At 36.4% G+C, this 230,686-nt stretch carries 221 protein-coding genes, 16 tRNA genes, 2 rRNA genes, 6 pseudogenes and 2 riboswitches (1 of these 247 cut by a window edge); of the genes and pseudogenes, 75 read left to right on the top strand and 170 right to left on the bottom strand.

The annotated features are described in order from the left end of the window. A protein-coding gene (locus AC4G3L_RS08195; protein ID WP_491076470.1) for a TVP38/TMEM64 family protein crosses the window boundary here: on the bottom strand, nucleotides 1–21 show its 5' end (the start). Its footprint begins 591 nt before the window's first position; 21 of the gene's 612 nt are visible here — the first part of the coding sequence; it begins with the start codon at nucleotides 19–21; the stop codon falls past the left edge of the window. Between the two features lie 211 nt (nucleotides 22–232). On the opposite strand from AC4G3L_RS08195, the gene AC4G3L_RS08190 reads away from it, so the two are divergent. After that, nucleotides 233–607 carry a YhjD family protein gene (locus AC4G3L_RS08190; RefSeq protein WP_491076469.1) on the top strand — a complete coding sequence of 125 codons (375 nt, stop codon included), beginning with the start codon at nucleotides 233–235 and terminating at the stop codon, nucleotides 605–607. Nucleotides 608–638: 31 nt separating this feature from the next. Here the strand turns inward: AC4G3L_RS08190 and AC4G3L_RS08185 are convergent, their stop codons facing one another. Further along, the gene (locus tag AC4G3L_RS08185; protein WP_491076468.1) at nucleotides 639–1,220 is read right to left on the bottom strand and encodes a competence protein ComK; all 582 of its coding nucleotides are present in this window, start codon (nucleotides 1,218–1,220) and stop codon (nucleotides 639–641) included. A gap of 260 nt (nucleotides 1,221–1,480) precedes the next feature. On the opposite strand from AC4G3L_RS08185, the gene AC4G3L_RS08180 reads away from it, so the two are divergent. Then, complete coding sequence (locus AC4G3L_RS08180) at nucleotides 1,481–1,711, top strand: IDEAL domain-containing protein (protein ID WP_491076467.1); 231 nt, start codon at nucleotides 1,481–1,483, stop codon at nucleotides 1,709–1,711. A gap of 279 nt (nucleotides 1,712–1,990) precedes the next feature. On the opposite strand, the gene AC4G3L_RS08175 is transcribed toward AC4G3L_RS08180, so the two are convergent. From AC4G3L_RS08175 to AC4G3L_RS08155, 5 genes are all read right to left on the bottom strand, one after another. Beyond that, nucleotides 1,991–2,455, bottom strand: a complete 465-nt coding sequence (locus AC4G3L_RS08175; RefSeq protein WP_491076466.1) for an NUDIX domain-containing protein — start codon at nucleotides 2,453–2,455, stop codon at nucleotides 1,991–1,993. A 66-nt stretch (nucleotides 2,456–2,521) separates the two neighbouring features. Then, on the bottom strand, nucleotides 2,522–3,058 hold the full coding sequence (locus AC4G3L_RS08170; RefSeq protein ID WP_491076465.1) for a DinB family protein: 537 nt from the start codon (nucleotides 3,056–3,058) through the stop codon (nucleotides 2,522–2,524). 151 nt (nucleotides 3,059–3,209) lie between these two features. Then, complete coding sequence (locus AC4G3L_RS08165; RefSeq protein WP_491076464.1) at nucleotides 3,210–4,466, bottom strand: M48 family metallopeptidase; 1,257 nt, start codon at nucleotides 4,464–4,466, stop codon at nucleotides 3,210–3,212. A gap of 604 nt (nucleotides 4,467–5,070) precedes the next feature. Then, nucleotides 5,071–5,973: a patatin-like phospholipase family protein gene (locus tag AC4G3L_RS08160; RefSeq protein ID WP_491076463.1), complete on the bottom strand. Its 903-nt coding sequence runs from the start codon at nucleotides 5,971–5,973 to the stop codon at nucleotides 5,071–5,073. Between the two features lie 609 nt (nucleotides 5,974–6,582). After that, on the bottom strand, nucleotides 6,583–7,341 hold the full coding sequence (locus AC4G3L_RS08155) for an SDR family NAD(P)-dependent oxidoreductase (RefSeq protein WP_491076462.1): 759 nt from the start codon (nucleotides 7,339–7,341) through the stop codon (nucleotides 6,583–6,585). A 136-nt stretch (nucleotides 7,342–7,477) separates the two neighbouring features. Between AC4G3L_RS08155 and AC4G3L_RS08150 the strand changes: the two genes are divergently transcribed. Then, nucleotides 7,478–7,906 (top strand): RrF2 family transcriptional regulator, encoded by a 429-nt coding sequence (locus tag AC4G3L_RS08150; protein WP_491076461.1) that lies wholly within the window; start codon nucleotides 7,478–7,480, stop codon nucleotides 7,904–7,906. 268 nt (nucleotides 7,907–8,174) lie between these two features. Here the strand turns inward: AC4G3L_RS08150 and AC4G3L_RS08145 are convergent, their stop codons facing one another. From AC4G3L_RS08145 to AC4G3L_RS08090, 12 genes are all read right to left on the bottom strand, one after another. Continuing rightward, nucleotides 8,175–8,753, bottom strand: a complete 579-nt coding sequence (locus AC4G3L_RS08145) for a DUF2238 domain-containing protein (RefSeq protein ID WP_491076460.1) — start codon at nucleotides 8,751–8,753, stop codon at nucleotides 8,175–8,177. A gap of 243 nt (nucleotides 8,754–8,996) precedes the next feature. After that, a complete protein-coding gene (locus tag AC4G3L_RS08140; RefSeq protein ID WP_491076459.1) occupies nucleotides 8,997–9,983 on the bottom strand; it encodes an ABC transporter substrate-binding protein in 987 nt (328 codons plus the stop codon). 18 nt (nucleotides 9,984–10,001) lie between these two features. Then, nucleotides 10,002–10,667, bottom strand: coding sequence for an ABC transporter ATP-binding protein (locus AC4G3L_RS08135; protein WP_491076458.1), 666 nt, complete (start codon nucleotides 10,665–10,667; stop codon nucleotides 10,002–10,004). A gap of 28 nt (nucleotides 10,668–10,695) precedes the next feature. Continuing rightward, the gene (locus AC4G3L_RS08130; protein ID WP_491076457.1) at nucleotides 10,696–11,457 is read right to left on the bottom strand and encodes an ABC transporter permease; all 762 of its coding nucleotides are present in this window, start codon (nucleotides 11,455–11,457) and stop codon (nucleotides 10,696–10,698) included. Beyond that, nucleotides 11,450–12,073 carry a hypothetical protein gene (locus tag AC4G3L_RS08125; protein ID WP_491076456.1) on the bottom strand — a complete coding sequence of 208 codons (624 nt, stop codon included), beginning with the start codon at nucleotides 12,071–12,073 and terminating at the stop codon, nucleotides 11,450–11,452. Before AC4G3L_RS08125 ends, AC4G3L_RS08130 begins: the two co-directional genes overlap by 8 nt. A gap of 292 nt (nucleotides 12,074–12,365) precedes the next feature. After that, the gene (locus AC4G3L_RS08120; RefSeq protein WP_491076455.1) at nucleotides 12,366–12,647 is read right to left on the bottom strand and encodes a hypothetical protein; all 282 of its coding nucleotides are present in this window, start codon (nucleotides 12,645–12,647) and stop codon (nucleotides 12,366–12,368) included. 129 nt (nucleotides 12,648–12,776) lie between these two features. Next, complete coding sequence (locus AC4G3L_RS08115) at nucleotides 12,777–13,538, bottom strand: SDR family NAD(P)-dependent oxidoreductase (protein WP_491076454.1); 762 nt, start codon at nucleotides 13,536–13,538, stop codon at nucleotides 12,777–12,779. Between the two features lie 363 nt (nucleotides 13,539–13,901). Beyond that, on the bottom strand, nucleotides 13,902–15,983 hold the full coding sequence (locus AC4G3L_RS08110; protein WP_491076453.1) for a class I SAM-dependent methyltransferase: 2,082 nt from the start codon (nucleotides 15,981–15,983) through the stop codon (nucleotides 13,902–13,904). A 240-nt stretch (nucleotides 15,984–16,223) separates the two neighbouring features. Continuing rightward, nucleotides 16,224–16,724, bottom strand: coding sequence for a GNAT family N-acetyltransferase (locus AC4G3L_RS08105; RefSeq protein WP_491076452.1), 501 nt, complete (start codon nucleotides 16,722–16,724; stop codon nucleotides 16,224–16,226). A 251-nt stretch (nucleotides 16,725–16,975) separates the two neighbouring features. Then, the gene (locus AC4G3L_RS08100; RefSeq protein WP_491076451.1) at nucleotides 16,976–17,791 is read right to left on the bottom strand and encodes a ZIP family metal transporter; all 816 of its coding nucleotides are present in this window, start codon (nucleotides 17,789–17,791) and stop codon (nucleotides 16,976–16,978) included. A 710-nt stretch (nucleotides 17,792–18,501) separates the two neighbouring features. Further along, entirely contained in the window at nucleotides 18,502–19,212 is a 711-nt protein-coding gene (locus AC4G3L_RS08095) for a B3/B4 domain-containing protein (protein WP_491076450.1), read from the bottom strand. A gap of 254 nt (nucleotides 19,213–19,466) precedes the next feature. Beyond that, the gene (locus AC4G3L_RS08090; RefSeq protein WP_491076449.1) at nucleotides 19,467–19,850 is read right to left on the bottom strand and encodes a nuclear transport factor 2 family protein; all 384 of its coding nucleotides are present in this window, start codon (nucleotides 19,848–19,850) and stop codon (nucleotides 19,467–19,469) included. Nucleotides 19,851–20,141: 291 nt separating this feature from the next. Between AC4G3L_RS08090 and AC4G3L_RS08085 the strand changes: the two genes are divergently transcribed. Beyond that, on the top strand, nucleotides 20,142–20,435 hold the full coding sequence (locus AC4G3L_RS08085; protein ID WP_491076448.1) for a hypothetical protein: 294 nt from the start codon (nucleotides 20,142–20,144) through the stop codon (nucleotides 20,433–20,435). 70 nt (nucleotides 20,436–20,505) lie between these two features. On the opposite strand, the gene AC4G3L_RS08080 is transcribed toward AC4G3L_RS08085, so the two are convergent. From AC4G3L_RS08080 to AC4G3L_RS08050, 7 genes are all read right to left on the bottom strand, one after another. Beyond that, a complete protein-coding gene (locus AC4G3L_RS08080) occupies nucleotides 20,506–21,372 on the bottom strand; it encodes an aminoglycoside phosphotransferase family protein (RefSeq protein WP_491076447.1) in 867 nt (288 codons plus the stop codon). An 80-nt stretch (nucleotides 21,373–21,452) separates the two neighbouring features. Beyond that, nucleotides 21,453–21,656, bottom strand: coding sequence for a hypothetical protein (locus AC4G3L_RS08075; RefSeq protein WP_491076446.1), 204 nt, complete (start codon nucleotides 21,654–21,656; stop codon nucleotides 21,453–21,455). Between the two features lie 595 nt (nucleotides 21,657–22,251). Then, on the bottom strand, nucleotides 22,252–22,689 hold the full coding sequence (locus AC4G3L_RS08070) for a GNAT family N-acetyltransferase (RefSeq protein ID WP_491076445.1): 438 nt from the start codon (nucleotides 22,687–22,689) through the stop codon (nucleotides 22,252–22,254). 105 nt (nucleotides 22,690–22,794) lie between these two features. Further along, a complete protein-coding gene (locus AC4G3L_RS08065; RefSeq protein WP_491076444.1) occupies nucleotides 22,795–23,514 on the bottom strand; it encodes a nucleotidyltransferase domain-containing protein in 720 nt (239 codons plus the stop codon). A gap of 120 nt (nucleotides 23,515–23,634) precedes the next feature. Next, the gene (locus AC4G3L_RS08060) at nucleotides 23,635–24,171 is read right to left on the bottom strand and encodes a GNAT family N-acetyltransferase (protein ID WP_491076443.1); all 537 of its coding nucleotides are present in this window, start codon (nucleotides 24,169–24,171) and stop codon (nucleotides 23,635–23,637) included. Between the two features lie 290 nt (nucleotides 24,172–24,461). Then, nucleotides 24,462–25,217, bottom strand: a complete 756-nt coding sequence (locus AC4G3L_RS08055) for an SDR family oxidoreductase (protein WP_491076442.1) — start codon at nucleotides 25,215–25,217, stop codon at nucleotides 24,462–24,464. Nucleotides 25,218–25,734: 517 nt separating this feature from the next. After that, nucleotides 25,735–26,049 carry a hypothetical protein gene (locus AC4G3L_RS08050; RefSeq protein ID WP_491076441.1) on the bottom strand — a complete coding sequence of 105 codons (315 nt, stop codon included), beginning with the start codon at nucleotides 26,047–26,049 and terminating at the stop codon, nucleotides 25,735–25,737. A 419-nt stretch (nucleotides 26,050–26,468) separates the two neighbouring features. Between AC4G3L_RS08050 and AC4G3L_RS08045 the strand changes: the two genes are divergently transcribed. Further along, a complete protein-coding gene (locus AC4G3L_RS08045) occupies nucleotides 26,469–26,876 on the top strand; it encodes a hypothetical protein (protein ID WP_491076440.1) in 408 nt (135 codons plus the stop codon). A gap of 62 nt (nucleotides 26,877–26,938) precedes the next feature. Here AC4G3L_RS08045 and AC4G3L_RS08040 read toward each other — a convergent pair whose 3' ends face one another. From AC4G3L_RS08040 to AC4G3L_RS08015, 6 genes are all read right to left on the bottom strand, one after another. Further along, a complete protein-coding gene (locus tag AC4G3L_RS08040) occupies nucleotides 26,939–27,733 on the bottom strand; it encodes an ABC transporter ATP-binding protein (RefSeq protein WP_491076439.1) in 795 nt (264 codons plus the stop codon). Beyond that, nucleotides 27,708–28,745 carry an ABC transporter permease gene (locus AC4G3L_RS08035; RefSeq protein WP_491076438.1) on the bottom strand — a complete coding sequence of 346 codons (1,038 nt, stop codon included), beginning with the start codon at nucleotides 28,743–28,745 and terminating at the stop codon, nucleotides 27,708–27,710. The genes AC4G3L_RS08040 and AC4G3L_RS08035 overlap by 26 nt, the downstream gene beginning before the upstream one ends. Nucleotides 28,746–28,794: 49 nt before the next feature. Continuing rightward, a complete protein-coding gene (locus AC4G3L_RS08030) occupies nucleotides 28,795–29,796 on the bottom strand; it encodes an ABC transporter substrate-binding protein (protein WP_491076437.1) in 1,002 nt (333 codons plus the stop codon). A 291-nt stretch (nucleotides 29,797–30,087) separates the two neighbouring features. After that, nucleotides 30,088–31,641 carry a fatty acid--CoA ligase family protein gene (locus tag AC4G3L_RS08025; RefSeq protein ID WP_491076436.1) on the bottom strand — a complete coding sequence of 518 codons (1,554 nt, stop codon included), beginning with the start codon at nucleotides 31,639–31,641 and terminating at the stop codon, nucleotides 30,088–30,090. 299 nt (nucleotides 31,642–31,940) lie between these two features. Beyond that, nucleotides 31,941–32,930, bottom strand: a complete 990-nt coding sequence (gene lplA / locus AC4G3L_RS08020) for a lipoate--protein ligase (RefSeq protein ID WP_491076435.1) — start codon at nucleotides 32,928–32,930, stop codon at nucleotides 31,941–31,943. A 17-nt stretch (nucleotides 32,931–32,947) separates the two neighbouring features. Further along, nucleotides 32,948–33,682: an MBL fold metallo-hydrolase gene (locus AC4G3L_RS08015; protein WP_491076434.1), complete on the bottom strand. Its 735-nt coding sequence runs from the start codon at nucleotides 33,680–33,682 to the stop codon at nucleotides 32,948–32,950. 351 nt (nucleotides 33,683–34,033) lie between these two features. Here AC4G3L_RS08015 and yhfH point away from each other — a divergent pair, with 351 nt between their 5' ends. Together yhfH and AC4G3L_RS08005 are read left to right on the top strand one after the other, a co-directional pair. Beyond that, entirely contained in the window at nucleotides 34,034–34,168 is a 135-nt protein-coding gene (yhfH, locus tag AC4G3L_RS08010; protein ID WP_491076433.1) for a protein YhfH, read from the top strand. Between the two features lie 1,017 nt (nucleotides 34,169–35,185). Further along, complete coding sequence (locus AC4G3L_RS08005; RefSeq protein WP_491076432.1) at nucleotides 35,186–35,320, top strand: hypothetical protein; 135 nt, start codon at nucleotides 35,186–35,188, stop codon at nucleotides 35,318–35,320. A gap of 102 nt (nucleotides 35,321–35,422) precedes the next feature. Here the strand turns inward: AC4G3L_RS08005 and hemY are convergent, their stop codons facing one another. The 3 genes from hemY to hemE are packed head-to-tail and all read right to left on the bottom strand — an operon-like array spanning nucleotide 35,423 to nucleotide 38,878. Continuing rightward, nucleotides 35,423–36,856 (bottom strand): protoporphyrinogen oxidase, encoded by a 1,434-nt coding sequence (gene hemY / locus AC4G3L_RS08000; RefSeq protein ID WP_491076431.1) that lies wholly within the window; start codon nucleotides 36,854–36,856, stop codon nucleotides 35,423–35,425. 16 nt (nucleotides 36,857–36,872) lie between these two features. Then, the gene (hemH, locus tag AC4G3L_RS07995; RefSeq protein WP_491076430.1) at nucleotides 36,873–37,817 is read right to left on the bottom strand and encodes a ferrochelatase; all 945 of its coding nucleotides are present in this window, start codon (nucleotides 37,815–37,817) and stop codon (nucleotides 36,873–36,875) included. Further along, a complete protein-coding gene (hemE, locus tag AC4G3L_RS07990; RefSeq protein ID WP_491076429.1) occupies nucleotides 37,817–38,878 on the bottom strand; it encodes a uroporphyrinogen decarboxylase in 1,062 nt (353 codons plus the stop codon). The genes hemH and hemE overlap by 1 nt, the downstream gene beginning before the upstream one ends. A gap of 287 nt (nucleotides 38,879–39,165) precedes the next feature. On the opposite strand from hemE, the gene AC4G3L_RS07985 reads away from it, so the two are divergent. Together AC4G3L_RS07985 and AC4G3L_RS07980 are read left to right on the top strand one after the other, a co-directional pair. Continuing rightward, nucleotides 39,166–39,660: an antibiotic biosynthesis monooxygenase gene (locus AC4G3L_RS07985; RefSeq protein WP_491076428.1), complete on the top strand. Its 495-nt coding sequence runs from the start codon at nucleotides 39,166–39,168 to the stop codon at nucleotides 39,658–39,660. Between the two features lie 210 nt (nucleotides 39,661–39,870). Further along, the gene (locus tag AC4G3L_RS07980; protein ID WP_491076427.1) at nucleotides 39,871–41,055 is read left to right on the top strand and encodes a M20 metallopeptidase family protein; all 1,185 of its coding nucleotides are present in this window, start codon (nucleotides 39,871–39,873) and stop codon (nucleotides 41,053–41,055) included. Nucleotides 41,056–41,177: 122 nt separating this feature from the next. Here AC4G3L_RS07980 and AC4G3L_RS07975 read toward each other — a convergent pair whose 3' ends face one another. From AC4G3L_RS07975 to AC4G3L_RS07965, 3 genes are read right to left on the bottom strand one after another with little or no spacing between them, the layout of a single operon-like run. Continuing rightward, nucleotides 41,178–41,903 (bottom strand): EcsC family protein, encoded by a 726-nt coding sequence (locus tag AC4G3L_RS07975; protein WP_491076426.1) that lies wholly within the window; start codon nucleotides 41,901–41,903, stop codon nucleotides 41,178–41,180. A 19-nt stretch (nucleotides 41,904–41,922) separates the two neighbouring features. Next, the gene (locus tag AC4G3L_RS07970; RefSeq protein ID WP_491076425.1) at nucleotides 41,923–43,119 is read right to left on the bottom strand and encodes an ABC transporter permease; all 1,197 of its coding nucleotides are present in this window, start codon (nucleotides 43,117–43,119) and stop codon (nucleotides 41,923–41,925) included. Beyond that, a complete protein-coding gene (locus AC4G3L_RS07965; protein ID WP_491076424.1) occupies nucleotides 43,112–43,852 on the bottom strand; it encodes an ABC transporter ATP-binding protein in 741 nt (246 codons plus the stop codon). Before AC4G3L_RS07965 ends, AC4G3L_RS07970 begins: the two co-directional genes overlap by 8 nt. Nucleotides 43,853–44,370: 518 nt before the next feature. On the opposite strand from AC4G3L_RS07965, the gene AC4G3L_RS07960 reads away from it, so the two are divergent. After that, entirely contained in the window at nucleotides 44,371–44,793 is a 423-nt protein-coding gene (locus AC4G3L_RS07960) for an HIT family protein (RefSeq protein WP_491076423.1), read from the top strand. A 951-nt stretch (nucleotides 44,794–45,744) separates the two neighbouring features. On the opposite strand, the gene AC4G3L_RS07955 is transcribed toward AC4G3L_RS07960, so the two are convergent. Next, on the bottom strand, nucleotides 45,745–46,488 hold the full coding sequence (locus tag AC4G3L_RS07955; protein ID WP_491076422.1) for an SDR family NAD(P)-dependent oxidoreductase: 744 nt from the start codon (nucleotides 46,486–46,488) through the stop codon (nucleotides 45,745–45,747). A gap of 432 nt (nucleotides 46,489–46,920) precedes the next feature. On the opposite strand from AC4G3L_RS07955, the gene serC reads away from it, so the two are divergent. Together serC and AC4G3L_RS07945 are read left to right on the top strand one after the other, a co-directional pair. Then, nucleotides 46,921–48,027 carry a 3-phosphoserine/phosphohydroxythreonine transaminase gene (serC, locus tag AC4G3L_RS07950; protein WP_491076421.1) on the top strand — a complete coding sequence of 369 codons (1,107 nt, stop codon included), beginning with the start codon at nucleotides 46,921–46,923 and terminating at the stop codon, nucleotides 48,025–48,027. Between the two features lie 87 nt (nucleotides 48,028–48,114). Then, nucleotides 48,115–48,630 carry a tryptophan transporter gene (locus tag AC4G3L_RS07945; RefSeq protein WP_491076420.1) on the top strand — a complete coding sequence of 172 codons (516 nt, stop codon included), beginning with the start codon at nucleotides 48,115–48,117 and terminating at the stop codon, nucleotides 48,628–48,630. A gap of 61 nt (nucleotides 48,631–48,691) precedes the next feature. Here AC4G3L_RS07945 and yhzF read toward each other — a convergent pair whose 3' ends face one another. After that, on the bottom strand, nucleotides 48,692–48,877 hold the full coding sequence (yhzF, locus tag AC4G3L_RS07940; RefSeq protein ID WP_491076419.1) for a membrane protein YhzF: 186 nt from the start codon (nucleotides 48,875–48,877) through the stop codon (nucleotides 48,692–48,694). Nucleotides 48,878–49,136: 259 nt separating this feature from the next. On the opposite strand from yhzF, the gene AC4G3L_RS07935 reads away from it, so the two are divergent. Together AC4G3L_RS07935 and AC4G3L_RS07930 are read left to right on the top strand one after the other, a co-directional pair. Further along, nucleotides 49,137–49,502, top strand: coding sequence for a YtxH domain-containing protein (locus tag AC4G3L_RS07935; protein WP_491076418.1), 366 nt, complete (start codon nucleotides 49,137–49,139; stop codon nucleotides 49,500–49,502). 110 nt (nucleotides 49,503–49,612) lie between these two features. Further along, nucleotides 49,613–50,188: an HTH-type transcriptional regulator Hpr gene (locus tag AC4G3L_RS07930; RefSeq protein WP_491076417.1), complete on the top strand. Its 576-nt coding sequence runs from the start codon at nucleotides 49,613–49,615 to the stop codon at nucleotides 50,186–50,188. A gap of 602 nt (nucleotides 50,189–50,790) precedes the next feature. On the opposite strand, the gene AC4G3L_RS07925 is transcribed toward AC4G3L_RS07930, so the two are convergent. Together AC4G3L_RS07925 and AC4G3L_RS07920 are read right to left on the bottom strand one after the other, a co-directional pair. After that, complete coding sequence (locus tag AC4G3L_RS07925) at nucleotides 50,791–50,877, bottom strand: YjcZ family sporulation protein (protein WP_066101882.1); 87 nt, start codon at nucleotides 50,875–50,877, stop codon at nucleotides 50,791–50,793. 35 nt (nucleotides 50,878–50,912) lie between these two features. Beyond that, nucleotides 50,913–50,999, bottom strand: a complete 87-nt coding sequence (locus AC4G3L_RS07920) for a YjcZ family sporulation protein (RefSeq protein ID WP_491077169.1) — start codon at nucleotides 50,997–50,999, stop codon at nucleotides 50,913–50,915. A 282-nt stretch (nucleotides 51,000–51,281) separates the two neighbouring features. On the opposite strand from AC4G3L_RS07920, the gene AC4G3L_RS07915 reads away from it, so the two are divergent. Then, nucleotides 51,282–52,130, top strand: coding sequence for a peptidylprolyl isomerase (locus AC4G3L_RS07915; protein ID WP_491076416.1), 849 nt, complete (start codon nucleotides 51,282–51,284; stop codon nucleotides 52,128–52,130). A gap of 35 nt (nucleotides 52,131–52,165) precedes the next feature. Here the strand turns inward: AC4G3L_RS07915 and AC4G3L_RS07910 are convergent, their stop codons facing one another. From AC4G3L_RS07910 to AC4G3L_RS07885, 6 genes are all read right to left on the bottom strand, one after another. Further along, complete coding sequence (locus tag AC4G3L_RS07910) at nucleotides 52,166–52,336, bottom strand: sporulation YhaL family protein (protein WP_491076415.1); 171 nt, start codon at nucleotides 52,334–52,336, stop codon at nucleotides 52,166–52,168. Between the two features lie 107 nt (nucleotides 52,337–52,443). Next, on the bottom strand, nucleotides 52,444–53,382 hold the full coding sequence (gene yhaM / locus AC4G3L_RS07905) for a 3'-5' exoribonuclease YhaM (RefSeq protein ID WP_491076414.1): 939 nt from the start codon (nucleotides 53,380–53,382) through the stop codon (nucleotides 52,444–52,446). A gap of 65 nt (nucleotides 53,383–53,447) precedes the next feature. Further along, on the bottom strand, nucleotides 53,448–56,432 hold the full coding sequence (locus tag AC4G3L_RS07900) for an AAA family ATPase (RefSeq protein ID WP_491076413.1): 2,985 nt from the start codon (nucleotides 56,430–56,432) through the stop codon (nucleotides 53,448–53,450). 17 nt (nucleotides 56,433–56,449) lie between these two features. Next, nucleotides 56,450–57,676 (bottom strand): metallophosphoesterase family protein, encoded by a 1,227-nt coding sequence (locus AC4G3L_RS07895; protein WP_491076412.1) that lies wholly within the window; start codon nucleotides 57,674–57,676, stop codon nucleotides 56,450–56,452. Nucleotides 57,677–57,901: 225 nt separating this feature from the next. Next, nucleotides 57,902–59,143, bottom strand: coding sequence for an ABC transporter permease (locus AC4G3L_RS07890; RefSeq protein ID WP_491076411.1), 1,242 nt, complete (start codon nucleotides 59,141–59,143; stop codon nucleotides 57,902–57,904). Beyond that, a complete protein-coding gene (locus tag AC4G3L_RS07885; protein WP_491076410.1) occupies nucleotides 59,136–60,035 on the bottom strand; it encodes an ABC transporter ATP-binding protein in 900 nt (299 codons plus the stop codon). The genes AC4G3L_RS07890 and AC4G3L_RS07885 overlap by 8 nt, the downstream gene beginning before the upstream one ends. Nucleotides 60,036–60,183: 148 nt before the next feature. Here AC4G3L_RS07885 and AC4G3L_RS07880 point away from each other — a divergent pair, with 148 nt between their 5' ends. Beyond that, nucleotides 60,184–60,369, top strand: a complete 186-nt coding sequence (locus AC4G3L_RS07880) for a YhzD family protein (RefSeq protein ID WP_491076409.1) — start codon at nucleotides 60,184–60,186, stop codon at nucleotides 60,367–60,369. Nucleotides 60,370–60,421: 52 nt separating this feature from the next. Here the strand turns inward: AC4G3L_RS07880 and AC4G3L_RS07875 are convergent, their stop codons facing one another. From AC4G3L_RS07875 to AC4G3L_RS07855, 5 genes are all read right to left on the bottom strand, one after another. Then, complete coding sequence (locus tag AC4G3L_RS07875) at nucleotides 60,422–61,213, bottom strand: enoyl-CoA hydratase (protein ID WP_491076408.1); 792 nt, start codon at nucleotides 61,211–61,213, stop codon at nucleotides 60,422–60,424. A gap of 151 nt (nucleotides 61,214–61,364) precedes the next feature. Further along, nucleotides 61,365–62,867: a coproporphyrinogen III oxidase gene (locus AC4G3L_RS07870; RefSeq protein WP_491076407.1), complete on the bottom strand. Its 1,503-nt coding sequence runs from the start codon at nucleotides 62,865–62,867 to the stop codon at nucleotides 61,365–61,367. Nucleotides 62,868–63,067: 200 nt separating this feature from the next. Further along, the gene (locus AC4G3L_RS07865; protein WP_491076406.1) at nucleotides 63,068–63,937 is read right to left on the bottom strand and encodes an HAD hydrolase family protein; all 870 of its coding nucleotides are present in this window, start codon (nucleotides 63,935–63,937) and stop codon (nucleotides 63,068–63,070) included. Nucleotides 63,938–64,101: 164 nt separating this feature from the next. Continuing rightward, the gene (locus tag AC4G3L_RS07860; protein ID WP_491076405.1) at nucleotides 64,102–64,452 is read right to left on the bottom strand and encodes a YlbF/YmcA family competence regulator; all 351 of its coding nucleotides are present in this window, start codon (nucleotides 64,450–64,452) and stop codon (nucleotides 64,102–64,104) included. Between the two features lie 93 nt (nucleotides 64,453–64,545). After that, nucleotides 64,546–65,682 carry a DUF445 domain-containing protein gene (locus tag AC4G3L_RS07855; RefSeq protein WP_491076404.1) on the bottom strand — a complete coding sequence of 379 codons (1,137 nt, stop codon included), beginning with the start codon at nucleotides 65,680–65,682 and terminating at the stop codon, nucleotides 64,546–64,548. 196 nt (nucleotides 65,683–65,878) lie between these two features. Between AC4G3L_RS07855 and AC4G3L_RS07850 the strand changes: the two genes are divergently transcribed. The 3 genes from AC4G3L_RS07850 to AC4G3L_RS07840 all read left to right on the top strand — a co-directional run bounded on the left by AC4G3L_RS07850 (nucleotide 65,879) and on the right by AC4G3L_RS07840 (nucleotide 68,262). Next, complete coding sequence (locus tag AC4G3L_RS07850; RefSeq protein ID WP_491076403.1) at nucleotides 65,879–66,094, top strand: YheE family protein; 216 nt, start codon at nucleotides 65,879–65,881, stop codon at nucleotides 66,092–66,094. 30 nt (nucleotides 66,095–66,124) lie between these two features. Then, nucleotides 66,125–67,030 carry a PucR family transcriptional regulator gene (locus AC4G3L_RS07845; RefSeq protein ID WP_491076402.1) on the top strand — a complete coding sequence of 302 codons (906 nt, stop codon included), beginning with the start codon at nucleotides 66,125–66,127 and terminating at the stop codon, nucleotides 67,028–67,030. Between the two features lie 131 nt (nucleotides 67,031–67,161). Further along, nucleotides 67,162–68,262, top strand: a complete 1,101-nt coding sequence (locus tag AC4G3L_RS07840) for an ABC transporter ATP-binding protein (protein ID WP_491076401.1) — start codon at nucleotides 67,162–67,164, stop codon at nucleotides 68,260–68,262. A gap of 103 nt (nucleotides 68,263–68,365) precedes the next feature. On the opposite strand, the gene AC4G3L_RS07835 is transcribed toward AC4G3L_RS07840, so the two are convergent. Continuing rightward, nucleotides 68,366–68,614 (bottom strand): hypothetical protein, encoded by a 249-nt coding sequence (locus AC4G3L_RS07835; RefSeq protein ID WP_491076400.1) that lies wholly within the window; start codon nucleotides 68,612–68,614, stop codon nucleotides 68,366–68,368. Nucleotides 68,615–68,915: 301 nt separating this feature from the next. On the opposite strand from AC4G3L_RS07835, the gene AC4G3L_RS07830 reads away from it, so the two are divergent. Beyond that, nucleotides 68,916–69,134 (top strand): alpha/beta-type small acid-soluble spore protein, encoded by a 219-nt coding sequence (locus AC4G3L_RS07830; RefSeq protein WP_491076399.1) that lies wholly within the window; start codon nucleotides 68,916–68,918, stop codon nucleotides 69,132–69,134. 69 nt (nucleotides 69,135–69,203) lie between these two features. Here the strand turns inward: AC4G3L_RS07830 and fumC are convergent, their stop codons facing one another. After that, a complete protein-coding gene (gene fumC / locus AC4G3L_RS07825) occupies nucleotides 69,204–70,592 on the bottom strand; it encodes a class II fumarate hydratase (protein WP_491076398.1) in 1,389 nt (462 codons plus the stop codon). A 385-nt stretch (nucleotides 70,593–70,977) separates the two neighbouring features. On the opposite strand from fumC, the gene AC4G3L_RS07820 reads away from it, so the two are divergent. Continuing rightward, complete coding sequence (locus AC4G3L_RS07820; RefSeq protein ID WP_491076397.1) at nucleotides 70,978–71,274, top strand: HPr family phosphocarrier protein; 297 nt, start codon at nucleotides 70,978–70,980, stop codon at nucleotides 71,272–71,274. A gap of 117 nt (nucleotides 71,275–71,391) precedes the next feature. On the opposite strand, the gene AC4G3L_RS07815 is transcribed toward AC4G3L_RS07820, so the two are convergent. Both AC4G3L_RS07815 and AC4G3L_RS07810 read right to left on the bottom strand, forming a co-directional pair. Beyond that, nucleotides 71,392–73,401 carry a transglycosylase domain-containing protein gene (locus AC4G3L_RS07815; protein WP_491076396.1) on the bottom strand — a complete coding sequence of 670 codons (2,010 nt, stop codon included), beginning with the start codon at nucleotides 73,399–73,401 and terminating at the stop codon, nucleotides 71,392–71,394. Nucleotides 73,402–73,509: 108 nt separating this feature from the next. After that, entirely contained in the window at nucleotides 73,510–73,674 is a 165-nt protein-coding gene (locus AC4G3L_RS07810) for a hypothetical protein (protein ID WP_491076395.1), read from the bottom strand. Nucleotides 73,675–73,962: 288 nt separating this feature from the next. On the opposite strand from AC4G3L_RS07810, the gene AC4G3L_RS07805 reads away from it, so the two are divergent. After that, nucleotides 73,963–74,463 (top strand): universal stress protein, encoded by a 501-nt coding sequence (locus AC4G3L_RS07805; protein WP_491076394.1) that lies wholly within the window; start codon nucleotides 73,963–73,965, stop codon nucleotides 74,461–74,463. A gap of 163 nt (nucleotides 74,464–74,626) precedes the next feature. Here the strand turns inward: AC4G3L_RS07805 and AC4G3L_RS07800 are convergent, their stop codons facing one another. The 4 genes from AC4G3L_RS07800 to AC4G3L_RS07785 all read right to left on the bottom strand — a co-directional run bounded on the left by AC4G3L_RS07800 (nucleotide 74,627) and on the right by AC4G3L_RS07785 (nucleotide 78,083). After that, nucleotides 74,627–75,091, bottom strand: a complete 465-nt coding sequence (locus AC4G3L_RS07800; protein WP_491076393.1) for a helix-turn-helix domain-containing protein — start codon at nucleotides 75,089–75,091, stop codon at nucleotides 74,627–74,629. Between the two features lie 303 nt (nucleotides 75,092–75,394). After that, the gene (gene thiT / locus AC4G3L_RS07795) at nucleotides 75,395–75,985 is read right to left on the bottom strand and encodes an energy-coupled thiamine transporter ThiT (protein ID WP_491076392.1); all 591 of its coding nucleotides are present in this window, start codon (nucleotides 75,983–75,985) and stop codon (nucleotides 75,395–75,397) included. A 113-nt stretch (nucleotides 75,986–76,098) separates the two neighbouring features. After that, a riboswitch (TPP riboswitch) is annotated at nucleotides 76,099–76,199 on the bottom strand. Nucleotides 76,200–76,268: 69 nt separating this feature from the next. Continuing rightward, complete coding sequence (locus AC4G3L_RS07790; RefSeq protein WP_491076391.1) at nucleotides 76,269–77,528, bottom strand: dicarboxylate/amino acid:cation symporter; 1,260 nt, start codon at nucleotides 77,526–77,528, stop codon at nucleotides 76,269–76,271. 384 nt (nucleotides 77,529–77,912) lie between these two features. Beyond that, nucleotides 77,913–78,083, bottom strand: coding sequence for a hypothetical protein (locus AC4G3L_RS07785; RefSeq protein WP_491076390.1), 171 nt, complete (start codon nucleotides 78,081–78,083; stop codon nucleotides 77,913–77,915). 474 nt (nucleotides 78,084–78,557) lie between these two features. On the opposite strand from AC4G3L_RS07785, the gene AC4G3L_RS07780 reads away from it, so the two are divergent. Continuing rightward, a complete protein-coding gene (locus AC4G3L_RS07780; RefSeq protein WP_491076389.1) occupies nucleotides 78,558–79,919 on the top strand; it encodes a hemolysin family protein in 1,362 nt (453 codons plus the stop codon). Nucleotides 79,920–80,110: 191 nt separating this feature from the next. Here the strand turns inward: AC4G3L_RS07780 and AC4G3L_RS07775 are convergent, their stop codons facing one another. The 3 genes from AC4G3L_RS07775 to AC4G3L_RS07765 form a co-directional block, all read right to left on the bottom strand. Next, complete coding sequence (locus AC4G3L_RS07775; RefSeq protein WP_491077168.1) at nucleotides 80,111–81,163, bottom strand: AI-2E family transporter; 1,053 nt, start codon at nucleotides 81,161–81,163, stop codon at nucleotides 80,111–80,113. A gap of 207 nt (nucleotides 81,164–81,370) precedes the next feature. Continuing rightward, entirely contained in the window at nucleotides 81,371–82,597 is a 1,227-nt protein-coding gene (locus tag AC4G3L_RS07770) for an aminopeptidase (RefSeq protein WP_491077167.1), read from the bottom strand. 278 nt (nucleotides 82,598–82,875) lie between these two features. Beyond that, complete coding sequence (locus AC4G3L_RS07765) at nucleotides 82,876–83,793, bottom strand: LysR family transcriptional regulator (protein WP_491076388.1); 918 nt, start codon at nucleotides 83,791–83,793, stop codon at nucleotides 82,876–82,878. A gap of 126 nt (nucleotides 83,794–83,919) precedes the next feature. On the opposite strand from AC4G3L_RS07765, the gene AC4G3L_RS07760 reads away from it, so the two are divergent. Next, nucleotides 83,920–85,206, top strand: a complete 1,287-nt coding sequence (locus tag AC4G3L_RS07760) for an NCS2 family permease (protein WP_491076387.1) — start codon at nucleotides 83,920–83,922, stop codon at nucleotides 85,204–85,206. Nucleotides 85,207–85,328: 122 nt separating this feature from the next. Here AC4G3L_RS07760 and AC4G3L_RS07755 read toward each other — a convergent pair whose 3' ends face one another. From AC4G3L_RS07755 to AC4G3L_RS07745, 3 genes are all read right to left on the bottom strand, one after another. Then, on the bottom strand, nucleotides 85,329–86,222 hold the full coding sequence (locus tag AC4G3L_RS07755; protein WP_491077166.1) for a cation diffusion facilitator family transporter: 894 nt from the start codon (nucleotides 86,220–86,222) through the stop codon (nucleotides 85,329–85,331). Between the two features lie 158 nt (nucleotides 86,223–86,380). Further along, entirely contained in the window at nucleotides 86,381–87,319 is a 939-nt protein-coding gene (locus AC4G3L_RS07750; RefSeq protein ID WP_491076386.1) for a magnesium transporter CorA family protein, read from the bottom strand. A 513-nt stretch (nucleotides 87,320–87,832) separates the two neighbouring features. After that, nucleotides 87,833–88,333, bottom strand: a complete 501-nt coding sequence (locus AC4G3L_RS07745) for a YusW family protein (RefSeq protein ID WP_491076385.1) — start codon at nucleotides 88,331–88,333, stop codon at nucleotides 87,833–87,835. A gap of 258 nt (nucleotides 88,334–88,591) precedes the next feature. Here AC4G3L_RS07745 and AC4G3L_RS07740 point away from each other — a divergent pair, with 258 nt between their 5' ends. From AC4G3L_RS07740 to AC4G3L_RS07725, 4 genes are all read left to right on the top strand, one after another. Continuing rightward, nucleotides 88,592–90,739 carry an MMPL family transporter gene (locus AC4G3L_RS07740; protein ID WP_491076384.1) on the top strand — a complete coding sequence of 716 codons (2,148 nt, stop codon included), beginning with the start codon at nucleotides 88,592–88,594 and terminating at the stop codon, nucleotides 90,737–90,739. Between the two features lie 80 nt (nucleotides 90,740–90,819). Further along, on the top strand, nucleotides 90,820–91,608 hold the full coding sequence (locus tag AC4G3L_RS07735) for a TIGR00266 family protein (RefSeq protein WP_491076383.1): 789 nt from the start codon (nucleotides 90,820–90,822) through the stop codon (nucleotides 91,606–91,608). A 389-nt stretch (nucleotides 91,609–91,997) separates the two neighbouring features. Continuing rightward, entirely contained in the window at nucleotides 91,998–92,600 is a 603-nt protein-coding gene (locus AC4G3L_RS07730) for a hypothetical protein (RefSeq protein WP_491076382.1), read from the top strand. Nucleotides 92,601–92,793: 193 nt separating this feature from the next. Next, nucleotides 92,794–93,171, top strand: coding sequence for a GtrA family protein (locus AC4G3L_RS07725; protein WP_491077165.1), 378 nt, complete (start codon nucleotides 92,794–92,796; stop codon nucleotides 93,169–93,171). Nucleotides 93,172–93,302: 131 nt separating this feature from the next. Here the strand turns inward: AC4G3L_RS07725 and glpX are convergent, their stop codons facing one another. The 4 genes from glpX to AC4G3L_RS07705 all read right to left on the bottom strand — a co-directional run bounded on the left by glpX (nucleotide 93,303) and on the right by AC4G3L_RS07705 (nucleotide 97,683). After that, on the bottom strand, nucleotides 93,303–94,277 hold the full coding sequence (gene glpX / locus AC4G3L_RS07720; protein ID WP_491076381.1) for a class II fructose-bisphosphatase: 975 nt from the start codon (nucleotides 94,275–94,277) through the stop codon (nucleotides 93,303–93,305). Nucleotides 94,278–94,461: 184 nt separating this feature from the next. Further along, nucleotides 94,462–95,904, bottom strand: coding sequence for a 4-hydroxyphenylacetate 3-monooxygenase, oxygenase component (gene hpaB, locus AC4G3L_RS07715; protein ID WP_491076380.1), 1,443 nt, complete (start codon nucleotides 95,902–95,904; stop codon nucleotides 94,462–94,464). Between the two features lie 120 nt (nucleotides 95,905–96,024). Next, nucleotides 96,025–96,810 carry a glucose 1-dehydrogenase gene (locus tag AC4G3L_RS07710; RefSeq protein WP_491076379.1) on the bottom strand — a complete coding sequence of 262 codons (786 nt, stop codon included), beginning with the start codon at nucleotides 96,808–96,810 and terminating at the stop codon, nucleotides 96,025–96,027. A 21-nt stretch (nucleotides 96,811–96,831) separates the two neighbouring features. Next, nucleotides 96,832–97,683 carry a GRP family sugar transporter gene (locus AC4G3L_RS07705; protein WP_491076378.1) on the bottom strand — a complete coding sequence of 284 codons (852 nt, stop codon included), beginning with the start codon at nucleotides 97,681–97,683 and terminating at the stop codon, nucleotides 96,832–96,834. 442 nt (nucleotides 97,684–98,125) lie between these two features. On the opposite strand from AC4G3L_RS07705, the gene AC4G3L_RS07700 reads away from it, so the two are divergent. Next, nucleotides 98,126–99,403, top strand: a complete 1,278-nt coding sequence (locus AC4G3L_RS07700) for an MDR family MFS transporter (protein ID WP_491076377.1) — start codon at nucleotides 98,126–98,128, stop codon at nucleotides 99,401–99,403. Nucleotides 99,404–99,541: 138 nt separating this feature from the next. On the opposite strand, the gene AC4G3L_RS07695 is transcribed toward AC4G3L_RS07700, so the two are convergent. Beyond that, entirely contained in the window at nucleotides 99,542–99,754 is a 213-nt protein-coding gene (locus AC4G3L_RS07695) for a DUF3006 domain-containing protein (RefSeq protein ID WP_491076376.1), read from the bottom strand. Nucleotides 99,755–99,851: 97 nt separating this feature from the next. Here AC4G3L_RS07695 and AC4G3L_RS07690 point away from each other — a divergent pair, with 97 nt between their 5' ends. The 3 genes from AC4G3L_RS07690 (at nucleotide 99,852) to AC4G3L_RS07680 (ending at nucleotide 101,865) form a co-directional block, all read left to right on the top strand. Then, nucleotides 99,852–100,202 carry a hypothetical protein gene (locus AC4G3L_RS07690; RefSeq protein WP_491076375.1) on the top strand — a complete coding sequence of 117 codons (351 nt, stop codon included), beginning with the start codon at nucleotides 99,852–99,854 and terminating at the stop codon, nucleotides 100,200–100,202. Nucleotides 100,203–100,204: 2 nt separating this feature from the next. Continuing rightward, nucleotides 100,205–100,534 (top strand): hypothetical protein, encoded by a 330-nt coding sequence (locus tag AC4G3L_RS07685; RefSeq protein ID WP_491076374.1) that lies wholly within the window; start codon nucleotides 100,205–100,207, stop codon nucleotides 100,532–100,534. A gap of 338 nt (nucleotides 100,535–100,872) precedes the next feature. After that, complete coding sequence (locus AC4G3L_RS07680) at nucleotides 100,873–101,865, top strand: nuclease-related domain-containing protein (RefSeq protein ID WP_491076373.1); 993 nt, start codon at nucleotides 100,873–100,875, stop codon at nucleotides 101,863–101,865. A gap of 301 nt (nucleotides 101,866–102,166) precedes the next feature. Here AC4G3L_RS07680 and AC4G3L_RS07675 read toward each other — a convergent pair whose 3' ends face one another. The 4 genes from AC4G3L_RS07675 to AC4G3L_RS07660 form a co-directional block, all read right to left on the bottom strand. Beyond that, the gene (locus AC4G3L_RS07675) at nucleotides 102,167–103,027 is read right to left on the bottom strand and encodes a DUF421 domain-containing protein (protein WP_491076372.1); all 861 of its coding nucleotides are present in this window, start codon (nucleotides 103,025–103,027) and stop codon (nucleotides 102,167–102,169) included. A 41-nt stretch (nucleotides 103,028–103,068) separates the two neighbouring features. Beyond that, nucleotides 103,069–103,239, bottom strand: coding sequence for a DUF1657 domain-containing protein (locus AC4G3L_RS07670; RefSeq protein WP_491076371.1), 171 nt, complete (start codon nucleotides 103,237–103,239; stop codon nucleotides 103,069–103,071). Between the two features lie 188 nt (nucleotides 103,240–103,427). Next, the gene (locus tag AC4G3L_RS07665) at nucleotides 103,428–104,126 is read right to left on the bottom strand and encodes a Crp/Fnr family transcriptional regulator (RefSeq protein WP_491076370.1); all 699 of its coding nucleotides are present in this window, start codon (nucleotides 104,124–104,126) and stop codon (nucleotides 103,428–103,430) included. A 164-nt stretch (nucleotides 104,127–104,290) separates the two neighbouring features. Further along, complete coding sequence (locus AC4G3L_RS07660; RefSeq protein ID WP_491076369.1) at nucleotides 104,291–105,079, bottom strand: HAD family hydrolase; 789 nt, start codon at nucleotides 105,077–105,079, stop codon at nucleotides 104,291–104,293. A gap of 267 nt (nucleotides 105,080–105,346) precedes the next feature. Between AC4G3L_RS07660 and AC4G3L_RS07655 the strand changes: the two genes are divergently transcribed. From AC4G3L_RS07655 to AC4G3L_RS07645, 3 genes are all read left to right on the top strand, one after another. Next, nucleotides 105,347–106,531 (top strand): NupC/NupG family nucleoside CNT transporter, encoded by a 1,185-nt coding sequence (locus tag AC4G3L_RS07655; RefSeq protein WP_491076368.1) that lies wholly within the window; start codon nucleotides 105,347–105,349, stop codon nucleotides 106,529–106,531. 199 nt (nucleotides 106,532–106,730) lie between these two features. Beyond that, nucleotides 106,731–106,859 (top strand): YpzI family protein, encoded by a 129-nt coding sequence (locus tag AC4G3L_RS07650; RefSeq protein WP_491076367.1) that lies wholly within the window; start codon nucleotides 106,731–106,733, stop codon nucleotides 106,857–106,859. A 48-nt stretch (nucleotides 106,860–106,907) separates the two neighbouring features. Next, nucleotides 106,908–107,336, top strand: coding sequence for a putative ABC transporter permease (locus AC4G3L_RS07645; RefSeq protein WP_491077164.1), 429 nt, complete (start codon nucleotides 106,908–106,910; stop codon nucleotides 107,334–107,336). Between the two features lie 37 nt (nucleotides 107,337–107,373). On the opposite strand, the gene AC4G3L_RS07640 is transcribed toward AC4G3L_RS07645, so the two are convergent. The 13 genes and pseudogenes from AC4G3L_RS07640 to AC4G3L_RS07580 form a co-directional block, all read right to left on the bottom strand. After that, entirely contained in the window at nucleotides 107,374–108,591 is a 1,218-nt protein-coding gene (locus tag AC4G3L_RS07640) for a BRCT domain-containing protein (protein ID WP_491076366.1), read from the bottom strand. Between the two features lie 359 nt (nucleotides 108,592–108,950). Then, nucleotides 108,951–109,562, bottom strand: a complete 612-nt coding sequence (locus AC4G3L_RS07635; RefSeq protein WP_491076365.1) for a DedA family protein — start codon at nucleotides 109,560–109,562, stop codon at nucleotides 108,951–108,953. A gap of 637 nt (nucleotides 109,563–110,199) precedes the next feature. After that, nucleotides 110,200–111,381: an MFS transporter gene (locus tag AC4G3L_RS07630; RefSeq protein ID WP_491076364.1), complete on the bottom strand. Its 1,182-nt coding sequence runs from the start codon at nucleotides 111,379–111,381 to the stop codon at nucleotides 110,200–110,202. Nucleotides 111,382–111,453: 72 nt separating this feature from the next. Continuing rightward, a complete protein-coding gene (locus AC4G3L_RS07625; RefSeq protein ID WP_491076363.1) occupies nucleotides 111,454–112,293 on the bottom strand; it encodes a MerR family transcriptional regulator in 840 nt (279 codons plus the stop codon). Between the two features lie 99 nt (nucleotides 112,294–112,392). Then, nucleotides 112,393–112,866: a methylated-DNA--[protein]-cysteine S-methyltransferase gene (locus AC4G3L_RS07620; RefSeq protein WP_491076362.1), complete on the bottom strand. Its 474-nt coding sequence runs from the start codon at nucleotides 112,864–112,866 to the stop codon at nucleotides 112,393–112,395. A 164-nt stretch (nucleotides 112,867–113,030) separates the two neighbouring features. Then, entirely contained in the window at nucleotides 113,031–115,157 is a 2,127-nt protein-coding gene (locus AC4G3L_RS07615; RefSeq protein WP_491076361.1) for a heavy metal translocating P-type ATPase, read from the bottom strand. 1 nt (nucleotide 115,158) lies between these two features. Then, entirely contained in the window at nucleotides 115,159–115,518 is a 360-nt protein-coding gene (locus AC4G3L_RS07610) for an ArsR/SmtB family transcription factor (RefSeq protein ID WP_491076360.1), read from the bottom strand. A gap of 293 nt (nucleotides 115,519–115,811) precedes the next feature. Continuing rightward, nucleotides 115,812–116,711 carry an EamA family transporter gene (locus AC4G3L_RS07605; RefSeq protein WP_491076359.1) on the bottom strand — a complete coding sequence of 300 codons (900 nt, stop codon included), beginning with the start codon at nucleotides 116,709–116,711 and terminating at the stop codon, nucleotides 115,812–115,814. A gap of 628 nt (nucleotides 116,712–117,339) precedes the next feature. Beyond that, nucleotides 117,340–117,561, bottom strand: a complete 222-nt coding sequence (locus tag AC4G3L_RS07600; protein ID WP_491077163.1) for an Ig-like domain-containing protein — start codon at nucleotides 117,559–117,561, stop codon at nucleotides 117,340–117,342. 21 nt (nucleotides 117,562–117,582) lie between these two features. Then, nucleotides 117,583–118,956 (bottom strand): annotated as a pseudogene (locus AC4G3L_RS07595) (alkaline phosphatase); the annotation flags it as partial. A 270-nt stretch (nucleotides 118,957–119,226) separates the two neighbouring features. Continuing rightward, a complete protein-coding gene (locus AC4G3L_RS07590; RefSeq protein ID WP_491076358.1) occupies nucleotides 119,227–119,559 on the bottom strand; it encodes a zinc ribbon domain-containing protein YjdM in 333 nt (110 codons plus the stop codon). Nucleotides 119,560–119,789: 230 nt separating this feature from the next. Then, complete coding sequence (locus AC4G3L_RS07585) at nucleotides 119,790–120,428, bottom strand: protein kinase domain-containing protein (RefSeq protein ID WP_491076357.1); 639 nt, start codon at nucleotides 120,426–120,428, stop codon at nucleotides 119,790–119,792. 247 nt (nucleotides 120,429–120,675) lie between these two features. Next, nucleotides 120,676–120,876 carry a cold-shock protein gene (locus AC4G3L_RS07580; RefSeq protein ID WP_491076356.1) on the bottom strand — a complete coding sequence of 67 codons (201 nt, stop codon included), beginning with the start codon at nucleotides 120,874–120,876 and terminating at the stop codon, nucleotides 120,676–120,678. 544 nt (nucleotides 120,877–121,420) lie between these two features. Here AC4G3L_RS07580 and AC4G3L_RS07575 point away from each other — a divergent pair. Next, nucleotides 121,421–121,669, top strand: a complete 249-nt coding sequence (locus AC4G3L_RS07575; RefSeq protein WP_491076355.1) for a hypothetical protein — start codon at nucleotides 121,421–121,423, stop codon at nucleotides 121,667–121,669. A 73-nt stretch (nucleotides 121,670–121,742) separates the two neighbouring features. Here AC4G3L_RS07575 and AC4G3L_RS07570 read toward each other — a convergent pair whose 3' ends face one another. The 3 genes from AC4G3L_RS07570 to AC4G3L_RS07560 all read right to left on the bottom strand — a co-directional run bounded on the left by AC4G3L_RS07570 (nucleotide 121,743) and on the right by AC4G3L_RS07560 (nucleotide 123,812). Further along, complete coding sequence (locus AC4G3L_RS07570) at nucleotides 121,743–121,925, bottom strand: hypothetical protein (RefSeq protein ID WP_491076354.1); 183 nt, start codon at nucleotides 121,923–121,925, stop codon at nucleotides 121,743–121,745. Nucleotides 121,926–122,197: 272 nt separating this feature from the next. Then, nucleotides 122,198–122,599, bottom strand: coding sequence for a cytidine deaminase (locus tag AC4G3L_RS07565; RefSeq protein ID WP_491076353.1), 402 nt, complete (start codon nucleotides 122,597–122,599; stop codon nucleotides 122,198–122,200). 61 nt (nucleotides 122,600–122,660) lie between these two features. Next, the gene (locus AC4G3L_RS07560; protein ID WP_491076352.1) at nucleotides 122,661–123,812 is read right to left on the bottom strand and encodes an MFS transporter; all 1,152 of its coding nucleotides are present in this window, start codon (nucleotides 123,810–123,812) and stop codon (nucleotides 122,661–122,663) included. A 91-nt stretch (nucleotides 123,813–123,903) separates the two neighbouring features. Here AC4G3L_RS07560 and yeiL point away from each other — a divergent pair, with 91 nt between their 5' ends. Next, nucleotides 123,904–124,566 carry a transcriptional regulator YeiL gene (gene yeiL / locus AC4G3L_RS07555; protein ID WP_491076351.1) on the top strand — a complete coding sequence of 221 codons (663 nt, stop codon included), beginning with the start codon at nucleotides 123,904–123,906 and terminating at the stop codon, nucleotides 124,564–124,566. A gap of 90 nt (nucleotides 124,567–124,656) precedes the next feature. On the opposite strand, the pseudogene AC4G3L_RS07550 reads toward yeiL, so the two are convergent. After that, nucleotides 124,657–124,938, bottom strand: a pseudogene (locus AC4G3L_RS07550) (arsenate reductase/protein-tyrosine-phosphatase family protein); the annotation flags it as partial. Nucleotides 124,939–125,272: 334 nt separating this feature from the next. On the opposite strand from AC4G3L_RS07550, the gene AC4G3L_RS07545 reads away from it, so the two are divergent. Beyond that, a complete protein-coding gene (locus tag AC4G3L_RS07545) occupies nucleotides 125,273–127,453 on the top strand; it encodes a beta-glucosidase family protein (RefSeq protein WP_491076350.1) in 2,181 nt (726 codons plus the stop codon). A gap of 766 nt (nucleotides 127,454–128,219) precedes the next feature. Here the strand turns inward: AC4G3L_RS07545 and AC4G3L_RS07540 are convergent. After that, entirely contained in the window at nucleotides 128,220–128,420 is a 201-nt protein-coding gene (locus tag AC4G3L_RS07540; protein WP_491076348.1) for a cold-shock protein, read from the bottom strand. Between the two features lie 386 nt (nucleotides 128,421–128,806). Next, nucleotides 128,807–130,087: an MFS transporter gene (locus AC4G3L_RS07535; RefSeq protein ID WP_491076349.1), complete on the bottom strand. Its 1,281-nt coding sequence runs from the start codon at nucleotides 130,085–130,087 to the stop codon at nucleotides 128,807–128,809. Between the two features lie 617 nt (nucleotides 130,088–130,704). Here AC4G3L_RS07535 and AC4G3L_RS07530 point away from each other — a divergent pair. After that, nucleotides 130,705–131,277: a cupin domain-containing protein gene (locus AC4G3L_RS07530; RefSeq protein WP_491077162.1), complete on the top strand. Its 573-nt coding sequence runs from the start codon at nucleotides 130,705–130,707 to the stop codon at nucleotides 131,275–131,277. A gap of 421 nt (nucleotides 131,278–131,698) precedes the next feature. Here AC4G3L_RS07530 and AC4G3L_RS07525 read toward each other — a convergent pair whose 3' ends face one another. Beyond that, nucleotides 131,699–131,899 (bottom strand): cold-shock protein, encoded by a 201-nt coding sequence (locus tag AC4G3L_RS07525; RefSeq protein WP_491076348.1) that lies wholly within the window; start codon nucleotides 131,897–131,899, stop codon nucleotides 131,699–131,701. 200 nt (nucleotides 131,900–132,099) lie between these two features. On the opposite strand from AC4G3L_RS07525, the pseudogene AC4G3L_RS07520 reads away from it, so the two are divergent. Further along, nucleotides 132,100–132,392: pseudogene (locus AC4G3L_RS07520) on the top strand (D-glutamate cyclase family protein); the annotation flags it as partial. A 137-nt stretch (nucleotides 132,393–132,529) separates the two neighbouring features. Here the strand turns inward: AC4G3L_RS07520 and AC4G3L_RS07515 are convergent. From AC4G3L_RS07515 to AC4G3L_RS07455, 13 genes and pseudogenes are all read right to left on the bottom strand, one after another. Next, the gene (locus AC4G3L_RS07515; protein WP_491076347.1) at nucleotides 132,530–132,904 is read right to left on the bottom strand and encodes a nucleotide excision repair endonuclease; all 375 of its coding nucleotides are present in this window, start codon (nucleotides 132,902–132,904) and stop codon (nucleotides 132,530–132,532) included. Nucleotides 132,905–133,090: 186 nt separating this feature from the next. Then, nucleotides 133,091–133,261: a hypothetical protein gene (locus AC4G3L_RS07510; RefSeq protein WP_491076346.1), complete on the bottom strand. Its 171-nt coding sequence runs from the start codon at nucleotides 133,259–133,261 to the stop codon at nucleotides 133,091–133,093. A 59-nt stretch (nucleotides 133,262–133,320) separates the two neighbouring features. Continuing rightward, nucleotides 133,321–133,605, bottom strand: a complete 285-nt coding sequence (locus AC4G3L_RS07505) for an iron-sulfur cluster biosynthesis family protein (protein ID WP_491076345.1) — start codon at nucleotides 133,603–133,605, stop codon at nucleotides 133,321–133,323. A 174-nt stretch (nucleotides 133,606–133,779) separates the two neighbouring features. Beyond that, nucleotides 133,780–134,199 carry an arsenate reductase (thioredoxin) gene (gene arsC / locus AC4G3L_RS07500; protein ID WP_491076344.1) on the bottom strand — a complete coding sequence of 140 codons (420 nt, stop codon included), beginning with the start codon at nucleotides 134,197–134,199 and terminating at the stop codon, nucleotides 133,780–133,782. A 38-nt stretch (nucleotides 134,200–134,237) separates the two neighbouring features. Next, nucleotides 134,238–135,296: an ACR3 family arsenite efflux transporter gene (gene arsB / locus AC4G3L_RS07495; RefSeq protein WP_491076343.1), complete on the bottom strand. Its 1,059-nt coding sequence runs from the start codon at nucleotides 135,294–135,296 to the stop codon at nucleotides 134,238–134,240. A 17-nt stretch (nucleotides 135,297–135,313) separates the two neighbouring features. Then, a complete protein-coding gene (locus AC4G3L_RS07490) occupies nucleotides 135,314–135,631 on the bottom strand; it encodes an ArsR/SmtB family transcription factor (protein WP_491076342.1) in 318 nt (105 codons plus the stop codon). Between the two features lie 453 nt (nucleotides 135,632–136,084). Then, on the bottom strand, nucleotides 136,085–137,083 hold the full coding sequence (locus tag AC4G3L_RS07485) for a DNA/RNA non-specific endonuclease (RefSeq protein WP_491076341.1): 999 nt from the start codon (nucleotides 137,081–137,083) through the stop codon (nucleotides 136,085–136,087). 289 nt (nucleotides 137,084–137,372) lie between these two features. Beyond that, nucleotides 137,373–138,001 (bottom strand): annotated as a pseudogene (locus AC4G3L_RS07480) (SpoVR family protein); the annotation flags it as partial. Nucleotides 138,002–138,196: 195 nt separating this feature from the next. Next, nucleotides 138,197–138,850: a TetR/AcrR family transcriptional regulator gene (locus tag AC4G3L_RS07475; protein ID WP_491076340.1), complete on the bottom strand. Its 654-nt coding sequence runs from the start codon at nucleotides 138,848–138,850 to the stop codon at nucleotides 138,197–138,199. Nucleotides 138,851–138,890: 40 nt separating this feature from the next. Further along, on the bottom strand, nucleotides 138,891–139,955 hold the full coding sequence (locus tag AC4G3L_RS07470; RefSeq protein ID WP_491076339.1) for an ABC transporter permease: 1,065 nt from the start codon (nucleotides 139,953–139,955) through the stop codon (nucleotides 138,891–138,893). Further along, nucleotides 139,952–140,683 (bottom strand): ABC transporter ATP-binding protein, encoded by a 732-nt coding sequence (locus AC4G3L_RS07465; RefSeq protein WP_491076338.1) that lies wholly within the window; start codon nucleotides 140,681–140,683, stop codon nucleotides 139,952–139,954. The genes AC4G3L_RS07470 and AC4G3L_RS07465 overlap by 4 nt, the downstream gene beginning before the upstream one ends. Nucleotides 140,684–140,923: 240 nt before the next feature. Further along, nucleotides 140,924–141,566: pseudogene (locus tag AC4G3L_RS07460) on the bottom strand (SpoVR family protein); the annotation flags it as partial. Nucleotides 141,567–141,843: 277 nt separating this feature from the next. Beyond that, nucleotides 141,844–142,395, bottom strand: coding sequence for an NADPH-dependent FMN reductase (locus AC4G3L_RS07455; protein ID WP_491076337.1), 552 nt, complete (start codon nucleotides 142,393–142,395; stop codon nucleotides 141,844–141,846). 181 nt (nucleotides 142,396–142,576) lie between these two features. Between AC4G3L_RS07455 and AC4G3L_RS07450 the strand changes: the two genes are divergently transcribed. Next, nucleotides 142,577–142,945, top strand: a complete 369-nt coding sequence (locus AC4G3L_RS07450) for a winged helix-turn-helix transcriptional regulator (protein WP_491076336.1) — start codon at nucleotides 142,577–142,579, stop codon at nucleotides 142,943–142,945. A 42-nt stretch (nucleotides 142,946–142,987) separates the two neighbouring features. Here AC4G3L_RS07450 and AC4G3L_RS07445 read toward each other — a convergent pair. After that, a pseudogene (locus AC4G3L_RS07445) lies at nucleotides 142,988–143,620 on the bottom strand (SpoVR family protein); the annotation flags it as partial. A gap of 453 nt (nucleotides 143,621–144,073) precedes the next feature. Here AC4G3L_RS07445 and AC4G3L_RS07440 point away from each other — a divergent pair. Next, entirely contained in the window at nucleotides 144,074–144,802 is a 729-nt protein-coding gene (locus AC4G3L_RS07440) for a CBS domain-containing protein (RefSeq protein ID WP_491076335.1), read from the top strand. A gap of 301 nt (nucleotides 144,803–145,103) precedes the next feature. On the opposite strand, the gene AC4G3L_RS07435 is transcribed toward AC4G3L_RS07440, so the two are convergent. Together AC4G3L_RS07435 and AC4G3L_RS07430 are read right to left on the bottom strand one after the other, a co-directional pair. Beyond that, nucleotides 145,104–145,676 carry a hypothetical protein gene (locus tag AC4G3L_RS07435; protein WP_491076334.1) on the bottom strand — a complete coding sequence of 191 codons (573 nt, stop codon included), beginning with the start codon at nucleotides 145,674–145,676 and terminating at the stop codon, nucleotides 145,104–145,106. Between the two features lie 288 nt (nucleotides 145,677–145,964). After that, nucleotides 145,965–146,516 carry a TetR/AcrR family transcriptional regulator gene (locus AC4G3L_RS07430; RefSeq protein WP_491076333.1) on the bottom strand — a complete coding sequence of 184 codons (552 nt, stop codon included), beginning with the start codon at nucleotides 146,514–146,516 and terminating at the stop codon, nucleotides 145,965–145,967. A 182-nt stretch (nucleotides 146,517–146,698) separates the two neighbouring features. Between AC4G3L_RS07430 and AC4G3L_RS07425 the strand changes: the two genes are divergently transcribed. From AC4G3L_RS07425 to AC4G3L_RS07405, 5 genes are all read left to right on the top strand, one after another. Then, the gene (locus AC4G3L_RS07425; RefSeq protein WP_491076332.1) at nucleotides 146,699–147,559 is read left to right on the top strand and encodes an SDR family oxidoreductase; all 861 of its coding nucleotides are present in this window, start codon (nucleotides 146,699–146,701) and stop codon (nucleotides 147,557–147,559) included. Between the two features lie 226 nt (nucleotides 147,560–147,785). Beyond that, nucleotides 147,786–148,430, top strand: a complete 645-nt coding sequence (locus tag AC4G3L_RS07420; RefSeq protein ID WP_491076331.1) for an NAD(P)-dependent oxidoreductase — start codon at nucleotides 147,786–147,788, stop codon at nucleotides 148,428–148,430. 11 nt (nucleotides 148,431–148,441) lie between these two features. Continuing rightward, complete coding sequence (locus AC4G3L_RS07415; RefSeq protein WP_491076330.1) at nucleotides 148,442–148,786, top strand: DoxX family protein; 345 nt, start codon at nucleotides 148,442–148,444, stop codon at nucleotides 148,784–148,786. Between the two features lie 11 nt (nucleotides 148,787–148,797). Next, nucleotides 148,798–149,841, top strand: coding sequence for an LLM class flavin-dependent oxidoreductase (locus AC4G3L_RS07410; RefSeq protein ID WP_491076329.1), 1,044 nt, complete (start codon nucleotides 148,798–148,800; stop codon nucleotides 149,839–149,841). Nucleotides 149,842–150,030: 189 nt separating this feature from the next. Then, nucleotides 150,031–150,654, top strand: coding sequence for an FMN-dependent NADH-azoreductase (locus AC4G3L_RS07405; protein ID WP_491076328.1), 624 nt, complete (start codon nucleotides 150,031–150,033; stop codon nucleotides 150,652–150,654). Between the two features lie 273 nt (nucleotides 150,655–150,927). Here AC4G3L_RS07405 and AC4G3L_RS07400 read toward each other — a convergent pair whose 3' ends face one another. From AC4G3L_RS07400 to AC4G3L_RS07390, 3 genes are all read right to left on the bottom strand, one after another. Beyond that, nucleotides 150,928–151,281, bottom strand: a complete 354-nt coding sequence (locus AC4G3L_RS07400; protein ID WP_491076327.1) for a hypothetical protein — start codon at nucleotides 151,279–151,281, stop codon at nucleotides 150,928–150,930. A gap of 61 nt (nucleotides 151,282–151,342) precedes the next feature. Then, a complete protein-coding gene (locus AC4G3L_RS07395; RefSeq protein WP_491076326.1) occupies nucleotides 151,343–151,594 on the bottom strand; it encodes a hypothetical protein in 252 nt (83 codons plus the stop codon). An 84-nt stretch (nucleotides 151,595–151,678) separates the two neighbouring features. Beyond that, on the bottom strand, nucleotides 151,679–151,825 hold the full coding sequence (locus tag AC4G3L_RS07390; RefSeq protein ID WP_491076325.1) for a hypothetical protein: 147 nt from the start codon (nucleotides 151,823–151,825) through the stop codon (nucleotides 151,679–151,681). Between the two features lie 476 nt (nucleotides 151,826–152,301). Here AC4G3L_RS07390 and AC4G3L_RS07385 point away from each other — a divergent pair, with 476 nt between their 5' ends. Beyond that, entirely contained in the window at nucleotides 152,302–152,808 is a 507-nt protein-coding gene (locus AC4G3L_RS07385) for a hypothetical protein (protein ID WP_491076324.1), read from the top strand. A gap of 282 nt (nucleotides 152,809–153,090) precedes the next feature. After that, nucleotides 153,091–153,273: a hypothetical protein gene (locus tag AC4G3L_RS07380; protein WP_491076323.1), complete on the top strand. Its 183-nt coding sequence runs from the start codon at nucleotides 153,091–153,093 to the stop codon at nucleotides 153,271–153,273. 425 nt (nucleotides 153,274–153,698) lie between these two features. On the opposite strand, the gene AC4G3L_RS07375 is transcribed toward AC4G3L_RS07380, so the two are convergent. Continuing rightward, nucleotides 153,699–155,126 carry a SpoVR family protein gene (locus tag AC4G3L_RS07375; RefSeq protein WP_491076322.1) on the bottom strand — a complete coding sequence of 476 codons (1,428 nt, stop codon included), beginning with the start codon at nucleotides 155,124–155,126 and terminating at the stop codon, nucleotides 153,699–153,701. Nucleotides 155,127–155,484: 358 nt separating this feature from the next. Between AC4G3L_RS07375 and AC4G3L_RS07370 the strand changes: the two genes are divergently transcribed. Next, a complete protein-coding gene (locus AC4G3L_RS07370; protein WP_491076321.1) occupies nucleotides 155,485–156,018 on the top strand; it encodes an LPXTG cell wall anchor domain-containing protein in 534 nt (177 codons plus the stop codon). A 585-nt stretch (nucleotides 156,019–156,603) separates the two neighbouring features. Then, complete coding sequence (locus tag AC4G3L_RS07365) at nucleotides 156,604–156,855, top strand: YhdB family protein (protein ID WP_491076320.1); 252 nt, start codon at nucleotides 156,604–156,606, stop codon at nucleotides 156,853–156,855. Between the two features lie 104 nt (nucleotides 156,856–156,959). Here AC4G3L_RS07365 and AC4G3L_RS07360 read toward each other — a convergent pair whose 3' ends face one another. The 3 genes from AC4G3L_RS07360 to AC4G3L_RS07350 all read right to left on the bottom strand — a co-directional run bounded on the left by AC4G3L_RS07360 (nucleotide 156,960) and on the right by AC4G3L_RS07350 (nucleotide 162,206). Continuing rightward, nucleotides 156,960–158,687 (bottom strand): phospho-sugar mutase, encoded by a 1,728-nt coding sequence (locus AC4G3L_RS07360; protein WP_491076319.1) that lies wholly within the window; start codon nucleotides 158,685–158,687, stop codon nucleotides 156,960–156,962. A gap of 103 nt (nucleotides 158,688–158,790) precedes the next feature. Then, the gene (locus tag AC4G3L_RS07355; protein ID WP_491076318.1) at nucleotides 158,791–160,332 is read right to left on the bottom strand and encodes a GNAT family N-acetyltransferase; all 1,542 of its coding nucleotides are present in this window, start codon (nucleotides 160,330–160,332) and stop codon (nucleotides 158,791–158,793) included. Between the two features lie 188 nt (nucleotides 160,333–160,520). Beyond that, complete coding sequence (locus AC4G3L_RS07350; protein WP_491076317.1) at nucleotides 160,521–162,206, bottom strand: glycoside hydrolase family 13 protein; 1,686 nt, start codon at nucleotides 162,204–162,206, stop codon at nucleotides 160,521–160,523. 212 nt (nucleotides 162,207–162,418) lie between these two features. On the opposite strand from AC4G3L_RS07350, the gene AC4G3L_RS07345 reads away from it, so the two are divergent. Together AC4G3L_RS07345 and AC4G3L_RS07340 are read left to right on the top strand one after the other, a co-directional pair. Then, nucleotides 162,419–162,856 carry a disulfide oxidoreductase gene (locus tag AC4G3L_RS07345; protein ID WP_491076316.1) on the top strand — a complete coding sequence of 146 codons (438 nt, stop codon included), beginning with the start codon at nucleotides 162,419–162,421 and terminating at the stop codon, nucleotides 162,854–162,856. Then, a complete protein-coding gene (locus AC4G3L_RS07340; protein ID WP_491076315.1) occupies nucleotides 162,853–163,314 on the top strand; it encodes a thioredoxin family protein in 462 nt (153 codons plus the stop codon). Before AC4G3L_RS07345 ends, AC4G3L_RS07340 begins: the two co-directional genes overlap by 4 nt. Nucleotides 163,315–163,348: 34 nt before the next feature. Here AC4G3L_RS07340 and AC4G3L_RS07335 read toward each other — a convergent pair whose 3' ends face one another. Then, on the bottom strand, nucleotides 163,349–163,741 hold the full coding sequence (locus AC4G3L_RS07335; protein ID WP_491076314.1) for a DUF5365 family protein: 393 nt from the start codon (nucleotides 163,739–163,741) through the stop codon (nucleotides 163,349–163,351). 105 nt (nucleotides 163,742–163,846) lie between these two features. Between AC4G3L_RS07335 and AC4G3L_RS07330 the strand changes: the two genes are divergently transcribed. After that, entirely contained in the window at nucleotides 163,847–164,731 is an 885-nt protein-coding gene (locus tag AC4G3L_RS07330; RefSeq protein ID WP_491076313.1) for an RluA family pseudouridine synthase, read from the top strand. A 100-nt stretch (nucleotides 164,732–164,831) separates the two neighbouring features. Here the strand turns inward: AC4G3L_RS07330 and AC4G3L_RS07325 are convergent, their stop codons facing one another. Together AC4G3L_RS07325 and AC4G3L_RS07320 are read right to left on the bottom strand one after the other, a co-directional pair. Beyond that, entirely contained in the window at nucleotides 164,832–165,086 is a 255-nt protein-coding gene (locus AC4G3L_RS07325) for a GlsB/YeaQ/YmgE family stress response membrane protein (RefSeq protein WP_491076312.1), read from the bottom strand. A gap of 820 nt (nucleotides 165,087–165,906) precedes the next feature. Beyond that, nucleotides 165,907–166,140: a hypothetical protein gene (locus AC4G3L_RS07320; protein ID WP_491076311.1), complete on the bottom strand. Its 234-nt coding sequence runs from the start codon at nucleotides 166,138–166,140 to the stop codon at nucleotides 165,907–165,909. Between the two features lie 313 nt (nucleotides 166,141–166,453). On the opposite strand from AC4G3L_RS07320, the gene ltaS reads away from it, so the two are divergent. The 5 genes from ltaS to ald all read left to right on the top strand — a co-directional run bounded on the left by ltaS (nucleotide 166,454) and on the right by ald (nucleotide 173,142). Further along, entirely contained in the window at nucleotides 166,454–168,436 is a 1,983-nt protein-coding gene (gene ltaS, locus AC4G3L_RS07315; protein WP_491076310.1) for a lipoteichoic acid synthase, read from the top strand. A gap of 424 nt (nucleotides 168,437–168,860) precedes the next feature. After that, nucleotides 168,861–169,481 (top strand): DUF47 domain-containing protein, encoded by a 621-nt coding sequence (locus AC4G3L_RS07310; RefSeq protein ID WP_491076309.1) that lies wholly within the window; start codon nucleotides 168,861–168,863, stop codon nucleotides 169,479–169,481. 20 nt (nucleotides 169,482–169,501) lie between these two features. Beyond that, entirely contained in the window at nucleotides 169,502–170,500 is a 999-nt protein-coding gene (locus tag AC4G3L_RS07305; RefSeq protein ID WP_491076308.1) for an inorganic phosphate transporter, read from the top strand. Between the two features lie 146 nt (nucleotides 170,501–170,646). Beyond that, nucleotides 170,647–171,885 (top strand): PucR family transcriptional regulator, encoded by a 1,239-nt coding sequence (locus tag AC4G3L_RS07300; protein ID WP_491076307.1) that lies wholly within the window; start codon nucleotides 170,647–170,649, stop codon nucleotides 171,883–171,885. Nucleotides 171,886–172,002: 117 nt separating this feature from the next. Continuing rightward, complete coding sequence (ald, locus tag AC4G3L_RS07295; RefSeq protein ID WP_491076306.1) at nucleotides 172,003–173,142, top strand: alanine dehydrogenase; 1,140 nt, start codon at nucleotides 172,003–172,005, stop codon at nucleotides 173,140–173,142. A gap of 127 nt (nucleotides 173,143–173,269) precedes the next feature. On the opposite strand, the gene arcA is transcribed toward ald, so the two are convergent. Further along, on the bottom strand, nucleotides 173,270–174,502 hold the full coding sequence (gene arcA / locus AC4G3L_RS07290; protein WP_491076305.1) for an arginine deiminase: 1,233 nt from the start codon (nucleotides 174,500–174,502) through the stop codon (nucleotides 173,270–173,272). 423 nt (nucleotides 174,503–174,925) lie between these two features. On the opposite strand from arcA, the gene AC4G3L_RS07285 reads away from it, so the two are divergent. Further along, nucleotides 174,926–176,305, top strand: a complete 1,380-nt coding sequence (locus tag AC4G3L_RS07285; RefSeq protein WP_491076304.1) for a peptide MFS transporter — start codon at nucleotides 174,926–174,928, stop codon at nucleotides 176,303–176,305. 71 nt (nucleotides 176,306–176,376) lie between these two features. On the opposite strand, the gene yhbH is transcribed toward AC4G3L_RS07285, so the two are convergent. The 7 genes from yhbH to queG all read right to left on the bottom strand — a co-directional run bounded on the left by yhbH (nucleotide 176,377) and on the right by queG (nucleotide 184,829). Next, entirely contained in the window at nucleotides 176,377–177,546 is a 1,170-nt protein-coding gene (gene yhbH, locus AC4G3L_RS07280; protein ID WP_491076303.1) for a sporulation protein YhbH, read from the bottom strand. Nucleotides 177,547–178,085: 539 nt separating this feature from the next. Further along, a complete protein-coding gene (locus tag AC4G3L_RS07275; RefSeq protein ID WP_491076302.1) occupies nucleotides 178,086–178,280 on the bottom strand; it encodes a hypothetical protein in 195 nt (64 codons plus the stop codon). Between the two features lie 253 nt (nucleotides 178,281–178,533). Then, nucleotides 178,534–180,429 carry a PrkA family serine protein kinase gene (locus AC4G3L_RS07270; protein WP_491076301.1) on the bottom strand — a complete coding sequence of 632 codons (1,896 nt, stop codon included), beginning with the start codon at nucleotides 180,427–180,429 and terminating at the stop codon, nucleotides 178,534–178,536. Between the two features lie 922 nt (nucleotides 180,430–181,351). After that, nucleotides 181,352–182,089 carry an oxygen-insensitive NADPH nitroreductase gene (gene nfsA / locus AC4G3L_RS07265; RefSeq protein WP_491076300.1) on the bottom strand — a complete coding sequence of 246 codons (738 nt, stop codon included), beginning with the start codon at nucleotides 182,087–182,089 and terminating at the stop codon, nucleotides 181,352–181,354. Between the two features lie 109 nt (nucleotides 182,090–182,198). Continuing rightward, nucleotides 182,199–182,675 (bottom strand): tRNA (uridine(34)/cytosine(34)/5-carboxymethylaminomethyluridine(34)-2'-O)-methyltransferase TrmL, encoded by a 477-nt coding sequence (gene trmL, locus AC4G3L_RS07260; RefSeq protein WP_491076299.1) that lies wholly within the window; start codon nucleotides 182,673–182,675, stop codon nucleotides 182,199–182,201. A gap of 73 nt (nucleotides 182,676–182,748) precedes the next feature. Continuing rightward, nucleotides 182,749–183,615, bottom strand: coding sequence for an amidase domain-containing protein (locus AC4G3L_RS07255; protein WP_491077161.1), 867 nt, complete (start codon nucleotides 183,613–183,615; stop codon nucleotides 182,749–182,751). 74 nt (nucleotides 183,616–183,689) lie between these two features. Beyond that, on the bottom strand, nucleotides 183,690–184,829 hold the full coding sequence (queG, locus tag AC4G3L_RS07250; protein ID WP_491076298.1) for a tRNA epoxyqueuosine(34) reductase QueG: 1,140 nt from the start codon (nucleotides 184,827–184,829) through the stop codon (nucleotides 183,690–183,692). An 83-nt stretch (nucleotides 184,830–184,912) separates the two neighbouring features. On the opposite strand from queG, the gene AC4G3L_RS07245 reads away from it, so the two are divergent. Beyond that, on the top strand, nucleotides 184,913–185,602 hold the full coding sequence (locus tag AC4G3L_RS07245) for a B3/B4 domain-containing protein (protein WP_491076297.1): 690 nt from the start codon (nucleotides 184,913–184,915) through the stop codon (nucleotides 185,600–185,602). A 59-nt stretch (nucleotides 185,603–185,661) separates the two neighbouring features. Here AC4G3L_RS07245 and AC4G3L_RS07240 read toward each other — a convergent pair. Continuing rightward, nucleotides 185,662–185,732 (bottom strand) — tRNA-Gly (locus AC4G3L_RS07240). Nucleotides 185,733–185,855: 123 nt separating this feature from the next. Beyond that, on the bottom strand, nucleotides 185,856–186,641 hold the full coding sequence (locus tag AC4G3L_RS07235; RefSeq protein ID WP_491076296.1) for a glycosyltransferase family 2 protein: 786 nt from the start codon (nucleotides 186,639–186,641) through the stop codon (nucleotides 185,856–185,858). Between the two features lie 211 nt (nucleotides 186,642–186,852). Here AC4G3L_RS07235 and AC4G3L_RS07230 point away from each other — a divergent pair, with 211 nt between their 5' ends. After that, nucleotides 186,853–187,110 carry a hypothetical protein gene (locus AC4G3L_RS07230; protein WP_491076295.1) on the top strand — a complete coding sequence of 86 codons (258 nt, stop codon included), beginning with the start codon at nucleotides 186,853–186,855 and terminating at the stop codon, nucleotides 187,108–187,110. 94 nt (nucleotides 187,111–187,204) lie between these two features. Here the strand turns inward: AC4G3L_RS07230 and AC4G3L_RS07225 are convergent, their stop codons facing one another. The 7 genes from AC4G3L_RS07225 to AC4G3L_RS07195 all read right to left on the bottom strand — a co-directional run bounded on the left by AC4G3L_RS07225 (nucleotide 187,205) and on the right by AC4G3L_RS07195 (nucleotide 194,682). Then, on the bottom strand, nucleotides 187,205–188,788 hold the full coding sequence (locus AC4G3L_RS07225) for a Na+/H+ antiporter NhaC family protein (protein WP_491076294.1): 1,584 nt from the start codon (nucleotides 188,786–188,788) through the stop codon (nucleotides 187,205–187,207). 144 nt (nucleotides 188,789–188,932) lie between these two features. Continuing rightward, a riboswitch (Lysine riboswitch) is annotated at nucleotides 188,933–189,113 on the bottom strand. Between the two features lie 479 nt (nucleotides 189,114–189,592). Continuing rightward, on the bottom strand, nucleotides 189,593–190,300 hold the full coding sequence (locus tag AC4G3L_RS07220) for an ABC transporter ATP-binding protein (RefSeq protein WP_491076293.1): 708 nt from the start codon (nucleotides 190,298–190,300) through the stop codon (nucleotides 189,593–189,595). Continuing rightward, nucleotides 190,300–191,079 (bottom strand): ABC transporter ATP-binding protein, encoded by a 780-nt coding sequence (locus AC4G3L_RS07215; RefSeq protein WP_491076292.1) that lies wholly within the window; start codon nucleotides 191,077–191,079, stop codon nucleotides 190,300–190,302. Before AC4G3L_RS07215 ends, AC4G3L_RS07220 begins: the two co-directional genes overlap by 1 nt. Further along, nucleotides 191,054–192,022 (bottom strand): branched-chain amino acid ABC transporter permease, encoded by a 969-nt coding sequence (locus AC4G3L_RS07210; RefSeq protein WP_491076291.1) that lies wholly within the window; start codon nucleotides 192,020–192,022, stop codon nucleotides 191,054–191,056. Before AC4G3L_RS07210 ends, AC4G3L_RS07215 begins: the two co-directional genes overlap by 26 nt. 13 nt (nucleotides 192,023–192,035) lie before the next feature. Further along, on the bottom strand, nucleotides 192,036–192,914 hold the full coding sequence (locus AC4G3L_RS07205) for a branched-chain amino acid ABC transporter permease (RefSeq protein ID WP_491076290.1): 879 nt from the start codon (nucleotides 192,912–192,914) through the stop codon (nucleotides 192,036–192,038). A gap of 69 nt (nucleotides 192,915–192,983) precedes the next feature. Then, nucleotides 192,984–194,159, bottom strand: coding sequence for an ABC transporter substrate-binding protein (locus tag AC4G3L_RS07200; protein ID WP_491076289.1), 1,176 nt, complete (start codon nucleotides 194,157–194,159; stop codon nucleotides 192,984–192,986). Nucleotides 194,160–194,364: 205 nt separating this feature from the next. Continuing rightward, nucleotides 194,365–194,682: a DUF3949 domain-containing protein gene (locus AC4G3L_RS07195; RefSeq protein ID WP_491076288.1), complete on the bottom strand. Its 318-nt coding sequence runs from the start codon at nucleotides 194,680–194,682 to the stop codon at nucleotides 194,365–194,367. Between the two features lie 241 nt (nucleotides 194,683–194,923). On the opposite strand from AC4G3L_RS07195, the gene AC4G3L_RS07190 reads away from it, so the two are divergent. From AC4G3L_RS07190 to AC4G3L_RS07170, 5 genes are all read left to right on the top strand, one after another. Beyond that, complete coding sequence (locus AC4G3L_RS07190; protein WP_491076287.1) at nucleotides 194,924–195,826, top strand: MerR family transcriptional regulator; 903 nt, start codon at nucleotides 194,924–194,926, stop codon at nucleotides 195,824–195,826. Nucleotides 195,827–196,034: 208 nt separating this feature from the next. Beyond that, nucleotides 196,035–197,102, top strand: a complete 1,068-nt coding sequence (locus AC4G3L_RS07185) for an ABC transporter permease (RefSeq protein ID WP_491076286.1) — start codon at nucleotides 196,035–196,037, stop codon at nucleotides 197,100–197,102. 4 nt (nucleotides 197,103–197,106) lie between these two features. After that, a complete protein-coding gene (locus tag AC4G3L_RS07180; protein WP_491076285.1) occupies nucleotides 197,107–197,784 on the top strand; it encodes an ABC transporter ATP-binding protein in 678 nt (225 codons plus the stop codon). Nucleotides 197,785–198,008: 224 nt separating this feature from the next. Next, the gene (locus AC4G3L_RS07175) at nucleotides 198,009–199,481 is read left to right on the top strand and encodes an amino acid permease (protein ID WP_491076284.1); all 1,473 of its coding nucleotides are present in this window, start codon (nucleotides 198,009–198,011) and stop codon (nucleotides 199,479–199,481) included. 334 nt (nucleotides 199,482–199,815) lie between these two features. Next, on the top strand, nucleotides 199,816–200,502 hold the full coding sequence (locus AC4G3L_RS07170) for a YoaK family protein (RefSeq protein WP_491076283.1): 687 nt from the start codon (nucleotides 199,816–199,818) through the stop codon (nucleotides 200,500–200,502). 101 nt (nucleotides 200,503–200,603) lie between these two features. Here the strand turns inward: AC4G3L_RS07170 and AC4G3L_RS07165 are convergent, their stop codons facing one another. From AC4G3L_RS07165 to AC4G3L_RS07120, 10 genes are all read right to left on the bottom strand, one after another. Further along, complete coding sequence (locus AC4G3L_RS07165; RefSeq protein WP_491076282.1) at nucleotides 200,604–201,119, bottom strand: gamma-glutamylcyclotransferase family protein; 516 nt, start codon at nucleotides 201,117–201,119, stop codon at nucleotides 200,604–200,606. Then, nucleotides 201,119–201,760: a pyroglutamyl-peptidase I gene (gene pcp, locus AC4G3L_RS07160; RefSeq protein WP_491076281.1), complete on the bottom strand. Its 642-nt coding sequence runs from the start codon at nucleotides 201,758–201,760 to the stop codon at nucleotides 201,119–201,121. Before pcp ends, AC4G3L_RS07165 begins: the two co-directional genes overlap by 1 nt. 30 nt (nucleotides 201,761–201,790) lie before the next feature. Then, on the bottom strand, nucleotides 201,791–202,720 hold the full coding sequence (locus AC4G3L_RS07155; protein WP_491076280.1) for a DUF979 domain-containing protein: 930 nt from the start codon (nucleotides 202,718–202,720) through the stop codon (nucleotides 201,791–201,793). Then, nucleotides 202,698–203,414 carry a DUF969 domain-containing protein gene (locus AC4G3L_RS07150; protein ID WP_491076279.1) on the bottom strand — a complete coding sequence of 239 codons (717 nt, stop codon included), beginning with the start codon at nucleotides 203,412–203,414 and terminating at the stop codon, nucleotides 202,698–202,700. The genes AC4G3L_RS07155 and AC4G3L_RS07150 overlap by 23 nt, the downstream gene beginning before the upstream one ends. A 346-nt stretch (nucleotides 203,415–203,760) precedes the next feature. Then, a complete protein-coding gene (locus AC4G3L_RS07145; protein WP_491077160.1) occupies nucleotides 203,761–204,813 on the bottom strand; it encodes a DNA/RNA non-specific endonuclease in 1,053 nt (350 codons plus the stop codon). A gap of 1,012 nt (nucleotides 204,814–205,825) precedes the next feature. Continuing rightward, nucleotides 205,826–207,448, bottom strand: coding sequence for an aspartate 4-decarboxylase (gene aspD / locus AC4G3L_RS07140; protein WP_491076278.1), 1,623 nt, complete (start codon nucleotides 207,446–207,448; stop codon nucleotides 205,826–205,828). A 212-nt stretch (nucleotides 207,449–207,660) separates the two neighbouring features. Continuing rightward, nucleotides 207,661–209,172 carry an arabinosylfuranosidase ArfA gene (arfA, locus tag AC4G3L_RS07135; protein ID WP_491076277.1) on the bottom strand — a complete coding sequence of 504 codons (1,512 nt, stop codon included), beginning with the start codon at nucleotides 209,170–209,172 and terminating at the stop codon, nucleotides 207,661–207,663. A gap of 751 nt (nucleotides 209,173–209,923) precedes the next feature. After that, nucleotides 209,924–211,189, bottom strand: a complete 1,266-nt coding sequence (gene codA / locus AC4G3L_RS07130) for a cytosine deaminase (RefSeq protein ID WP_491076276.1) — start codon at nucleotides 211,187–211,189, stop codon at nucleotides 209,924–209,926. Then, nucleotides 211,173–212,447: a cytosine permease gene (gene codB, locus AC4G3L_RS07125; protein ID WP_491076275.1), complete on the bottom strand. Its 1,275-nt coding sequence runs from the start codon at nucleotides 212,445–212,447 to the stop codon at nucleotides 211,173–211,175. The genes codA and codB overlap by 17 nt, the downstream gene beginning before the upstream one ends. 554 nt (nucleotides 212,448–213,001) lie before the next feature. Further along, nucleotides 213,002–213,610: a hypothetical protein gene (locus AC4G3L_RS07120; protein WP_491076274.1), complete on the bottom strand. Its 609-nt coding sequence runs from the start codon at nucleotides 213,608–213,610 to the stop codon at nucleotides 213,002–213,004. A 315-nt stretch (nucleotides 213,611–213,925) separates the two neighbouring features. Between AC4G3L_RS07120 and kwaA the strand changes: the two genes are divergently transcribed. After that, entirely contained in the window at nucleotides 213,926–214,513 is a 588-nt protein-coding gene (kwaA, locus tag AC4G3L_RS07115) for an anti-phage protein KwaA (RefSeq protein ID WP_491076273.1), read from the top strand. Continuing rightward, nucleotides 214,510–215,466, top strand: a complete 957-nt coding sequence (kwaB, locus tag AC4G3L_RS07110; RefSeq protein WP_491076272.1) for an anti-phage protein KwaB — start codon at nucleotides 214,510–214,512, stop codon at nucleotides 215,464–215,466. The genes kwaA and kwaB overlap by 4 nt, the downstream gene beginning before the upstream one ends. Nucleotides 215,467–215,512: 46 nt before the next feature. On the opposite strand, the gene AC4G3L_RS07105 is transcribed toward kwaB, so the two are convergent. The 3 genes from AC4G3L_RS07105 to AC4G3L_RS07095 are packed head-to-tail and all read right to left on the bottom strand — an operon-like array spanning nucleotide 215,513 to nucleotide 221,764. Continuing rightward, on the bottom strand, nucleotides 215,513–218,503 hold the full coding sequence (locus tag AC4G3L_RS07105; protein ID WP_491076271.1) for a type I restriction endonuclease subunit R: 2,991 nt from the start codon (nucleotides 218,501–218,503) through the stop codon (nucleotides 215,513–215,515). Between the two features lie 28 nt (nucleotides 218,504–218,531). Further along, entirely contained in the window at nucleotides 218,532–219,755 is a 1,224-nt protein-coding gene (locus tag AC4G3L_RS07100; protein ID WP_491076270.1) for a restriction endonuclease subunit S, read from the bottom strand. Further along, nucleotides 219,755–221,764 carry a type I restriction-modification system subunit M gene (locus AC4G3L_RS07095; protein WP_491076269.1) on the bottom strand — a complete coding sequence of 670 codons (2,010 nt, stop codon included), beginning with the start codon at nucleotides 221,762–221,764 and terminating at the stop codon, nucleotides 219,755–219,757. Before AC4G3L_RS07095 ends, AC4G3L_RS07100 begins: the two co-directional genes overlap by 1 nt. Nucleotides 221,765–222,659: 895 nt before the next feature. Here AC4G3L_RS07095 and AC4G3L_RS07090 point away from each other — a divergent pair. From AC4G3L_RS07090 to AC4G3L_RS07075, 4 genes are all read left to right on the top strand, one after another. Beyond that, nucleotides 222,660–223,436: a rolling circle replication-associated protein gene (locus AC4G3L_RS07090; RefSeq protein ID WP_491076268.1), complete on the top strand. Its 777-nt coding sequence runs from the start codon at nucleotides 222,660–222,662 to the stop codon at nucleotides 223,434–223,436. Further along, nucleotides 223,420–223,605, top strand: coding sequence for a helix-turn-helix domain-containing protein (locus AC4G3L_RS07085; protein WP_491076267.1), 186 nt, complete (start codon nucleotides 223,420–223,422; stop codon nucleotides 223,603–223,605). The genes AC4G3L_RS07090 and AC4G3L_RS07085 overlap by 17 nt, the downstream gene beginning before the upstream one ends. Before the next feature lie 2 nt (nucleotides 223,606–223,607). Continuing rightward, nucleotides 223,608–224,327 (top strand): hypothetical protein, encoded by a 720-nt coding sequence (locus AC4G3L_RS07080; RefSeq protein ID WP_491076266.1) that lies wholly within the window; start codon nucleotides 223,608–223,610, stop codon nucleotides 224,325–224,327. 1,413 nt (nucleotides 224,328–225,740) lie between these two features. After that, nucleotides 225,741–226,343 (top strand): hypothetical protein, encoded by a 603-nt coding sequence (locus AC4G3L_RS07075; RefSeq protein ID WP_491076265.1) that lies wholly within the window; start codon nucleotides 225,741–225,743, stop codon nucleotides 226,341–226,343. A 384-nt stretch (nucleotides 226,344–226,727) separates the two neighbouring features. Here AC4G3L_RS07075 and AC4G3L_RS07070 read toward each other — a convergent pair whose 3' ends face one another. Then, the gene (locus AC4G3L_RS07070) at nucleotides 226,728–226,922 is read right to left on the bottom strand and encodes a hypothetical protein (protein ID WP_491076264.1); all 195 of its coding nucleotides are present in this window, start codon (nucleotides 226,920–226,922) and stop codon (nucleotides 226,728–226,730) included. A 314-nt stretch (nucleotides 226,923–227,236) separates the two neighbouring features. Between AC4G3L_RS07070 and AC4G3L_RS07065 the strand changes: the two genes are divergently transcribed. Then, on the top strand, nucleotides 227,237–227,563 hold the full coding sequence (locus AC4G3L_RS07065) for a DUF771 domain-containing protein (protein WP_491076263.1): 327 nt from the start codon (nucleotides 227,237–227,239) through the stop codon (nucleotides 227,561–227,563). Nucleotides 227,564–227,674: 111 nt separating this feature from the next. Continuing rightward, nucleotides 227,675–228,787: a site-specific integrase gene (locus AC4G3L_RS07060; RefSeq protein ID WP_491076262.1), complete on the top strand. Its 1,113-nt coding sequence runs from the start codon at nucleotides 227,675–227,677 to the stop codon at nucleotides 228,785–228,787. Between the two features lie 137 nt (nucleotides 228,788–228,924). Here AC4G3L_RS07060 and AC4G3L_RS07055 read toward each other — a convergent pair. The 17 genes from AC4G3L_RS07055 to AC4G3L_RS06975 all read right to left on the bottom strand — a co-directional run. Continuing rightward, nucleotides 228,925–229,006, bottom strand: a tRNA-Leu gene (locus AC4G3L_RS07055). A gap of 7 nt (nucleotides 229,007–229,013) precedes the next feature. Beyond that, nucleotides 229,014–229,087 (bottom strand) — tRNA-Cys (locus AC4G3L_RS07050). 11 nt (nucleotides 229,088–229,098) lie between these two features. After that, nucleotides 229,099–229,173, bottom strand: a tRNA-Gly gene (locus tag AC4G3L_RS07045). A gap of 8 nt (nucleotides 229,174–229,181) precedes the next feature. Next, nucleotides 229,182–229,256, bottom strand: a tRNA-Gln gene (locus AC4G3L_RS07040). Between the two features lie 53 nt (nucleotides 229,257–229,309). Beyond that, nucleotides 229,310–229,385, bottom strand: a tRNA-His gene (locus tag AC4G3L_RS07035). Nucleotides 229,386–229,390: 5 nt separating this feature from the next. After that, nucleotides 229,391–229,464 (bottom strand) — tRNA-Trp (locus tag AC4G3L_RS07030). Nucleotides 229,465–229,471: 7 nt separating this feature from the next. Continuing rightward, nucleotides 229,472–229,555: transfer RNA gene (locus AC4G3L_RS07025), tRNA-Tyr, on the bottom strand. Between the two features lie 11 nt (nucleotides 229,556–229,566). Continuing rightward, nucleotides 229,567–229,639 (bottom strand) — tRNA-Thr (locus AC4G3L_RS07020). A 44-nt stretch (nucleotides 229,640–229,683) separates the two neighbouring features. Beyond that, nucleotides 229,684–229,759 (bottom strand) — tRNA-Phe (locus AC4G3L_RS07015). 16 nt (nucleotides 229,760–229,775) lie between these two features. After that, a tRNA-Asp gene (locus AC4G3L_RS07010) sits at nucleotides 229,776–229,852 on the bottom strand. 6 nt (nucleotides 229,853–229,858) lie between these two features. Further along, a tRNA-Met gene (locus tag AC4G3L_RS07005) sits at nucleotides 229,859–229,932 on the bottom strand. A 28-nt stretch (nucleotides 229,933–229,960) separates the two neighbouring features. Further along, nucleotides 229,961–230,036 (bottom strand) — tRNA-Val (locus AC4G3L_RS07000). A gap of 9 nt (nucleotides 230,037–230,045) precedes the next feature. After that, a tRNA-Glu gene (locus tag AC4G3L_RS06995) sits at nucleotides 230,046–230,120 on the bottom strand. A 16-nt stretch (nucleotides 230,121–230,136) separates the two neighbouring features. Beyond that, nucleotides 230,137–230,228: transfer RNA gene (locus tag AC4G3L_RS06990), tRNA-Ser, on the bottom strand. A 3-nt stretch (nucleotides 230,229–230,231) separates the two neighbouring features. Beyond that, nucleotides 230,232–230,306 (bottom strand) — tRNA-Asn (locus AC4G3L_RS06985). A gap of 12 nt (nucleotides 230,307–230,318) precedes the next feature. Continuing rightward, a 5S ribosomal RNA gene (gene rrf / locus AC4G3L_RS06980) occupies nucleotides 230,319–230,435 on the bottom strand. Between the two features lie 133 nt (nucleotides 230,436–230,568). After that, nucleotides 230,569–230,686 (bottom strand): 23S ribosomal RNA (locus AC4G3L_RS06975); the annotation flags it as partial.

Below are 230,686 nucleotides of genomic sequence, written 5' to 3'. Positions count from 1 at the left end.
TGTTAACCAATTAAAATCCATAGTCTCTCCTCACAAACAAATGACAAATTCTGTTCATACTCTATAGATATCCCCAATTATTATGGATTAAAACAATCATTATATTTATTATATCAGATTGCTTTAAAGAGAGAATTAGTTAGAAAATAAACTTGTCAAAAATGTGAAAAGCGATTATTCTATACAAGAACATACGTTCGTTTTTTACAGACATTGAAAGGACGCGATATACATGACCCGCATCCCTACAGAAGAACGCAATATAATGGAAAAAGCGATTTATCTACCAATGGTTCTCACTGTACTGTCACGAGACCTCCAAGTAGTAAAAGTATCGCCCTTCAAATTAAAACAACCTTACTTATTACTGATTGATGAAACGATGAAACAGATCCAAGCGGAATTAAAACAAGTAAGCCACTATATGAGGCAGCATCAACTCAAAGTGGAAGAAACAAAAAGAGACGAATCATTCACATCTTTTTTATTTCTATATAAAGGCTATGAGGAATATCATAATTATTTCAATCCCCGTATCCGCAATAAAGTACAGGAATTACTGGAATATTATTTTTTAAAACAGTGGACGGATGAACTGAAAAAATAAGCGGCGTTGTTAAAGGAATTTATTAACGTTCTCAATCTCTATATGGAGACTGGTTTAAACTATTTGTTTGAAAATCAGATTTCCGATCATTCACTTGGATGGCATTATATAAATAATTTGTCTTTCGCTCTGCCTCTGCAAGTTTCTGAAGGAGCTTCGACTTTAGCAATGCTGTTCTGAGCATTTGGTTTTCAATGATACTATAGGATACCGGTATCACAATAGATTGTTGATTGTGGAAATTGATTTGTGTTTTAGTCGCGCTAATCTTAACTCTGGATACGATGTGCTCATAAGAAAGCCAGATGCACGATTCTTTCGCAGGAGATGTAGTAGGAAAAAAGAATAAGCGATTTCCCGGCTCTATTGAAATGGGAACTTTATGTGAAATACCAAGAAGTGTTTTCGTTGACTGGCATCTCCCAGGATAGTTTGCACCAAAATAATCACAACTGGATTTAACTACTTCAGATGGTCTAAAAGGTACTAAAATTTCTTCATCAAATTCAATGATTTTAGAATATGTTTTTGATCCATATTCAACTGGAACGATAGCAAATGTAAATGGACTGATTTCGTAATCCTCTCTCCTGCTTATCACATTTGTTTCCATGGCTTCCTCCTTGTATGAGCCTACATTTAAACTACCATTTCAATATAACATAATATTTCAAAATAATTGGTTTATTCACCAAAATTTCAAATTTAACCCAAAACTCTTGTAATTTCTAAGGTTTTTATTTTTTATATATTGGGTATTTTATATAATAACTATATTAACCTATTATAATAAATTTTCTGAATTATTTAAATATTTGGTTGATTTTTCTTTTTATCTGACTTATAATAAAAAAAAGCAACGGGGGGATATCCATGAATCACGAAAAAGCAAATACAGATATCGTAAAGGCTGTTAATGTGACTGTTGACCAGGCGACCATGGAAGACGTACTTATGGATATGTTAATTTACGAAGCCCAACTAACCCATGCACAAAAGAAACTGAAAAAAGAAATTGATCAGGCCTTGGACAATAGAGACAAAGAAGCGTTTATGAAACTTTCCGCCGAGCTAATTGAATTGGAAAAAAACTTTGGTCACTAAGCCAAACAACCTGTTAAAGTAAATACGTAGTATAAAAAATCACAGAGCAAGGATCCTTTAATCCTGCCCTGTGATTTTCTTGTTTTTACTCTTTTAATCTGCGGTTGGCTCTAACCAGTACTTAGAATGAGAACGTTGATTGAATCAATTACTTCGTAAATGCAATGATTGTATCAAACCTTTCCTTACCTCCTATTCGGACTTGAACCTCTTCTTTAATAATCTGATGATACCCTTTTGACAAATGCATTGCCCTATACTTCCATTACAAAGCACCCTCTAATTTACATCCCCCAAATATACGGGGACAGGTTCTCCTTTAGTATATTTGATAAGATATTCCCTCATTTGTTGCGGATAGACTCTGTAGGTTAATAAATCACTTAATGACAGCCATTCAACTCCTATTTGACCGTCGTCCGGATTGGTTCCATTGTGCAACATTGTATGAGTACCTTTAATTGTACACAAAAACATATATTCAATTTGATGGGTGTCATAATCAAAGGCAGCGTGTTCATGGTTTTTACCAATATATTCACGGATCAGGATTAAATCGTCTATTTCAACGTCCTGCCCTATCTCTTCTATACATTCTCTTTTCAACGTTTGATGAAAGGTTTCTCCGTACTCTTGTCCACCACCGGGCAATATATAATAGAACCCTTCATGATCTTCTTTTTTGATAGCGAGTAACTGATTGTCCTGAATAATAATGGCTTTAACTGAATTTCGAATAGGCATTTATAGATCATCCTTTATGGTGTATTCTCCAATCAAAAAAGAGCTAAGGAAATTAAAGCCCCAGCGTTATTGAATCGGAAAGGAGTCAGAGTTTATATATCGTTCTATAATTATATTGGTGTGATGCCGCTCATGTCCGGCAATGATAACAGCCAGAGCTCGAACCGTTATTTCGAAATTATTGGCTGAACCCCGGCGCAGCAAATCCTCATTGGTTAGACTCTTCACCAAGACAATCGTAGACTGACGAACGATTGAAAAACATTGAAGAAGCTCGTCCATTGATTGTCTCGTAAAGACTGCTTGTTGAACATATTCCTCCTCATTAAACCCCGGGAGGTTCTGGCTCTCCCCCCGTGCAATTGAAAGAAGCCTATATGCCATGATTCTCTCAGTATCAATCATATGGCCAACCACGTCTTTAATACTCCATTTCCCCTCGGCATACCGATATTCTGCCTGGTTATTTGTAATTCTCTTTAGAAAAACAACAGTCTCCTCCATTTGTTCAGTTAAGATTTCGATTATATTGCCTTCAGGAACCAATTCTAAATACGGTTGATAATAAGCGGCATATTCACTGTGTTCTAATTGTTTCCTCATAGTCCTTCTCCTTTTATCTACTCCCTTTATTTATTCCACCTTCGTTGCTAAATTCCTCTATTGTATAAAAGCAAACAGAGCCATCTAATGGCTCTGCTTTCTATCCTATTTTCTTGCTTATCATCCCATTCAATATTAAAGATTACAAAGACTATTCCTTAAACTTCTCTGCCCTCTCAATTCGCTCAAGCATGGTTGGATGGCTATTACGGAGTATTTTAACCAGCAAAGGCGGATTCATTTGACTTAGTCCCTTTTCAGATAGCTTTTGAAAAGAGGAAATGGCCGCTTCAGGATTATTAGTCATTTTTAACGCATAGGTATCTGCTCTTGTTTCCTGTACACGCGATACATAATTCGTAATGGGGTTTGCGGCAAACAACAGGATAGATGTAATCAATAAAAAGAGCGGTAATGAGCGAATATCACTCATCGATTCTAAATGATATAAGTCTCCTCTTTTTCGTATCGCCCTCTTCATCCATTTATCCGTCAGCCATAAGCCAACCAGCATAAGAATCAAATAGCCGCCAATTCCGATGTATATATGCTTTTCCACATAATGTGCCATTTCATGAGCCATGATAAAAAGAATCTCATCTTCCTCAAGACTATTTAATGTAGTGTCCCAGAGAACAATTCTGGAATTTGAACCAACCCCTGTCACATAAGCATTTAAAGAATTGGTTTTCTCCGACATATTGACTTCATACACATGCTCAGCAGGAATATTCGCTTTTGCCGCCAGATCAAGAATTTGCTCCTCCAACGCTTTATCTTTAAGCGGATAAAAATCATTGTAGAGCGGGTCGATGACGACCGGTTGAATAAACATCACGAATATCGTAAATGGAATGCATAGCAGCCAGCTATACAGCCACCAGCGGGCAGGGCTTTTCCGAATGAGCCAGTACAAGACGAGTACCACAATTAAAGTCATTCCTAAGTCCACCCAGAACTCAATCAAGTTATCTTTCATCCAGGAGGAGAAGACTTGAGTGGATATGCCATAGGCAATCGAAATTTTATATCGAATGTATGAGAGCGGCAAAAAGACAATGAATAAAAGGAGTGAAAGCCAAAAAACATAGCCGCCAATTTGAACGGAACGTCTTTTCCAAGTTTGCTTGCCCCATTTTTCAATTCCTTTAGATAGTCCCGAAACAAGGACTATCGCATAAAATAGCCACTCAAGCGGTGAACTTATAAAGAAGAAGAAATTCCGTATCTTAGAATACGATTCACTTTTTTCTATCATTTCTTTATTCATAAATGTGGTGGGATCTGCACTGGTACCCTTTATCGAATCAGGAATAGCTGTATGAGCACCGTGAAAAAGATAAACATATATCGCTAATGCGTAAATCAAAAACAGGCCAATTATGAACAGAGTCCATTTTTTCCGCAAAATTATCCCTCCTAAAAACATTCCATCTATATAGTTTACAAGCATTCGTACAAGTTAGAACACTTATTCATTCTTTCTCCATTCCGCCACATAATAATCATACATTCTCACATGTTTCCACTAACGTCACATTAGCCACTATCTATATCTATAACGGTAAAATAAAGGGGAATGACAAATAGAGTAGATTATTGGACGATATGAAACTCCTTCTTATTATTTTTAGTATCGGTGCTGGAATTTACGATTTCACTGGTTATAGACAGTCGCAAATGGATTTTCCTAACGAAGTCACAATGGAATCTACTACCAACTGCTATCCAAAATAGTGTTATAAATCCCCCTATTTTTCCTGGATTACTTCCTAAGTTCCATCAGCACTATAAATAAAAAGACTCGGCTTTTTATTTATATACTTACTTTTTATAAAAAGGGATGATTCTTTAGAGAATTCGCTAAAGAATTCTATGAAAACTAGTTCTAATCCTTCTTTCACCAACCTGTCCCCTTAGAGCATAAGAAAAAGACTGTCAATTGACAGTCTTTTTCTTATGCTATTGGCCTCGTTCGTGGAACTTGGAATACCTCGCACAATTAGAGTAACCTATATTTTCAAAAGAGAATCTTCAGCCTTGCAGCCTATATAATCAGCACCGAGAAAGTCTAGCAATTCCTGATTTCGGTCATGAAATTGTTCTAACCCTTTTTTATGTGATTTCCACATGATTTCAGTATTTTTTTCAAAACTCTTAAGCTCAAAGGGCGGTCGATAAACGAATGCCTTCCCTTCTTGCTCCAGCTTTTCTATTAAATCCATTGTTTGATTATAATGTTGTGCACGGTTCACCATAGCATGAACCAGTTGCGGATATTTCTTACGCAATAGCTTCACTGCCCATTTTGTCTGACTGTCGAGCTTCTTCCTGTAGCCCTGTGGTCTGGTCAAAATGATGACATGCTTTTCATAGCCATCTGCTATCGCCTTTTGGATTGGTACCGAATCAGCTAATCCTCCATCATAGTAAGGAATATTATTTATTTTGATTTCAGGAAACAGAACTGGAATAGCACATGTGGCCCGCAAAATTGTAGCCCCTTTATCCATTGTTTTACCATCCATATATTCTACCTGTCCGGTATAGGCATTTGTCACGCCAAATAAAACCTTACCTTGATAGTTTTGAAATGTCTCCCAATCAAAGAAATCCAATTGATTAGGAACTGTATCATATGCAAACGTCAGCCCAAATAGGCTTCTCTCCGTGAGAAAATTACGCACTCCGACATAACGCTTATCATTCCGGTAAGTAGATATGAAGCGAATCGTTCTGTTTTTTTGCTCAGAAATATAGGAACATGCACTAATGGCACCCGCAGAGATTCCCAATATGTAAGGAAACATAATCTCTTTTTCTAAAAAACCATCTAAGACACCCGCTGTATATACCATGCGGAATGTTCCGCCTTCTAAGATCAAGCTCGTATTTTTTATATTGATAGGAATCATCAAAAAGTCTCCTTTATTTGTGCTCATATATATGTTTATAGATGTTGTTTAAGCCATAAGGAACTCCATGTTCTCTTCATAACTCCTCATCCATAATTAATTGTAACGTATCAAAACTTCTACAGCGCTGGTTCATCTATACTATTTTTCTCGTAAAAAGGAGCTGTCCCGAAAGCCAATGAAGTATGGCTCATAAGGGGCAGCTCTTTCTATTTAAATAGTATGATAGTAAATACATATCTTTTCAATACATTCTGGTTTTTTAATGTAACTAATTATACCACTGAACAAATTGAACTAGTAATCTTCAGCAAGAGGAACTTCTGCTATTCCCTTTGTATTTTATTATAAGGGAATTAATATAAATTCTTCTAACTATAGTAACAGCCAAAGTGGTGAAATAAGTAACTTCTCTATTAGGTTTAAGAAATCCTTCTTCAGCTAACTGTTTCTCCACCACATAAGAGGTTCAACAGAAAAAAGCGTTAATCCTTTTGAATCAACGCAACATTTGGTTCTTTATAAATTAAAAGTCCAAGACTCAGTAATGTAAATTATCTCTTTTTCATTTAACGTTTTTACTCAGTATATTCAGTAAAAAGCATTAAACTACTTAGAACTCCATCCACCATCAATGATTAATTCCTCACCAGTAACAAATTTGGATTCATCAGAAGCTAAATATAAATAACCGTTAGCAATATCAAGTGCTTCCCCTGCAAATGGCGGTAAAGGAATTGTACCTTCAAATGCTTTACCCAATACTTCCCGGGATGTTACACCATGGCGCGCGGCAGCACCCGTTAAGATGGCTCCAGGATAAATAGAATTTACCCGAATATTATCTTTTGCAAAGTTAATAGCCGCATGTTTTGATAAAGCACGGACTCCACCTTTTGCTGCAGCATACGCAGCAGCACCATTGTCAGCGCTGCCTATAATGGCGGATAAAGATACACAATTGACGATGGATCCACCGCCATTTTCCTGCATAAAAGGAATAACGGATTGCATGCCGAGGAAAACGGAAGTTAAATTCAAGTTAATTGTACGATTCCAACCATCTACTGTTTCTTCCAAAAGTGTCTTATGAAACGATACACCGGCATTATTAATTAAAATATCAATTTTACCGAATGCTTCTTTTGTTTGTACCATAACATTTTTCCAATCTTCTTCAGAAGTTACATCTAATTGAGCACATATGATATCACCTTCTAATACTGCCGTTACTTCTTTTAGCTGATCAAACGCGATATCTGTTGCAATAACCTTTGCGCCTTCTTTTATGAATAATTGAACTGCAGCTAACCCCATCCCTGAAGCAGCACCGGTAATAATCGCTACTTTATTATCTAAACGTCCCATCAAAATCCCTCCATCCGATTAAATGTGATTTTTCATCACAATTAAAACTTAACAACCCATCCATTTAACGTCAACCAATTTATCTTTAATTTCAGACAATTCATTGCTAAAATAGTAACAGATTGGACGTGAATGTATGGAAAACCTCTTACAATTAAGCTACTTAGGTAAAACAAACTACATAGTTGCCATTAAGTCATTAGCAATACTTGCAAATGAAAAAGATCTTGTAACAAGTAGCACTTTAACTGAAAAACTAGGCGTTGAACCAAGCTTCATAAGGAAAGTATTAGCTAAATTAATGCAGGAAAACATGGTCAAGGGTTTCGAAGGGCGCTACGGTGGATATAAACTGATTGTTAACCCCGTTGAGACAACTCTTTATGATGTGTATGTTGCGATTGTGAAAGACGCACATCCAACAAAAATGGATAAAGAAATAGATGACATGGATCAAATTATTTTAGATATCCTACTAGAAGCGCAAAAGAATATAAAGGATGTCTTGAGCAAATATTCAATTAATGATCTTGCAAAAGATTCTTTAAAAGGGAATCTTTTTTGATTCCACCATCCTATTCTACGATAAACAGCCTCTCCACTATTAAAGTGAGGCTATTTATTATTTTTTTCATCAATTTTAAATCAATAGTGATGCTTAGTAACATTCTTCTTGAATACAAATTATAGTTATCCAACTTTGAGGAAGAGAAAGATGCTAAGCATCATTTTAATAATATCGGCCCTTTATTTAAACTAGGATTAGAACAAAATGACCTTTGTAATCAACTGAAATGAATAACCCGGGTGAATTTAAAAAAAGACTGCCATAATCAGTCGGCCGCCTTACGCTCATGATTTCTGATAAAGTAAAAGATGGCGCTTATGACCCCACCAATCAACCCGTCCATCATATCGAACATCGTGTCCTTTGGATCGCGCCCTTGGGCGGTAAAATGGAACCATTGATCACCTGCAAACTCGAGCAGCTCCCATGCACCAGCTGAGCAAAGCGCAAAGATAACCATGAGACCTGCCAGAAATGCTTTCGGCAACTTCCGCATAAGCTCCTCACCAATTATCTGCTTGGTTAGTACCACTGCTGCGTATCCGAGCCAAATGCCGGAGGTAACATGAAGGAAATCATCAAAATGGTTAATCGCATACCCTCCACCGAATGTTCCAATTCCGACTGAAATAAAAACAAATGAATACGTCATGATCATAAGTAGCCCATCAAGCGGCTGCTTTGCCTTCCATTGCCAGCCCCCTATAACAAGTAGGCTCATACAAATCAGAATGCCCATGAACCCCTTCGTACCGTCACCTTTAAAGAACATGATCATTGTTCCAACTAACATCAACAGAGTAACTGCTAAAAATGTAGCCTTCTCCATTTTCAACCTATTCATCACCATTTCTCCTCTCGCTGCCAAATGTATGTCTTCTAATAAAATATGCTGTATCTATAGATGCGCCTTACTTCAGTATAAAAATAGAAAAAAGCCATGCGAACGGCACCATTCAGAGGGAAAATCTACCTTACACAAGGTGGTCGCAATACCATAACTCCCAGATTGATAGCTGATTCTTTTTGGAAAGTACATATAAAAAAGGCATGCTTCTTAAGTTTTAAAGAAACATGCCTCCTTCTACTATTCTACTTCTAATACTAATGACTGAATATCCACATCATTTTCAATCATATTATTCTCTTTCATGAATTCCACTGTTTTTTCCATACTTTCTATATCAGAAGGTGAAATTTCCATATTAAAGTCATACATTTTATACATTTCTTTTACACCATCTAGAGGCAGATCAGTTTCTTTTGCGGCAATCTCCATAACTTCCTCATAATTTCCATCCATGTATTGCAATGTTTCTTTCTGTACTTGTAAAAATTTCTTTACTAAGCCAGGATTCTTCGAATAGAATTCTTCACTAGTTGCAACGACAATGGTTCCATCAACCAGTCCATCACCATTGGTAACAACCTGATATCCATCTTGAATCATATTATAGGCGGCCGGGCCAGCCAGTAACGCAAAATCTACTTCTTCCGCCACTAACGCCGCTTGTGCAGATGGAATATCCATTTGTACAAATTTGATATCCTTATCTGTTAAACCTTCAGTTGCTAAATAATTGATAAGCAATTCATGTAAAACTGTTCCTTTTGGACCTGCTACTTTTTTCCCTACTAAATCGGTAGGTGATTTAATACCTTTAAGGTTTGTAAATAACATAAAAGCCTCAGGAGAACGACTATACATGCTCAAAATTTTGATATCCGCACCATTCGATGCAGATAATATGACAGATGTGGCACCGACTGCATTAAGGAATTGGATATCTCCCGAAGCTAAAGCCTGAGTTTGTTCAAGACCGGTAGTTAAATTGGAATATCCAAATTCGATCCCTTCTTCCGCAAAAGAATCGGCTAACAATCCTTTTTCTTTTTCAACAATGGAAGGAATATTTAAAGGAGATTGCACGTAAGTTGCCTGCACTTTATCCACTGTATACGTGTTCTCATCGTTATTTTTTGTGTTTTTCTTCTCAGAATCGCTATCTTTTCCACAGGCAACAATAACTGAAACGCTCAGTAAAACAAGTAAAGATATTAACCATTTCTTCATTATTTTATGTCCTCACTCTCACGCTAATTTTTCTATGATGTCTTTCTTTATTTCTATTAGAGATGGAGATAATACATCTCTGGGATATTCAAACGACTCCAGGTTAAATTGAGCATGAATTTTCCCTTCATTAATTACAAATATATTTTGGCCGATTGCTATAGCTTCTTCGATACTATGGGTAACAAAGATAATACTTTTCTTTTTTAGTTGGTAAATTCTTATTAATTCTTTCTGCATTGCTTCACGTGTGAAATAATCGAGTGCAGCAAATGGTTCATCCATTAATATGATGGATGGGTCATAGGCTAATGCTCTTGCTAATGCAACTCTTTGTTGCATGCCACCGGATAATTGGTGTGGATAGGCTTTCTCAAATTTCTCTAACCCTATCAAGCTCATTAACTCTTCTATTTCGTCAGAATTTATCTTTTGTTTTTCTAAACCAAATGTAATGTTCTTGGATACAGATAACCATGGCATTAAACGGGGTTCTTGAAAAACAAAGCTAACTTTTTCATCACTATCAATGGATATTTCTCCTTGATCGCATTGCTCAAGATTAGCTAAGATGCGTAGAAGCGTAGTCTTCCCACATCCGCTTTTCCCCAAAATGACACTGATGCTATTTTGAGGGAAATCGACATTAACATTTTGCAATACATCATGCTTTTTCCCATCCACCATAAAGCTTTTATAAAGTTGATTTATTTTAATTCCAGCTATTTTTTATACCTCCCCTACGAGTGAATTTCTTGCTTACGAATGAGAAAACTTTATCGCAGAAGACTCCAAGGAGACCAATCACAAGTATTCCGACAATCACTTTATCAGAGCGGGACATCGTCTGCGCATCTAATATGAAGTACCCTAAACCGCTCGAAGCAGCAATCATTTCTGCACCAATAATGGCTCTCCAGCTATACCCAAGACCAACCTTCATCCCTAAAAGAATATCTGGGACAGCAGACGGGAGAATGATTTTCAGAAAACGTTGCCCCGGAGTTAATCCTAAAACCTCTCCGACCTCCAGAAGCTTATGATCACATGAACCAAACCCCTTTTTTATATTTAAAAACATTGGAAAAAACGAAGCTAAAATGATTATGATCGTTTTGGATTCTTCTCCGATGCCAACCCATAAAATTAGCAAGGGAATCAGGCTCAGAGGAGGAACATTTCTGAAGAACTCCACAATATGATTGTAATAAGGAGAAAGAGAGGGCTTTAACCCAGCAATGATGCCTAGGATAAAGGCGAATATAAAGGCAATTGAAAAACCGACAAGTACTCTATTCAAGCTTGCAAAAATATGAATAAACAGTTCTCCCGTTTGTACCATTGATACAAAGGTATCCCATACTTGCGTTGGACTAGGCAGAATATAGGCACTCCATATCTCGAAATAGCTGCATAAATACCATACGATTAAAATAACAGCAATCGGTATCAATCTTTTTATTATATTATTCATTTGTTATTCGAACTCCATCTCCATTATGGCAACCACCTTGGCAATACAACATTTCTATTAATTGTTTATCTTGCCTAGATGCATCCTGGAAAAAGCAATCAATATCATGCTTAGATGCAAGACTGACCACATTAGGGATATTATCAAAAAAACCTGGCGGAATCGGACTATTTTCAATTGGTTTACTATTTAATCTGATATGATGTTCTCTGCAAAACTGAGTCCATGTTTGAAATATCGTGTTTTTTAATACTAATTTGTTTCCTAGATCTCTTAAATCTGTACAAGGAGTGATGATATAGAGTTCTGCATCATCGTCTTTATATCTATTAGCCAGTTCTTCCGCACAATGAATTAAGATTGGATGGATAGTAGAGTACTCCAAACTAGCATGATCATAACGAGTTTTTACATAGGTTATAGCTTTAGGACATCTATTGTCACAAAGAAGCTGCTTACAGCTTTCATATCTCTCTTTATATTTATCTTTCACTATTTGTAAGTGATTTTCTTCACAAGTAACAATTTGAAACCCTATACTTTCTAAAGTAGAATGTAATTCTTCCTGATCGTACATCTTTAAAACGACAGGATTTAGCCAAATATATTTTTTCACTTCCTTCTCCTTTCTTATTAGAAAGCGATAAACACTAATGCCTAAAAATTATTGAGATATAATATTATCATAATTGATAATGATTATCAATGTAGCTTGTACTATTTTAATATCACTGTTAAAAATGCCGCACTCTACACTAGAGTCTTAAAATTATTCTTCAAATCTATCTAAAATAAAAAATCTCGTTAGTGCTAATTGATCTGAACCTAAACTAATAGATATAAATTGAAAGGACATACCGTATTAACATAATATCGTATGTCCTTTGTTAAATCATTAAAACACGGAATTAAAACTGCATTTCTCCTGTTAAAAATCCCGTAATAATAATTGCGATAAAAATGGTTAATAGCCAAAGTGAAATATCTTTAGATAAAGAAATAGGTTTTAGATGTTTTTTTAACTTATCATATAAAATAAAATCAAGGATTAGTATATGAATTACAATAATTATTGCGATTAGATCCATGTAAGTAAACGGCTTACTAAGATAACTATCTAAGTAAAAATTAGTTAGTAAAATTACAATAATGAGTATACACTTTATCCCCAAATGTTTAATAAGATTCATATTCTGCACTCCATACCCTGAATTAACCTATTTCAATTGTCGTATGACAAATCCCTTTCTCATACATACAACGCCAGCCATCTCTCAGAACTTTATTAGTAGAAAAACAACTCTGGCAGTGATCCCTCCTTATCGTCCGAAAGTATGCCCGCCATTTAGAAAAACAGTCTGACCTGTCATGAATCTTCCTTCTTCACTGGCTAAGAATACAACCCCTGGAGCTATATCACTGTCCGGGTTACCAAGACGGCCCAGAGGAACTGGCTCCATTGTTTTTTTATATCCTTCTGGATCATGTTCCATCCATAATTTCGCAGCAGGTGTCAATGCGCCTGGAGAAACGACATTTACCGTTATGCCGAATTTACCGAATTCACGTGCTGCAACACGTGTTAAGCCACGAATCGCTTCTTTTGCGGAACCATAAGCAGCGAATTTTTCCATCCCATCGATGCCAGTATCCGAACACACATTGATGATACGGCCATAACCCGACTCTTTCATATGAGGGACACATTGTTGCATAAAGAAAAGTGAAGCGACTGTACCTGTTTTCCAGGCCAGTTCCATTGCTTCGTATGTTGTTTCAAGTATAGAAGCAGTAGGTTTTGAGGCCTGTGCATTATTGATGAGAATATTTACAGCACCAAACGTTTCAACTGTTTTATTAACAACATTTTTTACTTGCTCTTCATTCGAAACATCACATTGAACAAATAATGCTTCTGCACCCATATCTTTTAATTCTTCAACAGCTTTCGCCCCTGTTTCAGCATTGAACTCAGCGATTGTAATTTTCGCCCCTTCTTTAGCGAGCGCTTTCGCGAACGATAGTCCCAACCCCTGGCCTGCTCCTGTAACAATAGCTACTTTTCCGGCTAATCTGCCCATAGTATAATCCCCTTTACATAGTTCGTATTGGTTGATGCCAACATATTGATTATAGATGATACTTGATGAAAATTTATAAGAATCTGAATTTCGATCTATACGAATCCTTATATAAATAGTATTTGCATGCATATCATACGTTCAGAAATAATCTCAGCTCATTTTCCTGGTGCCTTCATCAAAAAAACGTTAATCCTGATAAGGGGATCAACGCCTTGTTTGTTTAAAAACATTTAGCTCCTCAAATGCGGAAAAATTAAATAATCAAAGGGAATAGATTATAAAATAACCTTAAGGTCTAAAGCTTCTATATTATCTATCTGAAATTTTCCTCTTCCATTCGAAATGATAGCTTATTTAAGATTATTTTTCTTTTAATTTTTTCTGAATCACAATTAAGCAAGTTGAATCCGGTAATGGAACGGGACGATATGTTTCATCTAAAAACTCTATCTTCGAATCCAAGGCATGTGTGTATCCTTTCTGCAAATAATGCTGGTTGACCAAGATTTGGGCATCCTCTCCTAAAGTCTCCTTGATTAAAACTTCATATTCCGAAGGGGTCAAATAACCAAACTGTTCTTGAACTTCATGCGGGTAGGCTTCTTCTCCCCATGTGTAGGTATAGAGAAATTCCATGCAATCATTGATCCGCATTTTAACTTCATTATGTCCCGCCACTTCATAAGAAATGGCCCGGCCTTCAAAATCCTTACTATACCGCTCAAGAATCTCTAAATCGTCGGAATCTCGGAAACGGATAATTCGTGAGACCTCTTTTGGCTCAGTCATAATACCGTCACGGATGATGATTCTCCCACCTTGACGTAACATTCGAAAAGCACCTTGAAGTGCTTTTCGAATAGTTTTCATATTAAATTTGGTTTCATCTGTCTCAATATAAGAATAGAGCTCATGCAGGATAGAACAAAAAATGATCGTATCCACAGGTTGATCCAAATCCTGTTCAAGATCTAACGCATTTCCGAACTGAACTGTCCACGGTAATTGCTCCTTTTGAATTCGTTTTTCGAGAGACTCTATCACATTTTTGCTAAAATCTATGCCGAATACGTTCGCCTTTGGATATCGTTTTACGATTTCATCCAGCAACGCTCCGCCTCCCGGACCGATATCCGCAATGTCCGTTCCTGTGATATAGTCCAAGATGACCCTTTTGAAATCAATGGTCTGATTCATAGTCTCCAGATACTCCTCTTCGTTGTGAAAGCGGTCAAACTGATCTCTTCGTAACTCAAAGAAGTCATACAAGAGGAGTATAGCTTTTTCAAAGAAAGTTCCATATTTTTCTGATTCCACGCAAAATTCAATTAGTTTCTGGCTGGGTGGGCTAAAAACAAAACGAAAGAACACTGTATCGCTCATCTTTCCTTTTTTCTCCACCAGAACCGATACATGCGGATTATCTTTAATTTCTCCTGCCAACAAATCATCAAATGTACATTCAGACAAATACTTTTCGAAGATTCTTTTTTTAAATAGATTGACTTTTTTCTTCCCTTTATGATCATAATACAGTTCCTTCATGAGTTCGGAAAAATTAATATGACTCACCTGCTCTAAGGAACTTTTTCTGCTGATTATAAGAAAAATCTTTGTGAACTCCTCCAATGTAAAATCCTTTAATGCTGCTTCCACATACCATAAATCACGAGAATCAAGCAGAGTTTCTATCTCCTTTTGAAGACGGATATCACGGAAAATTCGCTGAGATTCGTTATCGAAATTTTCTCCGTTTTGAATAGATTGCTGACGGAGTTTTCGGAGACGTTCTTTCCACGTGTCTCCCTGCGTGAAATTGCCCTTTACAATAGATGTCACGGCTTGTTGAACGTCTTTTTCAATCGTTTCCCATAGAGATGGACTGACCGCTGCAATAATACACTTATTCAAGAGCATGAGCAATTCAATGGATTGATTGTTTTTTCCTCCGCTCCAGCGTTGCAAAACCGGATAGAGGGATTCATTTTTCGTCAGCAAAGATTCTCCACGTATATACTGTCCCACCAAACCATGAGTGGCAATGAGAGCAGCAATCAATTCCGTATGTTCATCTGGCTTTGTCGTTTCCATTTGATAAATCTGGGCGGAACCGATATTGTGAACATACACATTGACCCCTTCCGTTACCCATCTTTTACGTTCTGAAGGGGATCCGCATTTAGCGACTTCAGCCCAAACCAGTGTTTCTTCTATTAGGTTAGTAATCTCTTCAGAGAAGTGAGGTTCATTTGCTAAGATTTCGAGTGTCTTTTTGGTATAATCCCATACCGGATTCTTTGGAATCCTCTCTAGCGCTTCCACGTTTTCCATGTTGACGGGGTGTTCTTTCGTTAATAGTAAGTACTTGGCCCAAGGATTAGTTTTTAGCCATCCTCGCTCCTTGCATTCGATTTTATTCATGATTTCCACGCTTTTTAACATCTTTCTGCCTCAAACCTTCCTAGTATTCTCTACATTTTTCAGTAAACCTAATTATCTGAAATTCTACTGTATATTACTCTAGAACCTTTGCTTGATTACTATCCTCTGTGAGTATAGACGTAACAAAACCTATAAATTCTATCCGGTTCTTTTTAATAAGAGGTGTAACTTTTGATAGAATAATAAAAAGGAAAGAAAAGATTATGCTCGTGTTTGTTTAGAACAATCTCTTAAATATGATTAGCAACAGTATACAAAGACTTCTTTTCCCTTTAGATTTATTTCTTTTTCAAATTGCATACCAATTTTTTTAGCAACTTTTTGAGACGCTATATGATCTTTTTGAATAAGCGCAATCATTTTTTCAATCTTAAGTTTGTTTTTTCCATATTCCATTAACACTCTGGCTGCTTCAGTTGCAAACCCTCTCCCCCAGTATTCTTGCGATATCCAATAACCTATTTCAATTTCTTGTTTACCATTTATAATTTGGGGCACCAACCCTGCATGGCCAACGCGCTTCTTACTTTCTTTGTCTAAAATGAGTTTCAAACCATAATGAGGATCGAAGGAATATGTATCATAAATCCATTCTGTAAATTTTTTGATCCCTTCATTATCTCTTATTTGTCCGTTCCCTATATAGCGCACCATATTCGGGTTGGTCAAAAGTGACTCAAGAAAAGCCAAATCATGATCATTGTATGGTCGCAACCATAATCGTTCCGATAAGATTTCCATCATAAAACCTCACTTATAGAGCCATTTTGATTTGTCATACATGGGTAACTGCCTATATTCTCATACTTAAATTCGCCAAAAAAGGCTCCAATCCTTCTTGTATCCAATCTTCATACACCAAGTACATTGATTTATATTCTTCAATGTAAAAGTACGGGCAAATAAAAAAAGCAGCCCGATAATTTATTTAATCGACTGCTTAGTTAACCCAGTTATACTGTTTAACGTTCTTGTATAAGAAAAAATTAAAGTTATCCCAATGCTACATCAAGTATCATCATTAATGTGAAGCCAATCATTAAACTCATGGATGCTAAATCCTTATTACCCTTTTCTTGTGAACTTGGAATTACTTCTTCAGCTACAACAAATATCATGGCTCCAGCGGCAAAGCTCAGGGCATAGGGTAATAATGGTTCAATAAAGGCGACGGCAAATGCCCCAATGACGGCAGCAATTGGTTCAACCATACCTGAAAATTGTCCGTAGAAAAAGCTTTTCCTGCGAGACATCCCTTCTCCTCTTAAAGGCATTGAAACAGCCACACCTTCAGGAAAGTTTTGAATCCCGATTCCAAGAGCAAGAGTTAAAGCACCAATTAAAGAAGCTTCCGTCCCGCCATTTGCAAGAGCGCCGAAAGTAATCCCAACGGCTAACCCCTCTGGGATATTATGAAGGGTGATAGCAAGAACCAATAGCGTACTCCTTTTCCTATCTTTTCGATGATATCCTTCCGCCCCACTAATAGGGGTATTTGGATGGAGATGGGGTAGGACCTTATCAATTCCCCATAAAAAAAATCCACCTAATAAAAATCCTAATGCTGCCGGAAACCAGGCCCCTATGGCATTATTCTCTGACATTTCGATGGCTGGCCCCAGAAGAGACCAATAACTAGCAGCAATCATTACGCCACCGGCAAACCCTAACATACTGTCTAATAATCGCTGGTTTATGGTCTTTGTCGCAAATACCAGAGCGGCTCCAAGTGCAGTCATTCCCCATGTAAATAAGGTGGCTAGAAATGCTTGTGTTATTGGATTGAAATTTTGAAAAAAATCTACCATTATAAAAAACTCCTATAAAGACTAAAATTAGATTAAGCTTGAAAAAATCGATAAAATCATAAGCGTATAGAATCTTAAGCGTCTTTTATTCTCAATTAATGATTAGCATGAAACCAAATCTGATTGAACGCAATAAAGTACTATATCCCCACTTACAGCTGCGATAAACCTATTATTGTCCTCTGAAACATATTCCTTAAACGCCAATTTGGATTTAATAGTACAAGGCAGTACTGGTATACGACAAGAAGAATCCCGATGTAAATTTTATCCTTCATATGTTTTTTATGGCACTCTCTTTTACTTTTTCATTTCAATCATTAAAATAATCTTCATTTATCTTCATAAGGAATACAATCTTTTTCAAGTGATCGTACCTTTGTTTTTAATCCCTCCTTTTCTATATATTTATACTAATATGACAAAACTATTGTCTGTGCTACTATAAAGAATTTAAGAAACAAATTTGGATGTAAAATTACGGATTTTTGTTATTCGAAATAAGACTACTATTCAAAGATATATTTTTGAAAATATCCCCTTTTTATTATTATTTATTTGAAATCGAGTAATTATTACCATCGTATTAATTGGTACAATTTTTCAATACGCAACAAGAATAGGAAGGAGATATATAGGATACTTCGAAAGTTGGCAATAAAAAAAGAACCACTTACATAAACGTAATGGTTCAAAAATAAATAAAAAAATCAATAATTATAAGATGAATCATTTGCTGTCAAAATCAAGCTGGTGCTTTCAGTATTGTAATATGTATCAATCAGATGCTTCAATTCATTCATGGCTTGATTAGCCCGTTCCGCTTGCTCTTTATTGATCGATTCAATGAAAAGGATAGCGTCGGTCGTTTCACGAGTTAGCATTGTTCTTTGAGCTTCTCTCCAATTCAAACATCTGCAAATAGCACCAACCTGATCATAATAAATGATTTCCTCCGGTAAAGCCGGCGAATCATGATCAGCACCGAGTGGCAGGAATGGTTCTCCACCCTTTGCTTTTCCAAGATGTACATCACCAATGATTGAATTTATATCCTCGCCACCACAGGGAACTGCATATTTTAGAGAAACACTGTTGTACATATCCACCAAAGGATTAATAGGTGAAAATTCTTTATTTTGATTGACTCTTTTTAACAATGCTTCAATGGATGATCGAGTACCCTTCTTCGTTTTGAATTTGCCAAATGCGATACGCCATTCAGCGATAACTTGATTTTGGCTAAATGTATCTTCTGTTAAAAATGCAGTAGCTTCTTTAGTCGCTCTATTAAGAAGTTCAGAGAAATAATCATAATTTTCTTCTAAATACTTATTTTTTATATTTCTTACAATTAACATATTAATTTGAGCATTGGGGAACACCTCCCAAAATTCAGTATCAACTATAAACTTTCCCATTACATAACCCTCCACTTCAAAGCTTTTAATAATGAAAGGACCTACTAAAAATCAAAAACAAATTTTAATTCAATGGTATTTTCTCCTTTTCCCAAATACCCAGCCGTATAACCTTCTTCTTTTTTCCAATGGTTAATTCCAATCTCTTTTAATCAGGCAGTTTCCAAGTCCGTTTCTTTTAAATTTCACTCTTAAAATAGCCGTGCATCGAGAAAAGGCTTTGTTCCTAATACACCATTAGCTAATTTGCATCCTCAAGGAGTGGTGTCCTTAAGAACTTCCCTTAATTGTAGTGGCGAAATGGTTCCTTGATGAAAAAATAATTGCCATCTTCCATTAATTAATTTCCATATAGAGCTTCGAAATGTGTTACGAGCTCTTGTTTTATCTACAATAAAATAGGTAGATAAAACGACATCTGATGCTAACGGATAAATTTCATAATTATAGAGTGACATCTCAGTTAAAGCAACTCCGGTTTCAAGGCATGCTTTTTTATCAAACATATAACCCGAACTACCGATTTCAAAAAAATCTTCAGCTAGTATTTGATCTAATTTTTCTCGACTATTACGGACTTCAAAACTAATATGACTTTCCTCTAGTTCTTTTAAAAGCTCTTTTAAATTTACATCCATTGGAATTGCCCCTTTACTATACGTTTTACTATGATTATCCAATTTCTCCTGAGTTAATTGAATATTTTTCTGTATTTCTTCAAATGTTAATAAAAGAGGTGAGGAAAATGAAAAATAATCAAGGCCAATCCAATGATTAGATTCAGCTACGAAATCAGGGAAAGACGTAAAAAAAACGGTGATTCTCTTTTATAACAACATATCCTCACTGTAAATAGCCGCCAAGGTTCACCTTTCTAATCGAATAATGAATAATCAAAATTACAATTGCAAAATGGAAGGAGAAAACGGATGACAGAGTATAGTAAGGATGCTATTCAAATAAAAATGGAGCAAATTTTATCTCATACATGCGGCTCTTTTGAAAATTGTACGGAAGCCAATATACAGACTTTTTTAACACAATGCTATGAAGAAAACATTGATCCGCAATATTGCTTAAGCTGGGTTTCGGAACATAATGCAAAAATCCCCAATTGGCCTAATGTATCTAAAATTTCTCAGGAGTGGATTAATGGACACACCTCCACTGGCTCCGCCTTTCTACTCAACCTTGAAGACGAGATGCACTTCGGCAAAAGCTAAGCTGTCCACTGGACAGCTTTTCCGGCGCTAACTAATATGGCTATGATAAACAATGCATATCTTCCACATTTCAAAGCACCAGTTTTTTCAAAATGGCCAGATTTTCTTCAAAAAATACAGCATGTTTTTCGATTCCGCGCTTCTTACACCACCCAATACTATTGAAGGCATCTGTAAAGCGATAAAAAGGTAAGACAATTCCTAAATCAATTAAAGGCCGGATACTTTTATAGCCTTTTTTATAAGCTTGGTATAGGGAATGATCATAGTTTAAAAAATCACGATACAGTTTAGTGAAATCGATTTCAGTTGAACCAAATCGTACAGATTCAAAATCGATGATTCCTGAGACTTGATCACCATCCATTATGATATTTGCCGGGCGAAAATCCATATGTACTAAGCTAGGCCCATCTGGATCAGGGAGTAGTTTTTTCATTACTTCAAACTTTTCTATGGATTGTTTATATAAACTTTCATCTAGAACATCTCTTACATGCTCAGCAAAACTATAAAATTTAGCTTCTATAAAATTAGACCAGTTTGGATATTCATTTTGTATGACAGTTAACTCCTTCTCGGCAGGTGGCTGTGTGGAATGCATCGAAGCATGAATAACCCCGACTTGATAAGCTGCTTTTGGTGAAACCTGGTTGGTTAAGGATTGTCCTTTTAATTCGGATAATAAAAAAGCACCCGGACAATTCTCATCACCAGACCAACAGTCTAACATCTCCGGAATGACAACCCTTCCTTTCAAAATCTCATACGCTTCTAATTCCCGCTGAAACTTCAATTTTGTATATGGGATTTTGATAAAAATATTTTCGCCATTAAGCAAATTACATTTATAGACTGTTGAACTATAAGAATTCTCAACCTCATTTATGGATAATACCTGCAACCCAAATTGCTCAATGACACGTTTTATGATCAAAATCGCCTCCACATTTTCCTTATACATGTTTGAAATCAAAGACATAAGATAATCTCTTGATAAAATAAATTCACATTAAATCAGCTTTTACTATTTTCTTCTAAAGACTTCTCTTCTTTTTGCTTATCTTCATAATCCTTTGCATAGCCCCTTAATAGCGTGGATAAAATTGCCCCAGTTATTGTCAAGAATATATTTAATGAAGGGTTTTCAAACATCCAGATGCAAATAATCGAAGGTACACAGAAAATAATTAAAATGGTATACATTTTTTTGTTAGTCATCTCTATCTCTCCCTCTTTATCTGGTGAGATTTAATGGTTATGTTGAAGAAAGACTTCTCTTTTAAAGAAGATTTTCTTTCATTCAAGTTTGTTTCGCAGCCACATACATTTTCAGCATATCCTCAAACAAAATACGAATTATTTAAGGATATGTACTCAATCTTCAAAAACTCAAATATACTGCCATTTGTTGATAAGGTGATTTCTTTTTATGATCTATGATCTGGAAGCGGATAAAGAGGATTTAGATGAATATTTATTATCATAATGCCAAGTATAAGCAATCTTCAGAAGTCCCTCTTCCTCCCTACAGCACCATTTGAAGTAGAGCTTTCCATCACTTTGTACTGAAATGATTCGACTCGCTCTTCACCAAAGAACATATTTTTACGATGAATCTGACACGCAGGATTCCTTTTAAGATTTTTAGGGACCCCTAAATAAAAGCGGAAAGGTTCGAGAATTTTACAATACGGTATTGATAGTGTAGATATAGGCTCACAATTGGTAAAAGCAGAATTAATAATTATAGTCTGGGTCGTTTTAATTATGCTTGATTATACGCGTATTAACGGCCTAGTAGTGGAGAATATCTTTATTTTAAAGATTTCTTAAATACATAACTTACTTTGTCATAGTTCATACGCTCTTCATAAAAACGATGTGCATCTTTACGCTGTAACCCTGATGATAAGGATATAGTTTCATAGTTGTTTTCCCATGCCCAATGATGGACATATGTAAGTAGTTGTTCACCATAGCCATTTGAACGCTTATTCGTATCCGTTACCAGATCACATACCCAAACAAATCGGCCATTATAAAGGGTGATCATCGGTTTAAAACCAATTACCGCAACAATTTGACCGTCATCAACTAGAGAATACATTTTGTATCTATCGTTTTCTTGTGCATCCAGCACTAAATTTACATATGTATATTCATCAAGATGTGTTCGTAGCTGCTTCATAACCGGAAAAGCTTCCAGTATTTCATTTTTTGATTGAAGTTCTTTAATCATGACTGTAACCATCCCCCTTTTTTCACATCTGAATATTCCGTTAATTTTGTTTAGTATATCTCTTGACTTGCTCCCTATATCTAATAATGACTTTAACTAATCTCCCTCATAAGGTTCTTACTTTTTTCCTAATGAAAATCCGTGAAATAACTGTCCACCAAAGGGTTTTAATACACCTTCAACTAATTGTATGACTTGGTTTTTCTCACCTGTCTGATAAAAACAATCAAAAGCTTCTACAAATTGGTTTGTGAAATGTTCGTCTAATTGTTTTAAAGAGCGAACCATCCACTTAGATGTACCAATCCATTTTCGATTTGTTCGTAATACAAATTCACTTACCAATTCAGCAAGCGCATTGGCTATAAAAAGCTCCTCTGCCCGATTCGTACAGCCTTTAAAATCATCAAGAACATCCGTAATAAAATAACGCTTTATATTAATCATTTCGGCTGACCATTCTTCTGGACCTTTTCCCAGTATTTCTTTGGCTTCTTTTTTAATTGAATCAATTATTCCATCATCCTTTAAAACTACGCCTTCCGAAACCATTCTTGGCAGTGAAGGCCTTGCTCTTTCACAATCACTTTCAAAAAACGGTTTATAAGAGGTTAAATTATGTACAAAGATTTCAATAGGCCAATCAAGTTCTATTAATGATTCTCGATAAGATGAACTGATACTTTTGTCAAAAATAACAATATCTAGGTCAGATGTTGCAGTTGCCTCACCCCGAACAACACTGCCTGCCAATAGAGCTCCCTCACAGTTTGGAAAATAATTTTTAATAAACTGTTGGGCGGCTTCAATTGGGTTTAACTTTTTAATTGGATCCATTGACGCACCTCTGATTCGATAAATATCCTTATTTGATTCTCCACCGAGGAAGAAAACACCTTCTAATTCACGCTTTTTTTGTTAAGAAAAATGAACTGGTTCACAGCTTTCGATTTATAATTATTTCATAGTTTCCCATTCTTCTCTCAGTAACCCCATTCTAATAGAATCATAATACTCATTATTATAGAAACGACACTTTCTTAATCTTGCTTCCATTTGCATCCCTAATTTTTCGCCAACTTTAATCATTCTGTGATTACCAGACCAGGTTGTGTATCCCACGCGTACTAAAGGCATTGTTTCAAATAAATGGTCAATCCATATTTTTAAAGCTCTTGAACCATATACGCCGTTCCAATATTGAGGATTATATATTCCGATGCCCATTTCTAACCACTTTGATGGTTCATGTTCCCAATAATAACTAACTGTACCGATTATTTTTCCTTCCACTTCTATTCCCCAGTAATTTTTTTGATCAATAATCTGTTGGCTTTTCTTCAAGAAATCATCATAGGTCATCGTCTTATGTTCAAAATAAGGAGCATCCCACTTTTTCCATTCTGGAGATTCTTCTTTATACACCATTTCCCACAAAGAATATAAATCTTCTTGTTTAATTGGCCGTATAACTAATTTATTTCCCTCAAACATATGTATAACCTGCCTTCCTTTGAACATTCTTGTATGCATGCCAAACCAATATACTAAACTACCTTCAAACTGGTATATAAATTGAAGCCATTTCTCGATTACTTTACAAGATTCATAAATACCTACTCAATAACAGTCAATCATGGATCCTTCCCATATAATACTGACCATCCGATAGATATATATTTATCCTTTTTCAAAAACTCATCCACTTCAATTATAAGGATTGATTGCTTTTCGATTTGATCTCCAATCGTAAACTTTAAATAAACTTTCTTATTAATAGCCTTTTAACCACGTATGAATCCGCCTTCTGAATGAATGACTTGACCAGTTAACCACTCCCCATCCTCGGACACAAGGAAACCAATCATACGGGCGACATCCTCAGGTACACCGATCCGTCCCAATGGGAACTTTGGTAAGAGCTGCTCCCGAATTCCATCTGTCATCCAAGTTGAGTCGGTTGGACCCGGGTTTATGGCATTTACCGTAATCCCTAATGGAGCTAGTTCAGCAGACAATGATCGAGTAAATGCAGAAATGGCTCCTTTTGTAGCTGCATAGGCTAATTCACTAGGCATTGCGCCAAGTTCCTGTCCTGATGTCATATTAATGATTCGTCCTGTTTGATATCCAGCTTTTTCAAAGCGCCGAGCAAACTCCACACATAGTAGAAAAGTAGTTCTCATATTAACAGCATAGTGATCATCCAGTATTTTAGCATCGAAATTCAAATATCCATCTCTTGTAGAATGAGCAGCATTATTGATTAAAATGGACGGTACTTCTAATTCCACAGAAACGTGGTCCAATATTTCATATGCTGCATTAACATTCGCTAAATCGATCTCCATGCTATTGCAACGAACTCCGCTTGTTTGTAGCTCATTACAAAAGTTTTCTGGCCATTTCTGATCTGCCCTCCAGTGCGTAAAGTAGATATCCGCTCCCTGTGACGCTAATTTCCGGCATATGGCAGTTCCAATATCTCTTGAACTGCTCGCTCCTGTTACTACAGCTGTTTTCCCATGTAAAGAAGTCATCATTTCCCTCCCCTAAATCAGGTATATGATTAATCATAATGAACAATCCAAATTTTTACAACAGACATAAAATGCAGCTTATATACAGTGATAATAAAATTATTTAATAGTGATCAAAAAAGATAAGAGCCCTGCTACATTTAGAACGTAGCAGGGCTCTTTAAACTTGTTTAAAGTTATATTTTTTTACTTTTATAAACCCTAAAGAATGAATATTAAAGTTGTTTATTTACTATAGAACGAACGCACCTGTTTGTTTACGTACTTTCTTTCACATAAATAATTTTCCTTATGAAATCTTACTGTCATGCTCCCCCTTTTTATCCAAGAAGGAAAGCATTACGTAAAAAGATCCAACCCACTCCTTGATTTCCATATAAAATCCAACACAAAAAGGAATTAATCCTTCTAAGATCAACACCCCAGTTAGTTTAAGTATATTCTTTTACAAAATTAATTGGCATTAGCTAAATGTTTCTTTCGCTTCAATATTTTATCTTTTAGGGCAGCTAAGGATTTAGTTCTCCCTCTTTTCCAAAATTTCCAAACTTCCTTTTTTCTGTTCTTTAAAATGCTCTAACTGTCTAGGAACATTAGTTACCCTGTGATATTTTGCATAGAACTCTTCCCACGCTTTTCCATCCAGACGATAATATTTTTCCAGAATATCTATGTAAGTAAACATTGCCTGTTCCACCACAATTTCAGATAACTCATATTCGCTTGGCAATTCCATATCCAATCTATCGCATAACAATTTTTGTAATCTCTTTGCGTACTTTATCTGTCCCTCAGGTATATCTAGGTTCTCATATTCCTCTTCAATGCTCATGATTATTTAGTTCCTTTCCGATTAAAAAAAGCGTAACAATTAATAAACTTATTATTAACTAAAAAAAGATGCTCGACAATACCTTCTATTATATTAAAATAATATAAAATTCACTTCTACTCAAAAGGCAAGTCAACCTATTAACTACTAAATATTATTAAAAATCATGATTTAAACTCAATTTCTTCGCATATAAAAAGCTATTATGAATAAAGATTGTGCAAAACGATATAAGCTTCTCTTAGAGATTTATGTATTCTATAGAATTTGGTATTCTTCCATCTACTAATCAATCGTTCTAGAAGCAAAAAACTCTGACTACAAATCTATACTTTTTCATTGGAATTTTTTGAATATTGTAATATATTATTAGTGACCCCTATAATTGACTTATGATTAAGTTGAAAGTAGGGATATAGATGCAAGGTAATGAAAAAACATTAGGTTATGTACGAGTAGTCATTGATGAAAATGGAAAGGTAGCGCATATTTGCCCCAACACTTTACACCATCCAGACCCAAGTGAACAAGAACGTTTACAAAAAACGATTACGGTTGAAAAATTGGATGAGCTTTTATCTAAAAAAGATCATTCCTACATTGATTGTCAGGTTTTAATCGTATTCTATGAGCACAATGGCCAATTATCTGTAGAGCATTCCTTGACGATTCAACCAAAATTCAAAAGCTTCTGGAGAGAAAGAATCACAAAGAAAATTGAAAAGCATCCTGAGAGCATGCGCGATGAAATCCACATCCAGAGCCGCATCGATTTGTGGGAGGGAACATACAAAGAGACCTTTGTTCCAACGAGGAAAATTGGTTAAAATAGCTAGAAACAGCAAGCATTAATGCTTGCTGTTTCTGTTAGTTTACTCCTATAAATAGACTATCCCAGCAAGCTGCGATCAGAGATTTGCGTATTGCGTTTTAGCTTTTGGAATTCGTTCATCAATAGATCAATCGTTAGCGTTTGTTTAGAGGATTGGTCTGCTTCATAAATAATTTCACCGCTATCCATCATGATTAATCGGTTACCCAAATCAAGAGCCTGCTGCATATTGTGGGTAACCATTAAGGTTGTCAATTTATGCTCTTCCACGATTCTCTTAGTAAGATCTGTTATCAGCTCTGCCCGTGATGGATCAAGCGCTGCTGTATGCTCATCAAGAAGCAAAATATCCGGCTCTGTAAATGTAGCCATTAATAAAGATAATGCTTGCCGTTCTCCACCTGACAATAAGCCGACCTTTGCAGACAAGCGGTTTTCAAGTCCTAAGTGAAGCTCTGCCAGTTTGTCTTTAAAAAACTTCCTGCGCTTATTTGTGACACCGAAACTGAGCCCTGCTTTTTTTGTTCTGGTATAGGCAATGGCCAGGTTTTCTTCAATCGTCATTGTCGGCGCAGTCCCTGCCAGCGGATCTTGAAAGACCCTTCCTATTTTCCGGGCACGACGATGCTCTCCCGCATACGTTAAATCGGTATCATTGATGATGATTTGGCCTGAATCAGGCAGAATTTTTCCTGAAATTAAATTCATAAGCGTAGATTTACCCGCTCCATTACTACCAATTACCGTGACAAAGTCGCCCTGCTTCAGTTCAAGGTTAATTTGATTTAATGCCATTTTTTCATCAGGAGAGCCTTCATTAAACACTTTAAATATCTGATTTAGTTGCAGCAAGTTGCTCTCCTCCATTCCCATCCCTACTGTTTTTTACCGTTTCACCATTTAAACCTTTCATACGATTACGTCTTTTACGGTATTTTTTCGTACTGTCTATCCATTTTGGTATCAGCAAGGCCACTATAACGATTACAGCTGTAATTAATTTCATATCTCCCGCTTCAAGAAACTCCACCTTAAGAGCAAAGGCTACAACTAAACGATATAAAATCGCTCCGCCAATTACCGCCAAGGTGGCTCTGGCCATAGATTTAGTACCAAATACTGCTTCCCCAATAATAACGGATGCAAGCCCGATAACAATGATTCCAATTCCCATTCCGACATCAGCAGAACCGTTATACTGTGCGACAAAAGCTCCTGATAAGGCTACCAGGGCATTGGCGATTCCAAGCCCCAGCATTTTTGTCACATCTGTATGAACTGAAAAGCTGCGAACCATTTGTTCATTATCTCCTGTTCCCCGAATTGCAAGACCAATCTCTGTTTTCATAAATGCATCCAGTAGTACTTTCACAAGGAGAACAAATACAATCATAGGCATGACGATGGACCAAGTATGTGGAATATAGCCTTCCAATCCAATATTTGTGAATAATGAAGCTATCCAGGCGTCAATTCCGAGCCCCGACCACCATGTACCAAGCTGGGTAAAAATTGTATCCTCTGATAATAACGATACATTTGGTTTACCCAGAATTCTAAGATTAATAGAATATAAGGCAATCATCATTAAAATTCCTGATAAGAGTGGATTAATTTTCCCTTTTGTGTGCAATAATCCCGTGATCATTCCTACGAAGAATCCAACAAATATTGCCGAAATCGTAGCCAGGATCGGATTTGTTCCGCCTGTAATTAAAATGGAAGCGACGGCTGCCCCTGTTACAAAGCTGCCGTCCACTGTCATATCGGGAAAGTTAAGAATTCGAAATGATAAATAAATACCTAATGCCATAATACTATAAATAATGCCGGCTTCCACCGAACCAAAAACAGATGCAAACACGTATTTTTACCCTCCCTTTCTGTTTGGATTATTTACGGTTGAAAGAACTTTATTCTACAAATTCTGCATCTTCTTTTATTTGAGTAATATCTATCTTCATTTTTTCAGCAGCCGATTTATTAATAACCAATTTCAAATCATTCGGGGCTTCAACAGGCAAGTCCTTCACTTTTTTTTCGAACTTTAGCAATTGGACAGCTTGTTCACCTGCCTGATGGCCAATATCATAATAATTGAAGCCATATGCAGCAAAACCGCCTCTTTTAACAGAATCTAGTTCACCAACAAATAATGGAATGCTTTCTTTTTCTGCTACCTGAATCACAGACTCAAGTGCAGATACGACTGTATTATCTGTAATGATATAGAGCGCATCTACTCTGCCCACCAAAGAATCTGCAGCTTGTTTTACTTCAGAAGTATTTGCTACCGATACTTTCTCCAGCGACAATTCATTTTTCTTAACTTCTGCTTCAACCGTGCTTACCTGAACCTCCGAATTCTGTTCTCCCGCATTATAAATCGTTCCAATTTTCTTATAACCCATTTCTTTTATTAACTTCACTGTATTAGGGATGGCATCTGGATGAGTATCTGTCGTTCCGGTTACATTTTTATCCGGAGCTTCCATATTGGATACTAATTTTGCCCCAACTGGATCTGTAACAGAAGTAAATACAACTGGTATATCTTTAGTTGCATTAGCTGCAGTTTGCGCACTTGGGGTTGCGTTTGCAAAAATAAGATCCACCTTTTCACTCACTAAATTATTGGCAATCGTTTGGATATTGTTTAGCTCCCCCTGGGCATTCTGTTCATCGTATTTAATGGATAACCCGGAATCCTCCAGTGCTTTTTTAAAGCCCTTCGTTGCTTCATCAAGCGATGGATGTTCTACAAATTGAGAAATCCCTACTTTATATTGTTTTTCTTTTCCATTTGGATCACCGTCCCCGGAGGATTGGTTATCCGCATCACAACCCGTAAGTGCAAAGGCTAAAATTGCGGTGCTCATTAACAAACTCCTTAATTTCATATTCCGCTCCCCCATCTCTTTATCGCTTTTATGCTTTTATTCGTTAAATTATATCTTGAAAATTTTACAAACGCAATCTTTATTATTGAATTTTCAGACAATAATAACAAGCCGTTTCCTTGCTGAAATCATATAAGCATAAACTATCTATATGATTTTATAGAAAGAAAAGGAGGTGACATGTTGCAAAAGATAATACAGTAAAAATCATAATTTCATAAAAAAAGTGAGTAAAGGCTTTTTTCAGAGATAATATTTTAGAATAAAAAAATTCCCGCATCACTGCGGGTACAAGTATACGTTCTTCTATTTTGTTTGTTGCAACATAGCATTTTTTAAGGCTCTGCGGAGAATTTTACCTGTCGTATTTTTAGGAAGCTCTTCCATAAAATCAATTGATTCAGGTACTTTATATTTAGCTAAATGCTCCTGACAATAGTGGATTAACTGTTCTTCCGTTAATTCAGGATTTTTGGACACTACAAAACATTTGATGACTTCTCCAAGATTTGGATCCGGAGCCCCTATTACGGCTACTTCCGAGATTTCCGGATAGGCGAATAAGACTTCTTCCACTTCCCTTGGATAAACATTAAATCCACCGACAATGACCATGTCTTTTTTTCGGTCTACAATATAAAAATAATCTTCATCATCTTTTCGAGCTAAATCACCCGTATATAACCATCCATCTTTTATTGCCGCTGCAGTTTCTTCAGGCATTTTATAATAGCCCTTCATCACGTTTGGACCTTTGACAATTAATTCACCAACTTCACCCGGTTGAACCTCTTCACCCAGTTCATTGACTACCTTATTCTCCACATGAATAATTGATTTACCAATAGAGCCAGGTTTTCTTGGTCGATCGATTGGATTAAAGCAAGTTACAGGGGATGCTTCAGATAAACCATATCCTTCTGAAACAATTACATTAAACTTCTTCTCAAAATTCGTTAGTAAAGCAACTGGCATAGCCGAACCTCCGGAAATACAGAAGCGGAGAGTTTTAAAGCTATTTAGATTGTCTCCCGGATATTGTAAAAGGTAATTGTACATCGTCGGTACACCTGCAAATAGTGTTACTTCATATTTTTCAGCCACTCTGAATACTTCTTGAGGACTGAATTTAGGCAAAATGACTAATGTACCACCATTCAGCAATGGAGCATTCAAGGAAACCGTCAAACAAAATACATGAAACATTGGCAGCACGGTAATAACGCGATCATCTTCATTTATCTGCAGGTAATCCGCCACATCTCTGGCATTACTATAAAGATTTTTATGCGTAAGCATTGCACCTTTTGGTTTTCCCGTAGTACCTGAAGTATACAAAATGAGTGCTATGTCATTTTCCTCGACTTCCGGAGCAGAAAAATCTCCAGTTGCCATTTGAAGCACTTCTGTAAACGTTTTCATTTTATCGGTAATCGACAGGTCCTGAGGCAATTCATCTGACCCCTTACCGGTTGGACAAACTATGACATGATTGATTTCAGGCAGCATCTGTTTCATCTTCTCAAACATAGGTATTAGTAAATCTATTGTGATAACTGCTTTTACATCTCCGTTTTTTAATATGTATGCTATTTCATCAGCTGTATAGGTTGGATTAATCGGAATGGCCGTTGCCCCCAATCTCATTAATCCATACAAACCTATTATGAAATGCGGTGAGTTGCCCAATAATAGAGCGACATTATCTCCTTTGTTCACTCCCAACCGTTGAAGACCCTCTGCGAAATGTGTCACTGCTCCATTTAATTCAGTATAGCTTGTTTTCTGATCCATAAAAATATACGCGGGTTTTGTTTTAAACTTTTCTGCCGTCTCTAGAAGTTGGGTTGATAAATTCATATTATTCCCTCCCCTGATAGAAAGGTGTAAGTTTTGTTAAAATATTCTAAATACACCCAATCTTTATTATAGAAAAAGAACTAGGCATAAGCAACTATTTAAAATTAGATATATGGATTGACCAGCCATCCATATTAGAGAGCAACAAACAGTATAAAAGACCCATTCTTTAATATATTTCTACAAGAATAACACGTTTTTTTAAAATAGTTATTTAAGAAAATATAAAAAGCTTCTTAAGGCTTATTAAACCCTCAGAAGCTATTTAATCGAAAGTATTTTTCAAGTCATAATTTCATTTAATATAAAAGATTAACAAATTCCTCTGTTGTGATATTTCCGAAATAGTGGCTAACATTTACATCTTTCAATGCTTGTCCAATTTCGGATTTAGAGAACCTCACACCAATTAATCGCTTTTCAATGTCTTCCACATCACCGACTCCAAAGAAGTCACCATATATTTTACATTCCTCAATTTTCCCTTTGGCTACATCTAAGCGAATATCAATTTGTCCAACTGCGTAACGATGAGTATGCTGAATATTAAATTTAGGTGATTTTCCATAATTCCAATCCCATTGTTGATAACGTTCTTCGGAGATTTCCATGATTTTTGTCCAATCTTCATCCGTCCATTTATATTCCTGTATGTTTTCTGTACCACCAAAAATATGTTCAAGCAGCTTTTGTCGGAATTCTTCCATGGTCAATGGGTCAGACAGAAACTCAGATATATTGGCAACTCTTGAGCGAATAGATTTAATTCCTTTAGATTTTATTTTATCTTCTTTTACCTTTAAAGCTGACACTACATTTTCAATTTCACTCGATAGCATTAACGTACCATGGCTGAACATTCTTCCCTTAGTAGCAAATTGGGCATTCCCTGAAATTTTACGCTCTCCAACCACTAAATCATTGCGGCCGCTCAGCTCAGCATTTACGCCTAATTCTTTCAATGCTTCAACTACTGGTTCAGTGAACTTCTTGTAGTTATGGAAGCTTTCACCGTCATCTTTCGTGATAAAGCTATAATTTAAATTTCCGAGGTCATGATAAACCGCTCCGCCGCCTGAAAGTCTGCGAACAACAATAATATCGTTCTCTTCCACATATTCCTCGTTGATTTCCTCAATCGTATTTTGATTTTTCCCTATAATAATAGAAGGCTGATTGATGTAAAATAATAAATACGATTCATCAATATTTAAATGTTTTAGAGCATACTCCTCAATGGCCAAATTAATGCGTGGATCTGTTATTCCTCTATTATCTAAAAATAGCATGAGTCATTCCCCCTGAATTAAATGTGAATTTTTAAACCAGTTTTGGCTAAATCAATCTCACCTGTATATACTTTAGCTGCTTGCTTTACTAGATCATTCTGATTACCGAAGTGAGGCAAATGCGTCAATATCAATTTTTGTACATTAGCATCCCTGGCTATTTGTCCAGCTTGGATACTGGTCAAATGTCCAGCCTTTTCAGCATCCATGCCTTCATAAAAATTACATTCGCACAGTAAAACATTCGCTCCCCCGAAAAAAGGAACCAATTCGGGAAAATAAGCCGTATCTGCCGTATAGGCCAATTTTTTGTTCTCAGCTTCTATCATATAAGCATAGCATGGAACAGAATGTTTTGTTTTAAGTGCTTTTATACGGAAGGGACCGATTTGAACAGATTGGCTTTCCAAAAAAGGTTGCCATACTGTTTGGTTTTTATATGTCAGTGTACCAGCTGCCGCTTTATCTTCTGTGTGGGCATAAATAGGCAATGGCTTTTTTTCATTCCCTAACATTTGATCTATTAACAGAGCATGTTGTAGTACTCCAATGTCCGCAATGTGGTCCGTATGAAAATGCGACAAAAGAACGGCATCCAACTCACTTGGTTTTATGTATTCCTGCAGTTGAGCTAATACTCCGCTTCCGCAATCGAGCAGTAATTTAAATCCCTCATGTTCGATAAGATAACCCGAACTCGCTTCTTTTTTTCCGGGAAACCCTCCCCAAAATCCAATAATCGTTAAGCGCATTCTACCCCTCCATTTTAGATCATTCCAGCTTGATTTTGTTGCACAGAATGGAACTTTACCTTTTTACAAAACAAAAGGAATAAGCTCTTGCATTCATCTATCCTTTTTCACTTTGTGCTTGCCCTCGGTGTCCCATTTCCTTTACAGAAGAGTAAACCTTAATGATGGAATCTAATAAGCTTCACACTCAATATATAACAATTAGCCTATTTTTTCATCTTTTTCAAAATTGTATTAAAACAGTGTTGACTTTCCAAATCTGTTATAATACAATGACATTATCAAACAGTTATATAACAGATTAAAATAATAAAATCTGTTATAAATCAATTAAAAACGGAGGTTTTAAACATGGTACGAAACGTTATGGAATTCTTCAGAAACTTGCCCCCTAAGAAGTGTTCAGAATGCGGTGATAACATTGAAGAACAGCACGAATGCTACGGAATCGTCTGTGATAAATGCCTGCGTCATGTATCTGAATAGTCTTTGATTAATGTTAGCAGCAATCCCCTTTAACACCGGGGTGCTCATATCGACTGTAATCTTACAGTCCCTTATTTTTTAAATTCCCTCTATTTTGCGATTTGCAAAAAACCAGCCAAAACCATTTGGCTGGATATTTTTTGTTGTTATTTACTAGCTGTAAGAAAAATTTAATCCTATATACCTTAGATTGGTCACTTAGGACCTAGGGTTCCTTCTTTCACTGACCGTGCCAATCGCTTAATATCAATATTTAAAACAGATTAAAATCTTTATTTAATGTTGTTTGAGTAGGTGTTAGAATAATCAGTAGGAATCCAAACATTCCCAAATCGAATCCTTATGATACCTTGGAGAAATAACGCAAGAGTTATAGGTGAGTTGAATTAACGATAGATGAGGTGTCTAAAAACAAATGGAAGACCATCCCAAAAGAACTGAAAAATTTAAAAGAAAAGAACCCTCAGAGATTTTGTTTTATGTTGGAAGTATGTTTCTATTAACTGAATTTCTTCCTAGCCGATTCAGCTATTATTGGGCAACCATCAGTGTATCCTTGGGTTTATTTCTACTAATTCTTACTCTTAATCTGGTTATTAATAAAATAAAGGGCTTTTATTATACAAAGTGGATTGTGTTTATTCTTATTTTTATTTCAGGTGTAGGGTTGCATCTCTTCAATACCATAAATGATATTTGATCTACTATTATTCGAATGTTTATGCGGAAATAGCCGTTTTAAATGAAAAAATATAGAACAGTTAGATAAAACCATAAAACCAAAAGTATAAGCTATCGTTTTGATCTTTCTTTACTCAAAACAATAGCTTTTTTATGTATATTGGAATCAGGAAATTTGATGAATTTTAATTGGACTTTATTTAAGCCAATATTTCTTGATCCTATCAAGGAGTAAAATAACAATTTTCCTTTTCCATGTGATTTCCTTCCTCACAAAGGGTATAAAACTATCATGACGCTCATATATATCCATCAGATACTAAGGAGTGATTGAATATGATAACCTGGATGTTGACCTTTGTATTCTTTATTTTGCTTTTGGTATCCGGTGAAACAGCTGTAAATATCTATTTAACAAACTTACTGAAACTATCACATGATCATGAGGATGCAACTGTGAAAGAAAATTAAAGGATTATTCAGCTGATTCTTTCTTTAAGTATAATAATATACACAAAAATAAAAATCCGAGAAATTCCTCTCTGACAAAGGAATCTCAAGGATTTTTTAGTTTTACAGATTTTTATTTTCAATATATTTGAGGACTTGGTTCATCGCAGCAATCCCCTGATCAATACAATCAGGCATTCCGATACCATTATAGGATGCTCCGGCTAAATAAATACCCGGCAGCTCTTTAGCCATTTTTTCCTTGATCGCTTTCAACTGATCTAAATGGCCAACCTCATATTGAGGCATTCCTTCATTCCAGCGAGTGACGATTGTGAAATCTGGTTTTTCAGTAATTTGCATGATTCTGTTCAAATCATCTAAAACAATTTGTTCAATTTCACCGTCCGATAAGTCTACGACTACCTCATCACCGGCTCTTCCTACGTAGCATCGTAATAAAACCTTGCCGTCAGGTGTAGTATGCGGCCATTTTTTATGAGTCCATGTACAGGCTGTAATGGTATAATCGCTGTTTCTCGATACAAGGAAACCTGTACCATCAATATCCTCTTTAATCGCACTGGCATCAAATGCCATCGATACTGTAGCAACTGATGTGGAAGGTACTTTCTTGAACGGTTCAAACATCTCATAATCGGGCAGAATTTGCGGTACAGTCTGATGGGGAGTAGCTAAAACAACAGAAATAACAGGCAACCGCTCCCCGTTATTTAATTCCAGCATATACCCATCACTTGTTTTAAAGATTCGATCTACTCTCGTACTTTTAAGAATCTGCTCCGCAGGAAGCTTTGCTTCAATAGCATCCGTCAACGATTGCAGCCCTTTCTTAAAAGTGCGGAACATCCCCAACTTGCTGTCACCTACTGGTTTATTATCTTTGGACACTGTTTTTTTAGGACGATTTCTTTTTGTACCCAACACGATACTTCTGTATTTTTTCTCGAGTTCAAGCATATCAGGAAACGTAGACATCGTGCTTAATTTATCGAGATCTCCTGCATAAATTCCTGAAAGAAGCGGTTCTACCAGATTCTCCACCACTTCATCCCCAAGGCGGCGCCTTAAAAATTTCCCTAACGGCTGATCACCTGTTTCTTTGGAACGTGGCAATACAAAATCCATAGCTGCTCTCATTTTACCCGATAGAGAAAATAACCCTGTCGTAATAAACGGTCCTATCTCCGTAGGGATACCCATAACCGATCCGCCCGGAATGGCATGCAGTTTATCCTTTACAAGAATATAAGATTTACCTGTTGAGTTTGGAACTATCGTACTTTCGAGTCCTACCTCTCTTGCTAAGTCTGTCATACTCTTTTTTCGTGCCAAGAATGAATCAGGACCTCTTTCAATGACAAACCCGTCACGTTTCACCGTTTGCATTTTACCGCCTAGCCTGGTTGTAGACTCTATTAAAATAATATTATAAGGCAAATTGTCTTCATTTACTTTTTTATTAAGGTAATAGGCTGCCGCCAGTCCTGCAATGCCACCGCCAATGATTGCAATATTTTGTTTAGTCGAATCCACTTTTATCGCCTTCTTTTCATTGTTGGTTAAGGTTTATTTTTTTCATTACGGCATCAACCATAGCATTGATGAAATCAGGATGTGTATTCGGCATAGCTGGACGATAGTATGTTGCTCCTATCTCATCCGTAACTACCTTACACTCATAGTCATTGTCATAAAGAACTTCCAAATGCTCTGCTACAAAACCTACCGGTGTATAAACAAAAGCTTTATATCCATGTTCATTATAAAGATCTCTTGTAAGATCCTGAACATCTGGTCCAAGCCATGGATCAGGGGTGTTGCCGGCACTTTGCCATCCAACAGCATAGTTCTCAACGCCGGCCCCTTCAGCAATCAGTTTCGCTGTTTCTTCCAATTGTTGTTCATATGGATCGCCCAGTTGTTTGATTTTTTCCGGTAAACTATGTGCAGATACGATCAATATTGCTGCTGATCTTTCTTCCGGCGTCATTTGATTAAATGCTTCTTTTACATGGTCAACCCAATATTTAATAAAGTTTGGTTCTTTGTACCAACTTTCTACAGAAGTTATACTCATGCCATATTTATCCGCAATTTCTTTCGCACGGCCATTGTATGATTTAATGCTGAAAGTGGAATAATGTGGTGCCAGAACAATACTGACTGCCTCAGTGATGCCATCAGCGTGCATTTGTTCAACAGCATCTTCAATGAACGGCTCAATATGCTTCAGACCAACATAAGAAACAAATTCATATTGATCCTGAGCTTTATTAAGCGCTGCTTCCAAGTGAGCCGCCTGATCATTTGTCGTTTTTCCAAGCGGTGAGATTCCACCAATCGCACGATATCTTGATATTAAATCTTCGAGCATTTCATCAGATGGTCTTCTTCCATGACGAATATGCGTGTAATAACGTTCAATATCTTCTTCTTTATATGGTGTACCATAAGCCATTACCAATAAACCGATTTTTTTCTTTGAATATGCCATTATTTCGCCTCTCCTTTAGATGCAATGATAGATGCAGAATATTCATGTATAAAAGCTGTCAATCGTTTTAAAACTTCTGGGTTTACTTCCGGGAAGACTCCGTGGCCGAGGTTAAATACATGTCCTGGTTCCTGTAATCCCTGTTCGATAATCTCTTTTGCTTTCTTCTCAATAACATCCCAGGAAGACGATAGCAATGCCGGATCGAGATTTCCTTGTACTGTTTTGTTTATTCCATTATTTCTTGCTTCTGTAATGGATAGTCTCCAATCAAGACCGACCACATCGAGAGGAAGGCTATTCCATTCCTTAGCCAAATGGCTTGCACCCACACCAAACATAATCAATGGAACTTGCTCTTTCCTGAGTTCTGTGAATATTCGATTCATGATTGGTTTAATATAATATTGATAGTCTTGAACATTTAAGGCACCAACCCATGAATCAAATATTTGGATGGCTTTTGCTCCCGCTTTTACTTGAGCTTTTACGTAGACAATAATGGTCTCTGCCAGTTTATCCATTAAAGCAAACCATGCCTTTGGTTCGGTATACATAAAAGCTTTTGTTTTCGTATAATTTTTAGAAGGACCGCCTTCAATCATATAACTTGCGATTGTGAAAGGGGCTCCTGAGAAACCAATAAGTGGTACGGATAATTGCTCTTCGGTCAATAATTTAATCGTATTAAGAATATAGGGAACATCTTCTTCCGGATGCAATTCACCCAGCTTTTCTACATCAGCTAATGATTGAATTGGATTGGAGATGACTGGTCCAATTCCTGATTTAATATCAACCTGTACGCCAATTCCAGGTAGAGGAGACATAATATCTTTATATAGGATTGCTGCATCTACGTTGTATTGTTCGACCGGAAGTCGAGTAACATAGGCAGCTAATTCCGGTTGATGAGTAATTTCAAATAAGGAATATTTTTCTTTAATTTTTCGATATTCAGGCTGAGATCTTCCTGCCTGTCTCATATACCATACTGGAGTGTAATCCACCTTCTCTTTATTGATTGCTTTTAGGAAGGTATCATTGAAATTTTGTCTCAAAGCCGCTCCGCCCCTCTTTTTTACCATATATTTTATATTTTTTTCCTAATTTACATCGTTTAGGCATCAATAACAACTATATCCTTTCAGCCTAACCTTGTATATAATCGTGAAAAAATTGTCAAAAAATAGACTTAATTTTAAGCATTATAGTTAACTTCCCTTTACCTAATCGCAATTTAGTTTATGAATTGCCTATTATAGGGTAAATAAAATATTACAAATTAGAATAATTACTATTAACTAACAACTCCATTATACTAAAATATCTAATCAGGGGGCAAACAATGAACTTCTATATGACGACCGGAACCTTCAGTTTTTTAAAAAGAATACAGGATAAGCGGACAAATTTATCTCTTATTTTGTTGAACAATCCTAAAACAGCCGCTCTGATTCATGAAACGGAGGAGAAAACAATCTTTTCTTCAGCAAGGAAGTTCGAAGTTTTGGATGGATTTGGTCCACTTAAACAAGAAGGATTTTTTGCCCTTTACAATATACCTGTTTCTATTGAAGATCGACCTGCATTTGAGTTTGAACTTAATAATAAATTGGTGGCTGTAAAAAACCAAGATGGAGTCAATACCATGCGTTTATTGCGGCCTATTAAATCTGATACCTATGTCGTTATGACGAGCTGGAAAAACGAGCAAGCCTATGCAAAATGGGATTCAAGTACGCTATTGACGAACAAATTCAAACTATTTAATACACAGGTTATGTTTACAGGCAATCCTTACACAGCTACCTTCCATGCCCATAAAGAAGAAAACAATTAACAGAAACAGGAACTAAGTAACTTATTAAATTCATCCGTACCTTTAATGATAATTAAACTGACCTATTTTCTATATTGGCGGCTTAATTATTTTTTAACCCTTTTTTTAGATCTCAATCTATTAAACTTATAGAAGTTTTACCAATATTAGTTTGAAAATGGGTGATTATGTAAATAAGGATACTAGATGTCATTTTATTAGGGGGATTATATGGAGAAGGAGCTATTCCAACGATTAGAGGATAATTTTAAAGAAATGGTAGCCATTCGCCGTTTTTTGCATAAGCACCCTGAACTCTCCTTCCAAGAAAAGAAAACGGTACAATTTATTAAGAACTTTTATAAAGAATTAAATGTCCCCATACGGAGTAATGTAGGAGGCGGCGGTATTGTCGCAACCATACACGGTAAATCCCCCGGAAGGACTGTTGCTTTACGTGCAGATTTTGATGCTTTACCCATTCAGGATGGTAAAAATGTCCCTTACCGCTCCACAGTGCCAGGAGTTATGCACGCCTGCGGTCATGATGGGCACACAGCTTTATTGCTGGTCTTGGCAAAGGCAATTAAAGAAATGCAGCATATGTTAGAGGGAACCTATGTCTTTATTCATCAGCATGCAGAGGAGCTTGCCCCCGGTGGTGCTAAGTTTATGATTGAGGATGGCTGTCTTGAAGGGGTAGACGCCATTTTTGGAACTCATCTATGGTCTCCATTCCCTACTGGATCCATATATATAAGCCCTGGACCGATTACGGCTACCGCAGATCGGTTTAAAATAACCATTTACGGTCAGGGTGGTCATGGCGCAGAGCCACATAACTCCAAAGATTCTTTGGTCATTGGGGCAGAAATCGTTTCCCTTTTACAAACGATAACGAGCCGAAAGATTGATCCGATGGATGCAGCCGTTGTATCGATTGGGAAATTTAAAGCAGGAGAAGCATTTAATATCATTCCTGACAAAGCCTTTTTGGAGGGGACTGTCCGCACCTTTACATCAGAAATACAAGAGCAGATCATTGAGGAAATTGAACGGATTGTTAAAGGCGTCTGCCTGGCAAATAATTGCCATTATGAATTAAGGTACTTCAGAGGATATCCTCCAACCATTAATCATCAAGCTGAGGCAGACTATATAGAATATAAAGCCAGCGATATCGTTGGCAGCGAAAATATACAAAAAATGATGCCACTGATGGTTGGTGAGGATTTTTCATATTATCTCCAGCATGTCAGAGGAGCCATGTTTTTTACAGGCGCTTCTCCGAAAGGATCAAATCATCCTTATCCACACCACCATCCTTTGTTTGACTTTAATGAAGATGCCATGTTAATCGCTGCAAAGACCTTGGGCAGTGCTGCCATCGGTTTTCAGGAATGGCGCTATTTTTGACTTTCCCAGCGGCGGATTCGATACTCATAATCCAGAAGTTTTCTAGGGTTATGGACAAATAGGAAACAAAAAAACTGGCATTCTTTTTTCACGCCAGTTTTTCCCTCTTTATCTTTCTTTTTTCATCTATTTTCTGCTTGCTTAAACCATCTCATTCGGTAGGCATATTTTGCTGTTTCTCCCAATTGTTCAAGCAGCTGATGATTAGCCCAGGCTCCTACTATTGCGCCAATACCCGGTACCAATTGGATCATTTTTATAAAGTCAATGGAATCACGATACTCCTGCTGAAAGCTTTGCCAATCCATTTTCATGTATGGCTCTTTTTGATTTTTCCAGTCTTCTATTACTGGGAGAAGCTCTTTTCTTTTCTCCACAGAAGAAAAAGCGAGTTGGAAAACAAGTAGGATAAATACTCTTTCTTCCCATTTTTTCGGGTCATATCCATATAGCTCAGAAATACTGAATAAATACTTTATTTTTATCGAAAGAAGCAGAGGGAAATCCGAAAGACCAAGTAATAATCCACCAGCCCCTGTCCCTGCTCCTTCAATAACTGCCGTTCTTCTGTATACATTCAGCATAGATTGAGCGAATTCTTCTTTTTCTTCAAGCGTTTCCCCTATATGATCCACTTTCTTAAAATAGGTGGAACTATATAATACACCATCTACCATTGTTTTAATGGAAGTGCTAATTATATCATGTACTTTTTGAGGTATTTTTTGATTGATGGCCGTTTGAGCTTGTTTGGACAGCCGCATGGCCATACTTGGCTTTACGCTAATTTTTTTCTTCCATAAATCCAATTCCTGTCTGGCTCTTTGCTCGTACCTTTCAGATAACATACATAACCCCCAATGCCGCTTACATTTTTTTCATTGCAAATGGCCTGAAAATAAAAACGAACGCAAAACCAATAACCAGTGTTAAAATAGCCAGTTTAACCCCTTCACCAATCAGAATTGTGACAAAGAAAATCAAATTTTGAATAACCAAAACAGTAATCAATAGCTGTAGAACGGCCTTTCTTCTATAATCTGTATGCAACGGATAGAGATCCATCACCATTTTTGGATCATGATGATGCCAAATTGGCAAGAGTTGCAAACCAGTCATATACAAAAATAATACTGCAACAAATAGCGTCCCCCAACCGAAATCTACGAATAAGAATAAAACAACCCCAATGACTGTTAACCTTACAAACAGCCCTAGGTAATCATTTGCTCTGACAAATGTTCTGGCATATAAGTAGCTGAACGGATTATTAGACTTACCGGACAGCATCTTAATCACACTGCCAAGCCAGCGCCTCTCCGAAATTTTTTCACGCAATTTTGGGACATCCGTAAACAAATTGGCTATTCGATAAAAGGCAGCCATCCTGCTGTTTTCCAGCTCAATCAGCTTTTCCCAGTGTATACTTTCTTTTCTTGTGCTTTTCCAGTAATACAAGCAAAGCCCTCCTAAAAGAAACAGCACGCTCGCAATAAAAAAGAATGATTCATTCTTAACAAGAAAATACACAAAAGCTGTATTTAAAACGAAACGGATTAAACCATCAATAAGAGTAGTACTTTTTTCTCTGTAGTATAAGGCAAACCAGCGTGAACATAGATTAATCCCCTTAACGATCAGTAAAGCTAGGAGCAGCCACAAAAAGGATACAGTTTGTTGCATCGTTTGAATATACATCGGCATTAAAATAGCCAGTGCCATAATAAGGATATAGCCCTGCATGACTAAACTGAATATAATCGATTTTTTTATATAGGATGATAATTTTGACTCGATCGGCAACAAAAATACAATATCCGGATCTCGAAAAAATGTTGTAACTGGGCTAATCGTAATAATCAATCCTAAGATAATCGCCATAATCCACCCTGTTGGAAAATCTGGGGTCAATGTCTTAAGCCATTCACTGTAATAATACCCCACTCCTCCAAGCAAAATAATCATCACAAAGACTAGGTGTCCATTAAATATGTACCGTAAGTATTTGGTTGTTTCCTTCAAATAATTATTAAATCGGTCCTTCCATAATGTTTCCTTATTCATGGCTATCTTCCTTTGTCAATTGCAGATAAATATCATCCAGAGAAGCCCCAGGCATGTTAAATTGATTGCGTAAATCTTCAATATTCCCTTTAGCCCGTACCTCACCTTCATGAAGAATAATAAAAGAGTCGCAATATTTTTCTGCCGTAGCCAGGATATGGGTAGACATTAAGATCCCTGCTCCCTGATCTTTCATATCCTTCATCATATCGAGTAAGGATTGGATGGCAAGCGGGTCAAGCCCAACAAATGGTTCGTCAACAATATATAAAGAAGGCTCAGCAAGAAAAGCACACATAATCATTACTTTTTGTTTCATCCCTTTGGAAAAGTGAGCCGGAAACCATTTCAGCCTTTTCTCCATTCGATATTCCTTTAATAGCTTCTCCACTCTTTCTTTATAAACAGACTCTTCTATTCCATAAGCCATGGCAGTCAATTTTAAATGCTCTTCTAATGTCAGTTCTTCATATAAAATAGGGGTTTCAGGCACAAATGAAAATTGTTTACGGTAGCTGTCTTTATCATCCTTAAACTGGCTTCCATTTATCCTGATTTCTCCTTTTTTCGGTGTCATTAAACCAATAATATGTTTGATGATCGTTGATTTCCCTGCCCCATTTAATCCAATCAATGCGACAAGTTCATTCGGTTTCACTTCAAAACTCACGTCTTTTAATACAGGGGTCTTCGTATAACCGCCTGTTATATGATTAATTTCAAGCAATGACATAGAGACAGTCTCCTTTTCTTTTTCTTCCTTTCATTGTAACAAACGTGTCCTCAAACGGAAAATGCTAAAAGTAATCACAGATTTTTTTATGACATTTCTATGTATATTAAAAAAAATCATGGGCAATCTATAATCAGAGGGGAACAACATTCACTTTACTTCATTGATAAATGGGGTGTTGGTTCGCGATAACGTATGGCTTTAACCTAGGGTTTGATCAGTGTACTTCTTTTTGAAAATGGGGTGTTCGCTAAAGGCCTATAACCTGAAATTGGGATTAATAATTCCAACTATTAAGGGGTTGGTTGCATTGGACATAACATGGGAAAACGACAAAATTGCTCCATCTAACGGATTGGAGTAATAGTCAGAGAAGATTCTGTACGAATATCCAGGAATTAAGCTTCCCCTCAGAGGATGGGGCGTAACATTTTATGTTGCGTCCCTTTCCTTTTTTCCCGTTTCTGTCTGTGCTACACTAATACATAAAGAATGAAGAAATAGAAAGGGTGTTGACCATGGAAGGTTGTATTTTTTGTAAAATTAGCAAAGGCGAAATTCCCTCCGCAAAAGTTTATGAAGATGAGCATGTGATGGCCTTTTTAGACATAAGCCAGGTCACAAAAGGACATACCCTCGTCATCCCGAAAGTACATAAAGAAAATGTGTATGAATTGACACCTGATATCGCAAGTCATGTGTTCCAGGCCGTACCTAAAATAGCTCGTGCTCTAAAGCAAGAATATCAGCCGATCGGACTGAATGTGTTAAATAATAATGGTGAACATGCGGGCCAATCCGTCTTCCACTTCCATATCCACTTGCTTCCTCGCTATGGCCAAAATGATGGATTTGGCGCTGTTTGGAAAACACACACAAGCGAGTATACCGGTGAAGACCTAGCTAATATTGCTGCGTCAATCAGTCAGCATATTCAATAATCGGAAATTAAAACAAGTTGGCTGCCTTTTAATAAGGCGGCCGTTTTTTGTTCGTATAGTTCACAATCGTTAAGACTGACTGCCTTCTTTTATAATTTAGATCTGTTTCTACATCCAAACCATCTATTTACTATATATTACTATTACAAACTCACACATACTTAAAATCCTTCTCAGATCATTCATATCATAATTGACTAATACATACTTTATTGTTTAAATTACAATAAAACGGAATATTCAGGAGATATAAAGAATTGAGCATTAATAAAAGAATGTACTATACTATACCTATATTATTTAATTTCTAAATAATATAATAGAATTTTACATAATCGCCAGCAAAACTGGAGTTTTTGGTATAAGCCCATATACGTTTTGGAAGGATGATTTATATGATTAATATACTTGTTACGCTAGATATAAATTAATATCCAATGATAAGCTGGATATGGATTATGTTATAAACCACACCCTTTTCCTCCACTTTTGCGGAAAGAAAAAACCGTGGAAACATAACTACAACGGCAGATTTCATGCTCTATATAAACACTATGATAAGTTGGCATTTAGTGAGGCGTATGCTGTTGGACAAGAATTACTCCAGTCTGCCTTAAGTGGTAAATCCAGTCTTCTCTAAAATTATGTTTCAAAATAAAATTAGACTGTCCAAAGCATCTTGAATGAGGTGCTTTGGATTTTTTAGAATGTGGTTAGAATCTCAATTAAAATTGAATAGTATTTCACTGATAGTTTATAAACTAGTCGACGGCGCTTAACTTAAAAAGGACAGAATACAGCGGAAAAGTTAATTAAATCAACATCAAGCAAAATATCTATTAAGGGAACCCGAAAGATAAAAGAAGCTAGAGAACATGACCCGCATAGGAGTTCTTTAATTTCATTTGTCATCAAGTCTGACAGGCTCTTAATAGAGCCTGTCACCTATCTTTATTGAGCTGTATATCCACCGTCTACAAGGATAGTTGTGCCAGTAATGAATTCATTTTCTGCAAGGAAGACAATAGCGTGGGCAATTTCATTCGGTTGACCTAAGCGGCCAATTGGATGTTTCTCCACAAGATTGTCATAGTAATCTCCCAATGCCTCTTTGTTTACCATTCCAGATTCAACATAACCCGGAGCCACTGCGTTTATACGAATACCGCGGTTTGCATATTGGATAGCCGCTGATTTTGTCATCAGGTTAACTGCACCTTTTGAGGCGTTATACGCAAATGCGCCAGGCTCACCTACACTTCCTAAAATTGAGGAAGTATTGATAATCGCTCCGCCACCGGAATTTAGCATCTGATTGATAGCGTGCTTAATCCCAAAGAAAACACCGTCCTGATTAACACGAATCACTTTTTGATAATCCTCATAGGACAATGTGTGAGTTTCACTCAAAGCCCCAATACCGGCATTGTTCACCATGATATCCAGTTGACCATATAAAGTTACAGTGGCCTTCACAAGATTTTCTACAGACGACTCACTGCCAGCATCTACTTGAATAAATGTCACCTCAGATCCGTCTGCTTTTAATTCCTCTACTCTTGCCTCTCCTGCTTCTTCATTATAATCAGCCATAACAACCTTTGCCCCTTTATCAGCAAAAGCTTTTACAGTGGCTAACCCAATACCGCTGGCTCCTCCAGTCACGATGGCTATTTTGTCTTTTAAATTCATCATAGATTCTATTCCTCCTTATTTTACAAGCGCTTTCATACCATTCTATCATTATAGAGAATAAAATATAGTTTATTTGGTTATATATGTAAATTTAACTATATATAACTTAAAAAGGCTGGTAAGCTTCATTCTGGTTGTAGCTTAAAGCCACCTGAAAAAGGTAAAGTAATGAAATGTATTTAGTATATAAACATAAGCGAGGGTGAAAAATTTCAAAATCTACTAATTTAGATCGTTCACTCTTCTGAGCTACATAGGAAGAATATGTTCATTTCTAAATAATCTGACACCCTATAACTAACAAAATAGTCTGATTTTTTATTTATCTTTACCATTATTTGAGGTAGAATATGAGATGATTTACACCCTTTAGTTCATAAAAGCACTACAGAATTCTAATATAATAATTACGATATCGGAAGGGGAATGAAGATGACACGTGCTTATAATTTCAATGCCGGGCCTGCTGCTTTACCGGAAGAAGTTCTATTAAAAGCTAAACAGGAATGGATGGATTTCGATGGTAGCCATATGTCTGTTATGGAATTGAGCCACCGTAGTGAAGAATATGGAAAAGTACATGCTAAAGCAACGATTTTGCTGAAAGAGCTTATGAATATTCCTGAAAATTACGAGGTATTATTTCTGCAAGGTGGAGCGAGTCTTCAATTTTCCATGGTACCTATGAATCTCCTGTCTCCAGAAAAAACTGCAAGCTATATTTTGACTGGATCCTGGTCCGAAAAAGCATTAAAAGAGGCACGTAAGATTGGCCGAACAGAGATTGCTGCTTCTACTAAGGAGACAAATTATAAGCGAATCCCTGAAAATGATGAAATTACTTTGGATCCTAATACTGCCTATTTGCATATCACCAGCAATAATACCATTTATGGCACACAGTGGAAGGAATTCCCTCATACACATTCAGCCCCACTCATTGCGGATATGTCCAGTGACATACTAAGCAGACCAATCAATATCGCTGATTTTGGGCTTATTTATGCAGGTGCCCAAAAAAACCTTGGCCCCTCAGGTGTCACAGTCGTGATAATCCGGAAAGACTTAATTAAAGAACAGCCACAATTACCAACCATGCTCTCTTACGATACATATGCGATTTCCCAGTCTTTATATAATACTCCTCCGACTTTGGCTATCTATTTGTTGGCTTTAGTTCTTGAGTGGACAAAAGATAAAGGAGGTGTTGAAGCAATAGAAAAAATCAACATCCAAAAAGCTAAAACCATTTATCAGACTATAGACGAGAGTGCAGGATTTTATAAAGGCCATGCAGAGAAAGTAAGCCGCTCAAACATGAATATCACCTTTACCCTGCCTAGTGAAGAATTAACAAAATTATTTATTCAGGAATCCAAAAATGCTGGCTTTGTCGGTTTAGCCGGTCACCGTTCAATTGGTGGATGCAGAGCATCAATCTATAATGCTGTTCCATTAGAGCATTGTCAAAAGCTATCCGAATTCATGAATAATTTTAAAAACAAGCACATTCACGTGTTAAATATTACTAATAGATGATATACTCTAAATAACCTTTTCGCGATTGGCAATGAGCGCACAATCGGAAAAGCAAATGAGATGAGATGAGAATAGGAGAGATGAGAAGTGAATACAAAAATTATGGTGACTTTATCCCTATTGGTTGGAATTGGGGCTGTATTGCACACCGTCATGCCAGGAATTGTGTTTGGCATGAAACCAGATTTAATGCTGATTATGATGTTTCTTGGGATATTCTTATTTCCAGATCTTAAAAACACGATTCTGTTGGGAAGCATAACCGGAGTTATTTCCGGATTAACTACTACTTTTCCAGGAGGATTAATTCCAAATCTGATTGATAAATTTTTCACCGCATTACTTATGTATGCTATTTTTAGCTTTGTACAAAGATTAGGAAAGACATTTACCATTTCAGTCACGCTTACTTTTATAGGCACACTGATATCCGGAATGCTATTTCTTGGATCTGCCTATCTAATCATTGGATTACCTGGCCCATTTCTTGCATTGGCAGCTGGAGTAGTCTTACCTGCAACAGTTATTAATACTGTCGTAATGGCCATTATTCATCCCATTGCCAGCGGCATTTTAAAACGATCAAATATAGCCATTAATTAATAGTTAAAGAGGATGGAAACCATAATAGGCTTCCACCCTCTTTTTTATTGTTCTTTGATGATTAGAATCTCCACATTAAGATTAATACTAAAAGAAGAACAGTAACCCATATTCCACTCATATGAATTCTTTTCTTTAAGACCCGTTTGGCTGGATACACTCCTCCTCTTCCAAGTGAAATAATGGAGTAAAACAATATACTTATAAATGCACTGAAAAGGATTAATATGAGTAAAAAAATCGCCACTTTTCCTCCTCCTTTTCATCTTCCTATCTAAGTGTATGCACATCCATTATTTATATGAAATAACATAATAAGGGATAAATAAATAAGAAATAACTCAAAATATAAATGAATATTTTCCCAAAAATAGTTTCCGAAAATAGTTTTTTACGTTTAAAATAATATAAAAAAAGGAATTGTTAAATATAAGGAATAATTTTAAAGGGAATTTTAACTTTATGTAGAAATCTGTTATGGAAAGATAAAATTGAGGTGAATAGTAATGAAAGCAAAATCTTTATTGATCGGTTTTATTTCTGGGCTTACAGTAGCCGGAGTCTCTGTATTATTTAGTACACCCAAGTCCGGAAAAGAGTTACGATTACAACTTAAGCAATCGAAAGATGAGACTATGGACCTTCTTCTAAATGTAAAAAGAAGTGTTGTCCAATTGAAAGAAGAATGTGTATCCGCAACAACTGTTAGTAAAACACAAATTCAGGACTACGTAAAAGGTGTAAAAGAGGCATTGGATGAATGGAAACAAGACAGCCAAGCACATACGAATGCTATTAAAGTTCAAATTAATGATGTTGAAGTAGCCATCCAGGAGCTCGAAACAGCTATTTCTCCGCTCACTACAAAATAAAACGCCACCGAGAAAATAAAGGTAAAAAAACTAAAAATTTGGCAAATTACCATTTTTGTTATTTAATATTTTATAAGGATAATAAATAAAGAAAAGTAGGTGAGCGTATTATGACTGAAAGTTTGAATTCCATCAAAGAAGCTATGCTATTTACCCAACGCGTTGCTCAACTTAGCAAAGCTCTCTGGAAAGCAATTGAAAAAGATTGGCAGCAGTGGATCAAACCCTATAATTTGAATATCAATGAACACCATATTTTATGGATTGCTTACCATCTTAAAGGTGCTTCTATCTCGGATGTTGCTAAGTTCGGTGTCATGCATGTATCTACAGCTTTTAACTTTTCTAAGAAATTAGAAGAACGTGGTCTTCTTAAATTTTCAAAAAAGGAGAATGACAAACGTAATACCTATATTGAGCTTACGGAAGAAGGAAACCAACTTTTGCTTGAACTTGTAAAAGTATTCGATTCATCTAAGAACTCTGTCTATTTAGGTGCACAACCGCTGAAAGACCTATACGGGAAATTTCCGGATATGATGGAAATGATGGCGATTGTGAAAAATATATATGGAGATGACTTTATGAATATTTTTGAAAAATCATTTGCTAATCTCGAAAATGAATTCACGGATGAAAATGGAGTTCTGGAAAAAATTGAACACCAAAAAGAGCCCATTCAATAATAATAGTTAAAAGCGGAATGACCAAGTAATTTACTCCGCTTTTATCTTGAATGGGCTTGTGTATTTAGTCACAATATGTTTTATATATCTCCGATTCTCTCCCTCCACATTTCCCCTTAGATAATTAAATATTAAAACGATTCTTACTCTTTACATAATTGGTACTTTTTTGATAATGTAAGAGAGATACTAGCGTCAAGGAGGATAACAGAGTGATATCTCTCATTTTGTTTTCAATATTTGCCCTTTCTATTTTGTACTATATAAATAAATTATCCGAAAGCTTCTGTATAAAAAAAGAAATACCAGAAGCTAAACAGGCGAAATTTTTTCGTACGATTAATATTCTTATTACCACCCTGTTAATCTCTACTTATATTGAAATAACCTACACTATATAAAAGACGAATGCCTTTCGGCACTCGTCTTTCATTCCTTTTACAAATTACAAATGCCCCGGTGTTTAGATGAGATTCAGAAGATACCTGAAGCCTTCTTTATAACCTCAAAAGCCACCGGTTAAACAATATGGTATAGCTTATATAATGTTTAATTGGCACAGATGGCCATTTATCATGTGCCATTCTTTTGTAATTCATTAATTAGTTAATCCATGATGCCCCAATAATAACCAACAAGATAAATAAAACTACCAATAAAGCGAAACCTCCGCCGTATCCACCAGACATGTTGTATCCTCCCTTCAGTTACATACTTGCTTTAGTTAGTACACGTATGATGCACCAACAATCACGAGTAAAATGAACAGAACTACGATGAAAGCAAACCCTCCACCAAATTCTTGACTCATGACCACACCTCCTTTTGAGCTGCTACCGTATCATATTCAAATCCAGTAAAAAGGAATGGGCCTTTTGCTTAGTTACTTGCTTTTTTTCGGTGATTATTATCCATTTACCTAAGGAATAAATTGCATGTTTCTATGCCTAATCACCCTATAAATCCACGGTAATTGTTATAATTGTCAAATAATATTAAGGCTTATCCTTTTTTTAACATAGGTTTTATGTTATAGTTAGGCATGTTATAAAATACTTTTTATTTTGGCAACATGCTAAAAGGAGTGTAGTGGATGAAGAAATGGTTAATTACGTTGGCATCAGCGACTTTACTTATGAGTCTTGCAGCCTGCAACAACGAATCGGATGAAGCAGTGGTAGAAACTAAAGCGGGAAATGTTACTAAAGAGGAACTCTATGAACAATTAAAAGATCAATACGGGGATCAGGCAGTAAAAGAACTCGTATATAAAAAAGTTCTCTCTGATAAATATAAAGTAACAGATAAAGAAGTGAATGCACAGGTTGATGAAACCAAAGAAAGTCTCGGTGAAAATTTCGAAGCAGCTTTAGCACAGTCTGGCTTCAAAGATGAAAAAGCCTTTAAAGAATCCGTAAAATTCAACCTTTTACAAGAAAAAGCAGCTCTTGATTCAATTGATGTAACGGATAAGGAACTTAAAGATTATTATAATAATAAATATAAAATCGACTTAAAAGCTCGCCATATTCTTGTTGCGGATGAGAAAACAGCGAAAGAAGTGAAGGCTAAACTTGATAAAGGCGAGAAATTCGAGGATTTAGCAAAGAAATATTCAACAGATACAGCCAACAAGGATAAAGGCGGAGACCTTGGCTGGTTCGGCGTTGGACAAATGGTAGCAGCATTTGAGAATGCAGCATATGGCCTTGAAGTCAATAAAATCTCTGAGCCTGTCCAAACGGAGCATGGATTCCATATCATTCAGGTAACAGAGAAAAAGGAAAATGATAAGCCTTCCTTTGAAAAATCAAAAGATGAAGTAACAAGGAATGTTAAACTTGCTAAAATGGATTCCGCAAAAGCTCAGGAAGCCATTCAAAAAGTGATTGATGCTGCAGATATTGAAGTAAAAGATAAAGATTTAAAAGATGCCTTTTAATCTTAAAAAACTCGACCGAATGTGGTCGAGTTTTTTTATTGTGCCATTGCTTTTTTTCTTTTTTCTTCTTCTATTCTTTCTATATAAACATTTCCCTCCTGTTCAATCCAGGTTTCATCCACTTTTTGTTCTTCCCTGATTGATTTGATGGTCATAAAAGCACTTAAGAAGATGCCAGATATAATCAGTCCAATAAAAATTGACAAGCTTGTCTTCTCCCTCCTTAAGGATTTAGTATCCTTTTTAAAAATATATGCTTTAAAAAAAGAAATATGCTTTCCGTTAAGCGGAAAGCATATTTTATGACGTGATTCTATTTTATATTGGGTTTATAAAGACTCCGATTATCAAGAGGGAATATTCGCTCTGTAAATTCTCCCGGTTTTACCCGATCAAGTGCACGATCCATCATATTCATCTTTGCATCTAGGTTATCAATATAGTGTAAGATTTCTGCCTCTTTAACTAATGGCGGTTTTGGACTGCCCCACTCCGCTTTACCATGATGGCTCAAAACGATATGCTGAAGGATAAGGACTTCCTCACCATGAATATTTAATTCATCAGCTACCTTCCCAATTTCATTCACCATGATGGAAATATGACCAAGCAGATTCCCTTCAACCGTATAGGTAGTTGCAATCGGTCCTGAAAGTTCCTTAACTTTCCCTAAATCATGAAGAATAACGCCTGCATATAATAAATCTTTATTCAATGTTGGATATAGCTCAGCAATTGATTTTGCTAAATTCAGCATGGATACAACATGGTATGCCAGCCCTGAAAAGAATTCATGATGGTTCTTCGTGGCAGCAGGATATTCCAAAAACTCATTTAAATATTTTTTAACCAAATGTCTCGTTATACGTTGGATATTAGGATTCGTCATTTCAAATATATATTTTGTAATCGTATCAGACATCTCATCTTTACCTAAAGGAGCAGTTGGCAATAAATCGGCAATATTGACCAACTCATTATCGTTCTTCATACGAATAGAACGAATCCGAAGTTGCAGCTTCCCTTTGTAATTTTGCACATCACCTGTTACACGTACAATCGATTCAGGTACATACAGTTGTTCATCTTCAGATTTCACATCCCAAAGCTTTGCTTCTATTTCCCCGCTTTTATCCTGAAATATTAACGATAAAAAAGGCTTACCGTTACTTGCTGTCCCTTTTATAGCATTCTTTATGAATAGATGAAGATCAATCGTATCTCCAACTTCATGATGGGCAATTCCCTTCATGTATATCCCTCCCCGGTCAATTCCATATTCATTATATCACGCAAAATAAAAATATTAGCTTAAAATCAACTTGTTAATTGAATAACAGCCTGCTTATCAAACATAGTTGCTATATGTTCATGGCAAGTGAAAAAGAGGACTTGATTCCCCTCTCTACTAATATGCTTTAATAGAGATATCATTCTCTCCGATCGCTTATCGTCAAAATTCACAAAAGTATCATCCATGATAAGCGGCCATTCTTTCCGTCCATCAATTGTTCCCGCTAAAGCAAGCCTTATCGAAACATACGTAAGTTCCGCCGTCCCTCTGCTCAAAGTTTTAGAGTTGACCTGCATTCCATCATGGTCCAATAATGAGAGCCCCTCTCCATCATCTGAAAATAGGATTTTTACATATCTTCCATTCGTCAGATTACGTAAATACTCATTAGCCTTTTCAATAATTGCCGGGAGTTTTTCTTGCTTATACAATTTAATAGATTCCGCTAAAGCTCCCTTTGTAATACTGTAGGTCATCCACTTTTTGGCCATTAATTGAAATTCTTGTTTTACTATCTGATGATTGTGAAGCAATTCCTCCACTGTTCCATCTTCTTCAAGCCTTGTAATCTCATACTTTACCTCAGCCAACCTTTTTCTTAACCGATTTAATGTAGTTTCACAGCTATCAAGCTCACTCTCTTTTTCTGCTATTCTTTCCCTTAAAACGAAGTCTGTAACAGTATGGTAACGATTGAGATCCGAATAGTTCCCGAGCTGCCCAATCAATTGTCTCTTGGAAGAGTTCAGCTGATTTCGTTCTGCAGCATCTCTCCCACGTTGATAAAACTCTTCTACATGATGACACTCCGCTTCCTGGAGCAGCTCCTGTTTTTCTTGATTAAGCTGTATGCAAACATCTTGAAGCGGCTCTATTTCCTCCTCAAGCTCCTCTAACTTCTCGTTAATCATATTTTTTTGCCTATAGGCCAATTCATTTTCCTTATACTTTTGAACAATGGAGTGATTTATTTGCTCAATGCTTTGGTTAACCTCCACACCAAACTCCTCTGCAAGCTTATGAATATATCGGATATACTCATCCTTTTTTTCTTTATTATAAGAGAGCAATGATCGCAACTTGTTCTTTTCCAACATAAGATTTTTAATCTTTTCAATACGCTCAAAAGCATCAAATAGCATAGTACGGGAAACATCATCTGGAAGTGACCATTCATTTCCAAGTGATATCAATTTATTCTCACAAGCTGCCAGCTCTTTTTCCCATTCTTCAAATGCATCAATTAAACTGTCAAATCTCGCTTCCTGCTGCTCTTTACGCAGTGATTCCAGCTTGTACTTTTCTCGATTTACCGTATCCTCTTCAAGTACGTTTAGTTGCATCTGGTAGCTTTGTTCATCTACGGAAATCACTGGTGATTGCTTTACAATTTCCTCATAGTAAGCAATTTCTTTATTTATTTCCTCCGATTGCAGCTGATTACCCATCATGGAATTCATAAGTATAATGAGAACAATGCTGACAACTGCCACTATCATTCCACTGCCCATTGGCAGGTGTCCCCCTATAATGAATAAAAGGACTGCCAGGATTGCAGCAAATAGGACAAACCCAGAGATAACCGTCTGTTTTTTCTTACCCTTTTGCTCAAATCTTAATGCTTGATCCCGTCGTTGCTTTAATCGTCTAATGACTTCCTTTGCTGACTTTTCTTCCAGAGCTGCCTGATCTACATAATGATACTGTTCCACTGTTTTCTTCAGTCTTTCTCTTTCATAGTCGGGCAATAATTTTTTCTCATAAATATCTATGATTTGTTCAATTTGTTCCAATTTTACCCGTTCTTTTTCAAGCTGTGTATCAAGCTCCAATTTCTTCTTTGTGAGTGTATGCTTCTCTAATTCAAGCTGTTTAATTTCTTCCTTGCGAAAGATACTTGTATCAAAGCCTTCCATTATTTCAGGGTCAAATTGTGTATGCAACTCTCCCTGCAGCTTTTTAATTTTCTCCTCCAAATGCTTCCATTCAATTGATAGGGTCTGGATTTCTTCGTTTAAGTTGCTCAATTTATCATAATAAAATTCAGCTTGACGTACCTTCTCAGCACTTCCAAGCCACTGTTTATTGACACTTAAAGCATCTTTTTCATCCTGGAGGTCTTTCAGTTTATTTAACTGAGTCTTTAATAATGTTTCCTTTGCCGTCCTTTCAGCCTCTACCTTTTCCATACGCCCCATCCCATTTACCGGAAAAGGAGATTCTTTCAATTCATTGAGACGGGCTTGAATTGCGGCTAGTTCATGAATGCTTGGCAGCAGTCTCTGCCAATCTTTTAAATGTATTAAATTGGTTTTGATTCGATCGATTTTTTCTTGATTAATAGATATTTCGTCAATCAATTGCCTATCTTCAGCCAAAAATGTATTATAGCTTTTTTCTCTCTCCCTTGCTTTCTGAATGGCCTGGGAACTCTGTTTTAATTCTGCCAGTTTTTGATTTATAAGTGGTTTTTTACCGCCAGGCTTAAACAGGCTATCCATTTGCTTCTGCAGCCCCGCTTCCATATCCCAAAGCCTTTCGCTTCCGCTCATACCTGCAAAAAAAAGATATTTCCCTAATTGATCTTCCTCCAGACGATAAATGTCTTGCAGGCCGTCTAAATTAAAGGAATAAATGGATTCATAAAATCCTCGGTCCACTCCCTTTAACCATTCTTTTATTTTCTCCTCTCCCCCGACTTTACCGGACCTGTCATAAACCGCACAATCAGCACCCTGATGTCCTTTCACTCTTTCAATCATTATTTCCCCTATTTCAGGCAGCACAATGACCAGCTTCCCCCCATATCGGCTGCCTCCTATCGGCTCATAAGAGGGAGTTGTTTGGTTTTTTGCAGGAAAACCAAATAGCATCGCATGGATAAAAGAGAAAATAGTGGATTTACCAGCTTCATTTTCTCCATAGAAAACATTTATATCTGAAGTTAATTCCAGTTGGTAGTCAACAAATTTACCAAATCCATATATATGTATTTTTTTTATAATCAAAATATGTTCTCCTCATTTCAACGATTTAAACGCTTCACTAATTCTAACGTTGCCTCGTCCAAAATTTGCTGCCACTCGCTTTCTTCCCAAGATTCCAGGTACTTTCTAGCCGTAGAATGCGTAAAGAGAGCTTCTCCGTATTTCATATATTGTTCAGAATTCATATTGGCAGTATTCCTCAAAAGTTCATCCATAAACGTTTCAGATACCTCATCATTTCCACTTGTATAATGGGGTGGAATCAATGTACAGGAGTGAATCCATACAGACGGCTCATTCATATCCTCTTCACCCTGAATTCCTTCAAGTAGGCTGTCCATATCGAAGTAAAGCCATTCCTGGCTAGGATCGGCCGAGGATGCATCAATCATTATATTCAACAGAATATACTTATCTGGCTTAAAAGCATCAGCTTTTGCCCTTTCCAGACCAGCTATGAGTTCATTTATAGACGAAATATGATTGGCAAGAATAATTTCCGTCTTCCATTCCAATGTAGAAACTGGTACAAATTCTAAAATAGTGGCTGATCCAGACATGGTAACCATATAGAATCCTTTTTCACCTGTCTCTTTTTTGTTCCTGCCCTGAAGACATCCTGGATAAATGGCCGGAGGGTCATGAAGAATTTCCATTCGTTTATGGATATGGCCAAGGGCCCAATAATCAAAGTGTTTACTGAGCAGCTCACTTCTCGAAAAAGGAGCATAGTTACCGTGGACACTCTCTCCATCTAAATTCCCATGTAGAATCCCAATATGGTAATCACTATTTCCGGTTGGTTTATATTCCTGAATGATCCGATCATGGATATGACGTTTATCGTAGCTGAATCCATACAGGTTCACGCTGGTTCCATCATCCTCTTTGATAAATTGTTTAACTTCTACTTCACGTCCATAAACATAAACATTTGGGGGTAAACTAATATCAAAATAATTTCCATTTATATAATCATGATTTCCATGAATTAAGTATACAGGGATAGAATGGTGATTCAATCGTTCCATTTCCGACTTGAATTTTAATTGTGCCTTCAAGTTTCGCTCTTCATGATCATAAATATCTCCGGCAAAAATAACAAAATCGATTCTTTCCTGAATGGCCTTGTCTACAAGTTTTGTTAGGGCAACATATCCACTGTTTTTTATTTGATCATAAATGGCACTATGCATATGTTGAAATCCCGAAAAGACACTGCCTAAATGAAGATCTGCTGCGTGTATAAATTTTACGCCTCGCATTGTACCACACTCCTTCCATGCCATTTTACTACAAACAATTGCTCAATTTACCGTCCTAATCAAAAAAACACAAATCTAATTATCTCATATGTTGACTAAAATTATTTAGGTCATGCCTTTTTATAATCAGCGTGGGATTACAGAGTCTCTGTAAACCAGGTAAGGTGAGTTAATCACGAAAAAGCATAAAAAACTCACTCCCTATACAAGGAAGTGAGCAAATTTTTATTTATTGCTGTTTGTCAAATCGAGTGCCTTTTTAATATTTTTATACGAACTGGAATTTCCATACAACAGTACTCCACCTTTATATACTTTGGCTCCGATATAGGCTAATAACCCAATCGTCACAATCAGAATGGCAATACTTATTGCAATTTCAACATTAGATATTTCAAGCATTCCTACACGCATAAACATAAGCATAGGCGAAAAGAACGGTATATAAGAAGTAACCGTTATAAATTTTGCTTCCGGATTAGTAAGCCCTATCATGGCAAGCATGAATCCGAGGACAACAAGCATAGTCATTGGCATAATCATTTGTTGCAAATCCTCAATCTTACTTACTAAAGATCCAAGACACGCTGCCATCGTTGCATATAATAAATACCCTAAGAAGGTAAATAAAACCGCATAAATAATCGTTTTTGACCTCATATTATCAAAGCCAAACGCTTCGAAAATTTCGCCCATCCCACTGCTGGTATTTTTAAACGACATATAGCCGACCAACACAAATATCGCGAGCTGAGTTAATGTCAAAAGAGCAATCCCCGTAATTTTCGCAAACATTTGCTGAATGGGTGACACACTCGATATTAGGATTTCCATCACTCGGGAGGATTTTTCAATGGCCACTTCATTGGCAATCATACTGGCATAAACGACTACAGAGAAATAAATCACAAATATCATCACATAGACAAGACCACGAGCCTGATCAAGCTCTTCTTCTGATTTCGCCTGATCATTTAATGGGACGATTTCAAACGAAACAGGCTTGTATATCGCTGCGAGCTGTTCATCCGTAATATTAACCTTCTTCGTTAACACACTTGTTTGGATCTGCTGCAAAGCAGTTTGGATTTCTGAACTTTCATTCGAATTGGCGATCGATTGGGCCTTAAAGATACCTGTCGGAACATCATCCTGTTCCCTCAGCACCAAATACCCTTCCAGATTCCCTTCTTCTTCATCTTTCTTTGCGTCAGCTTCGGTTTTATAGGCTTTAAGTCTTAATTCACTTCCACTGCTGCTCAGTTGTTTTTCCAATGCAGAATAAAAACCGCCTGATTCTTCCACAACCCCAATTGTCGTATCATCTTTGTCAAACAAACCTACAATCCGATCCAGATTCATAAAGGCTAGAACCATTAATAAAATAATACCTGTTGATACGATAAATGACTTACTTTTTACCTTCGATATATACGTTTGAAATGTCATAATCCAAAATTTATTCATATTGAGCACCAACCTTTTCAATGAAAATATCCTTCAAGGATGGTTCTTCCAATTCGAACTTCCGTATAAAGCCGCGTTTCACTGTGTCCTGTAAAATCAACTCAGCATCCTTCTCATTGGTAATTTGCAAATGGATCCCTTCTGTTACTTTTGTTGCTTTTGTGACCCCAGGATAATCATTCAGGAAATCCAGAGCAAAATCAGCATGAATGACAACATTCTTTTTACCAAAGGAACGCTTTATATCCTTTAGTGATCCTTTAACAATTGCCTGCCCATTTTGAAGTATGCAGAGCTGTTCACATAATTCTTCTACATGTTCCATCCGGTGGCTGGAAAAAACGATTGTTGTTCCATTTTTTCTTAGATCATGCACAGCTGTCTTTAATACTTCTACATTTAAAGGATCCAAACCGCTAAATGGTTCATCTAAAATTAATAACTCAGGTTTATGTATAACTGAAGCAATAAATTGTATTTTTTGTTGATTCCCTTTAGAAAGATCGCCAACCTTTTTATCGTAATACTGCGGAACATTAAAGCGATCCAGCCAATCTTTCGCTTCCTTTATAGCATCGGATCTGTTCATCCCTCGTAAACGAGCCAAATAAATTAATTGATCACCTGTTTTAATTTTCGGGTACAATCCTCGTTCTTCAGGAAGATACCCGACCCTTGAGCTTGTAGAATAATCAATTTTCTTTCCCTTCCAACTGACGCTCCCTTCTGTTGGATCCAACAAACCGAGAATCATCCGAAAAGTTGTTGTTTTACCGGCTCCATTTGCTCCAAGCATCCCAAATATCGTACCCTCTGGCACATCAAGTGACAGATTATTCACTGCTGTAAATTCACCGAATCGCTTTATCACATTATTTACTAGTAAAGTCAAATAAAATTCCCCCCATTATCAATTCCTATATTTATTTTATTATACTTCGTCTAATAATTGAAAGGTAATTCTAAACTTTACAAATTTTAACTTTCTATGCGAAAATAATATCATCTGATAGATCAGTGTAAATTTAGGAGGAATAGAGATGAAAACCTATAAATTAACCGTATTTGAGACAGATGGTGAAAAAGTATTGGATGAATCGTTTCAGGCAGAGAATGATGATATGGCCAAAGAAATGGGACAAAAGCTGCTGGCTGAAAAAGGATACGAAGAAAAGACACATCGATGCACCTCACCGTTAGGCAAGCTTATATTATTTCACAGATAAAAATAAGGTCTGTATAATTCCATTCTACTCGGAATTCCACAGACCTTATTGCTTATTTTCCTTTAAACCTCGGTTTTCTTTTCTCTACAAACGCCTGAATACCTTCAGCATGATCTTCCGTTTGTCTCATCACAAATTGTGAATGTTTTTCTAATTCGAGTATCTTTAACAATTTTGGACGGTTTGTTTCAGCAAGAATTTTTTTTGTACGAATCATAGACTGAATTGGTTTTGCCTTCCATTCTTCTACTTTTCTTCGAACCTCTTCTTCAAGGCTATCCCTCGCTACCAGATCAACCAAACCAATTTCTGATGCCTGATCAGCATTCATTACATTACCTTCCCAGATTACTTCCTGGGCTCTTAAATCCCCAAGCCTACGTTCCAGGAAAAAATGTCCTCCGCCATCAGGAATTAAGCCAATCCCAATGAAATTCATGGCTAATTTACTCTCCCGCTCCGCAATAACGCAGTCAGTAGCCAGGGCAAGGCTGAATCCGAGTCCCGCCGCTGCCCCATGAACGGCTGCAATTGTTAATTTAGGCATCGTGTACATAGCCATGGCTAGTTCATTAATACAATCCATTATTCCGTAAAAATCTTTTTCATTGCCCAGGTTAAACATGGATTTAATATCACCGCCTGAGCAAAATCCGTTTCCATTCCCTTTAAGAATAATGATTGTAATTTCTTCATCAAGACTCAAAGCTTTCAATTCTTTGTTTAATTCCACGAGCATCTCTTTATTAAGAGCATTTAATACTTCAGGACGGTTTAATGACACTGTAGCGACAGTCCCTTCCTTTTGCACAACTACGCTCTTGATAACAGAGGCAGGTTTCACTGGCAAAATCCCCTTTCAAATTTGATATATTTTTATTATAAATGTTTTTGTAAGCGTTTTAATACTAAAAAATGTAATAAATTAGAGTTTTTTGTATATTAAACAAATAAACAACCGAGTTCTCGCCAAATCGGAAAACTCGGTTGTTTATTTATCGCGTTAATAAAGCTTTTAAATACTCTATTTTTTTATTTGTATAATGTTCATATCCTTCATTATAGGATTTAGGATCTTTTGGATTGGCAAAATGAGTAATTTTCCCGGAGTCAGGGTCTATAAATTTGCTGGCCGCTCCACATCCAAGTCCTAAAATTGTCTGCTGTTCCTCCATAATCAGTATATTATATAGACTCTCCATGCCAGGTAAAGCATACCCGACATTCTCAAGGTTACCTAAAATATTCTTTTGTCTATATAAATAGTATGGATGATAACCATGGGCTTGGGTCCATTTTTCAGCTTCATTCATCATTTGTTCCACTTCTGTACGATCTGCAACCTTATAGCGCATTTTATTTCTCGTCATCTCAGAAGCCCGCTTAAAGGATAAGGTATGCACAGTTAATGATTCCGGCATCAGTTTCTCCGTTTCATCCAGACTGTTCTTCAGTTCATGGACACCTTCACCCGGAAGTCCGATAATTAAATCCATATTCACATTATTCATACCGGCATCTTTTGCCATCTTATATTTTTGGATTGTTTCCTCTACTGTATGATGTCGCCCAATTGCCTTCAATGTTTCTTGTGTATAGGTCTGTGGATTAATGCTGATCCGGTCAATATTCCATTTCTTAAGAACCTGTAACTTTTCCGGTGTAATGGTATCCGGCCGGCCTGCTTCCACCGTGATTTCCCGCACTTTTGATACATCAGGGAATGATTCATATAACTCTTCATATAGCATGTCCATCTCTTCAGCTGAAATACTTGTCGGTGTCCCACCGCCAAAGTAGATGGTTGTAATTTTTACTTTATTGTCCTTCAGCCATTTACCGATTTCTCTCATTTCATAATGAAGTCCTCCGAGGAATGAGGTCACATTTCCCTGACGTCCATTAATGGCATAGGCAGGGAACGTACAATATGCACATTTAGTAGGGCAGAAGGGAATCCCAATATAAATGCTCACTTCCCTCTTCAAATCATATAAATCAGGAATGACTTCTAATTGGCGGGCAGCTATTTCTTCCAATAAATCCAATTTTTCACCTGAGATAGAATAAGAATCACTCAACTGCCTTTTTGCAACCGATGCATCAATATTTTCCTTTACATATTGATGCCATAATTTAGTCGGACGAATACCGGTTAATAATCCCCATTTCTGAATCACTCCTGTATATTGCTCAAGAACCTTTAAAAAAACATATGAAAACGAATGCTTTCTTTGTTTAAAAATTGCCTTTTCATCTGCTGAGTCCGTGACATTCCTATTAAATGTGGATTCGTATACATTATTGTGAAGAGAATCCTTTAATATTGCATCCGTATATAATGTATGATCGATTATTTCTTGGTTTAAAGTAATCGTTAAATCTGAAGGTGTTTCATCATTCGTAAGCAGTGTTGCTTCTTCAAAAAATAAGTCTGCAATCAAAGACAGAGGTCGATACAGCCTTTCATCTTCAATGCCATTTATTAAAATACGCATGCCTATCCCCTTTTCAAAAATTCAATCCATCTCAGTTTACTGAACATGTTGTAAGTGGTCAATCCTGAATAAATCTTCTTCCTTATCATAACTATTTAGGTTAACTGATATTCAGTTTTGGATGGTTCTTCAAAAGCAAAAAGGATAGCCGGTGCAGCTATCCCTATCCGTTTGGTATATTATCCATTATAAACCATACATTAATCAATCTTGATATTCATCTTTTTTAAGAAACCAATGGGATGCTGTCTTCTAAATACCTCTTTAATCAGGTAGGCCACGCCCAGTTCATCATTGCTACGGGTGATCCATTTCGCTGAACGCTTAACATCGACATCAGCATTTGCTACAGCTACTCCTAGTCCAGCTCTTCGTACCAGTTCAGATTCATCCAAATCACAGCCAATTAAAACTACTTCACTTGCTGATATGCCTCTGCTTTTTAACAAGTAGTTGAATGCTTTCTCTTTCGTAGCCTGTACCGGCAAAATTACTAGCTTATTCGACTGATCCTCCTGTATCGTTACGTTATCAAACATTGCTTCAATACCGGCTTTCGCATCTGCTCTATCCTGTTTTGTATCCAAATAGATATCAACTTGCAGCGGAGACAATGGATGACTGTGTAAATACTCTTCCAGAGAGTCTACAAATTGTTGTGCATATATAGCGGTTTCTCCCGGAGTCCATTTGATTCTTGTAAAGAGTGGTGTGGGCATATCTACTCGATTTCCAATTGTTAAATCCTCATGTATCAAACGAATATGTCCGCCTAATTTTTCCAAAAAGCGCACAATATCAAGGGTTGTATTTTCCGATATTCGTTTAACAAAAATAGGATTTTTGAGATTTTCCAGAATGAATCCACCCTGATGTGAAATGATATGCGGATTACACTTGAGAGCTTTTCCTGTTCGTTGTGCATAGTCATAATTACTCGAGCTTAATAAGGCCACTTCTACTCCCTTTTTAGCTACATATTCTATCGATTCTCTTGTAAGAGTATGGAGTTTTCCATTTGAAGATAATAGTGCACCATCCATGTTAATCATTAACATTTTGTATACCATGATGTTCAATCCACCTTTCATGATGCCCATATACATTCTGTATGCGGTTTTTGGCAGATTTATAACTTTTTTATAAAGAAAAAAGAACCGCTTTAGCTTATGAACTTAGTCCCTCACTAGTTTGCAGTGGAGAATGTTCATGCGCTAAACGGTTCTTTATATGTTTAGGATTGTGTTCCGTACAAATCTTCCAATGGTTTTGTGATAATACGATTTAAATCTGTAAGAATCACACTCATTTTTTGTTCTGCTTCCATTAATTTAGAGATAGCTTCATGCTGTTGCACAAGCGCTACTGTTTTTTGAGCCTGCATTACCTCTTCTTCTGTAATTTCCTGACCCATCATTTGTTTTTGCTGAAGATTCATTTGTATGTCTCTGAAATTATTAAACATCGTTCTTGCTTCTTCATCAGACATTATAGCATTGTACATATTCTTTAATTCTGTATACTCCGCACTTTCACGTATGCCTTTTTCTACTGAATAAGCTAAATCATATAAGTTAACTGCCATGATATACCTCCTGTTTTCTTTTACACTGAAGTCTTCCTTACTATACCATTATCAAAAACATTATACATCCATTGTATGTTCTGCAGAACGATTTTAATTCATGATAATCATAAAGATTCCTTGGAAAACCCCAATCAATCCGCCCAATAAAGCTCCTAAATACGTAATCATTTTCAATTCGCTTTTTGTGATAGACAGCACCATTTCTTCCAGACGTTCCACTGGAAACGAAGCAACCTGATCACGGACAATTTCCTGTAATTTCAATTTTTCCATGATAATTGGTACTTTCTTAACCAGAAGAGTCGCAAGTGCATCAATTAAATTTGGCAGCAATCTCCCTTTAACAGTCTCATTCCATTCACCAGTTAATTGAAGGAGTGTCAGATTAGATAAATCAATCTTTTTATAACCAGTTGAGATTCCTTTATGAAGCAAGCTTTTCATTTCATCCAATGTATAAAATTGTTCTACTTCTGAGATTTGCTTTTGTTTTATTTTATGCCACTCATTAAGCAGGATTTGCGTTAGCGTATCCTTAGTGCCTGGATTTGAGAGGAATTTAATAATCTCTGGCTGAAGTTTTTCTCCCATATTCACATTACCTAACAGCATCTGTATAATTCCGCCGAGTTTTCCACGTTCTTTCATGAAGTCATCAGCCATTTTTTGAAGCCTTTCCTTACCTTGATTACTTGCAAAAAAAGCAATCGCTTTATCCAATATATATTTGGAGGTATCCGGTATTTTATGTTCTATTTTTCCCTCTACACTTACTGGAATAAAGGTAGCTAAAGATTTATGCTGATTTTGGCTGTACCAATCTTCTAACCAATCAAATGACTGAACTTCCAGTCTTTTTATGATTGTATCCGGAATATCAGCCATCCCTACTTTTTCAAGCGCCTCCTCTATAGAGATATCAGAAAAAATGGTCTTATCCAGCATATTTTCACCAATTCTCTTAGCCTCTACTTTGACGGCTCCAGTAAGCAATTTATTTTTAATACTCTCAGGAGTGATTAAGTGTTCAACAACCATTTTCCCCATTTGATCTGCCAATTCATCCCGTCTTTTCGGTATTAATCCGGGGGTAAATGGCAAACGTTTTCCAAAAATATAAATAGCCTCATATGGGTGGAATAGCATTTTAATAGCCAAGGCATTAGTAATCCCGCCAATAAGGGCACCCACCACTACCACAGTGACGATTGTTATAACGATATTCATACAGTAGCTCCTTTTTAACTTCCTTTGTGTAATGATTAGTTTAGACTTCTTACTTGTTAAAATGCAACCTTCAAAACCTGGTTTCAACTTATATTATATCGTTCTTTTATTCATAAGGTATTAATAAATATGAATCGTGTATTTAAAACGGTATAATAATTATTATTTCTATCAATTTAGAATTTGAGGTGTATCTATGATTAGTCATTTTGATTGGAAATCATTATATGAAACAGAAAAAATACCTGGTTGGAAGTTTTCCTTTTACTATGAAAAAAAAAGGTGTAAAGGAATTTACCATAAAGACGGTTCCATTACCTGGGTTAACACCATCATCGAGGACGAAACGAAGAGAGAATTAGAATCCCGAGTACACGAATTAATGCTTTATCATATATATGATAATCAATAGACTATGATATAGGATATATGGAGGATTATTATGAACACTGACTTACTTAAACTCTTTCCCGACGCAATCCGTGTTCCAAATCCACTGGAGGATCCGTCTTATTATTGGTATATAGAAAATCCGAATGAATATATTGGTATTCCCAAATGGTCTGTAACGTCTGATCAAATAGCCATATTAAATGCTTTTATGAAGCCTTTTTTTCTTCATACTGAAAAGTTGAATAAATCAGCCCAGCAAGTTCAGTGGCATAGCCTTTTATATCAGCAAGACTCTGAACCATTACATAAAATAGATGATAGCTCTTACCGATTTATCCATTATCAGCTGCCAAACAGTGATATCAATATTGCAGACTTTTCCGACGCTATAAATGGTTTCTTTCATGCCCCCGTTATATGTTGGAAAGACCCCTATAGCGGCGTCATCATCGAGAATACCAAATCAGTCATGCTTACAAATCAAGATTTCAACGCTATCATTCATACTCTTGAGAGTGATTTATATGCATATATCCGCTTATTTATCGGAAATAATTATCCTCTTACCGAGGACATAATGACAAATTTCGATTCCGAAGATACATGTTTTAAAACAATATGTCTCTATAATACAAAAGACAAAGTCATCACGTTTTCTTCCGCATTTCTAAACCTTTTATTAATAGGTAAAAATCAAGCTTTATGTATTACGCTTGCTAAAAATCTGCTCGGCACGTTAGAAAATGAAAAAGATTTGCTCCGTACTATTAAAATTTACATTGAGGCCAACGCTAATGCGACCGTTGCCGCCAAACAGCTATTTCTCCATCGAAACAGTCTGAATTATCGGCTTGCTAAATTTTATGAAATCACTAATCTGGATGTCCGCAAATTTGAAGATAGCTTATGTGCCTATCTGGCCATCCGCTTACTGGAGCAAACAAATTATCATTAAGTGCAACCCGCCCATGTCCTAATCGATTTATTTGTGCAACATGAACATATATTTTTAACTATTAGACTAGTAAAATAAATTGTGAAAAGGGTTTCATTATTAAATGGTTTTTTAAGGAGGACATTATAAAGATGGCTGAGCTAAAATTAGAACATATTTATAAAGTTTATGACAATAAAGTAACTGCAGTTACCGATTTCAATTTACACATACAGGACAAAGAGTTTATCGTGTTCGTAGGCCCTTCTGGATGTGGTAAATCCACGACCTTACGTATGATCGCCGGATTAGAGGAAATATCTAAAGGTGATTTTTATATTGATGATAAACGAGTAAATGATGTACCGCCAAAAGACCGTGATATTGCAATGGTTTTCCAGAACTATGCTCTGTATCCACATATGAGTGTGTATGATAATATGGCTTTTGGATTAAAGCTACGTAAATTTGATAAAGCTGAAATCGATCGCCGTGTGAAGGATGCTGCGCGTATTCTTGGACTTGAAGAATATTTAAATCGTAAACCAAAAGCCCTATCCGGTGGTCAACGTCAACGTGTTGCATTGGGCCGTGCCATTGTTCGTGATGCTAAAGTATTCCTTATGGATGAACCTTTGTCAAATCTTGATGCTAAATTGCGTGTACAAATGCGCGCCGAGATTGCTAAGCTCCACCAAAGATTGAATACTACTACCATTTATGTGACGCATGACCAAACTGAAGCAATGACGATGGCTACTCGCCTTGTTGTTATGAAAGATGGCTTAATTCATCAAGTTGGTGCACCTAAAGATGTTTACGAAAAACCCGAGAACATCTTTGTAGGTGGATTTATCGGATCTCCTGCTATGAACTTTCTTTCTGGTTCTTTAGAAGATGGCTATTTTGTAACTGGCAGTACACGCATTGCTGTTCCTGAAGGTAAATTAAGCTATCTTCGTCAAAAAGGCTATATAGGCAAAGAAGTAGTACTTGGTATTCGTCCAGAGGATATTAATGATGAACCTATATTCATAGATGCTTCTCCAGGTTCAACAGTTACCTGCCAAATTGAAGTAGCAGAACTCATGGGTGCTGAAACAATGCTCTATACACAAATTGAAGGCCAATCCATCGTAGCACGCATTGATTCCCGTACTGATATCAAACCAATGGATACCTTGAAATTAGGACTTGATATGAACAAAGCTCACTTCTTTGATAAAGACACTGAGGTTAGAATTCGCCCTTAATATTTGAGTTAAATGAAGCCAATTTCCTTTATGGATTTGGCTTTTTTGTTTCTTTTCAGATACGGTACTGCCCTTTCCTTTTTACCAGACCTCTAAAAAGACCCTAAATATCCATTTCATGAATCGATATTACTTTATCTTTTCCACATTGGCTGCAAGACAAAAGATGTCTGCATATAGACTGGTTCACCGATTGAGGGTCACCATCTATTTCCTTCTGTATATCCGTTTCCAGATATGCACTGTAATCATCGTAGTAATCCATAACCTTTCCAAAATCATCCATATTATTATGACATGCTATACATGGATATACGATGGAGGTTAGACCATTGCATAAAGGACATTCCATACAACCCGCCCCTAACTTCGTCTTTCCATTAGCGTTTCACTTAATCAGATTTTTTATGTTTATCTAGGTCAATTAATATTTACCTGTTTACACAATGTCAGTCCCCCAATTTTTTCTAATTATATCTGTGTATAAATTAAAATGAACCTTTCCATACTAGCTACTAGAAAGACGAAAACTTATAACCTTGGGTCAAGCCGTTAAAGGGCTTTGGGGATTCCACACGATAATCTCCTACTAGTCGGTTCAAATCCGACTGACCCAACCAAACTAAAATTAATTTTTATGGAGGAGCTTATACATGAATCAAAATAGATCAAACAGCAATTCATCTAATGAATTGGTTGCTCCAGGAGCAGCAGAAGCAATCAATCAAATGAAATACGAAATTTCTAACGAATTCGGGGTACAACTGGGTGCTGATACAACAGCGCGTGCGAACGGATCTGTTGGAGGAGAAATTACCAAAAGACTGGTTCGTATGGGCGAACAACAAATCAGCGGTAAATCTCAATCTTAATTAAAACTTCATAATTTAATGGACAAAACCCCCTTCCGTATATTCCGGAAGGGGGTTACTTTTCGTTATTTAAGATTTCTGTTTGACCATATCTTTCGGATTCACCCATTGATCAAATTCATCCGATGTTAAATAACCTGATTTTAAGGCTGCTTCTTTTAATGTACTATTATCTTTAAAAGCAAGCTTGGCAATTTCAGCTGCTTTCTCATATCCAATATGCGGATTCAATGCTGTTACGAGCATAAGTGAGGATTCTACATTCTTTTGAATACTTTTTATATTCGCCTCAAGTCCTACCAAGCAATTAACCCTGAAAGATTTAAGAGCATCTGACAATAATCTGGCTGATTGCAGGAAGTTATACGCAATGACAGGTTTGAACACATTCAATTCAAAATTACCCTGGCTGGCTGCAAATCCAATAGCTGCATCATTTCCAAATACTTGTACTGCAACCATTGTTAAAGCTTCACTTTGTGTCGGGTTTACCTTACCAGGCATAATAGAGCTTCCAGGTTCATTGGCCGGGATCGTAAGCTCTCCAATTCCACTGCGAGGGCCGCTTGCCAACCAGCGAATATCATTGGCAACCTTCATGGCATCCATAGCCAGTGCTTTTAATGCCCCGTGTGCATAAACGATTTCATCATGGCTGGTTAGTGCATGAAATTTATTTGGTGAAGAACTGAAGCTATAGCCAGTCTGTTCAGAAAGATAACCCGCTGTTTTATCGCCAAATTCCATATGTGCATTAATACCCGTTCCAACAGCTGTACCACCGATCGCCAGGCTCAGTAATTTCTCTGAGCTTTCTCTAATCATCTGTTCAGAACGTTCAAAGCTATATCTCCAACCGCTTATTTCCTGGCCAAGTGTTAATGGAGTAGCATCCTGCAAATGGGTACGTCCAATCTTAACAATGTCCATGAATTCCTGTTCTTTTTCTTGAAGCACTTTTATAAAAGCAGTTATTTCAGGTAGTACATTTTTATGAATTGCCTCATAGGCAGCAATATGCAGGGCAGTAGGATATGTATCATTAGAACTTTGCGACATATTTACATCATCATTTGGATGCAAGGTTGCTTCAGACCCATTTTCTTTCAACCATTCATTCCCTTTACGTGCCACCACTTCATTAATATTCATATTACTTTGAGTACCGGACCCAGTTTGCCATACTTTAAGAGGAAAATGATTATCTAAATTTCCTTCAATAATCTCATCACAAACATATGATATGGCATTCTTTTTTTCTTCAGCTAAATTACCTAATTCATAATTGGAATATGCCGCCGCTTTTTTCAGTTCTGCAAAGGCATATACAATCTCAATCGGCATTAATTCTTGTCCAATCTTAAAGTTATTACGGCTGCGTTCTGTTTGAGCTCCCCAATAACGATCAGCTGGAACACGTACTTCTCCCATTGTATCTTTTTCAATCCGATATTCCACCTTCATCATCCCCTATTTAAAATTATCTCACTATTAAGAACATACTCTCTATTATGGCAAACGGTCAAATGATAGCGCTTAAATTTTATTCTTAAAAGACTCCTGTATTCCAAAGCGCATGTCTAATAAAAAAACCAAAGTCATGACAATAGCTATACCAAGCGTGACAAACCCATCTATTATGTATACAATTATCAAGTTAAAACAGATAATTAACCTCTTATCTACATAAATAGAAAATAAAAATATCTCATGTTGAAAACTATACCGAGATTATTCCAGTTCACCATAATATCCCCACACTATCTATTTTTTGTTTAACTGATATAGCATCGGGTAAATAGTATATATATCCTTCATAAACACAGATGAAAAGGTGAGATAAATGGAAAAATATGAAATGGGTTCTACTGAACTTTCTATTGACAAACAAATTACACTACCACAATTAATGTGTATTGCACAATATGCCAAAAACTATGATGGATCAATAAATCTGGAGAAAAATGGCCAGGAAATTGATGTTAGAAATATTTCTTCATTAACAGCATTTTTCTTAACATTAGGTCAAGATGCTCATATCAAGGTTCTTGTTAAAGGGGAAAATGCACAAGCTGCAATCGATCATATCGAAAATATCTGTCTGGAAGAGAGTACTGAGTTAACTCCATCAATGTCTTAATCCAAAATACAGAAAAGCACATTTGAAACCGTAACATTTACGATTTCAAATGTGCTTTTTTCATTTTCACTTAACTGATAATCCGGATCCATATTTTATCTGAGGAACATCCCACGCTTAATTCTTCCAGCGATTGAGCCAATCCTCAAAACTCTTATTGATTTTTTCCTTTTGCTCAATCCAATAGTTTTTAAAACGATTCTTTTCTGCTTCCTTCTCCATATCATTAATGGTTGGGACATCAAAAGTTTCACGTTCCATATTTTGCAATGCACCTGTCATAATTTCTTTAAAAACAATATTTGCACCTCTTGTTTTATCTTTTAAAAGATACTGATTAACTGTCGTTCTGTCATATCCCATCCACACTGCACCAACGAGGTTAGGAGAATAGCCGACAAACCATTCATCTTTTACCGCATTTTGCGCTGACACTCCATTTACCTGAGTTGAACCTGTTTTACCGGCTATATCTCTATTCTGTACTTTTGCATTTGTTCCGGTTCCATCTTCATGCTCTACGACACCCTTAAGCATCGCTGTCATATTTTCTGCTACTTCTTTTGTCGTAACCTTTGTTTCTTTTCCTTTAAATTCATCTACTTCTTGTCCATTGGCATCTTCAATCTTTTGGATAAGATGCGATTCCTGACGTATTCCTTCATTTGCAAAAACAGAATAAGCAGAGGCGATTTCTAAAGGAGATACACCTTCATGTAAACCTCCTAAAGCCAGACCAAGATTTCGATCCTCCTTTTTTAACTTAATGCCAAACTTCTCTGCATAATCTATTCCAGTTTGAATACCTATTTCATTTAAAAGCCAAACAGCAGGGATATTTTTAGATTTATAGACAGCCTCAAACATAGGGATCTCCCCCTCATACTGGTCATTATAATTCTTTGGGTTATAATCTCCGGCAAATTTCATTTCCTCATCTATAATTAAATCTGCGGGTTTATATCCCTTTTCAAGAGCAGGCGCATATACCGCAAGCGGCTTCATAACTGAACCTGGCTGGGCCTTTAATTGGGTTGCCCTGTTGTATCCAAGAAAAACATGCTCCCCTCTTCCCCCCACCAGTGCCCTCACGCCCCCTGTCTTGGGATCAAGTAAAACTGCACCGCTCTGCACAAGCTCATTTGTATTTGAACCTTTGGCGAATAAATCATCTTGTTGATAGACCTTTTCGATCGCTCCCTGCATACTTGTATCTAATTCAGTATAGATTTTGTACCCGCCCGTTAATAACTCATCCTGGACAATTCCATATTCTTTACTGGCTTCCGCAATCACTTGGTCTACATAGTATGGATACATGCCTTTTAACGGGTCGCTTAATTCTGTCAATTTAATTTCAGTTTTAACTGCTGATTCTCTTTCTTCATCCGTAATAAAACCGCTATTTTTCATTTGCTTGAGCACGACCTTCTGTCTGTTTTTAGCGGCATCATAATTTTTATATGGATCTAAAGAAGAGGGTGCGTGTATTAAACCGGCCAGCAAAGCAGCCTCTGATAAATTAATTTTTTCAACTTCTTTACCAAAATATACTTTGCTGGCATTCTGAATTCCCCAGGCTCCATGACCAAAATAAATTTGATTTAAATACATTTCCATGATTTCATCTTTTGTGTATTCACGTTCAATCTGGCTGGCAATTGCAACTTCTTTTAGCTTTCTTTTTAACGTTTGTTCAGGAGTTAGCAACGTTATTTTTGCCAGTTGCTGCGTAATGGTACTTCCACCCTGTACGACTGAGCCTGCTGTGAAATTTTTGTATGCAGCCCGAATAATTCCTTTATAATCAATCCCAGTGTGTTCATAAAAACGTCGGTCTTCTATCGAAATCACTGCATCAATAACATGTTGCGGAATTTTATCGATTGAAACACCTTCCGTTTTATTTGCTGAAATTTTACTTGCCTCTTCTCCATTCATGTCATAAATAATAGTTGGCTGCATAAGTTCAGTTTTTAAATGAGACAAATCTACTTCCTGATTAAAAAGTATATAAAAAAATACACTTATGATAAGACCTACAAAAGATATTCCAAGCAGAAGAATCTGTAATAGACGAGAATGGTCGAATATACCCAGTGCTTTTTTAAAATACTTTTGACGCATCCTTATTTCCCTCCACTTATAATCAATTAAATTTATATGTATTTTTACATATTATACACAAAAAATAAAAAAACAACTGATAGACAGTTGTTTACCTTCACTCTATTTTCATTTAATAAACTCATTATTCGAGGCTTCAATTTCCTTATGCAATATCTCCATATACATATAAACAATTTGCTTTACTTTAACATCTGCTCCCAAAACATCCAAATGAGTTAAGCATTTTTTTATAATAGGGTGAATACCTTGGGGTTGTTTATCTTTGAACATCCACATCACCTCTTTTTTCTATAACACAAGAATACAGGAAATTTACCGGTATGACCACTGGTCTTTTGTCATATTTATCTAATTATCGATTAGTTTAGAGATATCGTACAATATAATCGTTTTCTCCAGCAAATTAAGTAAAATCAGGTCATTTGATACTTTACACTTATTGCTACAGAACAGCATCTTATAGGCAGATTGATACAGAGATACATGTAATATGTTTCCATCCATCTGATTTAGGATAAATAATAAAGGAGAGAAAAAAATGGAAGGGACTGAATCTATATGTTCAAACATATATTAGTGGCGTTTGATGGCTCAGATTCGGCAAAATTAGGTTTATCAATGGGACTAGATCTTTGTAAGAGTAATGAAAACTCATTGTTGTCAGTTGTATATGTTTATGAGGAAACTAATGAGGCCTCTATTCCAGATGAAACATTTGTCACTTCCAGCAATGCACCATTCTATGCAGACTCCAGCCAGGGTCAAACCATCTTATCAGAAAAGAGTCATCTAATAAACAACAGCACATCTACGAGTACTCAGCTTGAGGAAATTGAAAGATATGTAAACAGTCTTGAAGATAATAATTTGATTCATTCACATTTTGTTGTACTCGAAGGGGACACGGATGATATGATTCTCCAATACGCAGAGAAAGAAGGTGCCGATTTAATTATTGTCGGCAACAGCAGCAGTTCCGGCCTTCGTAAATTATTCCTTGGAAGTATTTCCGAAAAAATTATAAGTAATTCCAATTGCCCTGTTTTAGTCGCTAAATAAAGACTAAATGTACCTGATCCTACTAATATGACCTCCTGCTTTTCTGCAAAGAAACAGGAGGTCATCCATTTGCCTTCTCAAATCGAAAACTCCTTAAATTAAAAGAGACATTCCAGGAAAACTTCATTCATATGTACCGCAGGAATCTCTCTTATTCCAAACATTATGATTGCAGAACTTTATTGACTAATTCTTTAAATTTACTATGGACATCGTTTTCATTTAATGAGCTATAAATCCGGTATTGATCCTCGTCCAGAATCCGGTAGTGTTCACTTATCATATTTTGCTGCAGAACATACCCTCCTTCAAGCAGAATATCTTTCCACCATACCTTGCCGCCAAGCATTTTTTCTTTTCTGTAATCAATTCTTTCTCTTGAAACCGTTTCAATAACTTCGAGTGGATCCCCGCCAAATAATGTCTGCACAGTTAAGGTTTCACGAAACAATGAAACGACAGCCACAACAGTTGTCCAGCTTGCTTCATTGCGTTCCTTTTCGATCTGCACCAATGTTTTTTTGGAAATTCCTATTATTTCAGCCATCTTGTCTTGTGTATAATCAACCTCCACACGGATTAATCTCATACGTTCAGATATTAGACGAATAATCTCATCCTTACTCATAAACATCCCTCTTCCCATCTATAAATTAATATTTTATACTCTCCACAATCAATGTTCACTACTACTATTATAATAGAAATAAATGGAAAAGAGGTACTATAATGTATATATTTACTAATTTTTTTATATTCCCTTGTTCTTCTTCCTAAAAACCTACTTAGAATAAAAGTAAAGGTCAAAAGAACCAGTCTATACTAAAAATAATAATTCATTAAGAATAGAGAAATAGTACACAGTAGGTATAAGCGAAACACAAAAAGGCTCTCAATGATGTTGAGAGTCCAGATATAGTGATTTATTCATTTAAGAATGATGTGCGGGCTTTCTGAGGATGACTCGCGGTGCGGCAGCAAATAAAAGCATCATAATAAATCCGCTAACAATCACACTTGGCAACATGTAGGATAAATTATACAGTAACGAAAATACAGCGACCGATTGGCCATCGGCCGAACCAGAACCAAAGAACACGATTCCGGCAATAAAATGAGCGATAAAACGCAGAGTACTACCGAGTAAGATTCCCATTAGGACCATACCAGAAGTTTTCAAGTCCTTCTTTCTAATTCCTTCTCTTTCAACATACTTAAACACAAGTCCTGCTAAGCCAACTACCGTATAGGCAACAATATAATCAAGGAGCCCTTGAATAGGGTGCATGATATAAGCAGTTCCTGATAATATTTGCAATAGACCAAGCAGTAATCCTGTTGTTACGCCCCCTTTGACACCCCAGCGATACGCCATTAAAAAAACAGGTACCATAGCAATTGACACGCTTCCTCCCTGCGGCCATAAACTGAAAGACAGAACACCGGCCAATAAATCAAAGATAAATGCCAAAGCAGAAAAAACAGAAATCTCCACCATAAATAATAATCGGTTGTTTCTCATTGTACTTCCCCTTTCTATCAAGAGTTTTGAATAGTCATCTCAAGTCTTGATCGGGCATAAACAAAATACAAAAAAGCAATGCGCGCACAAAATGGCTCGCATTGCTTACATTTACATTCATTCAGCCACATTCCTACGCTAGTGTTAACTAACAGGTTCAAAGGGTCAGAACTCATTCGTTCACTCTCAGCCACTGGCTCCCCTTGTGGAATACTATTCATTTCTTACATCGTACTAATTTTGCCATCTATAAGCAAGCATTTACTTTTCAAAACTAAACTAATTAGGCAGTCATTTCTTCTACTTCTATTTCTGATGCTTCATTTTCCCTTTCTTCGCGTTTCTTTTCAGATTCAGCAATGATAAGAGCACAAGATGCATCTCCTGTGATATTAACTGCTGTTCTAGTCATATCAAGTAAACGATCAATACCCAAGATCAATCCTACACCTTCAACTGGAAGGCCAACCTGTCCAAGAACCATGGTCAGCATGATTAATCCCACACCTGGTACTCCCGCTGTTCCAATACTTGCAAGAACAGCTGTTAATATTACGGTAATTAATTGCGTCATCGTAAGTTCCACGCCATAGGCTTGGGCAATAAATACAGTGGCAACCCCTTGCATGATAGCTGTTCCATCCATATTAATGGTAGCACCAAGTGGCTGTACAAAACTGCTGATGCTTTTTGGTACTTTCAACTCTTTTTGTGTAAGCTCCATAGCTACCGGCAAAGTTGCACTGCTCGATGAAGTACTAAAACCTACTGTCATAGCTGGGAAAAACTTCTTGAAAAATTCAATTGGATTACGTCTCGCAAATATTGTAATGGCTCCCCCATATGTGAAAATGGTATGAATCAGCAATGCCAATAGAACGACGATCATATAAAGACCCATATTTTTAATAGCTGGGAGACCCTGATTGCCAATAGCAGTTGCTATCAAGGCAAAAGTCGCATACGGTGCTGCTTTCATAATAAGGTTAACTAAATACATCAGTACCTCATTACCTTGCTCCAAGAGGTTAATAATACCCTTTGTTTTCTCACCAAGAGCCGTAATGGCAATCCCAAAGAAAATAGACATTACAATTACTTGGAGCATATTTCCTTCAGCCATCGCCTGAATTGGATTCTTTGGAATGATATTAATGAGAGTTTCAGAAAAAGAGGGGGCTGTAGTGGCTGTATATTCAGCCGAGGCAATATCAAAATTACCTCCATTCCCTGGTTTAATGACTAAGGCAAGGAATATACCAATTGTGATGGCAAATGCAGTTGTAGACAGGAAATAAAGAATTGTTTTACCACCAATCCTGCCGAGTTTTTTAGGATCACCCAAACCTGCTGTACCCAAAGTGATTGAAATGAGTACAATCGGGACTACTAACATTGTGATGGCATTAATAAACAGATTGCCAATTGGTGAAAATGCTACAGTATTTAAGATTTCAAATAATTGAGGTGAAAAAATATTAAGAGCTAATCCTACAATCGCACCAATAAATAATCCTAATATAATTCTAATTGTAAGGTTCATAGATGCCCTCCTTCAATTTTTTATATTATCAATTTAATAATCCTCCCTAATAAGGAGGATTTATCAAAAGTACATCTAACTAATCAGATGCATTTTTTATTATTATAATATAATAATAGTAGATTATTCCTAAGATGACAATGGAAAGAATTACAGGAGGGATTTATGGTGTTACTGAGTCTTAATTTGAGCTAAATTGGAATCTAAAAACGATGTAGGAAATAATAATAAGTATCGTATTTCATGGGATATTTTTTCTTAGTTCTCTTTATATATATATAACGAACATTTTCCATTTTCAATAACTCATCCAATAAAAAAAGACGCAATATATACGTCTTTTCGGAAAACAGCTTGCCGTTTATCAAGTTATATATATTATAATTAATGATTTTTTAAATCTACTTGCTTCTTGTACTCTGATGTATTTTCAGCCATTATTTCATTACCCAGAACAAAGGGACCTGAAATAAACACATTCGTAAATATTTCATTACGCGATTTTGTCTTTTCAATGATTACTCCCTGCACTTTGAATTTAGATACGATATCCACCCACACAGTCTCCACCTCTATTTTATACTAATCGATACACATATACCCATGCCGTCAACCCTCAAACCTGAATATGAGCATTTTATTTGACATATACAAATAAATATATTTCATATCGAAAGTATATGTATATAGCACTATATTTATGTTATTTATGAAAATAATTCCACTCTTTAAATTTTACTAAATTACTGAAAAAAAGATAGTCCCATTTTTCATTTTGGAGAAAATACAAGTAACGAATAAATTGGGATTAAAAACAAATGCTATTCATTTGAATATTTAATATAATGGTTAGTAATAACTCTTTTTCCAATACTTCTCTTATTAATCAAGGGGTGATTTACATGGGAAGTTGATGGCCAAATACATTCATATTATCGATATTATAAATTTAACCGATTGAGCTAAAACACCAGCTAATTACTACAGGAGGTGACTCCTTGACCGCCATAAACGGTTAAAGGAAATTTATTGGACATATGGAATTTGGTTTTTATAGCCATTTTGATTGCATTAACCGCTTTTTTTGTTGCATCGGAGTTCGCAATTGTTAAAATTCGATCTTCACGGATAGATCAATTACTGGAAGAAGGAAATCAAAGGGCAATTAGTACAAAAAAGATCATTACTAATCTGGATGAATACTTGTCTGCCTGTCAGCTCGGAATAACAGTTACAGCACTTGCACTTGGCTGGATAGGTGAAGATACATTTGCCTCTATCATATCTCCGTTCATGTCAATATTGTCATTACCGGATACCGTTTCGAAAACCCTGACCATCACCCTGTCTTTCATGTTAATAACATTTATTCATGTAGTTATTGGTGAATTAGCACCAAAGACTATTGCCATTCAAAAAGCGGAAGCAATTGCTCTTCTTATCTCTAAGCCACTTATGACGTTCTACAAAATAATGTATCCATTTATTTGGGCGCTTAATGGTTCCGCCAGACTTACTGCAAAATTAGTCGGGGTCGAACCTGCATCGGAACATGAGATAGCACATACTGAAGAAGAACTGCAAATTATTCTTTCTGATAGCTTGAAGAGCGGCGAAATCAACCAATCTGAATTTAAATATGTAAATAATATATTTGAATTTGATAACCGAATCGCTAAAGAAATTATGGTACCACGAACAGAAATGATTTCCTTATCAAAAGATAACCTGGTAAAAGATTTTATTGATGTATTTCATGCAGAGAAATTCACCCGCTATCCGGTTATTGATGGGGATAAGGATCACATCATCGGATTAGTGAATGTAAAAGAAATACTGACAGATGTTGTCCAGCATAAACAGGTTACAACGGTTACTTTGGAACCCTATATCAGGCCTATCATCCGTGTTATCGATACATTTCCAATTCATGATTTATTAGTCAAGATGCAATCCGATCGCATCCACATGGCCGTATTAATGGATGAATACGGCGGAACTTCAGGATTGGTTACTATTGAAGATATTGTAGAAGAAATTGTCGGAGAAATCCGCGATGAATTCGATGCTGACGAAGTACCTGAGATTCGTAAAAATTCAGATGGTTCCTATATCATTGATTCAAAAGTATTACTGAGTGAAATCAATGACTTACTTGGCACTGATTTAGACGATACCGATATCGATACAATAGGCGGATGGGTGCTAACTGAAAATTATGATGCTAAGCTGGGGGATACTGTCGATCTTGGGAGCTTCGAAGTTACCATCATTGATATGGAAGACCATCATATACGCTATGTTGAAATCAAAAAAAAGGTTAGCGAGTTTCAGCTTTTAGAAGCCTCGCATAAAAGTATCGTCAAGAACGATAACGTACTGTTCTCCTAAACACAAATGAACCATTTTTTAAATACTGGACTGTACCTTCAATTAGGATAAAATTACTTAATTGGAGATGCAGTCTTTTTAATTTATGTCATCTATCTCAAGACCGCTACAATAACCTGCAATCATTTAAACAATAATGTACTTTTTTAGGTAATAAAAAAGCAGAACCCCTATCAGGTTCTGCTCTATAGTCATTCGGTTAGTACGGTTGTTTTTGTCTTATACAATTTATAAAGCCTTATAATATTTTGGGAAATCGTTTTTACAACAGCATAGGTTGGGACGGCCAATATCATCCCCATTATGCCTGCTAAACTTCCGGCAACCAATAAGATCATGATTATGGTCAGCGGATGAATATTAAGTGATTTCCCAATAATTAGTGGAGATATTAAATTTCCATCTAATTGTTGAACAACTAAAATCACCACAATAACAAAAATAGCTGTTAAAGGAGACTGAAATAAACCGACAACCACTGCAGGTGCAGCACCAATAAATGGACCTACATATGGAATGATATTAGTAACAGCAAGTACCAACCCCAGTGTCAGGGCATATGGTAAATCCAAAATTAAGAAACCGATAAAACAACTGGCACCAACAAAAATACAGACAACAATTTGTCCCTGTATATAACTTGCTAATGTCTCAGAAGTTTCGTGAATGATAACCATACCTTCTTTTCTAAAAGAAGCTGGCAAAAATCTCATGATCGCATTTGGAAGCTTATTTCCATCCTTCAGCATATAAAAGAGGATGAACGGTACTGTTATGATAATTAATGTCAAATTCGTGATAAAGGAGAAAACGGCCGAGACTCCAGTCGTGATATTCTTTGTCACATTTGTTGTAAATTCAAGCAATCGGTCTTTTAGTTGGTCGATTTGCACAAAATCCTGTTGGATTACATACTTAACCAACGGGGAATCAGATGCGTCCTCAATAATTTTTATAATATCATCGATAAATTTTGGAGTATTGACGACTAAATCCGTTATTTGCTCTGAAACAACCGGTCCAACTGTTGCTCCTCCAAATATGAATAAACCAATCAGAGCTATGTATAGTATCAGTATTCCTATGATTTTTGGTATTTTACGCTTCACCATAAATTTTAAAAACGGATTTAACAAATAAAACAAAAACCCTGATATTAAGATTGGAAAAAAGAGCGTAGAAATGAAGATTCCAATTGGGTTAAATAAAAAAGAAATTTTTGTGCTAACAAAAATGACCAGCATGATCAATAGAATTTCCAATGTCCAAAAATGTAATTTTGATTTCAATTATATCCTCCTCTCCTTATATTCGTTTATTGACCATTATATCTCATTTATCAACCGAAAAAAACATTTCATAATCCAAGCAGACAAAATGGCAATCAGCAAGCTCTTGCTTGCGATACAAATAAGCCGGAACAGTTAAGCTCCGGCCTACTCTACAGCTAATTAGAATGCCCAGTTTCCGTTTCGAAAAATAGGTTCCATAGTTCCATCTGCCAATTCTCCATCAATATCCATTTCAGCTGATCCAATCATAAAGTCTACATGAGTAATACTGATGTTTACACCATTTTTAGCTAATTCTTCTTCATTCATCTCTTTGCCTCCTTCGAGACAAAAAGCATAGCCTGAGCCAATAGCTAAGTGATTGGAAGCATTCTCATCAAAGAGCGTATTATAAAATAATATATCCGTATCGGATATAGGAGATTGATGAGGTACTAATGCAACTTCCCCAAGGTAACGTGCTCCAACATCAGAATCAATAAGATTCCTAAGGACTTCTTCTCCTGTTTCAGCCTTTACATCCACTATTCTTCCTTTTTCAAACGTTAACGAAAAGTTATTAATGACATTGCCGCCATAGCTTAAAGGCTTCGTACTTGTAACCGTTCCATTTACACCTTCTTTATAAGGAACTGTGAAAACTTCCTCCGTTGGCATATTGGCCATAAATGGTACACCTTGGCTATTCACACTTCCTGCTCCGCACCACTCATGCTTATCGGATAGTTCAATCGTTAAATCCGTTCCAGGAGCTTTATAATGAAGAGCTTTATATTTTTTTGAATTTAAATAATCTGCTTTTGTTCGCAAGGTCTCATCATGCTCTTTCCACGCCGCGACTGGATCTTCACTATCAACGCGGACAGCTTTAAAGATAGCATCCCAAAGCAAATCGACACTGTTTTCTGACTCAGGGAAAATTTTATCTGCCCAATCCTTTCCGGCGGCAGCTGTTACACACCAGCTCACTTTATCAGATTGTGTGGCTTGTCTAAATTTATTTAATGCTGTCCCTGCTGCTTTTTGGAAGTTAGCAATTCGTTTTGGATCAATACCTTTTAGTAAATCAGGACTTTGAGAAGTAATAGATAAGAAGGCCCCTCCCTTTTCTACCAAAGTCTCACGTTGAGCTACAATCCATTCAGGAAATTCATTAAAGGCTTCATCGGGAGCCAATTCATATTTAATACGGCTAACTTCCTCATCCCCCCAATCCACATATACATGTTTGGCACCAGCTTCGTATGCATGTTTGACAACTTTTCGTGTTAAGGGTGCTGATTCTATTGAGGATGAAATAATTAATATTTGTTCATTTTGAATATTGACGCCAACTTTCACAATCAATTCTGCATATTTGTCTAATTTTTGCTCAAAATTCATTATTTCCAGCTCCTTTAAAACATCATTCCCATTCGTTACTATTTTACCACGGCCTTTTAAAAAGAACAGATGAAGAGATTTTCTCTTCCAAAAATTATAAAAACAGTAGACATTTCCTTATGTTCTTTTGCCAGTTCATCGAAAAAAATAGTGTCGTCGTACTTTTTCTGTATAATATCCTTCATCTTAATCATTACACTAAATCACCCGGCTATGGAGTGATTTAGTGTAATGATTATATTTTGTCTCGATTACCATTACTCTTCTAGAGATGTCTAACATCACTTTGTACTGCTGCCTTCTTCATCAGTAACAGGACTTTTCTTTGTCTCTTGCTTGATCATATGCAAGAAATTCTCCACTGTTTTTGCCAAGTATCTTTCTTTTGACCATATAACACCCACCGTGGATGTTAAATCTTGTTCTTCAAGCTGATAGCTATATAACTGGTGCATGTCATATGTCTTTACAACCGATTCCGGCACGACGGTGACCCCGAATCCTTGCTTTACTAATTCGAGTAATAGCTTGATGTCTGAGCATTCACTCTTTACAACAGGCTTTATGTGCAGTCGCGAAAATTCACTGACGATCATTTTATAGATTCCCAGTCCTTCATTGCTTGGCAGAATCAATGGTTTCTTACTAATACTCTTTAATGAAACAATCGGGTTGGGACCCTCTATTTTTTTATCCGTCAAATAAACAAATGGCTCCGTTTTAATGGGCAATATATTCACTTCATGAGATTCAATTGGAAAAATTACATATCCAATGTCAAGTAGCCCGTCCTTAATCATTTTTGTCAGTTCCACAGAATTACCTTGATAAATGGTGTAATAAACATTGGGATATTTTTGATGAAAGTCATTCAGATAACCAGCCAATTGATGATCAGAAAAGGTGTTTACTCCTATGCGGAGATTACCGCTTAATCCCTCCACCATTTCTTTCGTTTCCGTTATCATTTCTTCAAACACTCGGATGATATCTACAGCTTTTTGATAGAGTGAGACTCCAGTCTGAGTTAATTCAAGCGTGTTTCCTTTCCTATTAAAAAGGATTACTTCCAATTCTTCTTCCATCTTCTTCAGTTGTTGACTGAGGGGCGGTTGGGCCATATGCAATCGTTTTGCCGCTCTAGTAATTTGTTTTTCTTCCGCAATCGCCACAAAATAACGTAACTGCTTAATATCCATTTCCTTGCCCTCATTTCTACAGTTATATCAAAAAGATATACTCATAATACAAAATAAATATTTTTCATATACTTAGCACAATGATAGCATAGGAAGGTAGCTTTTTAAAAAGGAGAACGACACACGATGGAAAAATTATTTAAATTGGATGCTCACGGTACAACAATAAAACGTGAAATCCTCGCTGGCTTTATATCTTTTATCACCATTGTTTACATCATAATTGTCAATTCTAAAATCTTATCAGAAGCCGGTATTCCATATGACGCAGCTATGATTGGCACTATACTTACCTGCGTATTCGGCTGCATTATAATGGGACTGTGGAGCAATTCTCCCATCATTCTCGTCCCGGGAATGGGGATTAATGCGATGTTTACGTATACAATCGTAATCAATGGCGGCTATAGCTGGCAGGAAGCTCTTGGAATTGTTTTTCTTTCAGGCGTGTTTTTTATGCTCATTGCTTTTACGCCATTGGCTAAAAAAATTATTGATGCAATCCCGCATTCCTTAAAAGTAGGAATTACTGTTGGGATCGGAATTCTATTAATGTTTATCGGTTTCGAGCAAAGCGGAATTATCGTTTCCTCCCCTGAAACGATGGTTGCTCTTGGAGACTTAACAAATGCAGAAACCTTGTTAACCATTCTTGGTCTTATAATTACCTTTATTTTATTTACTCGTAATGTCCCAGGGAATCTTCTAATCAGTGTTGCTATCATTACCATTCTGGCCATTATCCTTGGAGTCGTAAACCTTGATGGATTTGAATGGACACAACCATCATTCAGTGCGTATAAAGAAGTTTTTGGAGCTATGTCATTTAACAATTTCTTCTCAGTTGGTTTTCTGTTAACTGCTTTTTCACTAGCAATGGTTGTAACCTTTGAAAATATTGGTTTGATTCATGCGCATAATGCATCTATCAAACAGCCTGAAAAAAATAATAAAGCTCTTAAGGCTAATGCTGTATCCGTCCTTACATGCGGAATATTCGGTTCAAGCCCTACTGTTGCCACTGTCGAAACAGCAGCTGGAATCACAGCAGGCGGACGAACAGGATTAACAGCTGTCACAACAGGTTTATTCTTTTTAGTTTCACTGTTTTTAATACCGGTTATAAAAATCATTCCGAATGCGGCTATATCCCCCATCTTAATTTTAATAGGGGCATTGATGATCCAAAATATTGCGGAAATTGATAATGACTTAACCGAGAGTTTTCCTGCTTTATTGGTCATTGTTTTAATACCATTGACATTCAGCATTGCAAATGGAATGGCTATTGGTTTCATCGCTTATCCATTGATCAAGTTATTTTTAGGTAAAAAACGCGAAGTTTCTGCTCCGCTTTATATTATCGCTCTATTATTCACACTCAATTTTGTCTTTCAATATACTTCAATTTAATGAATAAGCCGGACAGGCTATCCAAGCACCTGTCCGGCTTATTATTTCCTATTAAATATTGAATGAATGAATAATATAGGAAAGAAGGCCAGTTTACAAATAAGATGTAAACTGGCCTTCTTCTATTCAGGGAAGTATGGATTTAAATGTATGAGAACTTCTTCTACATGATCGAATTTTTTCATCAGAGCGTACTTTATCTCCCTGGAAAGATCATGACCTTCCTTAATCGTTTTATCCTGGTCGATTGAGATACGAATATCCATCATGATGTAATGGCCATGCTCCCGTGCCCTAATGCGATCAATCCGTCTGACTTCCTTAAAACTAAGGATGACGGATTCGAATTCCTTCATCATTTCCGGTTGTACATTGCGTTCAATCAAGATGTGAAAAGCTTCTGTTAACATTTCTTTTGCAATCTTGAATATTAGAAAGGCAACAAATATACTTGCCACTTTATCTCCATACATGAGAAAGAGAATTCCTAGTTTATCGCCAAGATATGATACTAATATCCCGATTGCAGCAGCCAGAGAAGCAACAATGTCTGCCTGGTGATCGTAAGCCACTGCTTCGATGGCTTTACTGTTTACCCGTTTGCCAACATTCATTGAATATCGGAATAAACATTCTTTCGCAACATATGAAAATAAAGCAACCCAGAAGGCAATCATACTTGGCGTTTCAACAGGATGGAAAAACCCTGCTATACCTTCGTACACAATATATACTGATACTAATAATAACAAGATTCCAATAACTCCGGAAACGATTACCTCAGCTTTACCATGTCCATATGGATGCTCCGTATCAGCCGGTTTATTTGAAACTTTTAGTACCAATAATACGATAACCGCCGCAAAAACATCAGCTGCCGAGTGAATCCCATCTGCAAATAACGCATCACTGCTTGCAACTATCCCAATTGCGATCTTCCCAAAAGTCAGAATTATATTGCTCCAAATACTAATCCAGGCAACCCTTTTTGCCATCGACTCTCTAAGTTCCAAAATAATTCACCCCATACTTATTACACTTATATAGAAAACCTTCTATGAAAAGTGTAAAAAAAGTTAGCAATACCATACGCAAAATAATATTTTATCTTTTTCATGAAAGACACTCAACATATTTAGCTTGCCCCAAAAAAAAGAGATAGCTTTTGCTATCTTTAAAAGTATCTCTTTTTCCAAAAAATAATGGTTGTGATTGACGATAATAGTAAGGCAACACAAATCACACCTATAAACGCATAAGGGTTATTTTGAAAAGGTAAATTAACATTCATTCCATATATACTGGCTACTATAGTAGGGAATGACAGAATAATTGTTATGGAAGTTAAAAACTTCATCACTATGTTCAGGTTATTTGAAATAACGGAAGCAAATGTATTCATCATACTTGTTAAAATAGAGTGATATGTTTCTGCCATCTCAATCGCCTGGGTGTTTTCAATAATAACATCTTCTAAAAGATCCTTGTCTTCTTCATACATTTTTAAATGATTTAATCGCAAAAGCTTTTGCAAAACAATTTTATTTGATTTTAAGGACGTGGTGAAATACACCAAACTTTTTTCTAACGAAAGGAATGCATATAACTCTTCATTTTTCATGGACTGATGCAATTCTTTTTCAATATCGTCCGTTTTACGGTTAATTTGTTTCAAGTATCTTAAATAATAGCTGGAAATATGAAATAAAATTTGTAGAGCAAACCGTGTTTTTTTATACGTATAGAATCCCTTCATTTTTTTATTAATGAAGTCAGTAATAATTGGATTCTCAATAAGCGAGATAGTGATAAAACACTCATCGGTTACAATCAGACCAATTGGAAGAGTTTCATAAAGTGGAAATCCTCCATCATCATACGTAATATAGGGAAAGTCCACAATAATTAATATATGATTGTCTTCTCTTTCAAGCCGCGAACGTTCTTCATCATCCAGCGGGTCTTTAATAAAATCTTCAGGTATATCCAAACGATCCGAAATTAACTTAATTTCACTTTCGCTGGGGGCAACCATGTTTACCCAGCATCCTTTTTTTAATTCATCTATCTTTTGTAATTTACTAGTTGTATCTGAAATATAATATTCTAACATAATTTAACCTCCTCTCATTATGAGGAAGCAACAACTCTTTTTAAAGGAATGACGATTATCTTTCCCCACCTATTATAAAAAGTACTGTTGGTTTCCTCAGGCAAGCTCGTGTCTGGGTCACCCGAATCGTAGTTACTCAATAATCTCAACTCCTTTGCGGATAGTTATGCCTCTTACATCTTATACCTAACATTCAAAGCTGTGCAATGGGAATTTAATGATTCATGAAAAAAGAAGAACACAGGAGTCTTGCTATACTTCTTTATCAATCGTGAGCATTTATATTAGATGATCCTTCACTGTTCATCTTTCAACATTTTTTAGTGAAACTCTTCCTCCAATCTTTTTATAAAAAGGTAGATTTCCATTCTTCATTCCTTTTTCCCTACCCTTCCTTATTATTTTCATAACATTATTTAAAGATATAATAGGATGGGAGCACCTATTTGTTGATCTAGTTGTGAAAAAAAACAAAGCATCCCCTTTATCATACCTGAGGGATGCTCTGTTCAACTATTTGTTATTTCTATACTCTTTTTCCGTCCCGTCATTAAATGTAATATCCACATCAATCACCTGATAATTATTATCTAATTCAAACGCTGAAATAACTTTGGACAGAACATCATCTTGTGATGTATTAGCATCAATATCTAACTTTTTAAATATTGGGTCTAAGCGATCAACGGCATCATTGCCTTTTACTCTCTCGTTATTGAGATCATCTTCAATCGAAGCTTCTACCCCTTCGTTATCATTTTCGTAGCTAGCTTCATATTCTTTATTATTGTCATATTTCACTTCGATATCGAATTCTCTAAAAGAGTAATCTGATTCTTTCGTGCCAGAATTATTAGTACCTGTGTTATTATCTGTTGCTGTATCATTCTTATTGTTTTCTGTTGATTGATTGTCATTTGTTTGTTTATTTGTTTGCCCGCCATCATCATTATTGCAACCAGCTGCAAAGATCATGAGTACACACATACAAAGGATAAGTGATAATTTCTTCATCTTGATTTCCTCCTAAGTTGTATTTATGTAGCATTTATTTTAGTAATCCCCCATTTCAACAAAAAATACACCTCTTCTTTTCTTTTTCATGAAAGATAGTACTTCCATCCTTGATACAAGTTAATCCACCCTACCCATTAGGTAAAATAGAATGAGATTAATTTCTGTATATTGGAAACTAAAGTGAGGGTAAGACCTTTGTCCTTGGGGTATATAGGATTATGGCAGATATCAGAACTAAACAAGGAGGTTTATAGAATGTTGTATACATATCGTAAAATAATCTTGTCGATTTGGATTATTTTCACTCTGGCACTGGGGTTCTTTGCTCTTAAAATGCCCGGAATTCTTCAAGGCAGCGGTTTTGAGATGGAACAGTCCTCCTATGCTAAAACGAACGAATTATTAGAAGAAAAATTTGACCAATCAGCTTCTCCCTATATTATCTTATTTGAGAATAAGGAGAATCTGAAAGAAAAAGATTTTAAACAAAAAATTAATACTGTATTAAATGATGTAAATGAAATTGACGGGATAAGCTCAATTGAGTCACCTTTAGAGAATAAATCACAATATAAAAAGGAGATAGCCTATGCCTCTATCTCTTTTGATGAAGACAAACATGAACCGAAAGATTATATTAAAGCTCTAAAACAGAAAATAAGTGATCAGGATGTTTTGATTTCTTTGACAGGCACTCATGTTATTGAAGAGGATATGAACAAGGCTTCTCAGAATGATTTAAAAAATGCTGAGATGATTGGAATTCCGGTTGCCATGGTTGTATTGTTACTGGCTTTTGGAGGGCTCGTCGCTGCCTCCATCCCGCTTATGACTGGAATTGTTGCAGTTGTCTCTTCTATGGGAATCATCTATTTTATAGGGACTAGTGTGAATCTCTCTGTATTTGTTCTGAATGTCGTTCCCATGATTGGGCTAGCTGTCAGCATCGATTTTGCGCTTCTTTATATCCATCGATTCAGAGAAGAAATTGAACATCATGAAGTTAGGAAAGCGGTAAGCATTACAAATAGAACCGCTGGCAAAGCAATTGCTTTTTCGGGAACATGCGTAGTTCTCGGGCTTTCCGGAATGTTTTTCATTGATATTGATATATTCCGCAGTATCGCAGTCGGCGGTATCGCAGCTGTTTTCATTTCCGTGATTTCAGCCCTCACCTTCCTTCCAGCTCTATTAGGAATTATCGGCAAAAACATCAACAAAGCTATGATTCTAAAAACAAAAGCGAACTCTGACAGTAAATGGAGGAAATTCGCAAACTTTGTAATGAAGCGCCCAGTAATTACAGCCTTGACTGCCTTACTCATTTTAATTGTTGTCGCAACGCCTATTCGTAATATCGATTTAGAAATACCAGATGCTGAATCATTACCATCTGACAGTCAAACAAGAATTGCCTATGAGAAATTCGAAGACTCTTTCCTTCCAAGTGATCAGTCGAATGTACCGATTGTTATGGAAGCAAAAAATCAAGAGGACATATTATCAAAGGAATCCCTTGAGAATATAGAAACCTTTATAAATAAACTAAAGGAAGATGAACTTGTCGATGAGGTTGATTCAATTTTTACTTATACAAATACAAAATCAGCAGATGAGTTATATCAAACCTTACAATCTGAAGAGGCTAGTGAAAAATTGGCTCCAGTTCTCGAAAAATTAGTGAACGAAGATACTACCCATATAACCGTCAAACTTGATGCTGCATACAAAACTGCCGAAGCTAAGGATTGGGTTCGAGAGGCAGAGAATCGTGACATTCATCCAGAGCTGACTCATACGATTGGCGGTCAGGCTAAATTTACACAGGAAATTTTCGATGAAATACTGGAGCAGGTTCCTAAGGGTTTATTACTGACTATTGTGGCTACCTACTTCATTTTATTAATCGCATTCAGGTCCGTACTCATACCGTTTAAAGCCATTCTGATGAATATCTTATCCCTTGGGGCTGCATTTGGGATCATTGTATGGATGTTCCAATATGGGAATTTAGGAGTTGATCCTAATCCAATTGCCCTGATGATTCCGATTTTAACGTTTGCGATTGTTTTTGGATTAAGTATGGATTATGAAGTCTTTTTAATCTCGCGTATCCAGGAAATATATTTAAAAACTGGAGATAACGATAAAGCAACCCTTGAAGGTTTAACATCAACAAGCAAAATTATTACCTCGGCTGCTGCCATTATGATTGCCGTTACTGGCGCCTTTGCCTTCACAGATATTGTACCGGTCAAACAAATTGGGGTCGGCGTAGCGTTGGCTATCTTTATTGATGCCACTCTCGTTCGTATGGTCCTTGTTCCTTCGCTCATGAAACTGCTGGGTAAATGGAATTGGTGGTTCCCTGGACAGAAAAAAACAAAAAAAAGCATTGATTAAATAAACATCAGACTCGCACCCTTGCCCACTATACATTAAAATTTAACTGAAAGGATTTACCAATTTGGAGGTGTCCCACAATGAACAACCATGAAATTGATTACAAAATTTATGGCGACGATATGCAATTTGTAGAAGTGGAACTGGATCCGAAAGAAACTGTAGTAGCTGAAGCTGGCAGCTTAATGATGATGGATGACCAAATTCAAATGGAAACCATTTTTGGAGACGGTTCTTCTTCTCAATCAGGAATGATGGGCAAATTATTCAGTGCTGGAAAAAGAGTTCTGACTGGTGAAAATTTATTCATGACAACTTTTACGAATGAAGGAACTGAGAAAAAACATGTATCATTTGCAGCTCCCTATCCTGGAAAGATTGTGCCTTTGGATTTAAGTGAATTGGATGGAAAAGTAATTTGCCAAAAGGATTCCTTTTTGGCAGCTGCCAAAGGTGTATCAGTAGGTATCGAGTTTCAGAAAAAAATAGGGGCTGGCTTTTTTGGCGGGGAAGGCTTTATCATGCAAAAACTTGAGGGTGATGGCCTGGCTTTCGTGCATGCAGGAGGTACTCTTCATCAAAAAGTATTGGCTCCAGGAGAAAAAATACGGGTGGATACTGGCTGTATCGTTGCCATGACTAGAGATGTCGATTACGATATTGAATTTGCCAAAGGAATTAAAACTGCCTTATTTGGCGGGGAAGGCTTATTCTTTGCCACACTGCAAGGTCCAGGAACAGTTTGGGTGCAATCACTTCCCTTCAGTCGCCTTGCAAGCAGAGTATTTTCTGCTATGCCTTCAAGAGGCGGATCAAGCGATGAAGGAAGTATGGCAAAAGGACTTTTTGATATGTTTAATGGGAAATAAAGAAATAGCAGTATAGGAGCCCAATAGAATTTTTCTATTGGGCTTTTTGTAATTATTTTTTATTTATTTTGAATAATATGGTAATTTAAATTAGAGGAATAATTAATGGATTACTTACTTCGAGAATTACAATTGCCCTTTAAACAATCTCCCTTTCTTCTGTCCTTAGTCTTTAAAGTACACATTTAGGAAGTAAAATTACAACCGTGCTCCAGCCTTTCCTTGTTCCAAAATAAACTAGTTTACCTATAGTAAGGGGTGAAGTGGTGATGTCCATTTATTCCTTATTCTTTATGATTACCCTTCCTGTCCCTGTCACTGATACATTTAGAAGTTTAATGTGTTATAATTATATTAATATAATAAATTTTCTGAAAAGGTGATGAGTTATGAGTATCTTGAATAAGTTTCGTCCTACCAATCCCACTGAAGAACTTCTTTTCAAAGCACTTGATGCTGATGAAAATACTGATACGGAAACAATCATCCAACTTTTAGAAGCCGCCTTACAATCAGTCACAGATAAAATGCCGAAGAGGGTAAGTAAGATGCTATTCCCTGCAACAATTCTTTTGGCTGACCAATATATAGAAGTAAATAATCTGCAAAAAGCCAGAGAAACATTTAAATCTGCCTTATCACTGGCTAAAACAGATATGGATAAAATGCATGTGCATGAAGCTCTTGGAAAGATGGAGTACTTACTAAGTGATTATGAAAAATCAGCAAGCCATTATCTTAAATCATTGCATTACGCCTCTAAACACACACCTGAAGATGCGATGAAAACCGTTCATTCCCATTTATTGCATCAACTCGGCCATGTATTACTTGATAACCATCGCACCATTACAGAGGAACAAAAGAAGCAAGCAGATGAATATCAAAAATATTTGCTGAATCAGCCAAATGCCTATAACTTAACGAAATTAAATTTTTATCGGGACATTGGGATGGATTGGTGGAAGGAATTCCATCTATTTAACAATTAAATAAGCCAGACTAAATATCGTCATTACAGTCTACTTGGATTTTTATCGAGATGATTAAATTGTCTCGTCGCCTTGAATTCAGTTTTGAATGGTCAGTTGTTTCCAGTACTCTTAAAATGGAATTTTTAACCTACCCCTCGAATCGAGTATAATAATAGGGCAGGAAAAAAGTAGAGAAGGCTGGTTAATATTGATGATTTTACTTGAGAAGGAATTTTGGAAATTCAATATAGTTGGAATCGTTAATACGATTAACTATTATATCTTGTATTTAATATTTAAAGAGGCTGTTCAGATGGACTATCTATATGCCCATTTATTTGGTTTCTTTATTAGTATGATTGGCTCCTTTTACCTGAATTCCTTTTTTACATATCAGACAAAACCAACTTTAAAAAAATTTCTAAAATTCCCGTTAACCTATGCCGTGAATATTACAGTGTCAACCCTTGCCATTTATATTCTGGTTCAGTTACTTTCTATACATGAGAATATTGCTCCGGTAATTGCTACAATCACTGCAATTCCATTTACCTTTGTCATATCAAAAATGATTCTTGCCAAGGATTAAATCGATTTGTATTATCCTGAATAATGACTTGGATTTTAAAGCATCATTACAATTCTTTTTTGGCATTTTAAATAAAATAATCCTATAAAAGCAAATACACCGCTTTTATAGGATTCTATTCTCAGAAGCTTTTACTGATGTTGCGTATGGATGAATTTTATATTTCTTGTATCAGCGCCTACCAGTAATAAGGAGTGGGTACTCATTTTTCCACTCGCTAATTTCTTTACTCCATTCAAAAACATCCCATCGGTAATGGCCGTTGCAGAGAAAAGGCAATCATCTGTGCGGACAATTTCATCCAACTCAAAAATTTGGGTTGGATTTTCAATTCCCATCTTTATGCAGCGATCATATTCTACTTGATTCATCGGTACTAGCTGTCCTTGGAAATCCCCACCGAGACATTTTAGTGCTGTCGCCGTGATGACACCCTCTGGAGCTCCACCTGTACCTACAAGCATATCAATCTCCATTCCATCGATTCCGGTTGCTATAGCACCTGTAATATCTACATCAGAGAATAACTTCAACTTCGCACCAATTTCGAGAACTTCTGCCATTAATGTATTATGCCGGTCACGGTCCTGAATCATAATGGTTAGTTCTTTTACGTCTTTCCCCAGTGCTTTCGCAACTGACCTCATATTATCTTTTAAGGAGGCATTCAGATCAATACACCCTTTTGCACCTGGCCCAACAGCCATCTTTTTCATATACATATCAGGAGCATGAAGCAGACTTCCACTTTTCGCAGCAGCCAGCACAGCCATTGAATGATTTTTCCCTTTAGACATTAAAGTGGTCCCTTCCACTGGGTCAACCGCAATATCAATTGCCGGGCCAATGCCGCTTCCAAGCATTTCATTTATATAAAGCATCGGTGCTTCATCCATTTCACCTTCACCAATTACGACTCTTCCACACATATCAATTGTGTTCAAATGGTGCCTCATCGCCTTTGTCCCTGCACCATCCGCTTCGATTTTATTTCCTTTTCCTATCCAGGGATATGAAGCAATGGCTGCCTGTTGTGTAACATGCAGTAACTCTTCCGCAATTTGCTGTACGGTGTGTTTCTTACTCGTATACTTGGTGAATACCATAATCAACTTCCCTCGTTTAATAGTATATTTACACCTATCCATTTTAGAATCCATCTATGCCAATAAACAAGTTCATAATTTTGGTAATACTATTGCGAACAGGAATGGATCTGATTGTGAAGGAACACCATTTTCTGCATACAATAATAAAGACAGCTATCTTTACAGATAACTGTCCTATCACTTAATATTCACTTAAGAATTGATCAACTAATTTAATATAATTTTCTTTTGGGTAACCCATATAAAGTCCTGAAGCCAATCTTACTGCATCTCCAAAGAAAAATCTCTCATAAAGAGATTGCCTCGTTCCAAAGGCACTCATGGACATATCCCATGCCAACCGAAAAATCTTCACTTTTTCTTCAGCTCCAACAATTGCTCCCTGTAAATATAGATCAAGATCCGCTCCAACTTCTGACGAAAAATCCGCTTCTGTTGGAATGGCCATAAGCCCACTTGCTCCGATTAATTGCAGGATTTCTATACATCTTGGATACAAACGAGCAAATAATAAAATGGCTGCCTGCAACGGATTCGCATCGGGTACCACTGTTCCCCACTTATCTACTTTAGCATTCAACTCTGATGCCAAGAGCAAAGCCTTTAAAGATTCCAAGCCTACATATATTTCACTGATTTTTTCATGTATATGCTGATACTCCCCCACCTGTATGGAGTCGATCATCTTTTGGGCAACCCCCATAATCATTTCCAACTTGATGATTCTTCTACTTGTAACCTGATGGACTGCCAGTAGATGCCAGCTACTTTCCAGATAAATTTTTTCAGCTATGTTAGGATTCTCATAAAACAGTACTCTCTCCCAAGGAACCAGCACCTCATCAAACACAACAATTGAGTCTACTTCATCAAATCGGGAACCAAGCGGATGATCATAAGCCGAATCCCGATAGCTAAACGGTTCTCTGCCTATAAATTTCAATCCTGGCGTGTTGCTTGGTATAGAAAACCCATAGGCCAAGTCTTTATTATGTCCGGCGCCATTTGCAGGAAAGACAAGTATTTCATCCGTAATTCCACCCTGTGTAGCTAAAAGCCTGGCACCATTTATAACAATCCCATCATCTTTTATTCCTGTAGTCTGTGCTGATATCGTCTGTGTGAAATTTTCAATGTAATAAGATGAGCGATTTACTTGTGGATTGATAAATGTATGAGTGAATGTTAAATCCTGCTCGCGTGCATTCTCAAATATCGTAAGCATGTTTTTGGTGAAACGTTCATCCTGCTCTGAAAAAATAGTCGCTGCAGATGTAAAGGCCATCATCACCGTATTCATATAATCAGGTGATCTTCCCAAAAATCCACCATTCGATTTAGCCCATATTTGTGTCATTAATCTTCTTTTTTCTAAATCCTCTTTGGTTTTTGGTTCCAAGAAAGAAGTTCCAACCAGATTACCAGTAACAGGTGAGCGAAATGTCATGATATCCTTATTGGATTCCTTTAACTGTAAATCATATAACCCAGCCTGACTCTTCATGACTCCTTTAAAAGCTTGATGTTCAGAAATTTTTCCATTCACTTTTTTTCCATCTATCCATATCACAGCATGAAGATCATCTATTTTTTTAATGTATTCTGATCCAGATCGTACCGGCATATCACAACCACCCTTATTTAATCAGATACACTAGACTATGAACATACCTATCCAATATATGTTCAATTGTCTATAAAATATCCAAAGGGCTTGCTTTTCATTTCAAATGTATAAGGTGCGTTACCCTTTACCTGCCTGGAAACCTGGATATTGTGTCATTCCACCATCCACAAATAAACTTAATCCTGTTACATAGCTTGCCTCCTTCGATGCAAGCCATACTGCACAAGCCGCAACTTCTTCAGGCTTACCGATATATCCCATAGGAATGAGTTCAAGGACTTGCTGCTTTGCTTTTGGATCATTGAATTTTTCTTCATTAATTGGTGTATTGATGGCTCCCGGACAAATATTATTTACGCGAATTCCTTTTGGTGCATATTCTAAAGCAAGAGTTTCACTCATCAATTTCACTCCGCCCTTACTAGCTGCATAGTGAACAAAATGAGGCCACGGAATCTGCTCATGAACAGATGACATATTAATGACAGAACCTTTTATTTGATGGTCAATCATATACTTGATAGCTTCTCTGCTTCCTAAAAAACACCCAGTAAGATTAGTAGAAATAACTTTATTCCAGTCTTCCAAGCTTAATTCATGTGAAGGTACTTCATTTTCCATCCCGGCATTATTAATCATGACATCAAGCGTGCCAAACGCCTCCACGGTTTCTTTTATTAATCTCTTAACATCCTCTTCTTTCGAAATATCCGCTTGAACAGTAATTGCATCCCCACCACATTCTTTAATCTTTCGAACGATTTCATCTAAATCCTTTTTAGTCGATCGATAATTAACAACTACTTTCGCTTTTTCTTCCCCAAAACGGATAGCCATAGCTTTTCCAAGCCCTTTACTTGCTCCCGTTATAACGACAACCTTACCTTCTAAATCTTTATACATTGTTGTTTCTCCTCTCAACTATTATTTTTTCGTATATCCTAATAAAACTCCTCCGGCAATAACAAGGAAACATCCCGCAATTACCATGATTATTCTTTTCTTACTTTTTTTCTCTCCTAATAAGAATATCCCGCCAAGAGTAGAGATTACGATACCTGTTTGAGATAATGAATAACTCGTAGCTACACCGATTTTTGGCACTGAAAGGAGAAGCGCAATATTACCTGTAGCCCAAACAAGGCCAGATAGCATATTACGAATCGAATACTTATTAAATGCACGCTTCCAAAATGATATTAAAAGACCGACAGATAGCATCCCTGTTGCCTGTGGAAGTATAGCTGACCACCCATCAATTTCATACCATCTTATTATGACAACATAGCCTATATATCCTAAAGACGATAATATCAACGTAATCATGCCTTTTTTAAACTGGCTTCCTTCTTCATCGCTATCATTACCAACTGAATTAAGAACCACGCCAGCAATTAAACAGCAAAGAGCGACTATTCCAATGGTAATTTGAGTCTTTGTACTCCATTCATTAAAAACTATAAACCCAAATAGAGAAGTACCGATTAATTGCATACCCGTTGATATTGGGACTGTTTTAGAAACACCTATATACTTGACGCTTATAAACTGACCTGTTTGTCCGATTGCCCACAATCCACCTGAGATTATACCGACAATCCAAACCGTTCTATTAAACTCTGGATCAGAGAAAAACAGCATAATAATAGCAAAGAAAAATGCTCCCATTGTAATCCCCAATGTTTGACTATATGGGTTACCACCAAGTTTCACACTAATTAATACTAAACTGCCCCAACATACTGCAGCTATTAACGCTAACAAAATTCCTGACATATTTATCCCACTTTCTACCCTTAAAGTATCTTTTTACTTATGTATTGATATAAAATACCCCTATTTATCTATCAGAAAACGTTAAGCTGATTTTGCAAATTACTCGCTTACTGCTAAACGCTGCTATATAGTAAAAAACTTTAGAAAATCTAAATAATCTTTTGTTAAATCTCGAAATCAATTGCTTTGTCATGAGTTATTTTTATTTCAAGAAGAAATTTAGTTTTAAATAGAAAGTAGTAAATTTAGTTTTAGTAACGGGAATGATTATTATTAGCTTTAATCCGTGGAATTCGTTCAGCCATCAAAAAAAGCCGAGGTAATCTTCTTTTTTAAAATATAAATCATTACAGAATTTGAATATTCATTATTTTCAAAATTAATATTGCAATATTATTGGAATGGTATAAAATTACATAATGGGAAATAGGAGGGTTTATGCATGGGGTTTAAACAGTTTCACCGTACGATTAAAATACGGATTATAGAGTCTTTTTTAAGTACAGCCATTGGAGGTATGGTTTTTCCATTTATGGCGATCTATTTATCTTCACATTTTGGGGTAAAAAAAGCAGGGCTCTTATTACTGATTAATGTGTTTGTCGGAATAGCCATTAATTTCTTCGGCGGATATTTTTCGGATAGTTTTGGCAGAAAAAAATTAATAGTCTTTGCTGAGTCCCTGCGGTTTTTGGCATTCCTGACTATGATGATTTGTAATTCACCTTGGTTTACAGAACCACTAATCACTTTCTTAATGATGACCGTCAATAGTATTTGCTGGGGCTTAGCCGGACCGGCAAATCAAGCAATGTTGATTGATGTCAGCCGCCCGGAGGAACGTAAATCGATGTATACGATCATGTATTGGGCGAACAATCTTTCCATTGCCTTTGGCGGAGCCATTGGCGGCTTTATGTTTAGAGAATACTTCTTTGAATTACTCCTCGCTCTATCTTTTGCTTCATTAATGGCATGGACCTTGATTACATTCTTTATTGATGAAAGCTACATACCTGACAGAACTGACAAGAAAACATCAACCCAGCATGTTAAACAATTATTCTTAAATTATTATTCTGTTTTCCAAGATAAGATTTTTGTCCTTTACGTATTAGCAGGTGTCTTTGTTCTATCTATGGAATTTCAATTAACAAACTATATGAGCATTAGACTGTCTGAAAATCTGCCTATTCAAAACTTATTCGGACTTGAATTTGGCGGAATCGAAATGGTTGGATTCCTGCGTACAGAGAATACGATTCTCGTCGTCATATTGGCCCTATATGCCACAAGAATTATATCAAATTTAAACGATAAAAATGTATTAATCACTAGCTGTATCATCTTTGTGGCTGGTTATGCCGTGATTTCTTACTCCAATAATATCTGGCTTCTATTCGGAGCAATGCTTATCGCAACTATTGCTGAAGTATTACGTGTGCCTGTCCAGCAAAATTATATGGCTAATTTACCGCCTGAACATGCAAGGGGCTCCTATTTAGCAGTAAATGGTATGACCTATAATGTCTCTAATTTAATTTGTTCTCTAACCATTACACTAAGTGCCTATCTTTCTGATCTAGCTACTTCCATTTTTATTACGGGCATTGGTGTAGCCGGCATTCTAATCTTCATTAGAATCATTCCAGCTTTGGATCACAGAATTCATCCTGAAACTGAGTCGGCTAACAAGGCATCGATGAGCATAACAGAATAATTGCAGAACTAACCCGTCTACAACAATAACTGGATTTTTCCTTCTTGAGACACAGACTTTTCATTTTCATTATGTTAAAAAAGCTCAGAGCCTATGTCACTGAGCTTTTTATCTGTCCAAGATAGTAAAATGAACTATTTATTCAATTAAGTCATCCATGAGAGATTGTACACGTTTTTTTCTTTTTTCGGTTTCATTTAAATCATGCTCATAGTTTCCACCCTTTTCAATTAGTACATCTCCAGCCTTAACATCACTGGGTAATTTGCCTATTTCAATATCTACCATGCTTTTATCAGATTTCTCGCAGACTGCCAAATGGCCTTTGAATCGATTAATAATTAACCTCATCTCATGTTCCTCCCTTATTTAGCTATTTTGAGTGGTATATGTACATCGGTCTTACTGAATAGAAAAAACAACGACTAGCTAGTACTTGATGGTGGGCATGGCTGGATTATGCTTGAGTTTGGCTGGATTCGTGGTGACTTCGGCTGGATTTTTCCTGTTATCCGCTCTATTCCCTTCCACTTCAGCTCTATTCCGCTCTCCTATGCTACACTTCTTATTTGTCTTTTTAATAAAAGACTCACATTTATCCCTGAAAGATGCGTTTGGTTGGATTATGCTTGAGTTTGGCTGGATTCGTGGTGACTTCGGCTGGATTTTTCCTGTTATCCGCTCTATTCCCTTCCACTTCAGCTCTATTCCGCTCTCCTATGCTACACTTCTTATTTGTCTTTTTAATAAAAGACTCACATTTATCCCTGAAAGATGCGTTTGGTTGGATTATGCTTGAGTTTGGCTGGATTTGTGGCGATTTCGGCTGGATTTTTCCTGTTATCTGCTCTATTCCCTTCCACCTCGGCTCTATTCCACTCTCCTATGCTACACTTCTTATTTGTCTTTATAATATTAGACTCACATTTATCCCTGAAAGATGCAATTGGTTGGATTATGCTTGAGTTTGGCTGGATTCGTGGCGATTTCGGCTGGATTTTTCCTGTTATCCGCTCTATTCCCTTCCACCTCGGCTCTATTCCACTCTCCTATGCTACACTTCTTATTTGTCTTTTTAATAAAGTACTCACATTTATCCCTGAAAGATGCGATTGGTTGGATAATGCTTGAGTTTGGCTGGATTTGTGGCGACTTCGGCTGGATTTTTCCTGTTATCCGCTCTATTCCCTTCCACCTCGGCTCTATTCCACTCTCCTATGCTACACTTCTTATTTGTCTTTATAATAATAGACTCACATTTATCCCTGAAAGATGCGATTGGTTGGATTATGCTTGAGTTTGGCTGGATTCGTGGCGACTTCGGCTGGATTTTTCCTGTTATCCGCTCTATTCCCTTCCACTTCAGCTCTATTCCGCCTATTCATATTAGATTTCACAAGAAATACAAAAATTATAGTTTAATTAAATGATATGATTATTCCAACCTCATCTGGAAAGGAACGATTCCAATGATTCTAAAAAGCAGAGAAATACCGGAGAAAATGAAGAAACTTGAAGCATTACTTAAACGATTACCCACTGCTCATTCGCAGCGAACGAAAGTAGAAAGGGATCTTGCCAGAATAACCTCTGGATACAAAGGAGAAGGTGCTTTAGATTACTATTTAAGTTTCCTCGATGAAAAAACGTACTCTATTCTTCACAATGTTCGACTCTCAACCAAAACATATTTCTTCCAAATAGATACTCTACTTCTTACTCCATCTTTTATTCTAATCATTGAAGTAAAAAATATATCTGGAACTATTCTAATTGACCCTGTATTTAGACAGCTTATCCGTACAATGAATGGCACAGAAGAATACTTCCCGCACCCAGAAGATCAAGCTTATCATCAAAGATTTCAATTACTGAATTGGTTTCAACACCATAAAATAGCATTCCCACCGATTGAACTACTAGTCGTATTTACTAATCAAAACTGTATTTTAAAAAACAGTTCATTTCCTCAGAATAATCAATCCTCCTCTATTATTCGTACAACAAGTCTTTTGAGCAGAATTGAACAATTTAAAAGTAAATACTCAAAAGAACAACTTACCAAAAAGGAAATCCGTAAAATAGCATCTCTTATTAATAAACATCATGTATCTCCTACTCTTGATATTCTGCCTAGCTATCAAATTGAACGAAAGGAACTCATATTTGGTGTTCAATGCCCTGAATGTACCTATTTTTATATGGTACGAAAGCAAAGAAAATGGTATTGCACTCATTGTGGGACAATTTCAATACATGCACATCAGCAAGCCCTACAAGATTACGCACTTATCATAGGACCATTGATATCTAATAAAGATATAAGAGAATTTTTATGCATCTCCTCCACCTCAATTGCAAGAAAAATTATGCAATCTTCTAATATCCCTTCTATTGGTACAACGAAAGACAGACAATACCAGTTAGAACCATTGCCTGAAGAATTTTATCCTCATGATTAGAAATAAGTACATATAAGCGAAAAAAAGAAAGACAGACTATCCTCATCCGTCTCATCAATTTCTATTCCTTAATAATATTAAAATAATTTCATCCTTTAAATTTCCCGGGCAATAAAAAAGGTTTCTAAGTTCCATACAGACTTTTTATAGGTTATTTTCAATCCTGCTCTTTCCATATTATTTTTGACTGGTACTGTCGAATTTTGCTTGTTAATCATCTCAAGTTCTTGAAATTCAGAAATAGATTGAATCAGTTTCACAAATAAAACAAGGGACTTCCATTTGTGGGTGTCCCTTCACGTTAATTCCTTAATATATATGCTACCTTATCAATAGCTTCTTGCATTTTTCGACTATTTTTCAAGTACATCTGTTTGGCTTCCTGATCATCGGTTGAATGGGCAAATAATTCTAAATCTGCCTGACATTTTTTCATTGTGGCATATAAAAGTGGTTTCTCCTGAAGAGAGGGTACCTTAATTTTGTCATCGAATAAATCTATGGTTAAATCGCCATAAGCATTTATTTGCCCTAAAAACACATTATCCAATGACATATCCATTTTTGCTAGTTCATTATGTACCCAAGAACGGCTTTTTCCAATGCTTACAAGTGGTTCGTCTAGGATAACACCGTCCATAATAACCGTTCTTGTCTCTTTTTCCTTTGGCACCTTTATGTTCATATCCTTTGGTGTTAGTGGTCTGTTTTCTCTTTTTAAAAGGACATTCAATGTTCCATTTGCCTCTAACACTGCGTATTCTACTTCTGCAATGTCGAAAACACCATTTTTACGTAACATTTCTAAAAATTCATCAGCAGTTACTTTCTCTTTTTTTAAATTATTCTCCAGAACCTTACCATCCTCCATAATAACTGTACCTTTCCCATCAACAATATCACGGAATTTTTTGCTTCTAAGAGTGATATGATTTGAGGCATAAGGAATGGCTGCTGTGGCAACTATGGCAAGGATGCCTAGATGGATTTTTTGGTCAAGACCCGTTACAACTTCGGCACCGATATTCCCTATCGTTATTCCGGTAACATACTCAAACATAGATAATTGAGCTATTTGCTTTTTCCCAAGTATTTTGGTGATCACGAATAAAATTAGCAAAAAAAGTACAGATCTTACTATGACATCTAACCAATCAGGCATTTTCAATTCACATCCTAAATGAGCTAAAGTACTTCAGCTCGTTAATCCATCGTATGGACCTTTTTTTTAATATCTGTAACAATTTCTCCGACAAGTAGCATCGCTTCGTGTAAATCTTTGGCAGACTCTTTATGGAGCGTCTGTAATGCTAAAATTGATAGACTTGCTTCAATCCCTTCAAGACTGGCCAAGCATGTTTTTAAGGTTGTCATATTTTCTACCTCCTTGAATAAGGTGTCCATCCATTTATCTTTATTCTGTGATGTGAGATTACTTTTATACATTCCTGTGTAAAGTCTGATTTCATCTACCAACAATGGTTAATTAGCAGTACAACTATATGTATTAATACCTCGAAAATAAAAAGAGCATATTTCATACGAAATATACTTCAAAAATTTTATTCATATATATTATTATTTGCTATTTCCTTCAGCCTATCTATATCTTTAACAAAAAGTTTACCATTCGATCTGCTAATTATTTCATCATTGCAAAAGTTTTTAATCACTCGATTCAAATGTCGATAGCTTGTTCCAACCATATCCGCAATATCCTTTAAACTTGAGCCTACAGCTTCTTCATGATAAACCGGTCGCTCACCATCTGTAGTTGTTGATAATAAAAAGCTGGCTAATCTTACTTCTACAGGATATAAAAGATTTAATGTGGCTGCATCAGTTTTGGCACGGAATCTACGTGTAACCACATCCAGTAAGAATGACAGGAATCTTGGATCGTTCCCTACAGTATTTCTAATTGTTTGGTACGGTATTTTGAATACGAGACAATCAGAGCTAGCTTCAATCGTGTGAAGCACAAGCGTACCTTGTATATACTCAACGTCCCCAATAATTCCCAATGATTTTTGAAACCGTAATATTAAACGTTTATCATCAGGTGTAATGGTGTATATTTTAACTTTGCCTTCAACAAGGAAATACATATCGTTGATTTCATCACCTTTGGAACAAATCAACTGTCCTTTTCTTATTTGCAATACATCAATATCATTAAATTGAATGCCAGAGAAAATCTCGCACATATTATACTTTTTTAGATATTTTAAAATAATTTTCTCTTTTTCAGCTTTTTGCATCAGATGCTTCACCTTCAATTATTTTACCTTCATTAGTCATTCATTATTATGAAATACGAATAGAAGTATAGCTATTATACTGTAGTTGGTAAATATATAATCATTTCCAAACAAAACAGAGTGACTTTAATACTAAAGCCACTCTGTTTTATATCTATTGGTTGTTAAGCAATCAGAATATGTTCTTTAATCGTTTCAATGACACCTGCTTGATTATTAGTTTTTGCTTCAAATCTAGCAATCTCTTTTATTTTTTCATGGGCATTTCCCATTGCAAAGCTATAATACGCACTTTGCATCATTTCAATATCATTTAAATAATCACCGAATACCATTGTTTCGTCGGGCTGTATATTCAAAAGCTCTTGGACTCGCTTTATGGCAATGCCTTTATTGGCACCCGGATTCATAATATCCATCCAATAATAGCCACCGATTGTCACTTGATAATCATTTTTAAACTGAGTAAAGTAGGTTGCACTGTTTCGCTCAGCCCCTTTGAAATCAAGAAGGCTTACCTTTAAAATCTCATCCTCCACATGCATTAAATCATCGACCAACTCACATCGAGCATAATATTTATTAACTTCTACAAGGGCCTCTGGTGCTGAATTTTCGATATAGGCCGCTTTTTTTCCACATAGGACGATATGTACTCCCTCTATATCTCTCGCCAATTCTACAAATTTCTTTGCTTCTTCTAATTTTAGTGTTTGGGAATATAGCTCTTTCCCTTTATACACGACATACGTTCCATTCTCCGCAATAAATAGCATTTGTTCCTGTATATCGTGGAATCTCTCCACAAGATTATAATACTGACGTCCACTAGCCGCTCCAAAAATGATATCTTTCTCTTTTAATTTATGAAAAACATCATAAAAATCCTTAGGAAATTGATTATGATCATCTAAAAATGTACCGTCCATATCTGTTGCTATCAATTTTATCATCCGACTACCCTCTCTCTTCTCGTTGCTCGTTATAAACTGATTATAAATGACTTCCATCTTTTTCACATGATTCAAAACATTTTCCATTCTATAAGAATACAATTTTATTTTCAGAAAAATTATATATTTCTTTTAATATTCATTTAGGACATATGTCCTTGTAAGTCCATATATTATGTCAGTATAATTCTTCAAGGTTAATGGTTATAAATTTCACCATTGAGCAAAATGAAAGTAAATAAATAAAAAGATTGAGGGGTTTTTTTAATGAGCATTATTCTCGGTATTCTCGGAATTGCATTGTTAATAGGAATTTCCTATTTATTTTCCAATGATAAAAAGAATATCAATTTTAAAGCTGTTGCCATCATGATTGGGATCCAGTTAGTCCTAACTTTCTTATTACTAGGTACAACTGTAGGTCTAAAAGTAGTTGATGCGATCGCTGGAGCATTCAATAAATTATTGAGTTACTCCCAGGAAGGTATAGACTTTGTGATCGGCGGATGGATTCCTGAGGGAGGTTCTCCATTCTTCGTAAATGTCTTAATGCCAGTTATCTTTACTTCTGCATTATTATCTGTACTTACACATTACAAAATTCTTCCTTATATTATCAAATATATTGGCGGACTTATTTCAAAAATCACTGGTTTACCACAAGTAGAAAGCTTCAATGCTGTTAACTCTATATTTTTCGGTCAATCAGAAGCCATTCTTGCAATTAAAAGTCAAATTGGCAAACTAAATTCCAACAGACTATTTATTGTTTCAACATCAGCAATGGCAAGCGTATCTGCAGCGTTAATTGCATCCTATATGACTATGCTGCCTGCAAAATTTGTCTTAATCGCTATTTTCTTGAATATGTTCAGTGCACTAATCATTACTTCCATCATGACACCTGTTAAAGCAGCGAAGGAAGATACTGAAATCGATATTGAAGACATGGTTCAAACTAAAAATGTATTTGAAGCCATTGGTGCCGGAGCATTAGACGGTGGGAAAGTAGTCGTAATCGTAGCAGTTATGCTAGTAGCATACTTAGCGATTTTAGGACTATTAAATGGAATTGTCGGCGGAATTGTTGGTATTGATTTAACTACCATTGTTGGATATATCTTATCTCCAATTGCTTTCATTATGGGTATTCCAGCAAGTGAAATGATCACAGCTGGTTCTGTAATGGGTACAAAATTATTAGCAAACGAATTTGCTGCCATTTTACAATTCCAACCTTTAATGGCTGACATGTCTGAGAAAGCAGTTGCTGTTATTTCTACATTCTTAATTTCATTCGCTAACTTCTCTTCTATTGGGATTATTAGCGGATCCATTCAAGCGATTAATGGCGCAAAAGCAAAAGAAGTAAGCTCATTTGGTTTTAAATTATTCCTCGTAGCTACAATGGCTTCCATTCTTTCTGCTACAATAGTAGGTCTATTTATCTAAAATCATTTGGATAGGATTATCAGGAATTACCCGGTATCCTATCCTTTTTTATTTAATCACCTTCGATTTTGCCGTCACAAATATCCCCTTCTCCCTCTCTATGATTCCCTCTATCTTCCTTAAATTTCCTTTGGAAAATTGTAATGAAAAGTCAGTGAACGGTTACCCTAATTCTATTCAAGTAAAAGGAGTGGATAATATGGGTAAAGACAGACAGGAAAAGAAACTAAGAAACAGCAAACGCGTTGAATCTGACCGTAATCAAGCTCTACATAATAATGGTTCTACGCGTCTGGATACACCTGATGAAGCACGAAAAAATCAATAACCGAGTTATTACTTTGGTTAAAGACACTATTTTATCCTATTGACCTTAATGCCTGGAGGATTCCCAATGTTTTATAATCTGATAAAAACCTTACATCTCGGGATTATTGGTGGTGCTCTTTATCTATTTATAGAGTTACTATGGCGAGGACACACACATTGGACAATGGGAGTGCTCGGGGGCATTTGTTTCACTTTGTTCGGATTGCTTACTCTAATGAAAATCCCCCTATATATGAAAGCCTTGGCTGGGACTCTATTAGTGACCTTCTTAGAGCTATGCGCCGGTCTTATTTTAAATCTATGGCTAAAGCTATCTATATGGGATTACAGTGCCCTTCCTTATAATCTCTATGGACAAATTTGTGTGCCATATGCTCTATTATGGTTGCCTTTATCAATAGCTGGTATCATCTTGTACCCCTGCTTATACTCTTGGTTGTTCCAGAAACGTCACTCAAACCTTCGAATAAATTAAAAGGACCAATGATGGGCTTCATTGGTCCCTCACCTATTCAATCAATCATCAATCTAAATTGTTCTTCTGTTATAATAGGGATTTTGAGAGATTCCGCCTTTCTATATTTGACGGTCCCTACTCCTTTTGCCCCTATCAATAAAAAATCCGTCTGGTTTGTAACTACCCCTGCCAGTGTTCCACCCGCCTGTTCAATTAATTTCCTGAATTCGTATCTTCTTATTGAAAGGGTACCAGTAATAACGACGGTTTTCCCCTTTATTCCATGCTTTCGTACCTCTTGATTGGATAAAGGTTTATTTCTACATTCCCTGTTTATACAATATGAATGCTCATCATTGCTTTCTAATTTATCCCCACAATCAGGGCAAATATCAGGTTGGACCACGCATATTTCAGAACCTGTCCGTTTTCCTTTCTCCACACCTATGATAGTGTGTACATCTTCCATTAAGACATGGTCACCAATACGAATATCCATTGATTTTATCATGGAAAAGTTGGGCAACCTGAGGGTAAAATAACGTTCGCCAGCCATATCATTCGCTTTTATTTTTATAACAGTCTCGATTTTTCCAGTTGAATTAACTTCAGGATAAATATCATAAACTGTGAGAATCACTTCATCCGGTGAAAACGGTAATAAGAACTCTTCTTTGCCCCTAGGTGTATTAGCAGCTAGTATTTGTAGACCTGATATGGAATAACCAATCTCTTTACGATGGTACTGATGAAAGGTTTTATAGTACCTCAGCATATCTTTATAGGTATTTTCTAGCTGTTCATGATAAACGACATTAAGTCCCTGTTTCATTAGAAACTCCAAACTTTCCAACTCGGTATGAAAGCTGCCACTATCCAATCCATCGATATCAACAATACTTGAGACAATTACCCTTAGTTTATTCTGTGCACCATCCATCTGCTGTACGATTATTTTCTTCGTTAAATCCTTATGATCTAAATACTCACCTTTTATATTCTTCTTTTCGAAATCTGAAAATGTGTGAATGACGTTCGCCCTAACTTTTACTAATCCACTAAACGGAATCTTGTCAGGTACATCCACACTTGACCGAACCGCTTGAGTCACATCAACTTCGCAATGGTCCTGATCCATAGTTATCTTCTGAAGCTCCCGCTTTTGATAGGTTATATCGACTTGCAACCCATTAATAAGTAGTTTAATCAATAGCGGAGAGGAAGTTTTTTCTATATATTGTTTTAACTTTTGAAAGAGTTTTTCTGTATACATTGGTCTGCGTCCTTTAAGATAATTCAATCTGACTTGCGGATTACTAGTCTATCTATATTTTAGCAGGTTATTTGCCTATTTTATTTACGGAAATTTTCTCCTATCCTGATACATATAATGGAGATCTTCTCCTATACAAAGGGTCAAACCAAGAATTGCAAACTGGTTTTAACTTTGAACTGGATAAGTACATTTTCTTTATCTTGCTTTACAGGTAAATTAATGTAATCACTTTACCTAATACCATAAAATTACTTTTAACTTAAGAAAAGGTAAGTTCGATTTTAATGGACTATATACCATCTGAATAACAAAAGCCCTTGAACTCCATCCATCAGGAGACCAAGGGCCTTTTTAGGTTATTTTCGTTCTTTTCTTTTTCGAATATACCAGATGATACATAGGACAAACAGCAAGGCAAGTAATACATAAATAACATTTGAAAAAATGTCCATATATTTTACAATTTCATGCCAATTTTCTCCTACACTTGCTCCAAGTGAGACCAAAATGGTATTCCATACAACTGTTCCAATCGTTGTGAACAGAAGGAACAATGGGAAATTCATATTGGACATCCCTGCAGGAATAGAAATCAAGCTTCTAACTAATGGGATAAGACGACAAAATAAAACGGTCCAAATGCCATACTTATCAAACCATGCATCAGCCTTATAAATGTCTTCTTTAGTAAGGCGAAGAATTTTCCCATACCGATCAATGATTTTCTCCAATCGACTGACATCAAGCAATCGGCCAATATAGTATAGTATGACCGCACCAGAAACCGATCCAATTGTCGATACCGTTATGACACCAACTACAGTTAAACTAGTTTCATTGGTCATAACTCCTCCAAATGTTAAAATCACTTCAGATGGAATCGGAGGAAATACATTTTCTAAGGCAATCAGGAAAAATACTCCCCAATATCCATATTGATTCATTAAATCCGTAATCCAAGACTCCAATTGGACCATCCTTTCTATCTATCGGTTAAATATTAATGACCAATCAGAAATATTCCTATAACAAAAATACATTTTACTATTATAATAATTCCTTCATTGGACAATCATAGCAATCCTCATTATACTATAACATCATAAAATAATGAGAATGTAAAATAATTACCTCTAACAAACACTCTTTGCTGGTTCTTGATAAACCTTCCTATTACCGCTTTTCCTATTTATTAAATCCGTTGATGGAGCCAATACAATTGGAACCACACTCCTGATAAAACAGGTTAAACCTGGGGTTATTAGATACACAATCCAGCCCTAAATACATGTATTGGCTACAAAACTCCTCTTCAATCCACCTAATCATTACATACCCCATCCTTACTAGCATATAATTCTTACGCAAGAATAAAGGATTAGTTTGAAAATAGATAGGAATGCCCATATTATCTCCTTACAACCCATAACAGATAGTCAAGACGCTCGTCCTATAAATAAGCTGAACTCTCTCCACTACACTAATATATGCAATCTGATATAGAAAAATGAGTTTTGTGAAAATCATTACAGCAGTATTGTCCATTAGGTAAGATAATCTAAAAAATAAAACAGCTGTGGTTAAAACAGCTGTTTTTCTATCAATCTATGACTGTACTTCCGTTTTCTGTTCATGCCACACAAGCGAAATCAATAGGCTGACTCCCAATAATACAGCGGCAAACATATACGGATAAATGAGATTAACATCAAATAGGATTCCTCCGATTGCCGGTCCGATAATATTTCCAACACTCGTAAATGCTGAGTTCATACCGCTGACAAATCCCTGGTCACTTCCGGCGATGCGGGATAAGTACGTCGTTATAGCCGGTCGGATTAAATCAAAAGCGAGGAACACAATAAACGTTACCGCCAGTACACTCCAATAAGCAGACGCTCTTGTTAAAAGGAAGGCAAAAACTGCTCCTACCAGTAAACATAGCTTAACAAGCCAGATTTCCCCTATCACTCTTGTAATTTTCTCGAATAAAAACACTTGTGCGATGACACCTAAAATGGCGCTAACCGTGATAAGCATCGCAATATCCTTAGCTGTAAAGCCAAATTTATGATCGACAAATAAGCTGTACATAGATTCAAAGGTAGATAGGCCAAGGGAAGAGGATAAAATAATTAAGAATGGGATAAGGTAAATAATCGTTAATAGCTTATGATATCCATTCTTTCCAGATCCTTCTTTTGACGAATTCGTTTCGACTGTCCGCTCGGGTTCACTTAACATGATGATGGAAAAGATACCTGCGAAAATCCCTAATCCAGCAGCAAAATAAAAAGGCACACGCGTACCAATATCCGCTAAAAACCCGCCAATTCCCGGCCCAATGATAAAGCCAGTATTAATAGCTGCTGATAAATATCCCAACGCTCTTGGGCGTTCCTTAATCGTGGTAATATCCGCAATAAATGCCGTTACTGCTGGCATAATAAATGCCGCACTAATTCCGCCTAAAACCCTGGAAAAGAATAATACCCATACCTGTTGGCCTAATCCGAAAATCAACTCTGATATGCCGAACAGAAACATACCGATTATGATCATACGCTTTCTTCCGTATAAATCTACCCATTTACCCGCAAACGGTGATACGATAAGTTGAGCTACCGCAAAGGCTGAAACAAGATATCCCATAATCGTACCATCCAATCCAAGCTCTCGCATAAGGGTTGGCATAACTGGGATTACAAGGCCAATCCCTAAAAATGCAATAAATAAATTACTCAATAATAGTATTAGTACTTTATTCTGATTCTTGTTGCCAGACATGTCTTTACTCCTTTACTTGTATGCTAGTTCGAAACCCTACTAATTAAAATAAACCCTATAGTAACTATAAGGTCAAGAAATTTTTATTTGAACTTTCAATTCTACGATAAAATCATCTTCATTGATTGCCGTATCGGTGAAAGGCATGTACAGTTCATAGACTATCTTTTCGGTTTGTATTTGATGATTTAAAATATAAGAATAGAGGGTCTCATAGCAGGATTCATATACATCATCCGCTGAATGAAATGCAATACATATGTATTCACCGGCAGGCAATTCGTCCTTTTCCATAAGTTCATTCGATAGCGATATTTCTTGGTCGGATAAAATCGGTGTAAATATAGAAGTATATTTCCAATCATGTATAGAATCATATTTTTCTAATGGATACGTGGCACAGTATACACTGTCGAATACTGTTCCATGGTCTTCTAACACTTTCATTAAATGGCCGTATTCTTTTACAGGAATACTGGTTGCGGATGAAGGTGCTTGATTATAAATGAGGATGCGCTGTTTATCATATTTTTTTATATACACTTTTTCTAATTGATCAGAAGAAGGTTGATTCAGGATTTGCTTCTTCTTATACCCCAATATGACCTTCACATCCTCGAGCCGACGCAACTGCTGCTCAATTTTACTTTCCTGCTCATCTAAAAATTCAGCCATTTCCCCTGCTGATAGCTGTAAAACAGATTTTATCTCATTCAATGGAACCCCGACATGCTTAAGTGATTTAATGATATCCAGATAAAACAACTGCGTATTGCTGTAATATCGATATTGGTTATCAGGATCGGTATAGGAAGGTTTAAATAAGCCGATTTTATCGTAAAAACGTAATGTCTGAACGGATATATTCGTAAGTTTTGACACTTCACCAATCAAAAAATATTGTTTCTCCATTTCTGGCTCCTTATGGTCTGTTTCATGTATTTAAACATACTTCATTATAGACCATTGAAGAACATTTATGAGTCAGAGTAAATCGGCTTACATCAGACTTTAATTAGTTATCCTTTCAAATTCCAGCTCCAAAAGCCTCTGTTTTATATCAAGTCCTCCGCCATACCCGACCAGTTTTCCAGTAGAACCGATAACCCGGTGACAGGGTATAATAATAAAAATCGGATTTTTATTATTTGCCATCCCGACTGCACGAGAGGCACCAGAATTCCCTAATTTAACTGCTACCTGCTTATAGCTACTTGTCTCACCATAAGGAATCTCCAACAACTCTTTCCACACACTCTTTTGAAAAATTGTACCATGAGGGTTCAGTTTTACAGAAAATCGCTGCCGTTCTCCTTTAAAATATTCTTCTAGTTGTATAGCTGCTTCTTTTATTAACCTTGTTTCCTTGATCTCCGCCTGTATCCGTTTTTCACCTAAGAACACATCTGTAATTCCTGTTCCATCTTCTGCTATCCCTACTTTACCAATTATGGTGGTATAGTAATAGACATATTTATTATCCATAAAGAAATCCCCCTTCACCTTCTGCCTAAAGAAAAAATTCATATATTAACCGCTTCAATTTTAGTTTCTGATCCATGTAGATCTTCTACCTGTATTTCTTGATAGAACGTGCGAACTTCTTTTTAAAATTTAAAACAGGAAGCCAATTTGCTTCCTGCTCAATATTAATTTTTTACTCTCAATAATCTTAAGCTATTCAATGTCACCAGTAACGTGGCACCCATATCTGCAAAGATAGCAATCCATAAAGTTAACCAGCCGGGGATGACCAATAGTAAGGCTACAACTTTAATAACCAATGAAAATGTAATATTTTGTTTAATGATGGTCAGTGCCTTTCGGCTTAACTTAATTGTATAGGGCAGTTTACTTAAATCATCTGACATTAAGGCAATATCAGCTGTTTCCAAGGCTGTATCTGTTCCAGCACCACCCATGGCAACTCCTAAATTAGCAGCAGCCAAAGCAGGAGCATCATTAATACCATCACCAACCATCGCCACATGCAGATTGTTTTCACGGAGTTTTCTTATATAATTCAATTTATCCTCCGGCAGCAAATCAGCCTGTATATCTGAAACTCCTACTTCATTACCAATTGCGGAAGCCGTTCCTTCATTATCTCCTGTAAGCATAATTGTTTTCTTAATTCCGATTTGATGAAGCTTCTGAATGACTTCTTTTGAGGATTCCCTTACTTCGTCAGCCACTGCCATGATCGCCAATATTTCTCGTTCCGTACCGAGTATCATAATGGTTTTACCTTGAGTTTGAAGGTTAAGAATATGTTCTTTGTATTCTTCTTTCACATTAGTAGACCATATTTCCTCAAATAAGTGCAGGCTTCCTACATAATAAGTTTCTTGATTAACATTCGCTTTAATTCCTTTACCTGTAATGGACTGAAAATCTTCTACCACTTTATCTTTGTAATTCAGTCCCATTTCATCTGCCTTTCTGGTTATTGCTGAAGACAATGGATGCTGTGACCCTTTTTCAAGAGCCGCTGTGATCATTAATATGTCATTTTTATTTTCACCAAATGTGATAAAATCTGTTACAGTTGGAACCCCTTTTGTAAGGGTACCCGTTTTATCGAAGGCAATCGCATCTAAATGGCCGGCTTCTTCCAGATGAATACCGCCTTTTATTAAAACTCCATTTTTGGCTGCATTACCAATTGCCGTTACAATAGCAACCGGTGTTGATACAACCAGGGCACATGGACAACCAACCACTAGAGCAGCGAGTCCCTGATACACCCAAATACTCCACTCTGCATCAAAAAATAATGGAGGTACAATAGCTATAAAGAATGCGATCAAGATGATTACAGGAGTGTAATACTTTGCAAATTTATCAACAAAAGCTTGAGATGGCGCTTTTTCTGCCTGAGCTTCTTCGACTAAATGAATGATTTTCGATAAGGTTGTATCTTCTACTCTTTTTGTGACTTCTACTTCCAGTAGTCCTTCTTCATTCAATGTTCCTGCATAAACATCATCATGGATTGTTTTAACGACCGGAACACTTTCACCTGTAATGGCAGCCTGATTTAAAGTCGAAGTTCCTTTTATCACCTTACCATCCATCGCTATTTTTTGACCTGGCTTAACAATCATAATGTCGCCAATCCTTATGTTTTCTACATCAATCATAATTTCGTGATGCCCACGCCGAATCAGGGCTTCTTTAGGGGCAATATCCATTAAAGATTCTATTGATTGTCGCGCCTTATCCATTGAATAACGTTCCAATGCTTCACTGATGGCAAACAGGACAACAACCGTTGCTCCTTCGCTCCACTCACCAATAAGGGCTGCACCAATGATTGCAATCGTCATTAACGTGTTCATATCAAAGGTAAAACGGATTAAATTTTTCAGTCCAGTTATAAAAAGTGTATAACCACCAATCAGAATTGCAGCTCCATACCCAATTGTAGGAATAAGATGCTCTTCACCGTATATGCGACTTAAAACCAAGCTAATCACTATTAGTACGGCGGATATATAAACTTTATAGGTTTCTTTTTGCTTCCAAAATGGCGTCTTTTCAATTTTCTTCTCTTTTTCATCACGTATTTTCAAGTGTTCAAAGGCACCCGCTTTTTCTATTTCTTCCATAGTTGCTGAGCCCTGCACATAAATTTTAGATGCTCCAAAATTGACTTTAGCATCTGTAACTCCTTCTAGATTCTTTACATTATTCTCAAATATACCTGCACAATTAGCACAAGTCAGTCCCTCAATTCGATACGTTTTTTGATCAGCATTGACTTTTTCGCTCATTTTATTTCACCTCTTTTTTATGCATCAAGGCTATCATCATGATTTGTTTAATATGTTCATCATCCAATGAATATAGTGCTAATTTACCTTCTTTTCGATACTTAACAATATCCTGTTTGTAAAGAGATCTTAGATGGTGAGAAGCAGTCGCTACTGATGAACCAATAATATTCGCTATGTCACATACACATAATTCTTCATCTTGGCAAAGAGCATACGTAATTTTCGCTCTATTTTCATCAGCAAGCGCTTTAAATAATTGAGCAACACTGCTCAAATTCTCATATTGTATATCTGCCTGAATACGATCTACCTTTGTTTGATCAAATGTGTATACATCACATGTATCCTTTTTTCTCACTATTTCACCCTCTTCATTCAAACCTTCGTTTGATTATATTATATACCCTCCATACTTATCATTCAAATATATGTTTGAATAAGAAAAAAGATTGGACTATTCTAGTTTTGAGCTTAGATAAATATCTATTTTTACAATATATTTCTTTTTAAGATAGATGATTTATATTGGGGTTCCTAATAACAAAGACGTCCACTTGTTAATGTGGTTTATCAAGAAAGAAAAAGACTGTCGACAATGTCGACAGCCTTCGTATGAGCTATGCTAATCTTTATCATACAAGAATATTAGAATCACAATTCAATTGGTTCATTCTGAATTTTACGTTTCCATCTTACCCTCATATTTGGATAAGCAATTCCGCATAAAATAATAATAACACCCATCCATTGTATAGCAGTTACTGTTTCATTGAGCACCAAAGCAGACATGAATACAGCCATAGGCAATTCTGAAGCACTTAAGATGGTCCCAAGCCCGCTTCCTATCTTAGGCATACCTATATTAAAGAATAATGGTGGGATTAAGGAAGCGCATAAACCTGCAACTATACTATATTTAAATAAACCATCCATCAATGAACCATTTAGAAGGAACATTGGCGGGAATACTATTAAAATAAGCAATGCTGCCCCCGTTGTCATCATCGCACTCTTATAAATGGGATGAATTTCAATATTGCTGCGCCCACTCACCACAATGAAGGAGGCAAATGATGCTGCAGATAAAAGTCCCCAAATTATACCCGCGAGAGAAAGTTCACCATTACTTGCCATGACACCTGATGCAAGAATGGATCCTAATAAAATGACTACTGTGGCAATAGTATTTTTCTTACCAGGAGCCTTTTTGTCAAGTATATATTGTAAAACAAAACTAATCCATGTAAATTGTAACAGCAAAATGATGGCAAACGAAGCATCTACATAAGTCAACGATTTATTATAAAAGATTCCCGTCAGACCCATTGGGAACCCACTTATTAATAAAGTTACCATTTGCTTACCTGAGAGCTTAACCTTAGGTACAAATATTGCAACAATCCATAGCATAACAGCACCCAAGAAATACTGACTCCCCGTAATTTCACCCTGTGTAAATCCTTCCCCATAGGCAAGTTTCACAAAAGTAGAAACCACTCCATACGAACATCCACCTAAAAAAACAAGCAAAGCATACTTCCAAATCCCCAAAATAAAATCCCCCTTAAATATAAAGCTGAAGCGACTGTCCAGGCCTGACAAGCATAAGAGGAGGTGCGTAGAGAGAGTTCTTTTCTCTCGCAGCAGCTACACTTATGACTCGAAGGCCTAGGAGCTGAAGCTAGATTAAATATAAAGCTGAAACGGCTTGTTCAGGAGCGAGGAGCATAAGACAGGGGCATGGAGGGAGGTGTTTTCCCTCCCGTAGTGACCATGCTTATGTCCTGAGCTCCTAGCCGTTGAAGCTAGATTGCATATAAAGCTGAAGCGACTGTCCAGGCCTGACAAGCATAAGAGGAGGTGCGTAGAGAGAGTTCTTTTTCTCTCGCAGCAGCTACACTTATGACTCGAAGGCCTAGGAGCTGAAGCTAGCCAAAAATAAAAAACACCCATCCCTGATAAAGGGATGGGTGGCGAAAACATCACATTCAAAAATCCACCTGCCGCACAATAGCTTTGCAGCTTTTAAAGATATAATATACCATACAGATTATAATCACTATTTATATGGATGTAAAATATAAACTATATACTTCTTTTGAACTTTTAGCTACCCTTTAATAGAATAAGTCATAAACTTATAAAAGACATTGCGAGTTACTCAATGCCTTTTATGTAATCATTTTACAATTAATTTAACAATTTTACTTCTTTTATCTTTATTCTTCGCTGATACTGTTAATTCTTTACCAACTTTTTGCTTCTTGATATTAATTGTAAATTCTCCGTTTTTATTGGCTTTGCCAGAACCAATTGTCGCTTTTCCTGCTTTAATAGAAATGAAAGCACCCGGTGCAGTCATTCCTTTTATTTTGGTAGATTTACTAGATACATCTTCGATTGTCAGCGGTAGGTAAGGACTGTTTTCTTCTAGAATATTAAAAATAAACTTTGCCTGGTCTGTGTTATCTATTAGACCACTGAATCTTTCTTTTTTAGGTCCGTAAGCAAAGACTGCCACATCGTCACCAGTATGTCCACTCGTTGTCCACCCTGAATTTGTCCGTGCGTTATAAATGTTCTCAATCGCATTATCAATTTTTGTAACGTCTTTTTCACCGTCTATTGGTTCAGCAGCTTCAGTTACCGTATTCAATTCTTCAATCGTTAGTTCTAAGCCACTATGCTCATTTAATGTTTCTTCAACAGACTTACCAGCAACTATTTCGGCTGCCATAAAGTCTGGAGTTCGTTTTGCATTTTGAACCGGTTCAGGAAACCAATTATATTCTCCGTTTGCTCCCATTGTATATCCACCAGTTGAATGGTCTGAAGTAAGAACGACTAAAGTTTCTTTATCTTTTTTAGCAAATTCTATTACAGCTTCAAATGCCTGGTCAAAATCCTCCATTTCACTCATTGTACCCACAATATCATTATCATGCGCAGCCCAGTCAATTTGCGACCCTTCTACCAATAAGAAAAATCCATCTTTATTCTTATTTAATTTATTCATTGCAACATTTGTCATTTCTTTTAAGGACGGGATTTCTTTTGTACGATCAATCATTTTTGGAAGGCCACCATCCGCAAACAAACCTAGAATCTGTTTATTTTTATCCGATCTCAATTCGTTTTTATTTGTAACATAACTATATCCTGCATTTTGGAATTCTTCTGTTAAATCACGATCAGAGCGTACAAAGTTCTTTAGTCCTCCGCCTAGCATAACATCCACTTTATGTTTTCCATTAATCATTTCATCAAAATAATCATCGGCAATCTGATCCATATTATGCCTGGAAATATCATGTGCTCCAAAAGATGCTGGTGTTGCATGTGTTAATTCAGAAGTAGCTACAAGACCGGTTGATTTCCCAAGCGCTTTAGCTTCTTCCAGGACTGTTTTAACTTCATTTTGATGAACATCTACAGCGATTGCTGCATTGTATGTTTTAACCCCTGATGACATAGCTGTTGCCGCTGAAGCAGAGTCAGTAATGTTTTGTTCCTCATCATCAGCATATGTAGTTTGCATACCAACCAAATAAGGATCGAATGTTGTGTTTTCAATTATTTTTGTGTTTGGATTATCTTTCATATATCTGTGAGCAGCTAAAAATGGGACTCCCATTCCATCCCCCACCATAAAAATGATATTTTTAACCTCAGTTTTTTTCTTTCCTGCTGCTTCGACATGTTCTTTTTTTTCAAGAGATAAAAAAACAGTACTTAAACCAATAAGCAAACATAGTGAAATAAATACAGACATAACTTTTTTGTTAACTGATTTCATTTCATCCACTCCCTAAAATAGTTTAACCATTATAAAGTATACATGTAAAATATTGGAATAAAGTTACAGAATATATAAGATTGTGTTAAAAATTATTATTGATATATTTTTAATTACATTATTTGCTACTATTTTCATACGTAGCCTGATGAATATTACATTTGCATGACATAATGCGTTGAAAGACCTGCTACTTCTCGACTATTCTACTTCTATCGCATAAAAAAGCGTTCAACAATTATTTTGTTGAACGCATTTTTAAAACATTATTTATATCTTTTTAACAAATTCAGATTTCAATTTCATTGGTCCAAAGCCGTCTATTTTGCAATCAATATCGTGATCAGCATCTACTAGACGAATATTTTTCACTTTTGTACCCTGTTTTAAAACTGATGAGCTGCCTTTAACCTTTAAATCCTTAATAACTGTAACAGTATCCCCATCATTTAAAACATTTCCGTTAGCATCCTTGTACACTTTTACCTCTTCACTTTCAGTTTCTAACGTCCACTCATGTCCACACTCTGGACAAACTAAAAGCGGACCATCTTCATATGTGTATTCAGAATTACATTTAGGGCAATTTGGCAATGTTGTCATATTTATTAACCTCCGCAGAATTAACTATTATCATTCAATAGTATTCTCATTTTACAAACATAAATTAAATTTCATGTTTATATCCATAAAAAAGATTATAACCATGACAACCGGCCATTAGAAGTAGTGTTTTATTGGTAAATAACCACCATACTTGTCTTTTGAAATAAGTTTTCGATATAATCCCCACTGCATAACTTCTTTTTTTAACGGTTCAGAGCAAAAAAATTCTATTCGGCAGAACCAAATAAAACTCTTAATGCTTTTGGTAGATACCTTTTTTTATAAATAAATGAAATGAAGTTGAGAATGAAGGCAGGAATTTTTTTAGGGAAATATTGTTTAGAGTACATCTGGAAGTACGCTCTCTCTATATCATTCCATTGATTATCTTTTTCCTGTTGCATGAATCGAGCAACATCAATCACTTTGACTTCATCACTCGAAGTAAGAATGATATTTTTAAGGTGTATATCAGAGGGATTCAATCCTACTTCCTCCGCCAATTTTAAAGCCTTGCTTATCTCTTTAAACTTCTTCTCTGGAACAAAAATACCTCTTTGTAAACACTGAAATAATGTATAGCCCTCTATAAAATCAATGACGATATAATTATTACCATCATCATATAACGTTGGATAATATTCAATATGCTTCAATTTACGGTAAATAGTCGCTTCCTCAAAAGCTATTCTCTTTATGTGCGGAAAGTATACTTTTAAAGCTAAATCTTTATCTTTAATTTTAAATACATAGGCACTCCTGCCTGTACCAATTAGTATTAGATTTAGACTATATTTCACTAATCTTGGTTTGAGCCCATTCATTTCAATCTCTACACTATCCGCTAGAGCTTTATACGTTATCATAAACACCTCATTTTAAAATAAAATCCCCAAATCACATAAGTCCAAAACGATCTAGGCTTATTTGAAATGGGGACTTTCCTTATTAATATTAAGATATTAGACTCATTATACTATATACCTTTGGAGATTATTAAGATATCTGCTTTAGTGCAAGAAATATAAATAAAGAATACTTCGAATCAACAGTTTATTTGTTTTAAATAAAAAAGACTCTCCAGAGAGAGTCTTTCAGTTATAGGTTAGATTATTATGCTTTTTGAACGTTAGTAGCTTGAGGGCCACGTTGACCTTGTTCTACTTCAAACGTTACACTTTGACCTTCGTCTAAAGATTTGAAACCTTCGCCTTGAATTGCTGAGAAATGTACGAATACATCTTCCCCATCTTCACGTTCGATAAATCCAAAACCTTTTTCTGCATTAAACCATTTAACTTTACCTTGTTCCATGTTTGTTGCCTCCCAGTGTGTACATCACACAATGTATTACTATCCTTGCTCAAATCACCTTAGACGAAAAACAAAATCACTTCTAAATCTGTCTAGAACAAAAATAATTCTTCTTTATAGTAACATGTTTTTCAGGATTTGGCAATTTTTAGAATTGCAATGATGTACTTAATAATTTCACTCTTTATCTTCCCAGTTTTTCATAGTCTTAAACTTACAACGTGTTTTTGTTTACGCAACTCCACCCATCTTTGTTATAGAGCTCTCAAATACAAACAGATTAACTTATTATCCCAGCTTTAGATTTTCTTAATTTTTTATAAACAGGATAATAGTCTATTTTATTTATCTGCTCGTTCTTCTGATTGTTTACAAGCGATGTCAGAAATAGACAAGTACCTGTCTATTTTCATTATTTTTAGAAAATAATGAAAATACCGCAAGTTAACAAGCAGACCATAAGTATCTAACAGGTATGTTAGTTATTAAGAATCAAAAAATTATTATGCTAGTATATAATCATGAATTAAATGAGGTGACTATTATGAAAGAGACTATTGTAAATACAAACTTAAAAAGCATGATTAATATTGAAATCTTAAAGGCTGCAAAAGCTGTTGACACAACAACAGATTCTTCCGAATATTATTATAAAATTATGGAATATAAAAGAGCGAAGAAATTAAAAGAACTAAGATCCGAATTAAACAAAGGAAATGACTATGTCTTAGAAAAATTAAATCAATTATCCAGCAGAAACGCTTCTTTATATAAAAGTCAGCAAACAAGCTGACTTTTACTTTATCAATCACCATTTCTGTCAGCTTATAATACCCTGGGTCTTATCTTGTATTAAACCAGTAAAATTAATTCTTCATTGATATAAAATTTTTTATAAATTCACTCTCATTTGCAGATATCACATTTTTTAAATCCTTCGTTCGTAATACAAACTCTTTAACCCCTATAAATTCTGATTCTGCAATCAAGTAAAACTCTGTTCCTTTTTTAAAACCTTTAAACTGTTTATTTAATCTAAATACCTTCATAAAATGACCCCTAGCGATGAATTAGAATAAACATTTATTTAATCATATCCTAAAACTTCAAATCCAACTTTTTTATTATACATTATTCAATACTTTACAAACTTTTTCTACAACGAGTAATCTTTTCAAGGATTAATCTAAGAGAAAGTAACTGGATCCTATACATCTTAAGCAGGATGGGACATTACCCTGCCTTTAGTAATTGCTGATTTCATTGAATAAAATGCAAGAGAGAGCCAGTCTAAACCGGCTCTCTCTTTTCTTACCTATTTTTACATATCTAAATCTGTAAAGGCATATGGCACTAATTCTTTTAGAGTCAATTCTTTACATTCATTTTTAGCATTCGTTAAATAAACAGGCATGTCAGGTGGGCAAAATTCCACTAATACTTGTCTACAGATACTGCAAGGAGGAAGATAATCCTCTGTAGCCCCGGCAATCGCTATCGCTTGAAAATCTCCTTTTTTATACCCTTTCGTAATAGCCGTAAAAATAGCGGTTCTTTCTGCACAATTGGTTGCCCCAAATGAAACGTTTTCAACATTTACTCCATTGATAACGCTTCCGTCTTTTAGCAAAAGGGCAGCTCCCACAGGAAATTTAGAATACGGCATATACGCATTTGATTTTACTGCACGGGCACTTTCCATTAATGTTTCTTTATTTACCATCCTGATCATCTCCAACCATATTAAATTGAATAAAGACACTCGTTTCCTATATTATACCAAATTAGTAACTATATTTTCTTCTTGTCACTAAAATGATCCAAATTGCAGGCAATGTAAAAATGGCCATTCCAGCGAAAGAGAGTCCTGGAGAAATATCATATAAAAATCCGCCTGCCAATGTCAATATCGCTGTGCTAAAACTCATCGCAAAAGCTGAATATACTCCTTGCGCATTGGAATTTTGCTCTTTGGGCAACGAATTTGTTATATAGAGAATAAATGCATAGTGGGCTAACGCAAATGACAGTGCATGCAAACTCTGCGATAACATAAAGACCCATACATTAGGAAATATAAATATGAGCAGCCAACGTAAAGTCGAACCAATTGCGGCTATCAATAGTAACGAAGATGGTTGCCATTTTCTAAACAGATGATCAGCCTTTGCAAAGCAGATGATTTCAAAAAGCACAGCAATATTTATTATCATTCCAATATAATAGGTGTTCACACCTAGATCCTGTAAATAGATATACCCATAATTATAATAGGAAGCATGGGCACCCTGAAGTAAAAATACAATCAGCAAAACAATTGGAAAGCTTTTAATCTTCCATAAGCTGCTCATCTTCATGGAATTCTTACTATCTTGTTGAATCGGCTTCTCTAACAATATTGATGGTGTTGGTAACATATACTTGATAAGCATTATTGCAAGCATAAACATCATCGCCCATAAAATTGCTTTGTCTCCAAAATATCCGGTAACCATACTAATGATGAGCACAGAGACTATAAAACCAAGAGATCCATATGAACGAGCTTTTCCGTATGCTCCATCTCCTTGTTTCATTAGAATAACTGCCGTACTTTCCACCGCGGGTAACAAGGTTGGATAAAAGACACTAAAAATGAGAGTAACAACAAATAGTGAACTAAATGATGTCGAAGGAATATAAAGGAGTGTCCCCACTAATGAGCTAATTATTAACATAACAACAACTTTATGGGCGCTCCAATATTTAGAGGCAAGTGGATAAGCAAATAAAGCGGATATCCCCCGTATGACCAATCCAAATCCCATAATCAAACTTGCTTCTGAAACTGTTAATCCTTTCCCTTGGACAAGAAAGCCCGTCCAATAAGGGAGAAATATACCCCATGTCATAAAAAACATAAAAAAGTTCTGCGAAAACCAACGTGAATTGTTCATTCTTTTTCCCTCCATATTGATTGCATCATAGCATGTTCACCTATACAATAATGTGAGATATCTCATATTTTTAGTAATCTGGAGGAAAAAAGTGCAGTTTTTATCTGAACCCTTGCGTAGTCAATACATTGATTTATACAATATTCAATCTTATTTCAGCTTTTCGATTAAACCGTATATTCAAGTCCATCAATTTGAGCGTGGAGAATTCATATATAAAGAAGGTTCTATACCGGAATACTTATATCTTCTTGTCGAAGGAAAAGCGAAATTATATATTACTCATGAAAACGGGAAAGTATCTCTCCTAAATTTTATTGAAGCACCTTCCTTTGTAGGCGAACTCGAATTGTTAAATGCCGAGAAATATTCCATAGGAGTTCAAACATCAACAAAAGTCATTTGTTTTGCTATCCCTATGCATTCTTGTAAAGAAAAACTTTTGGAGGATCCTGTTTTCCTCAGGCACCTGTCTATATTTTTAAGCAAAAAGACGCATCTTCTCTCATTTAAATCTGTACAAACGCAAATTTATCCACTCGAAAATCGGTTGGCCTCATTTATTCTAATGTCAGCTGAAAATGATTTTTACAAAGAAAAACATACTGAAGTCAGTGAGTATTTAGGTGTCTCCTATCGCCACTTATTACATGTTCTATCACATTTCTGTAAAGCAAATCTTATAAATAAATATGAACGTGGCTATATTATTATAGATAAGGAACGGCTTCAGCAATTAGCTAAAATTGATTAATGATACGTATGTCCTATTCACTATCTAAATGAAAAAAGCTAATCTGATGATTAGCTTTTTTTATTAGATTAGCTTTAATAATTGACAGGCTTATTCCCCAGTTTTAGCGAACCGGTCGATGCGATCTCTTATCTCATCACGTACCCTTTGGAAGAATGCCCATTTTTCTTCCTCACTTTCTTCCGCTTTCGCCGGATCATCAAATCCTCAATGAACTCGTCTTACGCTTGGCGGCGTTACTGGGCAATGTGCATCTGCATGTCCACATAAAGTTAGGACCAAATCTGAATGATTTAAAATGTTCGGATCAATCATATCTGATGTGTGATTCGTTATGTCTATATTTACTTCCTGCATCGCTTTCACTGCATTTCTAATTTAAACCATTATATACTCGAGATAATCATGTAAAAAGAAACTCATTTATTCGATTTTTCACTTATTAAATATCATAATACTAAAATATCTACTAATAAAACAAAAATAGTACGAGTAAAAGGATGATAAAAAAAATATAATTTACACATTGAAACCAAATTATAAAAGAGAATTCCACAGATTTAACAAGGGAAGTCTCTTTTTCTTTACTTAGGATTTTATAGAATTATCTGGTTATCTTAAATATGTAAGCGATTTAGCTATAAGGTAAAAGTATTAGAAATAATACGTTTATTTTTATAAAAATATTGTGTTAGGAGTGTTCATCATGAATAATCAACATACTACTGATACAGAAAAGAATGGACAGTTTCCATGGATGGACAAGTCATTGTCACCACGTGAACGTGCTGAAAAGCTTGTAGCTGCTATGACATTGGAGCAAAAAATTGCCCAGCTTCACGGCGCGATGAATACGATTAATATTTATGACATGCCATCTATGGATGAGATGAATGCCATGAGCCCTGAGGAACAAGATCAACTTATGGCCCAAATCCAGGTACAGCGCCATGTAAAAGGTATTGATGAGTTAGGAATCCCACGTTTTCGTATTACTAACGGCCCTGTAGGCGTTGGAATGGGCGACGGACACCCAAGCCCGCCTGCTACAGCTTTGCCAATGACGATTGGACTTGCGGCAGGCTTTGATCCAGAGCTAGCGCGTGAGTATGGAGATATCATTGGTTCAGAAACAGCTACGCTTGGTCAGCATGTTCTAGAAGGACCAGGTGTTTGCTTACACAGAACGCCAATTGCTGGACGTAACTTTGAATATTTCTCTGAAGATCCATACCTTTCTGGCGTAATGGGCGTTGAGGTTACGAAAGCGATTCAAGACCATGATGTTATCGCCATGGGTAAGCATTATGCTGTTAACGACCAGGAGTATGAGCGCTTCCGCACAAGTGTTGAATTGGATGAACACGTATTGCGCGAGCTTTACCTACTTCCTTTTGAAATGTTAGTTAAAGACGGGGATATCGCGGCAATGATGAGTGCCTACAACCGCGTCCGTGGTGTATATGCAACTGAAAGCCGCTATCTCCTCAATGATATCCTTCGTGACGAGTGGGGCTTCCAAGGATATGTTCAATCTGATTTCTGGTCTTGCCGTTCTGCAGCCGCTTCTTTGAACGCTGGTATGGACCATGAGATGCCAGATGCTAAATGGTTGAACGAGACGAATGTCAAGAATGCCCTTCAAGACACTAGTCTTGAGATTGAAACGGTTGACCGTGCATTGGTTCGCCGCTATACGCAAATGTTCCGTTTCGGTCAATTCGAGCGCCCTTACAACCCAGGTGAGATTGATGCAAAAGGTCATGGTGCTAGATCTCGCAAAATCGGTTCCCAGACCGCTGTTCTTCTGAAAAATGAAGGCGAAATGCTGCCACTTGATCCAAAAGCTTATGACTCCATCGTAATCATTGGTCAATCTGAGTACGTTGATGATGCCTGCAATGGTGGGGGTGGTTCTTCAAAGGTTACTCCGCTCTACACGGTACCACCGGTAGAAGGCATGCAAAGTGTCCTTAAAGGTCTTGGTTCACACACGTCAGTCAGCAAGGTTACTGTCGCAAAAGATCTTTCAAACCTTGACGAAGCCAAAGAAGCTGCTGCTAAAGCTGATATGGTTATTCTAATGGCCGGCTTAGTTGCCTCTGAAGGTTTTGATTTACCAAGTCCAAACATGCTAAATGATCAGAATCGTATGATCGACGAACTATTGGATATCAACCCGCAAACGGTTGTAGTCATGAAAGACAGCAGCCCTGTCATGATGCCATGGATCCACAAGGCTAAAGCAGTTCTTGAGGCATGGAACCAAGGTACTGAAGATGGTCACGTCGTAGCCGATTTACTCTTTGGCGTTGTAAATCCATCCGGTAAAGTTCCTACCACATACGCAGCTTCTGAGGATGATCTTTTATACGCAGGCAGACCTGAGCGCTATCCTGGTACAGATGAAGGCAATGGATTCCCGGTTATCCGATATTCTGAGGGCCTTAACATGGGCTATCGTTGGTTCCAGTCCCAAGGAATTAAGCCATTATTCCCGTTTGGATACGGTCTATCCTACACAACCTTTGAGCTTTCCAGATTCTCAGTAACACCATCACAAACAGATGGAAAATCCCCTATCACGGTAAAAGTGAACGTAACCAACACAGGAAAAGTTGCTGGAGCTGAGGTTGTTCAAGTATATCTAGGTATTCCTGTCCAAGGACAGCCACCTAAGCGTCTTGTTGGTTTCCAAAAAGTTTATTTAGAGCCTAATGAGTCACGTGAAGTTAGCATCACGATTGACCCAACTGCCACGAACCATCCAATGGGTGTATGGGACTACTACGAACACGATTTCATGGTGAAACCTGGCGAGTACACTGTATATCTTGGTACATCCAGCGAAGATACTCCTTACAAAGAAACAGTAATTGTTGAATAAGTAATATTAATTAATAGCTAGAAGGATTGAATCAATAATAAGATTCAATCCTTTTTACGTGCATTAAAATATGTTTTCCAATTGGAAGTACTCTATTAAAGGCTTTGTTCTTCCTTCGTTATGCCAATTATGATAGTCTTTGAAAACTTTCTTTGGGTCATTATTAGCCCTTTCTTCAACCAAATATTGCAAGAAAGCTGCACCAGTAATCGTACATAATACTTGTTAAACTCCCTCGATGACTGTCACTTCCAAACTACTCTAAGGAATAGTTACCATATCTGTGCTTAAACAGATCCATCAATTTTATCTCTATATTTGTTTAAAAGATTTTTCAAATAGAAATAAAAAATCTTCTTATTAATTTATTTATTTGAGAGAAAAGCAAGCGTTAAAATTATAATGTGGAAGAAAGTAGTGATTGGCGGTCTCCTTGCCCAATTCAGAGCGTAATAATCTGTTTGGAAGTCCCCCCTATTACTGGATGAGGAAATATTAGAAGATGTCCACGTGACGAATAAATAGAGCTAAAAACGGGGTAGAATATGGTAGAATATTTGATAAAAAATCCCTTACAAGTAGGCAAGGTTAAATTAGGGATTATTCAAGCGCTATGCTATACTTAGCCTACCATTTGCTATTACTGTTTCATTCGTTTGTTGCACAAGCTTTATTCATTTATTGAATAAGGCTTTTTTTATTGACCATTAAATTGATTTAAAACAAAAATAGACCCTACAAATGTAGGGTCTATCATTAGCTTTTATTAAGCTTTTTGAACGTTTGTAGCTTGTGGGCCACGTTGTCCTTGTTCTACTTCAAACGTTACACTTTGACCTTCGTCTAAAGATTTGAAACCATCGCTTTGGATTGCTGAGAAATGTACGAATACGTCTTCTCCGCCTTCACGTTCGATAAATCCAAAACCTTTTTCTGCATTAAACCATTTCACTTTACCTTGTTCCATAATTGTTGCCTCCTAGTGTGGATGTCCACACAATGTATTACTATCCTTGCTCAAATACCTTAGACGAAAATCAAAACTGCTTCTCAATCTGAAACCGAACAAAAATAATTCTTCTTTAGAATAACAGATATATTTAGAAATAGCAAAGAATAAGATTAAACCGTCCATTAATACCTGTGAACTTCTACTATTGCCACCACAACTAATAGTAGATTTTTAATAAACAAGAATGATTTAACTTATGAAATTTTTGATTATCTACCCTGAAATAGCAAAGGGAAGGATAATAATACTATATAGTAAAAAGGATGCTAGGTTAAAGTCGTAAAATCCCTCGTTCTGTACCCAGGCCAGTAAAAAAGACCTGCTAAAGCAGGTCAATGGTTTCAGATATTCAAGTGTTTGGAATCCCAAACTCCTGATTCTACTAATTTATCCTTCCCTTTATACGCAAAGAGAACGGCAAGAATATTGATGACTAACATGATCAGGATGGCGTACAGTCCTGCCGTATAGCTTCCTGTGAATTGAAATATATATCCATAAGCAGGAAGGGCCACAATAGAAGCGACTGCTAATCCTAAAGAAGCTGTGGAGTAAATTTGGCTGTACTCTTTGTTTCCAAATAAACTTTGCGTCAACGCAGGTGCTAATGTGCCGATTCCGCAGGTCACAAAGGCAAAAAGGACGAGCGAAACGAAAATCATAGCCGAGCTGGATGAAGCCAACAATAAAAGGGAAACGGAAACCATCCCCAACACCATCGTGAATATGGTGGTATTTTTCGAACCTATTTTGTCATTTAAAATCCCGACCACAAGTGACCCCAGCACCACACCAAGCATATAGATACCCATAGCGCTTCCTGCGAACGATTGCGTATACCCCTTGCCAACTAGATAAGTCGGAAAGTGCATGGAAAAGCTGGCTATCGATGTGATCAAGAAGAAGAAAATGGCCAACCCATAAAAAGCAGATGATTTTTTCGCCACCGCCATGGTAACTCCTTCTTCTTGCGTTTGTTCTGTTTGGTCTGTTGAGTCTTTCCCTATCTCAGCTGTTCCGTATGGATATAACCCTTTTGCTGGAGACAAGGTTTTAATCAGGAGAAGAACGATTGGGACCACGATGACAATAGCCGCGACTCCGACTGCCACATACGAGTATCTCCACCCATGACTCACAATTAAATTTCCGATCATCGGCTGAGCGACGGCCCCAATCAGACCGCCAGTTGCTGTCAGGATACCAAGCGCCAACCCGTTCCTTTTTTTAAACCATTGGTTGATCAGGACAGGTCCAGCAATCACGGTGATAAAGACACCTCCAACAGCCAACGGAACCGCAAATACATACCATCCCCATACTGAATTCATCATGCTGAACACCACATAAGAACCTGCTTGCAAAAAGATTGCCAAAATCAAGAGCAACCGAATATCGTACTTGGCCATCAATTTTCCCCCAAAAGGAAGAAATAACATGGTGACCACAGCCGATACACTTAAATATAAAGTCAAGTTCCCAAGCCCAATATCCAAGTCTTTTGAAATAGGCGTTAAGAAAAGGCTTGCGGAGTTATTTACCGCCCCTTTCCCGATACCGACAATTATACAAAGCCCCGCCAGTATCCACCAGGCATAATGAATTTTTTTCTTACTAGTCATACAAATCCCCCTTAGTTGTCTGTAACGAGGAAGCCTAATGCTTCCTCCAATCCCGCCTCACGCAATATAGTGGTTCCCCCGTAAACCACCATGGTTTGCCCCAAGATATGATCGAAATCACTGCTCGCTGATAAACCGATTGAAGCATAAAGAATTAAAATGCTCACATCAATGAATATGTATAATAAATGCGCTTTTCTTTTTCCTAGGATCCAATCCCTTAAAGCTCTCGGTCACCTCCAAACGACCGACAGATACAAATTTTAACACTATTCCCAAAAATAAGACACAAAATTACTAAATATTTCAATTGATACCTTTTTGAATTACTACATATTACAGCACTCTCAAACTCAAGTAAGAGCATCTTCGATATGCGGAACGCTCCTTCTCATCTCTTCATCCAGACTGTTTTATCGCCCTTCGATATCCTCAAACATTTTTTCGCAAATTCAATCGCTTCCCCGCTCATCAACTCAGGGTTTGTAAGGGATGCATTGGTACCTAGCTTCATTCATTTAAGAATTTCAAAAAGCCTAATAATTACCCCAGCTCTAAGTACATTCTCTTAAACAATGAATAAGATAATTTTATAAGATGTGAAGGGATTGAGAAAAATGTATTATGTTCCTTATATATATCCATATCCGTATCCTTATTATATGAATATACCAAGGTATAACTATTCTCGACATTCCGTTTACAGGACGTTTCCTAATGAGATAGATTATGGTAACAGATTTGATTCTTTTCATTCTTCCCATGCTAACGAAAGGGTTATGTTGAAAGATAATGGACCGGGACCATATGTTGTTGATATCAATAAAGCAACAAAGCAAAACAATACGTATCGCACTGCATTATGGACAGGAACACATTTACAAGTAACTTTAATGAGTCTCAATGTTGGGGAAGATATCGGTTTGGAGATTCACCCTGAAGTTGATCAATTCTTACGTATTGAAAAAGGGAAGGGAATTGTTCAAATGGGCAAAACTAAAGGAGATTTAAACTTTAAAAGAAATATCTATGATGACTCAGCAATCATGATACCTGCTGGAACATGGCACAATGTGACCAATACTGGTACTATTCCGTTAAAACTATATTCCATATATGCTCCACCCAACCATCCAAATGGCACTGTTCATATGACCAAAGCAGATGCTTTATCTATTGAAGAAGGCTAGGTTTCAACAACTTTATCCCTCTATGCCATAGCTAAATAAGGTGACCGTGTAACCACCACCTATTTCTCCTAATCCATAATAAGAACAGTAATATAGTAATAATCACTCCATATTCTAAATATTTAAGAAAGGACCAAAGAATGGGAAGCATAAACGGATATGAATCAGAAACCACCTTCTTTTAATTACACTGGATCTTGCATATTATAAAAACAGAAAACAGTCCTTTTGCAGACAAACTGATTTAAATTAGGGATTATGCAAGCACTGTGCTATACTTAGCCTACCATTTGCTATTACAGTTTCATTCGTTTGTTGCAAGCTTTATTCATTTATTGAATAAGGCTTTTTTTATTGACCACCAAAATTGATTAAAAACAAAAATAGACCCTACAAATGTAGGGTCTATTTTTAGCTGTTATTAAGCTTTTTGAACGTTTGTAGCTTGTGGGCCACGTTGTCCTTGTTCTACTTCAAACGTTACACTTTGACCTTCGTCTAAAGATTTGAAACCGTCGCTTTGGATTGCTGAGAAATGTACGAATACGTCTTCTCCGCCTTCACGTTCGATAAATCCAAAACCTTTTTCTGCATTAAACCATTTCACTTTACCTTGTTCCATAATTGTTGCCTCCTAGTGTGGATGTCCACACAATGTGTTACTATCCCTGCTCAAATACCTTAGACGAAAATCAAAAACGCTTCTCAATCTGAAACCGAACAAAAATAATTCTTCTTTAGAATAACAGGTAATTCCAATAATAGCAAACCATACGACCTCACCTTCATAATTGGATGTTTATCTTTGATTGTTAGAATAGCCCGATGAGAGAAAAGGATGCTATTCGAGCAGTCCAGGTCACTAGCCGGTTCCCTTCTGTACATGGCGCTCCTATCCATATCGGCAATCCGGCTGCAATTGGCATAGAGGATCTCCATCATCCAGATTTCAGTGACAGCGTAATTATAAAAGACAGTGAATCCCTGTCTTTTGGGCATGCGGCGTGACTTCCCAAGCTGTTGCCATGCATATAAAACCAGAAATCATGATCACCCATGCTCCAAGCCATATGTTTATAACAGATTTAAAAAATGAACAGTTTAGAATACTTTAGTCCTAACCTTCTACAATCTATTTGAATAATTAAGGTTTTCTCCATACTAATGTCAGTGACCGCTTCCCCGAAAAATAAAAAACCACAACAAAGTTGTGGTTTGGGATTCGGTTGATATGCTGCTTTGTGTTTCTCACTTAACTAAAAAACACTTTGTCGACATTATATTTTGCGCGAAGTGTATTGATGATGTAGGTTTCATAAATTTCACGTTCCATTGGGTCTTCTACGATCATCAATTCAATTTTATGAACTTCAGCTCTGTGATCTTTGATTGGGCTTACGTTGTCCTCGAAATGCTTTTTTACTCTTTGGCGCAGTTTTCGCGCTTTCCCGGCAAAGAGAAGCTCGTCGCTGCGATTATAAAATAAGATCAGGCCGCCTTTGTCGCGGGGAATCTGGTGAAAATCGATGAAGCCATAGATTGGCTTTATGACTGGTTCGCCTTCTTTTGGCTGTTGCTGTCTTTGGGTAATGGTTAAATCTGGTTTAGGGATTACAATGTTTATCAATTTATCACGTCCTCTTTCGTTAACCTTTATCATATCATACGATTGGCGTGAAAGATAGGATTATTTCGAATGTTCCACTATACTGAAATTTACATGAAGTTAAATTTCAGCAACTATTCGCTGGTAAGATAGCGCATACTACCTTCATTCAGCGACTCCTTATAACATTTTTTACTATTTACTGCCTCAAAAACTACGATGAGTCGGTTCACCATACAAAATTGGTTTACCTTTAAAAAAATCTTTTTCCATCCAACATTTTGCATCTTCAGGGCTTAACTCTCTTGTACTCATTATTAAATTTAGAAAGCTCTCAAAATACTCAACCGATAAATTACCTCCATGATTTACAGTCATAATTCCCGCATCCCTCATCATATTTTTTTGATAACATTATAGTTTTCAATCACGTTCAATCAATCGCACGTTCCTTCATTATATCCATTCAACACAAGACCTAATTCACCATCTTCTTCTTGCGCATCAATAGTTACATTAGTTAATTGACCTTTGATTTCAGGTTGGATCGCGATTTTAACACCCATGATATCTTCTGCAATATCTTTTTCTTTTGCTTCCTGAAGAGCCACTCCCAAGTTTATTCCACTGCAACCCGCAATCCCATAAAAGCGCAAAGTAGATACTCCTTTCGTTTCCATAGCTTGTTGTAGATAGGTTTTTGCCTGTTCCGTCATTTTCATTTTGCCATTCCTCCATATACTTAGTAGTGTGTTGTTTTCATCCCTCGTAGTTACTAGCTAATTTCTAATGTAGCTCTGTATCCTTCCATTCTTTATGCTGGCTCTATGGGAGGATATGGACGATAAAGATAAGCCAAAAGCCAAGAGATCTTCCCTTGGCTTTTGGTTGGTAGATTATTCACCTGTTTTGGCAAAACGTTCAATGCGTTCGCCAATCTCATCGCGCACTCTTTGGAAGAAGGCCCATTTTTCTTCATCGGTTCCTTCTGCTTTTGCTGGGTCATCAAACCCCCAGTGTACACGTTTCACATGTGGCGGTGTCATCGGGCAGTGTTCATCCGCATGACCGCATAATGTCACGACTAGGTCTGCATGATTCAGGATTTCTGGATCAATCACATCGGATGTTTGATTTGTAATATCAATATTGATTTCTTTCATGGCTTTGACCGCATTTGGATTTAATCCATGTGCTTCAAGTCCTGCGCTTTTGACATTCCATTCAGGAAGAAGCTGTTTCGCCAATCCTTCTGCCATTTGACTGCGGCAAGAGTTCCCCGTGCATAAGAAATAGATGGTTTTTTTATTCGTCATAAGTATCATCTCCTGGTTGGATAATTAGTGTGTTGTTTCTATAACTTAATTGTACGGAAATATTTCTTTTCCCATCTAAGCGCTACAGTCACCAGTGCGATAAGGACTGGGACTTCGACGAGCGGCCCAATGACCGCGGCAAATGCTTCCCCGCTGTTGATTCCAAAAACCGCAACAGCTACCGCAATCGCCAACTCAAAATTATTACTAGCGGCTGTAAACGATAGGGACGCCGTAACAGGATAGGAAGCACCTGCTTTACGGGATGCGAAAAACGATACCGCGAACATAACCAAGAAATAGATTAATAATGGGATGGCTATCCGAATCGCATCCAATGGCAATTCAATGATTTTTTCCCCTTTTAAGGAGAACATCATCACAATCGTAAACAATAAGGCAATCAAGGTAAATGGAGATATCTTAGGTAAGAAGGTTTCCTGGTACCATTTTTCTCCCTTAACTTTCAGTCCAATATAACGAGTCAACATGCCTGCCACAAACGGAATTCCCAAATAAATCAATACGCTTTTCGTAATTTCCCACATGGAAATTACAACTGTTAGGTTTTCCATGCCAAACACGCCTGGTAGAACGTTCAAGAAAAAGTAGGCGAATACAGAATAAAATAAGATTTGGAACACTGAATTAAAGGCCACAAGCCCAGCTACATACTCTCGGTCCCCGCGTGCCAAGTCGTTCCAAACAATAACCATGGCGATACAACGGGCGAGGCCAATCATAATCAATCCAGCCATGTATTCAGGATAATCATGTAAGAAAATAATGGCTAAGAAGAACATTAAAACAGGACCAAGCAGCCAGTTTTGAAATAAGGAGAGCAATAATACTTTCCAGTCTTTAAAGACACGCCACATTTCTTCATATTTAACTTTTGCCAATGGTGGATACATCATGATGATTAATCCGATTGCAATTGGAATCGAAGTAGTCCCCACAGACATGGTATCTACTACATTTTTAAAATTGGGCGCAAATACGGCAATCAATACACCAACCGCCATGGCGACAAAAATCCATAACGTTAAATAGCGATCTAGGAATGATAGCTTTTTGGTCACACTCTTTTTTTCCATTTGGTTTCTCCTCCTCATTACTCTTTGATGTGTTCACAATCAGTGGAACAACAATTCGCATGGATGGGTTCCAACTGATCGATAATCGCTTGGATATAAGGCTTCTGTACTTCATTTAAACGGCAATATTTCCAAGTCCCTTTTTTTCTCTCCAGAATGATTCCAGCATCTTTTAACTTTTTCACCTGCTGGCTAACCGCTGGTTGAGAGATTTGTAAGACATCGACAAAATCACATACACAGACCTCTCCATGTTTTAAACAAGCTAGTAGCTTCAGTCGATTTGAATCACTTACGGCTTTTAATAATTGAGACATTTCCTCCATATGATTCATTTTTATACCACCTTATATAACCATTCTCTTATATAATCACAAACTTATATTATCCTTTATGCTATTTCTTTTCAAGCAGGAAGATGTCTTATATAACAACTTTACACATTAAATTGAAAAGACCATCAATTTATTCACTATCCACACCATTGATGGCGCTTCTTCTCTCCAAAAAGGCGATATCTCTCCATACGCAATCAGTTTTCCAATTCTTTCTTTGCAGCCGATTTCCTTAAATCTATAAATGAAATGCAAGGAAAGGCTAGTAGTGTTTTCTGGAATGATGCTTGATTGAAAACTCAATAACTTTTGATTTCACTGGTTTCATTTAGTGATAAAACCTCGTCTATAAAAAAATAATAAAAATAAGCTTGGGATATCCCAAGCTTATAAATCGCTCAACGAGTAAAATATTCTTTCATTCATCTAGTTTGACTAAAAAGTTATAAGTGCTTATTCCCCTACCATTCCATCATTATCGTTATCGCGCATATATGGATATAACCAATGGTCACTCGTTATGGGCATACTGAAACCTGCATCTTTTGCTTCTTTAATCGTTACTTGTCCATTACCGTTCGTATCAACACTAGAAATATCACCACTCGTGTTTGAACTAGTTGAATTGCTTGAATTGGTTGAATGAGAAGGTTTGTTGCCTGTTAAACCGAGTGATTCATTTACTTCATCAGGATTCACATTGTCAAATGAATCTACAATCTTGTTTCCCCTTATAGTATAGGTATACTTATAATGCGAAGGAATCTGTGTTTCCGTATTCGGATATGTGATAATTGCTTCAAAATTAGTAGCTCCACCTGCACGACGAATCGCGTCTTCCATATAAGCTTGATCACCATGTCGGTTGAGTGTACTTTCTTGCGGGGTAATATTATACGCATTCGATACCCCTCCGAGAGAATCAGCGATTATATGCCCTTCATCTAAAACAGCATTTTCGACACCAGGAACCTTCGCCTCATCAGAGTAATATCTACCAGACGATGTTACAGGTTCGCTGCGGTCATCTTGCAGAATGATTTCGTCAGCAATGACACGTACTAATTGACCGTATTCATTCGTAAATGCCCAATATTCACGGTCCCCAAATCCAATGTCAACGACAACTTTAGATTGACGATATCCGGACAAATCACCACCATCCACTTCAATCCGTTTGTATCCTGAAAACTGTTCATCATTTGAATGGGTTGGTGTTTCCTCTAATACTGGTTCATCAACTACTTGTTCCTCTACTACTGGTTTATCAACAACTGCAGTGGTAGTTTCTTCTTTCTCTTCATCTTTTTTGCTATTTTCTTTTGTATTAACTGTGGTTACTTCTTGTGAATCCGTTTTTCCATCTGTAACGGATCCTTCCTCTACGTTCGTACAACCAACCATAAACATAATCATTAAAAGTGAGATTATATAGTTTATTTTCTTTTTCATTTTAGGATTCTCCTATAATTAACTTTAATAACTTATAAATGGTATTTTATCACATAATGTTATTCTATTTTTATTCCCGCATTCATTTTCCTTTTATTTCTACAAGCATTTAATTTAGAATGCGTTTCATATGCGAAAAAATAAATAAAGCGATATAAACCCTGACTTAACAACAAAAAAACACGGTGATTTTATATGCGAAATACTGTGCGTTTTGACTAGATGTTTACTAGTTGGCCGCTCACAAGTAAAAAAAGAAGCCAATCGGGGATTGGCTTCTTCTCATCACTTACACATATTTACGACTTACGCTCTTCCCATCATAACTAAACAAAATCCCCTTGCCTTCCAACATGGTCTCTATATAAACTGTCCATCCCCAAATGCAAATGCGGCAGAACCTTCTCTAGGTATTTTACATCCAGTTCAATATCTTCAAACCCATGCTTCAGGTATATCTCTCCATTTTTCAGATAATCTCCGTCATTGACCGTGATATACGGGAATCCACCATTCACGCACATGCTGACGAGCTGATCACGTACCGCTTTTCATTGCTTATCGACAATCTTATAGTCGCGCCATTTTTCTGGAACAGATACATATCCTCACGCATAACCAGATCCTTTGTCAGGTAGTTACGCGAGAAGCTGATATACAATTCAATCTCCCGCACTTCAGACATTTTCTCACGACCTGAATTCAATTTAACGCCGCACCTTCTCATCTCTTCATCTAGGTTGTTATAGTGTTCTTCTATATCCTCAAACATCTCGATGCCCAGATAATATGGGTTAATGCCTATTCTTGATGGCTGCACCACTCCTGCATTGAGTTTCGCAAATTTAATCGATTCCCCACATATTAGATCAAGCTCACGCAGGATGCGTTGATGCCAGTAGCTCGCCAGCCTTCGTTCTCCTAAGTATCTCAAAAAAACCTGATTTCTTCACTAATCAGGTTTTTTACATAAGAGCATTACCACAACAACATTTTGCTATGTACTCCATACAATACTCTGTATAAAAAAAGCAGCTAAAAAATAGCTGCTTTTTACTGAAAAGAGTATCCTTATTTAAGCCTTTTGTTACACAGTGGCTTCAGTAAAATCTTCTATTGAGAAGATTGTCCAAGCCCGTTTAGTATAAAAAATATAGCTTCCTCAATTTCATTTTCGCTAATGGAATGTTTATTTAACAATATAAAATTAGAAATAAACATTCCACCTATTACTGTGATGAGCATTTTAAGGATTACATCGTTTGATATGTCTTTAATTTCGCCTCGTTGTTTATATACCTCAATCACTTTTATTAAATGATTAAATCCAATCTCCAGAACATTAGGAAGTAATTCGTTTCTAAGTTCCTCTTTATAAAACATTTCCTTAATGAACACCTGAAATATTTCTCTGTTTTCAGAGAGAAAAGCACTACGGTTTGTTACAAGAGCTCTTAAAAACTCTTCAAATGTATACTTATCATTCATAAGTTCACCGACGAGTTCATCTACCATCGTAGGGAAGAAATCTTTTAGAAAAGGAACCATTATAGATAACAATAAATTTTCCTTCGTTCCATAATGTTTAAATATTGTTCCTTCTGCTACACCTGCTTTTTTAGCTATTTCAGATGTTGATGTATTTGAATATCCTTTTTCCGCAAAAGACGTAATAGCAACCTCAATAATTTTCTTTTGTTTAACCGTTTGTTTATTGGATTTTTCAAGTATTTTAGCCATTTCATCTAGTAGGTTATTATTTACCATTTTAATCACCATCTTTGTTTAAAGCTATATCGCTTCCGTATTATAGCTTACGATACTTTTTCAAAGCAAACAAATTTAAAACGATAAACACTGCTGCAAAAGCCAAAAGAATATATAGGTTACTACTAATATCAGATAAACTTAAACCCTCGTACATTACTCCTTTTAACGCATCTGCTGCATAATACAACGGCATAAAGTTTGCGAATACTTGTAGCCAATCCGCCATTCCCTCAATGGAGAAAATACCCGAGAAGAATATTTGTGGCACAATAATGATCGGTATGAACTGAATCATCTGAAACTCTGAACTTGCGAAAGAAGATAATAATATTCCAAGTGACAAGGCCACAAGAGCAATGATGACATTGATTAACATAACCGTCCAAATGGAACCAACTAAAACCATATCCAATACATTTATCGCAAACAAAACGATAATAACAGTCTGTATCAATGCCAGTAAACCATAGCCAACAAGGTATCCTGCGACAATCTCTCCTCTTTTAATAGGTGTTGCTAATAGTCGCTCCAACGTGCCAGTTGTTCTTTCGTTTAATAAGCCTATGCCAGAGATTAAGAAGACGAAGAAGAAGACGAAGAACCCGACTAGAATAGGACTAAAGGTATCAAAAAGCTCTGTTTCACTGCTGCCATAAACATAATTTGTGTTCAAGGAATCTTGTGAGAGCAATTCACTCTGTATTGCGTTAGTCCCCATCAATTTTAATTGCTTTGCTTGAGTATCAATTTGCTTTACTTTCATTTCTAAGCTTTTCGCTATTGTCGGATCATTATTCAGTAAAGTTAAGGTTGTTTGGTCGCCTTCCACTTGTAAAAAACCATCTAAATCTTTATCAAGTATCATATCCTTAACATTAGAAACTTTGTTATATTCTTTTACTACAATATCTGCGTCTTCTAATTTTTCGATGATTTGCTGATTCGCATTAGCAACTCCTAAAACAGGATCAACGGTATTGCCATTAAAGACTAGGTTCATTAGTGTTAATACTAATAATGGAGCAACAAAGAGAAGAGCCAAGGTACGCTTATCTCTAAGTATTTGCAATAAAATCCTCTTAATAAGTGCTACTGTTCTCATTGTACTTTCCTCCCAGCATCCAAAAATACCTCATCTAAACTATTGACATTATATTGTTCTTTCAATTGGCGAGGTGTGCCAGATGCTATGAATGAACCATCTCTAACCATTGCGATATAATCACATTTTTCGGCTTCATCCATTACGTGAGTCGTTACAATAATCGTTTTGCCTTCCTCGTTTTTCAATCTTAACAGCTCATTCCAAATACTTAATCTTAATTCAGGGTCTATTCCCACAGTAGGTTCGTCTAATATCAAAACTTGGGGATTTTGAATTAAAGCGATTGCAAGAGATAATCGACGTTTCATACCTCCTGAGTACGCTGAAACTCTTTTATTAAGGTCTGCGGTCAAGTTAACTAATTGTGCTGCATAGGCAATCCGTTTCTGTTTTTCAGTTTTGTCTAACTTAAAGAGCGATGCGAAAAACATAAGATTTTCCTTACCAGTAAGAGCCTCATATAATGCATCTGATTGTGCCATATATCCAATTTTTTGCAGGATATTTAAATTAGGCATTTTTTCACCTAATAAATAGACAGAACCTTTATCAGGAACATCCATTCCAACAATCATTTTTATCAAGGTGGTTTTTCCTGCTCCTGAAGGCCCTATAAAACCATAGATACTACCTTGTTTAATATCTAAGTTGATATCTTTTAATACCACTTTTTTGCTGAAACTTTTTGTGACTCCTTGAACTTGAATAGCATTAGCTTCACTCATTATGTAGTCCTCCTTTCAAAGGTAAGTGTTTACTCACTCACATTGATTATAATCCCTGGTTGAGTTCCTTTCAATAAAAAGTGAGTAATTACTCACTTTTTTTAGTATTTCGCACTAAACCCAGCTTAATGAAAAGCAACAAAAAACTAGATAACATCTATATATATCTATTTGTTGATTCTTGAAAAACGGTATCACACCAAAGAAAAGAGAACCGTCTTTTCGGTTCTCCTTTCCCTCCTATACATACTTCCTACTCACACTCTTCCCATCATAACTAAACAAAATCCCCTTGCCTTCCAATATCGTTTCCATATGAACCGTTCGCCCCCATAGATTGTGAAGATGAGGCAGAACCTTCTCCAGGTATTTTACATCGAGCTCAATATCTTCAAACCAATGCTTTAGATACAGCTCTCCATTTTTCAGGTAATCTCCGTCATTCACCGTGATATACGGGAACCCGCCATTTACGCGCATGCTGACGAGCTGATCACGCACCGCTTTCCATTGCTTATCGACAATTTTATAGTCGCGACCTTTTTTCTGGAACAGATACATATCTTCACGCATGACCAAATCCTTTGTGAGGTAATTGCGGAGGAAGGAGATATCCAATCTCCCTCACTTCAAACATTTTCTCTCGGTCTGAATTTGGTTTAACCCCGCGTTTTCTCATCTCTTCATCAGGATTATTATATCTTTCTTCAATATTCTCAAACATCTTGATGCCCAGATAATATGGATTGATGCTTGTTCTTGATGTTCTTGATGGCTGCACCACACCTGCATTGAGCTTCGCAAATTCAATCGATTCCCCGCTCGTTAAATCAAGCTCGCGAAGGATACGTTGATGCCAATAGCTCGCCCAACCTTCGTTCATCTAAGGGTCTTCCTTGCTTAATTGATACACCAACAATCTCACCGAGAAGAAAAAAAATATTAAATGATATAAAGAATATAATCAGACAAGCTGTAAAGGAGAAAAGTCATTCTTTTCAGTCATAAATTGTGGAGGCATTACTGGTCCTTCTGCTTTACCTAGTACAAGTTCAACTGAGTGACATGAATGCGAAAATGCGAATTGCCTCGCTATGGAGTTTCTTCTGCACGTAATATTGGAAGTGGATAATTTACCATTAAAACCTACCTCAAAACAGTTAGTCACGAACTGTTTTTAATGCTGCACTCCAAGATATGACTTCATTTAACATTGTTTCAACAACTGGAACGTGTATGTCAGTTGGCTTGAAAGTAAAATGATCTGAAAAGTCTGTGAATACTGAAAGTGCTGGATGTGTACGTACATCAGCTATGGCTAATTCACCTAAAATACCTCGTAAATGTTCTGCTGCGCGCGCTCCACCAACTGCTCCATAAGAAACGATACCCGCTGCTTTGTTGTTCCAAGGTTCCCGTGCTAGATCCAGTGCATTTTTCAAGGCACCGGTAATGCTGTGGTTATATTCCTGGACAATAAAAATAAAACCATCATATGCTCCTATCGTTTGATTCCATTTGATGATACGTTCATCGTCCATCGCTGTTGTACCGAAGAATGGTAAATCAAATTCTGCGATATCGATAATTTCAAATGTAGCATCATCACGTTCATCTGCTAATGATTTCACCCAATCACCTACTTGTGGACTGTTTCGCCCTTCACGAGTACTTCCTAAGATAATACCGATTTTTAAAGTTTCACCAGACATTTATAATTCCTCCTTAGTTTTATTGAATATTCTTAATTTTAAGTAAATTTTATATATTTAATTTACTTATGATGTTATTATAAACCCTACGGTAATAAAAAATAGGAGGCACCTCAAATATACATAGTCACTTTAAATAGACTATTGGATTTGATGGGCTTTCTAAAAGGAGTGATTGAAATTGGAAACAAAAACAGTCACACATAGTAGAGATAATTGCGCAAACATTGCAATTGCTATGGAAATAATTGTTGGAAAATGGAAGCCTGTTATCCTTTTCCATTTATCAAATAACGAAAAGTTACGTTTCAGCGAATTACAACGAGCCATTCCAGACATTTCTAAAAAAATGTTACCAAATCAACTTCGTGAGTTAGAGCATCACGACATTGTGCATCGTGAAGTGTACGCCGAAGTACCACCACGTGTTGAGTATTCAATGACGGAGTATGGCATGAATTTGAAATCTGTCCTAATTGCGATGCAAGTATGGGGACTAGAACATTTACAACATTTAAAGGAACTAGATCGCTTGCCAAAAAAACCTTAAAATGAAGAAAGGAGAACCAACCATTCGGCTCTCCTTTCCTTCTTATACATACTTCCGACTCACACTCTTCCCATCATAACTGAAGAGAATTCCTTTCCCCTCTAATATCGTTTCCATATGAACTGTCCGCCCCCATAAATTATGAAGATGAGGCAGAACCTTCTCCAAGTATTTCACATCAAGCTCAATATCTTCAAACCAATGCTTTAGGTATAACTCTCCATTTTTTAGATGATCTCCGTCATTGACCGTGATATACGGGAATCCACCATTTACTCGCATGCTGACGAGCTGATCGCGTACCGCTTTCCATTGCTTATCGACAATCTTATAGTCGCGCCCTTTTTTCTGGAACAGATACATATCTTCACGCATGACTAAATCCTTGGTGAGGTAATTGCGGAGGAAAGAGATATCTGATTCAATCTCCCGCACCTCAAATATTTTCTCACGGCCTGAATTTGGTTTAACCCCGCGCCTTCTCATCTCTTCATCTGGATTGTTATACCGTTCTTCGATATCCTCGAACATCTTGATACCTAGATAATACGGGTTAATACCTGTTCGAGACGGCTGCACAACTCCTGCATTCAATTTCGCAAATTCAATTGACTCACCGCTCGTTAAATCAAGCTCGCGGAGGATACGTTGATGCCAATAGTTCGCCCAGCCTTCCTTCTTCTAAGGATCTTTATTAATTGCTCTGTTCGTAAGCATTGTTACTAATGGCTTAATAAAAAAAGCAGCTTTTTTACTGTCTTCGTTATTCAACTAATGCACTATTTTTTATGTGCTTTTTTTCACAAATATATGATATTATATAGGTAAATAGACATATAAATTTGAATTTTTAAACTAATACTACATTATAAAAAGTTAATGAAGAAGGTGAAAAAAATGCAAATGTGTCCTTTCTGTGACAATGTTTATGATGAATCCGAATACTCAAAATGTCCATTTTGCCACCCTGAAGATGAATGAAGTTATTGCTTAGGATAAGAAGGTAAAGGGAAGACAATAAACCCATCAATCATGATGGGTTTTACTATTATATAAGTTAGCAATTAGGTCATGGCCTTGCAAACGGCAGGAGCAACAGACATATTAAAATACATTGGGGGTACAAACATGAATAATGCAGAAAGGTTTGAAATGGCTTACAACAGAATACATACTTATATGAAAGATACAGACCCTAAATATCAAAATGACAAAGGATTCGCAGATTTTAAAACTTTACTAAGAAGAAGCACCAATCCCATCATTAAAAATAAGCGTAATAACTCGCGCTTATCGAAATTCCATGACTTGCGCAATGTCATGGTCCATGAAAAAGGAAATGATGGATTGGATGATTATATTGCGATTCCTCATCACAGCATAGTGGAAGAAATCGAAAAGTTCGTTGAAGAATTGAAAAGTCCTCGTTCGGCAGAATCAATTTGCTCGAAAGAAATGGCGATCATTCATTCTGCCGACAACATTAAAACCGCTTTGGACTTGATGAAGAACGAAGGCAAAGGCGAATATTCGCAAATTCCTGTTTATGATGACAACCACTTCGTTGCACTTTTGACAGACGGTGGCATCTCTCGCTGGATAGCACACGCTTTCAATGATGACGGCCTGTTAATGGAAAATATGAGCGTCCAAGAAGTTATTCAATACGAAAATGCAGAAAATGTTTCTTTTGTTGGTAGGTACGACAGTGTATTTAAGGTTAAAGAGATTTTCGAAAACCGTATATCCAACAATCAATTAAATCTTCAAGCTATTATTGTCACTCAACACGGTAAACCACATGAAAAAGCTTTGGGTATCATCACAGCTTGGGATATTGTCGACATCGAGATGTAAAACCTATAAAAAGAAGAACTCAGAAATATTAATCCTTGAGTTCTTCTTTTTAGGATGGATTGATACAGCGTCAGAAAAAGCGAAGGCTATAATTTTTTTAATTTTGAAGAAGCTGCAAAACAAATTACATTTTCTGAGAAAGTTTTAACCATATTCTCTAATTGAATTAACAGAAATAATTTATCACCTATTCAAATCATTTTACAATTTCAAATAACATCAAAAATGGATATGTATACATAATTGTATATGTGTAAGCACACAAAAACATCACTATTATCTAGCGATGTTTTTGCCCAACTCATTTGATGGTTTCTTTTAAAGCCGTTTCATAGGCGGCCGCCTGGTCAGGGGTTAAACTTTTGGATAATCGGAGAAGAACGTTTTTCTCCACATACGAATATTCCGTCAGAAGTCCGCCCATTTCTTTCGTTACAGTTTCAATATATTCTTTGCGTTTCTCAGCATCTTCATTAGTTTCGAACACTTCTACACTTCCACCGTTTTCCACTCCAAATGACTCCCGAATGGATTGTTTTACTTCCACTTCGTTAGATCCTTCTTCCACCGCTGTCTCGATAGCTTTTTTCTCCACATTAGTATCTAGGAAGTCCGCTTTACTGGTATATCCGCCAGGACGACCCAATAATTCATTTGGATCATTGTCAGCAGTATATACTTTGACTTCACCAATCGGCAACTCTTCATTTTTTTTCAATAGGTTCACTACGTCTTCAGCCTTTTCGTACGAATTCTCATCAGTTACACTTTCATTCGTTTGAGAATCTTTTTGATTCGACTCATTGGACGTGTTTGAACAAGCTGTTATCCCAACCAGCAAAAACAAGAAACCTATGACCATCCATCTCTTCATCCATGTTCCTCCTTCGTTGTTTTTGGAATGAATTTGAAATTCCATATTCCTTACCCTTTAACCTGATTGTCCTTTGGTTAAACAGAGAACTAAATCCCTAATAGAGAAAGGCTGTTTTCGCAAGGATTGTTGTTAATACCAGAAAAAAGAGACAGCTTTTTTGCTATCTACTTTATTGAACTAAAGTCCCTGTTAGTTCAACAACATTACTTCGCAAATTACAGATATTTTTAACTCTGATCTATTACTTAAATAGTAATTTTGGATTTTCATCTCGGATATCCAAAATTAAACATTTAATAATGTAACAAAAGTTTCCTTCATCATTCCTTCCGATGGTTGATCACCACTCTTTACATATTTAGTCGACATTCCATATAGGCTCCAACTAATCATAATGCTATGCAACTCTGCTTTTTCATTTGTCCAATTCGGATACTTTTGCTTCAATAAATCTTTAAATACCCTGACGAGTTCTTCCTTTACAATGGTTTCAATTTTGGGTGTGAATGCTTCATAACTACGTGAACATTGATTGGCTAGCCCACTCTGAAAGGATAATAAGCTAAAGAATATGTCATTTAGAACTTCTGGCGTTAATATATTATGTGAAGTTACATCTTTTAATATTCCTTGCAATACATCTTCACTGATTACTGTTTCCAATAAGTCATATTTATCAAAGAAATGATAATAAAACGTTGCGCGATTAACTGTTGCCCGTTGCGTGATATCTTTTATTGTAATATCTTTAAAGTCCTTCTCAATGACTAACTCCATAAATGCTTCCATAATCAGTTTCCGCGTTCTTAGGAAACGTGGATCAAGTTTCTTCTCCATAATGCCCTCCCATTTTTTCATCATTTTCAATGAAATGTCGTATATACGATGTTTTGCTTATATTGTTGATTGTGCTTTTTTTAATTGAGTATAGAATTAATTATACAACAGGTGTTGTTTATCCGAAAAGTGCCAACAAACGAATTGGACTAGGATAAATGATTAAATAGGAGGAAGAAAGTATGAAAATTTTAGTTACGGGTGCATCAGGTCATTTAGGATCAAAAATTATAGAAAATTTAGTGAAGAAAGTATCGACATCAAATATTATCGCAGGTGTACGTGATACCCAATCAGAAAAAGCGAAGACCTTGGTTGCACAGGGTATTGAAGTACGCGAAACTGATTTTGATAAGAAAGAAACTTTAATGGAGGCCTTCCAAGGTGTCGATCGTGTATTTATTGTTTCGACACGTGTTGATGTAGAAAATACAAAGCTTCAGCAGACTTATGCAATAGATGCAGCAAAAGAAGCAGGTATTTCATTAATGGTCTATTCAAGTGCCCCACATGCGGATGTGAGTGAGTTTTTCTTAGCAGAGGTTCATCGTATACGTGAAGAAATAATTAAAGAATCAGATATACCTTATGTGTTCGTCCGTAATAACTGGTACGTTGAAAATGAAGTAGGGACTGTTCAACAATGTTTAAACGGTGCTCCATGGGTTACTTCCGCAGGTAAAGGGAAAGTAGGTTGGGTTTACCGTCCAGATTTAGCAGAAGCAACTGCAAATATACTTGCAGGTGAAGGACACGAGAATAAAACGTATGAATTAGCAGGTGAAAATCTGACACAGCAACAATTTGTCGATGCATTAAATGAAGTAACAGGTAAAGAAATTCCTGTATTGGCTGTTGATGATACTGCTTACGGTGAAATGTTAAAAGATACGAATTTACCAGAAGAGGTAGTAACAATAACTCTGATGATTCAACAAGCAATTCGTAAAGGCGATTTAGAAAACACTCATTCTGATTTAGAAGTGCTACTTGGCCGTAAACCGACTTCTGTTAAAGAAGCATTGCTCCAATTATTAGGTTAATAAAAACGCCTATGTAAACGATTGTTTACATAGGCGTTTTTTCTTTGCCTTTTAAAGCAAAAGATTCTAATCATTGTTTGATAACCTCCTGTTTTTACGACATTTGGACTGAAATGTTGTATATACGATTTTCCCTATCATTTTGTTGGTTGTTCGGCGTTTATATTCGTATTACTATTAATTTACAACAAGTGTTGCATAAACAAATAGTGTCGGAGGTTATTAAATGAATATTACTGTTTTTGGAGCCAACGGACAAATTGGTCAACAATTTATCAATATTTCCCTGCAAAATGGAGATAAGGTAAAAGCATTCGTTCGTCGAGAAGGTACGTTAAACGTATCGCATGACAATTTAACAATGATCGTGGGTAGCTTAACAGATGAAAAGGTCGTAACGGAAGCGATTAAGGGGCAAGATGCGGTTGTGAGTACCCTTGGTCCTAAACTAAATGGTGGACGAAAAGTGAAAGAGTTACCGATTCGTGATGCACACGAAATGATTTTAAACGTGATGGAAAGACAAGGCGTGGAACGTTTTATTACTCTTGCCACACCATCTGCAAGTTCAAATGAAGATAAAAAGCAACTCGCAACAATCATACCTGCACTTATGCCAAAGTTGTTTTTCCCTCCTGGCTATCAGGAAATGAAGGGCATTGAACAGTTGGTGAAGGCAAGTAAAGTGGATTGGACAGTCGTAAGAATTATCAATCCAAATGTAAAAACGGACGGCAATGGCTATACCATTTCTTTTGGAGATACAAAAGCGAAAATGAGCGTCTCGCGAAAAAATGTGGCTCAGTGCATGTACGATGCTATCAAAAAAAATGAGTGGATTGGCAGAATGCCGATTGTATTCAACAAATAGGAGGAGACACTATGACTATCTTAGCCTGGATCTTACAAGGAATTTTAGCTTTGCTATTTTTAATGGCTGGTGTTCAGAAAACATTTGGTTCCAAAATGCACAAAGAAGCGTTTGCCAAATGGGGATATCCTCAGTGGTTTAGAGTCGTAACAGGTTTGGTTGAGTTAGGGGCAGCTATATTATTAATTATAGGTTTCTGGAGCGAAGGAGTAGCAGTTCTTGGAGCTGCAATATTAGTGGCTGTTGGTATCGGCGGAGTTATTACACATATTCGCGTGAAAGATACGTTTAAAGATACAGCCATGATTGCAATTCTTGGAATTTTAGCATTAGTGTTAGTTATTATTCTTTTATAGTAGGTGAAAAAATGAATTTTGAATTTGGAGTTTATTCATTGGGCGAACGCATACCAGATGCAAACGGCCATATGTTATCTGCCAAGGAACGGGTTGAAAACATCATTCAAATGGCAAAGTGGGCAGATGAAGCAGGACTTGATGTGTTTGGTACAGGCGAGCATCACCGCTTAGACTTTGTGACATCAAGCTATGCGATGCTACTTGGAGCCATTGCACGGGAAACTAAAAAGATTAAATTGACCAGTACCTTATCTGTTATTAGTACAGCTGATCCTGTTCGAGTATATGAGGACTTTGCCACACTTGATTTATTAAGCGACGGGCGTACTGAAATCATTCTAGGCCGCGGTGCCTTTTTAGAAAGCTTTGCCTTATTTGGAGCAAGCTTAGATGATTACGATCGTTTATTTGAAGAAAAGCTTGAGCTATTTATGCAATTACAAGAACATGAAGTGGTGAATTGGCATGGTGAATTCCGTTCACCACTTCGCAGTGCGCAAATCGCTCCTCGTCCTGTGCAACCGAAAATTCCAATGTGGATCGGTGTTGGTGGAACGCCTGCCAGTGCAGTGCGTGCAGGAAAGCTTGGGGTAAATATGGCAATGGGGCTACTGGGGGGTGAGCCTGAGCGAGTTCAATATTTAACAAACCTTTATTGGAAAGCCGCAAATGAAGCAGGACATGATTTATCAAAATTAAAGGTTTCTGTAACGGGGCATGGCTATATTGCGGCAGATGGTGAACAAGCGATGCGTGAGTTTTCACCCTATTATAATCAGTACATGCAGCATTTTATGAAAGATCGTGGGCAATTCTTCAACCCTGTTACTGCTGAGCAAATGATGCCACAACGAATAGCCAATCAAATTTTAGCCGTTGGTAGTGCTGAAGAATTAGCAGAGAAAATCCTATACCAACATGAATTATTCGGACATACACGCTTTATGGGGCAATTTGATATGGGAAATCAACCATCTGCTCGTGTAGAAAAAGCTATCGATTTACTAGCGAATAAAGTGGCTCCCATAGTTCGTAATGCATTAAGTAAATAATCGGTTTAATAAACCCTTTAATAATTTACATTATTACTATTTTAAAATATTTTTATTTTGATTTATCTATTTGCATAAACAAGTATTATTTGGATTCGTATGATTGGACTTTATTTTATTTAATATTCTAAAATATTTATATGAACCAATTTCTTGTTGAGAAATACATTCTAAAGTGAGGTTAAAGTCATGACTAACGTATTAGTAATTAAGGCAAACAATCGTCCAGATGGTATTTCAACAAAGATGTATGAAACATTCGTAGAAGAAGCAACAAAAAATAACAAGCTACAAGTTACGACTTTTGATGTGTTTGAAGAGAACATGCCACATTACGGCCAAGATCTGTTCGATGCCTTTGGCAAATTACAAATTGGGGAAGAATTAAACGAAAGGGAAGCTGCTTCAGTAGCGGCCCAGCAAAAAGCGCAAAAAGCTATTACAAATGCAGATGTGCTAGTCTTTGCTTTCCCATTATGGAACTTAACAATTCCATCAGCGTTACAAGCATTTATTGATTACAATTTACAAGCAGGCTTTACATTCAAGTATAATGAACAAGGTCAAAAAGAATTTTTATTAAGCGGCAAAAAAGTCATTTTATTAAATGCTCGTGGCGGCTTCTATAATTCACCTGAGATGAATGCTATGGACATGTCTGTGAATTATATGCGTATCGTTATGACAAACTTCTTCGGCTTTGAAATTATTGATGAAGTAATCATAGAAGGCCATGCTCAAGACCCTGAAAACGCACCAACAATTATTGCGGAAGGTTTGGAAAAAGTAAGAGAAACAGCAGCAAAACTATAAGATGCTTTTTCTATAATTAAAAGTAGTAGTGCAAATATTGAATTTGCACTACTACTTTTTTAATACTGATCAACCTGTTCATATGATTTCAATACAATAATGTATTTATGTTTTTAGTTTAATAAAATATCTAGTAACCATAGATAGTTGGAGCTGTATAAAATTTTCTTATTGCACTAACCTGCCCCTTTTCTTCTATAAGAAAGAACTTCAATATAAAAAGGCATTAATCCTTGAATTAACGCCCCTATTAGTTGAAAGAGAAGATTTTCGTTAAAAAGGTATCGAATCAACTTTTTTGATAAAAAGATACCACTTTGGTATGAACGGAGCTACCAATACGGCAAAAGGAATCCAAATTTTTATACCTTTAAGAGGCGAACCACATAACAAATTTATAGCATCTTCACTTGTTAATTCTATTTTATATTTTTCACTCTTAACCCAATCTATTGTTAGATGTAACTGATGATTACCAGCACTAACAGGTATGGAAATTTCTTCTCCATCTGCTATATCAGTTATATATTGATTATTTAGGTAGACCTTGAATTTCCTTAATCGGTTGACATATTGCGATGTCCTTTTTAAATGGATAATCCCTTTATCTAAAGTTGATATCAACATTTTTCACCCCTTATATATTTTAAGACTATTTTCCATCATCTTGTTAAACTAACCTGCCCCTTTAGCTGCATAACAAAAAAGAGCTGATCACAGCTCTTGATATTGAAGTAATGCCCCCGTTTTTTTTTTGATAACCAAAAGGTAAAAGTGAAGCAACTAACATACCTACTACTATAAAAGAAGTTGCAAAAACTCTATATTTTAAAATTAAAATATCTTTTCTTTTATAGGCTATACTTAATACTTTAATCATAGAAAAAACAGTCATAAAAATTATTATAGCTGAAAAAAAACTCTTTAGAATTACTGGCATTTTTAAACCTCCCTTATCAAAAATTTAAGTATCTTACAATCACTCAAAATGACGACATCTGTTTATAAATATCCCTTTATTTTTCTACTTATACAAAATTAACGCTGAATAAAAGAATATAGGTGAAGCAAATTTCACGTCTATTATCTCTAACGAAGTGTCGGACATAAATTCATTTAACTTTTTATCAAATCCTTTTTCAGTCCACCCAGTTATTGTTTTAGTTTTCAAAACAATACCTCCTCTCTAATCTAATACTTTATACGAATAATCAATCCTTTTGTTTCGACTATACCGATTTTTTTAATTACTTCGAATTTTACTTATGAAAAAGCAACAAAGTTTACGAAAGCTGCCTTAAAAAAGACAGGCTTATAATTAAGCCTGTCTATGAGTGATTATTAAATGAAATATAACTAATAATAGGAATTGCTTATTTCACTAAACTGCCCCTTTTCTTCTATAAGGAGTTCAACAGAAAGGAGCATTAATCCTTCTTAAATGAACGCCCCTGATAGTTTAAAAAATCCATTCTTTCATACAGTTCTTATCTCAAGTCATACTTTAATTGTAATAATATTTTCATAAGGAGCATCATCTAATAAGAAACTAACAGTTAACATAAACTTGCACCGTATTATTGCCTTATAAATTATTTTCCAGTATTCTGTATATAACCCAATTTGTGTAAAAGGAGCAAGTGCACCGTGAATGAATTTTTTATTAAAGGACACACCATTAGTTTATATGACGTGTCTCCAACAGTTATTATGGACTATATTCACAATGATGAACATCTTATAAAGTGGACATCCACACACGTAAAAACTGTTTACGATTCAGATATTAAAAATGAGCCTATGCGAATTGGTTTGAAATATATCAGTCGCCAAAAGGTAGGAAAGAAAATTATAGGCATCCCTTGTGAAATTACTGAATATATAGAAAATAAACTCGTAAACGTCAAATCTATCACAAAAGAGGGGATTAGTTATTCACGCTATACCATTGAAGAAAAAGAGTATGAAACTCTATTAACCTTAGAAGGTTCGTATATACCCCGCAATTGGTTTCAAGCTATAAAGCTAAGAATATTATTACCATTTGCTAACTTTGCTTTAAAAGACGAGCTAGAACGATTAGAAAATTACATATACGAGTATCCTTACCACAATGATGATTCAGATGAAGATAACGAGAATGATAACCAATAACACAAACAAAAGGCACAAAATACTTTGAAGCAGAACATAATTCACTGCATGGAGCAACACAGAATCATCATTTTCCAAGTGACGGGAATGACCCAGGAAGTAAAAAAAAAAAAACGGATGGTCAATCCATTCCATATGAATTGAATGAGATTTAACAAAAAGAGGGCCGAAGCGTCTAAGGTTGAAACGCCTAAATAAATAATGTTTTTAATGAAAAAGTTCATTTGTATGGTATACACAAGGGGAACAGGAGATAGTTCTTTACTCAAAGGAGGTGTTCGTGTGATTTGGTTGATTATTCTTTTGCCACTTGCTGCGGTAATCTCGATGGCTGTCTACTTTGATAAAAAGAAAGGCACTGGAGACCCATCGGCTCATCGTGATCCGCATCATGTCAGTCATCATGATGCCAGTCGCAAACATTTTAACCCAAATGATGGAAATGGACCAGGAGGCAACCTCTAATGCAAGAAAAAAGCAGTGGATTCGAAACCACTGCTTTTTATTTGTTCCATCTCAACTTTTTCTTTCCTTTTCCTGGGAAGGAGATTCGAGTTTTCTTCTAAACTATGAAGAAACGTTAATTTTTGGAGGGAGGAACGACTGCTCCTATTCACAATCACCACATTAATTTAATAAGAACAGGACCCTTATAATCTAATTCTTCTTGTGAATAATTCTTCATTAATAAAACTAAAATCCTTCCTTCGCTAAACTGCCCTGTTTCTACAATAAGGAATTCAGCAAAAAAGAGCATTAATCCTTCTTGGATCAATGCTTATGATAATTTAAGGACAATACTACTTTGGTTGCTCTGTACTTAATTATTTGCTACTTTAGATCACTGACCACAAAAAAGGAAAGCCGACTGTACGGCTCTCCCTTCCATCTCACACATACTTCCGACTCACACTCTTTCCATCATAACTAAACAAAATCCCCTTACCTTCCAACACTGTTTCCATATGAACCGTTCTTCCCCATAAATAATGCATATGCGGCAAGACTTTCTCTAGGTATTTTACATCCAGCTCAATATCCTCAAACCAATGCTTCAGGTAAAGTTCCCCATTTTTCAAATAGTCCCCATCATTCACCGTTATATAAGGGAACCCTCCGTTAACTCGCATGCCGACAAGCTGATCTCGTACCGCTTTCCATTGCTTATCGACAATCTTATAATCGCGTCCTTTTTTCTGGAACAGATACATATCCTCACGCATGACCAGATCCTTTGTCAGGTAGTTACGTATGAAGCTGATATCCGATTCAATCTCCCGCACTTCAAACATTTTCTCTCGGCCTGAATTCGGTTTAACCCCGCGCCTTATCATCTCTTCATCTGGGTTGTTATATCGCTCTTCAATATCCTCAAACATTTTGATGCCTAAATAATACGGATTAATGCCAGTTCTTGATGGCTGCACCACTCCTGCATTCAATTTTGCAAATTCAATTGACTCACCGCTCGTTAAATCAAGCTCGCGGAGGATGCGTTGGTGCCAATAGCTCGCCCAGCCTTCGTTCATGATTTTAGTTTCGAGCTGCGGCCAAAAATAAAGCATTTCTTCACGCATCATGGTTAATATATCTCGTTGCCAATCCTCCAGATTGCGGCTGTATTGCTCAATAAACAGGAGTATATCCTTTTCTGGCTGCGGCGGAAACTTTTTCACCTTTGCCTTTTTCTTTGGACCCGTTTCCTTATTACCTATATTCCATAAATCATCGTACGGAGTAATGATATCAGGTGATTCCTCATCGGTTTCTGCTTCATCCATGGACCAATTTAGTTTTGGACGTACAAGTGATGGATCGATATGCTCCTCAATCGCCAGGACAGAATCAAGAAACTTTTCTACCTCCATTTTGCCATGATCAATCTCATATTGCCTAATTCTTTCCGCTGTGGCAGACATACTTTCAACCATATCCCGCTTTGTATTTTTAAAACGAACGTTATTCTTAAAGAAATCACAATGGGCCAGTACATGCGCTACAATCAGCTTATTTTGAATCAAGGAATTGGAATCTAATAAAAAGGCATAACATGGGTTAGAGTTAATAACCAGCTCGTAAATTTTACTTAAGCCCACATCATACTGAAGCTTCATCTTGTGAAACTGTTTACCAAAACTCCAATGAGAGTATCGAGTTGGCATCCCGTAAGCCCCAAATGTATAAATAATTTCACTTGGGCAGATTTCATATCTCATTGGGTAAAAATCCAGTCCAAATCCGACCGCGACTTCCGTTATTTCATCAATGGCATATTCTAAGTCTTTCTGCTCGTCTTCTCTCACCCAATCCCCCCTCATTACTACTTATTTAATAAATATGATGATATGGGGAATTCATGTTTATAAGATTTACATTATGGAGGAAAACCATCTTGGATGGTAATGTTTTAATTTTTATTACTTTTCTAGACGCAAAAAATCTGTGCACTTTTTTTCACCTATCTATTTTCCATAACAACAAACGCACAGGAATAATATATATAAAAAATTCTAAATAATTATTATTTTATCTGATTAATGCTCGTTAGATGGTAAAATACAAAAAAGGACATTATCCCTGAATTAATCCTTATAAATAAAGATTAAATAAAGCCAAATAGCAAAAAATGACTTGCTTGATCTATGGGTGTGCAGGTCATTAAGAAGGAGGAGCAGTATGAACGGATGGCGTATCGCTAAAGGGTTAGGAGTAGTCTTGTTCCTCATGCTAGGGATACTGTCCTTCCCTACAATGGGATGGGCCTTAAGCTGTGCTGAACCTCAACCAGTGGAACAAGCATTTGACGATGCCGATGCAGTGTTTAAAGGAATCGTGAAGGAACATGATGGAAGAAGGTTCGTTATACAAGTGGTCACGGTCTTTAAAGGGGACCTGGAACCGCGTACCATTGTGAAAGATACGACGCGAGATTGGCTGCAAGAAACCCTTAAAGAAGACGGTACCTACCTTATATATGGATATAACGATTGGTTTCACATCGGAGTCAGCCCTTGCGGACGGACAGATGATTGGGCACAGATGAAAACGGATGTGGAAATGTTTCCAAATGGGGAGCAGGCTACCTATGACGAAGATGACTATCTAGAATACACCCAAAGCCGAGATTTGAAAATAGCCAGTGCCATTGCGGGACTCCTTCTTTTGACAGGCGCGTGGATATTTTGGCGACGCAGACGAAATACCCGATGACCAGCACTAGCTGGTTTTTTGTTTGCTCTGCCCCCGTCGCTTCTTCATATACAATACAGGAATCTAACCGAAATCCTATGACAAATCATTATCCAAGTCTTTTTGCTCGTCTCCTCCCACCAAATCCATCTCAATACTACTTACTTAATAAATAATTATTTTTATAAAAAATGAATGAGAAACATCATCTAACTCTAATGAACCCGCAGTAAATAATAGGCAAATCCGATTGGTTCATTCACTCAAGTGGAGAAGACCTCTAGAGTAATTCAAATTCCCTTTAGTCAGTCATATAAAATGGCGTATGTGTATTTTTTATTATCTTTTCAACATACAATTCTAACTTCCATTATTTTTCTACATATAAAACATCCAGCCCATATTCTACACACAGTTATCACTTCCTACATTTAATATAGGATAATAACCATTGCTAATGGTATTAGGATAACCGCTTTGCCAAGAATTAAGCCATGGAAAGTTTCAAATTTACATTTTACAAACTGCCCAACTTTTACAGGGTGATAAAATCATGACTTTGAACAAACTAATTTTAACTCCTCCACTTAAAGGAGTGTGAAGTAAATGGATAAGGTTGATTATGATCGTGCTTTGTACTACACACATCGGTCAGAATGGGATAACCTCTTACTTCTGATGGTACGGACAAAAGACCACTTTTTGTCCAAAAAAATTGAACATTTTTTGCATGCCTATCATTTTTCAAAGGAGCAAACCTCCGTTGAAAAGACCCTGAATGCCCTCCTTCAATATATTGACCATGCCACATTCCTTCCGGATAATGAGGAAGAGGGTTGGGCAATGCAAACTTTTTAATATCCTTATTTTTTTCTGTGGTGGGAAAAATATACGGCTAAATGCAAACAGCGAAACACGGCGCAAAAAAATAGAGAGCTGACTTTTTAGTCAGCTCTCTATTTTTATATTTCTGATACCTTTTGCATCATTTCATTCATAAAGGATTGGAGCTTTTGCTCACTTGCTTGTTTTTGGCTATCCTTAACTGCAAAGTAGAACTTGATTTTTGGCTCAGTTCCTGATGGTCTTAAACATACCCAAGATTCATCTTCAAAGAAATATTTTAGAACATTGGATTTTGGTAAATGAATTGCTTCTTCTTTATTCGTAAGTAAATCCAATCGTGTGCTTTCTTTATAATCTTCTACAGCCACTACTTTTACTCCCGCAAGAGATGTTAGCGGCTCCTTACGGAATGTAGCTAGAATTTGCTGGATATGTTCAGCTCCTTCCTTTCCTTTTAAAGTCAGGGAACGCATTCCTTCTAAATAATATCCATGTTTTTCATATAAATCTTCAAGTGCCTGGTATAATGTTTTACCATTACGTTTGTAGTGGGCGCAAATTTCTACAGCCATCACGGTAGCCTGGACCGCATCTTTATCACGGGCAAAATCTTTAATTAAAGAACCGTAGCTTTCTTCATATCCAAATAAGAAAGAATATTCTCCAGACTCTTCATATTGCTTGATTTTTTCCCCAATAAATTTAAAACCAGTCAAAACATCTTCTGTTGTTACTCCATAGCTGGAAGCAATAGAACGTCCAAATTCTGATGTTACGATTGTTTTGAACATGATCCCATTAGTAGGTAATGTTCCTTTTTCTTTTTTCTGAGAAAGGATATAGTCTAAGAATAACGCACCTGTTTGGTTACCGGTTAAAACAGTGTATTCCCCTTCATCATTTTTAACAGCCAAACCAACACGATCAGCATCAGGGTCTGTAGCAATTAAAATATCAGCACCCATTTCTTTTCCTTTAGTGATGGCTAATTCAAACGCAGCATGTTCTTCTGGGTTTGGAGATTTTACAGTTGAGAATTCAGGGTCTGGTAACTCCTGCTCTTTTACCACTTCTACATGTTCATAACCCAAATCTTTTAGAGCACGACGAACCGGAAGATTTGCTGTACCATGTAATGGTGTAAAAACAACTTTCACATCTACTTCTTTTGCTAAATTTGGCTGTTCAGTAATCGTGAGGACTTTTTCGTTATAGGCATCGTCCACTTCTTTGCCGATTATTTTAATTAATCCTTTATCACGTAATACGGACTCTTCTTCTACTTTAATTTCGAGTTCATTTTCAATTGCATTCACCATCTCGATCAGAACATCGGCATCAGCTGGCGGTAATTGTCCGCCATCTTCGTTATACACTTTGTAGCCATTATATTCTGGTGGATTGTGACTTGCTGTGATGACGATCCCACCGATTGCATGTAAATATCGAACTGCAAAAGATAGCTCTGGAGTTGGGCGAAGGCTATCAAATACATAAGCTTGAATCCCGTTGGTTGCAAGTGTTTTGGCTGCTTCCATTGCAAATTCAGGTGATTTATGTCTTGAATCATAAGCGATTACCACTCCGCGCTGTTTTGCTTCTTCTCCTGATTTTTCAATATATGATGCAAAGCCTTGTGTTGCTTTACGGATTGTATAAACATTCATGCGGTTTGTTCCAACACCGATTTCACCGCGCATACCGCCTGTACCAAATTCCAAATTTTTGTAGAAGCAATCTTCTAACGCGACTTCATCATCCACAAGTGCAGTTAGTTTTTCATGCAACTCTGGTTCAAGCGTCAAATGATCATTCCATCTATTATAAGTTGTTTTCCAATCCATATATTTTATTCCTCCTAATTAAACGATCCTCTTTATTTTACTAAATATTTAATATTTCTTGAATATTATTAAGGAATATCTCTAAAGAAATATTTTCCAAGTATTATCGTTTGTAATGAAGCTCATACAAGTCTTTTCTGCGATCTTTTAACTGGCGTACCGTTCCAGATAATCTCTGACGTCTAAGAATCTCAAGGTCAACATCTCCAATGAGTACCATTTCAATATTGGCATTGGTTTCGCCCACGATCCCATCGCGTGGATACTCAAAATCAGATGGGGTAAAGATCGCTGATTGTGCATATTGGATATCCATATTTTCAGTTTGTGGTAAATTCCCCACTGTTCCTGAAATGACGGTATATATCTGATTTTCCACTGCACGAGCCTGTGCACAGTATCTTACACGCAAATATCCTTGTCGATCTTCTGTACAAAATGGTGTAAAAATAATATTCGCTCCTTTATCTGCCGCAATCCTGGACAATTCCGGAAACTCAATATCATAGCAAATGAGCATGGAGATTTTTCCGCAATCCGTATCAAATACATTGACCTCATCACCAGCGCTAATTCCCCACCACTTTTTCTCATTTGGTGTAATGTGAAGCTTATATTGCTTCTCGATTGTCCCATCTCTCCTAAAGAGGTAAGCAATATTATATATATTATCATCCTCTTCTTTCACAAAATGTGAACCGCCAATAATATTCACATTATAGCGGACAGCTAGGTTTGTAAACAGCTCAATATATTGCTCTGTAAAGTCTGTTACTTTTCGGACTGCCTGACTCGGAACCTTTTCATTTAAAAAGGACATTAATTGAGTCGTTAATATTTCTGGAAATACTACAAAATCAGAATCAGCATCTGCAGCAACATCAACGAAATATTCCACTTGGTTTGCAAAATCTTCGAATGAGTGAATCTTTCTCATCATATATTGCACGACACATATTCGAACAGGATAAGCTGTTTTATAATACCGTTTAGATTTAGGACGATAATCTACATTATTCCATTCCATCAGGGTCGCATTTTTTCCTGATGCTCGGTCATCTTCCAAATAGTTTTGATTAATACGGGTAAGTGTAAACTCATTCAAAAATTGGAAGGATAAAACTGGATCATATATTTTATGTAAGCGTACTTCTTCCACATATTCACGTGCAGTCATTTGATCTGCATATTTATGGTAGTTTGGAATCCTTCCGCCGATAATAATACTTTTCAAATTTAACCTACGGGCTAATTCCTTGCGTTCCTCATATAGACGATGGCCAACTTTCATCTTTCTATATTTTGGATGGACCATAACTTCAATTCCATATAGATTTAAGCCGTCAGGATTATGATTCGTAATATATCCATCATCAGTTATTTCAGACCAGGTATGGCGATCATCATATTCATCAAAATTAATGATTAAACTTGAGCATGAACCAATTACTTCATCATTTAGTTCAGCTACAAATTGCCCTTCTGGAAAAATGGATAAATGGCTCTCCAAATGCTCGTGCTTCCACGGATCCATCCCCGGAAAACAAAGCTTTTGCAGCTCCAAAATATCATCTATATCGCGAATCTCCATTCGCCTAATTTCCATTTTATGTTCATATTTTGTTAAATCCAATTCCTCTGTCACAGACATGACACTCCTTTTTAAAAGCCATTCTCTCTATCCTCTGTTTTTTCCCATATTTTAATTTTTTCAAACAATCCTGAATGGCTATATGACTAATAGGCAAAGACATGCTGACAAAAGGTCCACGGTTTAGTCAGCGTCACAAAAAGAAAAGCTGTTGGCTTCAGTTTCCAACAGCTTTATGAGGATTATCTTTCAATTAAATAAACTACGGCTTCCCAGGGTTTCAGGATTGTCTCAGCGGCTGTTTCTTGTTCTGCACGATCAGAGTAATTGCCAATTACCTTTTGTCCAGAAAAATCTTTTACGGGGTCCGGCCAGCTTACACGCTGTTCTTCACCTGTGAAGTTTGTTAGTACAAGCAAAGTTTGATGATTAAGATGTCTCATATAGGCAAAAATATATTCATTTTCTGCTTCGATTAACTCATAACTTCCTTCTATTATAATCTGCATTTTCTTGCGCAGGGCGATTAGCTCCTTATAATAGTAGAAAATCGAATCAGGATCCTTTAATGCATTCTTAGCATTAATGTCTATATAGTTTGGATTTATGTTAATCCACGGTTTCCCTGTTGAAAAGCCAGCTTGTTCGGTATCATCCCATTGCATCGGAGTTCGAGCGTTGTCACGTCCTTTTGCATAGATCCTTTTCATAATCTCCTCTGGCTTCATACCTTTTGCTAATCTTTCATTATACATATTCCTACTCTCGATATCCCGATAATACTCTATATTCGGAAATTGAACATTTGTCATCCCAATTTCTTCACCTTGGTAAATATAAGGTGTACCTTGGAGTAAATGCAGGCATGTTCCCAGCATTTTAGCTGATTTGATACGGTATGCTCCGTCATCTCCAAAACGTGAAACAATTCTCGGTTGATCATGATTGTTCCAATATAGACTGTTCCACCCTTTTCCATGCAATTCTGTCTGCCATTTTGAAAGTATTTTTTTTAATTTTATTAAATCTAATGGTTGTATATCCCATTTACCTGATGGACCGGAATCTACATCCATATGTTCAAATTGAAAAATCATATTTAACTCATGACGATCCTCTGCTGTATATAATATCCCTTCATCGGGTGTTACACCGGGAGTTTCCCCGACCGTCATTACATCGTAATTAGATAGAACTTCTTTATTCATTTCTTGAAAATACTCATGTATTTTCGGACCGTTCATATAATATTTTGCTCCGGATGCATATTCTTTGTCTTCCATGACTGACCCATCAGGCAAAGCAGAATCTTTTGAGATGAGGTTAATTACATCCATTCGGAATCCATCTACACCTTTATCGAGCCAAAACTTCATTAAATCATATACTTCTTTACGGACTTTTTCATTTTCCCAGTTAAGGTCCGGTTGTTTTTTGGAAAACAGATGTAAATAATAATCATCAGTTGCTTCATTATATTCCCAGGCAGATCCACTGAAAAAGGACTCCCAATTATTCGGCTCTTTTCCATCTTTTCCAGGACGCCATATGTAATAATCCCTGTACTGGTTGTCTTTAGATTTTTTTGATTCAATAAACCAGGCATGTTCGTCAGATGAATGGTTGACGACAAGGTCCATCACAAGTTTAATGTCTCTTTTATGCATTTCTTCAAGCATCAATTCCCAATCCTGCATTGTTCCAAAATCGTCCATAATATCGCGATAGTCACTAATATCGTAACCGTTATCATCATTTGGCGACTTGTATACCGGCGATAACCATACTACATCCACACCCAGCTCTTTCAAATAATCCAGGCGTGCTATAATTCCCTGAATATCCCCTATCCCGTCTCCATTAGAATCCATAAAGCTTCGTGGGTAAATTTGGTAAATGACAGATTCTTTCCACCATTGTTTTTTCATCGTTCAGCACCTTCCTTATGATATGAGCAAAATTATTTTTAATTTCTTCTAAAAGAGCTGGATTCGGTCTTATATTCTTTTATGTATCCAGCCAAGGACACCATAAGTCTTTTTACCCTCAACAAATGATAATAAAGCGATTTCTTTTTACAATATTATGATAACATACTATAATTTTAATAAAGGTAATAAGTTGAAAAGGGGGAATTTTCATGCTTAAGAAATTGATAAATCGTGATAACGCCCTTTTTCTGGCATTTGCTGCAGCCTTTATAGCGATGGCTGGCAGTCTTTATTTTTCAGAGATTAAAGGCTTTGAGCCATGTGTTTTATGTTGGTATCAACGGATTGTCATGTACCCTTTCTCGGTGATTTTAGTACTGGCAATCTGGAAAAAAGACTATCATATTGCTTTTTATACAATGATTTTATCAGCTATTGGCACATGTATTTCAACCTATCATGTACTCATTCAGAAGGTACCGTTCTTTATGGATCGGGCAGTTTCATGCGGCCGAATACCGTGTACTGGGGACTACATTAACTGGCTTGGCTTCATTACTATACCAATGCTTGCATTAACTGCTTTCATTATCATATTTGTATGCAGCTTGTATATATTTAAAGTGACAAAGGGGGAAACAAAATGAAGAAAGTTGTTATTTTCGTCGCTGCGGTCGTTCTGATTTTTGCCGCTATCGCGTACTTAACCAATAAGCAACAAACAGAAAAAACGGCAGGCAGCAACAACCCATATGATAAAGGTGAATTAAACCCTGCGACTGTCGATCAGTTAGATGATCCGCTGTATCAAAACATCATTAAACCGGATGAATTGGATGAGAAACTGGAAAAGGAAGAATCAGTGACCGTTTATTATTTCAGTCCGAAATGTTCACATTGTGTAAATACCACTCCCATTCTAATGCCTGTAGCAGAAGAAATGGATGAACACATCTATCAATATAATGTGCTTGAATTCGAGCAGGGCTGGAATGAAATTGATGCAACACCAACACTTATCCATTATAAGGATGGGAAAGAATCAAGCCGTATCGAAGGGGAACGCACTGCTGAGGAATTTAAACAGTGGTTTGATAATTTATAAAAACACGCCGGGTGCATTTACTCGGCGTGTTTCTTTAGATTAAATAGGTATTGGCGGCTTTTGTCTGATACAATGGAAGTTCAATCTGTCTATTCTCACCAAAAAAGTGTTTATGCTCAAACGGAAAAAAGATACCAAGTTCATTTAATAGCTTTGAATTGTGATTAAATAATTCCACAGCCTCAGGATTTTCATTTTGATTCTCTAGAATGATCATTAAGGTTTGAATACATGACAATGCTTGAAAGGCACCTTTTAATGTACCGATATGAGAGTTTGAATCAGGTACAGACAACACTTCATTTAAGACAAACAAATCAATTAGTTCTTTTGTGAAGTACATAGGAAACAATTCATTATAAAATTTTTCAACTGCCTTACTTAGTTCAATATCCTGTAAATGAAGAGAACCTTCGACAATTTTCATATTGAACACCCTACTTTCTGCAATCTTCCTCTGTTGGCATATATAGGATAGCACATGATATTGTATATATAATACTAAATAACTTTGCAAAAATGAGGTATTTACATGTTAAACGTTACTAAATCAGGTCCTTACGCTCAAATCACCTGCCCCTCGGATTGGGTGGGAAAATCGATAGAAACCATTTTAAGAGATCATCTGCACATTCCAAAGAAAATGCTGCACCAGTGGCGAATGGAAAAGAACGTCTTATTGAATGGTGAAGCGATTTCTTGGTCAACAAAAATACAATCTTCTTCTATTATTTATATACCCATTTATGCAGATGATTTAAATGCATTACTACCCATAAAGAAGAAATTGGAAATTCTATATGAAGATGATGATATTATGGTTGTGAACAAGCCGCCATTTCTTAATACCCATCCTATTTCTGATAACGATCATCAATCTTTAATGAATGTTGTCACAGCCTATATTAATAATAATAAAATTAAACCTAGGCATATCCATCGCTTGGATAAAGATACATCCGGGGCCATTCTCCTAGCTAAACATGCTTATGCAGGAGCTATACTGGATAAGGCTTTAACAGATGGGGAAATTAAGAGGACGTATGTGGCACTTGTTCAGGGGATTGTAAAAAAAGAGCAAGGTACGATAAACGCTCCAATTGCAAAAGACCGACATACACCGGGGAAAATGAGAGTAAGCCCATCCGGAAAACAGGCAGTGACAAAATATGAAGTATTAGAAAGAATGAATTCTATAAATCAAACGCTTGTTTCCTGTAAATTGGAAACAGGCCGCACTCACCAAATTCGAGTCCATATGAGCTCAATTGGACATCCCCTTGTTGGTGATCCCTTATATGGGGGAAAGAAAAGTGCACATCTAAATAGGCAAGCCCTTCATGCATACAGATTAGAGTTTATACAGCCGCTTACCGGCGAAAAACTGTCTGTCGAAAGCGAAATCCCATTTATATAATGTCCTTTCAAACGAAAAAAGACAAATCCTCTCCTACCTATTATGGTAGAAAGGATTTGTCTTTTGCTTCTTAACTTACTTAAAGATGTTTAAGTAATACTTAAGCAGTTTTATTGATAGCTTTCATAATCATGCTTACGATGAAGATTAAAAGAATTGCACCGATTAAAGCCGGAATAATGGCATATCCTGCAACAGATGGTCCCATATCTCCGAATATCGCTGTACCTAACCAAGAACCAATGATACCTGCAATAATGTTACCAATGATTCCGCCTGGTACATCCTTACCTACGATTAGACTTGCAACCCAACCTAAAATTCCACCTACGATTAATGATATAATAAAACTCATGATATATTCCTCCTTGAAAGTTTGTTTAATTAGCCTGACTTTTGTCAGTTACTAGGACTAGGGATAATTGCTTTATAACTTAAAATAGATTTCTAAATATAGAGTAGCCAACAGACTCAAGTTTATCCCTAATCTGATAAGTATTCTTGTCAGATATTATTTTACAAGAGCTATGGTTACTTGCAGACAGGTTATTGAAAGTAGATCAACTTTCACTGCCTTGTACATATTCAACGGCGCCGTTAATACTCTATAGATTCCCCTTTCTATCAGTCCTAAACATTTTTTTAATTATTTTTGGTAATTTTTTTATAGAGGATTAAGCTGCCTGAAAAATGGGTATATGTTATGTTTTAATAGTTATTGTTGAATAATGGTATACTAAAAAGAGTTCTAACTATCCATGATTTTTTTCTACTATATAATAGGAAAGAAAAATCAGAGTGCTCAAAAGTATTGGAAATTAGGGCTATATCTTGTTACATGGTTCATTTAATTTATAACTTTAGATGTAGCTTTAATTATTTTCATTTAATATGAATACCCTAGTAGTTAGCATATTTATAAAACAAAACCCAAAAATTATATCATTACTATATTCTTCATATTATAAGGAATACGAAGAGCCTAGTTCTCGATAGATCATTAAGCTACTGTTGGAGATGACTACATTTTGGGCGATAATGTAAACATACACATTTAGAGATGAAATTTGTCTTTCGGATAAAGATACAAAATTATTCGAATTGTTTTTATAGCGTTTTCATTATATAATAGCTCCAAAGAATTCCTGGAATCTAAATATCCCTAATGAATTAGATCATAAGCCAAACCGATTCACATCTGTGATCTTAACGCTTAATAACCATTTAAATTTATCATCTGATTCACATATTCCGTATCTTGCCTTACCGACTCCCACCCCATCACGTGTTACTACGCTTTTTTGATCAATAGAATCATTATTTATTTCTATTGAACCAATCTGTAATGTATGTTCTTGTCCTCTGTATAGGGAGCATATAATATATAGAGTTACCCACTTGTCAGTCATCAATAATTTTATCAATACCAAGCCTAGATCATAAAAGTCTTGTCCATTAACTAAATCCGAAAGTGTGGGGAATAAAAATAAACAAAAGAGCGCTGGATACGTCCAAAAATCAACATTATTAATGGTCTATTTTAAAATATGGAAACCCTTATATATAAGGATTTTATGAGGATTTTGTCGAAAGAATTCAATTTGACTTTTCCCAAATTCAGTTTATAATTCAATATTGTTATCTCTTTTTTCTGAGCCAAACAAATATAAGCATAAAAATGCGAAACTAGTATAAATATAATCTTAATACCGAGGTGAAACAATGAGTGCATTTATGAGCAAAGCGAAAAAGAGCTTAAGTGGACCTGTTGGTTTCCTTATAGTCGCTGTTGTTCTCTTTTGGATTAAAATCTATACAAGTTATATAGTTGAATTTGACCTTGGTATCACGAATACCATGCAAGAATTTTTACTTTTTATTAATCCAATCAGTTCAGCGGTTATTTTCTTTAGTCTCGCTTTATTGGCAAAAGGCAGACGTTCATTCAAGTGGTTAGTTGTCATAAACGTCATACTTTCCATTGTGCAATATGCCAATATCGTTTATTATCGATTCTTTAACGATTTTATTACATGGCAGACTTTAAAACAGACGCAGAATCTTAATGCTGGTGAAGGTGGCGGATTATTCGGAAGTATCCTGGAGCTCATACGTATTTATGATCCATTATATTTCCTGGATGCAATCATTCTGATTTTGCTGATTGTCTACAAAAAATTCCAGCCAAGTGAAGGCCGTGTGAAATTACGCAAAACAGGTGCAGTTTTTACATTTGGTGTGGGAATGCTCGTATTGAATATTGCATTAGCTGAGATTGACCGTCCGCAATTATTAACTAGAACATTTGACCGAAACTACCTGGTCAAATATCTAGGAACCTATAATTACACGATCTATGATGGATTAAAGACAATGAAGGTGAATGCCCAAAAAGCATCGGCAGATTCCAGTGACTTAACAGAAGTACAAAACTTCGTACAGGCTAATTACGCAGAACCAAACAAGAAATACTTTGGAGCCGCTGAAGGAATGAATGTTATCTATATTCATTTGGAATCTTTCCAAAACTTCCTGATTGATTACAAATTGAACGGTGAAGAAGTAACACCTTTTATTAACTCGCTTACAAAAGATAAAAATACACTTTACTTTGATAATTTTTACCACCAAACAGGTCAAGGTAAAACATCTGACTCAGAAGTACTTTTAGAAAACTCCTTGTTTGGACTGTCTCAAGGGTCAGCTATGACTACAAATGGTACAAATACGTATCAATCAGCAGCTGCCATCCTTGAACAAGAAAAAGGATATTCTTCTGCCGTGTTCCATGGTAACTACAAATCCTTCTGGAACCGCGATGAAGTTTATAAATCTTGGGGAGTTCAAAACTTCTTTGATGCCAGCTACTATGACATGAAAGATGAAGATGTTTTAAATTACGGTTTAAAAGACAAACCGTTCTTCGAGCAGTCTAAACCGATGCTTGAATCATTACCAGAGCCGTTCTATACAAAATTTATTACAGTATCTCATCACTTCCCTTATCCAATTTCTGACGAGGATGCTACCATTGAGGCAGCAACAACGGGAGATGGCTCTGTAGACCGTTATTTCCAAACAGCCCGTTATTTAGATGAATCTGTAGAACAATTTGTCAACTATCTAAAAGAAACAGGTCTTTATGATCGTTCTATGCTTGTATTCTATGGCGATCATTATGGTATATCTGAAAACCATAATGAAGCTATGGCACAAGTTCTTAATAAAGAGGAAATTACGAAATATGATTCTGCTGAACTACAGGAAGTACCTTTAATTATCCGTGTACCTGGTATGGAAGGCGGAATACAACACCAATATGGCGGACAGGTAGATTTAATGCCAACATTGTTACACTTACTGGGCGTTGATTCTAAGAAATATATCCAACTTGGTACTGATTTATTATCAAAAGACCATACTGAAATTGTACCTTTTAGAGACGGTGACTTTATGAGCCCGGATGTAAAATATATTGATGGTAAATATTACGATTCCACAGGAACGTTGGTAGAAGAAACTGAGGAGTATAAACAAATGGAAGAGTATGCCTCTACCATGCTTTCAATGTCCGATAAAATTATATACGGTGATTTACTCAGATTTTATACACCAGAAGGTTTTAAACCTGTAGATCCATCAAAATATAATTACAATTTAAAAGCTACGGATACTAATAGTTCTTCGAAAAACAGCGTTGAGTAAACAAAAGCCCCCAATTTCTCAAGGAACTGGGGGCTTTTTTATATCTAAATTAAATACGTCGACATGTACTTATCACTTTACTCAGGAATCACAGGCCTAGCTCAAAACGGATTCAACACTTTTTAAATGGATAAAGACATACTCCTCAAATGTCTAAGTCTTAGCTGCTTCTCCATCCCCTTATATTCCTAATAAACTTTATCCAAAGACTCCCTTTCCCCCTCTAATTTTATAGAGACATATTTTTGTTAATTTTATTTCTGAATGTTACAAGTTTGTAAATTCAATGTAAATTTTAGTTGTTTAAAACCATGTTTATGTAAATATTCACTAAAAAAAATGTTTTTCCTTTCCAAGTATAAATAAAAAGTTTAGTATTAATTTTGTTATAAATTTTAATTATTTTCCGAAAGTGGAGGTCACTATGGTATTCAAATCTAAGAAAGATAAATTTTCGGTTATGCTTTTAAATATTTCTTCAAATTTAAAAGAAAGCTCTGATTATTTCGCAGATTATAAATTAAAAAACATTAGCGATTTAAAAATCTTCTCCGACACAATGAAACAATATGAAACAACTGGAGATGATTTTGTACATGAAGTGATTAAAGAGCTTAATAACGCCTTCATCACTCCGATTGAACGTGAAGATATATTAATGCTTGCGATGACAATGGATGATGTTTTGGATGGTCTTGAACATTGTTCTGCTTTGTTTGAAATGTATTCAATTGTCAATGCTAATGAGTATATGTTGAAATTTGTTGACGAAATTCGCAATGCCGCTCATGAAATTGACCGAGCTGTAGAATTACTAACGATAAAAAAATTAAATGACATTCGTCCGATTGCGATTAAAATTAAAGAACATGAATCTTCCTGTGATACCTTGCATCGTCAATCTGTTAAACACCTTTTCCTAAGTGAAAAAGATCCAATTCGCATTATTCAATATAAAGAGATTTATGAGAACCTGGAGGAAATTGCAGATTATTGTCAATCTGTTGCGAATACATTAGAAACAATTGTAATGAAAAACTCTTAATGAAAGGTTCCTAAACAATTATGGATACATTACTTTTAATTACAGTATTGATTGTCGTATTGGCCTTAACCTTTGACTTCATCAATGGTTTCCATGATACAGCCAATTCGATTGCTACGGCAGTGTCAACCAAGGCATTAAAACCAAGGCATGCTATTTTAATGGCTGCAATCATGAACTTTGTAGGAGCCATGACATTTACAGGTGTGGCAAAAACTATTACAAAGGATATTGTTGATCCATTTACACTCGAAAATGGATCAATTGTTATTATGGCAGCTTTGGTTTCTGCAATAGCCTGGAATTTAATCACTTGGTATTATGGCATTCCAAGTAGTTCATCTCATGCAATTATTGGTTCTATTGCTGGAGCAGCGATTGCATCATCTGGTTTTAGTGCGATCCATTTCAGCGGATTTATAAAAATTATTTTTGCTTTGCTATTCTCACCATTCATCGCCTTTGTGGCTGGTTATATTGTTTACAGTATCTTCAAGGTAATCTTTAAAAATAACAATTTAGCAAAAACCAATAGAAATTTCCGTTTTATTCAAATCGGTACTGCAGCTTTGCAGTCATATTCTCACGGAACAAATGATGCTCAAAAGGCAATGGGAATTATCACTCTGGCACTAATCGCAAATGGTTTTACAACATCCTCTGATATTCCTTTATGGGTACAATTAGCCTGTGCTACTGCAATGGGGCTTGGAACGTCTGTAGGCGGTTGGAGAATTATTAAAACAGTCGGCGGTAACATTATGAAGATTCGTCCTGTTAACGGTGTGGCAGCTGATATTACATCTGCAGCCATTATCTTTGGTGCAACCTTTATTCACCTTCCAGTAAGTACTACTCATGTTATATCATCTTCTATCATGGGTGTAGGTACTTCCCACCGTGTGAAAGGCGTAAAATGGCATACGGCACAGAGAATGATCATAACCTGGATTATCACGATACCTATTTCCGGAACTTTAGCTGGTTTGATTTACCTACTTTTAAATTTTATTTTTTAATTAATAATTTCATAGAAGGAGATTGGATGGGTTACAAATTCGTAATCATATCCAATCTCTTTTTTAATTAGTGTGTTCTTTCTACATATCATTTACCATTTATTGTATTATAGGGATAACAATCAATTTAGTTAAGGAGTCTTTCAATGGATAATCAGTACCATTCAAAAGATTTTTTTAAAGGATTATATGGAGGCCTGGATGAATTTGCTGATCGACTCAGTTCTTTGATCCGTTATCCGATAACCATTGAGGATGCCAATCATCAACTACTGGCCTATAGTGCTCATACCAATATTACCGATCAAGCCCGCATTCTAACGATTATGGGCAGACGCGTACCAGAAAAAGTAATTAATGCTCTTTGGAAAAAAGGGATTATTCCCTTCCTTCTTCACAATGATAAGCCCATCATTGTCGATTCCCTTGATGAAGTAGGACTTGGCAAAAGAATTGCCATATCCATACGAAAAAATGATGAAGTGCTGGGGTTTATTTGGGCTCTTCAATCCGACACAGTCATTACAGATGAAAAACTATCCATTTTGATATTCGCGGCTAAGGAGGCAAAAAATCAACTCCTACTACTCCAGTCTCGTTTAAAAGGCCAAGAAGAAAACTATCAGGAATTCTTTTGGAAACTGTTGACCGGCCATTATACTGCAGAGAAAGCAATCCTTGCAGATGCGGTTAAATTTCCATTTACATTACCTAAATACTACACCATCGTTGTCATTGAATTTGAATCCTCTATTGATATCGATTTGGATAAGCAAATCGTCTACCTAATCAGTACGACACAAAAAGCGACTATTGTCTTCTACACAATTGATCAAAATAAGCTAATCCTTTTAATAGATGCCTATAAGGACCAACCAAAGAACTCTATATCCATTTTTATTCAGTCTTTTACAGCCGATATGAAGGATCGCTTCAATATTACCATCTGTTCAGAAGGCTGCGGAAACCTTTATTATGAGTATATTGATGCCTATAAAAGTTATTCAGAGGCTCTGGAAGTCATTAGTTTAAAGAAAAGGTATACAGATGAATTAATGGGTGTATATTGGTACGATGAACTCGGCCTTTATCAATACCTACCTATCATCAGTGAAAAACGTAATAGCCAAACCAAACAACTCCCTATCGGTCTTAATGCTTTAAAGATATATGACAATGAACATCAGACACAACTATACGATACATTAGAAACCTATTTAACCTATAATTCCAATCCAGCCGTTACATCTGCTATTCTGCATATACATCCGAATACTCTTTCCTATCGTTTAAAAAGAATATCTGACATCAGCCATTATGATTTAAAAAATCATAAAATAACGTCCCACCTTCTGCTCGAAATGAAATTAGCAAACTATTATTGATTGAACGTTTGTGAAAATTCACAAATCCTTATTTTTGAATTTTCTGTTTTTAACATACTATTCAAATAAAATACGGATTATAATAGCTATACATAAGATAAGACAGGAGGATAAAATATGCTGATAGGAATCCCTAAAGAAATTAAAAATAATGAAAATCGTGTTGCCATAACTCCAGCAGGTGTTGTGACTTTGGTGAATGCCGGGCATAAAGTCATGGTAGAATCCTCAGCTGGAATGGGCAGTGGATTTATAGATGCGGACTATGAATCAGCCGGCGCCATTATTTATCCTGGTGCAGCAGAGATTTGGGCAGAAGCAGAGATGATCATGAAAGTGAAAGAACCTCTGCAAGAGGAATATAAATATTTTCGCCCTGGTTTAATTTTATTTACCTACCTTCACTTAGCAGCATGTCCTGAATTAACAAAAGCATTAGTAGATTCAGAAGTGTTTTCAATCGCTTATGAAACTGTTTCATCGGGAAAATCGCTGCCATTATTAACCCCTATGAGTGAAGTAGCAGGTAGAATGGCCGTCCAGATTGGTGCGCAATTTCTTGAAAAGCCTCATGGTGGAAAAGGAATATTGTTAGGTGGTGTCCCTGGGGTTAAAAGAGGAAGAGTAACGATCATTGGTGGTGGAGTAGTGGGTACTAATGCTGCTAAAATTGCTATTGGATTAGGAGCAGATGTAACCATAATCGATTTAAGCCCGGATCGTTTGAGAGAACTTGATGATATATTTGGAAACCAAGTGACGACCATTATCTCCAACCCATTTAATATTGCCAATTTGGTTGCCGAATCTGATTTAGTGATTGGTGCTGTTCTTATTCCCGGGGCAAAAGCTCCAAAGCTTGTGACAGATTCAATGGTACAAGCTATGACACCGGGTTCAGTGATTGTAGATGTGGCAATCGACCAGGGTGGCATATTTGAAACAGTTGACCATATAACCACACATGATCATCCAACTTACACCAAACATGGTGTGATTCATTATGCAGTAGCCAACATACCCGGTGCAGTCCCAAGGACTTCTACCATTGCATTGACAAATGTGACGATCCCTTATGCCCTCCAAATTGCAAATAAAGGGACAATCCAAGCTGTTACAGATAATCCTGCATTATCTAAAGGGGTTAACACGCTAAACGGATATGTTACCTTTGAAGCGGTAGCCAGAGATCTTGGGTATCCTTATAAAACAATTACAGACGCTATGAATCGAACAATTCAAGGAAGCATAAACTAGGAATCTATATTCCTGTGATTCTTATTCTTATCCAAAACTAATTAAAGCCGGTGGAATTTTACTCGTCGTAAAATCCCACCGGCTTTTTCAATTATGAGGTGGGTTTGTCCCTTCCTCCGCCTATCTTCTATTCTCGCACAAGAGGCATACTCATACAGCGTGGGCCTCCTCTTCCTCGAGAAAGCTCCGAACTTGGGATTTCTATTACTTCCACCCCATAGTCTTCTAATAGCTTATTTGTTACCACATTTCGATCATATGTAATCACAACGCCCGGTGCTATGGCCAATGTATTTGATCCATCATTCCATTGTTCTCTCGGTGAAAATATTTCATCTCCTCCGCCACAAGGGATTAAGGCCAATTCCGATAATTTCAATACTTCCTTCAATGTATCTACTAAATTATATCTTCTTGATATTTGGATACTCTTTTGATCTGTCAGCTCCAGGATAAAAATATTCATTTGCCCATTTGTTCCTTCAATTTCAGGGTGAATCGTGAATTTATCTTTATCGACCATTGTAAAAACCGTATCCAAATGCATAAAAGCACGTTTTTTTGGTATTTCAACAGCCAGTACCTTTTTATAAGTCGTTGAACCACTAAGGAGATTATAGGCCATTCTTTCAATTGCCCATGCCGATGTTCGCTCACTTACTCCAATGGCCACAACCTCATCACTTAAAATGAGGATGTCCCCTCCTTCTATCGCAAAAGGATCCGAACGGTCCAACCAATGTGAGTGATTTTGGCTCTGATATTCAGGATGATTCTTCATTATAAATTCCCAGAAAAGAGATTCCCTTCTTCTGGCTGCAGTGAACATTTTATGGATGGTCATTCCCTCCCCAATAATCGCTGCAGGATCCCTTGTAAAATATAAGTTTGGAAGCGGGTCAATATAAAAAGGATACTGGGTTGATAAAAAGTCATCAAGATGTACCTTTTTATGGTCATCTAATTCTTTCTTTAATACACCCTCCATTAATTTCTTTACCAATTCTGTATCTGATAAGGATTCAAGGTATTCTTTAACCAATTCATAGCTTCCAGCGAGGTGATGCCTGCTTTCCAGTAAAAAGGTATTAATTAACTCTGATTTATTTTCAGGAGCTGTAAATGATTCCTTCACTAAATTTTCCAGGTAGACGACCTCTACATTACGATCTTTCAGCGCAGCAGCAAACATATCATGTTCCATTTGCATCTTTGGAAGGAAAGGAATATCATCAAAAAGCAATCTTCCCATATTTGAAGGTATCAAATGCTCAATTTCTTTACCTGGCCTATGTAAGAGTACTTTTTTCAGTTGGCCTATTTCAGATGTAATATGTAATTTATTTTCCGTTTTATTCATTTCACTTATCCCCTTAAAAAACACCATATTTGGTTTTATTCAGCTATTTCCCCTTTTTCAGGAAAAGTAATCCTATTTCAGTAGATTAATTGTCATATACATGGTTCCCTTATAACACTTTGTTTGTAAGACTTTTTATAATAAACTGACTTTTATTAAATGAAATTTATTTCTTTTTCAATATAATAATATGTGGTAATATACCATTATACGCGGATGTATTTATATACAAAAAAGTTGGTTTTATATTCAAAGAATAATACTGGAAACTAATAAAAATACAACTTTTAATTCTAAATAATCATAATTGTTGAATATTTATGAATCTTTTTACTTCGCTAAAGCACTAAAAAAACTATTGTTATTTACTCTAAATTTTCTTAAAATAGTATTTATGTTATGAAATAAGGAGAGGAAACAGAGATGTCAGTTAACACTCAAGCTCAGGAGCTTGGCAAGAAAAAGCATCCTCCTGGATTATATCTTTTATTCCTAACAGAAATGTGGGAAAGATTTAGTTATTACGGCATGCGTGCTATTTTAATCCTCTATTTGACTACTGAGTTAGTCAGCGGCGGATTGGGGATTGATAACAAAACAGCTCTTAGTATCTACGGATTCTACACTGGTGCTGTCTACTTTACACCGCTTATTGGTGGATGGTTGGCAGACCGTTATCTAGGTCACCGCCTGTCTATTACAATTGGCGGAATCTTAATGGCCTTAGGTAATATTGCTTTATTCGCCCATCAGAGCCAAACATTTTTATACATTGGCTTAGCGTTATTAATCGCTGGTAATGGTTTCTTCAAACCAAATATTTCTACATTGCTTGGACAATTATATGTAGGCAATGAATCTCGCCGTGATGCGGGCTATACAATCTTCTATATGGGTATTAATGTTGGTGCTTTCTTTGCCCCATTAATCATCGGATTTGTTTCGGAAGACTTATTTGCTACGACAGTTAACGGAGTTATGACATATGGGTACAAATATGGTTTCTTAATTTCAGCGATCGGTATGATCATCGGTCAATTGCTATTCAACCTATTTGCTAACAAATACTTAGGCGATGCCGGTAAACGTCCATCCGTTACTCAAACGAAAGAATCTAAAGAAAAATCCAATGCTCCATTAACGCGCAGTGAGAAACAACGTACTTGGGTAATCATTATCATTACTTGCTTTGTTGTCTTCTTCTGGGCCGGTTTTGAACAAGCTGGAAGTTCCTTAACTCTATATACAAAAGACTTTGTTGATCGCAATGTACTTGGTTATACAGTGCCAGTATCCTGGTTCCAATCGCTTAACCCATTATTCATCATCCTATTGGCACCAATTGTCTCTGCACTATGGGTGAAACTTGCAAGCTCTAAACGTGGTGACATTCCGGTTCCGACTAAAATGGCAATGGGGATGATTACTCTAGGTTTGGGTTATATCGTATTGTTATTTGCGATTTTCCAAACAGGTAACGATGTTGCGAGCGTGGAACAAAAAGCAAACATCATGTTTATTGTGGTAACATTCTTCCTTCATACAATGGGTGAATTGTTCTTATCTCCAGTAGGACTTTCCCTTGTAAGTAGAATTGCTCCAGTTAAATTAGCTTCATTGCTAATGGGTGTATGGTTAGCATCATCTGGTGTCGCTAACATTATTGCTGGACAGTTAGCTGTTGTCACACAATCACTTGGTTATTTTGAAGTATTCGCTCTAATCGGCGGTGTAGCCATTTTCTTCGGTCTAATACTTTTAGCCTTATCTAAGAAACTTGTTGCAATGATGGAAATGAAATAATTATTCTATAAAAAAGACTGACGCAAGGCGCAAGATTTTGTATCTGCCCTTAACGTCAGTCTTTTTAATTATTATGAACCTGTACTCCCCACTTCTTTTTTAAAGAAACTTCTCATTGCATGAAAGACATCAGCCTTTTGCTTCAATATATAGTATTGAAACTTTTCATCCTTAATGTTTTTATATGCGGACATTAATGTGGAATTTCGATTGTATTGGTTAACTTCCCCGTACCCAAACATGTTGGATACGTCCATTAATTCTTCAACTAGTTTAACACAACGAGGGTTATCTGAAGTTAAGTTATCTCCATCTGAGAAATGAAAAGGATAAATATTATAGCGTTCAATTGGATACTTTTGTTCGATAATCTCTAAAGCCTTACGGTAAACCGATGAACAAATCGTTCCACCGCTCTCTCCTTTAGAAAAGAAATCTTCTTCTTCTACGACCTTGGCTTCTGTATGATGCGCAATAAATTCAATATCAACAGTTTCATACTTGGTTCTTAAGAAACGTGTCATCCAAAAGAAAAAGCTGCGAGCCATATATTTTTCCCACAGCCCCATACTTCCAGATGTATCCATCATGGCCAAAACGACTGCTTTAGATTCTGGCTTCTCAACTGAATTCCACGTTTTGAATTTAAGATCATCCTGATAGATTGGTGCAAATCCAGGATTGCCCCCCAGTGCATTTCTTTTAAAAGCACTAATCATCGTTCTTTTCTTATCTACATTTCCCATTAAACCTGTCTTCCGAATATCATTGAATTCGTAATGCTCGACTGTATGATCTCCCTGTTCTTTTTCTTTTAAATTGGGTAACTCGAGTTCAGAAAACAAGGCTTCCTCAATCTCTAATAAAGAAACTTCAGACTCTACATAATCTTCTCCTGCCTGGTCTCCCGCTTCTCCTCCTTTTCCCGGTGCCTTTTGCCCACTTCCATCTCTTGCAACTACATCTCCTACCTGGGAATCTCCCTCTCCCTGACCAATATGCTTGTTTTTATCATAATTATAACGAATTTTATATTCATCAAGAGAGCGAATCGGGATCTTCACCACATTCTTCCCATTGGACATGATAATACTTTCCTCTGTTATTAGTTCAGGTAAATTATTTCGTATCGCTTCTTGCACTTTCTCCTGATGTCTTTGCTGATCATCAAAACCTTTTCGATGGAGGGTCCAATCTTCCTTTGAAATGGCGAACTGATGGCTATCATTCTTATCCGACATCGTTTTCCCCCCTATATAGCATTCATCATTTTTAGTTGTTTTGATTTTTTCAAAATCACTGTCTGATTACTCTATCCTATGCGTAAGCTACAATTTATTGCCAAAATATTCTTGAAATAAGACAAAGTTTCGCTCATCCCTCACCATTTAGATCATATAATTCTAAAACCATACATATGACTGAAAATAGTTTAAGGCAGGTAGGAATTAATTCAGGTAGTGCTCACGAATTAAGGCTTGTATGACGCTTTTGAAAGAGGATTATAAAAGGGGGTGCTTTACTGTGGTAGTTTAAATATTGGCGGCAAGTTAATGGATATCAATGAGAATATGAACGAAAGTAGCCAAATATCTTTAGAATAAGCGGTTTTTTTAGCAGTCCTGTTCATCTCCATACAATAAAAAAATCCTATGTTTTGTATAGGAGCATTTGTATTCATAAAGAAAAACGCTTGGATATTCCCCCCTTATTATCAAACAGAACTTACGCGGGAGATGCCACTCAATAACCAAGCGTTTTTGAGAAACGACCTATTGTTTTATTTATTTTCTGCCTCTTCTTCCTCATGTTGAACAGGATCTGGTTGCTTATCGTATTCTTTGGATAGTTCTTCATTTGTCCTAAGGTGCTCCATCTGTTTTCCCAGGTTCTTCATTTCCTCAAGATCCGGTGCCATTGAGCCATTCTCAGCAAGACTTTCAGCAATCGTATCTGCCTTTGCATCTTTTTTCATTTTTATCACCTCCTATGGCATATTCCCAGCCACCCCTCTTAATAAACATTATTTTCCAATAAACTATTATACTACCTTGCTAATCTCTTTCTTACCCATATCCCAGTCTCGAAAATTTTGGAGGATCAGTCCATATAGGTGTTCTCCTTCTCTAGAGAATATTAATCTCATTCTTTACATGTAAATAACAATTAAAAAGAACTATCTGTAAGTCGTTTGAATCGACTGTTTAGATAGTTCTTCACTAATAATCTTATCTATTCAACAAACTTCCTACATATCGAAGAAGCTCATTAGCTGATGTAGAATTATATCCATGTTCGTCTATTAATCTGGCAACCACTTCGTTTACTTTCTTTAATTGACTTTCATCTGGAGTTTTAGATGAAGTTGTAATTTTAACAACATCTTTCAAGTCAGCAAACAGTTTTTTCTGGATTGCTTCGCGTAAACGGTCATGAGAATTGTAATCGAACCGCTTGCCTTTACGGGCATAAGCAGAAATACGGATTAAAATTTCTTCTCTGAATGCTTTTTTGGCATTTTCAGATATGCCAATTTGTTCTTCAATAGAACGCATTAATTTTTCATCAGGATTGATTTCCTCGCCTGTTAGGACATCGCGAAGTTTTGATTTATTGCAAAAAGCTTCCACATTATCTAAATAGTTGTTCATTAATGTTTTTGCTGACTCCTCATAGGAATAAACAAATGCCTTCTGTACTTCCTTCTTCGCAATATCATCATATTCTTTTCTTGCAAGAGAGATATAGTTCATATAGCGTTCTTTCAACTCTGCTGTAATGGAAGCATGTTGATCCAACCCTTCTTTTAAGGAACGCAATACATCCAACGCATTAATGGATGGTATTTCTTTTCTGATAATGGTGGATGATATGCGGTTAATGACATAACGTGGATCGATACCGCCCATTCCTTCATCTGAATATTCCTTTTTTAATTCCTCTACATCTGAAGAATTAAAGCCTTCAACGTTTTCTCCATCATATAACCTCATTTTTTTGACAAGATCAATATCACCTTTTTTCGGTTCCTTCAATCTACTAAGAGTAGTAAACATGGCGGCGACTCTTAAGGTATGCGGTGCGATATGGACGTTTGATACATCACTTTCATGAATCATTTTCTTATAAATTTTTTCTTCTTCGGATACTTTTAAATTATAAGGAACCGGCATAACAATGATTCTGGAATGCAAAGCTTCGTTCTTTTTATTAGAAATAAAGGAACGATATTCCGTTTCATTCGTATGCGCTATAATTAATTCATCCGCGCTTATAAGTGCGAATCTGCCCGCTTTAAAATTCCCTTCCTGTGTCAATGAAAGCAAATGCCATAGGAATTTCTCATCACACTTTAACATCTCCTGAAATTCCATCATCCCACGGTTTGCTTTATTTAATTCCCCATCGAAACGATACGCTCGCGGATCGGATTCTGATCCGTACGTAGCAATCGTAGAAAAATCGATGCTGCCAGTTAAATCAGCAATATCCTGTGATTTTGGATCAGATGGACTGAATGTCCCCACTCCAATCCGTTTATCTTCAGATAGGAAAATCCTTTCTACGGTCATATCTTCAATTCTTCCATGATATTCCTGTTCTAATCTCATCATATTTAAAGGCGAAAGATTTCCTTCGATCCTAATTCCATACTCTTCAAAAAAATCATTGCGCAAATGTGCAGGTATTAGATGCAGTGGATCTTCATGCATTGGGCAACCTTTTATCGCATAAATTGCTCCCCGATCCGTCCGTGAATATTGCTCAAGTCCCCGTTTTAAAAGTGTCACTAAGGTCGATTTACCACCACTCACAGGCCCCATTAATAGCAATATACGTTTTCGCACATCTAATCGTTTAGCAGCTGGATGAAAATATTCCTCTACTAGACGTTCAAGTGATTCCTCAAGACCAAATAATTCCCCTTTAAAGAAGCTATATCTTTTCTTTCCATCAATAATTTCAACGCCCGCATCCTTAATCATGTTGTAAACCCTGGAATGAGCTGACTGAGCGACTAAGGGTGTTTTCTTTAATAGTTGCAAATAGTCACCGAATGTTCCTTCCCACTTCAACTTTTCCTCTTCTTCTCTGAACTGTTCTATTTTTTTTATGATATCCATTCAGTATTAATCCTCCCCTAGCTGTGATTCAGCTGCTACTAATACTGTATGCACGTATTGAGCCAAACATGTGCTATGCCCTCCAGAATCCATAAATGAATTGCCTGATTTTCGATTTATTAAAATACACTCATTAAAGAAAAAAATTAACTAATATGGTATACTTTTTCCAAGATACCGATATAAGGAGGACCTTTCAATGACTGTTGCTATTATAATTGCTGTATCCCTAGCATTCCTTGCTGCCATCTTCACCGGCGGCTACAACGACAAAACAAACTAAAGTGCTGAGGCGACTGGTCAGCTCCGACAAGCATAAGAGGAGGCATGTAGGGAGGCGCTATTCCCTCCCGCAATGGCTACTCTTATGTCTCGAGGAGCTAGGAGCCGAAGCCGGATTAACTAAAAGTGCTGAGACGGCTCAATTAAGGAACGAAGACTAAAATTGCCACATCGTGTGGCAACGTCTTCATGACCAACATCCTGTTGGCCCGCGAAGAGCATAAGACAGGGCCTTGGAAGGAGGTGTTCTTCCCTCCTGCAGAGGTCATGCTTATGTCCTGAGCTTCTAGCCGTCGAAGCCGGATTAACTAAAAAGCTGAAGGGCCAAATTAAGGAACGAAGACTAAAATCGCCACATCGTGTGGCAACGTCTTCTTGACCAACATCCTGTTGGCCCGCGAGGAGCATAAGACAGGGGCTTGGAAGGAGGTGTTCTTCCCTCCTGCAGAGGTCATGCTTATGTCCTGAGCTTCTAGCCGCCGAAGCCGGATTACCTAAAAAGCTGAAACGGCCAAATTAAGGAACAAAGACTAAAATCGTCACATCTTGATACCTTGTCTCTTGCTCACATAGGTCAAGGTTAATAAAGTAAAAACCCCTCACTTTCAGCTCATGAAGTGAGGGGTTTGCTATTTTATATTTATTTTAGAGCAAAGTGTTTGGATTTTACGAAATCCATCATGAATTCACGCTGTTTGCTTGTTAGCAAACCAATAATTTGCTCTGTCCATCTATCTTGTCTTAAGCCGTCTGTACGTTCATTATAATAGGCTGAGATAATTTCATTATATTCTTCGAGTTCAGTCTGCTTGTCCTCATATTCATTCTCATGAAAGACTGCTTTCAGTGGCAGACGCGGTTTAGTAGCCGCTTCATCTTCCGGATAACCAATGGCCATTCCGAAGAGCGGAATTACGCGATCAGGTAATTTTAAAAGATCAGAAACCTTTTCGATATTATTTCGGATACCACCGATAAAACAGATACCGAGATTCATCGATTCAGCTGCAATGGCAGCATTTTGTGCAGCCAACGCTGTATCAATTAATGAAATTATGAAAGTCTCCATACTTTCCAGATTGTGATCTATATTTGTACCTTCTAGATCAGCAGCCAGCTTATGGCGATTATAATCTGCACAAAACACTAGGAAATATCCATTCTGTTCTACATAGGACTGTCCGCCTGCCAGTTCAGCCAATTGTTTTTTCTTATTATGGTCACTGATCCCAATAATTGAATAAGCCTGTACAAAACTCGATGTTGACGCAGACTGTGCTGCACTGACAATCGCTTCAACTTGCTCTGTTGATAATGATTTATCTTTAAATTTTCGAATCGAACGATGATTCTTTAATAATTCAATCGTTTCATTCACTGGACTAAAGCTCCTTTCTATCGTTTCGTCACCAAATATACCAAACAGTACGGATGTCATCTAAAGATATGTTTAATATGCTAAAACAAAAACTTCTCAAAAGGAGAAGTTATGTTAAATGTATATAATTTTGTTGGCGTAATGCTTCATAAATGACAATCGCTGCTGTGTTCGATAAATTAAGTGAACGAACATGGGTATCATTCATAGGCAGACGCAATCCTCTTTCAGGATGCTCCTCTAATAAATGCTTTGGCAGACCTGTTGTTTCTCTGCCGAAAATAAAGAAGTAATCTTTAGTGGTATCTTCATATGAAATATCACTGTGATAATTCTTAGCAAACTTTGTGATGTATAAGAACTCTCCACCACTATTCTTTTCAAAAAATTCCTCAATTGAATCATAATAAATAATGGTTACATGCTCCCAATAATCAAGTCCGGCACGCTTCAACGCCTTATCATCAGTAGAGAATCCCAATGGACGGATTAAATGCAGAGTTGTATCAGTGGCCGCACAGGTGCGGGCAATATTACCCGTATTTGCCGGGATTAATGGTTGATATAAAACAATATGTAAAGACACTTTTTCTCACCTCTGGATAGTTTAAGCAGCCTTTATTATAACACTATTTATCCCTTTTCCAAAAATGGGATCCCTAATTCGTTAGTATATGAAAAAATTTATATTGAATATTGGGAGTGTAAGCTGTGGAGTCTTCGTAATCCCAAAATCTCAATCGACTGTTTGTTGTATGAGCATTTACCAACGGATTCCCATATTCATCCTTCGCTGTCACAATTGTATTATGATTGTACCTGCCATCTCCTTCAAAATCATAACAAATGATGTCCCCAATCATTAATTGGGTCGGGTTCTTCACTTCCTTCGCCCAAGCAGCTGCTTTTAACATCAGCATAAAAGCATGTGCTACTGTCCAACTATAACTCCAATTGCTTTTCCCTTCTATCCACCACCCCTTTGTACGATTCGGCGTGCCCCACATCGGTACTCCACCTGCATATAAACATTGGGATATAAAATTTGTACAATCGTCCGTGAATTGCGGAAAGTTAGGATTAAAGGAGTTCCACCATCTCTCAGCATATTGAACTGCCTTCAACCTGTTATAAGCAATCTTGGAACGCGGAGAAACAACATTCAAATTCTTAAGGAGACCTTGATCCAGTACTTGAGGCTTTTTGATTAATTCCTGATCATGTAACAGGTCGGTTCCTTTAAAAGAAGCTTTGCGTAATTCTACTTCTTCTTCCAGGTAAAATTGTTTTCCTTGCTTAATCGCGAGCTTCCAATGTATTTCATAAATCGCATCAATGGCATCTGTCCGTTCTGCAATTTTTTTTACATGTCCCTTAGCCATTACTTTGACTAATTCTCCCCCGCGCAATTGGATTCCATCGCGCTTTTTTACCAAACTCTCTATGTTATCTTTCTTATAAGAAGATGGATCTTCTTTGAGTTTTTGTATTCTCTCCACGACCAATTTGCGCAAGTTTTCTTTCATCAATTCATTCACACTCCTTTTTTTAAAAAGTATGATGAATGTATAAATTCCATACAAAAACCGGAGTAAAAAAGTTACTCCGGTAAAATAAGGTGGTCGATTGCGCCTTTTATCTCATCCACTACCATCTGATCTTCCTCTTTTGTTAGACAATCTGTTAAAATATCACTTGCTTCCTGGCCACCTATTTTCCCAATAGCCCATGCTGCTGTAGCCCTAATAACTGGCCTCGGATCCTTTTGCAGTAATTCTTTAATAGATCCAATACTATCTTGATCCTTGAAGTGTGCCAGTGCCATAATCGCATTTCTCTGAATCGGCATCTTTCCACGCCATGAACCTGAAATACTGCCAAATTTCTCTTTAAATTGGCGATTACTTAATGTTAACATGGCCTTAAGCTGAGGTTTAGCCAATTCTGGATTCGGCTCGCATTCAGGATGATTATGAAAGTCTATACGGCGATTATATGGACAGGATGTCTGACAGGAATCACACCCATACACCCTGTTGCCCATTTTATCTCTGAATTCATAAGGAATCATTTCCTTCGTTTGGGTCATAAACGATATACACTTCTTGGCATTAATTTGTCCGCCCTGAACCAATGCTCCGGTAGGACAGGCATCCAGACATTTTGTACATGTTCCGCACAAGTCCTCCATTGGAGTATCAGATGGAAAAGGGATATTCGTAATCATTTCTCCAAGATATAGGTAAGAGCCAAATTCCTCATTTAAAATAGAGCAATTTTTCCCGCTCCAACCAATACCGGCCCGCTCTGCTACGGCACGATCCACTAATTCACCAGTATCAACCATTGATGATAAGAGGGATTCAGGCAACCGCTCTAAAATAAATGCTTCAAGCTTAGCCAATCTATTCTTTACTACATAATGATAATCCGTGCCCCATGAAGAACGGCTAAAAATACCACGCCTGTCGCCAGCTTTACTTTTAGGTGCATTCTTAAGTTTGGAAGGATAGGCTATGGCAATAGCGATAATAGATTGAGCTTCCGGCATTAGCTTTCTTGGATTGGTCCGTTTATCCAAATCTGATTCTTCAAACCCCGATGCAAAGTTAAGATTCTGTTGGTCAATCAGCCGTTTCTTTAACACCTGGAAAGGATCAGCTGATGTAAATCCTATTTTATCGATCCCGATTGTCTTGCTGTAGTCAATAATTTCTTCCTTAAGTAAACGAAAATCCATCTTAGCCTCTCCTTTCTAGGAAATATGTATAACTCTCGTATTTATGGTAAACTATATTCCAATCATTTTGGAGGTGTAAATTTATGCAAATTCAAGTGGATCGGCAACTATTTGAATGTGCCGGCGATGTAAAAATCGGTATTATCTCCTATCAAGAGATTGTGGCAGATGCCCTACCTTCCATGCTGATAGGACGTCTTCAGCTCTTTATCGAACATTTACATACTGAACTGGAAAGTAAACCCTGGAGTGCATATGAAGGGATTGTATCATGGAGAAAAGTATTTAAACAAACAGGAAGTGATCCTTCCCGCTATCGCCCCTCAGTGGAATCATTATTTCGTCGCGTCAAAAAAGAAGCGTATACGCCATCAGGAAATTCAGCGATCGCTCTCAATAATTTTTTCTCCCTGCAATATACATGTCCAATGGGAATATACGATTTAGCAGAGGTGAAAGGTGATGTGGTGTTCCGAATCGGTACACTTGAGGATTCATATGAAGGTTTAAATGGTCGTGTAAACAAATTAGAGGGGATTATAGGTTCTTTTGATCAGACAGGCCCATTTGGCAGCCCTTATGTAGATTCTGTACGTACCAGTGTGAATGACCATACAACAAATGCACTGCATGTCATTTATTTTCATCCTGAAATGACTAATGAACAAGCAAAGCAGATTATGCAGGCAATTTCCAAAATGTTTATTCAAGTCCATGGAGGAGAGTCTGCAATCCATCTATTGAGTCAAGAAAAAAATACTATAAAAATATAAAAAACGCAATGCTTCGTACTCCAAGGTTACGAAACACTGCGTTGTTAACGGAAATTAAGAGCGGGTGAAGGGAATCGAACCCTCATCATCAGCTTGGAAGGCTGAGGTTTTACCACTAAACTACACCCGCAAATAAGATAAGTATTATACTAGCAGATTGTTCAACATATTTCAATCTTTTTTCGACAAAAACTGCAAAATTTATTTAATAAATAAAACTGGCATCCTCAAAAGTAACGGACGCCAGTTCTTCTCATACCTTTAAACTTCGATTTCTTCTTGCTTCTTGTTTCGCATTATTCACAAAGCAAAAAGCCGATTCAAAGACACTTAATTTCTCCACTTCACGATATAATGACCAAATTCGGGTAGCAGATTGATAATTGCTTTTTTCCAATATATAATTACTCTTTCTTAGATAAGCATGAACGCTTTTTAATCTCATTGCTTTAAATCCTCGTTTTAATATAGAAAGCCAGAGAGCAAAATCTTCTGGTATATGGCGATTGTTGGTCAATTGAACTTTCCCAACTTTATATTGATCGATTATAACAGTTGAAGTGCCAATCGCTGTTGTATTTCTTAACAAGTCTTGATATGTAAGTTGATTAGGCATCTTTATGACAGGTTCATAAGCAAGGTTTCTCTCATCAATAAATTGATAATCCGTGTAACTAAATGCCAAGTTATGTGCTTGCATAAATTCAAGCTGTTTTTCCAATTTATTTGGTGCCCATAAATCATCAATGTTAAGAAAGGCAATATAATGACCTTTAGCAGATTTAATAGCCATATTTCTAGCTTCTCCCGGTCCGACATTTTCCTGAAGGGTAATTAATTTTATTCTGGAATCTTCCATTAGGTACTCTCTTATTAAACTCCTGCTATTATCAGTAGAGGCATTATCAACAATAATGAATTCCCAATTCTCATAGGTTTGCTTTTTAACTGACTCAATGGTTTGACGAATAGATACCTCTGAATTATAGCTAGGCATAATAATGGATACTAATGTCCTAAATGGAATACTGCTTCTCATGATTCCTCACCCTCCTAAAATGATTCATACTAAATCTCCCAAAGATCAATTGTTATACAAATATAATATTATGTATCCATTTTATTAACAGATTAAACACTTTTATGAACCGAATTTTAAAGGTTCCTTAATTTTTTTAGCAAATGATAGTTACTGAAATACCTCATATGGATTATTATGGAATAGCAGGTGTTGAAGGGAGTGTCTTTCATTGAAAACGATTATTCAATCATTAGTTGTTTCCTTTATCATTCATTTGATCTATATAGGTGGACCACTCCTAGTAGGCTATATTAAAACAAGGTATTATAAACCTGATTTTGATGATAAATGGGGGAACGTAGAACTACTTCAAAATGAAGTTGTTTTTGGAACATCCGCCTCTCCACTGACTTTCCTAATTACCTTCTTCGGGGTTGCAGTGATTTGTGGATTAATAGTCAGAGCCTATAAGAAAATGCTTGGTTAAAATAGATTAACAATCTAAAAGGAGCAGGCTAGAGAACTCTGGATTATCACGCCCCCCTTGTAAAAAAAATAGCCGGTTTCCCGGCTATCCTATTTTAAGTATTCATTATACTGTTTTCCATTTGTTCTTGTTTTCGTGGCTTAGTCATCCAAGCAAATGAAGCAAGCAATACGATAACGATCATCAGTGCAAATGGTGTACTTCCTGTAAATCCAAGAACAATATACCCTGTCATGGCAATACCTGCACTAATTAAAGCATATGGGAGTTGCGTCATCACATGATCGATATGATGCGCACAGGCACCTGTAGAAGAAAGTATTGTTGTATCTGATATAGGAGAGCAATGGTCACCAAATACAGCACCGGCCAACACAGCTGCCATAGCGGGTAAAATCATCGTAATATCTGTCGCTGCCGCAATTTCTCCGGCTATTGGAAGCAGAATCCCAAACGACCCCCATGAAGTACCCGTTGCAAATGTCATCAATCCGGCTAGTAAAAATAATAACAACGGAAGGAAAGATACATTTAAATTTAAGGAGTGTACTAATCCTGCTAAATACTGGCCTGTTCCAAGCCTACCTATCAAGTCAACGATGGTCCAGGCAAATAATAAAATATATACCGCTGGCAGCATAGCGCCAATTCCATGCTTAAGTCCCTTGGTAAACACTTTTATAGAGACTCCACGCAGTATAAAGACTTGTCGTAAAAACATAAGAATGGTTACGATTATACCGATTGTACCACCCAACACTAATGATTTAGTGACATTAGTATTTTCAAAAATAGTCAAAAGAGTCGCATGGCCGGCAACTTCCTGATAACCTGTCCATAACATGGCAGCTACTGTACCAATAATAAGAGTCACAATGGGAATCACTAAATCTCCGACTCTACCTGTCGTACTTCTCGGTAAATCTTCTTTTAATTCTCCCGGCACTGTCTTGGCTGGGTTATAAAGAATGCCTTCCGCTTCTGCTCTTTCCTCGTGTAATTTCATTGGGCCGACATTCCAATTTCGGTAGATAACAATAAAAACCATAACCAATGCTGTAGTCGCATAAAAGTTCATTGGAATCATTTGAATAAATGCTGATAAGGAACTGTATTCTGTCACTTGATGAGTTACGAAAATACCCCCAATCAACGCAATAATATAAGCTCCCCAGCTCGAAACCGGCATAATTACACAGACTGGTGCCGAGGTGGAATCAATGAGATAGGCAAGTTTTGCTCTCGGTATCTTATGTCTGTCCGTTATTGGACGTGCTACTTGGCCAACTGCCAAGGCATTAAAATAATCGTCAATAAAAATGAGTATTCCAAGCAAGGCCGCTACTAATTGGGCACCAACTCTTGTTTTTACATGTCTCATCGCCCATTCACCAAAAGCGCGGCTCCCACCTGAGATTGAAATAAACGCAGTAATAATACCAAGGATGAGTAAGAATAAAATAATATATATATTGGATACATTAAGTGACCCATCTGAAATAAAGATTCCTTTTACGGCATCACATATAAGAATAAATGTTTCTCCCATTTTAAAATCAGCAAGCATGAAAGCCGATGCCACAATTCCCATTCCGAGGGATAGCAAAACTTTTCTTGTTAAGGCCACCATCAAAATGGCCAATAATGGGGGAATGATTGTATAAACTGTCGTTTCCATTTTTTCCTCCTCCACATAATTAAGGGGAACTCACCGTGTGGGCTGTACCTTTGCTCTCTTTTCTTCCAGCATAAAAGAGAATAAAGAAGGGCTGCAATAGAGAAATATCTAATGCAACCCTGTATCAGCTTATCTTTCTCCATCACGACTTGTAGCTCCTCATTATAAGAACCTCTTACAATGACAGTGTTGCTTTTATTCAAAACAACCCCAGCAAGTTCATTTTTGACTAATCAACTTGCTTCGGCAGTCTCCCCTTTGGGCTATGATCTCTGTTGTCATCCTCACATAGCTTACTCTTGAAACCTGCACCTCTACCCCATCGAAATGATAAGGTACTATTCTGTTACTATTATTTTAATATAACAGATACCAATATTATTCACAACGGGGAATAGATGTGGTTTTTTCAGCTATTTGATTAATTATATAGATTAGGTCTTTCAAATTTTACACATTCCCAGATTATATATAATAGCTTGTAGTAATAAAATTATTGTTAAGAAACCGATAAGCTTTTTCGATTCTTATCGTAAATACTCTAGATAGAATCTCAGCAATCGAGGAAGAGAAAGAGATTCTAGAATAAGCAGTATAGGTTAATGTTCCCGTTAATTCCACGTATTATTTTTATAATACTCTACTTAAAAAAGTGAATCTGGAAGATTGAGCAAAGGTTTTACCAGTTATCTTATTAATTAAAATGCATATTGAATTTATATCAAGCCATGTACCATTAATATGAACTATGGCCTACATAAAATCACTCCTCAGCAGAAGTTACAGAGGAGTGATTTTTATCCTTTAATGCCCGCCAAGATAAGCCATTTTAACCTTTTCACTTGAGGTCAACTCATCTGCAGATCCTGAGAGAACAATTCTACCGGTCTCTACCACATAAGCACGATTAGCAATCGATAAAGCTAAATTAGCATTTTGTTCAACAAGTAGGATAGTTGTCCCCGAGGCATTAATTTCTTCGATTATACGAAAAATCGTTTTAACAAGGAGTGGTGCAAGTCCCATAGATGGCTCATCGAGTAAAAGTAATTTCGGTTTTGCCATTAATGCCCTTCCCATCGCAAGCATTTGCTGTTCTCCACCAGACAGTGTTCCTGCAGGCTGTTTCAGCCGTTCATTCAACCTGGGAAAAAGCTCAAATACCTTCTCCAGATCCTCCTTAATCCCAACTCGATCCTTACGTAAGTAAGCACCGAGCTGTAAATTTTCATCCACTGTCATATTGGCAAAAACTCGGCGTCCTTCTGGTACATGTGAGATTCCCTGCTTTACAATCTCTTGTGCTGCTTTTCCAGCAATTGATTTATCCTGATATATGATTTGACCTTGTTTCGGTTTAAGTAAACCTGAAACAGTTTTGAGCAATGTACTTTTGCCAGCTCCATTAGCACCGATTAATGTGACAATTTCCCCTTCCTCAATATGAAAAGATATTCCTCTTAATGCCTGAATATTGCCATAGTAAACATTAATATCTTCGACCTTCAGCATCAGGATACCTCCTCACCTAGATATGCCTCTATAACCTTAGGATTATTGCGCACTTCATCCGGTGTTCCGTGGGCGATTAATTGTCCGTGATCAAGTACATAAATACGTTCACACACACCCATCACAAGTTGCATATCATGCTCAATCAAAAGTACTGTTAAATCAAATTTTTCACGTATTAAGCTGATTAAGTCCATCAGCTGGTCAGTTTCTTTAGGATTCATTCCTGCTGCCGGTTCATCCAGTAAGAGTAACCGCGGATTCGTCGCTAAAGCTCTTGCTATTTCAAGCCTGCGCTGCATTCCATATGGGAGATTCTTGGCTTTTTCATCGCGATATGAATCCAAATTAAATATTTTCAAAAACTCGACGGCTTTTTGGTCCATCTCTTTTTCTCCGGAAAAATGATTGGGCATTCTAACTATTGAACTGAACATAGAATGTCTAGCCTGTGAATGATAAGCTACTTTCACATTATCAATGACAGATAAATCGCCGAACAAACGAATATTTTGGAACGTCCTGCTAATTCCCTTTCTTGTAATTTTGTAAGGTGGCAGTTTATTTAGTTTTTCATCATCTAAATAGATTGTTCCCTCTGATGGTACATAGACCCCAGTTAAAAGATTAAAAAAGGTTGTTTTCCCTGCTCCATTAGGGCCTATTAAGCCGCAAAGTTCTCCTGGAAACAGCTCCATAGACACATCTGCTACCGCTCTTAATCCTCCAAATCGAATCCCAATATTGTCAACCTTAAGTAGTGGTTTGATGGTTTGCATCCTTCACTCCCCCTTTAGTCTTCCTTTTGAAAAATGAGGTGATTTCCCTTGTACCCATCAATCCCTGTGGCCTGTATAGCATTGTCACGATTAAGATAATACTGTAAAGGAGCATTCTTGTTTCCGAATAGTCTGATAAAAACGAAGAAATGAATGTTAAAAGAATAGCTGCAATCACCGAACCTGACAAGCTGCCCAATCCTCCCAAAACTACGAATATTAAAATATCAAAGGACCTTAGGAAGCCAAAGGTAGACGGCTGTACAATATAAAAGTTATGGGCGTATAAACCACCTGCAATTCCAGCAAAAAAGGCACCAATGACAAAGGCAGCTACTTTATAATACGTAGTGTTAATCCCCATAGAATCTGCTGCTGTTTCATCTTCCCTAACAGATATACATGCACGACCATGAGTGGAATTAGTGAAATTCCGAATGACAATAATCGTCACTAAAATACAGCCAAACACCCAGGACCAAGTCGTCATTTGAGTGACCAGCATCCCTCTCGCCCCGCCAATATAATCCATATTAAGGAAAACAATACGAACAATTTCCCCAAATCCAAGTGTGGCAATCGCTAAGTAATCACCCTTTAATCGTAAGCTCGGAATCCCTATAATCATGCCGACCAAAGCCGCTATGATTCCTCCAATCAGCATAGCCAAAAAGAAAGGGATTTCAAAATTCATAGACATAATAGCAGATGCATATGCCCCAACTGCCAAAAAGCCTGCATGTCCAATTGAAAATTGTCCTGTAATACCAATAATTAAATGCAAACTAACAGCAAGGATGATATTAATCCCAATCGTGATAATAAGATTAGTATAAAAAACATTTATATATTCGCCTGAAATAAGAAACTGTATTAAGGCAAACAAAACGAATGAGAGTAAAATAGAGAGCCAAAAACCTTTAACCTTCTTAAAAATTGCCATCACTATGTCTCCCTTACACTTTTTCTCTTCGGTTTTTTCCAAATAAGCCCTGCGGCATAAAAATTAAAATCAAGATAAGGACAACAAATGCAGCTGCATCTCTCCATAAGGATAACCCGAAGGCACTGACCAACGCCTCTACTACACCAAGTAGCAGTCCACCAACCATGGCTCCCGGAATAATACCAATTCCTCCGAGAACAGCAGCGACAAAAGCTTTAAGACCTGGCATCACTCCCATTAATGGCTCTATTTTTGTATAGTAAGTCCCAAAAATAACACCTGCAGCACCAGCAAGAGCAGATCCTATCGCGAACGTAGCAGAAATTGTATTGTTAACGTTGATTCCCATTAATTTTGCTGCATCCGCATCAAATGAAACCGCACGCATCGCCCGGCCAATTTTGGTTTTATGAACAACAAATTGCAGGACGAGCATTAGGAAGATTGATACACCCAAAATCATCAGTGATTGACTTTTTATCATAACACCAAAGATATCTATGGTTTCAGATGGCAGAACATCCTTTGGATATGCTTCAGGCTGCGCTCCCCTGATGCGAATCATCCCGTTTTCAATTAATAAGGAAACACCTATTGCCGTGATGAGTGCTGCTATACGAGTGGCATTGCGAAGAGGTTTATACGCAATCCGTTCAATTAAAACTCCAAATATGGCACAAGCCACCATGGCTAGAAGCAATGCGGGGAAAAAAGATAATTCCATAATCGTAATGGCATAAAAGCCAATAAATGACCCGACCATAAATACATCGCCATGTGCAAAATTGATTAGTTTTACAATTCCATATACCATCGTATAACCCAGTGCTATTAAAGCGTATATACTGCCAAGTGATATCCCATTTACCATTTGCTGAATGAATTCCATAACCCGACTCCCCTCCGTCCATATTTCAAAAACAGGAAGCTTTTTAACAAAGCTTCCTATTCTTCTTTCTTATGGATTTACCTTCGTTTCAAAAACTTGCTTACCATTTTCATATTTTAAAATAGAAGCTGACTTAACTGGATTATGATTTTCATCCATCGTTAAATTACCCGATACAAGTTGTAAGTCTTTTGTTTCCGCCAAAGCATCTTTAATTTTTTCGGGTGTTGCATTATCCCCTGCACGTTTGATGGAATCAGCAATGAAGTAGGCTGTATCGTAACCAAGCGCAGCAAAGGCATCAGGTGATTTATCTTTATATTTCTTTTTAAATGCTGATACAAAATCCTGAATTTTTTTGTCCGGATCTCCAGCAGAATAATGATTCGTTATAAAGGTATTATTCAGTGCTTCTGTACCTGCAATCTCGATTAACTTAGGAGAATCCCAACCGTCTCCTCCCATAACCGGAACGTCAATTCCTGACTCACGTGCCTGTTTTAAAATTAAGCCAACTTCTTCATAGAATGCCGGAACAAAAATAAAATCTGGACTCGCTTTTTTAATTCTTGTCAGCGTTGATTGAAAATCAGTATCTTTTTGTAAGAACGCTTCCTCTGCTACAATTTGACCGCCCGCTTTTGTAAATGCATCTTTAAAGGCTGCTGCCAGCCCCTTGGAATAGTCACTGGAGCTATCTACATAAATAGCAGCTGTTTTTGCTCCCAATTCCTGCTGAGCAAAGTTTGCTGCAACTGTTCCCTGGAACGGATCAATAAAACATGTTCTAAATACATATTCATTGACCTCGCCATCCTTTGAAGTAATGGTTTCATTTGTTCCTGTCGGTGTAATTAATGGTACTTTATTGTCGTTTGCAACTTGGACCTGTGCTAGCGTATTTGTACTCGTTGCCGCACCAATCATGACATTTACCTTATCCTGGCTGGCGAGCTTTATAGCTCCAGTCGTTGCTTCTGCTGCATCCGATTTATTATCGTATTTCACAATCTTCAGCTTTTTGCCTTCCACACCTTCTTTGTTTATTTCATCAAGTGCCAATTCCATCCCTTCCACAATCGATTGACCATAGGATGCGCCGCCTCCGGTTAATTCAAGGTTTGCTCCAATTTTAATCGTATCTCCCTTTTCTCCGCCGCTCGATTTCTCCCCACCGCATCCAGCCATAACACCCATACCTAATGATAATGAAAGAATAATACCTGCGAGTTGCTTCTTTTTCATTACACATGCCCCCTGTTTTTCATATAGATAAAGATATGAAACGGTGATTTAATTGAAAGATTAAAATATTCTGAATATAGTTTAACTCGTACAGGAAAATATGTACATATATTTTTTTATTTTGATATTATAGCAATACATACAATTCAATCTATAACCTTAAAAACAAATAATGAACTGAAAGAACCCAGTCTCATGACTGGGTTCACTTTTGGCTATATGTATGGGAATTAACTTTGTATAGATCAGTTACTGCCTTTTTTCGTTCAGCAAGTTTATATTGAAATAGAGCGGTTGCCAATAAATTGGCCCCTATAAAAACCAGATTTCCTTGTGCATTGGAATGGAGCAGTTGGTTTTCAAAACTCATGTTCTCATAAAATTCACCTTGAGAAACCCCCAGCTTTTTTCGTTCTTCATCCATTTCTTTTAGTCCCTTTACATACTTATATTGCATTGGCAAGAGTAGAAGAGACAATAAAATATAAGCAATACCAATTCCAACTATCAATTTTACCCCCATCTCAACCCATCCTTCACTTATTTCAAGAAATTCCATACACCAATTATGTACGTATGAATATATGGAAACTGCTCCAAATTTATTATTTGAATTTTTAACAATAGACTCAAGTATTAATCGCAAAGATATGTAATCTTTAAATTTACGATCTTACTTTAGTACCTCAAAATTGCATTCTTTTATAAATTTAATATACTGTTAAAATGTAGGAATCCAAAGTATTTTAGGGGAAATGTTATTTATGTATAAAATTAACGCTGTTTCTAAACTGTTAGATATGCCATCTGTTACTATTCGTTCATGGGAAACCCGTTATCATGCCATTACTCCAAAGCGTACTGACACAGGTCACAGAATATATACTGAGGAAAATATAAATGATTTAAAATGGCTTAAAAAGCAAGTTTATAACAATAAAATGAGCGTAAGCCAGGCCGTTCAACTTCTTAAAATTCAAAAGGAAAAAGATAAAGGTATTTTCAATCAGAACCAATCAATAGACCCCACATTAAACCAACCATTCTGTAAACAAGTTGATGAACTCTTTAATGCAGTTTTGCAATTTGATTCTGAAAGATGCAATCAGCTTTTTGATTTATACTTCTCCCAATTTCATTACAAAACTGTTTTTTATTCTATTATTGTCCCGCTTATGTACAAGGTAGGTAATGCTTGGGAGCAAGGAGAATTGTCTGTTATTAAGGAGCATATGATTAGTAATATTGTGCTTCAGCGCGCCATTAATTTTTTTACGGTTTTCCAACCATCCCCTGTTCAACCTAAAGTGATTGCCATTTGTCCGGAAGGAGAGCATCATCAACTTGGATTAATCCTTTTTACGCTCTTTTTAAAAGAGCAACATTATCCGGTCTATTATATAGGTGCCAATACACCACTTGATGGGTTAGATGAGATAATTAAGGAAAAGCATATTGGTATAGTGGCCATCTCGATTTCCAGTGATAAACATGATAACGCAGTCCAAAAATACATAGACGCCCTTTATAAGAAAAATCCAAAGATTAAATTTATCGTTGGTGGGCTAGGGATTAGAGAAAGCACACAACAAGGTCCTCGCTGGGATGTATCCCCGTCTGATAAAGATTGGCTGCAGATTTTGAACGAAATCAATCAATACCTCTAAAATAAAATAACTATCCTCACACCCCTATTCATGATATGCCCCAATAAGCCGACAGATTAAAAGATAAAGTCTGTTTGCCTATCGGGGATTTTTTATATTCTAACCAAAATTCCCTGTAATTCAATTATTTGCTATTATTATATTTTTCTTATACATTATTTATATATTAACTATATTTACAATATGAATTATGTGAGGATGGGGATGCATGTTTTTAGCCTGGAATGAAATTAAAAATAATAAACTACGCTTTATTTTAATTGTTGGGGTTCTAACACTTGTTTCCTATCTTGTCTTCTTTTTATCCGGGTTGGCTAACGGGCTTGAAAACCTTAATAAAGAAGCCGTTGATAAATGGGATGCAAATGGAATCATTTTGACGGATGAATCAGATATTACGCTCCCGCAATCAAGTATGGAAATTGGCGATTATGAAGGCAATGGTACAGATGAGTATGCCGTATTGTCCCAGTTTAACTCGATTGCAAAAGTAGATGATAGTAAAGCAAATGTCTCTCTTTTCGGTATCCGTGAAGATGAATTTATTATGCCTGAGGTAACTGAAGGAAAAGCTTTTAGTAAAACTGGTGAGGTAATCGCTGATGATTCTCTTAAGGATGAGGGGTATAAAATTGGTGACGAATTGAGCCTTTCTTCCACTGACACCACTCTTACCATTACCGGATTTACAGAAGATGCAAAATTCAATGCTGCGCCAGTATTGTACGGATCTCTGGAAACCGTTCAAGAAGTTCGTTTTGGTGAAGCTGCAAAACAAAAAGAGGACCAAATTAATGGCTTTGTCATTCGTACAGATAACTTAGACAACGTCACTGTCGATGATGCGCATAAAGTTGTATCTACACAAACATTTATTGAAAATATGCCTGGATATTCAGAACAAAACTTAACTTTAACCTTTATGATTTATTTTCTATTTATTATATCTGCCGTTATCTTGGCGATTTTCCTTTATGTATTGACGATTCAAAAAATCAGTATTTTTGGAGTCATGAAAGCTCAGGGTATTTCTAACAGCTATTTATCAACATCAGTAATTGCACAGACCTTCATCCTATCTCTGGCAGGTGTACTAGTTGGTTTTATTCTAACCCTTATAACTGGTTATTTCTTACCCGCAGCCGTTCCTGTTGCCTTTAACTATATTGACATGCTGATTTATGGTGTTGTCCTGATTGTTGTATCCATACTGGGAGCACTATTCTCTGTTCAAACCATTGTCAAAATCGATCCTTTAGATGCGATAGGAGGTTAATATTATGGCATTACTAGAATTAAAAGAAGTTAACAAAGTCTTCAAATCCGGTCGCACAGAGATTGAAGCATTAAAAACGACTAACTTTACAGCAGACGCAGGAGAATTAATTGCCGTAATCGGTCCTTCCGGTTCCGGGAAAAGTACGTTTCTAACCATTGCAGGTGGTCTTCAAACACCTAGCAACGGGGAAGTTTATGTAAACGGCCAAAACTTAACTAACTTTAAGGAAAAAGAGCGAGGAGCTGTTCGATTAAAAGAAATAGGCTTTGTTTTGCAAGCTTCTAACCTTGTTCCCTTTCTTACAGTAAATCAGCAAATGCAATTACTGGATAAAGTGAAAAAGAGCAATATGCAAACAAAACAGCTACAGAATCTTATTAATGCACTGGGAATCGAAGATCTTCTTAACAGTTTCCCATCTGATCTATCAGGTGGTGAACGCCAGCGTGTTGCGATTGCTAAAGCATTATATACAGATCCAAGTATCATTCTCGCCGACGAACCAACCGCTTCCCTTGATTCAGACCGTGCCTTTGAAGTCATGGAAATGTTAAAAACCGCTACGACTAACCATGGGAAAACAACGATTGTGGTGACACATGATACTAGACTGATAGATTATTGCGATAAAGTTTATAAAATCGTCGATGGAACGCTTACTCTAGAATCAAACAAATAATTTTCCCCTCTCTGTCCATGTTATATGTATAGAATTTGAGCATCCCTGCTAATCGAGGTGATGCTCTTTTTTATTGCCGCCGCCCCTCATGTTCTAAACTACCTCCTAAACAGAACTTTCTGTAAATTACGATTATTAACTAAAATGTTTAAGCTTGCCTGCTAAATTGGTATATAAAACTACTATATTATAAAAATGAAATTAAGAAAGAGGCATACAAAAAAATGGAATCTTCCATACCAAAAAAACGACCTATATTTAAAAAGAAAAGAAAATTAAAGCGAAATTTAAAATCGAGGCACTTAACGATGATTTCACTTGGAGGAACGATCGGCACGGGGTTATTCCTTGCCAGTGGAAATACAGTTCATACAGCCGGGCCTGGTGGTGCACTTGCTGCCTATCTGATTGTCGGTATAATGGTGTACTTTCTTATGACTAGCCTTGGAGAAATGGCTGCCCATATGCCAGTTGCCGGGTCATTCAGTATTTATGGAGAGAGATTCGTTGATCCCGCATTTGGTTTTGCACAAGGTTGGAATTACTGGTATAGCTGGGCCGTCACAATTGCAGCAGAATTATCTGCGATCGTGTTAATTATGAAATTTTGGTTTCCAAACAGCCCTTCAGCTTTATGGAGCGGATTATTTCTTCTTATTATTTTTCTTTTAAACGCACTCTCCGTAAAAAGCTTTGGAGAGTCTGAATATTGGTTTTCATTAATAAAAGTGATTGCAATTATTATTTTCATTGTCTCAGGTGTCTTGATGATATTCGGAATTCTCGGTGGAGAAGCAATTGGATTCAAAAACTTCACAGTGGATGATGCACCTTTTAATGGAGGAATAACAGCTATATTAGGAGTCTTTATGGTGGTCGGCTTCTCATTTCAGGGAACAGAACTAATTGGAGTTACAGCCGGTGAAAGTGAAAATCCTGGCAAAACAATTCCTAAAGCCGTTAATTCAGTTTTTTGGAGAATTTTAATTTTCTTTATCCTATCTATTCTAATCATTGGTCTGGTTATTCCTTATACTAGTCCAGAGCTGGCTGCCACTGATAATGTGGCAAAGAGCCCATTTACTATTCTATTTGAGCGCGCTGGCATCGCCTTTGCTGCATCTGTTATGAACGCTATTATCCTAACTGCTATTCTTTCAGCAGGTAATTCAGGAATGTATGCAGCAGCTCGTATGCTATGGAACTTAGCGGAAAGAGGACATGCTCCAAAATCACTTGGAAAATTGAGCAAAAAAGGTGTACCTATCAATGCTTTAATCGCAACTGGCCTGGTTGGCTGTCTGGCATTTTTAAGTTCATTTTTTGGAGACGGTGTGGTTTATGTCTGGCTCATTAATGCAGCTGGTTTATCTGGGTTCATCGCTTGGCTTGGCATTGCCATCAGCCACTATCGTTTTCGCAGAGCATATGTGGCTCAAGGCTATGATCTAAATGATCTGCCTTATAAAGCAAAATGGTTCCCATTCGCACCACTCACTGCTGCCACGCTCTGTATCCTAATCATACTTGGCCAAAATACAGATGCTCTATTTGGCGGACCGATTGATTGGTATGGCTTAATGGTATCCTATATCAGTCTTCCACTATTTCTGATTTTCTGGTTGGGATATAAATTTATTAAGAAAACAAAGATTGTATCTCTGAAAGAAATGAATGTGAAAAAAATAAAGGCATGAAGAATGAAGAACCTCTCGTTACTAACGGAGGTTCTTTCTCCATTAAGTATATGATCTAGAAACCTTTCTATTCTATCTCATCTCTTCCTCGAAACAAACTAGCCTATCAGTCCGTGATAATCCATTACATTCCTTAAGCAACCGTTAACTTTTTCGTTCATTTAATTGCAAAAAATTGCATCCGTTTCCTCATGCACTTATTTTCCGAATTATAGATTTAAGGATATTTTCTTGATGAGTTTTGTATAATCCAATTTGGTATGTGGAATCATTTCGATTAAGCTGCATTCTTTTCATTTATGCTAAAAAGTAGGCCGAGAGTAAGGAGACAGATATGGAATACAGAATAAGAAAATTCCTTTCATTATCAGCTAATTCGTTAATCATGGGCATGATTTTGGCCTTAGTGGGTGGATTTTTAGATGCATATACGTATGTCACCAGAGACGGAGTTTTTGCGACCGCACAAACAGGAAATACCGTTTTATTTGCGGCGAGAGCAGCCAGCACAAAATATGGAGCAGCCATACAAAATGTGCCGCCTTTTTTAGCTTTTATTGCCGGCGTTTTAACAGCCGAATATATAAAAGACAAACATGATATGCACAGACGAGCTGTTTTACTATTGGAGTGTATCATTTTATTTATTGTCGGTTGGTTGCCGGGAAGTGTACCCAATATGATTGTCACGATGAGTATTGCCTTTGTATCATCCCTACAAATAGCCACCTTCAACAAACTGGAAAATTGGAGCTATAATTCAACCATTACAACCGGAAATCTGCGAACTGCCTCATCAGCTTTTTACGGTGCCTTTATAAATCATGATTCTGAATCAAAGAGAAAATTTAAAAGATTTTCCGCCATTATACTCTCCTTTATTTTCGGTGCATTAATAGGGACCTATTCCAGTGTCCATATGGGAAACACGTCTATTTGGATTGCTGCCGGAATTATCCTCTTCATCGTTATTTTATATCATAAAAGTAAAGAGAATATGGAAGAATTTATTAAGGAATAAAACGATCGGTACTAATGTTAAAAGAAAACAGCTGCATTTCTGCAGCTGTAAGATCACATTTATGCTATAGATTCTTGTATAATTTATCTTCACTTAATTCCTTAGCTAAAAACATAACTTTCTTCCACTTCATTTTTAGCCATTCCTGTGATCATATCTCCAGTTTGATAGAGATCTTCTTGTGTATTTCCGCTACTCATATATTCTTTCCAATCGCCATGTGGAATATAAATGGCATGGTTATCAAAAAGTGTATCTTTGCCTTTGTTATAGAAATATACATAACATTTTTCTTTTTGATTGGTATGAAGATTGTCTACTTCCAGAATAACTTTATGGTATTCATTTTCAGGATTTTTTTCGCTTATAAACCCCTCCATCTGATCCATTGCCTTCATTGTATCCTCGTAACAATCTCCTTTTATGACCATTATTTCTCCTAATACCACATCTTCACCAGAAGTGATAGCAGGATATCCTTTATAGGGCATATGATATAATTTCATATTTTGTAACTTGGCCTCTTTTTTCTCAATGACCTTATTATCTAAATACTTATTATAATTGAAAAAACCTTCCCGTAAACTTCCATAGACAAAAAGATTGATTCGTTTCATTAACAAATCTCTCCGCCGATCGCTTTTATATCTTTGTCATAAATAATACAAGCTTCAATAGCGAGCTCTAATCCTTTCACAATATCATTTAATGACATAAACGGTGTATTTTTCTTATCCATCACTTGCGAAGTCATATAAGGGATGTGAATAAATCCACCTCTTATATTCGGATACTTCTTATCAATCATGTACAGGATTCCATACATGACATGGTTACAGACAAATGTTCCGGCTGTATTTGATAATGATGCCGGGATGTTATGTTCATTCATATGTTTGACCATAGCTTTTACTGGTAAATTTGAAAAATACGCTGATTGGCCATCTGAATGGATAACTGCATCAATTGGTTGATTTCCTTCGTTATCTTTAATTCTATAATCATCCAGATTAATAGCAACTCTTTCAGGAGTTATATCAAATCTTCCTCCTGCCTGACCTACCGAAATCACAATATCAGGCTTGTGCTGCTCTATTGCATTCTCGATTGCTTTAACGGATTTATTTTGAACTGTAGGTATAATGACTTTAATAACCTCTGCTCCCGCGATTCTGTTGCTTACCATTTTAACAGCTTCTTCAGCCGGGTTTACTGGTTCTCCTCCAAATGCATCAAATCCAGTTATTAATACTTTCATAATTTATTCTCCTATTGTAAAGTTTTTATCTTAAAATCCCCAAATATACATCATAAATATATGAACAACTAATAATGTTAAAGCGATTGGAGCCTGTGCCCTTATGACTGAATTTTTATCTTTAAGTTCAAGTAATGCGGCTGGTAACATATTGAAGTTCGCAGCCATTGGTGTTATTAATGTTCCGCAGTAACCGGCTGTTAATGCCAGAGTTCCACAGATAAGAGGATCTCCGCCTATTGCAAATACAAACGGTACACCAATGCCGACAGTGATAACAGCAAATGCGGCAAATGCATTCCCCATGATAGCTGTAAATAGTGCCATTCCTACGCAATAAGTCGCTACACCTACAAATGCGTTCCCTGTTGGTATAACATTTGAAATAATAGAGGCGATCTTATCACCTACACCTGCAGTCGTGAATAATACGCCTAATGAAGCTAATAATTGAGGCAGAATTGCAAATGATCCGATTGATTGATACATTCTATTAGTATCTTCTAACAACTCTTTAGTAGTCCCCTTAGTTAAAACAAACGTAAATAGTAAAGCAAATATGGATGCTATACCAATCGCTACAGTTCCAGGGAAACTAGTAAACTGAGCCACAAGCATGGCTATAACTGCAATAGACAATGATGGGATGAATATTTTCAAGCCTAATTTTTCTGCCTTTAAGTTTGCAAAAGTCTCATCTAATTGTTTTAACGTTCCAATATTTATTTGCTTAGTTGCCGATAAAACGGCTATCACAACTACTAATACACCTACTATTGTACTTGGAATATAATTTCCCAGTATGAAAATTACTGCTAATAGCCCCCAAAACACTGCTGTACCAATTCTTGTTTTGTGGTTCTTATCTTTCAAGGTGAACACCATGGTAATTCCCATAAATAATCCGATCATGATATAAAATAGTTCTAATAAAATATTAGAGAATTGCGCTATATTCATTATTGGTCACCTCATCCTTCTCCATATTTTTACTAGAATACTTTTGCTTTAATTTTTTATCTAATAATAAATTTTGCACCGTCCAGAAAATAAATGCAATTACTGCTATCGGAAAAGCAACTTTCGATACTTGAAGTGTATCTACCTGCATGCCCAGCCCTTCTAATGTAGAGGCAATTAAAAGTACACCTGAATTTGCAATAAATACATTTTGCGCAAAGAAATTACCGATATTATCAGATGCTGCTGAGTACGATTTTATTCTTTCAATATCTTTTTCGTCGACTTTATCTCCATACTTAGCAATGGCTGCACCTTCTGCCATTGGGCTTACTAAAGGTCTAACAAATTGTGGATGTCCACCAAGTGTTACACCCATACCAATCGTTACTTCTCTTATAAAGGTATAACCACTCAGTAATTTTCCTGCGGATAAGCTGCTTGCTTTTTTAATCAGCATAACTGCCTTTGCTTTTAACCCATATCTTTCACTCAACCCTATAACAGGAATAGTAATCAAAAATAAACAAGTTACTCTATTTGATACAAATGCTTCTCCGAGTGTATTGAGAATTTCTACAATATTCATGTTTGCCACAAGTCCAGTCGAAATACCAGCTACAACAACAACTGCAATAGTATCTAACTTTAAGGCAAAACCTATTATTATGATAATGATCCCTAATAGTTCCATTCACAACTCTCCTATTCCAATGTTTTTATTATTCTACAATAATTTATAATTATATATTCATCCTTGTTTATTGTAAATAATATGCCTGAAGATACTTCATCATTTTAATTAGGTAAAGTAAAAAAAGGTGATTATTTTCATAAGGCTGATTTCGTAAAGATTGTTGCTAATGCGATTAAAAAAGAGACAGCTTTTTGCTTTCTCCATTGTTCACTTAAAGTTCCCGTTAGCGAGTATTCGTGAGAAAATCATATTAAACTGAGGAAGTTTAAGGATTATTTATCACAAACTGAACCCTCCTATTAACTAGGAGGGTTTTGTTTTAATATTCCTATAGTCTAGATGCCTACTCACCTACCATCCCATCACCATCGTTATCACGCATATAAGGGTACAACCAGTGGTCACTCGTTATAGGCATACTGAAACCTGCATCTTTTGCTTCTTTAATCGTCACCTCACCATTACCGTTCGTATCAACACTAGAAATATTACCGCTTGTGTTTGAACTGGTTGAATTCTTACTTGAATTGGTTGAGCTCTTACTTGAACTAGTTGAGTTAGAAGACTTGCTTTCTGTTAAACCAAGCGATTCGTTTACTTCATCCGGGTTAACATTGTCAAAATTATCTACAACCTTATTGCCCTTGATGGTATACGTATACTTATAGCTTGAAGGAACCTGTGTTTTTGTATTCGGATAAGTGATAATTGCTTCAAAATTTGTCGCACCACCTGCATCACGGATCACTTTTTCCATATATGCTTGGTCGCCATACCTGTTCAATGTACTTTCTTGTGGGGTAATATTATACGCATTCGATACCCCTCCTAGAGAGTCAGCTATGATATGTCCTTCATCAAAATTATCACTTTCCACACCCGGAACTTTTGCCTCGTCAGAGTAATATCTACCAGATGATGTTACAGTCTCGTTACTGTCATCTTGTAGAATAATCTTGTCAGCAATGACACGTACTAGTTGCCCATATTCATTAGTAAACGCCCAATATTCACGATCCCCATAGCCGATATCAACGACAACATTAGGTTCGCGATTTCCGGACAAATCGCCACCATCAACTTTGATAAGTTTATATCCTGAGAACTGTGTCTCCTCTTTTTTCTTTGCTTCTTCTTCCTTAGCTTTAGCTTCCTCTTCTTTTTTAGCTTTGGCCTCCGCCTCGGCTTTAGCCTTAGCTTCCTTTTCTTCTCTAGCTCTGGCTTCTGCCTCTGCCTTCGCCTTAGCTTCCTCTTCTTCTCTAGCTCTGGCTTCTTCTGCCTCTGCCTTCGCCTTAGCTTCCTCTTCTTCTTTAGCTTTAGCCTCCGCCTCGGCTTTAGCCTTAGCCTCTTCTTCAGCTTTAGTTTCTACCTCTGCTTCAACAGTAGCTGTATCTATTTTTTCTTCCTTTTGTTCTACCTTTTGACTACCATCTGCAACCTCTTCTACCGGAGATGTAGTAACACCAAATAAAATAAAAGATACTATTGCTACAGTCCCAAAAATCGAAAATGCATACCTTCTTTTTCTTTTATTTTCAGGAAGCCATCGTAATGCAACCCTTGGTCCAGCTAAACCGATAACTAAAGCTAAAAGAGAAATTAAAAATATACCTAAGAATAAATCATCCATCTTTTTCCTCCTTTTCTTTTATATTTATGCAAATAACAAATTGGCTTTTCCAAAATTACTCATATTCTTATTTACCACTTTGCAATCTGAAATCAACCTAGATATTATTTCCATATAGTAATAAAGCTAGAAGAATTAATAAAGAGACCTCCAGAATCTGAACCAGCTAATAGGTTATCAATATCTCTTTGTATATCATTTTTTTATATGCTATCCTGTTTTTGGGTATGCCAAATAACCCTCCAGTTTCATTTTGGAAGGTTATTCTTATATTGGATAAATATTATTTCCTAAGCTATATCCAGGAAATTCTCGTTCTTTTTCAATAAAGCATTAATCCATTAAAGCAGCTTATTTTGTACTTCACTTTCTTTTTTGGCTATGTCTATCCCCACAACTGGGTTCATTCTTTCTCGTCCTCCTGGAAGTTTACCAGTACCCCTATATCCTCCAGAGGGTATTAAAGCTTCGCTTGTTATACGAGATCTCAGTCCCCAACTAGCCTCAAACATATCTACAAGTAGGGGGGAGGTAATCCTAAAATATTCTGAGGGTACAGCGACATTACATAACTTCTAAACGCAAGTCAAAAATTCAATGATTTAGTTACTTTCCACGGACTGATGGCGGCATCAAATTCGAATGAGAAACAAACTTTAAAAGCCTTGCTACACAAATTTTGTAGCAAGACTTTTAGATACGATTTAACGATAGGGATACTGTTAACAAACGAACATATATACATATCTGTTGCTTTGAACGTTAAAGTTAGTCAGAACTAACTATTGCCCATTTTCTCTTCCCATTCTACTACATAATTTTCTAGTACCTTTTTTAGTTCTTGGCCAATATGTAAGTAGTCCTCATCATTTAGATTGGCAAGAGATACACGAATGGACCATACGGGTGCTGAAAATCCTTCACCGCTTAATAATACAATCGATGACTTCTCTGCTAGGCGGTATAAAATATCAACCGGGTTATAATTCTTTTTCAGGTAATCAGTGAATCCTTTTTCAAAATGATGATTGCACCAGATTTCCAAATCGATTTCTGTATAATAGTCTGCATCATTAGGCAAGTGTTTCTTGGGTAAACCCAGACCTTTATATAATAGATTCATCCTTCGATGTAAAATGTCTATTGTTTTTTGCTTGTATTCATTATTGGTATCGAGCATTGCAAAAATCGAAAATAAAGCCATTTGTACTTGTTGAGGAGTAGATAGTCCAGCTGTGTGGTTCATCGCAACATCTCTGCTATCTGCCACTATTCGATCTATAAACTTGAGATTATCTAGATCCGGTGTAAGGGTAGCATACCTTTTATTGAGAATATCTTTCTCTTCTTCTGGTAACTCATTAATTAATTTATCAAATATATTGGATTGATTTATGGAAATTATCCCTAATCGCCACCCCGTCACACCAAAATATTTAGAAAATGAATACACTCCAATTGTATTAAATGGTAAATCGACAATTAGAGAGCGAAATCCCTCAACAAAAGTGCCGTACACATCATCTGAAATAATCATAAGATTTGGGTTATCTTGTTTTACAATTTGAATAATCTGTTCAATGGATTCCTTATTCATTGAAACGGAGGGCGGATTGCTCGGATTTACTAGAAAGAGTGCTTTAATATCCTGATCCTTTAACTTTTCTAATTCCTCAACTGGGTATTGCCATGTATGCTGTCCTTCATTGTCTATTTCAGATGCCTCAATTTTTACAAGCTTGTAATCATTCCTGGGGAGTTCTGGAATCTCGATATAAGGTGGAAAAATCGGAACCATCACAGCAATTTTTGAGCCTTTAGGCAGTAAGTAATTTTTATATAACGTATCAAATACATAACACATGGCTGCCGTCGCCCCTTCAACAGCAAATAAATCAAATGGACCAGATGTTGTATTTTCACCACACAACTCTTTTATAAAAAAATCCAGCACAACTTGTTCAGTTCTAACAAGCATTCGATCCGGATTTGGATAATTATCTCCAATAATCCCATCTACTAATTCATAGATCCATGTATCTGGTTCAAACTTTTTAATAGTGATGCCGTAATCAATGATTTCTTTTAGTAATTGGATCCCTGGCGCTTGCTGATTTTCCTTAACATATTGATTAAAACGTTCTGCAATACCTATGCGACTAGGCATGCCAGCTAAATCACCTTCATCCCATATGCGTCTTGATTCAGTGATAGCAAATTGTCCAAGTGTGAAAAAAGCTTCTCTAGGTGTAGCTGCAATCCAATTAGGATTACCACGGCCCGCATCCAGCATAGTTCTAGTCATTCTCATTTTTCCTTTTGCAAGATCAATGAGTTTATCTTTTAATTCAAACGGACTTATTTTCTCTAATTGAAGACTATCCTTTTTTAAATCATCCATCAAAATCCTCCTAACAAACTGCTAAATCCATAAGAAAAGTATTCCACAAGTAAACATGGAATATTATCGGACTTATCTATTTCTCTCGATAACAGATTATTCAGGGGAAAGGAGGGATCAATAAAAGGTAGATCGTTCTCTCTCACTTCAGCTTAAAATTATTTAACCTATTAGAAAAGCTTCCATATTCTACATATGGAAGCCGCTTATCCTTATCTCTGTTTTGCTAAACGAATGACATTCCAAGACAACTTTGGCAAAACGGATACTACTTTGCCATTATTACATTTTGCATTCCCATTTGAATGTGGTTTTACTGTTTCTTTATCGACTGAATTGGTCTGTTTCATATTTTCATTTTCCAGAACGATATGCTCTATAACTTCATATCCATTAAAATTACGTATATCTACCTCTAACTCCAATCCTTCTTCCAAGTGACGATTAACCGCAAAGATCGTTAAAGTATCTTCTTCTTCATTATATACTGCTGTAGATTCTAAATAGGGAACATCTGTAAAGTCCTTACTATCATATTTAGCACTAGAAATAATAGGATTTAACGATATACCGCGACCATAAACAGATGTATGCATATAAGGATAGAATATGGTTTGCTTCCAGGCAGGTCCATTATTTTCAGTCATAATTGGAGCAATAACATTCACTAACTGCGCAAGACAGGCTATTTTAACTCGATCCGCATGCTTCAACAAAGTAATCAACATACACCCAACTAATAGCGCATCTTCAAAATTATATATATCTTCTAATTGTGGTGGCGCTATACTCCAAGGTTCAATCTGTTTGTCTTGTTCATTACTGTGATACCAAACATTCCATTCATCGAAGGAAAGATTAATCGTTTTCTTACCACGTTTTTTAGCCTTTATATAATCTGCAATGGAGATAACTGATTTAATGAAATCATCCATTTCTAAAGATAACGCTAAATAATTGGATAGATCATTGTCACGATTCCCATAATATTGATGAAGAGAAATGAAATCAACATGGTCATATGTATAATCTAAAACCGTTGCTTCCCAATCAGCAAATGTAGGCATGTTTCGATGTGAACTTCCGCATGCAACCAGTTCAATAGTTGGATCTACCCATTTCATCACCTTTGCTGCTTCCTGAGCTATTCTTCCATATTCAGCAGCAGTTTTATGCCCTATTTGCCAAGGTCCATCCATTTCATTGCCAAGGCACCATGTCTTTATATTATGGGGTTCTTTTACACCATGAGAGATACGGAGATCACTATAATAGGAGCCGCCGGGATGGTTGCAGTATTCCACTAAATTTCTAGCAGCGTCAATACCCCTTGTACCCAAGTTAACAGCCATATTTACATCTGCATTCACCAGTTTAGCCCACTTCATAAACTCATTGGTGCCCATTTCATTGGTTTCAGTAGTTCCCCATGCCAAATCTAAACGATTAGGGCGTTCTTCTTTAGGTCCTATACCATCCTCCCAATTATAGCCGGAAACAAAATTTCCTCCAGGATATCGGACTAACGGCACTTTGAGTTCTTTTACTAATTCAAGAACATCCTTTCGAAATCCATTTTCATCCGCCTGAGGATGGTTAGGTTCATAAATACCTCCATAAACCGCTCTTCCTAAATGTTCTATAAACGAACCATATATACGATTATCGATTTCAGCGATTTTAAAATCTTTCTCTACAATCATTTTTGCTTTATTGGCTTCCATTTACTTATACCTCCATTTTTTCTATACAAATGCATCTGTACATATCCAATTTTGGGGTACGGATAAATATATTTTTCGGATTCAAAGGATAATCTATAATCAATCCAATCTCTAAAAATAAGAGTTTTTTAATTAACAAAATATGCACTACGTTCTCTTTCTTTTTTCTCTGCCACCATAGAAAATCTCTAAATATATATAACTTAATATCTTATCCTGATAAAACTTGCCTTCTGAACAGATTTCTATCCATTCACCATATAAATAAATGGTTCCTGTACGCCTTACGATGTATTATAACATCAGGTGAATAGTTTGTGCGTCGACTGAACTAAGTTGTTCTAATTTATAAGATTTTTCTAAAAAATATTTATAGCAACTGTGTTCTTACTCTTTTTTAACTAGGCATGCAATTATTATAAATAATAAAAAAGAGAGCAGCCTTGAAGAACTACTCTCGTCAATTATCCAATTGGAATCATTTGTTATTCAGGATTCTTTCAGCTTGATAAAATAAAATGAAAGAGGTGATCGTATGGTTTGCAAAAAGAAATAGATAATAGCTATTGCTCCACCATGTATTATAATCGGATTTATCCTATATGCATTGGTCGGAGAAAGATATTTATATGCTAAAAGTACTGTACATTGTTCATAATATACGTTCACTCAAAAAACACCCCTGAAAAGGTATATTCGTGTCTACCTTTTCAGGGGAAGTTCATTAACTGATGATGATCTTCACTTATACTTATATAAAGGTAATAATCTTTTGATGTTGCAGGAAAACTTTCGTTTCATGAGGCTTTGTTTCAGCAATTATTTTACCGTTTCGAACAGAGTAGAGAACCTCTGCTTGCAGGCGAAGCGCATGGTAGCCATTCTCCGCATTAAGCACAACGAAGTTTGCCGGATTTCCTTCTTCAATACCGTAGTTTTTGAGGTTCAATGCTTTTGCGCTATTATCAGTCACAAAACGCAAACTGTTTGCAATATCACTATAACCCATTAACTGTGAAGCATGTAAGCCCATATGCAGTACTTGCAGCATATTCCCATTTCCAATCGGATACCAAGGATCCATAATATCGTCATGACCGAAGCAAACATTTAAACCGTTTTGATCAAGCTCTTTTACGCGTGTTAAACCACGGCGTTTTGGATACGTGTCAAAACGCCCCTGCAGATGAATATTCACTAGTGGGTTTGCTACGAAGTTCAATTCGGCAAGTCTAAGTACGCGCATTAATTTATATGTGTAGGCATCATTGTAAGAGCCCATTGCCGTTGTATGACTTGCTGTAACACGGCCTTGATAATCGTTCATAATCGTTTCTCGGGCTACAACTTCCACATGGCGAGATTGTTCATCGTCAATTTCATCACAATGAATATCAATCGGCTTGTCATACTTCATTGCCAATTGAAAAATCTCGCGAATAGATTGAATGCCGTCTTCACGCGTAAATTCAAAGTGCGGTATGCCTCCTACAATGTCAGCACCCATTTTTAATGCTTCCTCTACCAGTTCCAGCCCATTTGGATAAGAAATTAGACCTTCCTGCGGGAAAGCAACAATTTGCAAATCAAGGTATTCCTTCATTTCTTCTTTTACTTCAAGCAAAGCTTCTAAAGCTATTAAAGAAGGATCTGTTGTATCAACATGTGTACGCACAGCACCTATCCCATTAGCAATTTGCCAGCTAAGTGCTTTTTTTGCGCGCTCTTTCACATCCTCTTTTGTTAAAGAATCTTTTCTTTCAGACCAACATTGAATACCTTCAAATAAAGTCCCACTTTCATTCCAACGTGGTTGGCCTGCCGTTAAGGTAGTATCCAGATGAATATGCGGTTCAATAAATGGTGCACAAACCAACTTTCCGCTTAAATCTATTGTTTCATAGCTTTCAAATCCACTTGTACCAGCTTTAACAATCTTTACAAATGTACCATTTTCTATTAGTAAATCCCAAAGACCTTCTCGTCCAAAGATGGCAGCATTAGCCCACTTTTGCATAAAAGCATCCTGCCTCCTCTTCCCTTTCAGTAACAACTGTTGTGTTCATTAGCTTAACAGCAACTACATAAATAACTCCTGTGATCAATAATGTGTTTAGTGAAGCGATTCCCGGCAATGTTAATCCCGAGATGACACCAACAGCCCATGCAATGATGGCTGGAATATGTACTTTTGCAATGTTAGCCTTCTCATACTGAATGTATTGTCTTTTTTGGATAAAGAAGAAATCCACTATAATAATTGATCCAATAGCTGGTAGAGTGGAGCCTAAGAATGTTAGCCAGCTTGTGAAATTATTATAAAGAACGATGGCAAATACCGTACCAATCATACCGTTGATCATAACCATGAATACTTTCGGCTTCTTGAACATGGTTGCAAAACCAAGTCCGGATGCGTACAATGAGTTATCATTTGTTGTCCAGATGTTTAATCCGAGCACTAAAACGGCCGGTAATAGTAGTCCTTGTGTAACCATTACGTCTGAAATATCATTATGACCTGTTGCAATTACACCAATTGCACCAAATAAGAACATTAACGTATTTCCTAAGAAAAAGGCAATGACTGTCGTTGTTACAGCATGCTTTCCTGATTTTGCATAGCGTGCAAAATCGGGTGTTAATGTCCCACCACTAATAAATGAACCAATTGTAATCGTTAAAGCTGCTGCTAATGTTAATGAAGTTTCAGGTTGATAAGCAAGAAGTACATCCAATCCGCCCATATCCATAATAGCCATGCCGGCACTCGTTGAACCAAAAATCGCAATAGCCGGTACAGCAATGAAACTTAAGATTGTTAAAGCTTTCATACCAAAATAAGCAGTTGCTGTCATTAAAATCCCTGTAATGATAACAATCGGTACTAGTGGAAGGCCCGTTAATTTAGAGACCGGATAGGCAAACATTCCTAGCCCAACGCCAAACCATCCTACTTGTGTTGCTGATAACATGAATGAAGAGATATATGCTCCTTTTTCACCAAAGCTATATTGTGCGAGTAAGTGAGTCGATAATCCTGTTTTTGCTGCAATATAACTTAATGCCCCTGTAAATGCCCCTAATATTAGATTTCCAAGTAAGATGACACCCATCAGTTGCATAAATGTTAATCCTTCACCTAATGATCCACCGGCCCACATACTTGCTGAATAGAATGTGAAGCCAAGCATAACAACAAGCATTTTAAGGAAGCTGTTGCGATTTGCTTTAGGTACTGATTGAAATGAAAAATCTTTGTCTTTTAATTGCACTTTTGTTTCCTCCCAAGTTTTAGTCTTGGTGAGCAAAAAAAACCACTTGCCGCAAAGTGACAAGTGGAAAATGTCAGAAATAAACGTATTTTCTTTATACAATAATATGTGTATAAATACGTTCTCCAAACAGTATATCGCCCACCTTGTCAGCCTCTCTGGACTGCACTTAAAGGTTTTCATTTAAATTAAAATTATAGTAACAGATTCATTCACCTAAGACAATGGTAATTAATGGTGGTTAACTTATAAAGAAAATAAGACGTATTATAGTTTCTCTTGTTACGAGATCTAAATTCTTTAAGTAATATGTTTCTTCTCTTCATATTTAATTCTCCTATTCGCACGATTCATTGCACACGATTATGCATCGTTTTTGTCGTGTAGGAAAAATAAAAAAAGCTCCCAGCATAAAATGCTGAGAACCTTGATTTGACAGCTTTGGCCTACTGTCTAATGATACCGGTGGTCGGGGTCGAAATTGGTCAATATATATTGGTACTATAAGGTTTTTTAAAAGCATGTGTAAAATTTGTGTAAAAAGCTCTCAATTATTACTCTTTGTTAATTTTAAACAAACTAGCATGAAAATAAAATTGTTCTAATATCTCATTAATTCTTTGTTCAGCTCTCTTTATTTGAAATTTGTTAATAGATCTCTTATCTTTAACAGGAGCTCTCGCATTAATAAGATATGGTGTAGCATTTAAAAAATGATAAATTTCATTTTCTAGAATTAATGTGTCCTTACAAATGCTCCATGTTACTAACCAATATCCCTCATCAACTATTTTAAGAAGGTCATAAAAAAATTTAGGAGTAATATTTTCTGTAGTATACTTAATTTCCCCCTTGTCTTTCCTTGTTTTCTGTTTGAAGCAATTAGTATGTGCGAAAAGTCGAGTATAAATCTCTCCACTACCTACATATACAGGATACAATTCTCCTTCCCAAGGTAACCATAAAAAAATAATATAAACACCTTTTGCATCTTTGCTCACCTTTTGATTAATAATTTCCTTATTTAAAGATATTATCGGTGCATAGTAAGACATACCTGGAAAGTGTGGGAGATTATAACCTTTAGGTTTATTCACTTTAAATCTTTTTAAAATATAGAAAACAGAAAATCTATCTTCTACAGTTACTTGTACCGTTTCCATTTGAATAACCCCTTTTCAACTATATAATATCCATTCATTCTGTATTTTATAATAAACAGGATAATTTAATTGAAATATTGGAAACATGAAACAATACTCCTACTTTGTTGAAGCAACTATTTTAAAGTTCTTCAAAATTCATTAAATTACACTTTTGAAGGCAGCAGGGCTTCCCGAATACTACCTCCAATTATTTAAACAGCGTATTTTTAAAGGTCTTTAGCTAGTTACTCAACGGATTTTACTATATAGCCAAAAAAAAAACATTAATCACTATGAAAATGGTAAAATAAACTAAAAAAGGGGGAGGTGCATTTGATTAAAAACAATTGGGATAAAATTGAACTTTATATCATATCCCTCTGGTTGCTATTTATCTTAATCATAATTGTAACCATCGATGTCCCTATTTGTTTTAAAAATAGTAGTTCTTTTATAGGTCTAAAGAAATTAGTTAGTATGAACGTAATTCCACTAATTTCATTTGGATTTTTCCTCCTAGGTATATTTTTTTTATATAAATTTAAATACAAATTAAACGGTAGTCAACAAAACAACATAATAGTAAAAAAAGTTGAAAATAGAAATTATGAGCATCTTACTTTTTTAACAACTTATATAATACCTTTAATTGCTTTTGACTTAACAAAAATTAGATACACTATTGTATTATTCCTGCTCTTAATCGCTATTGGTATTATGTATATTAAAACAAATATATTTTATACCAATCCGACCCTAGCATTATTAGGGTATAGAATCTATAAAGTAGATGCACAATTTCGAACAGGTCTTACTCGAGAAGGTATCATAATTATTTCCAGAGAAAATATTAATCAAAATGATACATTAAGTTATAGAAAAATACACAAAGATATTTATTACGTTAGGGTGAGAAGATGACTAATACCGATTTAAAACAGAAAATAAAAACATTTGTAGATAGGCCTAGCGAATTTGTTTGTGAAGTACTATTTATTCTAAATAAAGAATCAGGTAAAGAGATAAAGCTCGCTGACATTGAAGAAACAGATCAAGAAACCCTAAAATTAGATTTCTTGAACCACCTCAAAGAAACTATTGTTGAAAATTCAGAACTTAGGATTACTGAAATATCAAAGATAGAGGAACGTAAAAATTTCATCTTTAAATATGACTACAACGAACAACCTGAAGCATTTTCTATTTTCAACACTATTAGAACTCAACATGATTTCGATACTTTTTCTTTCAGGACTGATAGTTTAGACCAAATATCTGGTATAGTTTTCATCCTAAAAATAGACAACTTATCCTTAATATCATATAAATATAACTATCCTATTAATCTATATAAACGTGATAGCACAGCAATGGGATTATGGAAATCCGCTGAAAGGTTGGTTCAAATTCCAGAAGATATATTAAAAGTATACCCGAACTTTGATTTTTTCTATTTGGATGACGAACTTTACATTAGAAATGTCCGTGTATTAGAAAGGCAATTTTCTTTTCACAACATAATTAATAAAAAGGCTTTAGAATCTCTTGAACTAATTAAACTCGCCGATTTAATTGTTGACACATCTGTTTTTGAATCAAGGCTATCCGATATTTCATTCACAAGAAAGTTAGCACAAGTTGGTACCCATTCGATTGTGTTGAATAATTTAAACATCCAAACCATTTCTGACTTCATAAATAATTTTGAACCTTTAAAAAATAAGTTTTCTTTTAATGAAAATCGTACAAAGTTTATCTTAAATACAAAAAAATCACAGAATCTCTTCCTGAAATTATTAAATGATGACTTTTTAGTATCACTCTTAACCAACTCATATTATGACAGTTCTACTAAAGATCCAGTAAATATATAAAAACATACCCCTCTTTAAAAGATTGCTTTAAAGAAGGGGTATGTTTTCATTGATTCACTTCAGTATAAACCTCATTCATCATATCTTCCATAATGAAGGTACGGAATTCTTCATTCTCTAATATCTTCATAAAGAACTTTTCATTCGTATTCATACGATCGATAACGAAATCCATGAATGTTTTTTCAAATGCGAATTTAAAGTTGTCTTTTGTGTTATTCTTGGCTTTCTGTTGAATGTCTTCACTACTCATCATATCTTCTTTTACCTGATCACGTGATAAGAAATCCGTTTCGGTAAAATCTGTGCCGAATCGTTCATTCAACTTTTCAACTATGGAAGATAATCGTACCTTTTCATCTTCTTGTGCACCCTTCGTACCGTGAGAAACAGGTGATAATTCTACCTCACCCGATTTCTCTAATTCAATGCTCCCCTCAAAGATCTTTTGATTACGATAATATTGTAGTGCCACATCATCCGCCATATAAATACCCTTATCTTCACTATTACGTGGTAGTTTGCGTAATAGATAGTTTAAATAGATATACTGTTTATGAAGTTCAACATCAATAAACGTTGCAATCTGTGAGACAAAGGCATACGTTCTTGTGAATTTCGTTGCCGATGCTTTGAAAGCTTCTTGTTCCTCAACCGATAAATCACGTTTGAATCGCTCTACACCCTTGTCGATCCAAGCATTCAGCTCTGTCTGTTCTTTGGTTGATTTATTCAAACCACCCTTGACTTCTAATTCATTAACTGTTCGAACTTCTTCCTCGGTATACACTTGATAAGGTGCAAGCTCCGCCTGTAAGTCATACAGGATGTTCGGATCTGTCACTTCCTCAAGACCAGTTGTTTCATAATAAGGTTGGAATGAGGCTTGAATATCCTCTGGATCATTCACGAAATCGAGCACAAATGTGTCATCTTTACCAGGGCAAGTACGATTTAAACGAGACAGCGTTTGAACCGCTTTAATACCACTTAAAGGCTTATCCACATACATCGTATGAAGCAATGGCTCATCAAAACCTGTTTGGTACTTCTCTGCTACTAGGAGCACTTTATATTCATCTGAATGAAATTTTTCAGGTAACTCTTTCTCACTAAAACCATTCATATCCGATTCAGAGTATGGAATATCTCCATCTTTTACAATACCAGAGAAAGCTACAACTGTTTTCAAATCATGATAGCCCATCTTATCAATGTACCTATCAAAAGCAATCTTATAACGCACCGCATGTAGACGGCTTGCTGTTACCACCATCGCTTTCGCTCGACCACCGATTTTATTCCGTGTAAAATTGCGATAGTGTTCAATAATGATTTCCGTTTTTTGAGCGATATTATGAGGGTGAAGTGACACATACTGGGCCAGTTTTTTCGTGGCTTGTTTTTGTGACACCAAAGGGTCATCATCTACTTGTTTTGCAATCTTATAAAACGTCTTATACGTTGTGTAATTCTGTAATACATCTAAAATAAAACCTTCTTCAATCGCTTGTCTCATCGTGTACTCATGAAACGCATGTAGCTTTCCATCTTCTCCCATCGTGCCGAATTTTTCAAGCGTCTTTGGCTTAGGTGTTGCAGTGAAAGCAAAGAACGATACATTATCTTGCTTTCCACTCTTCATAATCGTTTCGACGATTTGTTCGGCGAGATTGTCCATATTTTCCTCTGCAATACGATCTTCTTCATACGCATCTTCCAACGTCTTATCCGATAAAATATTTGACAATGCAGTGGAAGCTTTACCACCTTGTGAAGAATGAGCTTCATCAATAATGACTGCATATTTCTTCCGTTCAAGTCCAGAGACTTTTTCCATGATGAACGGGAATTTTTGCAGGGTTGTAATGATAATACGTGTTTCACCCGTGATTGCTGCTGCCAATTGATTGGAGTCCTTATTAATACGCTCAACCATTCCTGCTTTATGCTCTAACTGATACACAGCATCTTGTAATTGTTTATCCAGTACTCTGCGGTCAGTAATAACAATTACACTGCTAAAAACCGCTTCATTCTGTCCATCATGTAATTTGGCCAATCGATGTGCGAGCCAAGAAATCGAGTTCGTTTTCCCACTTCCCGCACTATGTTGGATTAAATAGTTCTGACCAACATGTTTGGCCTCCACATCCAATTCGAGCTTTCGTACAACATCAAGCTGATGGAAACGTGGAAAAATAAGCAACTTACGCTCAGCAACCACTTCTCCATTTGAATCTAATATATCATCCTTTTTCACATATACAAAACGGAACAAAATATCCAATAAACTATCAGGCAATAAAATTTGTTCCCATAAATAATGTGTACGGTAGTTTTTATAAACCGTTGGATTTCCTTTACCTCCGTTATTACCTTTATTGAATGGCAAGAAATACGTTTTCTCCTTATCTAGCTTCGTTGTCATAAATACTTCATCCGGATCAACCGCAAAGTAAACTACTACACGCTCATTGAAATGGAACAGTTGCTCTCTCGGATCTCGGTCTTTTTTAAACTGCTTAATCGCATGTTCGACTGTTTGACCAGTAAACTGATTTTTAAGTTCCAATACAACTAAAGGTAAACCATTGATAAATAGAACCATATCCAAGCTATTATTATGTTTGTCACTATAATACACTTGGCGGCTCACCGTAAAAATATTCTTATGATACAAGTCATTCATCAACTGATTCATCGTTGTGGGAGGCTTATTGTAAATCAGCTTTAACGTCACACCACGATCCTTAATACCATGACGCAAGCAATGGATGATTCCTTGTTTCTTCAAGCTATCACAAATACGAGCAAGCACCTTTTGTTTGTAATCCGCTCCATACGATCTCTCCAACATTTTTAACTCTTTCTCTTGTGTTGCTGCCAGAAACTCAAAAAGCTTCTCGACATCTAACGCATGCTTTTTAAAAAGGTGACTTGCTTCACCTTCTAGCACACGCTTTTCATATCCGTTCGTTAAAAGTGAATCTTCAATGTTCTCTTCAAATCCTTTTTCAGACGCATCAATAGCCATACTCTTTACCCCCGTTAAGAATCGATTTCTATATACTTATATCTATCTTGCCGGTTACTGCTTCGTATATTAAAGATTGACGATATTCTTTAAGCTTTTGAACTTCTACCTTTAAATCTTTAATTAAATTCTCTATTTGGACACTAATATTGTCAAGATACTCTACTATAGTATTTTGTTCTTCTAACTCAGGTAATAAGATCGGTAGTTTTTTCAATTCCATGTAACCTATTGACTGCCGAACTCCACTTCCTAAACCATAGAAAACTTTTATTAAATCATATGAATGTAATAAATAGTATACATACTTAGAGTTAATTAGCGACTTTTTCACTAAACCCAAATAAGCTGACGTAATTATACCTTGTTCAGTTACTATACCAACCCTTAAACTTCTTTTATCATTCTGTAAATCAGTCAACCTTAATACCAAATAATCTGAGTCGACAATTTGATATGTCTCAAATGACTCTGGAAGTAAACCAAAATTAGATTCTATATTTCTTCGCTTTATTTTACCGTAACTTAATGAGAGTACATTACTGATTAGATTATCTTTGTTTTTATTTTTATTCTCTTTAAAGATTGTATATAAAGGTTTGATTGTCCAATGCCTAGGTATTTCCCCAATCCATTCCACACCTGAATCTTCCATTTCCACCTTTGGATTTAAACCTTTTGTTACGGCTTCTGTAATCATAGCTTGGCGTTTTTCATTCATAAGTTCTATCATTTTCGATTTAGAATTTATAACATTATCTACTTCTTTAACTTTTCGGTTAACATATGCTACTATTCTTTTTTGTACTTCAAGAGGAGGTAATGCAATTTTTCTCTTTTTAATTGTCTCTCCTGTTATCAAAGGTTGTGCTGTAGAAGTAGAATATTGATTTAGATTAAGCTGTTCTAAGATCAATTTTAAAAATTCAAGGTCTATTCTATTCAGTTCATATCGGCTAATAAATAGACTATTATCAGTGATCCAACAAGGATAATTAATATAATGGACATTACCACATAACGCTCCGACACGCCCGATACTTAATGTTTCATTTGTAACATTAACTTCATTTGAATATCCCATTATTCCATTTCCACCAATAATAGGTATAGATTTATCCTCTGATGATACTTTTTCAACAAGCTGTGTATCGATGGATTCTCCACTCTTACATGATAGATACCATCTTAATGGTACTACTCTCCATCCTTTAGGTACTCTCTCATTTAAGTCTGGAACAGATGTATTCATCAGTGCAACACCTTCTTCAACTGCTCAGCAATAGTCACATCTAGCTCTTTAATTTCATCCATAATTTCTTCTGAAGGGCGCAGTGCTCTATATTTGTAGAACTGTCGAGCAAACGGAATTTCATAGCCTTTTTTTGTTTTCGATTCATCAATCCACGCATCAGGAACATGTGGTTTAACTTCGTGTTCGAAGTACTCTTGGATATCTTCCTTCAGCGGGACATTTTCTGTTTCACGTAAATCTGTATCTGCTTCGACTTCATCTTTTTTCTTCATGCAAGCATCCGCTGTTTCATCTTGTTCAGCAAGTCCAGCAAGTATTGCTTTTAATACAGGTGCACTGAGTGTAAGACCTTCATTTTTAAATGCCGATTTCAAGAGTTTTTCAAATACTTCACGGTTTTTATATAATGTGTCACTTCCTAGGCTTCGTAACACTTCTATAATCTTTACTTGCAATTCTTTACCCGCTTCAATTTCTGCAAGGCCGTTAGCGCCTTTTTTCTTCGATGTCATTAATTTTTGGAAAACTTTTTGATCTGCCACTCGTTGAATACGTTCTTCTGAAAACACAAAATTTAAGCGAAGTGGTCGTTCAACCGTAATTTTATGATAACCAAAATCTTCATTATCAAAGATTTTTACGAATTCTCCTGGTTTAAAATCACCGTATAAACGTACAATTTCATCAATTTGTTCCTGAGTAATGTAATTACGCTTACTTCCCATGTTTTTCTTCAACTTTCGTGAGAAGTCAACCGCGTTCACTAGCTGCACTTTTCCTTTACGTATAGCCGTTTTATTATTAGTTAAGATCCATATATACGTTGAGATACCTGTATTGTAGAATAAGTCATTTGGCATCGCTACAATACCTTCTACTAGGTCATTCTCTAATACGTAACGACGGATTTCACTCTCTCCGGAACCAGCATCACCTGTAAATAAAGGTGAACCATTCATAATAATGGCTAATCGTGAACCTTGTGGATTTTCTGCTGTTACTGGTTTCATTTTTGAAATCAAGTGTAGCAAGAACAGTAACTGGCCATCACTAGAACGAGGTGTACCAGGACCGAAACGACCATTATAGCCTTGTTCTTCATGCTCAGCTAAAATTGGCTTTTGATATGATTTCCAGTCGACACCGTATGGAGGATTCGAAATTAAATAATCGAATTTATCACCTTTAAATTGATCATTTGAAAGAGTATTTCCCAATCGAATATTTCTTGCATCTTCACCTTTGATTAAAATATCTGCTTTACAAATCGCATACGACTCATCATTAATCTCTTGGGCAAAAAACTCCAAATCAGCTGTCGGATTTAATTCTTTCAAATACTCTTGCGCAACAGACCCCATACCGCCTGTACCGGCAGCACAATCATATAATGTTTGTGTCAATCCATGCTTCGTTAAAAAATCATCATCCTGCATAAACAGAAGGCTCACCATTAAACGAACAACTTCACGAGGAGTATAGTGATCCCCTGCTTCTGCATGCTCAGAGAACCGACGAATTAATTCCTCGAAAATGTAGCCCATTTCTACATTTGATACTACCTCAGGGTGAAGATCAAGCTCACTAAAACGTTTAATCGTTAAATATAGAAGATCATTGTTATCCATCTTTTCAATTTGTCGATTAAAGTCAAAATGGTCCATAATGTCACGAGCCATTTTTGAAAATCCATTAATATAGTCACGTAAGTTATCAGCAATATTATCAGCATCACTTAATAATTTGTTGAAATCATATTTACTTGTATTATGGAAGTTCTGCTTTGCAATTCGGTTTAAGATTTGCTCACGAGCATCTTCATTCATAGATTTGTACTTCTCAAAGTTTACTAATACTTCATCTTTTGTGCTTTCTAACACACAATCAAACCGACGTAATACTGCTAAAGGTAAAATTACCTTCCCATAGTCATCTGGTTTATATGGCCCACGTAATACCTCTGCAATTGACCAAATAAAACTTACTTTATCTTGAAAATTAATCATGTTGTTTTCCCCTCTTATACAAAATACAAAATTATTTACTATAAGAATAACAAATTCACACTTAATAAGTAAAAGTTGATTATTACCTTATTATTACATATTAATAATTTTCAATTACAGTTTTGCGATAAACGAAGAGTAAAAGAAATTACTTATACAAATAAGATTATATCGGGATTCAATATATATTTAAACGTCCATTAAAGATAAAAAAGCAGCCCTAATAAGACAGACTGTTTTATTTCAATACAATAATTATTAATATCTTCCACTTATCCAGGAAGTGTATGTGGAAATTCATAAGAGATATTGGTGGGTTGATCAACTTCTACTATATTAATTAATAAATATTACTGGATACCTCAATATGAGCTTTCCCACCTCTATATTTCCTTAGATAAATTCCTTTAAATCTAAAATTATCAATGAATAACTATTAAAAAGACAGACTCCTTATACAGGGAGTCTGCCGCTACGGTAAAAGGTCACCGCACTTCATGCATTATTATTATACTAAACCAGAAACAAACTGTAAATATTTTGAAATAACATAACAGAATGTAAATAATACACACATATTTTTAATAATCTACTCCTAACATCACATTCTCCAGTGCATATAATCAATAACGGGAGAATATCAACGAAATATATAGTATTTATAACCTTGGTTGAAAATTCTATGTAAAACCTCTCTTAGAACATTTGCATTATTTATGTATCACCGCTAAGCAAGTTGGATTTCCGTGGATAACAGAAGATACAATAAGGATAAGAATTATTGATTTAAAGTACACCGGTGTATTAATTGAAATCAGTGATATCTAAATTAATATAACTTGATAAATAGTGATTAATTTGACGAAATCAGTCACCTATCAAAAGGAGAAATCACATGGCACCTTACATGAAAGTTATCTCTAGCAAAAGCTATATAGAGATTACACAGCAATCAGTACACCCACATTCAACTCAACATAGAACTTCTTATGGAGGCCGAAAGTCTTTCACTACTCAAAACAAAGAAAGCTATGAGAATAATCAAAGGATAAGTATTAATCGTGCACGAAAGAAAATACGCAGACTCTTAGAGTGTAACTTTACTAATGAGTATGCTTTTCTCACCCTTACCTTCAAACCCTCTGATGTTGGAGATTTGACTGATATACGGTTTTGTAACGAAATGTTTAGCAAGTTTAAAAAAAGGCTTAATCACTATCTAAAGAAGAATAATCTTCCTGCATTTAAGTATTTAGGTGTAACCGAATTTCAAGATACAAACCGTAACGGAGTTATACATTATCATTTGTTATGTAATCTTATTGAGCCGTCTGAAGAATCCATACAGGATATCTGGCGGTATGGACTTTCACGGAAATTTATCATGATATCAAATCCTACAGATAATGAAAAGATTACTAGCTATCTTAATAAGGGAATAGCTGATCCAAGGCTTAATAACTATAAACGGTATCTCTCTTCACATAATCTGTTGCAGCCTACAATAAAGGAAATCACAAATACTGAAGAATTTTATTCTATTCTATCTACTTGTGATCCTGTATTAATAACTAGTGATACTTTTCATAATGCTTTTTCAGGAGAAATCAAATATGAAAATTACTATCTAAATAATGAAGAGGAGTTACTAAAATATGTGCAAAACTTATGATGATTATCCAGACATTCTTAACGTTAAAGATATTCAAGAAATACTCGGTATCGGAAGAAAACAAGCATACGAACTTGTACATTCAGGAAAATTTCATGTTATCAAAATTGGAAAGAGAATTAAAGTATCAAAAAATACTTTGACCTCTTGGATAGAGGGGAATAATTAATTATGTCTGAACAGGTAAAACTTGTAGAATGCGGTGCTAGTGTATTTATATACGACTATAAAAATCGAGGTAATCAAAACTATGGATTTGGATTTGAAAGAGATCCTATATTAGGAGAAATTACACATTTGCAGAGGAATCTTCTAAAAAATTTCATCAATGATAAGTTTTTATATACTTTTTGTTTAAGGATACCAATTAAAGATATAAACATTGTAGAAGAAAGAACAAAAGAATTTTGCTTACACTTAAAAAAATTAAGTAGGCGGCCAAAAATGAAGTACCTAGGAGTGGTAGAAGCTCAATTTCAAAAAAAGCAAAAATATGCATATGTACATCTTGCAACAGATTTAGAGCTCCATGAATTACTGCCTTTAGGTGAAATGGATATTTCTATAGATATAGAAGACTATTTAGAGAAGATGTGGGGTTATGAACTTCATTTTAATGTATCCTCCCCACGGCAAATGTTAACTACCTTTATTACAGCATATAAAATTTCACTAACAGACTCTCCCTCTTTCAAAAAGATTTTTCATGATAATCTTGAATACCCCCAAGAATTATGGAACATGGAAGCAGAAAACTTAAGTAAGGAGCTATGTTTAATGGATTATCCTATACATCATGCAAATCAATTTTATGATAATAACTTGGGATATGTAATAGCTAATGAATACTCCCTATATGATACTTATATCAATATCAATCGTTTTCGTTAAGAACACTTCAAAAGAGCTCTTTCATTGAGTTCTTTTTTTATCCCACTAACATATAACTACTAAATGCTAGGTTCCTCACAACAGGAGACGATCAAAGACTCTTAAATAAATAATGCAATATTACCCTATGTTTAGTAGTCTGAGGTATACTTATTCTCCATTTTTATGAATTATTTTTATAAATAGGTAGAGTCTACTTTTGCATCATTAGGCTAACTTTTTGCATGTGAAAGATTGAAATGTATAGTAGCCTCTAAGGAGGTAAAAAGCCCTCTTTCTATGTCCCCCTTAGTTACTATTATCTTATAGATAGTTTTATGATCTTATTTCTGAAGTTTTAATTCAATGATACGTTTCCCCGTAACTAGGTAATGAATGCATCAAAGTACTAAAAAAATATCCCATATAACTGGATAACTATCCTTTCTTTCCGTTCATCCTTCACTTTAACAATATAACTCGATTTTACCACCAAATTCATTTTTTGATATAATATACCTAAAAATGTAATTATTTTAAAATGCATTTCTAAGGTGGGTCACTATGAACTTATTATCATTGATTGATGCAAAAAACAATCTAGAATTAGAAGTCTATTATGGTGTCTGAACGGTACCCTTCCATAAGTAAATACCATGGGTGGTTAGATTGGTGTATACCTTTCCTTATTACTTGCTACATGATTTAATTGAAAGAATATCAGCTCGGGGAACATTGGAAACATTTGAATCTCCCTATAAAAGTGGTATGGTGGACAATCTTTGTTATTAACCTATTTAGTTTAGCATTTAACACTTTCAGCGTAATGGAATGGTAATGTAGGTGACGTGGTAGTTATGATACTGGACGGGTGCTTATGTGAGGTATGCGATATTTTATCAGTTCCAAATGTTACATCATCCGGTGTTAAATCCCTATTCTTTTCATTATTCCATTCTTTTACTACTTCCAGAGCATGGCGTTCAGCTGCTTTACCGAGAATCGATTCACTATTGAAGTCGATGTTTCGGAATACATCACGTAGCTTCCCTGTGTTCTCGTTTTCAATATGAGCTAAGGCCTTATTGATAATAGCATCAATCTCCGAATCATTCTTCTCTATTCTCTAAGTCGTTTAAACGCTCTATCATGTACGGTAATTCTAGTGATTACGTCTCTAGTCTATTGACAGTTGTATTTTCCAAATTCTTTAACGGCCTTTAACCTTATCAGCCAAGTGTTATTGCTATTTGCTTTATTTACTAGAATTTCAATGTTCTATAGTGTCATTTTTATAAGAACAATGATGACAAATCGAGATTATGACATTTTTTCACTATTTTTTAATAATTTTCTTTATTTAGAGGTATTTTTATATTTAGTTATATACTAAAATTAGGTAGATAGCAGTAAAAAACGGAAGGAAACTAAATCATGAAAACCATAAAATCAGAAGAAGCAGAACAAATGATAGGAAAAGCAGTATCGTTACTATACTTTGAACATCTTGATAATCTCCGTGTTACAAAGCCAAATGTTATGAGTGGAATAGGTGTAATAATTGATGTAGTTCAAAGTCCCTTTAAGGAAGATATTGAATTCATAGTAAAAACAAACCGAGGTTACGAACAACTTCCTTTAGAACAAGTTCAACGGATTGACCTTGAATTTTGGCAAAATAAATGGAGGTCAGATGTCCTTCCCGGCATTTTAGAACGAGATAAAGAAGAAGCTTTTTACAAAGAGGTTTATAAAAACGTCGATAGATCTATCAAACCAATAAGGTATTTAGCAGAAGAAAAAATGATAGGAACTCCAGTCCTCGTAAAAAATAATGTTTATAGCGTGGGGATTGGCATAGTTGTTGATGTTTTTGGATGGTTTCTCGACTATATGGTTGAATATGATTTCCCTCTAAAAGATGACGTCGGATTAGCAATAATAACATCCGACGTGATATATCCATTTACTTTAGAACAAGTTGAAAGTATCGACCTAAAACGTGAACAAGAAATCGTTGCAAGCATCGTCAAATAGTTTTATTTAATAAATTCGAAAATGAAAGAGGATTAAACATTGTCCTCTTTTTATTTTCAACATTTAGTTCCATACACCCAAAACATGTTGCTTTTACATGTATGCCTCTATCAATTAATTTTAATAAACTTTTCACATTCAAAATGATTAAGAGTTAAAATAATGTTTTCGTACTGAACCCCTATTTTGACCCTGTAAGTGTACCAGCATCTTAAAGCAGTTTTCAATATCAGGAAAGCTAACTATGTCAGCTCCATCCTCTTTATATATTATTGAATAATAATTATGTATAGACATCTGCTGATCTCCCCTTAATTAATGTCAGACTAATTGAAAACAAGAGACTCAGTCACTTGTAATTACTTGACCATCTGCTTTTACTCTTCAGCCTTTAGGATATTTCTTAAACTCCTCTATTCTATCATCAAACTGCATTTCTTCCTTTGATGGTTTAAAATCCCAACAAAGTTCTATCTGAGCAGCCTTCCTTACAAGCCTTTCAACATTTAGATTTCCAAATGTCCGTACTGTTACTTCCTTTTCAGTTACCCTATATCCAATCTCCCTACCCATCTTCAACAGGGGTGGGGCACCGAACTTTAGTAGCCGAAGGCTTTCTTATAACCTACTACCTCACAAAATTTTTTTAAAAATTAACATCTTCTATAGGATTTTCAAGGATTTTAAAGAAAATTAAAGCTTTTTCTCAAAAATATATATTAGGTTTCAAATACATGATATTCCTTACCTATACCAACTTTAAACCTTCGCTGTCACACTCCTATCAACTTAGCTAATTGACATAGCCTGGAGCTATAATAATATTAGAAATCACTATAAATCACTATTGATTACTAATCTAAGATAACGATAGTGTAGGAGGTAAAATATTTATGAGCCAGCAAGAATTATCAATTGATCTAACAATCTCTATCCCCCCTGATCTAGTAATCATTTCAAAAATAGAGCTACAAGAATTTAAGGAGCAACAGTTAAAGGGTGTTTATTGGACAATGAAAGATCTTGAAAACCGGATTAATCGTAAACATGAATGGATTAAAGAAAACATACTTTATCCGTCGAAATTTAGAAAAGTGCTTGATGTTGATCAAGATGGATTTGTATTCTATCCAAAGTCAAAAGGTCAATCATGGTCATTTCATGCCATAAAAATGGCTGAGTTTTTAGATGATTACTTTCAAAAAATATTCTCACAATGAGATAAAATAGCTAAATGAAATTTCATTCAGCTATACAAAACTTTACAACATTGTATATGATAAGGGTGACCCACTGACCACCCTTATCTATTTAATTTAAGAGGTGGAATTATGGCAATCATAACAAAAAGAGGAAAAACTTATCAATATACAGTTAGTCACATTGTGAGTGGAAAACAAAAGCCTATACGAAAAGGAGGTTTCCGCACTAAAAAAGAGGCACAGATAGCAGCTGCAGAAGTAGAAGCCCAACTAGCTAAAGGGTTTAATCCTATCTTGAAAAGGATTCCTTTCCATGAATACCTTAAAAACTGGATTGAACTATATAAAGCTCCGATAATCAGTTCGACTACTATGAAACATTATGAATACTCTCTAAATGCGGTTAAAGAGTATTTTTTGGATACACCTATTCAAAATATCAAAAGAGATGATTATCAAAAATTCTTGAATTGGTTTGGATCCGATAAAGCAAAGGAAACTGTTGCTAAAGTACATGGCCACATTAAATCAAGTGTAAAGGATGCTCTAGAGGAACAAATAATCCATATTGATTTCACTAGAAATACAAAACCACCTTGGACAGTTCAAGCAAAAAAGTCAGTAGAAAAACATTTGAGCTATCACGAAAGCCAGCAGCTACTACTTAGCATATTGAGTAAAATTAACGAAGGATTAGGATATTCCCTCCTTCTTCTTGGATTAACTTCCGGAATGCGTTTTGGTGAACTTGTAGGCTTAACCAGAAAAGATTTCAACTTCGATAATAATACCATCAACATCAATAAAACTTGGGGATATAAGAAAAGCTCTCCAGAAGGTTTCGGTCCACCTAAGAATGAACAGTCGAATCGAATCATTATAATGGATCCATTAACAATGGACCATTTTAAAAAGTTGTTCAATACAACTCCCACCAATATTCATCAATTAGTGTTCTACAGTGCGTCTTCAAAGTATAAAGTCATCAGTAATACCAACGCTAATAAGTTGCTGAAAAATCAACTGGATAAGTTAAATATTGAACCAATAACAGTTCATGGATTACGGCATACTCACGCAAGTGTACTTCTATACAAAAAAGCCTCTATCCACTATGTGAGTGAACGACTAGGGCACAGTGACATTGAAACTACACTGAAGCAATACACACATGTTCTAAAGGAATTACGTCTACAAGATGAACAAATAACAATAAAGACATTTGAGTCCATGGTTGTGTAAAAAATGTGTAAAATGGTTTAAAAACATATCGTTTTCTATCTGATTCATATAAAATGAAAAAAGCTCACAAACCCTTTTATATCAAGGATTCATGAGCTTTCTAGATTGATTAATCTTGGCAAAAATTAATCTAATGATACCGGTGGTCGGGGTCGAACCGACACTCCTCACGGAACACGATTTTGAGTCGTGCGCGTCTGCCAATTCCGCCACACCGGCATGATTTTGGAGGCGGCAACCGGATTTGAACCGGTGATAAAGGTTTTGCAGACCTCTGCCTTACCACTTGGCTATGCCGCCAATATATTCGTTGGAGCGGAAGACGGGATTCGAACCCGCGACCCCCACCTTGGCAAGGTGATGTTCTACCACTGAACTACTTCCGCATATAGGTTGGCTGGGCTAGCAGGATTCGAACCTACGAATGACGGAGTCAAAGTCCGTTGCCTTACCACTTGGCTATAGCCCAACAATTAAAATTTATTAGGTAATATAAGCTATTATTTAAATTAATTAAAAAAATGGGGCGACTGATGGGAATCGAACCCACGAATGTCGGAACCACAATCCGATGCGTTAACCACTTCGCCACAATCGCCATGTTGGCAGGGGCAGTAGGAATTGAACCCACACTGGAGGTTTTGGAGACCTCTGTTCTACCTTTAAACTATGCCCCTATATGAATGGTGGAGGGGGGCAGATTCGAACTGCCGAACCCGAAGGAGCGGATTTACAGTCCGCCGCGTTTAGCCACTTCGCTACCCCTCCGTTATTAAGAGTGCCGGCAAGAGGACTTGAACCCCCAACCTACTGATTACAAGTCAGTTGCTCTACCAATTGAGCTACACCGGCATAATAATTAAATGAGATTATATTATTTAAATTTTAATTTATAATGGTGGCTCAGGACGGAATCGAACCGCCGACACAAGGATTTTCAGTCCTTTGCTCTACCGACTGAGCTACTGAGCCAACTTCATTATGTAAATGGCGGTCCGGACGGGACTCGAACCCGCGACCTCCTGCGTGACAGGCAGGCATTCTAACCAACTGAACTACCGGACCATTTTATTGCGGGGGCAGGATTTGAACCTGCGACCTTCGGGTTATGAGCCCGACGAGCTACCAGACTGCTCCACCCCGCGCCAATGTGAATGTGATACTAGAATATTATGGTGGAGGATGACGGGATCGAACCGCCGACCCTCTGCTTGTAAGGCAGATGCTCTCCCAGCTGAGCTAATCCTCCATTTTTAAGTGGTGACCCCTACGGGATTCGAACCCGTGTTACCGCCGTGAAAGGGCGGTGTCTTAACCGCTTGACCAAGGGGCCATTTAGTAAGTTATTATGGCGGAGAGCAAGGGATTCGAACCCTTGAGACAGCGTTGACCGTCTACACGATTTCCAATCGTGCTCCTTCGACCTCTCGGACAGCTCTCCATATGGCTCCGCAGGTAGGACTCGAACCTACGACCGTTCGGTTAACAGCCGAATGCTCTACCACTGAGCTACTGCGGAATAATTTATAATGCCTGGCGACGTCCTACTCTCACAGGGACTCGCGTCCCAACTACCATCGGCGCTGAAGAGCTTAACTTCCGTGTTCGGAATGGGAACGGGTGTGGCCTCTTCGCTATCGTCACCAGACGATTTTGTCAGCAACATTTATTATTATAATTGCATTTCTGACATTTTTCAAGAGTTTTTTTAAAGAAATTTCATCTTTTTTATTCTCTCAAAACTGGATAATGTAGGTTCGGCAAGTTGCGTTTTGAATCATTTGGTTAAGTCCTCGAACGATTAGTATCCGTCAGCTCCATGTGTCACCACACTTCCACCTCGGACCTATCAACCTGATCATCTTTCAGGGTTCTTACTAGCTTGCGCTATGGGAAATC

The organism is Bacillus sp. z33 (assembly GCF_058313615.1).
Note: the sequence above shows the minus strand (reverse complement) of the source record. Positions and strands in the feature narration are given on the sequence as shown.

What these genes read in the sequence shown, in the direction of transcription:
- AC4G3L_RS08190 (WP_491076469.1), top strand. Translation starts at nt 233, where the DNA reads ATGACCCGCATCCCTACAGAAGAACGCAATATAATGGAAAAAGCGATT.
- AC4G3L_RS08185 (WP_491076468.1), bottom strand. Translation starts at nt 1,220, where the DNA reads ATGGAAACAAATGTGATAAGCAGGAGAGAGGATTACGAAATCAGTCCA.
- AC4G3L_RS08180 (WP_491076467.1), top strand. Translation starts at nt 1,481, where the DNA reads ATGAATCACGAAAAAGCAAATACAGATATCGTAAAGGCTGTTAATGTG.
- AC4G3L_RS08175 (WP_491076466.1), bottom strand. Translation starts at nt 2,455, where the DNA reads ATGCCTATTCGAAATTCAGTTAAAGCCATTATTATTCAGGACAATCAG.
- AC4G3L_RS08170 (WP_491076465.1), bottom strand. Translation starts at nt 3,058, where the DNA reads ATGAGGAAACAATTAGAACACAGTGAATATGCCGCTTATTATCAACCG.
- AC4G3L_RS08160 (WP_491076463.1), bottom strand. Translation starts at nt 5,973, where the DNA reads ATGATTCCTATCAATATAAAAAATACGAGCTTGATCTTAGAAGGCGGA.
- AC4G3L_RS08155 (WP_491076462.1), bottom strand. Translation starts at nt 7,341, where the DNA reads ATGGGACGTTTAGATAATAAAGTAGCGATTATTACCGGTGCTGCTTCA.
- AC4G3L_RS08150 (WP_491076461.1), top strand. Translation starts at nt 7,478, where the DNA reads ATGGAAAACCTCTTACAATTAAGCTACTTAGGTAAAACAAACTACATA.
- AC4G3L_RS08145 (WP_491076460.1), bottom strand. Translation starts at nt 8,753, where the DNA reads ATGAATAGGTTGAAAATGGAGAAGGCTACATTTTTAGCAGTTACTCTG.
- AC4G3L_RS08140 (WP_491076459.1), bottom strand. Translation starts at nt 9,983, where the DNA reads ATGAAGAAATGGTTAATATCTTTACTTGTTTTACTGAGCGTTTCAGTT.
- AC4G3L_RS08130 (WP_491076457.1), bottom strand. Translation starts at nt 11,457, where the DNA reads ATGAATAATATAATAAAAAGATTGATACCGATTGCTGTTATTTTAATC.
- AC4G3L_RS08120 (WP_491076455.1), bottom strand. Translation starts at nt 12,647, where the DNA reads ATGAATCTTATTAAACATTTGGGGATAAAGTGTATACTCATTATTGTA.
- AC4G3L_RS08115 (WP_491076454.1), bottom strand. Translation starts at nt 13,538, where the DNA reads ATGGGCAGATTAGCCGGAAAAGTAGCTATTGTTACAGGAGCAGGCCAG.
- AC4G3L_RS08110 (WP_491076453.1), bottom strand. Translation starts at nt 15,983, where the DNA reads ATGTTAAAAAGCGTGGAAATCATGAATAAAATCGAATGCAAGGAGCGA.
- AC4G3L_RS08105 (WP_491076452.1), bottom strand. Translation starts at nt 16,724, where the DNA reads ATGGAAATCTTATCGGAACGATTATGGTTGCGACCATACAATGATCAT.
- AC4G3L_RS08100 (WP_491076451.1), bottom strand. Translation starts at nt 17,791, where the DNA reads ATGGTAGATTTTTTTCAAAATTTCAATCCAATAACACAAGCATTTCTA.
- AC4G3L_RS08095 (WP_491076450.1), bottom strand. Translation starts at nt 19,212, where the DNA reads ATGGGAAAGTTTATAGTTGATACTGAATTTTGGGAGGTGTTCCCCAAT.
- AC4G3L_RS08090 (WP_491076449.1), bottom strand. Translation starts at nt 19,850, where the DNA reads ATGGATGTAAATTTAAAAGAGCTTTTAAAAGAACTAGAGGAAAGTCAT.
- AC4G3L_RS08085 (WP_491076448.1), top strand. Translation starts at nt 20,142, where the DNA reads ATGACAGAGTATAGTAAGGATGCTATTCAAATAAAAATGGAGCAAATT.
- AC4G3L_RS08075 (WP_491076446.1), bottom strand. Translation starts at nt 21,656, where the DNA reads ATGACTAACAAAAAAATGTATACCATTTTAATTATTTTCTGTGTACCT.
- AC4G3L_RS08070 (WP_491076445.1), bottom strand. Translation starts at nt 22,689, where the DNA reads ATGGTTACAGTCATGATTAAAGAACTTCAATCAAAAAATGAAATACTG.
- AC4G3L_RS08065 (WP_491076444.1), bottom strand. Translation starts at nt 23,514, where the DNA reads ATGGATCCAATTAAAAAGTTAAACCCAATTGAAGCCGCCCAACAGTTT.
- AC4G3L_RS08060 (WP_491076443.1), bottom strand. Translation starts at nt 24,171, where the DNA reads ATGTTTGAGGGAAATAAATTAGTTATACGGCCAATTAAACAAGAAGAT.
- AC4G3L_RS08055 (WP_491076442.1), bottom strand. Translation starts at nt 25,217, where the DNA reads ATGACTTCTTTACATGGGAAAACAGCTGTAGTAACAGGAGCGAGCAGT.
- AC4G3L_RS08050 (WP_491076441.1), bottom strand. Translation starts at nt 26,049, where the DNA reads ATGAGCATTGAAGAGGAATATGAGAACCTAGATATACCTGAGGGACAG.
- AC4G3L_RS08045 (WP_491076440.1), top strand. Translation starts at nt 26,469, where the DNA reads ATGCAAGGTAATGAAAAAACATTAGGTTATGTACGAGTAGTCATTGAT.
- AC4G3L_RS08030 (WP_491076437.1), bottom strand. Translation starts at nt 29,796, where the DNA reads ATGGGGGAGCGGAATATGAAATTAAGGAGTTTGTTAATGAGCACCGCA.
- AC4G3L_RS08025 (WP_491076436.1), bottom strand. Translation starts at nt 31,641, where the DNA reads ATGAATTTATCAACCCAACTTCTAGAGACGGCAGAAAAGTTTAAAACA.
- lplA (WP_491076435.1), bottom strand. Translation starts at nt 32,930, where the DNA reads ATGCTATTTTTAGATAATAGAGGAATAACAGATCCACGCATTAATTTG.
- AC4G3L_RS08015 (WP_491076434.1), bottom strand. Translation starts at nt 33,682, where the DNA reads ATGCGCTTAACGATTATTGGATTTTGGGGAGGGTTTCCCGGAAAAAAA.
- yhfH (WP_491076433.1), top strand. Translation starts at nt 34,034, where the DNA reads ATGGTACGAAACGTTATGGAATTCTTCAGAAACTTGCCCCCTAAGAAG.
- AC4G3L_RS08005 (WP_491076432.1), top strand. Translation starts at nt 35,186, where the DNA reads ATGATAACCTGGATGTTGACCTTTGTATTCTTTATTTTGCTTTTGGTA.
- hemH (WP_491076430.1), bottom strand. Translation starts at nt 37,817, where the DNA reads ATGGCATATTCAAAGAAAAAAATCGGTTTATTGGTAATGGCTTATGGT.
- AC4G3L_RS07985 (WP_491076428.1), top strand. Translation starts at nt 39,166, where the DNA reads ATGAACTTCTATATGACGACCGGAACCTTCAGTTTTTTAAAAAGAATA.
- AC4G3L_RS07980 (WP_491076427.1), top strand. Translation starts at nt 39,871, where the DNA reads ATGGAGAAGGAGCTATTCCAACGATTAGAGGATAATTTTAAAGAAATG.
- AC4G3L_RS07975 (WP_491076426.1), bottom strand. Translation starts at nt 41,903, where the DNA reads ATGTTATCTGAAAGGTACGAGCAAAGAGCCAGACAGGAATTGGATTTA.
- AC4G3L_RS07970 (WP_491076425.1), bottom strand. Translation starts at nt 43,119, where the DNA reads ATGAATAAGGAAACATTATGGAAGGACCGATTTAATAATTATTTGAAG.
- AC4G3L_RS07965 (WP_491076424.1), bottom strand. Translation starts at nt 43,852, where the DNA reads ATGTCATTGCTTGAAATTAATCATATAACAGGCGGTTATACGAAGACC.
- AC4G3L_RS07960 (WP_491076423.1), top strand. Translation starts at nt 44,371, where the DNA reads ATGGAAGGTTGTATTTTTTGTAAAATTAGCAAAGGCGAAATTCCCTCC.
- AC4G3L_RS07955 (WP_491076422.1), bottom strand. Translation starts at nt 46,488, where the DNA reads ATGATGAATTTAAAAGACAAAATAGCCATCGTGACTGGAGGAGCCAGC.
- serC (WP_491076421.1), top strand. Translation starts at nt 46,921, where the DNA reads ATGACACGTGCTTATAATTTCAATGCCGGGCCTGCTGCTTTACCGGAA.
- AC4G3L_RS07935 (WP_491076418.1), top strand. Translation starts at nt 49,137, where the DNA reads ATGAAAGCAAAATCTTTATTGATCGGTTTTATTTCTGGGCTTACAGTA.
- AC4G3L_RS07930 (WP_491076417.1), top strand. Translation starts at nt 49,613, where the DNA reads ATGACTGAAAGTTTGAATTCCATCAAAGAAGCTATGCTATTTACCCAA.
- AC4G3L_RS07925 (WP_066101882.1), bottom strand. Translation starts at nt 50,877, where the DNA reads ATGTCTGGTGGATACGGCGGAGGTTTCGCTTTATTGGTAGTTTTATTT.
- AC4G3L_RS07920 (WP_491077169.1), bottom strand. Translation starts at nt 50,999, where the DNA reads ATGAGTCAAGAATTTGGTGGAGGGTTTGCTTTCATCGTAGTTCTGTTC.
- AC4G3L_RS07915 (WP_491076416.1), top strand. Translation starts at nt 51,282, where the DNA reads ATGAAGAAATGGTTAATTACGTTGGCATCAGCGACTTTACTTATGAGT.
- yhaM (WP_491076414.1), bottom strand. Translation starts at nt 53,382, where the DNA reads ATGAAGGGAATTGCCCATCATGAAGTTGGAGATACGATTGATCTTCAT.
- AC4G3L_RS07895 (WP_491076412.1), bottom strand. Translation starts at nt 57,676, where the DNA reads ATGCGAGGCGTAAAATTTATACACGCAGCAGATCTTCATTTAGGCAGT.
- AC4G3L_RS07890 (WP_491076411.1), bottom strand. Translation starts at nt 59,143, where the DNA reads ATGAATAAATTTTGGATTATGACATTTCAAACGTATATATCGAAGGTA.
- AC4G3L_RS07880 (WP_491076409.1), top strand. Translation starts at nt 60,184, where the DNA reads ATGAAAACCTATAAATTAACCGTATTTGAGACAGATGGTGAAAAAGTA.
- AC4G3L_RS07870 (WP_491076407.1), bottom strand. Translation starts at nt 62,867, where the DNA reads ATGCGTATTTTAATAAATGGCATTGAAGATGAAAGGCTGTATCGACCT.
- AC4G3L_RS07865 (WP_491076406.1), bottom strand. Translation starts at nt 63,937, where the DNA reads ATGGTATACAAAATGTTAATGATTAACATGGATGGTGCACTATTATCT.
- AC4G3L_RS07860 (WP_491076405.1), bottom strand. Translation starts at nt 64,452, where the DNA reads ATGGCAGTTAACTTATATGATTTAGCTTATTCAGTAGAAAAAGGCATA.
- AC4G3L_RS07855 (WP_491076404.1), bottom strand. Translation starts at nt 65,682, where the DNA reads ATGAATATCGTTATAACAATCGTCACTGTGGTAGTGGTGGGTGCCCTT.
- AC4G3L_RS07850 (WP_491076403.1), top strand. Translation starts at nt 65,879, where the DNA reads ATGATTAGTCATTTTGATTGGAAATCATTATATGAAACAGAAAAAATA.
- AC4G3L_RS07845 (WP_491076402.1), top strand. Translation starts at nt 66,125, where the DNA reads ATGAACACTGACTTACTTAAACTCTTTCCCGACGCAATCCGTGTTCCA.
- AC4G3L_RS07840 (WP_491076401.1), top strand. Translation starts at nt 67,162, where the DNA reads ATGGCTGAGCTAAAATTAGAACATATTTATAAAGTTTATGACAATAAA.
- AC4G3L_RS07835 (WP_491076400.1), bottom strand. Translation starts at nt 68,614, where the DNA reads ATGGAATGTCCTTTATGCAATGGTCTAACCTCCATCGTATATCCATGT.
- AC4G3L_RS07830 (WP_491076399.1), top strand. Translation starts at nt 68,916, where the DNA reads ATGAATCAAAATAGATCAAACAGCAATTCATCTAATGAATTGGTTGCT.
- AC4G3L_RS07820 (WP_491076397.1), top strand. Translation starts at nt 70,978, where the DNA reads ATGGAAAAATATGAAATGGGTTCTACTGAACTTTCTATTGACAAACAA.
- AC4G3L_RS07815 (WP_491076396.1), bottom strand. Translation starts at nt 73,401, where the DNA reads ATGCGTCAAAAGTATTTTAAAAAAGCACTGGGTATATTCGACCATTCT.
- AC4G3L_RS07810 (WP_491076395.1), bottom strand. Translation starts at nt 73,674, where the DNA reads ATGTTCAAAGATAAACAACCCCAAGGTATTCACCCTATTATAAAAAAA.
- AC4G3L_RS07805 (WP_491076394.1), top strand. Translation starts at nt 73,963, where the DNA reads ATGTTCAAACATATATTAGTGGCGTTTGATGGCTCAGATTCGGCAAAA.
- AC4G3L_RS07800 (WP_491076393.1), bottom strand. Translation starts at nt 75,091, where the DNA reads ATGAGTAAGGATGAGATTATTCGTCTAATATCTGAACGTATGAGATTA.
- thiT (WP_491076392.1), bottom strand. Translation starts at nt 75,985, where the DNA reads ATGAGAAACAACCGATTATTATTTATGGTGGAGATTTCTGTTTTTTCT.
- AC4G3L_RS07790 (WP_491076391.1), bottom strand. Translation starts at nt 77,528, where the DNA reads ATGAACCTTACAATTAGAATTATATTAGGATTATTTATTGGTGCGATT.
- AC4G3L_RS07775 (WP_491077168.1), bottom strand. Translation starts at nt 81,163, where the DNA reads ATGCTGGTCATTTTTGTTAGCACAAAAATTTCTTTTTTATTTAACCCA.
- AC4G3L_RS07765 (WP_491076388.1), bottom strand. Translation starts at nt 83,793, where the DNA reads ATGGATATTAAGCAGTTACGTTATTTTGTGGCGATTGCGGAAGAAAAA.
- AC4G3L_RS07760 (WP_491076387.1), top strand. Translation starts at nt 83,920, where the DNA reads ATGGAAAAATTATTTAAATTGGATGCTCACGGTACAACAATAAAACGT.
- AC4G3L_RS07750 (WP_491076386.1), bottom strand. Translation starts at nt 87,319, where the DNA reads ATGTTAGAATATTATATTTCAGATACAACTAGTAAATTACAAAAGATA.
- AC4G3L_RS07745 (WP_491076385.1), bottom strand. Translation starts at nt 88,333, where the DNA reads ATGAAGAAATTATCACTTATCCTTTGTATGTGTGTACTCATGATCTTT.
- AC4G3L_RS07740 (WP_491076384.1), top strand. Translation starts at nt 88,592, where the DNA reads ATGTTGTATACATATCGTAAAATAATCTTGTCGATTTGGATTATTTTC.
- AC4G3L_RS07735 (WP_491076383.1), top strand. Translation starts at nt 90,820, where the DNA reads ATGAACAACCATGAAATTGATTACAAAATTTATGGCGACGATATGCAA.
- AC4G3L_RS07730 (WP_491076382.1), top strand. Translation starts at nt 91,998, where the DNA reads ATGAGTATCTTGAATAAGTTTCGTCCTACCAATCCCACTGAAGAACTT.
- AC4G3L_RS07725 (WP_491077165.1), top strand. Translation starts at nt 92,794, where the DNA reads ATGATTTTACTTGAGAAGGAATTTTGGAAATTCAATATAGTTGGAATC.
- glpX (WP_491076381.1), bottom strand. Translation starts at nt 94,277, where the DNA reads ATGGTATTCACCAAGTATACGAGTAAGAAACACACCGTACAGCAAATT.
- hpaB (WP_491076380.1), bottom strand. Translation starts at nt 95,904, where the DNA reads ATGCCGGTACGATCTGGATCAGAATACATTAAAAAAATAGATGATCTT.
- AC4G3L_RS07710 (WP_491076379.1), bottom strand. Translation starts at nt 96,810, where the DNA reads ATGTATAAAGATTTAGAAGGTAAGGTTGTCGTTATAACGGGAGCAAGT.
- AC4G3L_RS07705 (WP_491076378.1), bottom strand. Translation starts at nt 97,683, where the DNA reads ATGTCAGGAATTTTGTTAGCGTTAATAGCTGCAGTATGTTGGGGCAGT.
- AC4G3L_RS07700 (WP_491076377.1), top strand. Translation starts at nt 98,126, where the DNA reads ATGGGGTTTAAACAGTTTCACCGTACGATTAAAATACGGATTATAGAG.
- AC4G3L_RS07695 (WP_491076376.1), bottom strand. Translation starts at nt 99,754, where the DNA reads ATGAGGTTAATTATTAATCGATTCAAAGGCCATTTGGCAGTCTGCGAG.
- AC4G3L_RS07690 (WP_491076375.1), top strand. Translation starts at nt 99,852, where the DNA reads ATGGCTGGATTATGCTTGAGTTTGGCTGGATTCGTGGTGACTTCGGCT.
- AC4G3L_RS07680 (WP_491076373.1), top strand. Translation starts at nt 100,873, where the DNA reads ATGATTCTAAAAAGCAGAGAAATACCGGAGAAAATGAAGAAACTTGAA.
- AC4G3L_RS07675 (WP_491076372.1), bottom strand. Translation starts at nt 103,027, where the DNA reads ATGCCTGATTGGTTAGATGTCATAGTAAGATCTGTACTTTTTTTGCTA.
- AC4G3L_RS07670 (WP_491076371.1), bottom strand. Translation starts at nt 103,239, where the DNA reads ATGACAACCTTAAAAACATGCTTGGCCAGTCTTGAAGGGATTGAAGCA.
- AC4G3L_RS07665 (WP_491076370.1), bottom strand. Translation starts at nt 104,126, where the DNA reads ATGCAAAAAGCTGAAAAAGAGAAAATTATTTTAAAATATCTAAAAAAG.
- AC4G3L_RS07660 (WP_491076369.1), bottom strand. Translation starts at nt 105,079, where the DNA reads ATGATAAAATTGATAGCAACAGATATGGACGGTACATTTTTAGATGAT.
- AC4G3L_RS07655 (WP_491076368.1), top strand. Translation starts at nt 105,347, where the DNA reads ATGAGCATTATTCTCGGTATTCTCGGAATTGCATTGTTAATAGGAATT.
- AC4G3L_RS07650 (WP_491076367.1), top strand. Translation starts at nt 106,731, where the DNA reads ATGGGTAAAGACAGACAGGAAAAGAAACTAAGAAACAGCAAACGCGTT.
- AC4G3L_RS07645 (WP_491077164.1), top strand. Translation starts at nt 106,908, where the DNA reads ATGCCTGGAGGATTCCCAATGTTTTATAATCTGATAAAAACCTTACAT.
- AC4G3L_RS07640 (WP_491076366.1), bottom strand. Translation starts at nt 108,591, where the DNA reads ATGTATACAGAAAAACTCTTTCAAAAGTTAAAACAATATATAGAAAAA.
- AC4G3L_RS07630 (WP_491076364.1), bottom strand. Translation starts at nt 111,381, where the DNA reads ATGTCTGGCAACAAGAATCAGAATAAAGTACTAATACTATTATTGAGT.
- AC4G3L_RS07625 (WP_491076363.1), bottom strand. Translation starts at nt 112,293, where the DNA reads ATGGAGAAACAATATTTTTTGATTGGTGAAGTGTCAAAACTTACGAAT.
- AC4G3L_RS07620 (WP_491076362.1), bottom strand. Translation starts at nt 112,866, where the DNA reads ATGGATAATAAATATGTCTATTACTATACCACCATAATTGGTAAAGTA.
- AC4G3L_RS07615 (WP_491076361.1), bottom strand. Translation starts at nt 115,157, where the DNA reads ATGAGCGAAAAAGTCAATGCTGATCAAAAAACGTATCGAATTGAGGGA.
- AC4G3L_RS07590 (WP_491076358.1), bottom strand. Translation starts at nt 119,559, where the DNA reads ATGACAACATTGCCAAATTGCCCTAAATGTAATTCTGAATACACATAT.
- AC4G3L_RS07585 (WP_491076357.1), bottom strand. Translation starts at nt 120,428, where the DNA reads ATGATAACGTATAAAGCTCTAGCGGATAGTGTAGAGATTGAAATGAAT.
- AC4G3L_RS07580 (WP_491076356.1), bottom strand. Translation starts at nt 120,876, where the DNA reads ATGGAACAAGGTAAAGTTAAATGGTTTAATGCAGAAAAAGGTTTTGGA.
- AC4G3L_RS07575 (WP_491076355.1), top strand. Translation starts at nt 121,421, where the DNA reads ATGAAAGAGACTATTGTAAATACAAACTTAAAAAGCATGATTAATATT.
- AC4G3L_RS07570 (WP_491076354.1), bottom strand. Translation starts at nt 121,925, where the DNA reads ATGAAGGTATTTAGATTAAATAAACAGTTTAAAGGTTTTAAAAAAGGA.
- AC4G3L_RS07565 (WP_491076353.1), bottom strand. Translation starts at nt 122,599, where the DNA reads ATGGTAAATAAAGAAACATTAATGGAAAGTGCCCGTGCAGTAAAATCA.
- AC4G3L_RS07560 (WP_491076352.1), bottom strand. Translation starts at nt 123,812, where the DNA reads ATGAACAATTCACGTTGGTTTTCGCAGAACTTTTTTATGTTTTTTATG.
- AC4G3L_RS07545 (WP_491076350.1), top strand. Translation starts at nt 125,273, where the DNA reads ATGAATAATCAACATACTACTGATACAGAAAAGAATGGACAGTTTCCA.
- AC4G3L_RS07540 (WP_491076348.1), bottom strand. Translation starts at nt 128,420, where the DNA reads ATGGAACAAGGTAAAGTGAAATGGTTTAATGCAGAAAAAGGTTTTGGA.
- AC4G3L_RS07535 (WP_491076349.1), bottom strand. Translation starts at nt 130,087, where the DNA reads ATGACTAGTAAGAAAAAAATTCATTATGCCTGGTGGATACTGGCGGGG.
- AC4G3L_RS07530 (WP_491077162.1), top strand. Translation starts at nt 130,705, where the DNA reads ATGTATTATGTTCCTTATATATATCCATATCCGTATCCTTATTATATG.
- AC4G3L_RS07525 (WP_491076348.1), bottom strand. Translation starts at nt 131,899, where the DNA reads ATGGAACAAGGTAAAGTGAAATGGTTTAATGCAGAAAAAGGTTTTGGA.
- AC4G3L_RS07510 (WP_491076346.1), bottom strand. Translation starts at nt 133,261, where the DNA reads ATGACTGTAAATCATGGAGGTAATTTATCGGTTGAGTATTTTGAGAGC.
- AC4G3L_RS07505 (WP_491076345.1), bottom strand. Translation starts at nt 133,605, where the DNA reads ATGAAAATGACGGAACAGGCAAAAACCTATCTACAACAAGCTATGGAA.
- arsC (WP_491076344.1), bottom strand. Translation starts at nt 134,199, where the DNA reads ATGACGAATAAAAAAACCATCTATTTCTTATGCACGGGGAACTCTTGC.
- arsB (WP_491076343.1), bottom strand. Translation starts at nt 135,296, where the DNA reads ATGGAAAAAAAGAGTGTGACCAAAAAGCTATCATTCCTAGATCGCTAT.
- AC4G3L_RS07490 (WP_491076342.1), bottom strand. Translation starts at nt 135,631, where the DNA reads ATGAATCATATGGAGGAAATGTCTCAATTATTAAAAGCCGTAAGTGAT.
- AC4G3L_RS07485 (WP_491076341.1), bottom strand. Translation starts at nt 137,083, where the DNA reads ATGAAAAAGAAAATAAACTATATAATCTCACTTTTAATGATTATGTTT.
- AC4G3L_RS07475 (WP_491076340.1), bottom strand. Translation starts at nt 138,850, where the DNA reads ATGGTAAATAATAACCTACTAGATGAAATGGCTAAAATACTTGAAAAA.
- AC4G3L_RS07470 (WP_491076339.1), bottom strand. Translation starts at nt 139,955, where the DNA reads ATGAGAACAGTAGCACTTATTAAGAGGATTTTATTGCAAATACTTAGA.
- AC4G3L_RS07465 (WP_491076338.1), bottom strand. Translation starts at nt 140,683, where the DNA reads ATGAGTGAAGCTAATGCTATTCAAGTTCAAGGAGTCACAAAAAGTTTC.
- AC4G3L_RS07455 (WP_491076337.1), bottom strand. Translation starts at nt 142,395, where the DNA reads ATGTCTGGTGAAACTTTAAAAATCGGTATTATCTTAGGAAGTACTCGT.
- AC4G3L_RS07440 (WP_491076335.1), top strand. Translation starts at nt 144,074, where the DNA reads ATGAATAATGCAGAAAGGTTTGAAATGGCTTACAACAGAATACATACT.
- AC4G3L_RS07435 (WP_491076334.1), bottom strand. Translation starts at nt 145,676, where the DNA reads ATGAAGAGATGGATGGTCATAGGTTTCTTGTTTTTGCTGGTTGGGATA.
- AC4G3L_RS07430 (WP_491076333.1), bottom strand. Translation starts at nt 146,516, where the DNA reads ATGGAGAAGAAACTTGATCCACGTTTCCTAAGAACGCGGAAACTGATT.
- AC4G3L_RS07425 (WP_491076332.1), top strand. Translation starts at nt 146,699, where the DNA reads ATGAAAATTTTAGTTACGGGTGCATCAGGTCATTTAGGATCAAAAATT.
- AC4G3L_RS07420 (WP_491076331.1), top strand. Translation starts at nt 147,786, where the DNA reads ATGAATATTACTGTTTTTGGAGCCAACGGACAAATTGGTCAACAATTT.
- AC4G3L_RS07415 (WP_491076330.1), top strand. Translation starts at nt 148,442, where the DNA reads ATGACTATCTTAGCCTGGATCTTACAAGGAATTTTAGCTTTGCTATTT.
- AC4G3L_RS07410 (WP_491076329.1), top strand. Translation starts at nt 148,798, where the DNA reads ATGAATTTTGAATTTGGAGTTTATTCATTGGGCGAACGCATACCAGAT.
- AC4G3L_RS07405 (WP_491076328.1), top strand. Translation starts at nt 150,031, where the DNA reads ATGACTAACGTATTAGTAATTAAGGCAAACAATCGTCCAGATGGTATT.
- AC4G3L_RS07400 (WP_491076327.1), bottom strand. Translation starts at nt 151,281, where the DNA reads ATGTTGATATCAACTTTAGATAAAGGGATTATCCATTTAAAAAGGACA.
- AC4G3L_RS07395 (WP_491076326.1), bottom strand. Translation starts at nt 151,594, where the DNA reads ATGCCAGTAATTCTAAAGAGTTTTTTTTCAGCTATAATAATTTTTATG.
- AC4G3L_RS07375 (WP_491076322.1), bottom strand. Translation starts at nt 155,126, where the DNA reads ATGAGGGGGGATTGGGTGAGAGAAGACGAGCAGAAAGACTTAGAATAT.
- AC4G3L_RS07370 (WP_491076321.1), top strand. Translation starts at nt 155,485, where the DNA reads ATGAACGGATGGCGTATCGCTAAAGGGTTAGGAGTAGTCTTGTTCCTC.
- AC4G3L_RS07365 (WP_491076320.1), top strand. Translation starts at nt 156,604, where the DNA reads ATGGATAAGGTTGATTATGATCGTGCTTTGTACTACACACATCGGTCA.
- AC4G3L_RS07360 (WP_491076319.1), bottom strand. Translation starts at nt 158,687, where the DNA reads ATGGATTGGAAAACAACTTATAATAGATGGAATGATCATTTGACGCTT.
- AC4G3L_RS07350 (WP_491076317.1), bottom strand. Translation starts at nt 162,206, where the DNA reads ATGAAAAAACAATGGTGGAAAGAATCTGTCATTTACCAAATTTACCCA.
- AC4G3L_RS07345 (WP_491076316.1), top strand. Translation starts at nt 162,419, where the DNA reads ATGCTTAAGAAATTGATAAATCGTGATAACGCCCTTTTTCTGGCATTT.
- AC4G3L_RS07340 (WP_491076315.1), top strand. Translation starts at nt 162,853, where the DNA reads ATGAAGAAAGTTGTTATTTTCGTCGCTGCGGTCGTTCTGATTTTTGCC.
- AC4G3L_RS07335 (WP_491076314.1), bottom strand. Translation starts at nt 163,741, where the DNA reads ATGAAAATTGTCGAAGGTTCTCTTCATTTACAGGATATTGAACTAAGT.
- AC4G3L_RS07330 (WP_491076313.1), top strand. Translation starts at nt 163,847, where the DNA reads ATGTTAAACGTTACTAAATCAGGTCCTTACGCTCAAATCACCTGCCCC.
- AC4G3L_RS07325 (WP_491076312.1), bottom strand. Translation starts at nt 165,086, where the DNA reads ATGAGTTTTATTATATCATTAATCGTAGGTGGAATTTTAGGTTGGGTT.
- AC4G3L_RS07320 (WP_491076311.1), bottom strand. Translation starts at nt 166,140, where the DNA reads ATGACTGACAAGTGGGTAACTCTATATATTATATGCTCCCTATACAGA.
- ltaS (WP_491076310.1), top strand. Translation starts at nt 166,454, where the DNA reads ATGAGTGCATTTATGAGCAAAGCGAAAAAGAGCTTAAGTGGACCTGTT.
- AC4G3L_RS07310 (WP_491076309.1), top strand. Translation starts at nt 168,861, where the DNA reads ATGGTATTCAAATCTAAGAAAGATAAATTTTCGGTTATGCTTTTAAAT.
- AC4G3L_RS07305 (WP_491076308.1), top strand. Translation starts at nt 169,502, where the DNA reads ATGGATACATTACTTTTAATTACAGTATTGATTGTCGTATTGGCCTTA.
- AC4G3L_RS07300 (WP_491076307.1), top strand. Translation starts at nt 170,647, where the DNA reads ATGGATAATCAGTACCATTCAAAAGATTTTTTTAAAGGATTATATGGA.
- ald (WP_491076306.1), top strand. Translation starts at nt 172,003, where the DNA reads ATGCTGATAGGAATCCCTAAAGAAATTAAAAATAATGAAAATCGTGTT.
- arcA (WP_491076305.1), bottom strand. Translation starts at nt 174,502, where the DNA reads ATGAATAAAACGGAAAATAAATTACATATTACATCTGAAATAGGCCAA.
- AC4G3L_RS07285 (WP_491076304.1), top strand. Translation starts at nt 174,926, where the DNA reads ATGTCAGTTAACACTCAAGCTCAGGAGCTTGGCAAGAAAAAGCATCCT.
- yhbH (WP_491076303.1), bottom strand. Translation starts at nt 177,546, where the DNA reads ATGTCGGATAAGAATGATAGCCATCAGTTCGCCATTTCAAAGGAAGAT.
- AC4G3L_RS07275 (WP_491076302.1), bottom strand. Translation starts at nt 178,280, where the DNA reads ATGAAAAAAGATGCAAAGGCAGATACGATTGCTGAAAGTCTTGCTGAG.
- AC4G3L_RS07270 (WP_491076301.1), bottom strand. Translation starts at nt 180,429, where the DNA reads ATGGATATCATAAAAAAAATAGAACAGTTCAGAGAAGAAGAGGAAAAG.
- AC4G3L_RS07255 (WP_491077161.1), bottom strand. Translation starts at nt 183,615, where the DNA reads ATGAAAGAAAACTTGCGCAAATTGGTCGTGGAGAGAATACAAAAACTC.
- queG (WP_491076298.1), bottom strand. Translation starts at nt 184,829, where the DNA reads ATGGATTTTCGTTTACTTAAGGAAGAAATTATTGACTACAGCAAGACA.
- AC4G3L_RS07245 (WP_491076297.1), top strand. Translation starts at nt 184,913, where the DNA reads ATGCAAATTCAAGTGGATCGGCAACTATTTGAATGTGCCGGCGATGTA.
- AC4G3L_RS07235 (WP_491076296.1), bottom strand. Translation starts at nt 186,641, where the DNA reads ATGAGAAGCAGTATTCCATTTAGGACATTAGTATCCATTATTATGCCT.
- AC4G3L_RS07225 (WP_491076294.1), bottom strand. Translation starts at nt 188,788, where the DNA reads ATGGAAACGACAGTTTATACAATCATTCCCCCATTATTGGCCATTTTG.
- AC4G3L_RS07220 (WP_491076293.1), bottom strand. Translation starts at nt 190,300, where the DNA reads ATGCTGAAGGTCGAAGATATTAATGTTTACTATGGCAATATTCAGGCA.
- AC4G3L_RS07215 (WP_491076292.1), bottom strand. Translation starts at nt 191,079, where the DNA reads ATGCAAACCATCAAACCACTACTTAAGGTTGACAATATTGGGATTCGA.
- AC4G3L_RS07210 (WP_491076291.1), bottom strand. Translation starts at nt 192,022, where the DNA reads ATGGCAATTTTTAAGAAGGTTAAAGGTTTTTGGCTCTCTATTTTACTC.
- AC4G3L_RS07205 (WP_491076290.1), bottom strand. Translation starts at nt 192,914, where the DNA reads ATGGAATTCATTCAGCAAATGGTAAATGGGATATCACTTGGCAGTATA.
- AC4G3L_RS07200 (WP_491076289.1), bottom strand. Translation starts at nt 194,159, where the DNA reads ATGAAAAAGAAGCAACTCGCAGGTATTATTCTTTCATTATCATTAGGT.
- AC4G3L_RS07195 (WP_491076288.1), bottom strand. Translation starts at nt 194,682, where the DNA reads ATGGGGGTAAAATTGATAGTTGGAATTGGTATTGCTTATATTTTATTG.
- AC4G3L_RS07190 (WP_491076287.1), top strand. Translation starts at nt 194,924, where the DNA reads ATGTATAAAATTAACGCTGTTTCTAAACTGTTAGATATGCCATCTGTT.
- AC4G3L_RS07185 (WP_491076286.1), top strand. Translation starts at nt 196,035, where the DNA reads ATGTTTTTAGCCTGGAATGAAATTAAAAATAATAAACTACGCTTTATT.
- AC4G3L_RS07180 (WP_491076285.1), top strand. Translation starts at nt 197,107, where the DNA reads ATGGCATTACTAGAATTAAAAGAAGTTAACAAAGTCTTCAAATCCGGT.
- AC4G3L_RS07175 (WP_491076284.1), top strand. Translation starts at nt 198,009, where the DNA reads ATGGAATCTTCCATACCAAAAAAACGACCTATATTTAAAAAGAAAAGA.
- AC4G3L_RS07170 (WP_491076283.1), top strand. Translation starts at nt 199,816, where the DNA reads ATGGAATACAGAATAAGAAAATTCCTTTCATTATCAGCTAATTCGTTA.
- AC4G3L_RS07165 (WP_491076282.1), bottom strand. Translation starts at nt 201,119, where the DNA reads ATGAAACGAATCAATCTTTTTGTCTATGGAAGTTTACGGGAAGGTTTT.
- pcp (WP_491076281.1), bottom strand. Translation starts at nt 201,760, where the DNA reads ATGAAAGTATTAATAACTGGATTTGATGCATTTGGAGGAGAACCAGTA.
- AC4G3L_RS07155 (WP_491076280.1), bottom strand. Translation starts at nt 202,720, where the DNA reads ATGAATATAGCGCAATTCTCTAATATTTTATTAGAACTATTTTATATC.
- AC4G3L_RS07150 (WP_491076279.1), bottom strand. Translation starts at nt 203,414, where the DNA reads ATGGAACTATTAGGGATCATTATCATAATAATAGGTTTTGCCTTAAAG.
- aspD (WP_491076278.1), bottom strand. Translation starts at nt 207,448, where the DNA reads ATGGATGATTTAAAAAAGGATAGTCTTCAATTAGAGAAAATAAGTCCG.
- arfA (WP_491076277.1), bottom strand. Translation starts at nt 209,172, where the DNA reads ATGGAAGCCAATAAAGCAAAAATGATTGTAGAGAAAGATTTTAAAATC.
- codA (WP_491076276.1), bottom strand. Translation starts at nt 211,189, where the DNA reads ATGCAAAAGTGGGCTAATGCTGCCATCTTTGGACGAGAAGGTCTTTGG.
- AC4G3L_RS07120 (WP_491076274.1), bottom strand. Translation starts at nt 213,610, where the DNA reads ATGGAAACGGTACAAGTAACTGTAGAAGATAGATTTTCTGTTTTCTAT.
- kwaB (WP_491076272.1), top strand. Translation starts at nt 214,510, where the DNA reads ATGACTAATACCGATTTAAAACAGAAAATAAAAACATTTGTAGATAGG.
- AC4G3L_RS07105 (WP_491076271.1), bottom strand. Translation starts at nt 218,503, where the DNA reads ATGGCTATTGATGCGTCTGAAAAAGGATTTGAAGAGAACATTGAAGAT.
- AC4G3L_RS07100 (WP_491076270.1), bottom strand. Translation starts at nt 219,755, where the DNA reads ATGAATACATCTGTTCCAGACTTAAATGAGAGAGTACCTAAAGGATGG.
- AC4G3L_RS07095 (WP_491076269.1), bottom strand. Translation starts at nt 221,764, where the DNA reads ATGATTAATTTTCAAGATAAAGTAAGTTTTATTTGGTCAATTGCAGAG.
- AC4G3L_RS07090 (WP_491076268.1), top strand. Translation starts at nt 222,660, where the DNA reads ATGGCACCTTACATGAAAGTTATCTCTAGCAAAAGCTATATAGAGATT.
- AC4G3L_RS07085 (WP_491076267.1), top strand. Translation starts at nt 223,420, where the DNA reads ATGTGCAAAACTTATGATGATTATCCAGACATTCTTAACGTTAAAGAT.
- AC4G3L_RS07080 (WP_491076266.1), top strand. Translation starts at nt 223,608, where the DNA reads ATGTCTGAACAGGTAAAACTTGTAGAATGCGGTGCTAGTGTATTTATA.
- AC4G3L_RS07075 (WP_491076265.1), top strand. Translation starts at nt 225,741, where the DNA reads ATGAAAACCATAAAATCAGAAGAAGCAGAACAAATGATAGGAAAAGCA.
- AC4G3L_RS07065 (WP_491076263.1), top strand. Translation starts at nt 227,237, where the DNA reads ATGAGCCAGCAAGAATTATCAATTGATCTAACAATCTCTATCCCCCCT.
- AC4G3L_RS07060 (WP_491076262.1), top strand. Translation starts at nt 227,675, where the DNA reads ATGGCAATCATAACAAAAAGAGGAAAAACTTATCAATATACAGTTAGT.